The sequence below is a fragment of the Pseudomonas caspiana genome (assembly GCF_040224095.2).
GTDB classification, from domain to species: Bacteria; Pseudomonadota; Gammaproteobacteria; order Pseudomonadales; family Pseudomonadaceae; genus Aquipseudomonas; species Aquipseudomonas caspiana.
In genome coordinates this window covers 4,309,185-4,539,870 of record NZ_CP167995.1, presented here as the reverse complement: position 1 = coordinate 4,539,870, position 230,686 = coordinate 4,309,185, and the positions used below count along the sequence as shown (strand labels likewise).

Sequence of the window (230,686 nt, the reverse complement as noted above, 5' to 3'; positions counted from 1 at the left end):
GCTAGAGGCAGCGCCGATTCGCTTTGCTTCGTGGATGGGCGGGGACCGCGACGGCAACCCCAACGTAACCGCCGCGGTGACTCGTGAAGTTCTTTTGCTGGCGCGCTGGATGGCGGCGGATTTGTATGTGCGTGATGTTGATCAGTTGGCAGCCGAGCTGTCGATGCAACAAGCCAACGATGCATTACGTGCCCGCGCAGGCGATAGCGCCGAACCTTATCGTGCCGTTCTGAAGCAGTTGCGCGAGCGTCTGCGGGCGACCCGTAACTGGGCTCAGGCGTCTTTGGCCGTGACGCAACCGGCGCCGGATAACGTGCTGCACGACAACCGTGAACTGCTTGAGCCTCTGATGCTGTGCTTCCAGTCGCTGCACGACTGCGGCATGGGTGTCATCGCTGACGGGCCGCTGCTCGACTGTCTGCGTCGTGCAGTGACGTTCGGTCTGTTTTTGGTGCGTCTGGATGTACGTCAGGACTCTACCCGACATGAATCGGCGATGACCGAAATCACCGACTACCTCGGGCTTGGCCGTTACGAGGATTGGGACGAACAGGCGCGGGTTGATTTCCTGTTGCGGGAATTGAATAGCCGACGTCCGTTGCTGCCCGCGCATTTCAAACCTGCAGCGGATACCGCTGAAGTGCTGGCGACTTGCCGCGAGGTAGCTTCCGCGCCAGCCGCTTCACTGGGTTCCTATGTGATCTCAATGGCCGGTGCGGCTTCGGATGTACTGGCGGTGCAGCTGTTACTCAAAGAAGCCGGTCTGCAACGACCGATGCGCGTCGTGCCGCTGTTCGAAACCCTCGCGGATCTTGATAACGCGGGGCCTGCAATCGAGCAATTGTTGAGCCTGCCAGGCTATCGTTCGCGCCTGCACGGCCCGCAAGAGGTCATGATTGGCTATTCCGATTCCGCCAAGGATGCGGGCACCACCGCCTCGGCCTGGGCGCAGTATCGGGCGCAGGAAAAACTGGTGGATATTTGCCGCGCCCAGCAAGTTGAATTGCTACTGTTTCATGGTCGTGGCGGCACCGTTGGACGTGGCGGAGGCCCGGCTCACGCGGCGATTCTGTCGCAGCCGCCGGGTTCGGTCGCAGGCCGCTTCCGCACCACCGAGCAGGGCGAAATGATCCGCTTCAAATTCGGCCTGCCGGACATCGCCGAGCAGAACCTCAATCTATATCTGGCCGCTGTGCTGGAAGCCACCTTGCAACCGCCACCCCCGCCGCAACCCGCATGGCGAGAAATGATGGACAACCTCGCGGCAGACGGCGTCAGTGCCTACCGCGCGGTGGTGCGCGAGCATCCGGAGTTTGTCGAGTATTTCCGTCAGGCTACACCGGAGCAGGAGCTGGGTCGTTTGCCGTTAGGTAGTCGTCCGGCCAAACGCAGGGAAGGGGGCGTCGAAAGCTTGCGGGCCATCCCGTGGATTTTTGCCTGGACCCAGACGCGGCTGATGTTGCCCGCCTGGCTGGGTTGGGAAGCGGCGCTCAACAAGGCTCTGGAGCGCGGCGAAGGTGAACTGCTGGGGCAGATGCGTGAACAATGGCCGTTTTTCCGCACCCGGATCGACATGCTGGAAATGGTTCTGGCCAAGGCAGATCACGATATCGCCCAGTTATACGATCAACGTCTGGTGGAGCCACGACTGCAACATTTAGGTACGCATTTACGCGACCTATTGTCGCAGGCTTGTGCCGTAGTACTGGGGCTGACAGGGCAATCGCAACTGCTGGCTCACAGTCCTGCAACGCTTGAATTCATCAGCTTGCGCAATACCTATCTGGACCCGCTGCATCTGCTCCAGGCAGAGTTGCTTGCCCGTTCTCGCAACCGCGAGGCAAGTCTGGACAGTCCTCTGGAACAGGCGCTACTGGTGTCTGTAGCGGGTATTGCCGCCGGATTGCGCAACACCGGTTAATCGGCGCGTCCGCTAATGGCGCACTGCCAATTGCCAGTGCGCCATTAGCATCAATGACTTGCGTGCTTTTGACTGCCTCAAGCCCACTGAACCAATCTCGCACTCTGCTACCTCTGACCGGGTGGCGGATACTGCGACTTTTGGCGGCTTGTGCCACTTGTGTCGGCTGTGTATCTTGATCAGCCTTTGGCCATTCTTCGGCTTGAACCTTATTTGAGATTGGTTCTGTAAAGACCATGTGAAAACTACTACGCACCGGGCACCTTCGGTGTACGTGGGCGATACTGCGTTTCACATAGTCTGTGCGTGGCGAATCCGACGTTTACATATAAAAAATTTGAGGAGCACATCGATGCGCGTGATTCTGCTGGGAGCTCCCGGGGCCGGTAAAGGTACTCAGGCAAAATTCATCACCGAAAAATTCGGCATCCCGCAAATTTCCACAGGCGATATGCTGCGCGCTGCGGTCAAGGCTGGCACCGAGCTGGGCCTTAAAGCCAAGAGCGTCATGGACAGCGGCGGCCTGGTCTCCGATGACCTGATCATTGGCCTGATCAAAGATCGCTTGTCCGAGCCAGATTGCGCCAATGGCGTATTGTTCGACGGCTTCCCACGCACCATCCCGCAAGCTGAAGCGCTGCTGGCGGCTGGCCTGGAAATCGACAACGTGCTGGAAATCGCTGTGGACGACGAAGAAATCGTCAAGCGCATGTCCGGCCGCCGTGTGCACGAAGGCTCCGGCCGTATCTACCACACCATCTTCAATCCGCCTAAAGTTGAAGGCATTGACGATGTGACCGGTGAACCACTGTTGCAGCGCAAGGATGACGTCGAAGAAACCGTTCGCCATCGCCTGTCCGTGTATCACGCGCAGACCAAACCACTGGTTGAGTTCTACAGCAAACTTGAAGCGAAGAATGGCAAGCCTAAGTGCAGCCATATCGCAGGTGTCGGTTCTGTAGAAGAAATCACCAGGAAAGTGCTTGAAGCCCTGAGCTGATAACGCTGGCTTGAGTCAACAAACGGTCCGCTTGCGGGCCGTTTTGTCGTTTATAATGCGCCCCTTTTTTGCTCTTGATGGATAACCCTGATGACCACGTTGCTGGCCCTGGACACCGCCACTGAAGCCTGCTCGGTCGCTTTGCTGCACGACGGCAAGGTGCTGAGCCACTACGAGGTGATCCCGCGCCTGCACGCTCAGCGTCTGTTGCCGATGATCAAAGCGATCATGGCTGAAGCCGGTATCGGCCTGTCAGCGCTGGATGCGATCGCGTTCGGCCGGGGGCCGGGTGCATTTACCGGCGTGCGGATTGCTATCGGTGTCGTCCAGGGGCTGGCGTTCGGTCTGGAGCGTCCGGTATTGCCGGTCTCCAATCTTGCAGTTCTGGCTCAGCGGGCCTTGCGCGAACATGGCGCGCATCAGGTGGCTGCAGCGATTGATGCACGTATGGATGAGGTTTATTGGGGGTGTTATCGCGAGGTGGCGGGGGAGATGCGCTTGCTTGGCGCTGAAGCCGTACTTCCGCCAGAGCAAGTTGCGTTGCCCGCTGATGCCAGTGGTGAGTGGTTTGGGTCAGGCACGGGTTGGGACTATGCCGAGCGTCTGCCGGTCAGCGTCATAGGTCACGACGCGACTATGTTGCCCCACGCTCAGGATTTACTGACCCTGGCGACCTTCGCCTGGCAGCGCGGTGAGGCCATCGTCGCAGATGAAGCGCAGCCGGTTTATTTGCGGGATAAAGTGGCCACGCCTAAAGCCCGATAACAGAAAGCGCCGATCTCAATGCATTCCTTGTAGGAGCTGCCGAAGGCTGCGAAGGTGGTATATCCAAGAATCCATTCGCAGCCTTTGGCAGCTCCTACAGTGGATATCTTCACCGGTAAACCTACCTTTCATCGCCTAAAACCCATAACTTCCCGCCTATTGCGAAACTTTTTCAATTTGTGTGGTCTAGTTATCGTTCGGGTAATTGCAACAACTAACCCGTGACGTTAAATTGCCACTATAAGATGCAGAGTACGCACTAATGCGCATAGACGGCCCATCACAACGTTCATACCCCATCAAACGCAAGCCGCGTAATCAGCCTGCGATCGTTGATGGCACCTTCGAAGAAGTCGAAAACGACGCCGAAGTTGCTCAGCAGCCAGCGCAGAACGCTCGCTCGGGTGGTAATGCACAGGCCAGTTCTACCGCCAATGTTCCTGCACGCCCGCAAGACATTATCTTCCCGCGTTCCATGAGCACCCGCGTCGCCAATGCCCTGGCCAGTTACCTGACCACCGCCAGCTTCGTTGATTGGGATCTGGAAGTTTCAGGGCTTGATCTCCACGTTTGAATGATTCCTGCCTGCCGTACTTTCTAGGGTGTCCGTCATGGAGTGAAAACGCCTGGCGCCAATCACTCTATCCCGAAGATGCCCGTAGCAATGAATTTCTGGGCCTGTACTCACAGGTCTTCAACGCCGTCGAAGGCAATACCACTTTTTACGCCCGACCCGCGCCTTCCACCGTTCAGCGCTGGGCTGAAGTGCTGCCCGATGATTTTCGCTTTACTGCGAAGTTTCCCGGCGACATCAGCCATGGTGGTGATCTGCGCCTGCAATTGCAGGCGGCACAAACATTCATTCAGTTGATGGCGCCATTGGGGAAGCGAGTTGCTCCTTTCTGGCTTCAGTTGTCCGCCAGCTTCACACCGCAGCGTCTTGCTGAACTGATTACCTTCATTGATGAACTGCAGTGCCCGCTGGCCGTCGAGGTACGCAATAGGGCGTTCTTCGAAAAGGGCGATGAAGAGCGCATGCTTAATCGCCTGTTGCTGGAGCGTGGTGTTGAGCGCATCTGTCTGGATTCCCGCGCATTGTTCAGTTGCGTCTCCAGCGACCCCGCAGTGCTGCATGCGCAATCGAAGAAACCCAAGGTTCCGGCCAGACCGGCTGCGCTGACTCAGTTCCCGCAAGTGCGCTTCATCGGTCACCCCGTGCTAAAGGCCAACGACCCTTTCTTGGTCCAGTGGGTGGCAAAGGTCGCCAGTTGGATCGAAGAAGGGCGTACACCTTATGTGTTCCTGCACACTCCGGATAACCTTGAAGCGCCGCAACTGGCTCGGCTTTTTCATAGTCAATTGATGGCGCGCTTGCCAGGCTTGCCGTCGTTACCGGAATTGGACCGTACACCACCGGTGCAGCAACTGGGCTTGCTCTGAGGTCGATAACTGTGGCTTCAATAGCCGCATCAACGATCACAGGAGTCGGCAATGGATTCGCAACAGCTTCTTCGCGCACAAACTTTCAAGGCACTGCACGAGCGTGATCATGCTTTTGTGATTCCCAATCCGTGGGACGCAGGTTCGGCCAAACTGTTGGCCTCCATGGGCTTCCAGGCATTGGCCACGACCAGTGCGGGTTTGGCATTCGCTCTGGGCCGCGCAGATGCCGAAGGTGCGCTGAGCTTTGCCGAGTCGCTGGAAAATATCCGTACGATTGTTGCCGCAACCGACCTGCCTGTCGCTGCCGATCTCGAAAATTGTTTTGCTGACAGCCCGGAAGACTGTGCAACCAACTTGTTGGCTGCGGCGCAGACCGGCATCGTTGGCGGCTCTATCGAAGACGCCACTGGCAAGACCGACCAGCCAATTTACGATTTCGAGTTATCCGTGGCGCGGGTCCGGGCTGCGGTACTGGCTGCACGCAGCTTGCCGTTCCCGTTCATGCTGACCGCCCGTGCGGAGAACCTGCTCAACGACCGGATGGATTTTGCTGACACGTTGAACAGGCTCAAGGCCTACGCTGATGCCGGAGCTGACGTGCTGTACGCGCCCGGCCTGCGCACTCGCGAAGAGGTTATCGCGGTGGTCCGGGCTGTCGCGCCCAAGCCGGTCAATGTGTTGATGGGGCTGGGCGGAGTCACGCTTTCCGTCGCTGAGCTCAGTGAATGCGGGGTCAAACGCATCAGCGTGGGCTCATCTCTCGCGCGTGCGGCGTTGGGTGGCTTGTATCGCGCTGCAGAAGAAATTCGTCAGCACGGGACGTTTACCTACGCTGAGCAGGCGCTGCCGTTTGCTCAACTCAATGCGCTGTTCAAGGGCTGAAGGTGCGGGGCTCGACGCTGTTTCTGGTTTTCCTGCTGCTCTGTGCTGGCGCCGTCGCTGCGGTATGGCGAGGCTGGGTCGAGGTCCCTGCGCAATGGAATCCCTGGGCGCCATTGGACATTCAGGCTGAACCCAACTTTCTGACCTCTTGGAAGCTGTCGCGCGTCAAGAATGATCCGCAGCTGTGCGATCAGGTGCTGGGTTCATCAAATCTGCGCTTCAGCCGTCAAGCCGACAGTCCCGCTTCTGCCGATTGCCCGCTCAATGGTGTGCGGCGAGTACAGGGCGGTGAGGTGGCGCTAAGCAGCAGTTTCCTTGCCAGTTGTCCATTGGCGGTGGCATATGCGCTGTTTGAAGTGCATACGTTGCAGCCAACTGCTCAGGCGGTGTTTGGGCAGCGAGTGACGCGTATCGATCATTTGGGCAGTTTTGCCTGCCGCAACGTTTACGGCCGAAGCAGTGGGCGGCTGAGCCAGCATGCGAGTGCAAATGCCTTGGACATCGCTGGCTTCCGTCTGGCCGATGGGCAGCGGATCAACCTGTTGCGGGACTGGAAAAACGAAGGCGACAAGGGCCGGTTCTTGCGTGAGGTCCGCGATGGCGCCTGCAGGAATTTCAACACAGTATTAGGGCCGGATTACAACGCGGCCCATCAGAACCATTTTCATCTGGATATGGGCGCCTGGCGGGTTTGTCGCTGAAAGATATTTGAAGTGTAATCTCTGTGGGAGCTGGGCTTGCCCGCAATGAGGCTGGACCCTATCTAAAGTGAATCGCGTCTGGCCTCATCGCGGGCAAGCCCAGCTCCCACATATTGAACGCATTCCAGTCCGCATGTGGATCAAAATCAAGCCGCCATACGCAGGTTTTGCAGAATGATTGGACGGGCCCAGCCCATGTCGAAGTTCAGGGCACGTTGCTGGGCGACCATGGTGTCGTCATCCAGTGGCAGGGCAGGCTTGTCGGCCAGGTCCCATTCGAATTCGGCGATTGGCAAGTGCAGCGGACGAGGCTGAGGGCCCGGACCTGGAATCACGCTGTCATCGTAAGGATTGAGTACGTTTGGACGAACCCACTCGCTGTCGAATTCCAGATTGCGTTGCTGCGCGATCATCTCGGCAATGCTGAATGGTTCGTTCGGAGGAGGCAGCAGGTCGAGTTCGAATTCAGCGATCGGCAGAAAGAGCGGCTCGGCAGGAATGCGCGGCATGTCTTCAACCGGGCAGGCGCGCTGCTCGACGATCTTGCCCAGAGTGCGCGCACCGGCAACAGGCTCGCCAGTGGCAATATCAGTCGCGACGCTGGCTGGATCAACGGGTTCAGCCGTTGTATCGCGCAGTTGTTCAGCCATCACACGGGCAAACGCATCCGACCAGATCTGGGTAACACCGCCCAGAGCCCGGCTGTTACGCAGGGTAAAATCACCTGCGTGCGTTAGATAACCTATGGATGATTGCTGAATGTCTGACATATCGATCGTTACACGTCGTAGGTCTGGCAGAATGCCTGATACTTCTTTATCGGCAGATTTTGCCGATCATTAACACTTTTTGAGCGTGTGGACACAATGAGTGAGCAGCAAGCGGGCAGTCGCATCCGGGTCGAAGCCCTTGGTAGCCCCCCCGGTACCCAGAGTCAGGAGCAGGTCGTGCAATGGGCGCAGCGTCTGAATCTGCCATTGGAGGACGCCGATGCCGATTTCGCCTTGCAGGTGACGGATGACGGTCTGCAATTGCAGCAACTGAGTGATGACGCGCCAGGCCCGGTGCGGGTGGATTTCGTCGAGGGAGCGGTGGCCCATCGACGCTTGTTTGGTGGCGGCAGTGGGCAGATGATTGCTAAAGCGGTGGGCATCCAGCCCGGCGTGCGGCCGTCAGTGCTGGATGCGACGGCGGGGCTGGGCAAGGACGCGTTCGTGCTGGCCAGTCTTGGCTGCCAGATGAGCCTGATCGAGCGCCAGCCGATCATTGCTGCGCTGCTCGAGGATGGTCTGAACCGTGGTCGACAGGATCGAGAGGTGGGTTCGATCATCAGCCAGATGCGCTTGCTGACCGGCAACTCCATCGAGTTGATTCGAGGCTGGGAAGGCGAGCCGCCACAGGTGATCTATCTGGACCCGATGTTCCCGCATCGGGAAAAAACGGCATTGGTGAAGAAAGAAATGCGCCTGTTCCGGCCATTGGTCGGCGACGACATGGATGCGCCTGCGCTGCTGGAAGCGGCACTGGCATTGGCCACCCATCGCGTGGTGGTCAAACGCCCGCGCAAAGCGCCCTGTATCGAAGGCCCGAAGCCGAGTTACGCGCTGGATGGCAAATCCAGCCGGTATGACATCTATCCGAAGAAGGCGTTGAAGTCGGTGTGATTTCAGCTTTCCCGACGCGCTACCTATCTGCTGTTGCGCTGTTGCGCTGTTGCGGATTCGCGGATTCTTTGTGGGAGCAGAGCTTGCTCGCGATGAACGAATACGGGGTTTATCTGAGCCATTGCAACGCCTGCATCGCGAGCAAGCTCTGCTCCCACGGTTTAGCATCCGCCTCGGATTCACCTTGATCCAGAGAACCTGATCAAACCGAATGCGCCCGCATGAACAACCCCACCACGTCCTGCACATGCGCTTCGGCTGTGGCTTCATCCGGCCGTTCGCCGCAACCTACCAGCAGGCGGAAATTGCACACGCCTTTAATCAGGCTGAGAAAGTGCTCGGCAGCGGTTCTGGGGGATTCAAACTTCAGTTGCCCGCTCTGCTCCAGACGTTTCAGCAGACGCTCGGTCTCCTGAAGAATCCGCTGCGGCCCCGCCGCGAAAAATATCTGCGACAGCTTCGGATCCTGAGTGCCCAGCGTCACCATTAAACGATGCAGCTCAATGGATTCCGGGCTGTTGATCAACACATGAAACCCCCGCGCAACGCTCAACAACAAGGTCTTTGCCGGTAAGTCGCGGTTCAATTCAACGAACAATTCCGGCAACTGTTCTTCGCAACGCGCCACCACTGCCGCAGTGAACAGCGTCTCCTTGTCGTTGAAGTGGCTGTACACAGTGAGCTTCGAAACCCCGGCTTCCGCGGCGACGGCATCCATGCTGGTGCTGACGTAGCCATTGCGCACGAATAACTCTTTTGCGGCATCGAGAATGGCCTGGCGCTTGGCTTGATCTTTCGGTCGGCCGGGCCCGGGGTTGGTTTGAGAGCTGCTTTGAGAGCTGCTTTGAGAATCGTCAGGCATGTTCGTTTAATAATGTACTGGTGAGTTTGGTAATTTTTAATATACTCGCCAGTACAATTATTCCAAGCTTCTTTTGCGAAGGGCTTCACCATGTCGCGCAAACTTCTGTGCCTCGTCCTGCCTCTAGGGCTGATGTCGTTGCTGTCTGGCTGTGGTCAGGAGGCAACTGCACCGACCACGATTCGTCCCGCAATGGTGATTCAGCCATCGCCATCTGCGCAGTCCATGGACAGCTATCCCGGTGAAGTCCGCGCGCGTTTTGAGCCTGATCTGGCGTTCCGGATCGGCGGCAAGGTCAGCAAGCGTCTCGTGGAAGAGGGGCAACGGGTCAAGGCTAATCAGCCATTGGCCGAACTGGATGCCCAGGACGTGCGCCTGCAACTGGATGCCACACGCGCGCAAGTCGCCGCCGCTGAGGCCAATTTGCAGCTGGTGCGCTCCGAGCGTGACCGTTACAAGACGCTGATGGATCGGCAGATGGTCAGCCGTTCCCAATACGACAACGCCGAAAACCTCTATCGCTCCGGTGAAGCCCGCCTCAAACAGATCAAGGCCGAGCTGACCGTTGCCGACAATCAGACCAGCTACGCCGTGCTGCGCGCGCCTCAGGATGGCGTGGTGGCCAAGCGTCTTGTGGAAGTCGGTCAGGTCGTAGCTGCCGGGCAAACGGTCTTTACCCTCGCAGCTGATGGTGAGCGGGAAGTGCTGATCAGCCTGCCGGAACAGAACTTCGCCCGCTTCAAGACGGGTCAGCCCGTCACCGTCGAGTTATGGACCCAGCGCGAACAACGCTTCCCCGGTCGCATTCGAGAGCTGTCCCCTGCGGCTGACCCGCGCTCGCGTACCTTCGCCGCGCGTGTTGCGTTCGCCAGCGGCAAGGTGCCTGCCGAGTTGGGCCAGAGTGCGCGGGTGTTCATTGAGACTGAGCACGCCGTGCCACTGGCGGTGCCGCTCTCGGCGGTCACGTCGGAAAACGGCAGCCATTACGTCTGGCGAGTCGCGGCCGACAGCACCCTCAAGCGCGTCAACGTCAGGCTCGGACCTTATGGTCAGGAGTCGGTGCCGGTGCTTGAAGGGCTGGCCGCCAGTGACTGGATCGTTGCCGCGGGTGTGCATGTGTTGCATGAAGGTGAGCAGGTGCGCCCTGTAGATCGTGAAAACCGTGCGGTCAAACTGGCTGCGAAGGAGTAAGCACGGATGCGATTCAATCTCTCCGAATGGGCGCTGCGCAATCGGCAAATCGTCCTGTACCTGATGATCGTTCTGGCGGTTGTTGGCGCGTTGTCCTACACCAAGCTAGGCCAAAGCGAAGACCCGCCGTTCACCTTCAAAGCCATGGTGATCCGTACGCTGTGGCCCGGCGCCAGCGCAGAGGAAGTGGCGCGGCAAGTCACCGATCGCATCGAAAAGAAACTCATGGAAACCGGCGAGTACGACCGTATCGTGTCGTTCTCGCGGCCGGGCGAATCCCAGGTCACGTTCATCGCTCGTGACTCGATCTTTTCCTCGTATCTGCCGGAGCTGTTCTACCAGATCCGCAAAAAGGTCGGCGACATCCGTCAAAACCTGCCGCCGGGTGTGCAGGGGCCTTTTTTCAACGACGAGTTCGGCACCACGTTCGGCAATATCTACGCACTGTCCGGCAAGGGCTTTGATTATGCCGTGCTCAAGGATTACGCCGACCGCATCCAGCTTCAACTGCAACGCATCAACGACGTGGGCAAGGTCGAACTGATCGGCTTGCAGGACGAGAAGATCTGGATCGAGCTATCCAACGTCAAGCTCGCCACCCTGGGGCTGCCGTTACAAGCCGTGCAGCAGGCCCTTGAAGCGCAGAACGCAATCTCGGCCACCAGCTTCTTTGAAACCCCGAGCGAGCGTATTCAATTGCGCGTCAGCGGTCGTTTCCAGACGGTCGATGAGATCCGCGAATTCCCCATCCGCGTCGGTGATCGCACGCTGCGTATCCGCGATCTGGCTGAGGTGCATCGCGGCTTCAATGATCCGCCTGCGCCGCGCATGCGATTCATGGGTGAAGAAGCGATTGGACTCGCGGTAGCGATGAAACCGGGCGGCGATATCCTGGTGCTGGGCAAGGCGCTTGAGAGCGAGTTTGCCCGCCTGCAGAAAAACCTGCCGGCCGGAATGGAGCTGCGTAAAGTCTCCGATCAACCTGCTGCGGTGAAAACCGGGGTCGGTGAATTCGTCCAGGTATTGGCTGAAGCGCTGGCGATTGTGTTGCTGGTGAGCTTCTTCTCGCTGGGCATGCGCACCGGCATGGTGGTCGCATTAGCGATCCCTCTGGTACTGGCCATGACCTTTGCCTGCATGTACTACCTGGGCATTGGCCTGCACAAGATTTCCCTCGGCGCGTTGGTATTGGCGCTGGGCTTGCTGGTGGACGACGCGATCATCGCCGTGGAAATGATGGCGATCAAAATGGAGCAGGGCTACGACCGGCTGCGTGCCGCCAGCTTCGCCTGGACCAGCACCGCGTTCCCGATGCTCACCGGCACGCTGATCACCGCCGCAGGCTTTTTGCCGATTGCTACGGCGCAGTCGAGCACCGGTGAATACACTCGATCGATCTTTCAGGTGGTGACCATCGCGCTGCTGGCGTCATGGGTCGCTGCCGTGGTGTTCGTGCCGTATCTGGGCGAGCGGTTATTACCCGATCTGGCAAAGATTCACGCTAAAAAACACGGCTCAGGGCCTGATGCAGTTGATCCCCACGGTACGCCGTTCTACCAGCGGGTGAGGGCAATGGTGGGCTGGTGCGTGCGCTGGCGCAAAACAGTGATCTTCGCCACGGTGGCGCTGTTCGTGCTGTCGGTCGTGATGTTCAAGTTTGTCCCGCAGCAGTTCTTCCCGGCGTCTGGTCGGTTGGAACTGATGGTGGATCTGAAGCTGACTGAAGGCGCTTCCCTGAACAGCACGGCCGAGCAAGTCAAACGTCTGGAACAGATGCTCAAGGATCATCCGGGGATCGACAATTACGTGTCCTATGTCGGGACCGGTTCACCTCGTTTCTATCTGCCCCTTGATCAACAATTGCCCGCAACCAGCTTTGCCCAGTTTGTGGTGTTGGCGAAAAGTATCGAAGAGCGCGAAACCTTGCGGACCTGGCTGATCAGCAGCCTCAATGAACAATTCCCGACCTTGCGCTCACGGGTTACGCGGCTTGAAAACGGCCCACCCGTAGGTTATCCGGTGCAGTTCCGGGTCAGTGGCGAGCACATCGACGAGGTTCGTGCATTGGCTCGCAAGGTCGCGGCCAAGGTGCGGGAAAATCCTCACGTTGCCAACGTCCATCTGGACTGGGAAGAGCCGAGCAAAGTGGTGTTCCTCAATCTGGATCAGGACCGTGCTCGAGCCTTGGGCGTCACGACCGCTGAACTGTCGAGATTCCTCCAGCGTTCGCTGACCGGCTCCAGCGTCAGCCAATACCGCGAGGACGATGAACTGATCGAAATCCTCCTGCGTGGCACGCCTGATGAGCGTCAGCAGCTTGGGGCACTGGCCAGCCTGGCGGTACCGACTGAAAACGGTACCAGCGTGGCGCTGTCACAGGTGGCGACCCTTGAATACGGTTTCGAAGAGGGCGTGATCTGGCACCGTAATCGACTGCCCAACGTGACGATCCGTGCCGATATTTACGGCAAGGAACAGCCTGCGACGCTGGTTCAGCAAATCCTCCCGACACTGGCCGATGTGCGTAACGAGTTGCCAGACGGTTATCTGCTGGAAGTTGGTGGCACTGTGGAAGACGCCACTCGCGGGCAGAATTCGGTAAAGGCGGGCGTGCCGCTGTTCATCGTGGTGGTGCTGACCTTACTGATGCTGCAACTGCGCAGCTTCTCCCGGATGTTGATGGTGTTCCTGACCGCACCGTTGGGGTTGATCGGCGTGACCCTGTTTCTGCTGGTGTTCAATCAGCCATTCGGGTTCGTTGCCATGTTGGGCACGATTGCCTTGTCGGGGATGATCATGCGTAACTCGGTGATTCTGGTGGACCAGATTGAGCAGGATATTGCCGGAGGGCTTGATCAGTGGTCGGCGATTATCGAAGCGACCGTGCGCCGCTTCCGGCCTATCGTGTTAACCGCACTGGCGGCGGTGCTGGCGATGATTCCGCTGTCACGCAGCGTCTTCTTCGGCCCGATGGCGGTGGCGATAATGGGCGGGCTGATTGTGGCAACGGCGCTGACCCTGCTGTTCCTGCCAGCGCTGTATGCGGCGTGGTTCAGGGTGAAGAAGGTGGATTAAAGCTGATTGCATGCCATGCGCATACCTGTGGGAGCTGAGCTTGGTCTGGGCGGCATTCCGACGATAAACGATAACGCGGTATGACTTCCGGCTGCGTCTCATGTATCGTCGGAATGCCGCCCAGACCAAGCCCAGCTCCCACAAGGGATGGCATTTCAAATCAAGTATTTGTCTGGCTTCCTACAACGCCCCAAACACCTTCTTCGCCAGACTCGTCGCCGCCGCAGCCGGGTTGGCGCGGATGCTTTCTTCCTGTTTGGCGATCATCTCGAACAAACCATTCAACGCCTGTTCGGTCACGTAACTTTCGATGTTCGAGCTCTTGGCATCAAGCACACCCAACGTTGCCGCCTGACCGGCGAAGGCGTTGTACTTCTGTGCCAGGCCAACCTTGTCGGTGGCTTGTTTGACGATAGGCAGGAACTTGGCGCGAATCTGCTCGCGGCTGCTGCTGTTCAGGTATTGAGTCGCGGAATCCTTGCCGCCGCTGAGAATGCCCTTTGCGTCAGCCACGCTCATTTTCTTCACGGCATCCACCAGCAACGCCTGGGCTTGCGGAACGGCGGCTTCGGCGGCCTGGTTCATGCTGGTTTCCAGTTGATCAACCTGAGCGCCCATACCGAACTGCTTCATCTTTTTTGCGACTTTGCCGAGATTGCCTGGCAGCTCAATGCGCACTTCGTCGTTGTTGCTGAAACCACCAGGTTTACCCAACTGCTTGACGGCGATCTGCGCGCCTTGGGTCAGGGCGTCTTTCAGGCCGCCGGTGGCATCGGATTGCGAGAGATCACCCAACGAAAGGGCGAACACACTGCTCGACAGCATCAAGCCAGCGCACAGGCTGGCAAACGTAAAGGGGAGACGAAGCATGAGGGCATCCTTTTCTTTGACTTGATTCGGAGACCGCGCCGAGCTGAACCTCGACGCGGTATTGCACAGAGCCTATCAGGAAGTCAGTGTGGCTGACTGAGCTGAATTCACTAGGTTAGCGGCTTTCTTCAGCCGGCTCCGGGTCGCTGGTTTCTTCACTGCCATGCAAAGCCACCTGACGGATCGACAGGCGGATTTCGGCAGGCAGAACGCGCTTGGCGGCACCTTCCGCCAATTCGCCCAACAGCGGGTGATGGCTGAGCTTGCCGGTAGCGTCTTTGCGCAGTACGCCCAGGTCCAGCAGCGTCTGGATGAAGTGACGGAACAGGCTCTTGTCGAAAAACTCCGGCGCGTTCAGGCCGTGCAGAATCGATAGCCGCTGGGCCATCACCGTACACAGATCTTCCAGTTCTTCGGCACTGAGGGTCTTCTGCCCACTGTTGAGCAGCAAGGCGATGGCCATGTAGAAGCGCTGCAGGGTCTGAGCAATGGCCCGCGACAACAGAGTCAGCAGAACGAACTCACGAGAGCTTGGCGCCGGGCGCATGTACACATTGTTTTCAAAGCGCAGCAGGCCTTGTTCGACGAACGCTTGCAGCCATTGATCAACCACGTCGTCCAGCTCATTCACCGGCCAGCGTATGAACAACTCCGACTGCAGATACGGATACAGCGCACGGGTGTAGCGCAGGATCTGCTCGCGGCTCATGCGCGACGAACTCTGGAAGAAACTGGCCAGCAGCGAGGGCAGGGCAAAGATGTGCAGCACGTTGTTGCGGTAATAGGTCATCAATACCGCGTTCTGTTCGTCCAGGTACAGGATTTTGCCCAAGGCATCCTTCTGTTCCGACAGCAGGTTCATGTCTTTCACATGTTCAATCAATGCTCGGCCGTCGCCTTCCGGCAAGGTGGTGTGCGGCGAGTAAGGCACGCGGCGTAACAGGGTCAGGTACAGATCCAGCACCCGCTCCATGGCTTGATCGTCCAGCGCCAGTTTCTGTGTTGAGAGCAGGGCCAGCGCCACCAGATTCACCGGATTGATCGCAGCGGCTTCATTCAGGTGTTGAGCGACTCGCTCGCCCAGGCGATGGGTGGTTTCGTTCAGCCAGGCCGGTTTGAACTGCGGGCCCAGCTCTTGCTCACGCCAGTCCGGTTGTTCGTTGTCGAGGAATTCAGCCAGCTTTATCGGCTCGCCGAAGTTGACCGAGACCTGACCGAAGCGCTGCTTGAGCGCGCCGATGACCTTGAAGATATCGAAGATCGATTCTTTCTTTTTCGTCGCCCCGCGCAGCTCGCCCAGGTAAGTGCGACCTTCCAGTACACGCTCGTAACCGATGTACACCGGCACAAATACAATCGGCATTCGTGAATTACGCAGGAAGCTGCGCAGGGTAATCGCCAGCATGCCGGTTTTGGGTTGCAGCATGCGCCCGGTGCGTGAGCGTCCGCCTTCGACGAAATACTCCACCGGGAAACCCTTGGTAAACAGGGTGTGCAAATATTCGTTGAACACCGAGGTGTACAGCGGATTGCCCTTGAACGTGCGGCGCATGAAAAATGCCCCGCCACGACGCAATAGACCGCCAATCACCGGCATGTTCAGGTTGATGCCCGCCGCGATATGCGGCGGGGTCAGGCCGTTGCGGAACAGCAAATAGGACAGCAACAGATAATCAATGTGGCTGCGATGGCAGGGGACGTAAATGACCTCGTGACCCTGAGCAACGTCTTTCACACCTTCGATATGGCTGACTTTTATGCCGTCGTAAATCTTGTTCCAGAACCAGCTCAGAATCACTTCCAGGAAGCGGATTGCTGAATAGGTGTAGTCCGAAGCGATCTCATTGGCATAGCGCAGCGCCTGGTCCCGAGCTTTGGCTTCGGGGATTTTTTCCCTTTCAGCTTCCTCGAGAATGGCCTGTTTGACCAAGGGGTCGTCGAGCAGACCATTAACCAGATTGCGTCGGTGCGATACGTCGGGGCCGATGACGGCGGTCTTCAGGTTGCGGAAGTGCGTACGCAGCAGGCGCTGGGCCATACGCAGGGTCAGCTCATAGCCCTTGTTTTCATTGACCAGATCACGCATGTGGATCGGTGCAGAGAACTGTACCCGCGTCTTGCGGCCCAGAATCAGGATGCTGACGAAACGCCGCAGACGACCGGTGACGGCCCAGCTGTCAGCAAACAACAGCTTCCAGGCGCTGGACTCACGATCCGGTGACTGCCCCCAGAACACGCTGACCGGGATGATTTGCGCATCCTCTGTCGCGTTCTGACTGACTGCGCTGACCAGTCGCTCAAGCGTCGGCGGCGCGCCGCGTTTGTCCTGTCGGCCCAACCAGTCTGGCGAAGGCGTGAGGTAGAAGTAGGCAGCCGGTTCAACCAGCTCTCCCACGGATACCGGCAGGATAGGGCGCGGCAGTCCGGCCTTGCGGCATTCAGTGTCGATCACCGCCAGATCGCTCATGGACGGCGACTGCAACGCGTAAAACACCGGGCGGCTGCGATCCAGGTTGAGCGTGAACGACGACTGATTGATGGTCTCGGAACGAACCCAGAGATACAACAAACGGCGCAAGGTACCGAATACAAGGCGGCGGAACGGAGAACGGGTCATACGGCATCTGCGAAAAGGGGGCGGGGCCCGCGAGAAGGCTAGTGTGCCGTATCCGCGATGTATCGGCAAAAGAGCTATTGATCCCTGTGGGAGCCGGGCTTGCCCGCGATGGGGCTGGACGCAATGGGCCTGATAGTTGCAGTGGCCTTATCGCGGGCAAGCCTCGCTCCCACAGACTTTGCGCCACTCCAGATATTTGCGCGATGCCGCCCGTAAGCTTGCGGGCGAACATAGAATAGCCCACAGGAAAGAATGCTTTACGCCGTCTTCCAGGTAATCTCTTCTTCGCCATCAGCACTGATACGAATCCAGCGATCAGCCGTTTCGTCGCTTTCTTCTTCAACCCAGGTGCCGGGGGCGCAGCGGACTTCAACGTTAAGGGCAACGAATGCAGCGCGGGCGCAGGCGATGTCGTCTTCCCATGGCGTGCTGTCGCTGTCCAGATGCAGGCTGTTCCACTTGCCCACTGCTTTTGGCAGCCAAGTCACCGGTACGTTGCCCGCCTTACATTTCCAGGTCTGGCCCTTCTGAACCCAGTCGGTGCATGGGCCCAGTGCAACGTTGAGCCACTCGGCGATAGCCTTGTGATCAGCGTCGGTGTCTTTCAGGTAAATCTCGATATCGGGTTGGCGCATGGATGCCTCGTTATTAATTGAAAAAATCCATTCGCGGATTCAGTCGGATGCCCGCTAACAGGCATCTTCGTTGGTTGTTATTGCAATACGAAATAATCGTAGCGCATGGAAACGGTGACCTCGAAAGGTTCGGCCTGCTCAATGACATCGGCACGACGTTCTGCGCTGGCTCGCCAGCCGTGAGGCGTCATGGCCAGCAGGTTGGCGCGGGCCTGACCGTCAACGAGGCTCAGCTTGAAACGCAGGGTTTCACTGTGAGCCAGTGACATGCCTTCCGGCACCAGAGCCAGATGTTTGTCATCGGCATAGTCGCGTACTTCGTCATAGAGCCGCTCGCGCAGTTCCATCAAATGCTCGCTGGTCGGGCCGACCCGCATCAAACCGCCACCCGGCGTCAGCAGGCGCTTGGCCTCGTTCCAGTCCAGCGGGCTGAATACACTGGCCAGAAACTGGCAGCTGGCGTCCGGCAATGGCACGCGGGCCATGCTGGCGATCAACCAGGTCAGCTTCGGATTACGACGGCAGGCGCGTTTCACCGCTTCGCGGGAGATGTCCAGTGCATAGCCATCAGCATCCGGCAGGGCTTCGGCGATTTGCGCGGTGTAATAACCCTCGCCACAACCGATGTCCAGCCAGCGCGCCGGAGCACGCTCCGCGGCCAGCTCCGCCAGACGCTTGGCCACGGGGGCGTAGTGACCGGCGTTGAGGAAATCCCGGCGCGCCTCGACCATGGCCTGATTGTCACCAGGGTCGCGGCTGTTCTTGTGTTGTACCGGCAACAGGTTCAGATAACCCTGACGGGCGCGGTCGAAGCGGTGGTTGGCCGGGCAGGCCACGCCGTTGTCCACCGCAGTCAGCGGTGCAGAGCAGATAGGGCAAGTCAGCATCAGGCGAGCAACTTGACCAGAGTCTGGTAGTAAATCTCGGTCAGCACGTCGAGGTCGCTGGCCAGAATGCGCTCGTTGACCTGGTGAATCGTCGCGTTGACCGGACCCAGCTCTACAACCTGTGTACCCAAGGTGGCGATGAAACGCCCGTCAGAGGTGCCGCCGCTGGTGGAAGCTTTGGTCTCGCGGCCAGTGACGGCCTTGATGCTCGCCGAGACCGCATCGAGCAAATCGCCCGGCTCGGTGAGGAACGGCAGACCGGACAACGACCAGTCCACATGCCAGTCCAGGCCATGCTTGTCGAGGATGGTCGATACCCGCTGTTGCAAGCCCTCGACGGTGGACTCGGTAGAGAAGCGGAAGTTGAACACCGCCACCAGATCACCGGGGATCACATTGGTCGCGCCAGTCCCGGAGTTCAGGTTGGAAATCTGGAAGCTGGTCGGAGGGAAGAAATCATTGCCTTCGTCCCAATGCTCGGCGGCCAGTTCTGCCAGCGCCGGAGCGGCCAGATGAATCGGGTTGCGCGCCAGATGTGGATAGGCCACGTGACCCTGTTTGCCGCGTACCGTCAGCGTCGCGCCAAGGGAGCCGCGACGGCCATTCTTGACCACATCGCCCACCAGCGTGGTGCTCGAAGGCTCGCCAACGATGCACCAGTCCAGACGTTCGTTGCGCTCGCGCAAGCGCTCGACCACGGCTTTGGTGCCATGGTGTGCCGGACCTTCTTCGTCGCTGGTGATCAGGAAAGTGACTTTGCCTTTGTGATTCGGGTGATCGCCGACGAAACGCTCGGCAGCCACCAGCATCGCGGCCAGACTGCCTTTCATGTCGGCTGCGCCACGCCCGCACAGCATGCCGTTTGCATCGATCAGCGCATCGAACGGATCGTTTTGCCAGGCTTGCACCGGGCCGGTCGGCACCACATCGGTGTGACCGGCAAAGCACAGCACCGGACCTTCGTTGTTGCCATGGCTGGCCCAGAAATTATCCACGTCCTCGATACGCATCGGCTCCAGCTTGAAGCCAGCGTCGCCCAGGCGCTGCATCATCACAGCCTGACAATCGGCATCAATAGGCGTAACCGAGGGACGACGGATCAGGTCGCAGGCAAGTTGAAGCGTAGGCGAAAGGTCGGCTGGGGCCGTCATGTACAAAACTCCGGTTGAAAGCGCTGATATTGACAAGAGCTGCCGATGGCTGCGAATTGCGGTGTTTCAGGCTTATTGCCTTCGCAGCCTGCGGCAGCTCCTACAGATCGTTCAAGAGCGCGAAAAAGGCGCCTATCTTAAAGCAAAACGGACAGGGGGAGCCGCCGTTTGTGGATAAGGGCGCTTATTTCCTCCAGTGAAAAGGGGTGTAATCGGGCCGGCATCGTTATCGTCCCTCAAACCGCATCAGCCCCTTCAGTACACTTTCTGACCAATCACCCACCTTCAGGATGCCCTAACTCAGCCAAAGCCCTATAATGCGCGCCGGTTTTTGGGGTATTGGTCATGAGTTCAGAAGATCCGCGTTTTGCAGGTATCGCCCGTTTGTACGGCATCGAAGGTCTGGAGCGGCTGCGGGCTGCCCACGTTGCTGTGGTCGGTATCGGCGGTGTCGGTTCCTGGGCGGCTGAAGCCATGGTGCGTTCTGGGGTGGGCGAGATTTCCCTGTTCGATCTGGACGACGTCTGCGTCAGCAACAGCAACCGTCAGTTGCATGCGCTGGACAATACCGTTGGGCGCCCAAAAGTTGAGGTGATGGCTGAGCGTCTGCGGGCGATTAATCCTGATTGCGTTGTGCACGCCGTGGCTGATTTCGTGACCCGCGACACGATGGCCGAGTACATCACGCCGGATCTGGATTGCGTGCTGGATTGCATTGATGCCGTTAACGCCAAGGCTGCGCTGATTGCCTGGTGCAAGCGTCGCAAGATCCAGATCATCACCACTGGCGGTGCTGGCGGGCAGATTGATCCGACGTTGATTCAGGTCTGCGACTTGAACCGTACCTTCAACGATCCACTGGCTTCAAAAGTGCGCTCAACCCTGCGCCGCGATTACGGTTTTTCGCGCACCATGAACCGCCATTACAGCGTGCCGTGCGTGTTCTCTACAGAGCAACTGCGTTATCCGAAGCCGGACGGCAGCATCTGCCTGCAGAAGAGTTTTGTCGGAGATGGAGTCAAGCTGGACTGCGCCGGTGGTTTTGGCGCTGTAATGATGGTGACAGCGACCTTCGGTATGGTCGCGGCCACCAAAGCCGTGGACAAGATTGTTGCGGGTGTACGTCGCCCATCAGAGCGCGCCAAGCCGGTTTCGGTACCGCCGCTTCAGCCTGCTGCTTCCGTCAGCTGACGCATCCTTTGCAGCACGGCATTCAGGCCGTTGCTGCGTGAGGGGGATAGCTGACGGCTCAAGCCGAGCTGGTTGAACCAGTCGGTCAGGTCTACTTGCTGGAGTTCCTGCGCCGACAGGCCATTGACCCGAGCCAGCAACAGCGCCACCAGACCACGAATCATCCGTGCATCACTGGCAGCGCGAAATTGCCAGTGGCCATCTGTCATTTCACCCAGCAGCCAGACCTTGCTTTCACAGCCGTGAACGAGGTGCTCTTCGGACTTCTCTTCGTCAGCCAGAGCCGGTAACCGCTCGCCCCACTGCATGAGCAATCGCGCGCGCTGTTCCCAGCCTTGAGGTTGAGCGAAAGTGTCCAGTGCGGTTTGTGCGTCGACGGGCAAAGTCATTGCAATAATTCCAACGCTTGATCCAGTGCGTTGAAAAAGTGCTGCAAGTCACTGGAGTCGTTGTACAGCGCCAGGGACACCCGAATCGCACCCGACAGGCCAAGGCTTTTCAGCAACGGCATGGCGCAGTGATGACCTGCACGCACGGCGATGCCCTGTTCAGTGAGCAGATGCGCGAGGTCTGCGTTGTGTACGCCGTCCACGACAAAGCTGACCAGCGCCAGTTGCGGCTCGCCCAGTACCCGAACTCCGTCCCGCTGACGCAACCCCTCAAGCAGCATGGCGTGCAGACCTGCTTCATGCTCCAGCACTGCCCGGTGATCGAGGCTCTGCAAGTAATCCAGCGTCGCGCCAAGGCCGATCACACCGGCAATCGGTGGCGTCCCGGCCTCGAAGCCGAGCGGTGCCGGGCGGAATTTCGCATGGTCGTAATCAGTGGTCAGGACCATCTCGCCGCCGAACTGCCAGTGTTGCAGGCGCGGCAGCACGTCATTGCGGCCATACAGAATGCCGACGCCTTCGGGGCCGTACAGTTTGTGGCTGGAAAATACGTAGAAGTCGCAACCCAGTGCCTGCACGTCATGTCGACCGTGGACCACACCTTGAGCGCCATCGACAACCGTCAGTGCGCCTTGGGCCTTGGCCAGTGCGAGTAATTCCGGCAGGGGCTGCCAGGCACCCAGCACGTTCGACAATTGGCTGACGGCCAGCAGTCGGGTACGGTCGCTGATCAGTTGCGCAGCGGCGTTCAGGTCGATCAGCCCCTGTTCATTGAGCGGCAGAACGACCAGCTTGAGGTTGCGACGTTGAGCCAATTGCTGCCAGGGCAACAGGTTGGCGTGATGTTCCAGCGCGCTGATGGCGACTTCATCACCCGCCACGAACTCATGCTCAAGGCCATAGGCCAGCAGGTTCAAGGCAGAAGTGGCACCGTGGGTGAAAATGATCTGACCTGTCTCACTGGCATTGAGCCAATGAGCGACCTTGCTGCGGCTGTCCTCGAACGTCTGAGTCGCATGCGCACCCGGCAGATGCTGGGCACGATGCACATTCGCTGCGCCGTTGGCGTAGTAGTGGTTCAGGGCGTCGAGCAGGGCTTGAGGTTTCTGGGTGGTCGCGGCGTTGTCCAGATAAGTCTGGCCTTGCCGTTGCAGGGCGTCGATGGCTGGAAAGTCAGCGCGCCATTGAGAAGAAAGGGGCATGTACTTTGACTCGGTGAGTCAGGCCCGACGCGGAGGTCGGACCTGATGCAGCATCGATCAGTTGTGAGCGTGCAGCGCTTCGTTCAGCTCGATGGCCGACTTGTGGGTTTTGCATTCCACAGCGCCGGTTTCCGAGTTGCGACGGAACAGCAGGTCAGGCTGACCGGCCAGATCACGGGCTTTGACGATTTTGACCAGTTTGTTCTGGTCGTCGAGCAGCGCAACCTTGGTGCCAGCGGTCACGTACAGACCCGACTCCACGGTGTTGCGGTCGCCCAACGGGATGCCGATACCGGCGTTGGCACCGATCAGGCAGCCTTCGCCGACCTTGATGACGATGTTGCCGCCACCGGACAGGGTGCCCATGGTGGAGCAACCGCCGCCCAGATCAGAACCCTTGCCGACGAATACGCCTGCAGAAACACGACCTTCGATCATGCCCGGGCCTTCGGTGCCAGCGTTGAAGTTGACGAAACCTTCGTGCATGACGGTGGTGCCTTCGCCGATGTAAGCGCCCAGACGGATACGCGCGCTGTCAGCGATACGCACGCCGGTCGGTACGACGTAGTCGGTCATTTTCGGGAATTTGTCGACGGAGAATACTTCCAGCAGCTCACCTTTGAGGCGTGCTTCCAGTTGGCGCGGGGCCAATTCGGTCAGGTCAATGGCGCCCTGGCTGGTCCACGCGACGTTTGGCAGCAACGGGAAGATCCCGGCCAGGCTCAGGCCATGCGGCTTGACCAGACGGTGGGAGAGCAGATGCAGCTTGAGGTACGCCTCAGGGGTGGACGTCAGCGCAGCATCTTCGGCGAGCAGGGTCGCGACCAGAGGCTTGTGGCTTTCGGCCAGACGGGTCAGCAAGGCAGCCTGACCAGCGTCAACGGACTTGAGGGCTTCGGCCAGCTTCGACGCCTGATCGGTGTTGAAGGTAATGGCCTGGTTGCCACCGGTGTAACCCAGTACAGGCGCAACAGCCGCGATCAGTTCGGCGGACGGGTTGATCAGCGGCTGGGCGTAGAAAACTTCCAGCCATGCGCCTTGACGGTTTTGAGTGCCGACACCGAAGGCCAGGCTGAACAGGGAAGTGGACATGCAAATACCTCTTACTAATTTAAAGGGCTATCTCAGTCAGGCGATAGCCGCTGCATACAGGTCTGGTTTGAAGCCAATCAGGGTTCTGTCGCCAAGATCGAGCACCGGGCGCTTGATCATCGACGGTTGAGCGAGCATCAGTTCGATCGCTTTATCCTGATCGAGGTCGGCTTTCTGCGCCTCGTCCAGTTTGCGAAAGGTAGTGCCGGCACGATTCAGCACTGTTTGCCAGCCGTGCTCGTTGCACCACTGGGTCAGATGTTCGCGATCGATGCCTTGGGTTTTATAGTCGTGAAAGTCGTAGCTCACCGGCTTTTCATCGAGCCAGGTGCGAGCCTTTTTCATTGTGTCGCACGCTTTGATCCCATACAGGTGCAACTTGTTGATTTCATCAGCCACGAGCTTGCCCCCTTTGAGACGGTTGAAAAACGGTGACGGATTATGCCATGGACAGGCGGGCTGGGCGTGCACTGCTGACGTCTTTATATGTGTCAGCGCGATTTTTTGCCGTAGTCATACCCATGGGTGACGGCGGGTCCATAGCTTAAACCGCTAATATGGCACTTCGGTGTCGCGTAGCAAGCACTGAACCTGTGAGTGCTCATGCGCTCCTAAAAAGTCTCGTGAATACAGTTCGCCACGGTTTAAGGAAATCTTGCAATGCAAACCGCTTACACGGTGCTTATTCTGCTGACGCTGGTCGGCGTCTCGCGGTTATTGGCCCGTGTCATCCCGTTGCCGTTGCCTCTGGTTCAGATCGCTGCGGGAGCCTTGTTGGCGTGGCCGACGCTGGGGTTGCATGTGGCGCTGGACCCGGAATTGTTTCTCTTCCTGTTCCTGCCGCCGCTGCTGTTCTCCGACGGTTGGCGCATGCCCAAGCGCGACTTGTGGCGTTATCGCGGGCCAATCCTGACCCTGGCCGTGGGGCTGGTGGTATTCACTGTTGTCGGCGCGGGCTACTTCATCCATTGGCTGTTGCCCAGTATCCCGTTGCCAGTGGCCTTCGCTCTGGCCGCCGTGCTGTCGCCCACTGACGCCGTCGCCGTCTCGGCCATTGCCCAGGATCGTCTGCCGGCACCCATCATGCGGATGCTGCAAGGCGAGGCGCTGATGAACGATGCGTCCGGCCTGGTGACGTTCAAGTTTGCACTGGCGGCGGCGATCACCGGAGTGTTCTCGCTGGCTGATGCGAGCCTGACGTTTGTGCTGGTGGCCTGTGGCGGGCTCGCTGTTGGCGTTGCCTTGAGCTGGCTGGTCGGCCGTTTTCGTAGCTGGATGATCACGCGTGGCTGGGACGATCCTGCGACTCATGTGGTGTTCATGTTACTGCTGCCATTTGCGGCCTATGTGCTGGCTGAGCAATTGGGGGCTTCTGGCATTCTCTCGGCAGTGGCGGCAGGGATGATGCAAAGCTGGGTCGATTTGCTGCCACGCCAGACCAGTACCCGCTTGCTCAATCGCAGTGTCTGGACCTTACTGGAGTTCGCTTTCAACGGTCTGATCTTCCTGCTGTTGGGGCTGCAACTGCCGGATATTATCGGTGCCGTCACTCACGATGAAATCACCGTCTGGCCTGCCTTGCTGTATCGCTGTCTGGACGTGTTGGCGATCTTTCTGGTGTTGGTTGTGCTGCGCTATATCTGGGTGCAAAGCGTCTGGCGTTTGCTGATTCGGATTCGACGCTGGCGAGGGCGCAGCGAAGGCACGCTTGAGTTATCGACCCGCGCCTCGCTGCTTCTGACCGTAGGCGGCGTTCGCGGTGCGGTAACGCTTGCCGGTACCTTGTCGGTGCCGATGCTGATCAGTGCCGGTGTCGCCTTCCCTGAGCGTGATCTGCTGATTTTCATTGCTGCCGGAGTGATTTTGCTATCCCTGGTGGCAGCCTGTATCTGCTTGCCTCTGCTGTTGCGTGGCCTGGTCAGCGAGCCTGACCTGCGCATGAAACGTGAAGTGGGTGAGGCATGGAAACGCATTGCTCAGGCGGCAATTCACGCGCTTGAAAATGAAGAGGTCAGTAGTGGGGCCAGTGCTCAGGATGCGGCGCAGGCCGCGTTGGCGACTGAAGTGAAAGCGCGAGTCATGTCTGAGTATCGTCACCGTCTGGACGTCTTCAACGACACGTCCGAGGCTCAGGCCCTAGCGTTCCAGATGGACCTGATCGAGCGGCGCATGCGTGTCAGCGCCTTGCGTGCCCAGCGGCTGGAGCTGTATCGCCTGCACCGTCAACATCAGATCGGCGACGATGTGCTGCGCCAGATCCTTGCGCAGCTGGACTTGAACGAGGCAAATCTGGGTGTGGTGAAATAGACGAAAAGCAAATCTGGACGGCAGCAGGAAGTATTCTTCTTCGTTGATCAGCACCCCACGGCACATTGCATGCCGTGGGGTATACGCATTACTTTTTGATGAAGTCGCGAATCCGCTCTGCGGCTTCAATGCATTCAGCCAACGGCGCAACCAGTGCCAGGCGCACGCGTCCAGCACCCGGGTTAAAACCGTCCACTTCGCGGGATAGATAAGAGCCCGGCACCACGGTCACATGTTGATCAACGAACAGGTCTCGACAGAATTCTGCGTCGTCGCCGCCGACGCTTGGCCACAGGTAGAAGCCGCCATCGGGACGCTGTACGTCCATCACCGGCGCAAGAATCTCCAGAACTGCATCGAATTTCTCGCGGTAAAGGTCACGGTTGGCGCGCACGTGTTCTTCATCATTCCACGCAGCAATGCTGGCCAGTTGAGTTTGTACTGGCATTGCACAGCCGTGGTAGGTGCGATAAAGCAGGAAAGCTTTGAGGATATCTGCATCGCCCGCCACGAAGCCGGAGCGCAGCCCCGGCAGGTTCGAGCGCTTGGACAGGCTATGGAAGACCACACAACGTTTGAAATCCTGACGACCCAGTTCAACACAAGCGCTGAGCAGGCCGGCAGGTGGTGTTTGTTCGTCGAAGTACAGTTCGCTGTAGCACTCGTCAGCGGCGATCACGAAGTCGTGTTCGTCAGCCAGTGCAATCAGCTTTTTCAGGGTTTCGACCGGGATCAGTGCGCCGGTCGGGTTGCCCGGAGAGCACAGGAACAGAATCTGGCAGCGCTTCCAGATATCGGCAGACACCGCGTCAAAGTCCGGGTTGAAACCGTTTTCAGCCAGGCACGGCAAGTAGTGCGGTTTGGCACCGGCCAGAAACGCTGCGCCTTCATAGATTTGATAAAACGGATTCGGGCTGACCACAAGAGCGTCATCGCCACGGTTGACTACGGTCTGGGTGAAGGCGAACAACGCTTCGCGGGTGCCATTGACCGGTAGCACGTTACGCGCAGGGTCCAGCCAACCGGCCGGTACACCAAAACGACGCTCACACCAGCCGCTGATGGCTTCGCGCAGGGCCGGGATGCCCAGCGTCGTTGGATAGACGGCCATTTGGTCCAGGTTGTCAGTCATCGCTTTAGCGACGAAGTCCGGCGAGCGATGCTTGGGTTCGCCAATGGACAGCGCAACCGGGCGCTTGTCGGGATTCGGCGTCACGCTGCCGAGCAACGCACGAAGCTTCTCGAAAGGGTAGGGCTGAAGCAATTGCATCGCGTTATTCATGGGGCTGGCTTCCAGAAGCAGGGCGCTCGAGTCGGTGAGCGCCGTAAGTCGATTCAGTGAACAGCGTCGGGTTCGATCAGATGCTGATGCGCAATTCGCCGGGTTCGTGATTAACGTTCAGTTGCTCGACGATGGCGTCCTGCAACTGGCTGCACAGCTGCGGATCGGACAACGGCTGGTTGTTGGCGTCGGTGATGAAGAATACGTCTTCCACTCGCTCGCCCAGCGTGGCGATCTTGGCGTTTTGCAGTGACAGGTCGAACTCCAGAAAGATCTTGCCGATCCGTGCCAGCAGGCCTGGGCGATCCGGCGCTGACAGCTCCAGGATAGTCACCGGGCGCTGAGCGTCGTTGTGGATCGTGACCTGCGGCGGGAAGGCAAAATGCTTGAGTTGGCGCGGTACACGACGCTTGATGATTGTCGGGTAGTCGTCCGGATTTCTCAAAGCGTCGGTCAGACCGTCGCGAATTTCCTTGATGCGCACTGGATTATCGCCAATCGAGCCGCCATCGTTGTCGAGCACGATGTAGGTGTCGAGGGTGAACCTGCTGCTTGAGGTGATGACTCGCGCGTCATGAATGTTCAGGTTCAACTGGTCCATTGCCGCTACGGTTACGGCGAAGAAGTCATGTTGATCAGGGGCGTAGATAAATATCTGCGTGCCGCCTTCAAATTCACGCTGGGTGGTTTCCTTGATCAAAACCAGCGGGCCGCCATCAGTCGGTTGCTGCAGGATCGCATCGCTATGCCAGGCAACGTCCCCGGCGGTATGACGCAGGAAGTAGTCGTCGCCCAGTTGGGACCAGAGTTGTTCCACGTCGTCCGGGTCAGTGCCGTTGCGAACGAGTATGTCCAGCGCGGCAATTTGCGTACGTCGTATCTGTTCTTCACGGTCTACCGGGTTTTCCAGACCGCGCTTCAGGGCGCGCTTGGTTTCGGTATAAAGCTGACGCAACAGGCTGGCGCGCCACGAATTCCAGAGTGTCGGGTTCGTTGCGTTGATATCGGCCACTGTCAGCACGTAGAGGTAATCGAGGTGGACTTCGTCGCCGACGAACTGGGCAAAGTCGTGGATTACCTGCGGATCGGACAAGTCCTTGCGCTGAGCCGTCGTGGACATCACCAAGTGATGGCTGACCAGCCAGACGATCAGGCGCGTATCCCAGGCCGGCAATTGATGACGGATACCAAAGGCTTCGGCATCGACCGCGCCGAGCTCCGAGTGGTCGCCGCCACGGCCCTTGCCGATGTCGTGGTAAAGGCCCGCCAGATAAATCAGCTCTGGCTTTGGAAGTCTGCCCATGACCTTGCTGGCCAGCGGGAATTTCTCAGAAACCTGAGTGTACTGAAGCTTGCGCAGGTGCTTGATCAGATTCAGCGTATGCGCATCGACCGTATAGATGTGGAACAGGTCATGCTGCATCTGCCCGACAATATGGCCAAACTCCGGCAAATAGAGGCCGAGAATGCCGTAACGGTTCATGCGGCGCAGATTTCGATGAATGCCTAGCTCACACTTGAACAGCTCGATGAACAGGCTGGTGTTGCGAATGTCGTTACGGAAATCATCATTGATCAGATGCCGATGTTCGCGCAGCAGTCGAATGGTGTCGGCGCGCACGCCCTTGATTTCCGGGTGCTGCGCCATCAATACGAAAATCTCGATCATGGCGAACGGCGTGCGTTTGAAGACGTTGGCGTTGGTCGCCTCGATATAACCGTCATGCACCTGGAAGCGCGAATTCAGCGGCTGAGTGATTGCGCCTTCGTCGTCGGTCAGGATGACCTCCTCGAAATGCTGGATGATCAGGTCGCTGAGTTGGGCAATGCTCATGACTACACGGTAGTACTTCTGCATGAAGCGCTCGATGGCCAGCTTGGCGTCGCTGTCCTGATAGCCCAGCAGGTTGGCGATGCTGCTCTGGTGGTCGAACAGCAAGCGATCTTCAGAGCGGCCAGCCAGCATGTGCAAGGCGTAACGCACTTTCCAGAGAAAATCCTGGGAGGAGGCCAGCAGGTTGTTTTCGCTTTCCAGCAAAAAGCCTTCGCCCGCCAGCGCATGCAGATTCAGCGTGCCGTACTGGCGCCGGGCGACCCAGAGAATGGTCTGGATGTCGCGCAGGCCACCGGGTGAGCCTTTGACGTTAGGCTCAAGGTTGTATTCGGTGTCGTTGTATTTGTGGTGCCGGGTTTTCTGCTCAGCCCGCTTAGCCAGAAAAAACTCTTTGCTGGGCCACATCTGTTTCGGGCTGGTGACTTCCAGCATGCGCTGACGCAGGCGCTCAGGGCCTGCGATAGTTCGGCTTTCCATCAGGTTGGTAATCACGGTCAGGTCGGCGCGGCCTTCCTCGGCGCATTCATCAACTGAACGCACGCTTTGACCCACTTCCAGACCGATATCCCAGAGAAGGGTCAGAAAGCGTTCGATTGGCTCGCGGAAAACCTCGTGATCGGCACTGTCCAGCAGGATCAGCAGATCGATATCAGAATAAGGATGCAGTTCGCCACGGCCGTAGCCGCCGACGGCCAGCAGGGCGATGTCGGCGTCTTCGCTCCAGTCGAAATGGTCCCATGCCTGTTGCAGGATGTTGTCCACGAACCAGGCGCGGTCTTCAATCAGGCGACGAATATCGCGTCCTGACTTGAAGCGCGCATCAAGCACCTCCCGCGCGTTGCGGATGGCTTTCTTGAACGCGGCAATTGGACTCGCTTTCAATGCCAGTTCGGCCTGGAACTGACCACGGTCGAACAAATCGGGATCCACCTGCGGCATGGAACTGCTTTCCTTTTATCTAGATCGAGCGAGCGTTTTAATCAGGCTGACGTGCGAGCGATGGTGTCGTCGCTGCGCAGGGTGAAAATCTCATAACCGTCAGCAGTGACCAGAATGGTATGTTCCCACTGCGCAGACAACTTGCGGTCTTTGGTGATCGCAGTCCAGCCATCGCCCAGCAGGCGGGTTTCGGCGCGGCCCTGGTTGATCATCGGCTCGATGGTGAAGGTCATGCCTTCTACCAGTGCCATGCCTTCGCCGGCCTTACCGTAATGCACTACTTGCGGTTCCTCGTGGAACACCTTGCCGATGCCGTGTCCGCAATATTCACGAACCACCGAGAAGCCGTTCTTTTCTGCGTGTTTCTGAATCACTTCGCCAATATCACCCAGCGTTGCGCCGGGCCGGACAATTTCGATGCCTTTATATAGGCACTCCTGAGTGATTTTCGACAGACGCTCAGCCCACTCAGGCACTTTGCCCACGTGAAACATCTTGCTCGTGTCGCCGTGGTAGCCGTCCTTGATGACGGTGACGTCGATGTTCAGCACGTCGCCGTTCTTCAACGGCTTCTCATTAGGGATGCCATGGCATACAACGTGGTTGATCGAGGTGCAGATGGACTTTGGGAAGCCCTTGTAATTCAGCGGCGCCGGAATCGCTTTTTGCTCGTTGACGATGTAGTCGTGGCAGATGCGGTCCAGCTCTTCGGTGGTGACGCCAGGCTTGACGTAAGCACCGATCATTTCCAGGACATCGGCAGCCAGGCGACCGGCAATGCGCATTTTTTCGATGTCTTCAGGGGTTTTGATGGTGACTGTCATACGAACTCTCTCGGCGCACAGGGGGCGCGGCTAATACGGAAAACGGCGATTCTAGCAGACCGTTGCAGGTGGGTGATTGTCGCTTCCTTATATAGGGTGCTGGGGCTTTTAGTTTTGTGTGTATATCCGTTCTTGCGTCACGGCTGGTATTGGTTGCGCCCTTACGGCGCCTCTTTTTTGATAGATCCGGAAGCCGGCCCAGACAAAAGTAAGCAAAACGCTCTTGCCCCATCACTTGGCACCTCGCTGTCGCTCGGTGTACCCGCCCGCAGATCCTGAACCGTGGGCCGCCGCAATGGGCCATCCATGGCCCGGTGCGGCTAACCCGGCGTCCTGCCGGGTTGCCCACGGTTCAGAATCTGCGTTCGGCCGGCGTGATTTAACGGGGCGCCTCAGATCAAAATCAAAAGCGCGGCGGCCTGACAGCCGACCTGATTGTGCGGGTTTGCCGGGCATCTGTGGGAGCTGCCGAAGGCTGCGTGCGATGTGTTAGACAATGCCTGTTTTGACTGTGCCGACGTCTCGCGAACAGGTTCGCTCCTACCGGTCCGGGGTGAAACCGATGCTCTTGATCTGCTCTTGATCTGCTTTTGATTTTGATTTTGATTTTGATCTTAGGCGCCCCGTTAAACCACGCCGGCCGGAATTCGATATTGCTGTGTGGGGCAAACCGGCAGGGATGCCGGTTTAGCCGCCTCAGGCCATGGATGGCCGGTGGCGGCGGCCCCACGCAGCAATGTCGGATTACGGGTATGCCGAGCGACAGCGAGGCACCCAGTGGTGGGGCAAGAGCCTTTTGCTTACTTTTGGGCCCGAAAGTGAGGCGCCGTAAGGGCGCAACCAATATCAGCCGTTACCCCGGTAATGGATATGTACGCAAAAAATCGCCTCCGCATTATTCGTGCTTACACAGGGCTAATGAGTGGGGCAGTAAAGCATCGTGCAACCTGCACGTAATTGGGTTTCCGTTATCCGGACTTCTATGGTATAAAATGCGCCGCTTTCCGGGGTAAGCCCCGCAAGCACTAACCCACACACGTGTCGACACGATGACCTGGGTGCCTTCGGCTCGAAGCCGCTGGTTGGTCATTGGGATACGTGGAGGCCTAACCCGACTTATCAAGGAACTATCATGTCCCAAGTCAACATGCGCGATATGCTGAAGGCCGGTGTGCACTTCGGCCACCAGACCCGTTACTGGAACCCGAAAATGGGTAAATACATTTTCGGCGCGCGTAACAAGATTCACATTATCAACCTTGAAAAAACCCTGCCTATGTTCAACGAAGCTCTGACTTTCGTTGAAAAACTGGCTTCGGGCAAAAACAAGATTCTGTTCGTCGGCACCAAGCGTTCCGCTGGCAAGATCGTTGCTGAAGAAGCAGCACGTTGCGGTTCGCCGTACGTCGATCACCGCTGGTTGGGCGGCATGCTGACCAACTTCAAAACCATCCGTCAGTCCATCAAGCGTCTGCGTGAGCTTGAAGTACAGGCTGAAGACGGTACTTTCGCCAAGCTGACCAAGAAAGAGGCGCTGATGCGCACTCGCGATCTGGAAAAGCTGGATCGTAGCCTGGGTGGTATCAAGGACATGGGCGGTCTGCCAGACGCACTGTTCGTTATCGACGTTGATCACGAGCGCATCGCGATCACCGAAGCTAACAAGCTGGGTATCCCGGTTATCGGCGTAGTCGATACCAACAGCAGCCCGGAAGGCGTTGACTACATCATCCCAGGCAACGATGACGCAATCCGCGCTATCCAGCTGTACATGGGTTCGATGGCTGACGCTGTAATCCGTGGTCGCAACAATGTTGCTGGCGGCACCGACGTTTTCGTCGAAGAAGCTCCAGCAGCTGCAGTTGAAGGCTGAGTAGTTAACGCCTAGCGTTTACTCAGTACGCAAAAAGGGGGCTTGGCCCCCTTTTTGCCACCTCGAGAACCATGTGTTGGCGTTGTCATGACGTTGTTGTCATTTACGGCTGTCACCATGCGTTTTCAAGAATTCGAACGCCCGTTAATGCGGGTGGAATGGTTTAAGACCTATCCAAGAGGATTTTGAAATGGCAGAGATTACTGCAGCGTTGGTTAAAGAACTGCGCGAGCGTACCGGCGAAGGCATGATGGATTGCAAAAAGGCCTTGACCAAGGCTGGCGGCGACATCGAAAAAGCCATTGATGACATGCGTGCTTCGGGCGCCATCAAGGCTGCCAAGAAAGCAGGCAACGTGGCTGCTGAAGGCGCTATCGCTGTTAAAGTTGCTGAAGATGGCAAGCGCGCTACCATCATCGAAGTCAACTCTCAGACTGACTTCCTGGCCCTGCAAGACGATTTCAAGAACTTCGTCACCAGCAGCCTGGAAAAAGCATTCGCAGACAAACTGACCGACGCAGCTCCGCTGATCGAAGCTCAGGAAGTCGAGCGTACTGCTCTGGTTGCCAAAGTTGGCGAGAACGTGAACATCCGTCGTCTGGCGAGCATCGAAGGTGACGTGGTCAACGCTTACCTGCACGGCAACAAGATTGGTGTTGTCGTTGTCCTGAAAGGCGGCGACGCTGAGCTGGCCAAAGATATCGCTATGCACGTAGCTGCAAGCAACCCTGAATTCCTGCTGCCTTCGGAAGTCTCTGCCGAAGCGATCGAGCGTGAGAAGGGCGTCTTCCTGCAACTGAACGAAGACAAGATCAAGGGCAAGCCAGCCGAAATCGTTGAGAAAATGGTTGCCGGTCGTATCACCAAGTTCCTGGCTGAAGCCAGCCTTGTTGAGCAAGCTTTCGTCAAGAACCCGGAAATCAAGGTCGGCGAGCTGGCCAAGAAAGCCGGTGCTGAAATCGTTTCCTTCACCTACTTCAAAGTGGGCGAAGGCATCGATAAGCCAGTCGACAACTTCGCTGAAGAAGTCGCTGCGCAAGTAGCTGCAAGCAAGAAGTAAGACGGTTCACCGACTGTCGTACCCAAGAGGCTGCCCGCTTACGCGCGCAGCCTCTTTGTCAAAAAGGAAAAGCTAATTGTTTTCCTTGGAGAAGTGGCTTACAAGGCTGCATTCTTCTGACGCTGTCGCAGCGTCAAGCTAGAGTAAGCGCAGGCTTAAAGTGCCCGCACAGATTTTTTTTCAGAAAACGCCGCAGGAGAGATTCGCAATGGCTCAGCAGGGCAGTGGTTATCAGGCTCGCTATAAACGCATTCTACTCAAGCTTAGCGGCGAGGCCTTGATGGGCTCCGAAGAGTTCGGAATCGATCCAAAGGTGCTGGATCGCATGGCGCTGGAAGTCGGCCAACTGGTTGGCATAGGCGTCCAGGTCGGTTTGGTGATTGGTGGTGGCAACCTGTTCCGTGGCGCAGCATTGAGTGCTGCCGGTATGGATCGTGTCACGGGTGATCACATGGGCATGCTGGCCACTGTGATGAACGCCTTGGCAATGCGCGATGCTCTGGAGCGTGCCAACATCTCTGCCATCGTTATGTCTGCCATTTCCATGGTGGGTGTGACGGATCACTACGATCGCCGTAAAGCGATGCGTCACCTGAATTCCAAAGAAGTCGTGATTTTCGCGGCTGGTACTGGCAATCCATTCTTCACAACCGACTCGGCCGCTTGCTTGCGAGCAATCGAAATTGATGCCGATGTTGTCCTGAAGGCAACCAAGGTCGACGGTGTGTACACCGCAGACCCGTTCAAAGACCCGCATGCAGAGAAGTTCGATCATCTGACTTACGATGAAGTTCTGGATCGCAAGCTGGGCGTAATGGATCTGACGGCAATCTGTCTGTGCCGCGATCACAAGATGCCACTCCGTGTTTTTAATATGAACAAGCCCGGCGCCCTGCTGAATATCGTGCATGGCGGCGCTGAAGGAACCCTGATCGAGGAAGGCGCACAATGATCAACGAAATCAAAAAAGACGCTCAAGAGCGCATGCAGAAATCACTCGAATCCCTGAACCATGCATTTGGTCAGATTCGTACTGGCAAGGCTCACCCGAGCATTCTGGGCAGCGTAATGGTGCCTTACTACGGCGCTGATACGCCTTTGAGCGGTGTTGCCAACGTTACGGTAAAAGACTCGCGCACCCTGCAGGTCGTAGCTTTCGAGCGCAATATGCTGGCTGCTGTCGATAAGGCGATCCAGAGCGCTGGTCTGAACCTTAATCCGACCAACCTCGGTGAGCTGTTGCTGATCTCCATGCCAGCCTTGACCGAAGAAACCCGGAAGGGCTTCACCAAGCAGGCGCGCAGTGCCGCTGAAGATGCTCGTGTTGCTGTGCGCAACATTCGCCGCGATGCGTTGGGTGACTTGAAGAAACTGGTCAAGGACAAGGAAATCAGCGAAGACGAAGAGCGTCGTGCTGCTGCCGATATCCAGAAACTGACCGACAAGGCAGAGGCTGACATCGATTCGGCCACCAAGGCAAAAGAAGCAGACCTGATGGCCGTATAAGGTTCGGGGCGCTTTCATGGAAAAGACAAAATCGACCGCGCCGTCATCGGTGCCGCGTCATGTCGCGATCATCATGGATGGTAATAACCGCTGGGCGAAAAAGCGCCTGTTGCCTGGTGTCGCAGGGCATAAAGCGGGTGTCGATGCAGTTCGGGCGGTTATTGAAGTGTGCGCCGAGGCCAAGGTCGAGGTGCTCACGCTGTTCGCATTCTCCAGTGAAAACTGGCAGCGGCCAGCCGAGGAGGTTGGAGCGTTGATGGAGCTTTTTTTCACGGCGCTGCGGCGTGAAACCAAGCGCCTGAACGAGAACGAGATCAGTCTGCGCATTATCGGCGACCGATCTCGTTTCCATCCCGAGCTTCAGACAGCCATGCGAGAAGCTGAAAGCCGTACCGCTGGCAATGATCGCTTCGTCTTGCAGATTGCTGCCAACTACGGCGGTCAGTGGGACATCGCGCAGGCTGCCCAGCGACTCGCGCGTGAAGTTCAAGCCGGGCATTTGCGTCCGGACGACATTACGCCTGAGTTACTGCAGACCTGTCTGGCGACCGGCGACCTGCCGTTGCCGGATCTGTGCATTCGCACGGGTGGCGAGCACCGCATCAGTAACTTCCTGCTTTGGCAGCTGGCTTATGCCGAGCTGTACTTCTCCGACCTGTTCTGGCCGGACTTCAAACACGATGCCATGCGCGCTGCGCTGGCCGATTTCGCTTCGCGTCAGCGTCGCTTCGGTAAAACGAGTGAGCAGATCGAAGCTGGAGCCCGGGTTTAATGTTGAAACAACGGATCATCACGGCACTCATTCTGCTACCGATCGCACTTTGCGGTTTCTTTCTGCTGTCCGGGGCCAGCTTCGCTCTGTTCATCGGCGTAGTAGTCACCCTGGGAGCCTGGGAGTGGGCGCGTCTTGCCGGGTTCCCCGCTCAGTCGGCGCGTGTCGCTTATGCGGTGATGGTTGCCGCGCTGTTGTTCCTGTTGTACCTGATGCCGGGGCTTGCGCCGTGGATTCTGGTTGCGGCGGTTATCTGGTGGGCGGTAGCGACCTGGCTAGTGCTGACTTATCCAGAGTCCAGTCGACACTGGTCCAGCGCAATCTGCAAGCTGGCCATTGGTTTGTTGATTTTGCTCCCAGCCTGGCAAGGGCTGGTGCTGATCAAGCAGGCTCCGTTGGGTAACTGGTTGATTCTCTCGGTAATGGTTCTGGTCTGGGGCGCAGATATTGGTGCGTACTTCTCCGGTAAGGCTTTTGGCAAGCGCAAGCTGGCCCCTAAAGTCAGTCCCGGCAAAAGCTGGGAGGGTGTGTACGGTGGTTTGCTGGGCTGCCTTCTGATCACCGTCGTGGTCGGGATTGTTCGTGAGTGGTCCGCGTCACAATTCCTGTTCGGCTTGTTGGGCGCCGCAATTGTTGTGTTCATCTCCGTGATAGGGGATTTGACTGAAAGCATGTTCAAGCGCCAGTCCGGCATCAAGGACAGTAGTAATCTGTTGCCCGGTCATGGCGGTGTCCTTGATCGCATCGATAGTCTGACTGCCGCTATTCCGGTTTTTGCCGTTTTGCTTTGGGCTGCTGCTGATTGGGGCGTGCTGTGAGTCGTCCTCAACTGGTTACCGTTTTAGGCGCTACCGGCTCGGTTGGCCTGAGTACTCTTGACGTCATTGCTCGTCATCCTGATCTCTATCAGGTTTTTGCTCTGACTGGCTTTACTCGCCAGAGCGAGTTGTTGGCGTTGTGTATCAGGCACACCCCTCGCTTCGCTGTGCTGCCGACTCAGGAGTCTGCGCGCAAGTTGCAGGATGATCTGGCTGCCGCTGGTCTCGATACTCGAGTGCTGGTGGGGGAGGGCGGTCTTTGTGAAGTTGCCGCTCACCCTCAGGTCGATACCGTGCTGGCCGCGATTGTCGGTGCTGCCGGCCTGCGGCCTACGTTGGCGGCTGTCGAGGCAGGCAAGAAAATCTTGCTGGCGAACAAGGAAGCGCTGGTCATGTCCGGCGCCTTGTTCATGCAAGCCGTTCGTCAAAGTGGTTCTGCTCTTCTGCCTATTGATAGTGAGCACAATGCGATTTTCCAGTGCTTGCCGCTTGATTACGCCCGAGGCCTGGGGCCGGTTGGTGTACGGCGCATTTTGTTGACCGCGTCCGGTGGTCCGTTCCGCGAGACGCCGCTAAGCGAGTTGCACAATGTGTCCCCTGAACAAGCCTGTGCCCATCCCAATTGGTCGATGGGGCGCAAGATCTCGGTCGACTCAGCCAGCATGATGAACAAGGGGCTTGAGCTTATTGAGGCGTGTTGGCTCTTTGATGCCAGACCTGAACAGGTTGAAGTGGTTATTCATCCGCAGAGCGTTATTCACTCTATGGTCGACTACGTAGACGGGTCGGTACTCGCTCAGTTGGGCAACCCGGACATGCGTACGCCGATCGCTCATGCGCTGGCCTGGCCACAACGTATCGATTCGGGCGTTGCGCCGCTGGACCTGTTCAGTATCGCGCGTCTGGATTTCCAGGCCCCTGACGAGCAGCGCTTCCCGTGTCTGCGTCTGGCGCGGCAAGCTGCCGAGGCTGGCAACAGTGCGCCAGCCATGTTAAATGCGGCAAATGAAGTAGCTGTGGCTGCATTTCTTGATCGGCGCATCCGCTATCCGGAAATCGCGAGTATGATCGACGATGTTTTGAATCTTGAACCCGTTGTTCCGGTCGCTGATCTGGAAACTGTATTCGACGTGGATTCAAAAGCGCGCGTTCTGGCAGAGCAATGGCTCAGCCGCAACGGGCGATAATCGCAGACGCTAGAAGGTACTGGCGCAAGGCCTGGTCCAAGCCGGTACCTGGAGAAAGTTGATGAGCGCGCTCTATATGATTGTTGGCACCCTGGTAGCGCTGGGCGTGCTGGTTACCTTTCACGAATACGGCCACTTCTGGGTGGCGCGGCGTTGTGGCGTCAAGGTTTTACGTTTTTCGGTTGGCTTTGGTACGCCGCTTTTTCGCTGGCATGACCGCCAGGGTACCGAGTATGTGATTGCTGCCATCCCTCTGGGCGGCTACGTAAAAATGCTCGATGAGCGCGAGGGTAACGTCCCTCCCGAGCTGGCCGATCAGTCTTTCAATCGTAAGACTGTCTATCAGCGTATTGCCATTGTCAGCGCCGGTCCTATTGCGAACTTCCTGCTGGCGATCGTCTTCTTCTGGATCCTGGCCATGCTGGGTAGCCAGCAGGTGCGTCCGGTCATTGGCGCGGTTGAGCCCGGCAGTATTGCGCAAGTGGCCGGATTGAGTGCCGGGCAGGAAATTGTCTCCGTCGATGGCGAGGCAACATCGGGCTGGTCAGCGGTCAATCTGCAGTTGGTTCGTCGCCTGGGTGAAAGTGGCAACGTCGCACTGAAGGTCCGCGAGCCTGGCGCAACGGTTGATACTGCTCACAGTCTGGCGCTGGATAACTGGCTGAAGGGCGCTGAAGAACCAGATCCGATCAAGTCGTTTGGCATTCGTCCGTGGCGTCCGGCACTGCCGCCGGTGCTGGCCGAGCTGGACCCTAAAGGTCCGGCGCAGGCAGCAGGGTTGAAAACCGGCGACAAGCTGGTGGCTCTGGATGGGCGTCCTGTAGACGAATGGCAGCAAGTGGTTGACTGGGTGCGTGAGCGCCCCGATGCAAAAATTTCTCTCGGCGTAGAGCGTGACGGTGCACGACTTGATGTGCCGCTGACTCTCGCGGCGCGTGGCGAAGGCAAGGCTGCAAGTGGTTATCTGGGGGCCGGCGTCAAAGGTATCGACTGGCCTCCCGAGATGCTGCGCGAAGTCAGTTATGGTCCGTTGGCCGCTGTGGCCGAGGGCGCCAGCCGCGCATGGACCATGAGCGTACTGACCCTCGATTCGCTCAGGAAAATGTTGTTCGGTGAGCTCTCGGTAAAAAACTTGAGTGGACCGATAACCATTGCTAAAGTGGCGGGCGCTTCGGCCCAGTCGGGCATAGGTGATTTCCTGAATTTCCTCGCTTATCTGAGCATAAGCCTGGGAGTCCTGAATTTACTGCCTATTCCAGTGCTGGACGGGGGGCATTTGTTGTTCTATCTGATCGAGTGGGCACGTGGTCGCCCCCTTTCGGAAAGGGTTCAAGGTTGGGGGGTTCAGATTGGTATCAGTCTGGTGGTGGGCGTTATGTTGCTCGCGCTGGTCAACGATCTGGGTCGACTGTAAAGCTTAGCTTTGCTGAGTTGCGAATCTGCCGCATTTTGCGGCAGTTTGTTTATTGCCAGTTGGAATAAGAAAGGACTTCATGAAACGTCTGCTGCTAACTGCGGTTCTTGCCGTACTGATGATTGCCGAAGTTCACGCCGAGTCCTTCACTATCTCCGATATCCGTGTCAATGGCCTGCAGCGGGTATCCGCGGGCAGTGTATTTGGTGCGTTGCCGCTGAACGTGGGCGAGCAAGCGGATGATGGTCGTCTGGTGGATGCCACTCGCGCACTGTTTAAAACCGGATTCTTCCAGGATATCCAGTTGGGTCGTGACGGCAATGTGCTGGTCATCACCGTCGTCGAGCGTCCATCTGTCGCCAGTATCGAAATCGAAGGTAACAAGGCCATCTCCACTGAAGACCTGATGAAAGGTCTGAAACAGTCGGGTCTGGCTGAAGGCGAAATCTTCCAGCGGGCAACTCTTGAAGGTGTGCGTAACGAACTGCAGCGCCAGTATGTTGCTCAGGGTCGTTACTCGGCTGAAGTCGCGACGGAAGTCGTCGCCCAGCCACGCAACCGGGTTGGCCTGAAGATCAACATCAACGAAGGCACGGTCGCCTCTATCCAGCACATCAACGTGGTGGGTAACAGCGTTTTCCCTGATGAAGACCTGATCGACCTTTTCGAACTGAAGACCACCAACTGGCTTTCTTTCTTCAAGAACGACGACAAGTACGCCCGGGAAAAACTATCCGGCGACCTCGAACGTCTGCGTTCCTACTACCTTGATCGCGGCTATATCAATATGGATATCGCCTCGACTCAGGTATCGATCACGCCTGACAAGAAAAACGTCTACATCACGGTCAACGTCAATGAAGGCCAGAAGTACAGCGTCAAATCGGTCAAGTTGAGCGGCGACCTCAAGGTGCCGGAAGATCAGGTCAAGTCCCTGTTGCTGGTCAAGCCAGGTCAGGTGTTCTCGCGTAAAGTGATGACCACTACCTCCGAGCTGATCACCCGTCGTCTGGGTAACGAAGGCTATACCTTCGCCAACGTGAACGGCGTTCCGACTCCAAATGACGAAGATCACACTGTCGACATCACCTTCGTGGTTGATCCAGGCAAGCGTGCTTATGTGAACCGAATCAACTTCCGCGGCAACACCAAGTCTGCCGACGAAGTACTGCGCCGTGAAATGCGTCAAATGGAAGGCGGCTGGGCTTCGACCTATCTGATCGACCAGTCCAAGACTCGTCTGGATCGTCTGGGCTTCTTTAAGGAAGTGAACGTCGAGACACCGCCAGTACCGGGTACTGACGATCAGGTTGACGTTAACTATGCCGTAGAGGAGCAGGCATCCGGCTCGATTACCGCCAGCGTCGGTTTCGCCCAGAGCGCCGGTCTGATCCTTGGTGGTTCGATCAGCCAGAACAACTTCCTCGGTACGGGTAACAGGGTCAGCATCGGTTTGACTCGTAGCGAATACCAGAGCCGTTATAACTTCAGCTATGTCGATCCGTACTGGACTGCTGATGGCGTGAGCCTGGGCTACAATGCGTTCTATCGCACCACCGACTATGACGATCTCGACGTCGATGTTGCGAGCTACGCCGTAGACAGTCTCGGTGCTGGCATCAGCATGGGTTACCCGATCAACGAAACCTCGCGCCTGACTTACGGCCTGACCGTGCAGCAGGACGAAATCAAGACCGGTACCTATACCGTCGACGAAATCTTTGACTTCGTGGACAAGGAAGGCGACAAGTACCTGAACTTCAAGGGGTCGATCGGCTGGTCCGAGTCCACCCTGAACAAAGGTGTACTGGCGACTCGCGGTCACTCACAGAGCCTGACGCTGGAAACCACGCTGCCGGGTAGCGACCTGTCGTTCTACAAGCTCGACTACCGCGCCCAGTACTTTCACCCGATCACCGACAACTACACCCTGCGTCTGCACACAGAACTGGGTTATGGCGACGGCTACGGTTCGACCTCCGGTCTGCCGTTCTACGAGAACTACTACGCCGGTGGCTTCAACTCGGTACGTGGTTTCAAGGACAGCACCCTGGGGCCGCGCAGCACGCCTAGCAGTGGTACCAAGCCGGGGACTGCTGTAGATCCGGATCAGGACCCGCTTCCATTTGGTGGCAACGTTCTGGTTCAGGGTGGTGTAGAGGTCATGTTCCCTCTGCCATTCATCAAGGATCAACGTTCGTTGCGCACCTCTGTGTTCTGGGACGTGGGTAACGTGTTCGATACCAACTGCGATTCCAACCGGACGCGCAATGGCGAGAAAGTTGAATGTAACAACATTGATCTTTCCGGCATGGCCAGCTCCGTTGGTGTAGGTGTTACCTGGATTACCGCTCTCGGTCCTTTGAGCTTCGCCCTGGCGATGCCGATCAAGAAGCCGGATGACGATACTGAAACCCAGGTTTTCCAATTTTCCCTTGGTCAGACTTTCTAAACGTCTGACTTTGGATAACGACAGCGAATTTTGTAGGAGTGCATCGTGCGTAAGTTGACTCAATTGGTACTGCTGGCAAGCGTTCTCGCAGCAGGCCCGGCTTTTGCCGACATGAAAATTGCCGTTTTGAACTATCAAATGGCCTTGCTTGAATCTGATGCGGCCAAGAAATACGCCGTTGATGCCGAGAAGAAGTTCGGTCCACAACTGACCAAACTGAAAACTCTGGAAAGCAGCGCCAAAGGCATCCAGGATCGTCTGGTTAGCGGTGGCGACAAAATGGCCCAGCCTGAGCGCGAGCGTCTTGAGCTTGAGTTCAAGCAAAAGGCCCGTGACTTCCAGTTCCAGTCCAAGGAGCTGAACGAAGCCAAAGCTGTTGCTGACCGTGAAATGCTCAAGCAACTCAAGCCTAAGCTGGATCAGGCAGTGGAAGAAGTGATCAAGAAAGGTGCATTTGACCTGGTCTTCGAGCGCGGTGCAGTGATTGACGTCAAGCCACAGTATGACGTTACTCGCCAGGTCATCGAGCGCATGAACCAGCTGAAGTAATCTATGACCGCTACTATCAAGCTCGGTCAATTGGCCGAGTTCCTGGGCGCCACGCTACGTGGTGCCGAGGATAAAGAAATTACCGGGCTGGCCACTTTGCAAGAGGCCGGTCCAGGTCAGGTCAGCTTCCTGGCGAATCCGCAATACCGTAAATTCCTCGTTGATACCCAAGCCTCGGCTGTGCTTTTGAAGCCCGCTGATGCGGATTCGTATACTGGCGACGCGTTGCTGGTACCGGATCCCTATCTGGCCTACGCGCGCATTTCCCACCTGTTCGATCCCAAGCCCAAGGCCGTTGCCGGAATTCATCCGACAGCCGTCGTTGCTGACGACGCACAGATTGATCCTGCTGCCAGCATCGGTGCCTTTGCCGTTGTCGAGAGCGGGGCGAAAATCGCGGCGGGCGTTACCGTCGGTGCCCAGTGCTTCATCGGTGCCCGGTGCGAAATCGGCGAGGGTGGCTGGCTGGCTCCGCGGGTCACGCTCTATCACGATGTGCGCATCGGCAAGCGTGTGGTCATTCAGTCGGGTGCTGTTCTTGGTGGTGAGGGCTTCGGCTTTGCCAATGAGAAGGGTGTCTGGCAGAAAATCGCGCAGATAGGCGGCGTATTGATCGGTGATGACGTGGAAATTGGCGTAAACACGGCCATCGACCGCGGCGCATTGGCTGATACACGAATCGGTAACGGTGTGAAGCTGGATAACCAGATTCAGATCGCTCACAACGTACAGATTGGTGATCACACAGCTATGGCGGCATGTGTCGGCATTTCCGGAAGTACCAAAATCGGTAAGCATTGCATGCTGGCCGGTGGCGTAGGACTGGTTGGGCATATCGATATTTGTGACGGTGTGTTTATCACCGGCATGACGATGGTGACCCACTCCATCACTGAGCCAGGTTCCTATTCTTCAGGAACGGCAATGCAGCCAGCAGGCGAGTGGCGCAAAAGCGCGGCACGTATTCGCAAGCTCGACGAGATGGCACGTCGACTGCAAAAGCTGGAAAAGATTGTTGAGGGAGTGACCTCAGGCGTTAATGCTTCATCAGATGGCTGATACTTTTTTCATATCAAGCGTGCACTGCCGATAAATTGCTTCCTTGATTTGCAGAGGAGTGCAGCGCAACTGCCGCGCACTCCTAATCTTGACTACAGGCTTCCCCTCGAAATGATGGACATCAACGAAATTCGCGAATACCTGCCGCACCGCTACCCGTTTCTGCTGGTAGACCGCGTAGTGGAACTCGACGTCGAGAACAAAAGCATTCGCGCTTATAAAAACGTCAGCATCAATGAGCCGTTTTTCAACGGTCACTTTCCAGCGCATCCAATCATGCCGGGCGTGCTGATCATTGAAGCGATGGCTCAGGCTGCTGGTATTCTTGGTTTCAAGATGCTGGGCGCAAAGCCTGCTGATGGCACGCTGTATTATTTCGTAGGCTCGGACAAACTGCGTTTCCGTCAGCCAGTGCTGCCGGGCGACCAACTGATTCTTGAAGCGAAGTTCTTGAGCTGCAAGCGTCAGATCTGGAAGTTTGAGTGCAGCGCCTCTGTCGACGGCAAGCCGGTTTGCTCCGCAGAAATCATCTGTGCGGAACGTAAGCTATGAGTTTAATTGACCCTCGCGCAATCATCGATCCGACAGCCATCCTGGCTGACAATGTGGAGGTCGGCCCGTGGTCGATCATCGGAGCCGGTGTGGAAATTGGCGAGGGTACAGTGGTTGGTCCTCACGTGATTTTGCGTGGCCCGACCCGGATCGGTAAGCACAATCGTATCTACCAGTTTTCATCGGTGGGCGAGGACACGCCTGATCTCAAGTACAAAGGTGAAGCGACGCGTCTGGTCATTGGCGATCACAATGTGATTCGTGAAGGCGTGACGATACATCGCGGCACCATTCAGGACCGTGCCGAAACCACGATTGGTGATCACAACCTGATCATGGCCTATGCACACATCGGTCATGACAGCGTCATCGGCAATAACTGCATTCTGGTCAACAACACTGCGTTGGCGGGTCATGTGCACGTTGCGGATTGGGCGATCCTTTCCGGCTTCACTCTGGTGCATCAGTACTGCCACATCGGCGCTCATAGCTTTTCCGGCATGGGTACCGCGATTGGTAAGGATGTTCCTGCTTTTGTCACCGTGTTCGGCAACCCGGCCGAAGCCCGGAGCATGAACTTCGAGGGTATGCGCCGTCGTGGCTTCAGCGAAGAAGCCATTCACGCGTTGCGCCGTGCCTATAAAGTGGTTTATCGCCAAGGGCTGACGGTTGACCAGGCCATTGCCGAGTTGGCTGAGCCTGCTGCCCAGTTCCCGGAGGTCGCTGTGTTTCTTGAGTCCATCCAGACCTCGACCCGCGGCATCACCCGCTAGTCATGCCCAGCGTATTGCGTGTCGCTTTGGTCGCGGGCGAAGCGTCCGGGGATATTCTCGGATCCGGTCTTATGCGTGCCATCAAGGCGCGTCATCCTCAGGTTGAGTTCATCGGAGTCGGCGGTCCGCTGATGGAGGCCGAAGGTATGGCGTCCTTTTTCCCGATGGAGCGCCTTTCGGTCATGGGCCTGGTTGAGGTGTTGGGTCGTTTGCGTGAGTTGCTGGCCAAACGTAAAGCACTCATCCAGACCCTTATCGAGCAAAAGCCAGATGTCTTTATTGGCATTGATGCTCCTGATTTCACCCTCAACATCGAACTTCAATTGCGTCGTGCCGGTATCAAGACGGTGCATTACGTCAGCCCGTCGGTCTGGGCGTGGCGTCAGAAGCGCGTTCTGAAGATCCGTGAAGGCTGCGACCTGATGTTGACGTTGCTGCCCTTTGAAGCTCGTTTCTATGAAGAGAAGGGCGTGCCGGTCAGGTTTGTCGGGCATCCCTTGGCCGATACCATCCCGCTGCAGGCCGATCGTGCTGCTGCTCGTGCCGAACTAGGCATCGGTGAGGGGCCGGTCGTTGCGCTGATGCCGGGCAGTCGTGGTGGTGAAGTCGGGCGTCTGGGCAGCTTGTTCTTCGATGCTGCCGAGCGTTTGCAGGCTGTGCGTCCAGAGGTTAGATTCGTCTTGCCCTGTGCAAGCCCCCAGCGTCGTGCGCAGATCGAACAATTGTTGCAGGGGCGTGATCTGCAGGTGTTACTGCTCGACGGTCGCTCTCATGTAGCGCTTGCCGCTTGTGATGCGGTATTGATTGCATCAGGAACGGCGACTCTGGAAGCTTTGCTGTACAAACGCCCCATGGTGGTTGCCTATCGCATGGCACCGCTTACCTTTTGGATACTCAAGCGTCTGGTGAAAAGTCCTTACGTCTCGTTGCCTAATCTTCTGGCTCAGCGCCTGTTGGTGCCGGAGTTATTGCAGGATGACGCCACTGCTGATGCATTGGTGCAGCAATTGCTGCCGCTTCTGGATGACGGCCTGGTGCAGACTGAGGGTTTTGACGAAATACACCGGACCTTGCGTCGCGATGCCTCCAATCAGGCCGCCGAAGCGGTGTTAGACCTGATTGGCCGTTCGCCTTCATTGTGAGTTCACGTTCAATGCAAATGGGTCTGGATTTCAATCTGGTTGAAGAGCTGGTTGCCGGTGTTGACGAAGTGGGCCGTGGTCCGCTTTGTGGTGCTGTGGTGACTGCAGCGGTGATTCTCGATCCGCGCCGCCCGATTCTGGGCCTCAATGACTCGAAGAAGCTGACAGAAGCCAAGCGCGAACTGCTGTTCGATGAGATTTGCGAGAAAGCGCTGTCCTGGCATATTGCCCGGGCGGAAGTCGAAGAGATTGATGAGTTGAACATCCTGCATGCCACCATGCTTGCCATGAAACGTGCAGTGGAAGGCCTGATGATCACGCCGAAACTGGCCTTGATCGACGGCAATCGTTGCCCGCAATTGTCGGTCCCCAGCGCGCCGGTGGTCCAGGGCGATTCCAAGGTTCCGGCAATTGCCGCTGCTTCCATTCTGGCCAAGGTCAGTCGTGACCGTGAGATGGCCGCCATGGAACTCAAATATCCCGGCTACGGGATCGGCGGACACAAGGGCTATCCGACGCCGGTGCATCTCGAAGCCCTTGCGCGTCTTGGGCCTACGCCGATTCACAGGCGCTCATTCGGGCCGGTGCGTGCTGCCTATGCAGCGCGGGATGCAATGATCCAGTCGACGATGTCTTCGACGTCGATTTTCCCATTGAGCTGACAGTGGGCTGATGTTTTGCCAAAGGCCCGGTACAATCCGGGCCTTCGTTTTTGTTCTAGCGCTATAGGATCTCCATGCCGGCTTCTTTCGTTCATCTACGCCTGCACACCGAATATTCGCTGGTCGATGGTCTGGTTCGGGTCAAACCGCTGGTCAAAACCCTCGCGGCCATGAATATGCCTGCTGTGGCGGTGACAGATCAGAACAACCTGTGTTCGCTGGTCAAGTTCTACAAGGCGGCCATGGGCGCGGGGATCAAGCCTATCTGTGGCGCAGACCTGTGGCTATCGAACAAGGATGAAGATGCCGCGTTGAGTCGCATCAGCCTGTTGGTTATGAACGCCAAGGGCTATCGCAACCTGACCGAACTGATTTCCCGCGGCTTCATTGATGGCCAGCGTAATGGCCAGATCATCATTGAGCGAGAGTGGGTAGCAGAGGCCAACGAAGGCCTTATCGCATTGTCGGCGGCAAAAGAAGGTGAGATTGGTATGGCATTGCTGGGTAATAACCCGGCTGATGCTGACCAGTTGTTGAGCGAATGGATGGCGGTTTTTCCTGATCGTTTCTATGTCGAGGTGCAGCGCACCAACCGTCCCAATGACGAGGAACATCTGCACGCCGCAGTAGCCCTGGCCGAGCGCCACGGTGCGCCGCTGGTGGCGACCAACGATGTGCGCTTTATCAAGCAGGAAGATTTCGAAGCGCACGAAACCCGTGTTTGCATTGGTGAAGGGCGTGCGCTGGACGACCCGCGTCGCTCGCACAATTACAGCGATCAGCAGTACCTGAAAAGCGCCGAGGAAATGGCCGAGCTGTTCAGCGACCTGCCCGAAGCGCTGGAAAACTCGGTGGAGATCGCCAAGCGCTGCAACATCGATGTGAAGCTGGGTACTCACTTCCTGCCTGACTACCCGATTCCTGATGGCATGACCATCGACGAGTATTTCCGCAAGGTTTCGTTCGAAGGGCTTGAAGAGCGCCTCGCGGTACTTTGGCCTAAAGAGACAACGCCGGACTATGAAGCCAAGCGCCAGGTCTATGTCGACCGGTTGAATTTCGAGCTGGATATCATTATCCAGATGGGCTTCCCCGGCTACTTCCTGATCGTTATGGACTTTATCCAGTGGGCCAAGAACAACGGCGTTCCGGTAGGTCCGGGCCGGGGGTCGGGTGCCGGGTCGCTGGTGGCCTATGTACAGAAGATTACTGACCTTGATCCGCTCGAATACGATCTGCTGTTCGAACGGTTCCTGAACCCGGAACGGGTATCCATGCCCGACTTCGACGTCGACTTCTGCATGGATGGGCGGGACCGGGTGATCGATTATGTGGCCGAGAAATACGGCCGTAATGCGGTGAGCCAGATCATCACCTTCGGTTCCATGGCTGCCAAGGCGGTGGTGCGAGACGTGGCCCGGGTACAGGGCAAGTCTTACGGGCTGGCTGATCGTCTGTCGAAAATGATCCCGTTCGAAGTCGGCATGACCCTCGAGAAGGCCTACGAACAAGAGGAAATTCTGCGGGACTTCCTCAAGGTCGATGAAGAGGCTGCCGAAATCTGGGAAATGGCGCGCAAGCTCGAAGGCATTGTGCGTAACGTCGGCAAACACGCCGGTGGTGTGGTTATCGCACCGACCAAACTGACTGACTTCTCGGCAATTTATTGCGACGAAGAGGGCAGTGGTCTGGTGACCCAGTTCGACAAGGATGACGTCGAGGCGGCGGGTCTGGTGAAGTTCGACTTCCTTGGTCTGCGGACCCTGACCATCATCGACTGGGCGCTCAAAACGATTAACCGCGACCGCGCCAAGGTCAACGAAGAGCCGCTGGATATCGCTTTCATCCCGCTGGATGACGCACCGACTTATCAGTTGCTGCAAAAGGCTGAAACCACCGCGGTATTCCAGCTTGAATCGCGCGGCATGAAGGAGCTGATCAAAAAGCTCAAGCCTGACTGCCTGGAAGACTTGATCGCACTGGTGGCCTTGTTCCGTCCGGGCCCGCTGCAATCCGGCATGGTGGACGACTTCATCAACCGTAAGCACGGTCGCGCGGAGTTGTCCTACCCGCACGTCGATTACCAGTACGACGGACTCAAGCCGGTTCTGGCGCCGACCTACGGCATCATCCTGTATCAGGAACAGGTGATGCAGATTGCCCAGGTCATGGCCGGTTATACCCTCGGCGGGGCGGACATGCTGCGTCGCGCAATGGGTAAGAAAAAGCCCGAAGAAATGGCCAAGCAGCGTGGCGGCTTTATTGAAGGTTGCAAGACCAACAATATCGACCCGGACCTTGCCGGTAACATTTTTGACCTGGTAGAAAAGTTCGCCGGTTACGGCTTCAACAAATCCCACTCGGCTGCTTATGGCCTGGTGTCTTACCAGACTGCCTGGCTGAAAGCGCATTACCCGGCGCCGTTCATGGCTGCGGTACTTTCGGCGGATATGCACAACACCGACAAGGTCGTGACATTGATCGAAGAAGTGCGGATCATGAAGTTGCGCCTGGACGCGCCGGATGTGAACACGTCCGAGTACAAGTTCACGGTGAGCGAAGACGGACGTATCATTTATGGCCTTGGTGCGATCAAGGGTGTAGGTGAAGGGCCGGTTGAGGCGATTACCGAAGCTCGCGAGGCGGGTCCGTTCAAGGATCTGTTCGACTTCTGTGCGCGTGTAGACCTCAAACGAGTCAATAAGCGGACCCTCGATGGTCTGATTCGCAGCGGCGCGCTTGATCGTCTCGGGCCTTACTTCGAAGCAGAACCCAAAGCGTATCAAGCCAACATCGACCGCAACCGTGCTGTATTGCTGGCATCGCTAGTCGAAGCCATTCAGGCCGCCGAGCAAACAGCACGCAGTCATGACAGCGGACACTCCGACCTGTTTGGCGGATTGTTCGTCGAGGAAGACACCGACGTTTATGCCAACCACCGCAAGGCCAAGGAAGGTAGTCTCAAAGACCGTTTGCGTGGTGAAAAGGAAACCCTCGGGCTGTATCTGACCGGCCACCCGATTGACGAATATGAAGGCGAGATTCGCCGTTTTGCACGCCAACGAATTATCGATCTCAAGCCAGCGCGTGATACCCAGACCGTAGCCGGTCTTATTATCGCGTTGCGGGTCATGAAGAACAAAAAGGGCGACAAGATGGGGTTCATTACCCTTGATGACCGCTCTGGACGCATCGAAGCCTCGCTGTTTGCCGAAGCCTTCCATTCTGCGCAGGCCTTGCTGCAAACCGACGCGATGGTGGTGGTCGAAGGCGAGGTCAGCAACGACGATTTCTCTGGCGGTCTGCGCTTGCGTGCCAAACGGGTGATGAGCATCGAAGATGCGCGCACCAATCTGGCCGAAAGCTTGCGTCTGACTGTGCGTGCCGAAGCGCTCAAAGGTGATCGGCTACGCTGGCTGGGTGACTTGTGCAAGCGCCATCGTGGAGCTTGTCCGATTACCCTGGATTACACCGGGCTTGATGCCAAGGCATTGCTGCAGTTTGGCGAAGCGTGGCGAATTGATCCCGCAGACAGCTTGATTCAAGCTCTGCGTGACCAGTTCGGGCGTGAGAACGTCTTCCTGCAGTATCGCTGAAAGCATCAGCCCAGAATTTTTAAACTCGACCTGAATGCGCCTGTTCCCGTAAGGTAAGGCGCTAACGGATCAACCGGCCGGCCTCTTGGCCGTCGACCCAAGACGGATGCCTATGAACCCGAATTTTCTTGATTTCGAACAGCCGATCGCTGACCTGCAAGCCAAGATTGAAGAATTGCGCTTGGTGGGTAATGACAACTCGCTGAACATCGGCGACGAAATCTCGCGACTGCAAGACAAGAGCAACACGCTGACCGAAAGCATTTTCGGCAACCTGACGAGTTGGCAGATTGCACGCATGGCGCGTCACCCGCGTCGTCCGTATACCCTGGACTACATTCAGCACATCTTCACCGAGTTCGATGAGCTGCACGGCGACCGTCACTTCTCCGACGACGCTGCAATCGTCGGCGGTATTGCCCGTCTGGAAGGTCAGCCGGTTATGGTGATCGGTCATCAGAAAGGCCGTGAAGTGCGTGAGAAGGTTCGTCGTAACTTCGGCATGCCACGTCCCGAGGGTTATCGCAAAGCCTGTCGTCTGATGGAAATGGCCGAGCGTTTCAAAATGCCGATCCTGACCTTCATCGACACGCCGGGCGCATACCCAGGTATCGACGCTGAAGAGCGTAACCAGAGCGAAGCGATCGCCTGGAACCTGCGCGTCATGGCGCGCCTGAAAACGCCAATCATCGCCACTGTTATTGGTGAAGGCGGCTCTGGCGGCGCATTGGCTATCGGTGTCTGCGATCAGTTGAACATGCTGCAGTACTCCACCTACGCGGTGATCTCGCCGGAAGGCTGCGCATCGATTCTGTGGAAAACCGCGGAAAAAGCACCTGATGCTGCTGAAGCCATGGGCATCACGGCGGATCGTCTGAAAGGTCTGGGTATTGTTGATAAGGTCATCGCCGAGCCTCTGGGCGGCGCACATCGCGACCCGGCCGCCGCTGCGCTGGAAATCCGTCAGGAATTGAGCAGCCAGTTGGCGATGCTCAAGAAGTTCGACAACGATGCGCTGCTGGCTCGTCGTTATGAGCGCTTGATGAGCTACGGCCTCTGATTCAGAGCCTTTGATCTTGTAGGAGCTGCCGAAGGTTGCGAATTGCGCAGTCCCGGGCATGCCGCCATCGCAGCCTTTGGCAGCTCCTGCATCAATGCTCCGAGCGACAGAAATCTATGACCACACTTACATCCTCCGGTCATGATCTCCCCGCCAGACTCCTCAAGGTCTTGGCCCCTTGGCGTAACGCGCCAGCCTGGCACATCGGTTTCTCCGGTGGCCTTGATTCCACTGTGTTGTTGTACCTTCTGACCGAAATCGCAAAACGCGAAAATCTCCCGCCGTTAAACGCTATCCATGTTCACCACGGCCTGCAGGCTGTAGCTGACGCCTGGCCGCTGCATTGCCAGCAGGTTTGCAACGCGCTGAGCGTTCCTTTGCAAGTGATCAGTGTGCGGGTGGAGCCTGGCGCCAGTCTTGAGCAGGCAGCGCGTGATGCGCGTTATGCCGCGCTCAGTGATTGCCTTGCTGAAGATGAGGTGCTGCTGACCGGTCAGCATCAGGACGATCAGGCTGAAACCTTACTGTTCCGCTTGTTGCGAGGTGCCGGGGTGCGGGGGCTGGCGGGAATGCCGGCCAGCCGCAGCCTGGGGCAAGGGCATTTAGTCAGGCCTTTATTGAGTATTTCCCGGGAAGAGCTTGAGGCCTACACCCTCGAGCATCGCTTGCGCTGGGTGGAGGACCCTAGCAACCGGGACTCTCACTATTCGCGTAATTATTTGCGCAACAAGGCGCTGCCCGTATTGAAGTCTCGCTGGCCGCAGGCAACCGCGAGCATGGCACGCACCGCGGCTCATCTGAGTGAAGCGCAACAACTGCTGGAGGAATTGGCGCAGGCTGATCTGGCACCTGCCGAATCCTCAAATGTATTTGACTGGCTCAAGCTCCCCTCGCTGGCCTTGTCTCCACTGATGGATCTATCGCCCGCGCGGCAACGCAATGCGCTGCGCCACTGGCTGGCAGCACTGACTCGCCTGCCGGATAGCGATCATTGGGTTGGCTGGGAAACGCTGAGAGACGCAGGGCAGGGCGGGCGCCCTGTATGGCGCTTGGCTGATGGCGAGTTGCATCGTGATCAGGGGCGCATCTGGTGGCTTTCCGACAACTGGTTGCAGCCGCTGACGCAGCCTGCTCAGCCCTGGGTGGATGCGCGGCGAGTGCTGGAACTGCCCTGTAATGGTCAGCTTTTCATTGGAGGTGAAACTCCTTCTGGACTGCTGGAGGTGCGTTATCGCCAGGGAGGAGAAGTTCTCAGCCTGCCTGGACGCGGACATCGCGACCTCAAGCGTCTGCTCAATGAGAATGAAATACCGCTATTCGTCCGCGGCCGATTGCCGCTGCTGTACCGCAACGGTGAGTTTCTGGCGGTGGCTAACCTGCCCGCGCTCAATGTTTGCGGCCCCGAAAGCGGGTTGTTGCACTGGGTGCCGCCGACGAATGACCAAAGTTTGAGCTGAAAGCCCAATTCCGGTAGACTACGCTCCCTTCTTGATACAGCTTCTGTGGATCCTTTTGGATCGACATGAGTTGCCGGTTACCAACCAGTCTTTGCTGGATGATTCTTAACATGTGGCGCGCAATTGACAGGCTTCTTCAGTCAGTCCGTTTCAACGCAGCAGTTCGGGAGTTCACCGTGAATTTTGTCGGTAATCGGGGGCTTCGGCCTTCCTTCGCTTTCCCCGGCGGCTCTGACCGCTTTAACGCAGACTTCTAGGGTTTTTCATGACGCGCTACATCTTCGTCACGGGCGGTGTTGTTTCTTCATTGGGGAAAGGCATTGCCTCGGCTTCATTGGCGGCCATCCTGGAGGCGCGGGGACTTAAGGTCACCATGCTCAAGCTTGACCCCTATATCAACGTCGATCCGGGTACCATGAGCCCGTTCCAGCACGGTGAAGTGTTCGTCACCCATGACGGCGCCGAAACCGACCTGGACCTTGGCCACTACGAGCGGTTCATCCGCACGACCATGACCCAGAACAACAACTTCACCACTGGCCGTGTGTACGAACACGTCCTGCGCAAAGAGCGCCGTGGTGATTATCTGGGCGCGACCATTCAGGTCATTCCTCACATCACCGACGAAATCAAACGCCGGATCATCAAGGGCGCAGGCGATGCTGACGTCGCTCTGGTCGAGATTGGCGGGACTGTGGGTGACATCGAATCGCAACCGTTCCTGGAAGCGATCCGTCAGTTACGTTTCGAAGTGGGCGCCAAGCGCGCCATGCTGATGCACCTGACGCTGGTTCCTTACATCGCGACCGCTGGCGAAACCAAAACCAAGCCGACTCAGCATTCGGTGAAGGAGTTGCGTTCCATCGGTCTGCAGCCTGACGTTCTGGTATGCCGCTCAGATCACCCGATCGACATCTCCTCGCGTCGCAAGATCGCTCAGTTCACGAACGTGGAAGAGCGCGCCGTTATCGCGCTGGAAGACGCCGATACCATCTACAAGATTCCGGGCATCCTGCACTCTCAGGGGCTTGACGATTTCGTCGTCGAGCGCTTTGGCCTGCAATGCAACAGCGCAGACCTGTCCGAGTGGGACGCTGTGGTAGACGCCAAGCTCAACCCTGAGCATGAAGTCACCATCGCCATGGTCGGTAAATACATGGAGTTGCTGGACGCTTACAAGTCGCTGATCGAAGCGATGAGTCACGCTGGCATCACCAACCGTACCAAGGTCAACCTGCGCTACATCGACTCCGAAGACATCGAGAATCAAGGCACAGCGCTGCTGGAAGGCGTTGATGCGATCCTGGTCCCGGGTGGCTTCGGTCTACGCGGTGTTGAAGGCAAGATCACTGCTGTTCAGTTCGCTCGCGAGAACAAGGTTCCTTACCTGGGTATCTGCCTGGGCATGCAAGTGGCAGTCATCGAGTACGCTCGTAACGTGCTGGGCTGGAAAGACGCCAACTCCACCGAATTCGATCGCAACGGCGCACACGCTGTTGTTGGTCTGATCACCGAGTGGGCGGACGCTACCGGCGCTGTTGAAACCCGTACTGAAAGCTCGGATCTGGGCGGCACCATGCGTCTGGGTGCGCAAGAGTGCCAGCTTGAGCCTGGTTCGCTGGTACACGACTGCTACGCCAGCGACGTAATCGTCGAGCGTCATCGTCATCGCTACGAAGTAAACAACAACCTCCTGCCTCAGTTGCTCGAAGCAGGCCTGAAAGTATCGGGTCGCTCCGGTGACGGCGCGCTGGTTGAAGTGGTTGAAGCACCTGATCATCCATGGTTTGTGGCTTGCCAGTTCCACCCTGAGTTCACCTCGACACCTCGCGATGGCCATCCGCTGTTCAGTGGCTTCGTCAAGGCAGCACTGACTCAGCACAAGAAAAATTCTTGATTCGGGAAATCCAGAACATGGCTCAGAAAACTATCCGCGTCGGCTCGATCGAAATTGCCAATGACAAGCCAATGGTGCTTTTCGGTGGCATGAACGTACTCGAGTCCCGGGACATGGCCATGCAGATCTGCGAAGAGTACGTACGGGTTACCGAAAAGTTTGGTATCCCTTACGTATTCAAGGCCAGCTTCGATAAAGCCAACCGTTCTTCCATGCATTCTTACCGTGGTCCAGGCCTGGAAGAGGGCATGCGGATCTTTGAAGAAGTCAAAAAGACCTTCAATGTGCCGTTGATCACGGACGTGCATGAGCCAGAGCAGGCCAAAGTTGTCGCTGAAGTCTGCGATATCATCCAGCTGCCGGCTTTCCTGTCGCGTCAGACCGATCTTGTCGTTGCCATGGCCCGCACCGGTGCTGTGATCAACATCAAGAAAGCCCAGTTCCTCGCGCCTCAGGAAATGAAACACATCCTGAGCAAATGCGAAGAAGCGGGTAACGATCAGTTGATCCTCTGCGAGCGCGGCACCAGCTTTGGCTACAACAATCTGGTGGTGGACATGCTCGGCTTTGGCATCATGAAGCAGTTCAACTACCCGGTATTTTTCGATGTGACGCATGCCTTGCAAATGCCAGGTGGTCGTTCGGATTCTGCTGGTGGTCGTCGTGCGCAGGTATTGGAACTGGCGAAGGCCGGCATGAGTCAAAACCTCGCTGGATTGTTCCTTGAGGCTCATCCTGATCCTGACAATGCCAAATGCGACGGCCCTTGCGCCTTGCGTCTGGACAAGCTGGAGCCGTTCCTGGCTCAGCTCAAGGCTCTGGATGAGTTGGTCAAAAGCTTCCCGGCAGTAGAAACCGCTTAAAGCTGCTTCTCCGCAGGGTTGCCCTCCGGTAAAGTGCCGCACGTTTTCATCCCCCGACCTCAGGTCGGGGTTTGTCGCTCTAAGGTCTGCCCTGTATTGAGTCCTGGAGCGGCAAGCATTTCCCAGCTGCGTCGTTTTCGTCAATCTTGGAGTGTTTACAACAATGGCAAAAATCGTCGACATCAAAGGTCGTGAAGTTCTCGACTCCCGTGGCAATCCCACCGTGGAAGCAGATGTGCTCCTCGACAACGGCATCATCGGTAGCGCATGCGCACCGTCCGGTGCTTCAACCGGCTCGCGCGAGGCGCTGGAGCTGCGTGATGGCGACAAGAGCCGTTACCTGGGCAAGGGCGTTCTCAAGGCTGTAGCCAACATCAACGGTCCGATTCGTGACCTGTTGCTAGGCAAGGATCCTGTCGACCAGCAAGCGCTGGACCGCGCCATGATTGCTCTGGACGGGACTGAAAACAAAGCAAGCCTGGGTGCCAACGCGATCCTCGCCGTATCTCTGGCTGCAGCCAAGGCTGCTGCTCAGGATCAGGACCTGCCGTTGTATGCGCATATCGCCAACCTGAACGGTACGCCGGGTGTTTACTCGATGCCGGTTCCGATGATGAACATCATCAACGGTGGTGAGCATGCCGATAACAACATCGACATCCAGGAATTCATGATTCAGCCTGTCGGCGCGAAGACCTTCTCCGAAGGCCTGCGCTGGGGCACCGAGATTTTCCATCACCTCAAAGCTGTGCTGAAGGCTCGTGGCCTGAACACTGCTGTAGGTGACGAAGGTGGTTTCGCACCGGACCTCAACTCCAATGCCGATGCACTGGACGCCATCGCCGAAGCGGTTGCCAATGCAGGCTACAAGCTGGGTACCGATGTGACCCTGGCACTGGACTGTGCAGCGAGCGAGTTCTACAAGAACGGCAAGTATGTGTTGAGTGAAGAAGGCGAGTATGACTCCGCCGGTTTCGCTGACTACCTGGCTGATCTGGTCAGCAAGCACCCGATCATCTCCATCGAAGATGGTCTTGACGAGTCCGACTGGGATGGCTGGAAGATCCTCACCGACAAGATCGGTGACAAGGTGCAACTTGTCGGTGACGATCTGTTCGTGACCAACACCAAGATCCTCAAGGAAGGTATCGAGAAGAAAATCGGTAACTCGATTCTGATTAAGTTCAATCAGATCGGCACCCTGACCGAAACTCTGGAAGCCATCCAGATGGCCAAGGCCGCCGGTTACACTGCGGTTATCTCGCATCGCTCAGGCGAAACCGAGGATTCCACCATTGCCGATCTGGCAGTGGGTACTTCGGCGGGTCAGATCAAAACCGGTTCGTTGAGCCGTTCGGATCGTATCTCCAAGTACAACCAGCTGCTGCGTATCGAAGAGCAACTGGGTGCCAAGGCGGTATACCGTGGTCGCGGCGAGTTTCGCGGCTGACACCGAGATGGTAAAAAGACAGCCGGTGCTGTGACAATCGCCTGCTTTCCCGGATGATTGATCAGCATTGATGCGGCTTGCACCGCTATAGAGCCTGGCCCCGCCAGGCTCTATGCCCTCAGTCCCCTGTTGTATTGTTGGCTTCATGTTGTCGGCTCTGCTGTCTTTTTTACTGGGTACCTGATATTCAATGCGCAGTCCTAACTGGTTGTTTCTCGTCCTGATCCTGTTACTCGCGGGCCTGCAATATCGGCTGTGGGTTGGTAACGGGAGTCTGGCGCAAGTGGCGAGCCTTAATCAGCAGATCGCTGATCAGCATGCCGAGAACGAAGCGCTGCTTGAGCGTAATCGGGTCATGGATGCTGAAGTGCTTGAATTGAAAAAAGGTATGGAGACCGTAGAAGAGCGTGCCCGTCATGAACTGGGCATGGTCAAGGACGGCGAGACGCTCTATCAGTTGGCGCAATGAAACTGACCCTATGAACAAGAGCATCCTCCCAGCCTTCTGGGCAGTTATTCCTGCCGCGGGAGTTGGGTCCCGTATGGCCGCAGATCGTCCCAAGCAGTATCTGCAACTGGGCGGCCTGACAATTCTTGAACACAGCCTGCTTTGCTTTCTCGATCACCCCCGTCTAAAGGGACTGGTGATCAGTCTTGCTGTGGATGACCCTTACTGGCCGGCCCTGCCTTGTGCGCTGGATTCGCGCATCACGCGGGTTGCGGGTGGTAAGGAGCGTGCAGATTCGGTACTGAATGCGTTGCTGCATTTGCATGCGCAGGGTGCCGGTGATGAAGACTGGGTACTGGTCCACGACGCTGCGCGGCCTAATCTGGCGCGTTCGGACCTGGATAACCTGCTGAGTGAGCTGGCCGATGATCCGGTCGGCGGGCTCTTGGCGGTTCCCGCTCGCGATACGCTCAAGCGTGCAGGGGCTGATGGCCGGGTCACCGAAACGGTAGACCGCAGCCTGATTTGGCAAGCGTATACCCCGCAGATGTTCCGCTTGGGTGCGTTGCATCGAGCGCTGGCCGACGGCCTGGTTTCCGACGTTGCCATTACCGATGAAGCTTCTGCGATCGAATGGGCGGGGCAGTCGCCCAGATTGATCGAAGGGCGCTCAGACAATATCAAGGTCACTCGCCCTGAGGATCTTGAATGGTTGCGGCAGCGGCGTAGCGAGTTCAATCGCTGAGCTGACACCTTTGAAAAATCTGTAGGAACTCACAAGCACCGCGAGGCAGCGATAGCGGCATATCAGACACACCGCTATCGCTGCCTCGCGTTGCTCGTGAGCTACAGGGTTGGTATTAACTGTGCTACCTACCGATACTCATCCCGCATCGCCAACCCCTCCTTCAGATAATCCACCAGCTTGCGCACTTTTGGCGAAAGGTGTCGTTGTTGAGGGTATAGCGCCCAGACTGCTGTATTCGGCGGTTGATGAGCTTCCAGCAGGGAAACCAGCGCGCCACTGTTCAGATGGCTTAACACGTAATAATCCGGCAGCTGACATAGCCCCACGCCATGCAATGCAGCATCCAGCACCGCCTGCCCGCTGTTGCAACGCCAGTTACCCTGAACGCGCTGGGAAAACTCCCGTCCGTTTTGTTGAAGTAACCAGGTGTCACTGCTGCCGATCAGACAATTATGTCGGCTCAGCTCCGAGAGGCTGTGGGGACGGCCATATCGCTCCAGATAGGACGGCGATGCGCACAAGTACATCCGGCGCGGCGCGAGGCGGGTTGCGACCAGACGGGAATCCTGCAACCGGCCCAGCCTGATCGCCAGATCCAGCCCCTCATGCACCATGTCCAGCGTGTCATTGTTCAACTGGATCTCAACCCGGATCTGCGGATACAGATCCATGAAGCGTGTGACCAGAGGGGTGATGAACCGTTCGCCGTAAGCCACTGCACAGGTCATGCGTAACAGGCCTTTGGGCTCGCTGGTTAAATCGCCGACGGCACGCAGGGCTTCCTCGCGCCCATCCTGCAAACGCTGGCAATGGTGGAGAAACGTCTGACCCGCTTCTGTCAGGGCTACTCGCCGAGTGCTGCGATACAGCAGGCGTGTCTGCAAGCGTTCTTCGAGGCGAGCGATTTGTCGGCTGATGTGCGATGACGAAACGCCCATTCGTTCGGCTGCCGCTGTGAACTGGCCACACTCTGCCACCGCGACGAATTCATCTAGGCCTTCCCAGCGATTGGTGTACATTGATTATCCCTGCTCAGCAATAATGTTTTGCTTTTGACTGGATTATTAACCAATCGGCACTGCTTTACACTGCATCCATCGTTTTAACTTCGTTGGAGAAAGATTGATGATCAAGTCACGCGCTGCTGTTGCCTTTGCCCCCAACCAACCGCTGCAAATCCTTGAGGTCGACGTTGAAGCACCAAAAGCCGGTGAGGTATTGATCCGCACAGTCGCCTCCGGCGTTTGCCACACCGACGCCTACACCTTGTCCGGCGCCGACTCCGAAGGCGTTTTCCCATGCATTCTGGGTCACGAAGGTGGTGGTGTAGTTGAAGCCATTGGTGAAGGCGTTACGTCCTTGGCAGTGGGCGATCATGTGATCCCGCTGTACACCGCTGAATGCCGCGAGTGCAAGTTCTGCCTGTCGGGTAAAACCAACCTCTGTCAGAAAGTGCGTGCCACGCAGGGCAAGGGGTTGATGCCAGACGGCACCACCCGTTTCAGCTACAACGGCGAGCCGGTTTATCACTACATGGGCTGCTCGACGTTCTCCGAGTACACCGTGGTGCCGGAGATTTCCCTGGCAAAAATCCCTAAAGAAGCCCCGCTGGAAAAAGTCTGTCTGTTGGGCTGTGGCGTTACCACCGGCATCGGTGCTGTGCTTAATACCGCTAAAGTCGAGGAGGGTGCGACTGTCGCTATCTTCGGTCTGGGTGGTATCGGTCTGGCTGCAATCATTGGCGCAAAAATGGCCAAGGCCTCGCGCATCATTGCAATCGACATCAACCCTGCGAAGTTCGATGTGGCCCGTGAGCTAGGGGCGACTGACTTCATCAATCCCAAAGATCACGAAAAGCCGATTCAGGATGTAATCGTTGAATTGACTGACGGTGGTGTCGATTACAGCTTCGAATGTATCGGCAACGTCAACCTGATGCGTGCCGCGCTCGAGTGCTGCCACAAAGGTTGGGGCGAGTCGGTGATTATCGGTGTTGCCCCATCGGGTCAGGAAATCGCAACCCGTCCGTTTCAGTTGGTGACCGGTCGCGTCTGGCGCGGTTCGGCATTTGGCGGCGTTCGTGGTCGTACCGAGTTGCCAAGCTACGTCGAGAAGTCTCAGACCGGCGAAATCCCTCTGGATACCTTCATCACCCACACCATGGGTCTTGAAGACATCAACAAGGCGTTCGACCTGATGCACGAAGGCAAAAGCATCCGCACAGTCATTCATTTTTGAGAAGCAGCTTCAAGCTGCAAGCCATAAGCTGCAAGACGGCGTTCAGAGCCTTTCTTGTACCTTGTAACTTGTAGCTTGCTGCTGGGAGGCTACGACCCATGGCTCTTGAAAACATTTCCTGCCAGAAAAGCTTTGGCGGCTGGCACAAACGTTACAAGCATCATTCCGAAGTGCTTGGTTGCGACATGGTGTTTGCCGTTTACCTGCCGCCACAGGCAGAGCAGGGCGTTAAGTTACCAGTGCTGTACTGGCTCTCGGGCCTGACCTGCACTGATGAAAACTTCATGCAGAAGGCTGCGGCTCAACGTGTTGCGGCAGAGTTGGGTTTGATTATCGTTGCGCCCGACACAAGCCCGCGTGGCTCTGATGTCGCGGGCGATCCCGACGGTGCGTGGGATTTTGGCCTCGGTGCCGGATTCTATCTCAATGCGACCCAGGAGCCTTGGGCCAAGCATTACCGCATGCACGATTACGTGGTCAACGAGCTTCCTGCCTTGGTCGAAGAGCATTTCCCGGCTTCGCAGGCACGTGGCATCAGCGGGCACTCAATGGGCGGCCACGGCGCGCTGGTCTGCGCTTTGCGCAATCCGGGGCGCTACAAATCCGTTTCGGCTTTTTCGCCGATTACTAATCCCATGGATTGCCCTTGGGGTCAGAAAGCTTTTTCCCGTTATCTGGGGGAAGAGCGTTCACGCTGGCGGGAATGGGATGCCAGTGTGCTGATTGCCGATGCACGCGAGAAGTTGCCGATCCTGGTGGATCAGGGGGATCGTGATGATTTCCTCGCCAACCAGCTCAAGCCCGAGGCGCTGGTTCAGGCGGCGAAGGCGGCAGGCCATCCTCTGACACTGCGCATGCAGCCGGGTTACGACCACAGCTATTTCTTCATCGCCAGCTTCATAGAAGATCACCTTCGGCATCATGGCGACGCGTTGAACAGCTAAGCGTCGACAAAGTAGGTAGAATCACGCCCTGACTTTTTTCAGGGCGTTTTTTTATGCGTATTGGCCATGGCTACGATGTGCACCGTTTCGCTGAAGGCGATTTCATCACCTTGGGTGGCGTTCGCATTGCGCACCGGTTCGGCCTGCTCGCCCACTCCGATGGTGATGTGTTGCTGCACGCTTTGAGCGATGCACTGCTTGGCGCTGCTGCACTGGGTGATATCGGTAAACATTTTCCGGACACCGATCCGCAATTCAAAGGTGCTGACAGCCGCGCATTGCTGCGCCACGTCCTGACTCTGGTACAGAGCAAGGGCTGGAAAGTCGGCAATGTGGACGCAACCATTGTCGCTCAGGCACCGAAAATGGCCCCTCATATCGAATCCATGCGCGCATTGATTGCCGAGGATCTTCAAGTCGAGCTCGATCAAGTGAACGTCAAGGCAACCACCACTGAAAAGCTTGGTTTCACCGGCCGTGAAGAAGGCATCGCCGTTCACGCCGTTGCGCTGTTGCTGTCCGCATGACCGAATCAGAACTGCTGGGCCCGCAAGCTTATGGCCCGCCGCTGGGTAGCGCGGTGCTCAAGGCGACTGCCGAGGATTTTCAGGTCGACGAAGTGCTGGATATCCCGCTCTCCGGCGATGGCGAGCATTTATGGTTATGGGTCGAGAAACGCGGCCTCAACACCGAAGAAGCCGCCCGTCGTCTGGCGCGTGCCGCTGGTGTGCAGCTCAGGACTGTCAGCTACGCGGGCCTGAAGGATCGGCAGGCGCTGACTCGTCAGTGGTTTAGCATCCAGTTGCCGGGCAAGGCCGATCCTGATCTGAGTTCGGCTGAAAACGAAACCCTGAAAATCCTTCAAAGCTCTCGCCACAAGCGCAAGCTTCAGCGCGGCGCCCATGCTGCAAATGGTTTCACGTTGCGCCTGACCCAGTTGAGCGTCGACAAAGACGCGCTCAATGCGCGGCTTGAGGCAATTGCCAAGGCCGGTATTCCTAATTACTTCGGTGCCCAGCGCTTTGGCTACCAAGGCGGAAATCTGGGTGAGGCGCGTGATTACGCTGCTCGTCAGGCATTACCGGAGCAACGTGCAGTGCGTTCCCGGCTGTTATCGACGGCCCGTAGCTACCTCTTCAATCAGGTCCTGGCGGCGCGTGTTGCTGATGGTTCCTGGCAGGTGGCGCAGGTCGGTGACTTGCTGGCATTCACCGACAGCCGCAGTTTTTTTCCGGCGGGCGTCGATGAATGCAATGACCCTCGGCTGGCGATTCTCGATCTGCATCCGACCGGCCCGCAATGGGGAGAAGGCCTATCGCCAGCCTCCGGAGCCACGGCGACACTGGAAAACGACGTGGCCAATCGCGAGTCGGCATTGCGCGACTGGCTCACAAGAGCGGGAATGGAGCACGAACGACGCATCCTGCGACTGCCCATTGGCCGGTTGACGTGGCATTATCCCGAGCCTGACATTCTGCAACTGGAATTCGTCCTTCCGCCCGGATGCTTCGCCACTGTACTGGTGCGCGAACTTGTTGATCTGGCCCCGGTTGGGCAGACGGACAGCTCATGCGTATTCTGATTTCTAACGATGATGGGGTCGCCGCACCCGGTCTCGCTGCGTTGTATGCGGCGCTGGCCGATTACAGCGAATGCGTGGTGATCGCCCCCGACCAAGACAAAAGCGGCGCCAGCAGCTCGCTGACGCTCGACCGGCCTTTGCATCCCCATGCTCTGGCGAACGGTTTCATCAGCGTCAACGGTACGCCAACCGACTGTGTACATCTGGGCCTGAACGGGTTGCTGGAAGTGCAACCGGACATGGTCGTGTCGGGTATTAATCTGGGCGCTAACCTGGGGGACGATGTTCTGTATTCCGGGACTGTGGCTGCAGCCCTTGAGGGACGATTCCTGGAAAGGCCTTCATTTGCCTTCTCATTCCTGTCACGTCAGCCGGATAACCTGGCGACTGCTGCGCATTACGCGCGACTGTTGGTGGAAGCTCATGAGCAGCTTGATTTGCCGCCGCGCACCGTCTTGAACGTAAACATTCCCAATCTGCCCCTCGATCATATTCGGGGCATTCAATTGACCCGTCTTGGTCATAGGGCACGAGCTGCAGCGCCGATCAAAGTCGTCGACCCACGGGGTCGTGCCGGCTACTGGATTGCAGCTGCCGGTGACGCAGAGGACGGCGGTGCCGGCACGGATTTTCATGCAGTGATGCAGGGGTACGTTTCTGTAACCCCCTTGCAGCTTGATCGTACTTACCAGGACGGGTTCGCTAGCCTGAACAAATGGCTGGAGGGCCTTCTTTGATGTCGCGCGAGCAAGATGATCTGTTACGTCGTGGAATCGGGATGACTTCTCAGCGGACTCGCGAGCGTCTGATTCAACGTCTCTACGATGAAGGGCTGTCCAACGCCCAAGTGCTGGAAGTCATTCGCAAGACACCGCGGCATCTGTTTGTCGATGAGGCCCTGGCTCATCGAGCCTATGAAGATACCGCGCTGCCGATCGGTCATAACCAGACGATTTCCCAGCCCTACATGGTCGCGCGCATGAGCGAGCTGCTGCTGGCGGCAGGCCCGTTGGACAAGGTGTTGGAGATCGGTACCGGTTCCGGTTACCAGACCGCTGTACTGGCTCAACTGGTTGAGCGTGTTTTTTCGGTAGAGCGCATCAAGGTTCTGCAGGATCGCGCCAAGGAGCGTCTGGTCGAGCTGAACCTGCGCAACGTGGTATTTCGCTGGGGTGATGGTTGGGAAGGCTGGCCGGCACTTGCCCCCTATAACGGGATTATCGTGACCGCAGTGGCAACCGACGTGCCGCAGGCTTTGCTTGATCAGCTTGCACCTGGGGGGCGTTTAGTGATCCCGGTGGGTTCCGGCGAAGTGCAGCAGTTAATGCTGATCGTGCGCGAGGAAAACGGGTTCTCTCGTCATGTGCTGGGTGCTGTACGTTTTGTACCATTATTAAATGGTCCGCTGGCTTGAGAGAATAACCCACTGAATTCTGGTTGAAGCCATCTGTCTATCTCATGGCATCAAGAGCCAATAACGGGGAATGACCCTGTGAAGTGGCTAACCTGACCGCACAATTGGATTCAGCGCAGTTAAGCAGTAGCTGCCAGCCGTTATTACGGCACAATAGGCATCTTTAATTCAGTCACCAGTAAAGGGAGTGGCGGGTGAGTCGCACAGTCATTCGGCAGCGTAGTTTTTCAACAAGTTTTCAGCGGCTGGTGATTGGCATTGCGCTCAGTGTCCTCTTGGTCGGGTGCTCCAGCTCTCCCTCCGGTGGCGTGCGTGTCGTCGACCGTAACAATAATGCCGCGCCTCAACGCCCGACTGTGACCACCGGGCAATATGTCGTCCGTCGGGGCGATACGCTTTTTTCTATTGCCTTTCGTTACGGCTGGGATTACAAGGCGCTGGCGGCGCGTAATCAGATTCCTGAACCCTACACGATTCGTCCGGGTCAGACGATTCGCTTTGACGGGCGTTCAAATTCAACATCGTCAGCTGTTGCAACTGCACCTGGTGCGGTTCGCCCACCTGTGGCATCGACCACGACGTCGACGACAACCAGTCCTTCCGGCTCGGTCAAAACCACGGTCATTTCCAAGCCTGTCACGGCTGTTCCTCCTCCAGCGAGCGACTCGACGGGGCCTGCAGGGCCCTCTCCGAAGGGCTGGACATGGCCGTCTAATGGCGTTTTGATCGGGAAATTTTCTTCAAACGGTAGTTTGAATAAAGGCATTGATATCGCTGGGGATTTGGGACAGCCTGTTTTAGCTGCGTCTGATGGGTCAGTTGTCTACGCCGGGAGTGGGTTGCGGGGCTACGGCGAATTAGTCATCATCAAACACAGCGATACCTACGTCAGTGCTTACGGCCACAACCGTAGGCTGTTGGTACGGGAGGGGCAACAGGTCAAGGCAGGGCAGACGATTGCCGAGATGGGGTCAACGGGAACTGACCGGGTGAAGCTGCATTTTGAGATTCGCCGCCAAGGTAAACCTGTAGATCCACTGCAATTCCTGCCACGTCGTTGATTGTTGCCAGCCTGTTCCTAGCGTAGAGGGACAGGCTCAAGCGTTGCCATGGAATTGGCGTCGCTGGAGCTTGAGGTCGAACTCACCAAAGGACTATAACAATGGCTCTCAGTAAAGAAGCGCCGGAGTTTGACATCGACGATGAGGTTCTCCTTATGGAAGCCGGCATCGTTCTGGAATCGGAGCATGAAGCAGACGAGAAGCAGACCCTTGCTACTACTGCGCCCCGTTCCAGAGCAAAAAACTCCACAACGCTCAAGCAACACAAATATATCGACTACACCCGGGCGCTTGATGCGACCCAGTTGTACCTCAATGAAATCGGCTTTTCCCCGCTGCTTTCTCCGGAAGAAGAAGTCCATTTTGCGAGACTCTCGCAAAAAGGTGATCCGGCTGGGCGCAAGCGCATGATTGAAAGTAACTTGCGGCTGGTGGTGAAAATTGCCAGGCGCTATGTCAATCGTGGGTTGTCATTGCTGGACCTGATCGAAGAGGGCAACCTCGGGCTTATCAGAGCAGTCGAAAAATTCGATCCGGAACGGGGGTTCCGTTTCTCAACTTACGCGACATGGTGGATTCGTCAGACCATCGAGCGTGCGATCATGAATCAGACCCGTACCATTCGGTTGCCGATTCATGTCGTCAAAGAACTCAATGTCTATTTGCGGGCCGCCCGCGAACTGACACAAAAACTCGATCACGAGCCCTCTCCTGAAGAAATCGCCAACTTGCTTGAAAAGCCAGTGGGTGAGGTCAAGCGTATGCTGGGCCTGAATGAGCGGGTTTCCTCTGTCGATGTTTCGCTTGGTCCGGACTCTGACAAAACTCTGCTCGATACGCTGACTGATGACCGTCCAACGGATCCTTGCGAGTTGCTGCAGGACGATGATCTTTCCCAAAGCATCGACCAATGGCTCTCTGAGCTGACCGACAAGCAGAGAGAGGTCGTGATACGGCGTTTCGGCTTGCGCGGGCATGAGAGCAGCACGCTGGAGGACGTAGGGCTGGAAATTGGCCTTACCCGTGAGCGTGTCAGGCAGATTCAGGTCGAGGGTCTCAAGCGTCTGCGGGAAATCCTTGAGAAAAATGGCTTGTCTAGCGAGTCATTGTTTCAATGATGTGAATAGACATAAAGATAAACACTGAGTTTATCTTCGCTCATAAAAAACACTCCGCTCAGGGGTGTTTTTTATGGGTGAGGATAAATGGCGCGCGATTAAATTTTCATGGTATTTACGTGAGTTATTCGGATTCTTTCAACGTAAGTCATTACTTACGCTGTGTGTAAGATTTCGAGAAATACATTGCACAACATTGACCATAGTAGTTGTAGTAACGATCTAACTTTATGAATTTAAAGGATTTTATTATTTATTTTTTATGGTGTGGAAAATTTTGAAAGGTTTTGCCTACTTGCCCTTATCCGAGAACTCACTACTATCAGAACTGTGCCCACGGATGGGCACAGGCCGTCAAGGAAGACAGTCAAGGACATCGCAGGACGCGATTCATCAGGATGATGAAAGGGATTAAAAGGATTAGGGAAAAATGTGGGCGGGTCATACCGCCCCTTTTTTTCGTCTGAAGAAAAGTGCGGTCCACGCCAAACGCCGCGCACAAAAAAAGCCCCATGAAGGGGCCTTCTTCAACAGCCGGGAATTCTTAGCGTTCCAGGTCTGCGATCTTACCGGTTTTACCATCCCACTCGGCTGCGTCGGGCAGCGCGTCTTTTTTCTCGGTGATATTCGGCCAGACATCCGCGAGCTCGGCGTTGAGCTCGATGAAGTTTTCCATTCCGGCAGGAATCTCATCTTCCGAGAAAATGGCCTGGGCGGGGCACTCAGGCTCGCAAAGCGCACAGTCGATGCACTCATCCGGGTGAATCACCAGGAAGTTCGGGCCTTCGTAGAAGCAGTCCACCGGACAGACTTCTACACAGTCGGTGTATTTGCACTTGATGCAGTTGTCGGTGACGACGAAGGTCATTTCTAATTCTCTCCTCAGGCGGCGACAGCAGAGCCCTTCGGTTTAGGGTTGCCAGGTTCGGGATTCCCCCGCGCCGTGTGAAACACATGCATTAGGTAAACGGCGCTGAATGCAGATCGACTGCACGGCACGGCGTTCGACCCTGGGTTCGCTACGTCTCACGCGGCTCGGTTCAGCTGCTCAGCCAGGCTAAAAGCTGTCAGCGTCTCAAACCGCGCGGGATTCTAACAGCTTGTTACGGTTCTCGTTAGATGCGAGTTTGCAGTGCATATAACAACTCTAATGCCTGACGAGGCGTGACATCGTCGAGTTTTGCTCTGGAAAGCTCTTCAAGCACCGGATGCGGCAGGCTGGCGAACATGTCGCTTTGCATGGGCGCAGCCGGTTTACCTGCCTTGGGACGAGGCTGTTCGTGGGGCAGGCTGGTGGTCTCCAGCCGGTGTAGATGCTCTTTCGCCCGGGCTATGACGTTGGCTGGAACCCCCGCCAACTGGGCCACGGCCAGGCCATAGCTCTGACTGGCCGGGCCAGGCAGCACCCGATGCAGGAACACGATTCGCTCGTTGTGCTCCGTTGCATTGAGGTGCACGTTGGCGACCAGCGGTTCGCTTTCGGGCAGCACTGTCAGCTCGAAATAGTGCGTGGCGAACAGCGTATAGGCGCGCAGTTGGGCGAGACATTCTGCCGCAGCCCAGGCCAGTGACAGACCGTCAAAAGTGCTGGTGCCGCGTCCGACCTCATCCATCAACACCAGACTGCGATCGGTGGCGTTGTGCAGGATATTGGCTGTTTCGCTCATCTCCACCATAAAGGTCGAACGTCCCCCGGCCAGGTCATCGCTGGAACCGATACGGGTGAAAATCCGGTCAACCAGCGATAACTCACAACTTGCCGCCGGCACGAAACTGCCGATATGAGCCAGCAATACGATCAACGCGGTCTGGCGCATGTAGGTGGACTTACCGCCCATGTTCGGGCCGGTGATGACCAGCATGCGAGTCTTGTCATCCAGATCAAGATCGTTGGCCACGAAGGGCGAGGTCAGGACCTGTTCTACCACCGGGTGACGGCCTTGATCGATACGCATGCAAGGTTCATCGACGAACTTGGGGCAATTCAGATCAAGATTCAGGGCGCGTTCGGCCAGGTTGCTCAATACGTCTAGCTCGGCCAGTGCCGAAGCGGTGTCCTGCAAAGGTGCGAGATGACCAATCAGGTCTTCAAGCAATGCTTCGTACAACATTTTTTCCCGAGCCAGCGCACGGCTTTTCGCTGACAGCGCCTTGTCTTCGAATTCTTTCAGTTCGGGAGTGATAAAGCGCTCGGCGCCTTTCAGCGTCTGCCGACGGATGTAATCCGCAGGCGCCTGCTCGGCCTGCTTGCTTGGCAGCTCGATGAAATAACCGTGAATACGGTTGTAGCCGACTTTCAAATGCGCCAATCCGGTACGCGCTTTTTCGCGGGCCTCAAGATCAATCAGGAACTGCCCGGCGTTTTCACTCAGCGATTGCAGTTCGTCCAGCTCGGCGTCGTAACCGGTCTTCAAAACACCGCCATCGCGGATCACCGCTGGCGGGTTGTCAATAACGGCTCGTTGTAGCAGGTCGGCCAGTTCGGGATACACACCGGTGGTCTGCGCCAGCTGTTGCAGATGTGGCGTTTCAAGCTCGGTCATTGCCACTTGCAGTTCCGGCAAAGCGCTCAATGCGTCGCGCAAGCGGGCCAGATCCCGTGGTCGGGCGTTGCGCAGGCCGATGCGGGCAAGAATTCGTTCGATGTCGCCGATTTCTTTCAGTTGCGGTTGCAGATTCTCGAAGCGATAACGTTCCAGCAGGCACGTAATCGATGATTGGCGGGCCTTGAGAATCGACAGGTCGCGCAGGGGGCGATTCAGCCAGCGAGTCAGCAGGCGCGTGCCCATGGCGGTCTGGCAGCGGTCAACGACCGATTGCAGGGTGTTGTCGCGGCCACCGGCAAGATTGGTGTCCAGTTCAAGATTGCGTCGCGTCGCGCCATCGAGGATGACTGTGTCATCAAGACGTTCGTGTCGCAGGCTGCGCAGGTGCGGCAGGGCAGTGCGCTGGGTTTCCTTGGCGTAGCCCAGCAAACAGCCTGCCGCGCCAATGGCGAGGGTCAGGTTCTCGCAGCCAAAACCTTTCAGGTCTTGCGTGGAGAATTGCTGGCAAAGGCTTTTCAGGGCCGAGTCGCGCTCGAAATCCCATGGTGCACGACGGCGCGCGCCGCGGCGTTTCTCCGCAGGAAGGCCCTGTGGCCAGTCATCCGGGATTAGCAGCTCCACGGGATTGATCCGCTCAAGTTCGGCCAGCAGGTTTTCCCAGCCCTTGATTTCCAGCACGCTGAAATTACCACTGGTGATGTCCATCACCGCGAGGCCAAACAGGCGTTCGTCACCCAGAACGGCTGCGATCAGATTGTCGCGACGCTCGTCGAGCAAGGCTTCATCGCTGACGGTGCCGGGGGTGATGATGCGCACCACCTGGCGGTCTACCGGGCCTTTGCTGGTCGCCGGATCGCCGACCTGTTCGCAGATGACAACGGATTCACCGAGCTTCACCAGCTTGGCCAGATAGCCCTCAGCGGCGTGATACGGAATGCCGCACATGGGAATACTTTGACCGGCGGACTGGCCCCGAGCTGTCAGGGTGATGTCCAGCAATTTGGCGGCTTTCTTCGCGTCTTCGTAAAAGATTTCGTAGAAGTCGCCCATGCGATAGAACATCAACTGGTCAGGATGCTGATTCTTCAGCCGCCAGTACTGTTGCATCATCGGAGTATGTGAAGAGAGATCGGAAATTGCTTTATTCATCAGTTAGTTAGGCAAGTTCGTGAGAAAGATGGGGCAAATTCGGAGGCGTGCCTGCCACCCCCTTGGGGCTAACAGGTCGGTAAATCCGTACGTTTTGCGATGGGCACAAGATTAACACGCGAGGCTTCGTGACGCAGGTCCGCTGCGAGACGGCTTATTCGTCACGGCGCGTTTCCATGCGCCCACAGATTTGAAATCACTGTATAGACTTTGCTGCGTCGCCTCTCAATCCTGAGCAGGCATTTATAAAAAAGGAATTTTATATGGCTAACAAACGTGGAAGAGATTCGGAAACCGGGCGGTTCATTCCCATCGAAGAAGCTCGTCGTCGCCCCAGGGAGACGACCGTCGAAACCATCAAGAAACCGCACTGCCCGAAATCCACAGCCAAATGATTAATCAAAGGGGCGGCCGCAATCCGACCGCTCCTGCTTGCAGCATCAACGCGGTCGTGTACGGTGACGGTTTGTCTGGCTTCCTGTTACCTGCCTTTCTATAAGGAAAAGCATCTTGGATGAAATCACCCGGCTTGCCGCGACCCTTGGCAAGCAACTGCAATCAATCAACGCTCAGGTGACTACCGCCGAATCCTGTACAGGCGGCGGAATTGCCGAGGCGATTACCCGCATACCCGGTAGCTCTGCCTGGTTTGAGGCCGGCTATGTCACGTACTCCAATCACCAGAAAACCCTTCAGTTGCAAGTCCCGGCTGAGTTTTTTGCTCGTGTCGGGGCGGTCAGTGAAGAGGTGGTGCGCGCCATGGTGTCGGGTTCCCAGCGTCATAGCGGAGCACGGTTTGCCGTGGCGGTCAGTGGTGTCGCCGGGCCGGATGGCGGGTCGGTCGATAAACCGGTTGGCACTGTCTGGCTGTGTTGGGGGGTAGGTGAAAAGTTGATTTCCCGGCGCGAGCAGTTCGCCGGAGACCGTGACGAGGTGCGCCGACAAACGGTGAAAGCCGCGCTAGAGGGGCTCATCCTGCTTGCTGATGCAGAAATACCAACTCAGGGGTAGGCGCGCGCTCAACCCTGTGGAATAATACTGTCTACTTATACAGGTGTTGTGGCCGTCAGGCCCCTAATTGAATTTGATTACGTGAGGACTTCAATGGACGACAACAAGAAGAAAGCCTTGGCTGCGGCCTTGGGTCAGATCGAGCGTCAATTCGGTAAAGGTGCCGTAATGCGCATGGGTGACCATGACCGCCAGGCGATTCCTTCTATTTCCACCGGTTCGCTCGGCCTGGACATCGCGCTGGGTATTGGTGGTTTGCCGAAAGGCCGTATCGTAGAAATCTACGGTCCGGAATCCTCCGGTAAAACGACGCTGACGCTTTCGGTTATCGCCCAGGCCCAGAAAATGGGTGCAACTTGTGCGTTTGTCGATGCCGAGCACGCTCTCGATCCGGAATACGCAGGCAAGCTGGGCGTCAATGTTGATGACCTGCTGGTTTCGCAGCCGGACACCGGCGAGCAGGCACTGGAAATCACCGACATGCTGGTGCGCTCCAACGCCATCGACGTGATCGTCGTCGACTCCGTTGCCGCTCTGGTGCCAAAGGCCGAGATCGAAGGCGAAATGGGTGACATGCACGTGGGTCTGCAGGCTCGTCTGATGTCTCAGGCGCTGCGCAAGATCACCGGCAACATCAAGAACGCCAACTGCCTCGTTATCTTCATCAACCAGATCCGTATGAAGATCGGTGTGATGTTCGGTAGCCCGGAAACCACCACCGGTGGTAACGCACTGAAGTTCTACGCTTCGGTACGTCTGGATATTCGTCGTACGGGTGCAGTGAAAGAGGGCGACGAAGTCGTCGGTAGCGAAACCCGTGTCAAGGTCGTCAAGAACAAGGTGGCTCCGCCGTTCCGTCAGGCTGAGTTCCAGATTCTTTACGGTAAAGGTATCTACCTCAATGGCGAGATCATTGATCTGGCGGTGCTGCATGGTTTCGTAGAGAAATCCGGTGCCTGGTATAGCTATCAAGGCAGCAAGATCGGTCAGGGTAAAGCCAACTCGGCCAAGTTCCTGGCGGATAACCCGGAAGTCGGCGCCACGCTCGAGAAGATGATTCGCGAGAAGCTGCTGACCCCAGGTGTAGATACCAAGTCTGAAGCCTCTCGTGCACCAGCGCCAGCTGATGACATGGCCGAAGCTGACGTTGATATCTGATAGATCATGTCAGCGGTACTTGATACACCCGTCGCCGTAAGGCGCACCGCAATGGACCTGCTCGCACGACGCGAGCACGGTCGTGTCGAGCTGACGCGCAAGCTGCGTCAGCGCGGCGCAACTCCTGAACTCATCGAACCTGCCCTCGACCGTCTTGTGGAAGAAGGGCTGCTGTCCGAAGCTCGCTATCTCGAAAGTTTTGTCTCGTACCGTGCACGTTCGGGCTACGGCCCTGCGCGTATTCGTGAGGAGCTGAACCAGAGAGGGCTGCAACGGGCGGAAGTCGAGCAGGCGATTCGGGAGTGCGGCTTCAATTGGCAGGAAAAAATGCACGAAACCTGGCAGCGCAAGTTTGCCGGGCAGTTGCCAGTGGATGCGCGGGAGCGCGCCAAGCAAGGGCGGTTTCTGAGTTACCGAGGTTATCCAATGGATATGATCGGCCGCTTGTTAAGCGGCCGTGGTGAGGATGACTGATTCTCAGGTCTCTTTTGAAGACTCTGATTGCCGGGTCTTCAACTCTGCTGTTGGCTGAACCCAGTTTTCTTGCAGGTTTATATAATCTACCAATTCCCGTAAGCGCCCTTGGTTGCGTCCGCTGAAGGTAAACACCAGGCGCGTCAGATGGCTGAAATCCGCTTCGTGCTCTTCACCCTGATAGGCGTGTTGCTGGAAATCTTCAGCCAGACGCAGATCGGCGAAGGCTTCCTGCATATGTGCAATGGCCTGCTCGGTAAGCGGGTGATGCATGCGAATAATGAATTTATTCTTCAGCCAACGGCTTGAATGGAAATTGCTGTAAAACTGATGGATCTCCTCAACGGCGTCTTCCGCGCTGTAGACCAGACGCATTAGCTTCATGTCGTTGGGCAAGATGTAGCGATTGTCTTCCAACTGATTCTTGATGAAATCAAGTGCGCTCTGCCAAAAGCTCCCGCCCGGCACATCCAGTAGAACGATAGGCACCAGCGGACTTTTACCCGTCTGAATCAGCGTCAGCACTTCAAGCGCTTCATCAAGCGTGCCGAAACCACCTGGGCAAAGCACCAGTGCATCGGCTTCCTTGACGAAGAACAGCTTGCGGGTAAAGAAGAAGTGGAAGGGCAGTAAATTTCCGGTCCCTTCGACCGTGGCATTGGCGTGCTGCTCGAATGGCAGGGTGATATTGAAGCCCAGGCTGTGATCAAGCCCGGCGCCTTCGTGTGCCGCAGCCATAATGCCGCCACCGGCACCGGTAATGACCATCAGATCTGCTTTGGCCAGCAGTCCGCCAAGCTCTTTGGCCAGCGCATACAGTGGATGCTCAACCGGCGTGCGCGCCGAGCCAAATACCGTCACCTTGCGACGTCCGCGGAATTGCTCAAGCACTCGAAAGGCGTTGTCCAGTTCGCGCAAGGCTTGCAGAGTGATTTTTGCGTTCCAGCGATTGCGGTCATCCTGAGCCATGCGCAGCACGGTCAGTATCATGTCGCGATAGAGCGGAAGGTTCGGGCTGTTGGGGGCTACCAGATTGATCTGTTCCTCGATCTTGCTGGTGAGGTCATTGCCGTTTTTTTCAAAGTGGCTGCTTAACAGGTCATTGGGTACATAAGGCATTAAGGGCTTCTCCGTGCGCGAAATCATCGCTCCAGCCCGCACCGTAGTCTGAAGCGTGACGCTTATTCCAATTCGATAATGTGCCTAGCCTGCCTGGAACTGGCAACGTTTGTTTATGGCATCAAATTTCAGCTGGGCAAAATGAGGGACGTGGGCGGATGGAAGAGAGGGCACACAGAGGACTGGCGGGCAGTGACTAAAAATCTGTAGGAGCTGCCGAAGGCTGCGAATATCTGCGTGTAAGAAATAACACTTTCGCAGCCTGCGGCAGCGCCCACATGACAAATCTTGTTATGTCCTTACTTCTTGACCGAGCAGTCGCTGGCCTTGAAGACCTGGCTGGTCACCGGGCGGTTGGTCTTGTATTCAGTGAATTGATACTTCAGTACCGCACCTTTGGTCATCAACTGGCGATAGCCATTGTTGTGGCAAACACTGTTACCTAATTGATTGCGGACCGCATCGGGGTTGGCGCGCATTTGCTGGGCCTGGCCTTCACGAACACTCAAATGATTGATCAACTGGTTGCCTTCAACCGTATAGCCCTGATCAAGAATGTCCTCATTGATGGCCCGTGGCGTGCCGACGCTGCTTTCCTTCGCAACTTTTTCGAGCATTTTGCTCAGTTCGAAATCCTGCTTCGACGCCGCTTGGGCGAAGAATGGGGCGGCGAGCAGCAGCGTGAGGGTGGGGACGGTAAGGCGCAGCATTAATTTCTCCTGATTCAGTGACTGGCCCGTTGGACCGGTGACTTGGACGTATGTTCAGCAGGCAGCAGAGCTGGATGCGCGTGAATGGGGGAGAAGTATAAGGATGACGGGCAGTGAAAGCGATTCGTCCATCGACAGTGCGGGCGGGGAGGGGCGCAGCTCTGATAAACTGCGCGGACTTTTCAGCCCTCCGAGTTATCGCAGTGTTCACGCTCTCCTTTCATCGACGCATGCCTTCATGAGCCACGCTGTTTCTCGTCTGCGCGACCGCCGACTGGCGCAGAGTACCAAGCCGTTTATTGCCCGCGGGTCACGCGCCCCTCGTTGCAATCAGTGCCGGGTCATTCCCGATTACTGTCTGTGCGGGTGGAAGCCCAATGTGGCTGCAAACTCCGCCATGTGTCTGCTGATGTATGACACCGAGCCGCTGAAGCCAACGAATACCGGCTGGTTGATTGCGGATGTGATCGACGATACCCATGCCTTTGGCTGGTCACGTATAGACGTTGACGAACAATTGCTGGCGCTGCTGGATGATCCGCAATGGCAGCCTTACATTGTTTTTCCCGGCGAGTTTGTTGCTCCGGAACGGGTGGTCAATCGAGTCGTCCAGGAGGAAGGCAAGCGACCGCTGTTCATTTTGCTGGACGCAACCTGGACCGAAGCGCGAAAGATGTTTCGCAAGAGTCCTTACCTGGAACGTTTTCCGGTGCTCAGCCTTGAGCCGGAACAAATGTCTCGCTACCGCTTGCGGCGCTCCAAGCGTGACGATCATTTCTGTACGGCCGAAGTGGCTGCGCTGTGCCTCGAGCTGGCTGGAGATACGCAGGCCAGTGGTGTGCTGGATGCCTATCTGGATGTATTTACCGCCCACTATCTGGGGGCGAAGTATCAAAAAGCCATTGATTCGGACGATGTGTCGCACACTCATCTAAAGGCTTTTCTTTGAAGGGATAATCTTGCGCTGCGAGTTACCCGCAGATAAGCACACAATAACCGCTGTTTGCGGCCGGGTTAATGCTTGACCACCCCGGTTTCGCTGGGCATGCTGGCGCCGCATAAAGAGCCGGACACGTGTTTTTTGAAACGTCGGGTTCGCGCTGTGTGTTGTAGCAACAAGCGTTTGCTGGCATCTGCCAATGCCTTGCTGGGTGCTGAATGGATCGGCACTCACTTATGAGTACAGGAACACCCCATGACTTACGAAATCCTGATTGCCGATGACCATCCGCTGTTTCGCAGCGCGTTGCATCAGGCGTTGAGCCTTGGCCTTGGCCCGGATGTGAGGCTGGTGGAAGCCGATAGCATCGCTCAGCTGGAAACCCGGCTGGGTGAAAAAGCTGACTGGGATCTGGTGTTGCTGGATTTGAACATGCCGGGTGCCTATGGTTTTTCCGGTCTGGTGCTGTTGCGCGGGCAATATCCACAGATTCCGGTGGTGATGGTGTCGGCGCAGGAAGAAGCGGCGATTGTCGTCAAATCCCGGGAGTTTGGAGCCAGTGGTTTCATTCCCAAGTCCAGTCCGCTGGAGACTATTCAAAAGGCCGTGCGTACGGTTCTTGAGGGAGATGTCTGGTGGCCGCCGCAGGTCAACGAAATCGTCAGTGTTTCTGATGAAGCCAAGGCTGCTAGCGCTGGTCTGGCCAGTCTGACGCCTCAGCAGTTCCGCGTACTGACCATGGTCTGCGAAGGGTTGCTGAACAAACAGATTGCCTATGAGCTGACCGTTTCTGAAGCAACGATCAAGGCCCATGTCACGGCGATTTTCCGCAAGCTTGGAGTTCGCACACGGACCCAGGCCGCGTTGCTTTTACAACAGCTGGAATCCATTTCTCCGAACGGATAATCCAGGGCGCTGCAGGCGTTCACATTTTTTTGATCTGTCCTGAATTAGCTTCCATCATCTTTTTTGCACAGCAGCTTATCTATGTCTCCTTTCAAAGGCCAAACGGGCCTGAAACGTATCCTGAATGCCGCCGGTTATTCGTTCGATGGCCTGTCTGCGGCTTTCAAGGGTGAGGCCGCATTCAGGCAATTAGTGCTCCTCAACGTGATCCTCGTGCCGTTGGCTTTTATAGTCGACGTGAGCAAGGGCGAGCGGGCGCTGTTGATCGCTGTGTGCCTGCTGGCATTGATCGTTGAGTTGCTTAATTCAGCGGTGGAAGCGGCCATCGACCGCATCTCGCTGGATCTGCACCCTCTGTCGAAGAATGCCAAGGACATGGGCAGCGCGGCCCAGATGGTCTCGCTGACCATGATCGCTGCTGTCTGGTTATTGATTTTGTTTGGTTAAGTCACCGGGTACATGCTTGGCAGCACGATTTCGTCGCTGCGTTGCACACCTTCGGTCAAGGAGCGGCACAGGTCGAGAAACTCGCGCATGGCTGAGGTCTGGTACTTCTGCTTGTGCCAGATGAAGTAGAACTCTCGAGACAGGTCCAGCTCCGGCGTTTCCACTGCCACCAGGCTACCGCGTCGAATCGCATCCCTTAGGGCGAGCCGCGAAATACAGCCAATCCCCAGGCCCGACTCCACAGCACGCTTGATGGCTTCAGTGTGTTCCAGCTCCAGACGCACGTTTAGCGCATTGCGATGGTGACGCATCGCCTGATCGAAAGTCAGCCGGGTTCCTGAACCTTGTTCGCGCAGGATCCATGCTTCCTGCGTCAACTCTTCCAGGCTGGCATGCCCGCGCTTGGCCAGTGGATGCTGGGGCGAACAGAACACCACAAGCTCGTCCTCGACCCAGCGCTGCACCTCAATGTCGGGATGTGTGCAATCGCCCTCAATCAGACCCAGGTCAATTTCGTAATGGGCGACCTGCTGCACGATATGCGCGGTGTTCTGCACGTGCAGTTTGACCTGGCTTTCCGGGTGGCGCTGCATGAAGCTGCCGATCAGCAGGGTCGCCAGATAGTTGCCAATGGTCAGGGTCGCGCCTACCGCCAGCGAGCCGAAGCCGGACTTGCCATTAAGCAGGTCTTCGATCTCTTTGGCCTGGTCCAGCAGGGCGACCGCCTTGGGCAGCAACTGTCGCCCGGTGGCATTCAGGCTCAGGCGTTTACCCGCCCGGTCGAACAGTTGGCAGCTGGACTGGCGCTCCAGTTCAGTGATGGAGGTACTGGCCGCCGATTGCGATAGCGACAGGAGGATCGCAGCGCGGGAAACGCTTTCCTGCTGGGCGACGGCTACAAAAACCTGGAGTTGACGTAAAGTAAATCGCATATCTATATAACCGATTACCCATATCTTAATAATTCATTTAACAGATATTGTGCTTCCCACTAGAATACTGCGCAATAGCGTTCCTACCCGGCGCAAGCGAATCTCAGGAGTTTTCACGTAAATGAGCAACATGAACCACGAGCGTGTTCTAAGCGTCCATCACTGGAACGACACACTCTTCAGTTTCAAGTGCACCCGCGATCCAGGTCTGCGTTTCGAGAACGGTCAGTTCGTCATGATCGGTCTGCAGCAGCCAAACGGGCGCCCGCTCATGCGTGCCTATTCGATCGCCAGCCCGAACTGGGAAGAGCATCTCGAGTTTTTCAGCATTAAAGTGCCTGACGGTCCCCTGACTTCGCAGCTGCAACACTTGAAGGAAGGCGATGAGATCATCATCAGCAAAAAGCCTACGGGCACGCTGGTACTTGATGACCTCAAGCCGGGCAAGCATCTTTACCTGCTCAGCACAGGTACCGGTCTGGCGCCGTTCATGAGCGTCATTCAGGATCCTGAAACCTACGAGCGTTTCGAGAAAGTCATCCTGTGTCACGGCGTGCGTTACGTGAACGAAGTCGCCTATCGCGAATTCATCACCGAGCACCTGCCACAGAACGAATTCTTCGGCGAAGCGCTGCGCGACAAGCTGATTTACTACCCAACCGTTACTCGCGAGCCATTCGAGAACGAAGGTCGTCTGACTGACCTGATGCGTAGCGGCAAGTTGTTCAGCGACATCGGTCTGCCACCGATCAATCCTCAGGACGACCGCGCCATGTTGTGCGGTAGCCCGAGCATGCTCGACGAAACCAGCGAAGTGCTCAACAGCTTCGGTCTGACGGTTTCTCCGCGTATGCGTGAGCCAGGCGATTATCTGATCGAGCGTGCATTCGTCGAGAAGTAACCGCTGAAATTACGGAGTGGGGTGTGTTCGCACATTCCGCTGATGTGACAAACAAACCGCCTGGGGGTCACGGACCGGGCGGTTTTTTTGTGGGCGCAGATAAGTGGCCTGATCAGGCGTTCGCCAGCACGACTTCGAGTACCTTGATGACGCCGGGCTCCGGGTAGTGCCAGCGCACGTCCAGGTCCCAGAACTGCGCTCCATAGCGGCGTTCCGGGGGCGGTGTCTGATAGGCCGGGCGCGGGTCCTGTGCCAGGCATTGCTCGATCAACTCAATCAGCGGCTCATCCAGACGCAAGCCGTGTTGGTGCGCTTGCTTCAAGGCTGACTCATCCCAGTTCACCGGGATGAGCTCGGGTGCGGCGCTCGCAATAGCGTTGATGGCGCTCGGCACGCTGTCGGCATAAGGCACGTAAGGTTTGATGTCCAGCACTGGTGTGCCGTCCAGCAGGTCGATGCCAGACAAATACAGACGCCCGGCTTCGACCTTGTCCAGTCTGACCACAGATTGGCCAATGCCATTAGGACGGTGGGTGGCGCGGGTCGCGAATACGCCCATCGACTGGTTGCCGCCTAGTCGTGGTGGCCGCACTTTCAGGCGTGGCTTGTCTTCCAGAGCCAGATGAAAGAGGAACAGCAGCCAGACATGGCTGACCTGCTCCAGGCCCTGCACAGCGTCGCCCTGATCGAACGGCGCGACCAGTTCCAGCACGCCACGGGCTGCCGGGGCCAGTTGCGGCTGACGCGGGATCGCGAACTTCTCCTTGAAGCAGGAGCGGACGAAGCCGATGGGGGAGACGTTGTAGGAGTCAGTCATGGATTTGCGTAATCAGGCATCCGGTAGGAGCGAACTTGTTCGCGAGGCGCGGTATCGCGAAACACTGCCTCGCGAACAAGTTCGCTTCTACCGGGTGCGTATTGATTCAGAGTCACTGGGGTCAAGGACGAACCCGCAGGGTCAGGCCCTTGAGGAAGTTGCGCAGTAACTGGTCGCCACAGGTGCGGTAGTTGCTGTGGCCGAATTTGCGGAACAGTGCGCTCAATTCAGGCTTGGATACCGGGAATTCCACCGACTTCAGGATGGCATGCATGTCTTCTTCTTTAAGCTCGAAGGCAACGCGCAGCTTCTTCAATACGGTGTTGTTGGTGACGGGCAGCTCGACAGGTTGCGGCGGACGGCTGTCGTCCTTGCCGCGCTTGAAGATCACCAGACCATCCAGGAAGTGCGCCATGATTTCATCGCTGCAGTTCAGATAGCCTTCTTCATCTTCCTTCTTGGTGAAGGCAATGACCTCGGCCTTGGTAATCTCCAGTCCGCCGAGTTTTGTAATGTCGACAATTTTGCCGTCGCTGATATCAAGCATGTAGCGCACGCTGCGCAATACGTCGTTGTTCATCATGATGCGTAAATCCTGATAAGGCTGGGGTCACGCTGCATGATCGGGTCATGCAGCATTGAACTGAATTAGAACTTCTCTTTGGAAGTCATGTAGCGCCATTGGCCTTCTGGCAGCTTGCCCATGGATACGCCGCCGATGCGGATGCGGCGGACTGACACGATCTTCAGGCCCACGGCTTCACACATTTGGGCGATAACACCGGGCTGAGGGTTTTTCATCGCAAAACGCAGGCGGTTCTCGCTCTGCCAGCTGGCTTTGACCTTTGGCAGTTCGGTGCCTTTGTAGGTCATGCCGTGATTGAGACGGTTAAGGCCGTGGGCGACCATCTCGCCGGAGATTTCCACCACGTACTCTTGCTCGATCTTGCTGCGGTCATCGGTGAGCTTGCGCAGGATTTTCCAGTCCTGACTGAACACCATCAGGCCGCTGGCATTGGCCTGCAGTGTCGAGATGGGTTCAAGGCGCAGAAAATGACCCTTGAGTGGTCGTTTGCCAAAGCTGTGTTCTTCCGAGAGGGTCGCAGGCGTAATCAACGCGAGCGCATCGGCTTCGCTGAGAGCGGCTGGTTTGTGGAAGATGATGGTTACAGGCTCCGGCGCGTCGGCCTTGGCTTCGCGATCAAGGACGACGGTTTCGGCGTCGACCTTGTATTGCGGCTCATCAATGACTTTACCGTCCACGGTGACCCAGCCGCCTTCGATATACAGCTCAGCCTCCCGCCGGGAGCAGCCGGTCAGTTCGATCAGGCGTTTGGAGAGGCGGATGGGTTCTGACATGACAAAAAAGCCGTTACTTGAGAGAAAGGCCGACATTGTACCCGTGCGCGCCCGGTTAATCGCGGCAACATTGCAAATGGCTTGTAATCGGTCGTTGTGCTCGCGGCTAAAGCCGCCTCTATCAACCAAAATGCTGAATGCACTCTTGTAGGAGCTGCCGAAGGCTGCGATTGCATTCCGCCTGACACACCGCAATCGCCGCCTTCGGCAGCTCCTGCACGTTAGGGCGCAGTTATCAAAACCGCTGCTCCAGCCTCATCCGCAACATCGGATACGGCTGCCCAAGCCCGTCCACTTCCGAGCGGCTGATCACTTCAAAACCCTGCTTCAGGTAAAAACCCAGTGCTTGCGGGTTTTGTTCGTTGACGTCCAGTTCGCGAATCCCGAAGTGTTTGATGCTGTAAGCGAGTAGCTGTTTGCCCAGCCCTTGGCCGCGATGATCGGCATCAATGAAAAGCATCTCCAGCTTGCCGATGCTGACGCCAGCAAAGCCCGTGATGTTCAGGTGCGAATCCCGTGTGCAGAACAGTTTCACAGTATCCAGATAACGGGTCAGCAGCAGTTCTCTGAGCTGCACGATGTAAGCTTCTGGCAAAAAATCATGGCTCGCGCGGACAGCGCTCTCCCAGACCTGGATCAACTGCGGATAGTCATCTTTACCCGCGCTGGAAATCGCCGGATGCGGATGCTGCATGGTATTTGCTCCATTGAAGATCGTCTTGTGTTTCTGACACACCCTATCGCTCATCAGAAAATACAAGTATCTGATATGCAATGCTTTTCTGTAGGAGCTCACTCGCACCGCGAGGCAGCGATGGCGTCCTGTCTGATACACCGCTATCGCGGCCTCGCGGTGCTCGTGCGCTCCTACAGGTCAAATATTTGCCGCGAGACAGCGCGGTTTCAGGGGCGCGGGGCGCTCTTCTATAGAAAATGCATTTCACTTAACGGATTACATTCTGTTCGATAGAAGCAGTGCACACGGACTAGCTTAGCCCTTCGAAGCCAAAAAAAGCCCCGCCGTTTGAAGGGCAGGGCTTTTTTGTTACATCAGGCGATGGCGCGTCAGAGCGTCTCGGCCCACAGATCGTATTCATCTGCGTCGGTAACGCGGCACATTACCTTGTCGCCCGGCTTGAGGGTGCTGTTTTCATCCAGAGCGATGAACACGTTACCGTCGATTTCCGGCGCGTCGAAGAAGCAACGGCCTACAGCGCCTTGTTCGTCGACTTCATCAATCAGCACTTCGATTTCCCGGCCGATCTTCATCTGCAGGCGGGCGGCGCTGATGGCTTGCTGGTGAGCCATGAAGCGATCCCAACGGTCCTGTTTGACGTCGTCCGGCACAATGGCCGCGTCCAGCAGATTAGCGGGTGCACCCTCTACCGGTGAGTACTGGAAGCAACCGACGCGGTCGAGCTGCGCTTCGGTCAGCCAGTCCAGCAGGTACTGGAAGTCTTCTTCGGTTTCGCCAGGGAAGCCGACGATGAAAGTCGAGCGGATGATCAGGTCCGGACACTGTTCGCGCCAGTTCTTGATGCGTGCCAGGGTCTTGTCTTCGAATGCTGGACGCTTCATCAGCTTGAGAACTTTCGGGCTGGCGTGCTGGAACGGGATGTCCAGGTACGGCAGGATTTTCCCGGCAGCCATCAGTGGAATCAGCTCGTCAACGTGCGGATACGGATAGACGTAGTGCAAACGAACCCAGACGCCCATGGTGCTCAGGGCCTGGCAAAGTTCGGTCATGCGCGTCTTGACAGGAGCACCGTTCCAGAAGCCAGTGCGGTACTTGATGTCGACGCCGTAGGCGCTGGTGTCCTGAGAGATCACCAACAGCTCTTTTACGCCGGATTTGACCAAGCGCTGGGCCTCGTCGAGTACATCGCCTACCGGGCGGCTGACCAGCTTGCCGCGCATCGACGGGATGATGCAAAAGCTGCAGCTGTGGTTGCAGCCTTCGGAAATCTTCAGGTACGCGTAGTGGCGCGGTGTCAGCTTGACGCCTTGAGGCGGCACCAGGTCGATCAACGGGTTGTGATCGAGCTTCGGCGGCGCGGCGTCATGTACGGCGTTGACCACTTGCTCATATTGCTGTGGGCCGGTAACGGACAGCACGCTCGGGTGCACGTCACGGATCACGCTTTCATCAACGCCCATGCAGCCAGTGACGATGACTTTGCCGTTCTCTTTGATGGCGTCGCCAATCACTTCAAGCGATTCGGCCTTGGCAGCGTCAATGAAGCCGCAAGTGTTGACCACCACCACGTCGGCGTCCTGATAAGTCGGGACGACTTCGTAGCCTTCCATGCGCAGCTGGGTGAGGATGCGCTCGGAGTCAACCAAAGCTTTTGGGCAACCCAGACTTACAAACCCGACCTTGGGGGCGGATGGCGTGGTGACGGTGGACATTGACTAACCTCGGCGGAGATGTGGGCTTCGGCATGCAGCCGAGGCAACAGCTGGGCGCTGGTGCGCCTCTGATCAAAAAGTGCGCAATTCTAGCGATCAGCCCGGCGGTTGACCAGTGTTATGCAGAGAATTACGACGAGTGCTGCGCTATGCTTCGCGTCGTTACGAAATATGTCTGGTTTTTGCGTAGCCACCAGCACGCAATCTGTACGGGTGAGTCTGAGCACTGTCGTGTGTTTCTGCAGTTCAAACCCAGGTTTCAGGAGTGGTAGATGAGTCAAGCAAGCAGTCAGGCTGGGACCGGGCATCCAGTGTCAAAACCTTTCGCGCTATTGATAGCCGCAGTAGGTGTGGTTTACGGCGATATCGGCACCAGCCCGCTGTACACCCTGAAAGAGGTGTTTCAGGGTGGTTATGGCGTAGAGGTCACCCACGACGCAGTGCTCGGCATTCTGTCGCTGATCTTCTGGTCGTTGATCTGGGTCGTTTCGTTCAAGTACATGGCGTTCATCCTGCGTGCAGACAACCAGGGCGAGGGCGGCATCATGGCGCTTACCGCTTTGGCTCGCCGGGCGACGACCCGGTATCCGAAACTGCAAATGACCATGGTGGTTTTCGGCCTGTTCGGTGCCGCGCTGTTTTATGGCGACAGCATGATTACGCCCGCGATTTCGGTGCTGTCGGCCATGGAAGGGCTGGAGCTGGCCTTTGATGGCATCGACCACTGGGTGGTGCCGATGGCGCTGGTGGTGCTGGTTGCGCTGTTTCTTATTCAGCGTCACGGCACTGCGCGTATCGGGGTGTTGTTTGGGCCGGTCATGGTGACCTGGTTTGTGGTGCTCGGACTCTTGGGGATCAATGGCATCGTGCATCAGCCCGAAGTACTGCACGCCATGAACCCGCTGTGGGCCGTGCGTTTCTTTATTGTTCATCCGGGGATAGGCGTCGCAATCCTGGGCGCAGTGGTGTTGGCGCTGACCGGGGCAGAGGCGTTGTATGCCGACATGGGGCACTTTGGCCGCAAGCCGATTGCCCGTGCCTGGTTTGCTCTGGTGCTGCCCGCGTTGGTGCTCAATTACTTCGGTCAGGGCGCGTTGGTTCTTGAAGATCCAGAGGCAGCACGCAACCCGTTCTATCTGTTGGCACCCAGCTGGGCTTTGCTGCCGCTGATCGGCCTGTCGACGCTGGCGACAGTGATCGCCTCTCAGGCGGTGATTTCCGGCGCGTTCTCCATGACCTTGCAGGCTATTCAGCTCGGCTACATCCCGCGTATGCACATTCAGCACACGTCCAGTGACGCCCAGGGCCAGATCTACATCGGCGCGGTGAACTGGTCGTTGATGGTCGGTGTGATTCTGTTGGTGCTGGGGTTCGAGTCTTCGGGCGCTCTGGCTTCGGCCTATGGCGTTGCGGTGACCGGGACCATGTTCTGCACCACCATTCTGGTTTCGTCGGTGATGTTGCTGCTCTGGAAATGGCCTGCCGTTCTGGCCGTGCCGCTTTTACTGGCGCTGTTATTCGTGGACAGTCTGTTCTTCGCTGCCAACGTGCCGAAGGTGATTCAGGGTGGCGCGTTTCCCGTCATTGCCGGGGTGGTGCTGTTTATCCTTATGACCACCTGGAAGCGCGGTAAACAGCTATTGGTGGAGCGCATCGACGAAGGCGGGCTGCCGCTGCCGATTTTCATCAGCAGTATTCGTGTTCAGCCACCGCACAGGGTTCAGGGTACGGCGGTGTTTCTGACCGCGCGCAGTGATGCAGTTCCCCACGCGCTGTTGCACAACATGCTGCACAACCAGGTCTTGCACGAGCAGGTAGTGTTGCTGACGGTGGTGTATGAAGACACGCCTCGCGTGCCTGCGCAGCAGCGGTTTGAAGTCGAGGTCTATGGTGAAGGTTTCTATAGGGTGATCCTGCACTTCGGATTCATCGACGAACCGGACGTTCCTGCTGCCCTTGGCCTTTGTCATCTGGAAGAGCTGGATTTCAGCCCGATGCGAACTACGTACTTTCTCAGTCGTGAGACGGTGATTGCGTCGAAGATGGTCGGTATGGCTCGCTGGCGGGAAGGGTTATTCGCGTTCATGCTCAGGAATGCCAATGGTAATTTGCGGTTCTTCAAGCTGCCGTTTAATCGGGTGATTGAATTGGGGACGCAGGTGGAGATGTAGCCAGGCGGCACGCACCTACAGGTGTCCGCCTGTTGGAGCCAGGCTTGCCCGCGAGATTAAAGCGGTGGGTCTGATCCACCGAGTCCACGGGGTCGCAAGCAACCCTCGCTTCAACAGGGAACCGGATTTCCCCGGCCAAACTCCACAACAAAAAATCCCCGTAGCCTAAAAGCTGACGGGGATTTTTTTGGGCTGCCAAAAGCGTTTTACTGCGCTTGAGTCTTGCCCTGACGCTTATTGATGAAAGCAATCAAGCGCTTGGCAAGCGCCGGGTAGTTTTCGTCGAAGTGGTGACCGCCAGGCAGTTGCAGCTTCTCGCCGACAGCCGTGGTGTCCGTACAGCCACTTTCTTTTGTCTCTTCCACGCCATAGACGCAGAGCACTTTGTCGCCCGGCAATTTTGCCATTTCCGGACCTGTCTGCAGATCCTTGCCCGCTGCACCCAGCCAGCCGTCGACGCGAATCTCGAAACTGCCGGTGCGTGCAAAGGCCAGCAGGATCATGCCGTCGACGCGGTCTTGATCCTCTTGCGCCAAGCGGTTGTAAACGGCGGGCAGGACATCTGCACCAAATGAGTAACCCGCCAGAATGAAGCGCTTGGCGCCCCATTTTTGCCGGTAGTGTTGCATCAGTTCAGTCAGGTCAGTGGCGGTCTGCTCAGGGGATTTGTGTTCCCAGTAGTAGCGCAGCACGTCGATGCCAACGACTGGATAGCCCATCCCGGCCATATCCCCGGCAACAACTTTGTCCAGATCACGCCAGCCACCGTCACCGGACAGGAACAGCGTCACGGTGTCCGATGGTTGTGCGGCAGGCACTTCTACGACAGGAATACCCAGGCCGCCGCCTTTGTCGTCTTCGCCGACCAGCTTGCGACGCAGTTCGCTGTTGAGGACTTGCGGCAGCTTGATGTCGTAATCGCTGATGCTGGTATCGGCGTTAGCCTGATCGCGCACGAACGCGGCGGGTTCATCGTCCGGTGCATCGTTCCACGCCACCATCCAGTGACCGTGTGGAGCAGATTTGGGCAATGGCACGTCACAGATCACGGGGGGCGTTTCGTCTGGCTCGAGCGGCTTGACCGGTTGAGAAGGTTGTTCCAGATAAAAGCCTACCGAAATGGCTTCAGCCTTGTCGTTGTCCTGTCCCGCGAGCCAGCGCCACGCCAAAGTCGCGCCTGGACCAATGCCGGCAACAACCGTTGGCGCTTCATCGAGTTTGCCAAGGGCTTCATTGAAGGTCTTCTGCTGCAGGGTGCAGTCGTCCTTGGGCAGTACAACCTGAATGATCCGGGCAGAAGCGTCCTGGCTCAGGGCCTGCAATTGTTTGTCTGACAGTAGGTTGTCTGCGGTGACTGCCAATGCGACACGAACCTTGGTTCGGCTGCCGGGCGTGACATCAGTCAGCGCTGAGCCGTCGGTCAGTGCCGAGCGGTCCAGTGTTGCAGGTGGGGCAGGGCGGCTCCACAGCCAGACCCCAAGAACCAGAACCAAAACAATCAGCAGTGCTGCGAGCAAAATGCGCCGGTAGCGTTGAATCATCAGCGTTTCACCAATCCAGTCAGGCCGCCCGCAATCAGGGCGGCGGTGTCAGCCAGTGCCACCAGCGGATCGAGTCCGGCGGGCACGGCCATATAACGTGGTTCCCAGTCAGGCTGGAATTTGTCCTTGAAGCGACGCAAGCCCTGGAAGTTGTAGAGCTGTTCGCCACGACGGAACACCATGGACCCGAGACGCTGAGTCAGGGGCGCGCCACGGCGTGGTTGCAGACCCGACAGCGGCACCATGCCCAGGCTGAAACGTTCGTAGCCATGTTCTTTGTAATACAGAATCAGCCCGACCATCATGAACTCCATGGTCAGCTTCGGTGCGTCCGGGTGGGCGCGCATCAGGTCCAGACTGGCCAGGTCATGGCGCGAGGTCTCCAGCAGGTTGGCGAACGCTACCGGCTTGCCTTCGAAGTGGATGATCGCGATGCGGAAATGCTTGAGGTACTCAGGGCTGAAACGTCCTAGCGAGAAACCTTTTTCACGGACGTTCTTGCCGGTCAGCCAGGCATCGGAGATGACCTTCAGCTCATCCAGTGGCGCCTGGCCGGCTTCATAGATCTCCAACGACAAGCCATCACGCCCGCCACGATTCCAGGTATAGCGCAGGTCTTTCATCTCCTTGCCCTTGGCTTCGATGTCGAAGCTACGCAAGTTGACCCGCGCTTCTTCACCAAGCTTGATCGCGGTCAGACCGATGTCCATGTAGAACGGCAAGTTTTCCGCGCGGACCTGATAGAACACTGGTCGTGCGTGGTGAACGTCACACAGGTCACGGAATTGCCAGATCAGTTCGGCGCGTTGCTGTGTCGGACCAATCGGATCATATAGCGCAACCAGGCTGCGACCACGATGGGCATACATCAGAAATGCTTTGCCCTCCGGGTGCAGCAGCACGGCTTTATCGCCCGTCAGCACCAGCCCGCCATCGGGCTGTGAGGAGGCATTGACGATTTCGGCGGCCTTGGCGAGTTCGGAAGCGTCTGGCAGCTTGATAACCGGTCGTGCGGTGCGCAGCAGCCAGGTGAGCGAGACAATGATCAACAGCACCGCGCTGCCTAAGGCTGAGCGTAGGCCGCGAGGCGCGTCCGCATCCAGAGTGAACTGCCACCACAGTTGGTGGCTATACGGCACGTCCTGATATGCAAACAGCAGTAGCCAGAACGATGCGCCCAGTACGCAAAGGGTCGCTACCAGATACAGCGGGGAGAAGGGCAGTTCCAGCAGACGACTGGGTCGGTAGAACGAGCGGCGGAAAATTGCCAATAGCCCTGCGGTCAGAATCAGCAGCGTGGCTTCTTCATAGTCGAAACCTTTGAGCATCGACAGGGCCGCGCCTGCCAGTAGCAAAATGACAGTCAACATCCACGCAGCAGACAAGCGCCGGCGCAGTCCTTGAGCCAGGAGCAGGCACAGGACGCCAATCAGGCTGGCGCCAAAGTGCGAAAGGTTGATCAGGCGATGGGGGATGAGAAATCCCAGGTCTTCAAGGCGGGTATCGATTTCAGGAGTAGCGCCAGAAAAAAGCAGCACGACGCCAGAAAGGAACACCAGCAGCGCCAGAATTGGCGCTGCCAGACCCGAGGCGACGCGCATCGCCTGTTTGGTCGGCAGCAGGCGCTGACCTTCGGTGAACAACAGCACCAGGCAAGCCAGTAACAATGGCAGGACGACGTAAATCATCCGATACAGCAGCAACGCTGCAGCCAACGGCGCGGCACCCAGTTCATTGGCGAATGCCGCGAGCAGGATGGCTTCGAAAACCCCGACGCCACCCGGTACATGACTAAGTACGCCAGCGGCCAATGCCAGCAGGTAAACCAGCAGGAACGCGCCGAAGGGGGGCGATTGCGGCAATAGCAGATACAGGACCGTGGCAGCTGCAGCGACGTCCAGAGCGGTGATCACCAGTTGCATCAGCGTCAGGTTCACGCCAGGGAGTCGCAGTGTCCGGCGTCCGGCATGCACTAGCAGGGTGTGCGGGATCGTTTGTTCGGGCAGGCGGCGGCGGTAGACCGCAACGGCCAATACGCCTGTCAGTACCAGCACACCAATGGCGATGGCTGCCAGCAAGTCCACGGGGGTGTGCAGTGCCAGCGATGCACCGGACAGATTGCTCAGGGTTGCGATGGCTGCCAGTGGCGGCAGGGCGCAGCCCAAAGACAGGCTGGCGAACAGCGTCATGCGCGCTACTTCGACCGCGCCGATGCCTTTGCGCGAATACAGACGATAGCGTACCGAGCCGCCGGAAAGCATCGACAGGCCGACAGCATTGCCAATGGCGAACGCAGTAAAACCGCCCATGGCCAGTGTTTTGTTTGGCAGGTTAACGCCCGCGTAACGACTGGCGGACCATTCATAGCCCAAAAGAATGACGAAACCGGCGACTGTTGCTAACACCGCTCCCGCCAACGATGGAGCAGGCACGCTCAATAATGAGTCTTGCAGTGCATAGAGGTCGAGCTCGCTCAACATGTGTCGGCAAGCAATCAAGGCCACGGCGAATAGTAGAAGCGTAACGCCCAGCCCAATTGGCTGGCGATATTTACTCAGCAACTCGAGCCACTTGAGCCGGGCAGGCTGGATGGGTTGATTCGCCGTAACTGCTTCGTTCGGTTCTGACGGGTTGGCGCGCATCAATCACTCCTTGGATCGTGCGCGACAGAATGGAGGTATACAGCCAAGTTACCAATCCCTACGCAAAAAATATTTCGAGATGTTAGCGCGTCATCGTCTAACGAGCGAATGGAGCCTGTTCGTTCATGTAGCTGTTCAGCAACAGTTCAGCTATTAAACAGCTATCGGCAGAACGGTGTAAAACTGTCGCGTTTTGTAATATTACGTTACAAGGAGGGCGTGCGGGGGGGCGAGGGAGAGGGGGAATTTCGATCTATGCCAAAGACTTGCGCTATTTTGTGTCGCGCACAAAAAAGGCCACTCTTTCGAGTAGCCTTTTTTGATGTTTGGTTGCGGGAGCCGGATTTGAACCGACGACCTTCGGGTTATGAGCCCGACGAGCTACCAGACTGCTCCATCCCGCGTCTGTGTGGCGGCATTCTACAGCCGAACGACGAGGTGTCAACCTTTAATGAGAAAAGTCGGCGAATTAGTTTGGTTCGGAGGGTTGGAGATTTAAGTGCCGGACTCGTAAAGATTTTTGCTCGTCGCATTGCGGCGGGTTGGCAAGATCGAGAGGGCAGGTTAGGAGTTCGAGTGGCGATTACATCAACCCAAATGCTTGATCCAGTTTCTGGTCGCGTACCACTCTCAAATGACAGGCACAAAAAAGGCCACTCTTTCGAGTAGCCTTTTTTGATGTTTGGTTGCGGGAGCCGGATTTGAACCGACGACCTTCGGGTTATGAGCCCGACGAGCTACCAGACTGCTCCATCCCGCGTCTGTGTGGCGGCATTCTACAGAGGATCGCTAAGCTGTCAATTGTTAATTTTCTAAAATTGCTTTTCCTTCAATCGCTTAGCGCCGGTTTTTGACCGCTTGGACAGGCTGCAGGCCATGCTGAGTGGGCCTGTCAGGCAATATGTCTGGTACCGGTAGCGACGTGATCGCATCAATTTCTTTTAAGCGTGCACATCATGAGATGTCACATATCGACACGAGTGAGATACTGGTCGACCACGCCTATCGCAAAACGCCCACATGACGCAGCGAAAAATCATCCATGTCGACTGTGACTGCTTTTATGCAGCCATCGAAATGCGCGATGACCCTCGGTTGGCTAACAAACCTTTAGCCGTGGGCGGCTCTGCAGATCGGCGAGGCGTTATTGCGACCTGCAATTATGAGGCTAGGGCCTACGGCGTACGCTCGGCGATGTCTTCGCGTCACGCATTGAAGCTGTGCCCGGACCTCACCATCGTCAAGCCGAGAATGGATGCTTATAAAGAAGCGTCCAAAGAGATCCACGCCATCTTCCGTGACTACACCGACCTCATTGAACCGCTTTCGCTTGATGAGGCTTATCTCGACGTGTCCGATACCAGCCATTTTTCTGGCAGTGCGACAAGGATTGCCCAGGATATTCGGCGCAGGGTATCCAACCAATTGCACATCACTGTCTCGGCTGGCGTTGCGCCCAATAAATTTCTGGCCAAAATTGCCAGCGACTGGAAGAAGCCCAACGGGTTGTTCGTGATTACCCCCGATCAGGTCGAGGACTTCGTTGCGCAATTGCCGGTCAGCAAGCTGCACGGTGTCGGCAAAGTGACTGCTGATAAGTTGGGCAGGCTGGGGATTGTCAGTTGCAGCGATTTACGCGACTGGAAAAAGCTGGCACTGGTGCGAGAGTTTGGTTCGTTCGGCGAGCGTCTGTGGGGACTGGCGCGTGGCATTGATGAGCGGCCGGTTCAAAATGACAGCAGGCGGCAGTCTGTAAGCGTGGAAAATACCTACGACACCGATCTTCCTGATCTGGCCAGTTGCCTGAGAAAGCTTCCAGAGCTGCTGGAAACCTTAAACGGACGGGTAGAGCGGATGGAGGGGCAGTACCGGCCTGGCAAACCGTTCGTGAAAGTAAAGTTTCACGATTTCACCCAGACGACACTTGAGCAATCAGGGATAGGTCGGGATCTGGACAGCTTCGAGCATCTGCTCACTCAGGCATTTGCCCGGGGCGGCAAGCCAGTCCGTTTGCTGGGGATCGGTGTACGTTTGCATGATTTGCGAAAAGCGCACGAGCAGTTGGAGCTGTTTTCGCGCTGAGCGTTTTTGTCCGGTTGCCGCGCGATCGCGAAGCGAACTGGTGACTCGTAGGAACTGCCGAAGGCTGCGATGGCGGTGTCAGGATAAATGCCTCGCAGCCTTCGGTAACGCCTACAGAAAAGCAGAGCGCTTCAGGTTATTTTTCCGCGCCGGGATCCGCTACCAGTCGACCCGCATCCTTGGCCAGAGATTTCAAAAACTCCTGCTGCAATTGCGGATCGTCTCGCGTCATTTCTATCAGGCTCTGCTCGAGATCGCTGGCCTCTTCTTCCAGGCCCAGATCAGAAAGGCGCTTGACTCGGTAAACCCACTGACTGACCTCATCATCCTCCAGGTCGTCATAAATCAGTCCATGAGCCTCAATCAGTTTGCCACGCAGCGTGCGACTGACCACCAGGTCTGCATTGGAGTGGGTATTGTCCTGATCATCTTCGACACTTAGATACAGACGTGTGACATGACTCAGATCCTGCTCCGCAAACGGACTGTCCAGCAGGCTCAGGCGTAAAATGCCATTACGGTCTGTGGTCAGCTCGTGAGTCTGAGAGCCGGCCTTGACCGTCACAGGGCGTTCGCTCCACGGCAGCGTCGAGTTTTCGATTCTTTTGTCGCGCTGAACTTCGTTAATGCCGGCCAGGTTCTGTTGAGCACGGCCGTGGGAGGGCGCGTTCATGAATGGGTTGAGTCCGGCAACGCCGTAATTGATCCAGTCTTTGGTCACGCTGTCCGGCAGGCGGCCCAGCGCAAATACGTTAACCACGTTGGCGCCAACGCCGGCCACGACCGCCACCGCACCGAGCGGGATCTCGTAGATTTCCCGCCATGGCTGATACGGGGTGTATCGATCGTAAAGACGGGTTACTTCAAATTCGGTGACCTCAAAGGTCCTTTTTTCGTTAATGCGCACACGACGCTGCGGAAGCTCAAGGGTTTTGGGCTCGCCGAGGTCGATTTGTACACTGTGCGAGAGCAGTTTGCGCTCGATGCGTTCTTCGTGCTCGCTACGTTGCGACAGTTGGTTGGCGCAGCCGCTGACCAGGGTGGCGCAGACAATCACGCAGCCTAGGTTGAAGGGGGATCGCTTGAACATGAGATCTCTTGCGGATTAAGGCGCGTCATTACTGGAACAGGTAGCGCCCACCGAGCGATGGGCGCTAATCAGTTCTCAGCGGCGAACGCGACCCTGAATGAAGGACAGCACCTCGGCAACCGGCAGGGCCTGGGCCTCGGATTCGGTCCGGCTCTTGTATTCCAGATTACCTTCGGCCAGGCCACGATCACTGACTACGATGCGATGTGGAATGCCAATGAGCTCCATGTCGGCAAACTTGTTGCCCGGGCTGGTTTTCTTGTCGCGGTCATCGAGCAGCACTTCGAAGCCTGCGGCGGTCAGTTCGGCATACAACTTGTCGGTCGCCTCCCGTACTGCATCGGTTTCGTAGCGCAGCGGTACCAGCGCGATCTGGAAAGGCGCCAGTGTGTCATTCCAGATAATGCCGTTGTCATCGCTGTTCTGCTCGATGGCGGCAGCCACTACGCGGGACACGCCGATGCCGTAGCAACCCATGGACAGGTTGACCGGCTTGCCGTTCTCGCCCAGGACCTGGCACTTCATCGCTTCGCTGTACTTGGTGCCCAACTGGAAGATATGGCCGACCTCGATGCCGCGTTTGATTTCGAGTGTGCCTTTGCCATCCGGACTAGGATCGCCCGCCACTACGTTGCGCAGATCGGCAACGGTCGGCACAGGCAGATCGCGCTCCCAGTTCACGCCGAAGTAGTGCTTGTCATCAATGTTCGCACCAATGGCGAAGTCGCTCATCAGCTCAACCGAACGGTCAATGATGCAAGGCAGTGGCAGATTGAGTGGGCCCAGCGAGCCTGCACCGGCACCGATGGCAGCACGCAGTTCGGCTTCGGAAGCCATGACCAGCGGGCTGGCAACCTGCTCCAGTTTGGCAGCCTTGATTTCATTGAGCTCGTGGTCGCCACGAATGATCAGGGCGATCAGCTTGCCTTCTTCGGCTGCGTGAACCACCAAGGTCTTGATGGTCTTCTCGATCGGCAGATTGAAGCCTTCTACCACTTGCGCAATGGTCTTGGCGTCTGGAGTGTCGATCAGGCGCAACTCTTCAGTTGGCGCGCCGCGGCTGGTTTCGCGTGGAACGGCTTCGGCTTTTTCGATGTTGGCAGCGTAGTCGGAGCCATCGCTGAATACGATATCGTCTTCGCCTGATTCGGCCAGCACGTGAAACTCGTGTGAGCCTGCGCCACCGATCGAGCCGTTATCGGCTTCAACCGGGCGAAATTTCAGACCCAGGCGGGAAAACACATTGCAGTACGCCAGGTGCATGCGATCGTAGGTGACCTGCAGCGAAGCGTGATCAGCGTGGAACGAGTACGCGTCTTTCATGACGAACTCGCGGCCACGCATCAAGCCAAAGCGCGGGCGAATCTCGTCGCGGAATTTAGTCTGGATCTGGTACAGATTGATCGGCAGCTGTTTATAGCTATTAAGCTCATTGCGGGCCAGATCGGTGATGACTTCTTCGTGAGTCGGGCCCAGGCAGAAATCACGGTTGTGCCGATCGGTCAGGCGCATGAGCTCAGGGCCGTACTGTTCCCAGCGGCCGGATTCTTGCCACAACTCTGCGGGCTGGATACCCGGCATCAGTACTTCCAGCGCGCCCGCAGCGTCCATTTCTTCACGAACGATGGCTTCGACTTTGCGTAATACGCGCAAGCCCATGGGCAGCCAGGTGTACAGGCCGGAAGCAAGTTTGCGAATCATGCCTGCACGCAGCATTAGCTGGTGGCTGATCACGACCGCATCGGAAGGGGTTTCTTTCTGTGTGGCGAGCAAAAATTGACTGGTGCGCATGGTTGGCCGTTGTCGGTTGCTGTGACTGGAAATGACTGGGCATTGTACGGGCAGTGTCTAGTCCCGTACAGGCCGCAAGGCTCTCAGGATTGCAGCGAAATCTGTTTAACCCATGTATGAAAAAGCCCGGCCTAAGCCGGGCTTTTTCTTGAGCGACAGACTGAGTTGCGATTACAGGACCGAGATCGGGTAGTCGACAATCAGACGGAACTCGTTAACGTCGCCTTCACCCTGGTCATCATTAGCGCGGTGCCATGCTTGACGGATACGGAACGACAGGTCTTTGGCTGGACCAGCTTGAACCACGTATTTGGCTTCAAAGTTGGTTTCGTGGTGCTTACCGTCTGCGCCGTACAAGTTCGCATAGGCGCTGCCAGTCGGGGTGTTGGTGCCGTCAATGTCATAACCCTTGATGTAACGGGTCATGAAGCTCAGGCCCGGAACGCCGTATGGGGCCATGTTCAGATCGTAGCGTGCCTGCCAGGATTTCTCGCCAGGACCGTTAAAGTCAGAGTACTGGATCGAGTTGTTCAGGAAGATCGAGTCGCCACCGCGGTTATTGTCACCAATACCGATGTAGTCGAACGGGGTATCGCCGTTGATCTTCTGGAATGCAACAGTCACGGTATGAGCGGCTGCGAACGAGTAAGCAACCGAGCCAGAGAACGCGGTATTGCTGATATCGCCAGCTTTGGCGCTACCTTCGTCCTCGGTGCGATACAGGTTTGCATCAAATGCCAGAGACTGAGAATCAGTCAGCGGCAATGCATAGTTCACGTTGGCGTAGTACTGATCCCAGATGTCTTCCAGCTTGGCCGCGTAGAGTGCTACACCAAGGCTGTCGGTAATCGAGTACTTACCACCTACGAAGTCAGCCGACTTGGCCGACTGGCCTGCATAGGTTGCCCAAATGTTGCCGCTGTGGCTGGTGTCATCCTGACTGGTGCCGGAGTAGAAGTGACCACCTTCCAGATCCAGGCCAGCGATTTCACTGCTTTGCAAGCTGATACCGCTAGCGGTTTGTGGCAACAGGCGAGAACCGCCCACGGCGAATACAGGGCTGGTTGGCTGCATGTCGCCAATTTTCAGCTCGGTTTTCGAAACGCGGAATTTAACAGCGCCACCGGCTTTGCCGAAGCTGTCTTCGTTCTCGCCCTGGCTGTTTGTCACCAGGTTGCCCGAACCTGAATATTTGTCCTGACCGTCAAGTTTCAGACCGAAGTAACCGAAAGCCTCAACGCCAACACCGATGGTACCTTGGGTGTAGCCGGTGCTGAAGTTGCCCCAGAAGCCTTGGGTCCAGTCTTTGTCGTCGACGTTGGTGTCTTTCTTGTCACGATTGTAATAGTAGTTGCGAGCCTTCAGGTCCAGCGTGCTGCCTTCAATGAAACCCTTGGCATCAGCCTGATCGCTGACGAACGGTGCAGCCGTTGCCAATTGGGTGCTGGCAGCCGTAACGGCCAGTGCGATTGCGCTCCACTTCATCACTCTCATTGTGACTTGCTCCTTTGGTTTTTAAGAGAAGAGTACTGCCGTCCACCTGTTTTTTTATCTGGGCGGCTCTTTCTTTTTTGTGTCGGCGAAAGTTATATCGCGCTGACAATGGTGGCTATAGTTACAGACCTAACCTTGCAAAATCTTTACAGCCCTGTCGCAAATACTCACGATCCATGTCGCAAATACACAGCCTTCCAAGAATGCCGCATCTCGACCGATGGGATCATCGAGATACAAGGCCTGTGCACTGCTTCGCCTTCCTTCCGTGGATTATTTCTTCCACCTTTCGTGATTGCCCTTCTTCTGTTTTCCGCCAGAAGACTGATCAACCTTGTTCAGTAACTTAGCAACAACCGTGCACAAAGCTTAGCGGAATGAGAAAAAAATGTGAAAAAACTAGGAATTACCTTCGAATATTTTTATAAGTGATTGAAATTAAATGTAAAAAATCTAAAAAAATTTTCGAGTTTTGCTAGCTTTTCTTACAGAGATCCCGGATGTGGCGTTCTTTAGCGTTACCTCTGCACGCTTCCAGTGGGTAGAGCGTCAGTGAGTCATCCGACGGGGGAAGAAGGGTGGGTCGTTTTGGTGCGGGTGCTGTCTTCAATGCCTCAAAGTGGATCTCAGCTCTTGCCTCTGGATTGTGTTCCGCGCTGCATCGTCTCATTTACGTGACGTAAGACCTTTTTCTTGATTCGGGGTCGCTAGTTCGGGGCGCTTCATCTGTAGCGATATGTAACAGATGTCACAGTGATGGCTTGGGACGTTGTGTGCAGAAAAAGGGCGTTTGGCGAGCGTGGTGGCATTTGCTGGTGCGTGCTGTGCTGTGGTCTGCCAGGGGCCCGCGTTGCGCAGAGTGAGGCCACTGAAGGCTACCCGCTGATGGGGTAGGCGGTGAAGTTGCGGATTTTCCCGCGTATCCTGCCGGTACTGTGCGCTGGCATCTGAAATAAAGTCGGCGCACATCAACTCTAACCTGTAGATCAGGAGTTACATCGTGTTCGCTCTGGATTCACGCTTGCAAGAAGATACATTGCTGATCGGGGATTTCCCGTTATGCCGGCTGTTGCTGTCCAACGACTCGAATTACCCTTGGTTCATTCTAGTGCCTCGGCGTGCGGACATTACTGAGGTGTTCGAGCTTGATCCCAAGGATCAGCTGCAGTTGTGGCAGGAAACTACCGGTCTGTCGGAACAGTTGAAGGGAGTGTTCAATGCCGACAAACTCAATGTGGCAGCATTGGGTAACGTCGTCAGTCAATTGCATATGCATGTCATCGTGCGGCGTCGTAGCGATATCGCCTGGCCTGCACCTGTCTGGGGTAAGCATCCGGCCAAGCCTTATACGGAGCAGGAGTTTTCACAGATCAAGGATCAACTGCGAGCGGCCCTGCTCAAAGACTTTACGTTTGCGGAGCATTCAGTATGAGCCTTGAAGCGCGAGTGACAGAACTGGAGAGCCGACTGGCTTTTCAGGATGACACGATTCAGGCGTTGAACGACGTGCTGGTTGCTCAACAGCGATCTCTTGATCGTCTGCAGCAGCAGTTTGCGGCCATGCTCAAGCGTCAGGAAGAAATGGGCAGTCAATTCGAGGTTTTCGGTGAGGATACGCCCCCACCGCATTATTGAGTTTTCGTCGGTACAAAAAAAGGCCTTCTATATAGAAGGCCTTTTTTGTCTGGCAGCAGAATCAGCGGCGCGGCAATGCGGCAATCACATCCTCTGCCTGTAAGCCCTTGTCGCGATTCATGACGGAGAACTCAACACGCTGGCCTTCGACCAATACCCGGTGACCTTCGCCACGGATGGCCCGGAAATGCACGAAGATGTCGTCGCCGGAGTCACGGGAAATGAAGCCGAAACCCTTGGACGTGTTAAACCACTTCACGGTCCCGGTATCGCGGTTGGTCATGTCATGGCTTTGTGCAACAGGTGAAGGTGACGACCTGTAGAAACTAACGGCCAGATGCAGGGCTACTGCAATCAGGGCAGCAGTCAGTGCTGCGATGATAGCTGGCTGGCCTGCGATGGTTTCGAGGGGGACAAGCAGGGTCAGGATTTGAATCGCGACAGCAATAACGAGTAATGCGCTGACCAGGTTTTGCAGGTGATGACGTGGGCCTCTGTTCCAGTAGGGGATCACGGGTGCAAGTACAAGATTGAGCAGGCCGAAGAATGCCAGATAAAGCGCATCGGGTTGCAGTAGGGAAGACAATGCTTCACTACGCAGGCTGGGGATAAAGGAAAGCAGCAGGGCTGCGGCTCCCGTTAGCAGGTGGACTATTTTCAACATGTCGATGACTCACATTAAGATGGATCGCAAGGAAATAGCTGAAGGCACCCGGTACGCTTCTTGAAAAATGGAGGCGTGAGGCACAAGTGATCTTTCAGCCTATGCACGACGGCCTGATCAATCAGCCGCCGCGACACGCGGTGTATTTAACAGCAAAGCTCAGAGCTACTCAAATCAAGAGCTTGCGTTACATCGCAGAGTGACAGGCCGGAGTGGGACAAAGCGACGGGCGGTGTCGGATGAGCGCATTTCAATGCGTCAGTTTTTTCGGCGGGAGGGGGCAGCTATTTTTAAGGCAGGGCTGCGTCCCGGTCTGTGTCTTGGTACAGTATCCGCGTACCTGCTGGATTAAATCATCAATTGAAAGGGGAAATACATGGCAATCGATATCGGTATCAGCGAAGAGAATCGCAAGTCAATCGTCGATGGTCTTTCTCATTTGCTCGCAGATACTTACGTGCTCTATCTAAAAACGCATAACTTTCACTGGAACGTTAGCGGCCCGATGTTTCGTACACTGCATCTGATGTTCGAAGAGCAGTACAACGAACTGGCCCTGGCCGTTGATTCCATTGCCGAGCGTATTCGTGCATTGGGCTTCCCGGCTCCGGGCACCTACACAACGTATGCTCGTCTTTCTTCAATCAAGGAGGAGGAGGGTGTTCCGGCTGCTGAGGATATGATTAGAAGTCTGGTTCAGGGGCAAGAGGCTGTAGTGCGTACAGCGCGTAGTCTTTTTCCTCTTCTGGATAAAGTCAGTGACGAACCGACTGCTGATTTGCTGACACAAAGAATGCAGGTCCACGAAAAAACCGCGTGGATGCTTCGTTCGATGCTTGAGACCCAGTAATAAAACAGGCGGGTGGCGCATGGCGCTGCTCGCCTGTCTTTTTTTGCAGGCAGGCTCCCGGTCTGGCTGATCTTTGCCTGAGGTAAGGCGCTCGTTAAATTTTTCTGCTGCAAAAATCTATTTTCTTTAATTTGATATAACTATTCATTACCTGTTCTTGTGTCTAGTAATTGTACGCAAGTAACTGATCACTATTCCTTAGTGCTTTGTAGTGATGTCCTACACGCTTTGAGTCTCAATGCGGCTGGTTATCAAAACGTAATTCGGGCCTGATAGATGGGCATTTATTTATATTTAAATGTTTCTCATGGGACCCGAATTTATTGTTTAGAGGAAGCCGTTATGGTTCGAGAGGTCGAATGCGACATAAGAGATTCAAAGCGTCACGCGAAAATTTGCAATGATCCCTTTGTTGAAGATTTCAATATGGCGCTGGCTCAGCCCCACTCCAAATCCGTCCGCCTTAATGGGCTGGCAACCTGTTTGCGCCTGGAAAATGTGTACTGGAATATCCTTTCGATGATAGCCAGATCAAACGATTGTTCAGTGAACGCGGTGCTTTCCTATATAGACAGGGAAGTACACCTGCGCTACGGCGGCGTGAAGAACTTCAGCGGCCTTATCCGGGTCGTCTGTGTTACTCATCTGCTGAAAGGTGACAGCCCTGATATGACACAGGCCTGATATTGCTGCGTAACCTCCAGTTTCCGCGGGCTCGCTTTCTGGCGGGCCTGCTCTCGCTCCGGCCGCTGCGGTGGTCTGAGTAGCCGAAAGAGGCAAAGTTATCTTGATCTGTTCGGTTTGCGCGGCTGCACGGTCGTGATTAACGCTATATAATCCCCGGCCTTGCTAAGAACGGGCACGTCTGCGCCTGCAGTGCGCAGCGACGGGCCGATGGCTTGAACGCGTGCCTGGGCTCTTGCACTATTGAGCGCAAGCCAAGAGCGAAAGCTCCACCGAATTTCGAATTACGAGAAGTGAACAGACCATCATGATGCGCAGCCATTATTGCGGCCAATTGAACGAGAGCCTGGAAGGTCAGGAAATTACCCTTTGCGGATGGGTCCACCGCCGTCGCGACCACGGGGGTGTGATTTTTCTCGACATCCGCGATCGTGAAGGTATGGCTCAGGTGGTGTTCGATCCTGATCGTGCCGATACCTTTGCTGTTGCAGACCGCGTTCGTAGCGAATATGTCGTCAAGCTCACGGGTAAGGTGCGTGCTCGTCCGGCTGGCGCGGTCAACGCGAACATGGCGTCCGGCGCCATCGAAGTGCTTGGCTACGAGCTGGAAGTATTGAACGAGTCGGAGACCCCGCCGTTTCCGCTCAACGAATATTCCGATGTCGGTGAAGAAACCCGTCTGCGCTATCGTTTCATCGACCTGCGTCGTCCGGAAATGGCCGAGAAGCTGCGTCTGCGTTCGCGCATCACTACCAGTATTCGTCGCTACCTGGATGACAACGGCTTCCTTGATGTCGAGACGCCGATCCTGACTCGCGCGACTCCGGAAGGCGCTCGCGACTATCTCGTGCCTAGCCGCACACACCCAGGCAGCTTCTTTGCCCTGCCGCAATCCCCGCAGTTGTTCAAGCAACTGTTGATGGTTGCCGGTTTTGACCGCTACTACCAGATCGCCAAATGCTTCCGTGATGAAGACCTGCGTGCCGACCGCCAGCCGGAGTTCACCCAGATCGACATCGAGACCAGCTTCCTCAATGAAGAAGACATCATCGGCTTGACCGAGAAGATGATTCGTCAGCTGTTCAAGGAAGTACTGGACCTGGAGTTCGGTGATTTCCCGCACATGACATTCGCAGAAGCCATGCGCCGTTACGGTTCCGACAAACCAGACCTGCGTAACCCGCTGGAACTGGTTGACGTTGCCGATCAGCTCAAGGACGTCGAATTCAAAGTGTTCAGCGGCCCGGCCAACGATCCGAAATGCCGTATTGCGGCTTTGCGCGTTCCGGGCGGGGCGAGCATTCCGCGTAAGCAGATCGACGACTACACCAAGTTCGTCAGCATCTACGGTGCCAAGGGCCTGGCGTACATCAAGGTCAACGAGCGCGCTGCCGGTGTTGAAGGTCTGCAGTCGCCAATCGTCAAGAACATCCCGGAAGCCAACCTCAACGTGATCCTTGATCGTGTTGGCGCGGTAGATGGCGATATCGTGTTCTTCGGCGCGGACAAAGCCAAGATTGTCAGCGAAGCCCTTGGCGCGTTGCGTATCAAGGTGGGTAACGACTTCAAACTGCACACCTGCGAGTGGGCACCTATGTGGGTCGTTGACTTCCCGATGTTCGAAGAGAACGACGACGGCAGTTTCACTGCACTGCACCACCCGTTCACTGCGCCGAAGTGCACCCCGGAAGAACTGGAAGCCAATCCGGCAACCGCTCTGTCCCGTGCCTACGACATGGTGCTCAACGGCACCGAGCTGGGTGGCGGATCGATTCGTATCCACCGCAAGGAAATGCAACAGGCGGTTTTCCGCTTGCTGGGTATCGCCGAAGACGAGCAGCAGGAGAAGTTCGGCTTCCTGCTCGACGCCCTGAAGTACGGCGCGCCGCCGCACGGTGGTCTGGCGTTCGGTCTGGATCGTCTGGTGATGCTGATGACCGGCGCGCAGTCTATCCGTGAAGTGATCGCCTTCCCGAAAACCCAGAGTGCTGCGGACGTCATGACCCAGGCTCCTGGTGTCGTGGATGCCAAGGCGCTGCGTGAACTGCACATCCGTTTGCGTGAACAGCCGAAGGCTGAGTAACGCCCGCAAAGGCGCGTTCCGTCATTCGACGTGAACGCGCCTCGCTGGTTACACCCCCGATCAAGTAAACCCTTTTGCCTGTTTATAGTTGGGCGAAAGGTGAAGGTGTTTGAAAAAAGAATCTGGAGCGAGATATGGCAGGTCATTCTAAGTGGGCGAACATCAAGCACCGCAAAGAGCGTCAGGATGCCAAGAAAGGCAAGATTTTCACCAAGTGGATCCGTGAGCTGACCGTCGCTGCCCGTCAGGGTGGTGGTGATCCCGGCTCCAATCCTCGCCTGCGCCTGGCGCTGGACAAGGCGCTTGGTGCGAACATGACCCGTGACACCATTGATCGCGCAGTGGCACGCGGTACTGGTGCGGCAGACGGTGATGATGTCGAAGAGCTGGGTTACGAAGGCTACGGCCCGGGTGGCGTGGCTATCATGGTGGAAACCATGACTGACAATCGCAATCGTACTGCAGCAGCTGTGCGCCATGCGTTCACCAAGTGCGGCGGTAACCTGGGTACCGATGGCTCTGTTGCTTACCTGTTTGATCGCAAAGGTCAGGTATCTTTTGCTGCTGGTGTTGATGAAGACTCCTTGATCGAGGCCGCGATGGAGGCGGACGCCGATGATGTCGTCACCAATGAGGACGGCAGTATTGATGTTTTTACCTCGTTCGCTGGTTTCTACGCGGTGCGTAACGCGCTCGAAGCGGCTGGTTTCACTGCGACGGATGCCGAAATCGTCATGCTGCCAACGACCAGTGCGGTCCTTGATCTGGAAACAGCAGAGAAGGTGCTCAAACTGATCGACATGCTCGAAGACCTGGATGACGTACAGAACGTCTATTCCAATGCGGAAATCCCGGACGAGGTCATGGAGCAATTGGGCTGACAGGCAGCTGTTGGTCTTGAATGCGAAGCCGGAGGCCGATAACGATGTTACCAACATCGCTATCGGCCTCCGGCTTCTGCCTTTATGCTGCGACCTTTGCTGGGCAACACTTCTCAAGCTGCAGGCGTTATGACTCTTATTCTTGGTATTGACCCCGGTTCACGAATCACCGGTTACGGCGTGGTGCGAGATACCGGGCGTGGCTGTGTTTATGTGGCGTCGGGCTGTATTCGTACGGGCAGTGGCGAGCTGCATGAACGCTTGCAGATCGTGTTTCGTGGGGTGCGGGAAGTCATTCAAACCTACGGCCCTGTGACCATGGGCATTGAAAAGGTCTTTATGGCGCGCAATGCCGACTCGGCTCTCAAGTTGGGTCAGGCACGGGGTGCCGCGATTGTTGCGGGCGCAGAGGAGGGGCTGGAGATTTCTGAGTATTCGGCGACTCAGGTCAAGCAGGCGGTCGCAGGAACCGGGGGCGCGAATAAAGAGCAAGTGATGATGATGGTCATGCATTTGCTCAAATTGACCCAAAAACCACAGATAGACGCTTCCGACGCTTTGGCGATTGCCTTGTGCCATGCGCACACGCGTTCAAGCCTGATCCCTCATGGTCTGAACACTGCCCGCAGTCGCGGTGGTCGGCTTCGCCTCTAATGCTTGCGATAGAGATGCTGCGTCTCTGGTAGCATCATCTGCTTTAACAATTCTGCTTGCAGGCTGTGTCATGCCTGCAATGATTGCGGACATTATTTCGCGCCGGTACGTGGCCTGACCGGCAATACGAAAGGATTTGATACGTGATTGGACGCTTACGCGGCTTTTTGGCTGAGAAACAGCCGCCGCATCTGGTGCTTGATGTAAATGGCGTTGGCTATGAGATCGAGGTCCCGATGACCACGCTTTACCGCTTGCCGCATGTCGGCGAGCCGGTGACGCTGCATACGCATCTGGTCGTCCGTGAGGATGCGCACCTGTTGTACGGCTTTTATGAAAAGCGTGAGCGCGAGCTGTTTCGTGAGTTGATACGCCTCAATGGGGTCGGTCCAAAGCTGGCTCTGGCTTTGATGTCGGGTCTGGAGGTTGATGAACTGGTGCGGTGCGTTCAGGCTCAGGACACTTCGGCTTTGACGCGTATTCCGGGTGTCGGTAAAAAGACTGCGGAACGCTTGCTCGTCGAACTGAAGGATCGCTTCAAGGCTTGGGAAACCCTGCCGGGGACCTTCGCTCTGGTTTCCAATGGGCCAAATGCGCCGGAACCGGTGGCAACGGCCGAAAACGATGCGGTCAGCGCCCTTATCTCTCTGGGCTATAAGCCTCAGGAAGCGAGCAAGGCGGTTTCCGCCATCAAGGAAAAAGATTTGAGCAGTGCAGATTTGATTCGACGTGCCTTGAAGGGAATGGCTTAAGTGATTGATGCTGACCGCCTGATTACCGCCACCGGCGGCCGTGATCGTGATGAACAGATTGATCGCGCCATTCGCCCTCTGAGCCTTGCTGACTATATTGGTCAGCCGACTGTGCGCGAGCAGATGGAGTTGTTTATCCAGGCGGCTCGCGGTCGTAACGAAGCACTCGACCATACGCTGATCTTCGGTCCGCCCGGTCTGGGCAAGACCACGCTGGCCAATATTATCGCCCAGGAAATGTCGGTATCGATCAAGAGCACCTCCGGCCCGGTGCTGGAGCGCCCGGGCGACCTTGCCGCGATTCTGACCAACCTCGAACCCAACGATGTGTTGTTCATTGATGAGATACACCGGCTTTCGCCCATCGTGGAAGAAGTCCTTTACCCGGCGATGGAAGATTTTCAGCTCGATATCATGATCGGTGAGGGGCCGGCGGCGCGCTCGATCAAGCTCGATTTGCCGCCGTTCACGTTGGTAGGTGCGACGACTCGGGCGGGCATGCTGACCAACCCGTTGCGTGATCGTTTCGGGATCGTGCAGCGTCTGGAGTTCTACAGCACTGCCGATCTGGCAACTATCGTCTCGCGCTCGGCAGGTATTCTCGGTTTGCCGATCGAGCCGGAGGGCGCTTTTGAAATCGCTCGCCGTGCCCGCGGTACACCGCGTATTGCCAATCGCCTGCTGCGCCGGGTGCGGGATTTCGCCGAAGTACGTGGCAAGGGCGAGATCACCAAGGCTATCGCCGACCTTGCCCTCAACCTGCTGGATGTCGACGAGCGCGGTTTCGATCATCAGGATCGGCGTTTGCTGCTGACCATGATCGAGAAGTTCGATGGCGGTCCGGTGGGTGTCGACAGCCTCGCGGCGGCCATCAGCGAGGAGCGTCACACCATTGAAGATGTGCTGGAACCCTATTTGATCCAGCAAGGCTATATCATGCGCACACCACGGGGCCGGGTTGTAACGCGACACGCCTACCTGCACTTCGGTCTTAACATTCCTTCGCGAATGGGCGAGATGCCGGGCACCGAACAATTTGTTGCAGATGAAGACATTTAAAAAAGCGCAAAACACTGATTTATTCAGGGTTTGCGCGGTCAGACTGGCAGCTGAGTCAGGCCGACAGGAAATAACCGGTAAAACGTTGAAAAACAGTTGCCGTGGCGGATTGGCAACCTGAGGAGTAAGCACTAGAGTATGCGCGCGCAAAACGGGGTTCAGTCGTTCGCACATCGCTGTCGCGTTTATTACGAGGACACCGATGCAGGCGGCATCGTCTACTACGTCAATTATCTGAAATTCATGGAGCGGGCTCGTACCGAGCGGCTGCGAGAGTCGGGTTTTGCCCAATCCTCGATGGCGAAGGAAGGCCTGTTGTTCGTTGTACATTCCAGCGAGGCTCGTTATCACAAGCCGGCGCGACTGGACGACGAATTGCTGGTAAGCGCTGAAGTAATCGAATTGAACCGTGTCAGTCTGCGCTTCAAACAAGAAGTCAGACGGGCTGCGGATGCAACGCTGCTCTGTGAGGGGCAGTTTTTGGTGGCGTGTGTAAACGCCGATAGTTTGAAACCCCGGGCCATTCCCGAAGCTCTGCGTGCGGCCATTGCCGCCCAGGGCGGCGCGGGCACACATACAGAGCAGGAGAGCAAGCGTGGAAGCTAACGTCGTCGACCATTCCTCCATGTGGAGTTTGGTCAGTAATGCCAGCATTGTCGTTCAGTTGGTCATGCTGATCCTGGTGGCTGCTTCAGTCACTTCATGGATCATGATTTTTCAGCGCAGCAACATGCTGCGTGCTGGGCGCCGGGCATTGGACAGCTTCGAGGAGCGTTTCTGGTCCGGTATCGATCTGTCCAAACTGTACCGTCAGGCGGGCAGCAATCCAGACCCTGATTCGGGTGTGGAGCAGATCTTCCGCGCCGGCTTCAAAGAGTTCTCGCGTCTGCGTCAGCAGGCAGGTGTCGATCCAGAGGCCGTGATGGAAGGCGTGGCTCGTGCCATGCGTGTTGCCATCTCGCGTGAGGAAGAGAAACTCGAATCGGGTCTGCCTTATCTGGCCACCGTTGGCTCCGTCAGCCCGTACATCGGCTTGTTCGGTACCGTCTGGGGGATCATGAACTCCTTCCGCGGTCTGGCCACGGCGCAACAGGCGACACTCGCCACCGTTGCACCCGGCATTGCCGAAGCACTGATCGCAACAGCCATTGGCCTGTTCGCGGCGATCCCTGCAGTAATCGCCTACAACCGTTTTGCCGCTCGCAGCGAAACCTTGATTAGTCGTTACTACACCTTCGCCGAGGAATTCCAGGCCATCCTGCACCGTAAAGTGCACACCAGCGAAGAGTGAGCAGGTAATTCCCAATGGCTTTAATCGCTCGAGATCGCCGCAGAAAACGCAAGCCGGTCGCCGAAATGAACGTAGTGCCTTACATCGACGTGATGTTGGTGCTGCTGGTCATCTTCATGGTCACCGCTCCCATGATCAATCAGGGCGTGAAAGTCGACTTGCCCAAAGTCTCCAGTGAGGCTTTGCCGCAAGACAACAACAATCAGGTCCTGACCATTTCGATCAAGGCTGACAAGACCTACTACTGGAACCTTGGCAGCGAAGTCGACACCGACAAGCAGATGGACAAGGCTATGACCTTGCCACAACTGACCTCGGCCGTGACCAAAATCGTTGCCGCCGGGCGTGAAGCCGGCAAGCAGACGCAGGTTTTCATTCGTGGCGACAAAACCGTGGATTACGGTTCGGTCATGGGCACCATGGGTGGGCTGCAGAAGGCAGGGGTCGGGAATGTCGGCTTGATTACTGAGGCCCCCTGATGCAGCCAATTCGAGAGCCGTCCGCCTCGGAGAATTATTTCTGGCCTAGTGTCTGGGCCGTGGCGTTGCATGTCCTGATTTTTGGCTTGCTGTTCGTCAGCTTTGCCATGACTCCGGAGTTGCCGGAAGCCAAGCCTATCGTGCAGGCGACCCTGTACCAGCTCAAGTCCAAGAGTCAGGCGACGACCCAGACCAACCAGAAAATTGCCGGCGAGGCGAAAAAGACCGCTGCACGACAGACTGAAGTCGAGCAGCTGGAACAGAAGAAAGTCGAGCAGGAAAAGCAGGAAGCTGTAAAAGCTGCGGAACAAAAGAAAGAAGAGGCTGCTCAAAAAGCGGAAGAACAGAAGGCTGAAGAAGCAGCGCAGAAAGCGGCGGAAGCGAAAAAGGCCGACGAAGCGAAAAAAGCTGATGAAGCCAAGAAGGCTGACGCGAAAAAAGCTGAAGAAAAACAGTTGGCCGATATAGCTAAAAAGAAAGCTGAAGACGACGCCAAGAAAAAGGCCGAGGAAGACGCCAAGAAAGCTGCAGCCGAGGAAGCCAAGAAACAGGCCGCCGACGATGCGAAGAAAAAAGCGGCTGAGGATGCCAAGAAAAAGGCAGCCGAAGACGCGAAGAAGAAAGCGGCTGACGACGCGAAGAAAAAAGCCACTGCCGATGCGGCCAAGAAGGCGCAAGACGCAGCTCGTAAATCTGCTGAAGACAAAAAGGCTCAGGCCTTGGCTGACTTGCTGTCCGATAAACCGGAACGGCAGCAGGCGTTGGCGGATGAGCAGGGCGATGAAGTTGCGGGCAGTTTCGACGATCTGATTCGTGTTCGTGCCTCTGAAGGCTGGAGTCGACCACCATCAGCACGTAACAACATGTCCGTTACGCTGCAGATTGGTATGTTGCCGGATGGCACCATTGCCTCGGTATCGGTTGCCAAGTCCAGTGGAGACGGGCCGTTTGACAGTTCAGCAGTCGCAGCAGTCAAGAATATTGGCCGTTTGACAGAAATGCAGGGTATGAAGGCCGCGGACTTCGCTCCCTATCGTTCATTCAAGATGACATTTACACCTGGAGATCTAGCCTTGTGATCAAGCTTTTTCGAGGACTACTAGTAGTCGTTCTCTGCTGTGCCGCCGGTATGGTTGGCGCAGAAGAGAAGAATATTCTGGTCACCAGTGGCAGTGACCGTGCCACGCCCATCGCGGTAGTGCCTTTTGGATGGCAGGGTGGCAACGTACTGCCTGAGGACATGTCGGAAATCATCGGCAATGATCTGCGTAACTCCGGTTACTACGCGCCGATTGCCCGCCAGAACATGATCAGCCAGCCAAGCCAGGCCAGCGAAGTCATTTTCCGTGACTGGAAGGCGTTGGGTGCGCAGTACGTGATGGTCGGTAATATCGTTCCTGCCGGCGGTCGCCTGCAGGTGCAATATGCGCTGTTCAACGTAGCGACCGAGCAGCAGGTACTGACCGGTAATGTTTCCGGCACCACTGATCAACTGCGTGACATGTCGCACTACATTGCGGACCAGTCGTTCGAGAAACTGACCGGCATCAAGGGCGCATTTTCTACCCGCATGCTGTACGTGACGGCCGAGCGCTTCTCCGAGAACAACACCCGCTTCACGCTGCAGCGTTCGGATTACGACGGTGCCCGCGCAGTGACTCTGTTGCAATCTCGTGAGCCAATCCTGTCGCCGCGTTTTGCACCGGATGGCAAGCGTATTGCTTACGTATCGTTTGAGCAGAAGCGTCCGCGCATTTTCGTTCAGCACATCGATACCGGTCGCCGCGAGCAGATCACCAACTTCGAAGGCCTCAATGGCGCACCGGCATGGTCGCCTGATGGCACGAAGCTGGCGTTCGTGTTGTCGAAGGACGGTAACCCGGAAGTTTATGTGATGAATCTGGCTTCGCGTCAGTTGAGTCGCGTAACTAACGATTCGTCTATTGATACAGAACCGTTCTTCGGTAAAGATGGCTCGACGCTGTACTTCACGTCGGACCGTGGCGGCAAGCCGCAGATTTACAAGACAAATATTAATGGTGGTGGTGCTGAACGAGTAACTTTCGTCGGTAACTACAACGCCAACCCGAAATTGTCAGCTGATGAAAAGACGCTGGTAATGATTCACCGGCAGGACGGCTTCACTAATTTCAAGGTGGCAGTGCAGGATTTGGCTCGCGGAAGTGTAAAAATCCTCACAGACAGCAACCTTGATGAGTCGCCTACTGTTGCGCCCAACGGCACCATGGTAATCTACGCCACCCGCCAGCAGGGCCGGGGAGTCTTGATGCTCGTGTCCATTAATGGACGCGTAAGGCTCCCGCTTCCTACCGCTCAAGGCGAAGTCAGAGAACCTTCCTGGTCCCCTTACCTGAACTGACGCGGCGCTACACAAAAAGATTTGCTTAACACACTGGGGTTCATTAGGAGTTTCACGATGGAAATGCTGAAGTTTGGTAAATTTGCTGCGCTGGCTCTGGCCATGGCTGTAGCTGTAGGTTGCTCTTCCAAAGGCGGCGACAACGCTGGCGAAGGCGCTGTTGATCCTAACGCTGGTTACGGCGCAAACACTGGTGCCGTTGATGGCAGCCTGAGCGAAGAAGCTGCTCTGCGCGCAATCACCACCTTCTACTTCGAATACGACAGTTCGGACCTGAAACCAGAAGCCCTGCGCGCTCTGGACGTACACGCCAAGGACCTGAAAGCCAACGGCGCTCGCGTAGTTCTGGAAGGCAACACCGACGAACGTGGTACTCGTGAGTACAACATGGCTCTGGGCGAGCGTCGTGCGAAAGCCGTTCAACGCTACCTGGTTCTGCAAGGTGTTTCCCCAGCTCAGCTGGAACTGGTTTCCTACGGCGAAGAGCGTCCAGTTGCTACCGGCAACGACGAGCAGTCCTGGGCTCAAAACCGTCGCGTCGAACTGCGTAAGTAATTTGACATGCGAACGTGCCGACGTGCTCTAACCGTTTTGGCCCTCACCCTTCCACTTGCTGCGTGGGGTGCGGTTCCTGTGGTCGATAACAATTCTGGCTCTGGCAGCAGCAGTTATCCGCCAGCTGGTTATGGCACGTCTGGCGCCTATGCCGGGGGAGGGGTTACGGCCCAACCCTCGGCACAAGGTCAGCTGTTCATGCAGCTACAACAGATGCAAGACGAAATCGCGCGTTTGCGCGGTATGGTCGAGGTCCAGCAGAACGATATTCAGCGCATGAAGCAAGAAGCGCTCGAACGTTATCAGGATCTGGATTCACGCATAGGGGCAGGCGGCGCAGCCGCAGCGGCTTCCAATAATTCTCAACCTGCGGGCGGCGACATCAACGCCAGCGGGACACCTGCAGCACCGGCCGCGCAAGCGCCGTCGGCAGGGACTGAACCACCTGATCCAGCCAAGGAAAAGCTTTATTACGAAGCGGCCTTTGACCTGATCAAAGCCAAGGACTTCGATAAAGCCAGTCAGGCTTTCGGCGCATTCCTTCGCAAATACCCAAACAGCTCCTACGCGGGCAACGCTCAGTATTGGCTGGGTGAAGTGAATCTGGCGAAAGGTGATCTTCAAGGTGCCGGTCAGGCGTTTGCCAAGGTCAGCCAGCTTTACCCAAAGCACGCCAAGGTGCCTGATTCGCTGTATAAGCTCGCTGATGTCGAGCGCCGACTCGGTAATACCGACAAGGTCAAAGGCATTTTGCAGCAGGTTGTAGCCCAATATCCGGGGACATCTGCCGCTCAGTTGGCACAGCGGGACCTTCAGCGCCTTTGAGGTTCTGACCCGTTATTCAAGAAAGCCGCGCTTGTCGCGGCTTTTTTCGTTAGAATTCCGCACCCGATTTTTCGGTACTTTTAAATACGCTTCTCTGGATTCTGCGATTGCAAAGTGCTTTGAAGTGCCTGACGGAGGCGGACGGCCTGTTTAGCTGTTACGCCCGTGGCCCATATGCAAGAAACGTTACGTATCACCGAAGTCTTTTACTCCTTACAGGGTGAGACTCGCACAGCCGGCTTGCCCACTGTTTTTGTCCGTCTCACCGGCTGCCCGCTTCGTTGCCAGTATTGCGACAGCGCTTACGCGTTCAGTGGCGGCACTATTCAGACCCTGGATGACATCCTCGGCCAAGTGGCTGATTATCGTCCGCGCTATGTCTGTGTGACTGGCGGCGAACCGCTGGCTCAGCCCAATGCTATCCCGTTGCTCAAGCGCCTCTGTGACGCCGGTTACGAGGTCTCCCTGGAGACCAGCGGTGCGTTGGATATTTCTGCAGTTGATCCGCGCGTCAGCCGCGTCGTGGACCTGAAAACGCCAGGGTCCATGGAAGTCACTCGCAACCGCTACGAGAATATCGAGCTGTTGACGCCTAACGATCAGGTCAAGTTTGTGCTCTGCTCCCGCGAAGACTACGACTGGGCTGTCTCCAAGCTGATCCAGTACGGCCTTGAGCGTCGAGCGGGGGAGGTGTTGTTCTCGCCAAGCCATCACGAGCTGAATGCTCGGGACTTGGCTGACTGGATAGTCGCCGACAATCTGCCTGTACGCCTGCAAATGCAGCTGCATAAATTTCTCTGGAACGATGAGCCAGGGCGCTGAAATGAGTGAATCAACCATGACTGAAAAAAGAGCGGTAATCCTCCTGTCTGGCGGCCTCGACTCGGCCACAGTGGTCGCAATGGCCCGTGAACAGGGTTACACCTGCTACACCATGAGCTTCGATTACGGCCAGCGCCATCGTGCCGAACTGGACGCCGCCGTGCGCGTGGCTCGCGATCTGGGCGTTGTCGAGCACAAAGTCATTGGCCTGAATCTCAACGGCATTGGTGGCTCGGCGCTGACCGATGATTCCATCGCTGTTCCTGAAACTCCGGGCGAAGGCATTCCGGTGACATACGTACCGGCACGCAACACGGTGTTTCTGTCCCTGGCTTTGGGCTGGGCAGAAGTACTGGGCGCGCGTGACATCTTCATTGGCGTCAATGCAGTGGACTATTCGGGTTACCCGGATTGCAGGCCGGAATTCATCGAGTCGTTCGAGCGCATGGCCAACCTCGCCACCAAAGCCGGCGTAGAAGGGCAGGGCTTCACCATTCAAGCGCCGCTGCAGAATCTGAGCAAGGCCGATATCGTCAAGGCAGGCGTGCGTCTGGGTGTTGATTACGGTCTCACCGTTTCTTGCTATCAAGCCGATGATCAAGGCCGTGCATGCCGCAAATGCGACAGCTGTCGCCTGCGTGCAGAAGGCTTCGCAGCCGCTGGAATCAGTGACCCAACACGTTATTTTTAAAATAATTGAAATTAGGTGTTGAATTACTCATATAAATCAGTAATATACGCGCCACGCAACAGAGGGTCGTTAGCTCAGTTGGTAGAGCAGTTGGCTTTTAACCAATTGGTCGTAGGTTCGAATCCCACACGACCCACCATTTTTTGCAGTTTGAAAACCTGGAAGGCCCACGCAAGTGAGGATTTTCAGGTTTTTTTTTGCCTGGCAGATTGTGAAAGCCTGCTCAGGTCTGGCGAAACATCACGCCTTGTTTTTTTCCTGCTCTCCAGCAAGCGTACGGGCGCAGTTTTCTTCCGGGATGGCATTTCGGATGACTCGGGCGCTTGTGTATGCGGTATGCGCCTTCAACAATTCTCCCCTTGGCTGTTGCAAGGCAGCTTCTCCGAGGCTCGCCATTTCTTTATGAGCTGGCGGCGGCTGCCGGGGTAGCGTTCGGGCAGTTTCCGGGCGCTGGCAACGTCTCCCAGATCAATAACCCGGAATCTGCTGTCCATTTCGCACCAAGCGCTGATGAAGCGTTTTCCGTCGATGAACCCCAGCATGATTGGCCATACAACCTGATCTTTTGCGTGCAGGTGTTCGATTGCCAGACTGATGCCTAGCTTGCATTGATCACGCATGGCGCGGCGGATTTCACTCAGGTCGATCGGCGGGACGCTATCGGCAGGTCGAGCAATGTAGACGCTCTCGTCTTCGAGGCTCGGGCGCATATCCAGGGGGAGTACGGCATTGATCTTTGCCAGCGCGTTCTCTACTGCCAGAGCAAGTTTGTCGTCTGTCTGGCGGCTGACCCAAAGCGCGCCGATGGCCAGCGCCTGAATTTCTTCCTCGGTAAAAGATAATGGCGGCAAAAGAAAGCCAGGCTTGAGAACGTAGCCAAGGCCTGGCGCGGCATCAATGTCTGCACCCATGCTCTGCAGTGTTGCCACATCGCGCCGGATGGTGCGTAGTGAAACGCCCAACTCGCTAGCAAGCGTCTTGCCTGACACTGTCCTGCGATGTCTGCGAAGCACCTGCATGAGTTCGAAAAGCCGATGACTTCTGGCCATTACTGCTCCAAGGCTACGAGACCTTTTCCACCTGATTTATGGCCCTGCTCAAGGTCGGCGATAAGCTGGATTGCACCGCTCAGTTGAACGGTTCTACCCACTGGAATCCTGAGCTGCCCTGCACTGGCTGCATCCGCCAGCTTGTCCAGGATATCAACGCGCGGCGAACCTATAACGGGTTTGAGTCGACGATCATAGACAGCCCTCAAAAACTTCCCCAGCCCGGGATTCAAGTCCAGGAACACTCCCTTTGGGCGAAGCAATGCAATTCCTGCGTCTACTGAAAGGGTCGCGGCAGTGTCATAAACGATATCGAATTGGTGGTTGAGCGTTTGCAGCTCCATGTTGCGGTAATCGTAGGCGTCCTGCACGCCAAGCGTCCGTACTTGTTCGATATCCTGGGCGCTGCAACTACCCGATACAGTGGCCCCCAACAGTCTGGCGATTTGTACGGCTGCTCTGCCGACCGCGCCCGAGCAGCCATTGATGAAGACATGCTGGCCTGCACGGAGTTTGCCCTTGTCCACGAGCCCATTCCACGCAGTGACACCGGGTGTGCCCAGGCATGCAGCTTCCTCGAACGATACGTTGTCTGGCTTTCTGGCCACGAATGTTTCTTTCGTGACCAAAGCTTCAGCAAGGGCGCCGCTTTCTTTGAAGCGGGCAAGTCCGAATACGGCATCTCCTGGCTTGAGTCGTGTGACCTCAGGTCCAACAGATATAACCGTGCCCGAGAAATCCATGCCCATTGCGCGGGGGAAGTTCCGGCCGGTGACGAGTTTCATTTGTCCAGTGCGCAGTTTCCAGTCAATAGGGTTAATAGCCGCGAACTTCACGTGCACGGACACCTCGCCTTTGCTGGGTGCGGAGAGCTCGAAATCGCCGATCTGCATCACTTCCGGCCCTCCGTACTTGTGGTATTGAATGCGTTTCATAGTGCGCTCCCTGAGCGTTGCTGGCGATAGAGTTAACGTCGCAACAGTACCGAGGCAGGTGGACAGTTTTTGGCACCATTTGATAACGCCACCGATATAAATCGTATTGGCAATCCCCGCCGCTGGAGATAGGTCGAGCGCTGATAACTGTTATCTTTCGGGCTAATGAATGCCAGGCCATCTCGCACTGTACGATTGCGGCTCTTAAGTTCTGTGTGAGTAACGGTCAATGATGAAGGCGGTCCTGCGCGGTACAGTGGCTCTTTTTTCTCTAGCAACTGGATTGGCTTTTGCTGACGAGCCTGCAGAGAGGGTTGTACGGATTGCTCAACTGGTTATCGACCCGGCGCAGCTTGAGGCTTATCAGGCTGCTGTCAAAGAGGAAATGGCACAGTCTATTGAGCTGGAACCCGGTGTATTGGCGATTTATTCGGTAGCGGAAAAGAACCATCCCAACCGTATTCACTTCTTCGAGATATACGCCAACGCTGAAGCCTTTCGTAGTCATATAGCGTCCGCTCATTTTCAGAAGTATGTCACCACGACCAAGTCGATGATCTTGTCGAGAGAGCTCATAGAAACTCAGCCTGTGCAAATGAGTGCGAAGCCGGTTCGGTAAAATAATGAGTCAACGCTAAAAGCTCTCATGCATGTTCATCCCCCATCTTTTTGTGAGTGCCTACTGATGAAACACCTGAAAATCTTCGGACTCGTCCTGGCTGGCTTTACGCTTTTATTGGCGATTGTCCCTTCGCTATTTGCTGCACAGGCTGAAGCTGTTGCCTTGCCAGCCTATTACGTGGCGGAGTTCGAGATTACCGATCCGCAAGGCATGAAGCCCTACAGCGCAAACGTCGAGTCGACCTTCAAACCGTACGGTGGCCAATTTGTGGTTCGCGGGGGGCAAATAACTTCACTCGAAGGAGCCGCGCCTGAGCGGCGGCGTGTGGTCATAAAATTCCACACTCTGGAAAGAGCCCTGGCCTGGTACAACTCTCCTGAATACAACGAATTGCGCAAAATTCGCCAGCGCTCGGCCAAGACCGATGTGTACCTGATCGAAGGGGTTGCGGCGAAGTAGAGTCAGGAGCCGAGTATGCTGCGCGAAAATGCGAACGACCTTTTGGTTTTTATTGCTGTGGCCAGGGAGCGTAGCTTCACCAAAGCTGCTGCACAGCTTCGGGTTTCCCAATCGGCTATGAGCCACACCATCAAGGCTTTTGAAGCGAGGCTGGGGTTGCGCCTTGTGACCCGTACAACCCGCAAAGTGACGCTGACAGAGGCCGGGCAGGCGCTCTATGACAGTATGAATCCTCATTTTGAGGCGATGGAGGCCAACTTTCAGCAAATCCTTGGTCTTCGAGAAAAGCCTGCGGGCACTATCCGTATCACGGCCGCAGATTTCAGCTTTCATACCGTGTTATGGCCAGTGTTAGAGAAGTATCTGGCCCAATACCCGGACGTCAGTGTTGAGGTCAATTGCGACTACCGGCTGGTCGATATCGTTGCCGAGCGTTATGACGCCGGCGTCCGTTACGGCGAGTCAGTAGCAGAAGGGATGATCGCGACGCGGATTGCTCCTGATATGCGCATGGCAGTTGTGGCGACCCCGGCCTATTTCGAGAGGTGGGGACGCCCGCTGTTGCCTAATGAATTAATCGGGCACAACTGCATCAATTTCAGATTTCCGACTCATGGAGGGCTCTATACCTGGGAGTTTGAAAAGGCAGATAAAGTCCAGAATATTCAGGTTAGCGGGCAGCTAATCGTCAACAGTGTCTATCAATCGTTAGATGCCTGTCTGACCGGGGGAGCGTTAGGTTATCTCCCCGAGACGCTTGTTAAACATCACGTGTCCGACGGTCGACTGGTCCGGGTTCTGGAGGACTGGTGTCCTGCATTTCCAGGGTTTCACTTGTACTACCCGAGCCGTCTGCAGTCATCGCCCGCTTTCAGCTTATTGGTCGATGCCCTGCGTTACCCACCCAGGCCCTCGGGCGCGAGTCCGCCCTGAAAGTATCAGACTGGATACAAACTCGACACAGAGGTTAAAGGCCGGCGATCCCGTGTCGATACCCTTGAAGACATTCGCGCATCGAATACACTTTGGAGTTTCAATGAAAATAACCTCTCCTGACCTGACATTTGTAATGCCTGTTCAGGTTGCAAGCTCTTCATCTGCTTCGGCAATAGAAGCGCCATCCAGCTCGGATGTTGTGACCCGGACTATCAAGGTCGAAATTTCAAAGGAAGGTCAGGAAAAACTCAAAGCTGAAAAAGCCGAAGGCGAAAAGTACGCAGACATTGACCGGTCGCCGCTACCGGACGATGTTAAAGAGGTGTTGAAAAAAATCAGGGAGCTTCAAGAAAAAATCGCAGAGAAAAACGAGGAGTTGTCGGCACTATTAAGCGATAAAACGTTGTCTGAGGATGACCTCAAGAGAAAGCGGGATTCATTGCTGACCGAAATTCGTAGTATGCAATCAGCGATGGGCGACGCAACTAACGCCCTGAACAACGCAATGAGTTCGCACAACATGGATGCCAAAGGCCGGGACCTGGCCAAGGGATTAGTAGGCATGAAATAGGCCGTTCCTGCTACCACGAAACGGCGCTGCGATGGCTGTATGTCGATGCCTCAGTGAAAGCACTCACGCAGTGCACTGCGGTAGAAGTCGAAAGCGTCGATAGCGCCTTGAATGGCTTCGGCTTTTTGCGTCTCATCCAGCTTCAGCCCGTCAAGCAATGCCACGAACTGACGCCAGTGCAGCGCACGGCCGTCGGGGTGTGCGGCAAGGTGTCGGGCACCGTGTTCAGCGTTGAAACCCATCCGCTGGGTTTCCTTGAAAAGAAACGCTGCACCCAGATTCGAGCCTTCTGCGCAGTACAGCCAGCCGATTGCTGTCTGCAGGGAGCCGGGGTTTACCGTGGGTGGTATGGCCGGAACCGGCAGGCCCAAGTCCTTCATGTCTGCACATACCGCGTCAAAACGCGGCAGCTCGCTAAGGCCTGGAAGTAACTCGTTGAGTGCTGCATGGCTATACAGCGCGTGAATCGCACCGTGAAAGCGATGCTGAAGGCGCAGAAAGCAACCGTAGCGCTGACTGTCTTCGAACGGGCGTGATTGCATGACCAGCGTGTCGACGCTGTCATGCTCGCGGGTGCTTCCTGCTTTCAGGCGTTTGCTCAGGGGAAGTTCTGGTGTCTGTTGGGCGTTGGCGAGCATTGGCAAGGGTCCTGTGTGTGCCCCGACAAGTTACCAGATGAGCATTTACTTGTGTGCATGCCTGTAATTGCAAGTATCGCCGTCGCCTCAATGAATAATGAACTTGGTGAAATCACATGCCTTGCGCGTGATGCCCAGAATGTCAGCCATGAACCGATCATCCTCGGTGCTGCGATGCATCGCCTTATAGGAAATTTGCGGTAATGCAGGCGTGACATCCAGGCGCTGCAGCAACTTGCGATCCAGCACATGGCTCAGGCAGTGCAGTGGCAGGCAAGCGGTTGCCAGCCCTGACACCGCCAGGCCGATCTGCGCCAGCAGGTTGTTGCAGGTGATGGACTTGGCGATGTCGATGCCTTTCATCTTGAACCACTGCCCATACGCCATGCCCATGCCTGACAGCGCGCCCTGAATGATCAGCGTGCGTGACGCCAGTTCTTCCAGGGTCATGCGCGTCTGCTCACCTGCCAATGCCGGGGTACACATCCAGGCGTTTTCCACAGAATCGAGAATTTCGGCGGAGAAGCGATTGTCCTGAAAGATGTCCGGAACAATGATCAGGTCGATCGAATTGCTCGCCAAACGATCGTAAAGCACCGGGCTCAGGTCCACTTCCGGAATGATTTCCACCAGCGGATAAGCGCTGCGAATACCACTGACCAGATCGGGCAACCAGGTCAACGCAGTCAGCTCCGTAACCCCCAGACGCAGCTTGCGCTGCAGGTTCTCCGGGCTTTCCAGGCGCTGGAGCATCGCGTCCCGTTGATTCAACAGGCTTGAAGCCAGCGCCACCAATTCTTCACCCATTGGCGTGAGTTGCGCACTGCGCCGCGAACGGTCAAACAGCGGTTGTCCGTAGCGCGTTTCAAGGTCCTGAATACGCTTGGAGATTGCGGACTGCGTGGTGTTCAGGTGGTCGGCTGCGGAGTCGAAACTGCCCAGCCGAGCGACCCAGAAAATGGCCTCGATCTGCTTGATTGTAATCATTCCGAAATCCTCAGTCGTTGGCCAAAAGATGCCCTTAAGAGATGAATAAAGCCAACAAAAAATCGCTTTTTGTTCGTTTTGGCAGTCAGTAGTCTTCATGGCAACCGAGCCTAAACCCACAGGTCATTCGCAATGTCGTACCCGCTTTCGAACAAACTGAACCGTTTTGCATCGTCCGCCAGTGTTGCCGCTAAAGCGCGGGTCATGGAGCTGGAAGCTGCTGGCAAGAAGATTCTTGATTTCTGCGTCGGCGAGCCGGACTTCGTCACCCCGACGTCGATCATCGAGGCAGCACGCACTGCCGCTCTGGCAGGGCAGACTCGCTACACCGCGACCACTGGCACCAAACAGTTGAAGACGGCCGTGCAGCGCAAGTTCAAGCAGGACAACGGTCTGGATTACTCGCTGGCTGAAATCGTTGTAGGTTCGGGCGCCAAGCAGCTGATCTACACCGCATTCACTTGCACCGTGAATGACGGCGACGAAGTGATCATCCCTGCGCCTTACTGGGTCAGCTACCCGGACATCGTCAAGTTGAATGGCGGCGTGCCGGTGATCCTCGAATGCCCGGACTCGCAAGGTTTCAAGCTCAAGCCTGAGCAACTGGAAGCCGCGATCACGCCGAAAACCAAATGGCTGGTGCTCAATTCCCCGAACAATCCTAGCGGCGCGATTTACAGCGAAGCCGAAATGCAGGCGATCGTTGACGTGCTGGTGCGTCATCCGCACGTGTGGTTGATGACCGACGAGATTTACGAGTACTTCAATTACGCCGGTGCTGCATTGCCCGCACCGGCTGTGCAGGCACCTGAGCTCAAAGAGCGGACCCTGGTCATTAATGGCGTCTCCAAGGCTTACGCCATGACCGGCTGGCGCATTGGTTATGCTGGCGGTCCGCTGCCGCTGATCAAGGCCATGGACAAGTTGATGTCACAAAGCATCGGCGGCGCGTCGGCGGTGAGTCAGGCTGCCGCAGTGGCAGCGCTGGAAGAGAGTGGTAGTTTCGTGGAGGAGGCAGCGCGAGTGTTTGGCGAGCGGCGCAATCTGATCATCGGGCTATTGAACGATGTACCGGGTTTGAAGTGCCTCGCCATTGAAGGCGCGTTTTATGCGTACCCTAACTGCGGTGGCCTGATTGGCAAGCGCACCCCGGAAGGTGTGGTACTGCAATCGGATCTGGACGTACGCAACTATTTGCTCGAAAGCGCCAATGTCGCGGTTCTGGATGGCGCGGCTTATGGCCTTTCACCGTATCTGCGTCTGTCGTTCGCGACGTCCACCGAGATCATCACTGAAGGGTGCCGGCGAATGAAGGAGGCCTGTCAGGCATTGAGTTAAGCGCCGTTTTTAGCGGTGACTAAAAAAACTAGCGTCCCAATAAAAATACGATCTGCTTTTATTTCTGCCCTCATTCTTGAAGAGATACCGACAATGATGAAAAAGGTTTTGCTTACTTTGATGGGGTTGATGGCAGCGACCACGGTAATGGCTGACGGTTTGCAGGACGTCAAGGATCGCGGCACGCTGCGTTGCGCGACACTGACTGACAGCGTTCCCCTGGGCTACCAGGACCCGACCACCCGGGAAATCATCGGGCTGGACGTTGATCTGTGTAAATCTCTGGCCAAGCATCTGGGCGTCAAAGCCGAGCTGCAGGGCGTTGCCGTCAGTGCGCGGATTCCGACACTGATTTCCGGTCGCGCCGACGTAGTGGCAGCAGCACTGGGTTACACCAAGGAGCGTGCCGAGCAGATCGACTTCTCCTCGGCTTACTACCAGGTACCGATCAAGGTGCTGGTCAAAGGCGACAGCGGCATCAAGACCTTCGCGGACCTGGCCGACAAGCGTGTCAGCGCTATCAAGAGCTCCACTCCTGAACTGTACGCACGTCAGCAGATCACCGACGCCAAGGTCGTAGGTTTTGAAGATGCGCCGTCAGCGTTTCTTGCCCTGCAACAAGGCAAGGTGCAAGGCATGGCCATGACCGAGCCTGCGTCGATTCGCTTTCATACCCGCAGCCAGAACATGCGCTTTCTCGATCAGGCTCTGCACTTCGAGCCTAACTGCGTAGGTGTCAAAAAAGGCGAAACCGCACTGACCAACGCTATCAATCAGGCGCTGGTGGACATGGAAGCCAGCGGCGAGCTGCAAGCACTGTGGGATCACTGGTACGGCGACCAGACCGAATACAAGCTGGTTCGTGAGAAGAAACTCACCGCGCTATCTGATTTCCAGTGATTGAAAGCGGGCCGCTTCACGCGGCCCGATCGAGGTGCTTGTGTCAATTTTCAATGGCTTCGGTTCCCTGCTTCAGGGGGACTATCTGCACGCGTTCCTGGGCGGGGCAGGGGTAACACTGCAACTGTTCTTCATCTCGGCGGTGCTGGCATTTGTTCTGGCTTGCCTGTTGATGGGGATTCGGTTGATCCCCGGTCGGATCGGCGATTTCGTGGTGGCAGTCTTCGTTGAGTACCACCGCAATGTACCCAGCCTTGTGCAGTTGTTCGTGTGGTATTTCGGCATTCCACAACTGCTGCCGATGGCTGCTCAGGACTGGATCAACGGCCACGGCGGTGAAGTGATTTTCGCCATCATCGCCCTGACCCTGAACAGCGCTGCTTATGTGTCCGAAGACTTGCGCAGTGGCTTCCGTTCATTGCCCAACGGCCAGACCGAAGCCGCACGTGCACTGGGCATCAATTACGTACAGACCCTGCGCAAGATTCTGATTCCGCAGGCTATGCGCGCATCGGCTCCGTCGTTGGTCAATCAGGCGCTTTCGCTGTTCAAGACCACCGCACTGGCCATGGCCATCGGTACCGCTGAAATGATGTACATCACGCGGCAGATCGAGGGCGAAACCTACATGACCTTCCAGACCTTTGCCGTGGCGAGTCTGTTTTATCTGATCGGCTCGTGGTCGATCATGATTCTGGGTGCCGTCTGGCAGCGACGCATCGACCTGCGGATGGCGAGGTAACCATGCTCGAGATTCTTCACGATTACGGGATTCTGCTGCTCATCGGCCAGTATCCACAGGGGCCGCTGGGCGGTCTGGCGCTGACTGTCATCATCGCGTTGCTGGCGCTGATTATTTCTTTCCCGCTGGCCGTCATGATGGGCCTGGCGCGTACTTCATCGATTGCGCCGATTCGCAATGTAGCCATGGGTTACACCTATGTCGTACGGGCGATCCCTTTGTTGTTGCTGATCTTCTGGTGCTACTTCGCGGTGCCGCTGATTACCGGAATCAACATCTCCGGCTTCGTCACCATGTTGGTGGCACTGGTGGTGTACGAGGGGGCATATCTGGGGGAAGTGGTACGCGCCGGGATCAACGCGGTGCCCAAAGGTCAGGTTGAAGCGGCGCGGGCGATTGGCATGAGCTACGGCCAGTGCATGCGCAAGATTGTGCTGCCGCAGGCGTTGTTCAACATGCTGCCGAGCATCCTCAACCAATTCATCATGATCACCAAAAACACCTCGCTGGCTTACCTGATCGGTACGCAGGAAGTCACCTTCGCGGCCTACCAGATCAACAACCAGCTGTTGACCCAGCCGTTCGAGGTCTACGCGCTGCTGGCCGGTTTCTACTTTGTGTTGTGCTTCTCGCTGAGTCGTCTCGCCAAATGGCTGGAAGACACCATCAATCGCAAACGCCTGGGTTCCGCCCGCGCCACAGATGACAGCGTCGAAGAAAATCCAGTTCTGGTGGGGCAACCTAAATGATCGAATTCAAGAACGTTAACAAGTGGTATGGCGAATATCGCGCACTGAGCGATATCACCGAGCAAGTGTCCGCCGGTGAGGTGGTTGTGGTTTGCGGGCCTTCCGGCTCGGGTAAGTCCACATTGATTCGCACCGTGAACCGCCTGGAAGAAATCCAGGACGGCAGCATCCTGATTTCCGGCGAAGACGTTCATGCGTCGAAAAAGAACCTCAATGCCTTGCGCAGCCGGGTGGGCTTCGTCTTCCAGAACTTCAATCTGTTCCCGCACATGAGTGTGCTGGATAACGTGATGATCGGACCGATTACGGTGCTCAACCGTAACAAGACCGACGCCGCGAAAACCGCTCGTGACCTGCTGGCAAAGGTCGGCCTGGCGCACAAGGCCGATGCCATGCCGTTGCAATTGTCAGGTGGTCAGCAGCAGCGGGTGGCGATTGCCCGTGCTCTGGCCATGGAGCCGCCGGTGATGTTGTTCGATGAACCGACCAGTGCGCTGGACCCGGAAATGGTTGGCGAAGTACTACAGGTCATGAAGGACCTCGCCGCCGAAGGCATGACCATGATTTGCGTGACCCATGAAATGGGCTTTGCCCGGGAAGTGGCTGACCGCATCTGGTTCATGGATGCGGGGCAGGTGCTGGAACGTGCAGCGCCGGAAGACTTCTTTACCGCGCCGAAACATCCGCGTGCGGCCAAGTTTATCTCTGATATCCGGGCCCACTGATGAAACCCTCTGGATCGCCACACTTGCCTGTTCGCAAAGAGTGGCTGGCGCGGGTGGACGAAGCGGCAATAGACCCGCAGCTGGTGATTGTCGATGCTCATCACCACCTGTGGGATCGCCCGGAAAACCATTACCTGCTCGACGATTATCTGGATGACCTCGACAGCGGTCATCGAGTGCTGGCGTCGGTGTATGTGCAATGCCGCTCGATGTTCAACATGGATCGGCCTGAGTCATTCCAGAGTGTGGGCGAAGTGGAGTTCGCCAACGGCATCGCGGCGCTCAGTGCGAGTGGGCTTTACGGCCCGGCGCGGATTTGCAGCGCTATTGTGGCCGGTGCGGATTTGCGTCTTGGGCAGGCGGTAGTGCCGGTTCTTGAGGAGATGCTTGAAAGGGCCGGGCCGCGTTTGCAGGGGATTCGCAATGTCACGGCCTGGCATGTTGATCCACGAGTGGTCTCCAACCCCAGACCGCCGCCAGCTGGCGTCCTTGCCGATACGTACTTTCGCAAAGGGGTGAGTTACCTCCAGGACTACGCACTGGCGCTGGACGTCTGGGGTTATCACACCCAGCTTGAAGAGGTGCTGGATCTGGCCAGGTCCTTCCCCAATCAGGTGATCGTGCTGGATCACGTGGGCGGGCCTATTGGCGTGGGACCTTATGCCGGCCGTCGTGATGAAGTCTTCACTGACTGGTCGCGGCTGATCTGCCAATTGGCGAACTGTCCGAACGTATTGGTCAAGTTGGGCGGCCTGGGCATGAACGTTGGTGGGTTTGCTTTGCACACTCGTGAGTTGCCTCCTGATTCGGACACGTTAGCCGAGTTATGGCGCCCTTATATCCTGCACTGCATCGAAGCGTTTGGTGTGGAGCGTTGCATGTTTGAAAGTAACTTCCCGGTGGATAAGGGGATGTATTCCTATGGCGTGATGTGGAATGCCTTCAAGAAGATAACCGCCGACTTTACGGCAGGGGAGAAGCGCTTTCTGTTTAGTCAGACGGCTGCGCATACCTATAACTTGACTGGTTTTTATTAGTGCTTAAAACGAGCTGACAGCGAAGTCCGTTACTTAGAGCTTTATCAGGTTTATCGATTGTCCGGTTTTTCAGCGGCGTGGCTTCGTTCGCCCTGAATAAAGTGTCATGCAGATTTTTTGTTGTCTGGTTTTTGAATATTTTTATCTCACTCATGACGGAGCAGGGTCGTTGGTTTTGCTCGGTCAGTTATTGCGAGGCTGCATCATGTCCAGTGGATTCAGAGTATTAAAACGTACCCGTCAGGTCAGCGTTAAGCAGGTCGAAGGTTACCGTCAGGTACCCGTTGCTAACGTCAGCGATTCAATGAACCGCATGACCGCCGGTGGCGCGAGCTTGCGGCCCATGCACCGTTCAGGCGTTCTGGCCGGGCCGGCACTGACCGTTAAATGCCGTCCAGGCGACAACCTGATGGTGCATTACGCTTTGGACATCGCTCAGCCAGGTGACGTCATTGTGGTTGATGCCGGAGGTGATCTGACCAATGCAATCATTGGAGAGTTAATGGTTGCCTATGCCATCAAGAAGCGCTTGGGCGGTATTGTCATTAACGGTGCCATTCGTGATGCAGCAAGTATCGCTGCAGATGATTTTCCGGTGTTTGCGGCGGGTATTACTCATCGCGGTCCTTACAAAGATGGCCCCGGTGAAATCAATGTTCCGATTGCAATCAATGGCATGGTTATTGAGCCGGGCGACATGGTAATTGGCGACGATGACGGTTTGCTGAGCATTCCGTTTAATGAAGTGGACAGTGTTCTGGAAAAAGCCAGCGCCAAACATGCCGCTGAAACTCAGCAACTGCTGGATATCGCTGAAGGTAATAACGATCGCCGTTGGGTCATTAATAGCCTCATAAATAAAGGCTGTGAGTTGCCGGAGTAAAAAGCCGGCACGACCCTTTGTCCGGTTTACGGGAATAATCAGGTAATCGCGGGCCGCTGAAACAGATGGTAAATCTGCAGGGGGCTGGCTAAAATCCGCGCGCCTTCAGCGGCTTGAGCCGGTCGGACGTGACCGATTGGCCTCAGGACCGAACCACGACCCCAGGTCGACATACTTATAAAGCTGGAAGGCCCGTGAAAATCAGGATCTCCAGCTTTTTTTGTGTCTGCTTTTCGGGTGTAAACTCGCCTTGTGCGCTATCAGAGCGCTTGCAGGTCCAGCGAACATGACGCAAATATCTGAACGCCTGTTGGTTCAGGCCCATCTTGATGCCAAGCAGCCTAAAGAGCTGAGCATTGAAGAACAGGCCCATTACCGTGCTGCTATCGCGGCTGAGCTCAAAGCCCAGGACGCGGTGCTGGTGGCGCATTATTACTGCGACCCGGTGATTCAGGCCTTGGCGGAGGAAACCGGCGGCTGCGTATCTGACTCGCTGGAAATGGCTCGTTTCAGCAATAACCACTCGGCGAAGACTGTCCTTGTCGCTGGTGTGCGCTTCATGGGCGAAACCGCCAAGATCCTCAATCCTGAAAAACGCGTGCTCATGCCGACCCTTGAGGCGACCTGTTCGCTGGATCTGGGGTGCCCGGTGGATGAGTTCACGGCGTTCTGTGATCAGCACCCGGAGCGTACGGTGGTGGTTTACGCCAATACCTCGGCAGCGGTCAAAGCCCGTGCGGACTGGGTAGTGACTTCCGGGTGTGCGCTGGAAGTCGTTGAAAGCCTGATGGACAACGGCGAGAAAATCATCTGGGCACCGGACAAGCACCTGGGGCGTTACATCCAGCGCGAAACCGGTGCCGACATGCTGCTTTGGGACGGCGCGTGTATCGTCCACGAGGAGTTCAAGTCCAAGCAGCTGGAAGACATGAAGGCGTTGTATCCGGAGGCGGCGATTCTGGTTCACCCTGAGTCGCCCGAGTCAGTGATCGACCTGGCTGACGCGGTCGGTTCGACCAGCCAGATGATCAAGGCCGCGCAGACCTTGCCGAACAAGATGTTCATCGTGGCCACTGATCGCGGCATTTTCTACAAGATGCAGCAGCTGTGTCCGGACAAGATTTTTATCGAAGCACCCACTGCCGGTAACGGCGCGGCCTGCCGCAGTTGCGCGCATTGCCCGTGGATGGCGATGAACACCCTTGAACGTACCTTGCAGTGCTTGCGGGAAGGGACCAACGAGATATTTGTCGACCCAGCGGTGATCCCGCATGCGGTAAGGCCGCTGCAGCGGATGCTGGATTTTACCCAGGCCGCGCGGATGAAGCAGATGGGAAATGCCTGATAGGCGATAGCGCCGATATAGCGGTAGGAGCCAAGTTGTTGGCGAGGCATTGGGCCTGTTTAATCAGATATATCGCCTCGCCAACAAGTTGGCTCCTACAGGGGGCAGGTGTTACATCATGTCCTTGACCATTCGCTCCTGATCCGCCAATTCCTTCTGCCGCGCATCAATGCGTGATGCCAACTGGAAGTTGTTATTGGCGCGACGTTTGGCGAAGTCCAGTTGCTGGATGGCCTGTCTGAAATCACCCACCAGCGCGAAGTACTCGGCACGGGCCTGGTGCAGGCCGATGGTGTTGCCGTTCAAGCCACGGGTCTCGGCGACCAGATACCAGATGTCCGGATCATCAGGACGGCTTTTCAGCAGCCCGTTCAGGGACTTCTCGGCTTCAGCAGTGCGATTCTGTTTGAGCAGCACGTCGACCCGCACCTGATTCAACGGATAGTTGTCCGGGTACTGAGTCAGCATCCGGTCCACGCGCTGTTGTGCATCGTTGAGCCGGTTGTTGGTGATGTCCAGATCGATCTGCGTCAGGTTGTAGGTAACGTCGTTCGGCGACTTGTCGAGCAAAGGCTTGAGGGTTTCCCGGGCTTCATTGAGTTGCCCGCCTTTGATCTGTGCAATGGCCAAGCCGTAACGCGCAGGATCGGATTTAGGGTTTTCCGTCAGTTGGGCGCGGAAGCGTTTGGCGGCAATACCCGGCGTTTCTTCGTAAATCAATGCCACGCGAGCGCGCATCAGTTGATAGCGCACGCTGTCTTCCTTGCCGCCCGGTTTGGCTTGTTCGGCGCGGTTGCGGGTATCCGCGATACGCGATTCGGTAACCGGGTGAGTCAGCAGAAATTCAGGCGGCTTGGCGTCGAAGCGATACTGGCGCATCAAGCGTTCAAACATGGTCGGCATATTGCGCGGGTCGTAACCGGCTTTTTCCAGGTTGAGAATGCCGATCCGGTCAGCTTCCTGTTCATTCTGACGCGAGAATCGCCGCTGCTCCTGGATGGCCGCAGCCTGAGAGCCGGCGATCGCAGCAATACCTGCATCGCCCGCACCCGCAGCCGCCATGACGATACCGGCGAGCATCGCTGCCATCACCGGCACTTGCATGCGCTGCTGGGCTTCAACACCCCGTGCAAAGTGGCGCTGCGACAAGTGAGCCAGTTCGTGCGCCAGTACCGAGGCGTATTCGCCTTCAGTCTGGGCATTGAGGAACAACCCGCCATTGACGCCGATAATACCGCCGGGTGCGGCGAAGGCGTTGAGCTGCGGGCTGTTGATCAGAATGAACTCAAGGCGTCGGTCCTGCACCTGGCTGGTTTCCGCCAGGCTGTACACCGAGGTCTCGACGAAGTCCTTGAGTTGCGGGTCCGAAAGTTGCGCGACCTGGGCACGTAGCAGTCCAAGCCACGCACGGCCCAGTTGGTGTTCCTGCTCCGGCGAAACAATCGCGGAACTGGCATCGCCAAGGGACGGCAGGTCATCGGCATGCACAGGAACAGTCAACAGGCATGCGAGCGTCAGCAGGGTGGGGCGCAGAAAATTCATCCATGGAGCTCTGAGTTGGAGAACCCCTACTGTAGCCGTCTCGATGGCCTGATGACCAGAGTGCGGTATTCTTCCGGCTTTCAACATGTATCTGAAATAAACTTTTTGCCTTCGCATGGCAATTTGATGTGCCTGCCTGGAGATAAATGATGTCTGACGCTGTAACGCGCCCCGAAAGCTGTGACGCTGAAGTCGACGCGCAGGGCCTCAATTGCCCGCTGCCGTTGCTCAAGGCCAAGCTTGAGCTGAACCGCCTTTCCCGTGGTGCGGTGCTCAAGGTCATTGCCACCGACGCCGGCTCCCAGCGCGACTTCCGCTCCTTTGCCAGGCTTGCCGGTCATGAATTACTTCATGAGGAAGCCGAGGCGGGGGTCTACACCTACTGGCTGCGCAAGGCGTAAACCACCGGGGCCTATTCGCTTTCAAAAGGATTTTTGATGTTCAACGTGCTTCGCAACTGGGTACAACGCTACTTCTCCGATGAGGAAGCAGTCGTACTTGCGGTGTTGCTGTTTCTGGCTTTCACCATTGTTCTGACCCTGGGCGGCATGCTGGCGCCAGTGCTGGCGGGGATGGTGCTGGCGTTCCTCATGCAAGGACTGGTCAGTTTGCTAGAGCGGTTCCGTGTTCCTGAATCCGGTGCTGTTGGCCTGGTGTTCATGTTGTTCATGGGCGCTCTGCTGGTGTTTTTGCTGGTTCTGGTGCCGCTGCTCTGGCATCAGTTGATTACCTTGTTCAACGAACTGCCGGGCATGCTCGCCAAGTGGCAGTCGTTATTGCTGCTGTTGCCGGAGCGCTATCCGCATCTGGTTTCAGACGAGCAAGTGCTGCATGCCATCGAAGTGGCTCGTGGCGAGATTGGCAAATTCGGCCAATGGGCGCTGACGTTCTCGCTGTCGAGCCTGCCGTTGCTGGCCAATATCATGATCTATCTGGTGCTGGTGCCGATCTTGGTGTTCTTCTTCCTAAAGGATCGGCGTCTTATCGGCCGCTGGGTGGTCAGCTACTTGCCGAGGGAGCGCGCCTTGATGACGCGCGTGGCCGAGGAAATGAATCGGCAGATCGCCAACTACATTCGCGGCAAAGTCATCGAAATCTTCATCTGTGGTGGCGTGACCTACGTCGGCTTTGTTGCACTGGGCCTCAACTACGCGGCCTTGCTGGCAATGCTGGTGGGCATTTCCGTGGTGGTGCCTTACGTCGGCGCGGTAGTGGTGACGGTGCCGGTGGCATTGATCGCCTTGTTCCAGTGGGGCTGGAGCGACCAGTTCATCTACCTGATGGTGGTCTATGGCGTGATTCAGGCGCTGGATGGCAACGTATTGGTACCGCTGCTGTTCTCGGAAGCGGTCAACCTGCATCCGGTCGCGATCATCTGCGCGGTGCTGTTGTTTGGCGGGCTATGGGGGTTCTGGGGGATCTTTTTCGCGATTCCGCTGGCGACTCTGTTCAAGGCCGTGCTGGATGCCTGGCCCAGGCAGGAGCCCACTGTGGCGCCGTTGTTGTAGGCGCCCTGATTCTGTTGGAGTGAGGCTTGCCCGCAAAGGTGAGAAGCCGGTCCCACGACATCGCGTAGAACCTGTGGGAGCCGGGCTTGCTCGCGATAAGGCTGCACGCGACCTGTCTCTGGAAGCTGCGGCGTCATCATCGCGAGCAAGCTCGGCTCCCACAGGAGATCAGGCGTTATTCAACGCCTGAGCCTTCTCCAGCACCGCCTCAACATGCCCCGGCACTTTCACGCCGCGCCATTCGTGGCGCAGTACGCCATCTTTATCGATCAAAAAGGTGCTGCGATCCACGCCAAGGTATTCCTTGCCGTACAGCTTCTTGAGCTTGATCACATCAAACAGTTGGCAAAGGGCCTCGTCCTTGTCCGAAATCAGCTCGAACGGGAACGACTGCTTGGCCTTGAAGTTCTCGTGGGATTTCAGGCTGTCTCGGGATACGCCAAACACCAGCGTGTTGGCAGCCTGAAACTGTTCATGCATGTCGCGAAAGTTCTGACCCTGAGTGGTGCAGCCCGGCGTGCTGTCCTTCGGGTAGAAATAAATCACGACCTGCTTGCCCTTGAGTTCGGACAGGCTCACGGCCTGTCCGCTGGTGGCTTGCACCTGAAAATCGCTAACCGGTTGATCTACTGCTACGGGCATGGGACTTCCTTACATAGGCGCTTGCGGACGCCACGGTTCAATCAACGCATCGAGGTTCAGCGCGTCGGCGAAATCCAGGAACTGATCGCGCAGCCAACTGATCTGGATGCCCGCAGGCAAGGTCACGGTGAAGGTTGCATTGAGCATGGTGCCACCGGTCTGCGGAGCCAGATAGGTATCGCAGATCAGGTTTTCCAGTTCCACGTTGTGGTCCGTGAAGAACTGGCACAGCTCATTGATGATGTCCGGGCGATACGCCGAGCTGACGTAAGCCACGTAAGGCAGCGCCTCTGGACGGCTTTCCAGCGTGGCACTGCGTACCACGCTGGTAGTGAAATCGTGTTTCTTGGACAGGCCGGGCAGGCCGGTTTCCAGGCGGGCGAGGGCATCCCAGCTACCGGAGACTTGCAGAATCAACGCACTGTATTCGCCGTGACGGGTCAGGCGCGAGCTGACCACAGAGCAACGGCTTTCGTGACTGGCACGGCACAGGACGTTGGTCAGCTCCATTGGGTTTGCGCCAAGGGCACTGATGACAAGGAATTGTTCGCGAACTGTGGGGGTGGACGACATGCAGCATTCCTAGATGATGAGCGGTCGGTACATTTATTGGCTTGCAGGACCGAATCGACGATCGACAGCATCAGACGACAACCGCAGCTTCTGGCAAGTTGCGTCTGCCTGATTGACCAAAGGCAGGCTGCAACAGCGCTGGAGCAGGGGTTCTGACGTTAAAATCGACCGATTGAAGGAGGCGCGCAGATGACCAGTACCGATCAAAGAACGAAGGGTAGCGAAAACCATCGCTCAGGGGAATGCTCACAGCGTGGTACTTCGCTTGTACAAGGCTGATAGCGCCAGTACCATTACGGCTCTCTTTTTCCGGCAGGAGCGGTTGCATGATTGCGGGCAGTATGGTGGCACTGGTCACACCCATGGATGCACAGGGACGTCTGGACTGGGACAGCCTGAGCAAACTGGTGGACTTCCACCTGCAAGAGGGCACCAACGCCATTGTTGCCGTTGGCACCACAGGTGAGTCGGCCACGCTCGATGTGAACGAACACATCGAAGTGATCCGCCGTGTGGTCGATCAGGTTGCAGGGCGTATTCCTGTTATCGCAGGTACGGGCGCAAACTCCACGCGTGAAGCGATCGAGCTGACCAACAACGCCAAGCGCGCTGGCGCCGACGCGTGCCTTCTGGTCACGCCGTATTACAACAAGCCGACTCAGGAAGGCTTGTATCAGCACTTCAAGGCTATCGCCGAAGCGGTAGACATCCCGCAGATCCTCTACAACGTGCCGGGCCGTACAGCCTGCGACATGCTGCCAGAGACTGTCGTGCGTCTGTCCACCGTGCCGAACATCATCGGCATCAAGGAAGCCACTGGCGACCTGCAACGCGCCAAGGACATTCTGGCCGGTGTCAGCAGCGACTTTCTGGTGTATTCCGGTGACGACGCAACGGCGGTCGAACTGATTCTGCTGGGCGGCAAGGGCAATATCTCCGTGACCGCCAACGTTGCACCGCGCGCCATGAGCGAGCTGTGTGCCGCGGCCATGCGCGGTGATGCCGAGACTGCGCGGGCGATCAATGAAAAACTCATGCCGCTCAACAAAACCCTGTTTATCGAATCCAACCCTATCCCCGTGAAATGGGCCCTGAATGAAATGGGTTTGATGCCGGACGGTATCCGTCTGCCGCTCACCTGGCTCAGCCAGGCCTGTCACGAACCGCTGCGTCAGGCCCTGCGCCAGTCCGGCGTTCTGGTTTAATTGAGGAAACAACACGCAATGAAGCGATTGGCCGGACTTTCCGCACTTGCCTTGATTATCTCCAGCACCAGCGGTTGCGGTTGGCTCTGGGGTGAAGATGGTTACTTCCGTGACCGTGGCAGCGATTACCTCGAAGCACAGCAAACTGCACCGATGCAAATCCCGCCGGGTGTCTCGGAAACCAAGCGTCTTGACCCACTGCTGCCGATCCCGCGCAACGTGGCGGACGACACCGTTAAAGGCGAATTCGTAGTACCTCGCCCGCAACCACTGTCGACCACCGCAGATGCCAGCGATTTCAGCCTGCAGAAGAGCGGCAATAACAGCTGGGTGCTTGCCCAGCGTGCGCCTGCCGAAGTCTGGCCTTTGGCGCATCAGTATTTCGAAGATAACGGTTTCCGTATTGCCGAAGATCGTCCGCAAACCGGTGAGTTCAGCACCACATGGCAGCGTCTGGATGAGCTCTCCGCTGCGGTCGCCAAGCGCCTGAGTGCCGGCGGCGCAGCCTCCGATGCAGAAACCCGCGTGCGGGTGCGTATCGAACCGGGCGTGCAGCGCAACACCAGTGAAGTCTACGTCGTCAGCGCTGAGCGCCCGGCAGGCAGCACTGCTGACGTGCCGTTCACCGATCGCGCCACTAACGTCGCACTCGATGCCGCATTGACCGATGACATGTTGGCCAGCCTGAGTCGCAGCTCTGCACAGGGCGGCTCCGTGTCGTTGCTGGCAGCGCGTGACTACGACACCCCAAGCCGTGTTGCCTTGAGCGAAGACGGCAGCGGTAACCCGGTTCTGAACGTCGGTTCGGATCTGGATCGCGCATGGTCAAGCGTCGGTCGTGCCCTGAATCAGGGTGAATGGCGCGTAGAAGACATCAACCGCAGTCTGGGTCTGTACTACATCAACCTGGCAGAGCGGGCTGATACGCCTGAGAACAAACCTGGCTTCTTCGGCCGCCTGTTCGGCAGCAAAGAAACCAAGGAAGAGATCGATGCCCGTGCCGAACGTTATCAAGTGCGTTTGAGCAAAGTGGGTGACAACGTTCAGGTTACCGTCGAGAAGAACATCAACACCGTCGCACCGGCAGACATTGCCCGTCGCGTACTGGGTGTCATTCAAGACAACCTGGGTTAAGTGCGTTTCGCAGTATTAGGCAGCGGCAGCCAAGGGAATGGCACGCTGGTAGCCAGTGGCAACACGCATGTGCTGGTAGATTGCGGTTTCTCCCTGCGGGAAACCGAACGACGATTGGCGCGGCTAGGACTTAGCGCGCATCAGTTGAGCGCGATTCTAGTGACCCACGAACATGCCGATCACGTGCATGGCGTGGGTTTGCTGTCTCGGCGCTACAATCTTCCGGTATACATGAGCAGTGGCACGGCGAGGGGGTTACGCAAGCCTGTTGAAGTCGCCGGTTATCTGGTGGGCGGACAGGATTTGCAATTGGGGGCGTTGAACATCCATGTGGTGTCCGTCGCTCACGATGCCCTTGAGCCGACGCAGTTTGTCTTCACCGACGGCACGCGTCGCTTTGGTCTGCTGACGGATCTGGGGTCGTACTGCCCGACGGTGCTGCAAAGCTACCACGGCCTGGACGCGCTGATGATCGAGTCCAACCACTGCCGTGACATGCTTGCCCGCGGTCATTACCCGTACTTCCTGAAGCAGCGGGTGGGTGGCAGCGAAGGACATTTGAACAACCACCAGGCCGCAAGCCTGGTGAACGAGTTGGGCTGGCAGGACCTGCAACATCTGGTACTGGCCCACCTCAGCAGCAAAAACAACCTGCCGCATCTGGCCCGGCAATGTTTCGTCGACACCCTCGGGTGCGATCCGGACTGGTTACAATTGGCCGATCAAGATTCAGGGCTCGACTGGCGACATATCGCCTAGCCCAACTACTTAGCAAGCGGAGCCCATCATGGAAAAACGTGAAGAACTCTACCGCGGCAAAGCCAAATCGGTTTACAAGACCGACGACGCTGACCGCTTGATCCTGCTGTTCCGTAACGACACTTCGGCGTTCGACGGCAAGCGTATCGAACAGCTGGACCGCAAAGGCATGGTGAACAACAAGTTCAACGCCTTCATCATGCAGAAGCTCGAAGCTGCGGGCATTCCGACCCAGTTCGACAAACTGCTGGCCGACAATGAAGTCCTGGTCAAAAAGCTCGACATGATCCCGGTCGAATGCGTCGTGCGTAACTACGCCGCCGGTAGTCTGGTCAAGCGCCTGGGCGTCGAAGAAGGCCTCAAGCTCAACCCATACACCTTCGAGCTGTTCCTGAAGGACGACGCCAAGGGCGACCCGTTCATCAACGAATCCCACGTGGTCGCATTCGGTTGGGGCACCGCCGAGCAACTGGCGCGCATGAAAGAACTGTCGCTCAAGGTCAACGACGTTCTGAGCAAACTGTTCGATGACGCCGGTCTGCTGCTGGTCGACTTCAAACTCGAATTCGGCGTGTTCAGCGACGGCTCTATCGTCCTGGGTGACGAATTCAGCCCGGACGGCTGCCGCCTGTGGGACAAGGACACCAAGAAGAAAATGGACAAGGACCGCTTCCGTCAGGGCCTCGGTGACGTCATCGAAGCCTACGAAGAAGTCGCCAACCGCCTGGGCGTACCGCTCTAAGACGGAAAAGTAACGCAAGCGCTTGATAGCACGAAAAAAAATCAGCAAAAGGTATCGCCTTCTGCGATTGAACTGTTATGATGCGCGCCGTTGGAGAGATGCCGGAGTGGCCGAACGGGACGGATTCGAAATCCGTTGTACTGGCGACAGTACCTAGGGTTCAAATCCCTATCTCTCCGCCATTACAAAAAAGCCTTTAAAATCAACATGTTATAGGCTTTGAGAAACCTCTTTTTGTAGCAGTCTTTTGTAGCAAAACTTCTAAAAGAATTTTTGCGAGACGGCTCAAAAAGGGGTTTTTTTTCGTCTGTCTTTTTTCTGCAGTGTTCCATTCTGTCTAGTCCCATTAACCGCCACCTCTGCGACGGCCTATGATGCGGAGCAGGGGGCTTACCCTTGTTGCTCATAGGAAGGGGCGAATGTGCGTTAAAAGCTGTAAGATCGCCTTATGGGTCGTTTAGTGAATCCGCTGTAAGTTGACTGCACCTTTCGATTGTCGCAGTGTCATGTCCTATTGCCATCCGATTGGCTTTAGGGCATAAAGGGTGTAGGCACCCCCTCCAAGCTTTAACTATGCAGTGCTACCTACTGCAATGATCGTTAATGTAAGGACATATGCTACTGTGAGTTACGCTGAGACTGACGATTCGTAATGTTATGGGTCTCGCGGGCATAAGGTAAATAGCGGGGGGTGCCGCTTCTTACTCAGGTAGCGTACAGGCCGGAGTCTGCTTTTGAAGCTACTGAATCCCCCAAATCGCTCAATCCATAAGCTTGATTCTCTCGATGTCCTTTGCAACCTTCTAGATGTGAAAAAAGGACAACTTCTGTTTATCTGCTACAAACGAGCAGATGAACGAAAATATAAATCCTTTGAGATTCCAAAGAAACGGGGTGGCCTCCGCAAGATTGACTCCCCTCAAAAAGGATTGAGGGTGATTCAGCATAAGCTTGCAGAGCTATTGACTGACAATATTGAGTTCAAGCCTTGTGTCCAAGGATTTATCAAAGAAAGAGGCATTCTTCAAAATGCCCTCCTTCACAAAAAATCGAATTGGGTCTTAAACGTAGATATTAAAGATTTCTTTGGTTCAATTAATTTCGGCCGCGTACGGGCGGTGTTCATTGCTAAACCTTTTGAAATTCACCCAGATGTTGCGACGGTAATAGCTCAAATTTGCTGCTTCAACAACTACCTGCCTCAAGGTGCGGCCACTTCTCCCGTTGTATCGAATATCGTAGCAAGCATTTTAGATAATCGAATCATCAAACATGTCCGTAGTCATCGTCTTATTTATTCAAGATATGCGGACGATATTACGCTTTCAGCAAAAAGAGTGTTTCCTCGAGGGATAGCTCATGTTAGCGACGGCCGAACTATAATTGGAGAAGATTTAGCTAGTATATTTTCGAGGGCCAGCTTTGAAATTAATGAAAAGAAAAATAGGCTTCAATCAAAGTATGACAGGCAAGAAGTTACTGGGTTGATTATAAACAAGAAGGTTAATATATCTGCTGAGTATAAGCATAAAGTTCGTACAGCTATTCACCACTGGATTCATGATCCGAAGGAAGCTGAGCGGAAATTTTACGTAGATATTCTCGGGATGAAACCTGAGGAAGTTGAACTTACTGATGATGGAAGAAAACTAAAACACAACATATATGGACGGTTGTCCTTTATTGCCATGGTAAAAGGACGTGACGACCCAACGTATGTAAAGCTAATTTTAAAAATGGCTGAGCATGACACATCCCCACCTAAGTTCTTAAAAGCTATAAAGGAAGAATACAAAATGTATGATGTTTTTCTCTGCCATGCGTCTGAAGATAAAAAGACAATCGTAGAGCCCCTATATGAGGCCTTAGAGAAAATAGGAGTCCATGCTTTTTATGATACGAAAGAAATTGGGTGGGGGGACTCACTTATTGAAACTATCAACAAAGCTCTAATCAAGTCTAAATATGTAATCGCGGTGATGACAGATAACTCTGTCGTAAAGGCGTGGCCGCAAAAAGAGATCAATGCTGTTCTAAATGGTGATATTTCAGGCGGAACAAAACGTTTACTTCCGCTGATTCATGGTGATAAGGATAAGATTTTGAATGATAACTTTTTGATGAGTGATAAATTGTATGTTACATGGGAAGATAATCCGGACGAAATTGCACAAAAGATTAAAGGAATGCTGTCTTCATAAAGGCATGCGTCTGCATGCAGGCGTATTATAAAATATCAGCGGTGCTTTTTATATGTGTATCATGTTGACTATTATTTAGTGAATGTGAGGGCTGAAAACTAGAAAAATGCTATTTCGGGTTGGCCTAAGAAATAAGATTTTCTAAGGATATCTATTGCTACAGAAAATGTAGTGCGTCACCATCGATTCTCAACCTTTTCCAAGGACCAGGATCAATGCGTTTACTCCCTACCTTCCTGGCTGCTTGCCTCTCTCTATCATTCGCTACGTGCAGCTACGTTGCTGATGATCAGCTTTTAAAACTAGATCCTAAAAGAGATAGTACCCACTACAAAGCTCAAATACTTGGTTTGATCAAGAAGTGCGTTCTTTAAAATTGAGGTTCCGCCTCTGAACGCGAAATGGGTGCTGGGTATAGCGGTTGTTTGATTTTTACTTATCAGTAGTTATTTCTCGAAATGTGGGGTCTTATTTGCTTAAGAGTTTCCATAAGGCTATTGCCTTCACTCTCCGCCAAGCAACTTAAAAAGTTTATGGAGGGGATGGTAGATGGACTCGGATGATTGGGGCCGGAGTGGGGAAACATTTTTTAAGTGAAAAAGTTTACTAAAATCGATTGGTTTAGCTCTCTCCACGTCAACACTTAAGCCAAGGGTATTTAACTTTCCCACGGGCTGAGCTGGCACAAGGCAAGCGAGCCAGTCAGATTCAAAGGCAGTTTAGCATGTCGTAGAGCTGGCTTGGCTTGCGCCCTGCCTTTGCCATGGGAATCGCTCAGGCGAATTTCAAGATTGTTTAAACCTATCTTCAAGCTGTCGGGTGGTCTGCCTCATAATGTTCTCGTCAGAGTTACGCAAAATTTTATAGAAAAAATCGGGTATCAACCAGTCGCTTTTCCGCTTGACATAGAGCTGGTCTTGAATCGCTTCTAGGGATTTGTAAGTTTCTGTATCGCTTTTATTCACTGTAGCATCATCGAGAGACTGCTCAAGGCATTCAAGCAATCGTTCCGAATTAGCGATTGACGCGTTATTTTCTTTTAGGGTGTTGTAGCCGTAGTCTAGGAGTGGTCCAAGAAGCGCAGTCAAATTTGTTACTATGGCTGAAGTGGAAAGATCGAACGCTAAGCATAATATTAGAGCGGTTGCAAAAATGATTACTCCAACAATCATGACGACATAGTTTATTTTCTGGCGAAGGCTCGCGTCCCAATACAGGGATGAGTTTTGGCAAATCAGGATCTGAAATTTATGCGGAACCAAATCGCTTTCAACGGCGTACCAATCTCGCAATTTAGCATCGGTGTGCTTGTTTAGATACCATTCCCCATGTTTAATTATGTCTTCGGTTCTTGGCTGCGTGCCAGCTAACGCGCTGTTCCATCCAAGGTTAAATATTCCTCTGTCGAATTTCTCTTGAATCTTTGCCGCCGTTTCTCTTGTGGAATCTATTTTTTCGCCAATAATAAGCTTGTCGATGGTCAAAACGATAATGGATGCTACTGCTAACCAGTTCGAGTAGTCACGCTGCTGAAAGCCAAAGTATTTCGAAAGTTCTTCTGAGTTCAGTCCTATGGATAGGAATGTTAAAGCTGTCATCATCACTATGTTGAGCATGACATAGCAATTGTTGTATTTTTTCGCAATAGAATACAATCTTCTAAAAGCAGCAATTTTCTGAATGTTTGGATGAGTATTCTGTTTTGCCTTGATGCCCATATCGTTACCCGTAGGTGGGGAATTCATTGCCGAAAATTTCACGCCATTTATTGATGGACCCTTTTAGGTCCTTTTCAGTCTCTAAGCGTCTTGCTTCCGTAGCTCTCTGATAGTCAAGTTTAGCCCGAGCGCTGATGCTCATTTTCTGTTCGAAGCTAAGCGTATTTAGATCGCCCTGAAAACCTTTCGGATCAGCTACAGTTTGATATACAGCCGTTGAAATGTGATTGAATATGCCCGGTAGTGACATGTCCACAAATTCTGTGCAGTCTGTGCGGTATTGGTAGAAATTTAAGATAATATTTTCTAATAGGTATGAACCCATCGTGTGCATCGTCGCACGGCTATTCCAATATTTTACCGTTCGAATTACGTTAAGGAGGTATCCTTTGTTCTGTTGGTTTATCGAAGCTGTTCGAGTTTTGTCGATGCGTGGATCGGCTTTTTTCCAATCACCATTACCATTTGGGATGATGTAAAAGTTTTTTCCGAACTGCTCGACGGTAATGAAGCATGGAACAATGTCGAATGACCAATCCTTGTTAACCAAATTTAGCAACACCACTTCCTGGCGCCTATTGATTTCAGCGCTGCGGTAATGATAAATATTTGCCAAGCTTGATTTGAATTTGTTTAGGGTTTTTATTGAGCTTATCGTTCGATTGTCGTCCTTTGTATACTGGTAGAGCCTGCTCGACGTGTCGGTGAGGGTAAGTGTGATGTTGTTTGGGTCGTAGTCGTTATACGTTGCCCCTTGCGCCATTAGGCAGAAAAACATATCTACGTCGTCAAGCGGTCTTTTCTTAGTTCGGCGTGAAAATGACCCATAATTAATGTCAGCGTCAGTATAAAGGTAAGGAAAATAATCGACCGTGGTTTGTAGACCTTGGATTCGGGTTCGTAGATTATCTCTGTCCAGTCGAGCAGCTTTCGTATCTTCGGGATCTAAGTTAACGGAATTTTGCAGAAATTCGTTAAAAGCAGTGATTACAGTGGTAGCCATGTAGCGTCCTTTTTGCAGAGTCCTTTGCCCCGATTGGATCACAAAACTCAGTCAGTAGCCATTAAAGCGCCATCTGCTGGTATGCGGGCTAGAGTGCCCTCCCTAAAGGGGCTGTCCCGCTGGCGGTGACCGCTAGAGGCAACTGAGCTTCACCAGTGTTCTGCTTCGTTCCGATTGGCGGGAAGCAGGCACGCGGGCTAGACCCTTCCTGACTGAAAACCGTTGTTTGCAAGAGGCAGTGGCGATGGCTAGCCGACCTCCAAAGCGGGTAGAGTAGGGGATTGATTTGGCCGTCCTTGGAACCCTTCTGAAAGCCCCTACTGTCTTGGGGCAACCGTGATGCTGACCTGACGCGGGCAGCCCTTGCGCCTTACCGTCTGTTTGAGCCGGTTGCAGGTCGGCATTTTCTCTGATCGTGCGCAGTAGCTTGATCAGGACCTGATGTTCTCGTCGATAGATTGCTTTTGTCATGGTGTTTATAAGGGCCGTGTTCTTAAGGCAGTAGCTTTTTGATTCATGATCATCCGCCATTAACCCACAGGCATATTCTCTAGCCGAGCCAGCAGCACATGCGGATCCGCATCTAGCCCCCGACACAAATCCATAAACTCAATCACATCCAGTCTTCGCTCCGCATTTTCGGTTTTTGATACGAAGGACTGTGGTCGCCCCAATTTCGTGGCTAGCTGTTTTTGGGTCAGGCCTGCTTCTACTCGCGCGTCCAGGAGAAGGGTCAGGAGGGATTGGTAGCGGGTGTTGTGGATGGTTTTCACTCAGATGTGCCGTTTGATGATCCGGCTACCTAATTAAACCTGAATTGGGATTATCCCAAAATGGGTTTTTGATTTATCATGCATGCAGTCATGGAAGCATTCACCTGAGCAAGAAGGAGTCATGCATGAGAAATAGATATTCACCTCGTGTGCAGCAAAAAAAGGGAAGTCTGGTTAGCACGCGAAAATCTTGTGGGTGTCGACAGCAGCGGAAAAACTATCGAGACATACCTACCCGGCTGCAAGTCGTCAGCTCCATGTACGCCTACCTCATGACCAGTTGGGATGAGCTACCCGACGAGAACAAACGTGCATTGGGGCTTCGACTTCGTTGTGGGCAGTGAAGGCGAGGAGGTAGCGCTTAATCATCTAGCGCGGCTTTTTATGGATTACGCAGATTTGTTATTTCGGCGGGCGCTGGTGGCTCGGCGTAGACGGTTGGGTGTTGATGAGTGAGTTGAGGTGATTGGCTGGGCGGGTGGAGGATGCTGTGGGTGTTCGGGTGGTTTCCGGTGTGGCTGATTCACTGCGTCGGCTTAATCGCGGGCAAGCCTCGCTCCCACAGGTTCTACGCCATCCCGAGGGAGTGTAGGAATCGTCCGATTTTCCCCTGATTGATAGTCGAAAGCGGGAAGATATGAATAACTGCCGCAGTCGCCAAATTGAATTGGCTGAAGATGAACCTGAATCCACCCGGGATAACGAGGGAAATCAGTTTCAGGGGCGCAGGCTTATATAGGCGCTCATTTCAGAGGAAACCATGCGGGAACGTGTCATGACTGAAACCGAGCTCGAAAAAACCAAAGCCGAGATCAACAGAATGTTAACCGAAGCACACAAGCTGGTTTTCGAGGCTGACAAGCTTGGCGCTGAAAAAACCAGGCTTAATGCTGAAGCTCGCAAAATGACTCGCGAAATCTTCTGGTATCCCGTCGCAATTGCCATCGGCATGATTGGCGCAGTGTCCACGGTAACGCTGTTGCTGGCCAGGCGCTTCAGCTAATCGCTTTTTGCTTGCATGCCCCGTCTGTTGGTCAGTACCGAATAGTTTCAACCCCTCAGCATCGCCCACCACCCTAACGCCTTCATAACTCGCCAGCGTCCCGTGCTGCGTCTCTATCTCATGTTGCGTCAGACGCCATGACGTTCTGCTCAGTGAGTCCATGTCCGCTCGGCAGCAATGATGGATCGATAGCGTGCCATCCATGCCGAACAGGAATGCCGAGTGCGTCGGTTGTTGAGTATGGTTACCTCGGGTTGGGATGCTGGTCTGGTTAAGAACGGTGGGTGACCAGCTTGATTCCGAGTGCATTTAATACTTTCAGCACTGTGTCAAAGCGCGGCTTTGCACCTGGAGCCAAAGCTTTGTACAGACTGGCTCTGCCAAGCCCTGAATCCTTGGCTATCTGAGCCATGCCACGTGCTTTTGCTACATGGCCCACGGCACGAATCAGTTCGTCAGTATCGCCATCAGCAAGAACCTGGGAGAGGTATTCGTTGATCGCCTCGTCGCTGTCAAGGATTGCTGCCATATCAAACGGCACTAGGGTAGTGGCCATTTATCAAACCTCCTTCGCCATTATTTTTGCCTGCCTTATATCACTCGGCTGAGTTGATTTATCGCCGCCGACCAGGAGCACGATGATCGTACGGTCCCGGGTAGTGAAATAGATTCTGTATCCTGCGCCGACATCTACGCGCATCTCGGACACTCCTTCGCCGACGGCTTTCACGTCTCCCAGATTACCTGCCGATACGCGCTCAATACGTCGCGCTATAGCGATCCTGGCCCGTATGTCGCGCAAGCCTGCGTGCCAATGGGTGAAGATTTGTGTCTGCTGTATTGTGTACGTCACTGCCAAGTGTATCCGACTGGAGACAAGGTTTCGTCTTTTTTTAAGTTGGCGATATTCGCGCAGGCGAGTTCATTCGAGCTCGGATTCGGCTATTTATCGAGGAGGATGGCTGGACGAAATATCACAACGGGTCAGAGAGCTTAGGCTTGCAACCTGTATCGCGTGCGGTAGATACCTACCGCGCTTGGTCTCATGGAGTCGATGCTGGAGAGGTTGCTGATGAGTTTTTCTGGTATTCCATGGCAGCCGCCGCTGGAATTTTTTACACGATCGCGACGATTACTATCTTGGTAGTCAGGCTGTTGAGCGCGGGCTGTCTTCCTGCTTTAAACCCGCATCAATCCCAATCCCTCAGCATCAACCACCACCGTCACCCCTTCATAACTCTCCAGCATCCCATGCTGCGTCTCCATCTCATGCTCATGCGTCGCGGTTATCACCACCACACTCGCACCCGCTGCTTCAGCCGCCGCAATGCCTGCAGGCGCATCTTCGAATACCAGACAGTCTTTCGGATCAACACCCAGTCGTTTAGCCGCAAGCAGGAAGCAGTCCGGGGCGGGTTTACCTTGGCTGACGTCTTCGGCGGTAACAATGTTGATCGGTAATTTCAGGCCGGCAGCTTTCAGGCGGGCTTCAGCCAAAGCGCGTGGGGCGGAGGTGACGATAGCCCAGCGTTCGGGTGGAAGCGAGGCAAGGAGGCGGGCGGCGTCGGCGACTTCTATGACGCCTTCTACATCGTCTATTTCTGCTTGTGAAATGACTTCGGCTTCCAGCTCCGGGTTAACGCCGGGCAGGTTGAGGTTGCGGATGGTATCGATGCAGCGCACGCCGTGGATGGTAGGCAGGAAGGTTTTTACGTCCAGGCCGTGGCGCTCGGCCCAGTGAGTCCAGACCCGCTCGGCAGCGACAATGGAGTTGAGCAGCGTGCCGTCCATGTCGAACAGGAATGCCGAGAAGCGTCGGTTGTTGAGCATGGGTTACCTCTTTGAAGTGGGGAAGATACGCGCGATTTTGTAGGAGCTGCCGAAGGCTGCGAAATACGGTGTGTCAGGAAAAACGCCTTCGCAGCCTTCGGCAGCTCCTACAGTGGTCAACATATTCCGTGACAATTCCGAGTCTGCCCAGCAGTAGCAGGGGATACGAACCTGATTTTTTGCCATCCTTTCGCCATGTAGTAGCGGCAAATTGTCGCAACACGATTTTGCGCGAGTAAGATACGCACCTTGATTTCACAACCCCGATTTTTCGGGGCTGGCCCTGATGCGCTCTTTTGAGATTCCGGGTTGCCAGCCTCGGTTGTACGGATTGAATACGAGTAGACAAGAAAAGGCGATCACTGAAAATGACCAAGACTTCGCGACCTTTATATATTTCCTATGCCGGCCCTTCGCTGCTGGAAATGCCCCTGCTGAACAAAGGCAGTGCTTTTACCCCGCAAGAGCGGGTCGAATTCAATCTGATCGGGCTGCTGCCGCAAAACGTAGAGACGATCGAAGAGCAAGTCACGCGGGTTTACAGCCAGTACCAGCAATGTGCGAGCGATCTGGACAAGCATATTTATCTGCGTTCGATCCAAGACAACAACGAAACGTTGTTCTTCCGCCTGCTTGATTCCCATCTCGATGAAATGCTGCCGATCATCTACACGCCGACGGTGGGGCAGGCCTGTCAGGAGTTTTCCAAGATCTACCGCACCCACCGTGGTCTGTTCATTTCCTATCCGGATCGCGACCGTATCGACGACATTCTGCGTAGCGCCACCAAGGATCGGATCAAGATCATCGTGGTGACTGACAGCGAGCGAATTCTTGGTCTGGGTGACCAGGGCATTGGTGGTATGGGCATTCCAATTGGCAAACTGTCGCTGTACACCGCGTGCGGCGGGGTCAGCCCGGCTTACACGTTGCCGATCGTGCTGGACGTTGGCACCAACAATCAGGAGTTGCTCGACGACCCAATGTACATGGGCTGGCGCAACAAGCGGGTGACCGGTAAGGAGTACGAAGACTTCATTGCGCTGTTCATCGAAGCCGTTCAACGTCGCTGGCCGGACGTGTTGCTGCAGTTCGAAGACTTCGCTCAGACCAACGCCATGCCGTTGCTGGACAAGTATCGCGACAAACTGTGCTGCTTCAACGACGACATTCAGGGCACCGCATCGGTAGCGGTGGGGACTTTGCTCGCGGCCTGTAAAGCCAAGAACGAAACCCTCGGTCAGCAGCGCGTGGTGTTCCTCGGCGCAGGTTCGGCGGGTTGCGGGATTGCCGAGCACATCATCGCCGCGATGGTGATTGAAGGCCTGACGGAAGCAGAAGCACGCAAGCGAGTGATGATGGTTGATCGCTTCGGCCTGCTGACCGACAGCATGGACAACCTGCTGGACTTCCAGAAGAACCTGGCACAGAAGGCTGGCGACGTGGCGGGCTGGTCGAGCGGTTCGGGCTACCCTGAGCTGCTGGACGTGGTGACTAACGGCAAGCCGACGGTGTTGATCGGCGTGTCCGGTCAGCGTGGTCTGTTCACCGAGCAGATCATTCGCGAGATGCACAAACACTGCGCCAAGCCGCTGGTTATGCCGCTGTCCAACCCGACGTCGAAAGTGGAAGTCACGCCGCAGGAAGTTCTGACCTGGACCAACGGTGATGCGCTGGTGGCCACCGGTAGTCCATTTGCGCCAGTGACTGTGGGTGATCGCACGTTCCATATCGCGCAGTGCAATAACTCCTACATCTTCCCGGGCATTGGTCTGGGTGTGATCGCGGCAAAAGCCACGCGGATTTCCGACAAGATGCTGATGGCCGCTTCCAATGCGTTGGCCGAGTGCTCGCCGATGGTGACGGGTAAGGGCGACGCGGTGTTGCCGCCGCTGAAGGAGATCCAGGAAGTCAGTAAGAAGATTGCCTTGGCTGTCGCGAAGCAGGCTCAGGCTGATGGTGTGGCGCTGGAAACTACTGAAGAGTTTCTGGTTGAGGCAATCCAGCGCAACTTCTGGCAGCCGAAATACCGGGCATACCGTCGCAGCGCGGTTTGATTGCGCACTGACAAGCTGAGCGAAAGCCGCGACAGGCAAACCTGTCGCGGCTTTTTTATGGGTTTAGACTTGGCTCATGTGGCGCTTTTATGCACGATCTTTTTTGCGTCACGCGTGACCTGTAGGAGCTGCCGAAGGCTGCGAAGGCGTTCTATCTGATAGATCGCTTTCGCAGCCTTCGGCAGCTCCTACAGGTCGGGCGTTTTTTCACTCATAACCGGCATAGCACAGGAGAGATGTGTTGGAAGGATTCAACGAAACAAGCGCCGAACAGATCAGCGCCTTCAACGCCGCCCTGAAAAACCTGTTGCAGACCAAACCTGCGAAACCCTCCACCGGCGAGCCGTTGTATTTCAAAATCTTGCCAACACCTCTGGGCGCCATGCTTGCCATGGCGGAAAAACGCGGGCTGGTAATGCTCGAATTCCTCGATCGGCCGATCCTGATGCGCGAAGTCGAAGAGCTGCGCAGTCGTTTCGGCTATCTGATCGGTGCGGGCGATACGCCGCATCTGCTACAGATTGAAGACGAGTTGAAACGCTACTTCGACGGCACGTTGACCCGCTTTGAAGTCCCGCTGCATACGCCGGGTAGTATTTTTCAGAATCAAGTGTGGGAAGCGTTACGTCAGGTGCCTTACGGCACCACCTGCACCTACGGCGAAATCGCGCTGTTGCTGGGTAAGCCGGGAGGCAGTCGTGCGGTTGGCCTTGCCAATGGCAGCAATCGCATGTCCATCGTTTTGCCGTGTCACCGAGTCATCGGTGCGGATGGCTCGCTCACCGGTTATGGCGGTGGCAAGCATCGCAAGGAATTCCTGTTGCGGCTGGAGCGCGTAAAACTGCAAATCGACGAGCAGGGCCAGTTAGGATTCTGAAGGTCGAAGCGCTGGCCCGATGAACGGTCGTTTTTTACCCACAATAGCCGTCAATCCAAGATGAAGATGTTCAACACTTGTAGGACAGATGCGCGGTAATTGCCGACGGCGATATATACTGCGCGCCATTCTTCAAGGGAGAGCCGTGTGGCCATCGATATTCACTGGATTCGCGACGACGACAGCCTCGCCCTGCATTGCGCACAATGGCAGTCACTACCCTTTGTTGCCCTCGATACCGAATTTATGCGGGTCGACACTTTTTACCCTATCGCGGCCCTGCTGCAGATCGGTGACGGCACCAGCGCGTGGTTGATTGACCCGCTGCTGATCAATGACTGGCGGCCGTTGTCGGCGCTGCTGGAGAACCCTGACGTCATCAAAGTGGTTCATGCGTGCAGCGAAGACCTGGAAGTATTGCTGCGCCTGACGGGCAGCCTGCCTGCGCCGCTGTTCGACACTCAACTGGCGGCCGCTTACCTGAATCTGGGTTTCTCCATGGGCTACTCACGCCTGGTTCAGGATGTCCTGAATATCGACCTGCCGAAGGGCGAGACCCGTTCGGACTGGCTGCAGCGTCCGCTGTCCGAGACACAGATCAGCTATGCCGCCGAAGACGCGGTGCATCTGGCCGAGCTTTACGGCATTTTGCGTCCGCGCCTGTCTGACGAAAAATACACGTGGTTACTGGAAGATGGCGCCGAGCTGGTCGCCAATCTGCGTCGTGATGTAGACCCGTACGAGGTTTACCGCGAGGCCAAACTGGCCTGGAAGCTTTCCCGTGCTCAGTTGGCAGTTCTGCGTGAACTGTGTGCCTGGCGTGAGCGTGAGGCGCGTGCCCGTAATGTGCCGCGCAACCGTATCGTGCGCGAGCATTCGCTGTGGCCGCTGGCCAGGACTCAGCCGGACAGTCTGGCTGCGCTGGCAAAGATTGATGATATGCACCCCAAGACCGTGCGTCAGGATGGCGAGTATCTGCTCAACCTGATCAAGACAGCCAGCAGCCTGCCGCCCGATCAATGGCCGCCAGCATTGCCTGAGCCTTTGCCGATCGAGGCCGCGGCCGTGATCAAGACGCTCCGTGCAGTGGGCCAGCGTTATGCCGAACAGCTGGACATGGCGCCAGAGCTGATGTTGCGCAAAAAGACCCTGGAAGCCCTGCTCAAAAGCGGTTTTCCGAACGGTCCCTATCAATTACCCGATTCACTGCGTGGCTGGCGCCGTGAATTGATGGGCCAGGCGCTGCTCGACAGCCTGGCCAATGCAGGAGAACAGCAGTGAAGCGCATTTGCTCGATTTATCGCAGCACCAAAAGAAATGAAATGTACCTGTACGTGCTCAAGAGCGATGAGCTCAAGCGCGTTCCGCCTGAGTTGATGGTTGCATTCGGCAAACCGTTTCATGCGTTCGACCTGGTATTGAGTCCGGAGCGCACGCTGTCTCGCGAAGACATCAATCAGGTGTTGGAGAACCTCGACACCCAGGGCTATCACCTGCAGATGCCGCCGGCAGAAGACGAGTACATCGAGCACCTGCCCGAAGAGTTGCTGCGTCGTAACGACCCGATGTGAACCGTTACTGCTACCCGTGAGCCGAAGTTATAAAGATCGGTACCGGTCAGTGCGCCGCTAATTGATGCGGGCACGGCCGGTCATCGGTCGCATGTCTAGTTTTTAAGGTTTTGAAACCATGCGCGTTCTGATCGCTGAACACGATTACCCTGTCTATACCCAACTGCTGCGCAAGGCTGCGCCGGAACTGGAAATCCTCAGCACGGGCGACTCCGCCGAGCTGTCCAGGTTTGCCACTGACTGCCCGGTATGGCTTGGCCAGCCGGACCTGTTGGCTAACCTGCTGCGTCAGGGACACAAACCCGCATGGATGCAATCGACCTGGGCGGGCATTACGCCGCTGCTGGTCGAAGGCCTTACCCGAGATTACCGTTTGACCCGTGCCGTGGGCATCTTTGGCCAGGTGATGGCCGAGTTTGTCCTGACGTACATGCTGGGGCACGAGCGCGAAGTGCTGGCGCGTCTGGTCAGCCAGGTCGAGCGTAAATGGGACAACCGCACTGGCCACAGCCTCGCAGGTCGCAAGGCACTGATCGTTGGCGCAGGTGATATCGGTCTGAGCGTAGCGCAGTTTCTGGTGCCGTTTGGTGTGCAGGTTTATGGCATCGCATCGAGCGCCCGTACTCAGGCGCCGTTCGTTGAAGTCGGTGCCATGGAAGATCTGGATCGGCTGGTGGGGGAGGTGGATTACGTCATCAACCTGCTGCCGAATACGCCGCAAACTCACGATCTGTTCAATGCGAAGCTATTCGCCAAATTCAAGCCTACGGGTTTGTTCATGAACGTCGGGCGTGGTGTGGCGGTAGTCGATGCCGATCTGGTGGAAGCGCTCAAGGAAGGGCATCTGGCGGGCGCGGTCATCGATGTTTGCCGACAGGAGCCATTGCCGCAGCGCCATCCGTTCTGGACCGCCTGGGGCCTGTTGCTGACAGGGCATAGCTCGGCGCCAACCTCGCCAGTGGCGATGGTCGGGCTGTTTCTTGAGAATCTCAAGGCCTACGAGGCAGGTGAGCAACTGCGCGGGGAAGTGGATTTCTCGCGGGGTTATTGAAACGGTCGCTTGCCAATAGACCTGTAGGAGCTGCCGAAGGCTGCGATCACGTTATGTCTGGATGAACGCTTCGCAGCCTTCGGCAGCTCCTACAGAAAATACATTTCAATTCACTGGTTTTGCGTGTTGTTCGATAAGAGCCAAAAAGTTGGCTCTTATCGGGCATTCGCCCGCGGTTACAGGCTGAAATCACCCTCAGCCGCCAACTGCGCCACGGTCTGACGCGGGCTTGGCACTTCGCGGCCTTGCAAGTATTCAGGCAAGGTCGACTTGTCGCCCAGTTTGCCGATCGCGACCGCTGCGTGCAGCGCGTAACCTTCCGGAATATTCAACTCTTTGCGGGTCAGCTCCTGATCGAAACCGGCCATGCCGTGAGTGTGCCAGCCGCTCAGGCTTGCTTGCAGGGCCAGGTAGCCCCAGGCGGAACCGGTGTCGAAGGTGTGCCACAGCGCCGGGCTTTCTTCGGTGGCGCCGGGAGCGGTGAAGGTGGTCTTGGAGATCACGATCACGAGCGCCGAGGCGTGCTGTGCCCAGTTGCGGTTGAACTCGTTCAGCAGGCCCAGATAGCGCTCCCAGTTTGGGGTATCGCGACGCGCATACAGAAAACGCCAAGGCTGCGAGTTATAAGCCGAAGGCGCCCAGCGAGCGGCTTCGAAGAAGCTCAGCAGGGTTTCTTCAGGGATGCTCTCGCCGCTAAAAGCGCGTGGCGACCAGCGTTCGGTGAATTGTGGATCGATAGGGTGATCGGCGATGCGAGGGTTTGTGCTCATGAGAATCCTGAAAGGCAAGGATGGAAGAACGCTCAAGCGGTGGGCCGTTGACGGCAAGCATCGCGGATGTCTTACAGCGGATGTTGGTAAATCAGCGGACTAAAGCTACTGCGCCGTCCGTCCGATGACAAGTATTGCGTACCGACAGTCGACCACACTTGGCCCACAGGGCTTGTCGCACTAGACTGGCCGCCTTTTTCCTACCTGATGCTGATAGCCCGAACCCATGGCCGCTAAAGTCGAACCTTTCTGGATCCGCAAGACCCTCGCCCAACTGGACAATGCTGAGTGGGAGTCGCTGTGTGATGGCTGTGGCCTGTGCTGCCTGCAAAAGCTTGAGGACGAGGACGACAACAGCGTCTATTACACGCGCATCGCCTGCAAACTATTGGATCTGAAAACCTGTCAGTGCACCGATTATCCGAATCGCCGTGCCTCGGTACCGGACTGCATCCAGCTCACGCCGGGTCAGGCTGACGAATTCAAATGGCTGCCACCGACTTGTGGTTATCGTCTGGTCAGCGAAGGCAAAGACTTGCCGCTTTGGCATCATCTGGTGTGCGGTGATCGGGAGGCGGTACATAAAGAACGCATTTCCCAGTCTGGCCGTATGGTCAGCGAGAACAGCGTGCCTGAGGATGATTGGGAGGATTACCTGATTTTTCGGGCGGGGTGAATTATTGCGCGCATCGGTAGAAGGCAACTTGTTGGCGAGGCGGTGTATCAGTCACTGCTTCTCGCGAACAAGTTCGCTCCTACCGGTGCAATGTGTTCTTACAGCCCGTTTTTAGGCTTGGTCAGCGCTTCCAGACCTTCGGTCAGCGCATCTTCAGTAGCGACTTCAGCCTTGGTCTTCAGCAGGCTCAGCTCATCACCGGCACGTTTGATGCGCGATTTGGCGATGTCCAGATCGCTGCGGCTTTTCTCGACCAGGCTTTTCGCCGAGCAGTGGCCTGTGATGCCGCGCGCCAGAACTGCGCCGCCAATGGCCAGTTGAATCAGGCCGAAGAAACCGCCTCGACGCAGGCCCTTGCCCATCATCAATACGCCGCCTGCCAGCGAGCCAACACGCTCCCAGCCTTGAACGTTCTGCTGTGGTCTGCCTTCGATGGCGTCGTCAATGCGTTCTACGATCGGGGTATCGCTCATGATCTTGCTCCATGATGGGATGATTTCGGTTCAGTAAGAACTGACTGTTGCCTTCCGAAACTGTTCAATCCATTTCACCCAGCTGTTACGAATCAGCCTGTTCCCGACCGAATTGCGGACCCGAGCGGGTGTTCACGCCCTTCGCCATACGATCGTAGAGCACGACGTTGACGGTCGCGGCCAGGTTCATGCAGCCCTGCGTCGGGATGTAGACGACGTCTTCACACCAGTCGCGAATCTCTTTGTCCAGTGACCCGTCTTCGGGGCCGAAGATGTACAGCGCACGATCCGGGTGAGTGTATTCGGGCAGGGCGCGGGCACCGTCTACCAGTTCGACCGCAACCGGAATGCAGCCTAGTGGCAAGATACTTTTCAGGTCTTCGATGCCAATCAGCGGGATGTCCTGATGGATCTTCTTGGTGTCGGTGACGAAGTCCCGGGCGCGCTCATAGCGTTTACCGGTGTAGAACACCGAAGCCACCCCGTAACAACCCGCCGCACGCATCACGGAACCGACGTTTTCCGGAGACTTGGGATTGAACAGGCCGATGCAGGCATAGCGTTTGTTTGCCACGGAGAGGTGCTCGCTGGGAAAAGCGGGCGAGTATACGGGCTTTAGGCGTTTCTTGTGGCGCGGCCTTCTGACGCTGAGATCTGAATTTGAAACGCGATCCTGTGGGAGCGGTGCTTGCCCGCGATGCATGTGTCGCAGTTCGCAGGCCGACCGCATTATCGTTTATCGTCGGAATGCCGCCCAGACCAAGCACCGCTCCCACAGGTTTTTGTATTTGCAGCAGGACCGCGCGCGGTCACTCGTCTTTCTTCATCAACCCTGCCAACGCCGCGAACGGGTTGTGCGTCGCCTTGGCAGCTTTCGGGCTGCTGGTGGAGCTTTCGGAGAAGTATTGCTGGTCGGTATAGCGCGAGTGTTCGTTGTCGTGGCAGTACAGGCAGAGCAATTCCCAGTTGGAGCCGTCCTGAGGATTGTTGTCGTGGTTGTGGTCGCGGTGGTGCACGGTCAGTTCGCTCAGGCGCTTGCCGGCGAATTCACGGGCGCAGCGACCGCAAACGTGCGGGTACATGCGCAGCGCCTTGTCGCGATAACCCATCTCGCGGTCGCGCTGGGCGTCGGCCAGGATGCGATCCAGCTTGGCGGTGTGGGAGGGTGGGTTGGCCGTGCTCATGGGATCACCTGTATCGGATTCGGTCGGTGGAACAATAGTGAATGCGCCAAGTCTAGCGCGTCGCGACGGGTTCAGCCTTTGAGTTTTTCGGCGATCCAGATGGTGTGCCGCGTGCCTTTGTTGCCGTGGGCGAAGACTTGCACTTCTTCAGCCTTGAAACCGGCCTTGCGCAGCTTGTCGGAAAACTTCTGATCAGCACTGGCTGACCACACCGCCAGAATGCCTTTGGGGCGCAGGGCTTGCGCACAGGCTGCCAGTCCACCGGAAGAATACAACCAGCTGTTGGATTTCTGAGTCAGGCCTTCGGGGCCGTTGTCCACGTCGAGCATGATCGCATCGAAGCCATGAGGCTCGCTTTTCAGAACTTGAGCGACGTCTTGCACGATCACGCTGGCGCGTGGGTCCAGCAGCGGATTACCAGACTTCTCGCCCAGTGGGCCGCGATTCCACTCGACCACACCGGGTACCAGTTCAGCGACAACCACTTCGCCATTTTTGCCCAGATGCTTGAGCGCCGAGGCCAGGGTGAAGCCCATGCCAAGGCCGCCGATCAAAACCCGAGGTTGCGCCCGGGAGGCGACTTTCTTGCAAGGGATCTCCGCCAAGGCGTCTTCAGAGCCGTGCATGCGGGTGTTCATCAACTGGCCGCCATCGCCGCCCTGAATCTTGATCACGAAGTCTTCGCCGTATTCGAACAGGCACAAAGCCCCGCCGTTGTCGGGAATGGCGGTGGTGTCGAGTAGCACGAAACGTTTCATTGAGGACTCATTCAGAGAGAGATTTTTGACCATATGTTGTCGTCCAGGAGTAGGCTGAACGCACAACAATTGTTTGGCACCGGAGGCCATTGATGAAGCGCGCTATTCTACCGGCGATTTTCCTGTCTGCGCTCTGGGTAAATGTCGGGCAGGCAGATAATCAGTCAGCAGCATCGATCCCTGCATCGGGTTCGCCGGGCACCGCTACACCGACGCCGTATCCCCAAGTGGTTCCACCGGGGCCAGCGCTCATAAACGGTACACAGGGTAATGGGCCATTGCTGCCCAAAGTTGAATTGCCACAACCACCCAAGGGACAACCGGTGCCAGGGCAGGACCAGAATGCCCCGACGCCGATGCCGCCTCGACCTAAATAAACCCCGCGGGTACCGTGCTGATGAAGGACCTGTTGGAGCGAGGCTTGCCCGCGAACCAGGCGACGCGGTGGGTCAGAACACCGCGTTATCGTTCTTCGCGGGCAAGGCTTGCTCCAACAGAGTGCTCTGGGACCGTTAAATCCAGACATTGCGGTCTTTTCAATAAAAGCCGCTAAACCTGCTGCGCAAGCAACTGGCCATCAACCATACGCAAGCGTTTGGATAGAGATGTGGCCAGCGCACGGATTATCTTCGCTGCAACCCTCGGCGCTTCGTCGAGCATTTTCTCCAGCGCGTCCCGGCCCAGATTCAGCAACTGGCAATCAGTTGCTGCAATACAACTGGCCGAGCGGCGTTCGCCATCCAGTACCGCCATTTCGCCAAATGCCCGGCCACGACGTAAAACGGCGATTTCCACCGTCTGGCCTTCCGGGTTCAGCTTCTGTACCGAAACGGTGCCCAAATGGATGATGCTCATGAATGAGCCTGGATCGCCTTCGCTGAAAATCGCTTCGCCTTTGCCAATCGAGGCCATGTTGAAGTAGCCCGCAGCGGTCTGGAAATCAGCAGGCAGCAGTGGGTCGAACAGCCCACAGTCCATCAGCATGTCGCGAATTTCGTTATTCAGGTGTGATGGTTGTTCTGCCATGGTTGAGTCTTGTTTTTGGCCAATCGACGGTATTGACGGTTTTTGAGAAAGGGCCGGACGCTACCACATCCGACCCCGCAGCTACTAAGACATGGATTTCAAAGCGAGTTCATTGGTTGAGCTGCAATACCTTGAAGATAAAGCCGTATTCGAGCGCTACGTCACGCAATCCTTGATAGCGACCGCTCATGCCGCCGTGGCCCGCGCCCAGTTCGGTCTTGAGCAGCAGCAGGTGATCGTCAGTCTTGTGCGCCCGCAGTTTGGCCACCCACTTGGCCGCTTCCCAATACTGCACCCGGCTGTCGTTGTAGCCCGCGATCACCAGCATGGCCGGGTAATGCTGGGCGCTGACGTTTTCATACGGCGCATAGGCTTTGATTCGCTCATAGACCTCCGGCTCCTGCGGGTTGCCCCACTCGTCGTACTCGGTGACGGTCAGCGGCAGGTCGGGATCGAGCATGGTGTTGAGCACGTCGACGAAGGGCACTTCGGCAATCGCGGCCTTGAACAGCTCGGGACGCTTGTTGACGACTGCGCCAATCAGCAGGCCACCAGCGCTGCCGCCACTGATCACCAGTTGTTCGGCGCTGGTGCGCTTCTCCGCGATCAAATGCTCAGCACAACTGATGAAGTCGTCAAAGGTGTTTTGCTTGTGTTCCTGCTTGCCGTTGCGATACCAGGCTTCACCCAGCTCGCCGCCGCCGCGTACGTGGGCGATGGCAAACGCCACGCCTCGATCCAGCAAGCTAAGTCGGGCATGGGAAAACCATGGGTCGAGGCTTTCGCCGTAAGCACCATAGCCATACAGGTAAAGCGGTGTTGGCTGATCGGCCAGTTCGCGTTTGACCACCAGGCTGATCGGCACTTGCGTACCGTCCTTGGCGGTGGCCCACAAACGCTGGCTGACGTAGGCGTCGGCATCGAACGTGCCGAGCACGGGGGTTTCCTTGAGGACTGATTGCTCGCCGCTGGCCAGCGTCAGTTGCCGCACCTGGGCCGGGCGATTCAATGATTGATAGCGCAGGCGGATTTTATCGCTGTTGAATTCCAGCGTGTCCTGCACGTACAGGCTGTACGCGGCGTCCGGCAATTGCACACGATAGGCCGGCAGGCCTTGCGGGCGCACTTCGATGATCGGCAAGCCTCCTTCGCGCAAGCTGAGGGTCAGGCCCTTGGCGTTGAGGCTCAGGCCTTCAAGCATCACCGTGTCGCTGTGCGGGACCAGCACCTGCCAGTCATTGCGGGTCGGCACGCCAGTGGCTTTTTGCTGAGCCTGATACAGCGCAAAGTTGATGCCGTCCTGATTGCTGCGAATCAGCCAGCTCCACACGCCGTCCACCTGACCGTGGTCGATGGAGTACTCATGGCCTTCAACCCGTGGTGCCATGCACACGAATGCGTGTTGGGGCTGATCGGCATCCAGCACCCAGGCTTCGCTGGTGGTTTTGCTGTCGAGCCCGAGAATCAGCTGTTTTTCCGAACTGCTGCGATAGCAATGCAGGAAAAAACGCCCGTCAGGCTCACTGAATACCAGATCGGCTGTGTCATCACCCAGGCGATGACGATACAGTTTGTGCGGCCGATGGGTGTCGTCCAGCTCGCCGAAAAACAGCGTCTGACTGTCGTTGGCCCACGTCATGCTGCCGTCGCAGTCTTCAAACGGCAGGCTGCTGACCTGACCGCTGCTCAGTTCTTTGACGTAAAGCTGGTAGACCTCTTCGCCGGTGGTGTCCAGGCTGTAGGCCAGACGCTGGTGGTCCGGGCTGATGCTGAACGCACCAAGGGAAAAGAAGCCGCCCCCCGCCAGTACATTGGGGTCGAGCAAGACTTCTTCCTGGCTTTCGTCGATGCTCAACGAGTCGTCCGCCGGACGCGGGCAACGATAATGCCGTGCGTACTCGTCGCCCTCGGTGGTGCGGGTGTAGTACAGATACGGCCCCCAAGGCGAGGGCAGCGACAGGTCGGTTTCCAGAATGCGGCCTTTGATTTCCTGAAACAGCGTCTCGCGCAGTTCTTCCTGATCCGCCAGCTGGGTCTGTTGCCAGGCGTTTTCCGCCTTGAGGTAGTCGAGCACTTCCTCAGTGTCGCGGTTTTGCAGCCAGGCGTAGGGATCTGCACCCTCGGCTTTACGGGCGACGGGTGCGTTTGCTGCTGAATTCGATAAGGTCATGCAGGGCTCTCTCGTGGAGGCGCCTGGCGCAAGCGGCTGAAATCAAAACCGCTGCGCCGGACTAATACTCAACCCGGACAAGCCGGGTTGGTGAAAAGCCGTTATCATAAGCGCCTCTTTACCTGCCTTACCACGGATGTCATGACCGAGAACGACTATACGATCGCCTGGGGGCTCTACGCATTTGCCGCGTTGGGCTGTCTGCTGGTTTGGTTTCTGGCGACCCGCTGGATGTGGCGTTACCTGCGCGAGCCGCTGGTGGTCATCGTTGCGGTGCTGCTGTTTACGCCGACCATGATCGACGCCACCAAAGAAATTTATGCGCCTGCCGTCGCCATTACCGCTCTGGACCTGTTGTTCAAGGTGGGCAGTAACGTCTGGAACGCGCTGTCAGATCTGGCCATGTACGGCATGATCGCCCTGGTGGTTTATGTGCTGTTCGCGCTGATTCGCTGGCCGCTGGAAAAAAGCTGGAAAGCCCGCCATCCGGAAAAACCGGTCCAGCCTGAAACCGCGACTGACGCCGAAGACGAAGATGAGCCGTTCTCCGGCACTGATCGCTATGCGCGCAAACCAGCGGCCCCCACGGTCAATACCAGCAGCCGTTCGCGGGTTGAACCTCGCCTTTAATGCTTCCCTTGGCGCTTGTGTCGCCATGCTGCTGAACGTTTGCAATCGAGAACCCGAGCATGTGTGAACTACTGGGCATGAGCGCCAATGTCCCGACTGACATCGTTTTCAGTTTCACCGGCCTGATACAGCGGGGCGGGCGCACCGGCCCGCATCGTGACGGCTGGGGTATCGGCTTTTACGAAGGACGTGGCTTGCGTCTGTTTCAGGACCCCGCCGCCAGCAGCGAGTCGGAAATCGCCCAGCTGGTGCAACGCTATCCCATCAAGAGTGAAGTGGTGATCGGCCATATCCGTCAGGCCAATGTCGGTCGCGTGTGTCTGTCCAATACCCATCCGTTTGTGCGAGAACTCTGGGGTCGTAACTGGTGTTTTGCCCATAACGGTCAATTGGCGGATTTCGATCCCTTGGCGACGTTCTATCGCCCGGTGGGTGACACCGACAGCGAAGCGGCATTCTGCGATTTGCTGAACCGCGTGCGCGAAGCGTTCCCTGAGCCGGTAGAAGTCGAAGAACTGCTGCCGTCATTGGTCGAGGCGTGCAGCCACTATCGCAGCAAGGGTGTATTCAACTGCCTGCTCAGTGATGGCGACTGGCTGTTTTGCTTTTGCAGTACCAAACTGGCACATATCACCCGTCGCGCTCCCTTTGGCCCGGCACGCTTGAAAGATGTCGACGTCATCGTCGACTTTCAGGCCGAAACCACACCCAATGATGTTGTGACGGTGATTGCTACCGAGCCGTTGACCGAGAACGAAAACTGGAACCGCTACGAGCCTGGTCAGTGGGCGTTGTGGCGGCGCGGGGAGTGTGTGGCAAGCGGTAATACCTGATTTTTGGGGACTCTGTTTTGTGTGGGAGCTGGTTTGGTCTGGGCCGCATCCGGACGATAAGGTCACTGCGATCTAAATAAATCGTATCCAGCCTCATCGCGGGCAAGTCCGGCTCCCACAAAGGGCGATGCATTCCAAATCCGATAGATGTGCCTGATTTGAGAGGGATCTAAATGCTGCGAAGTTATCTGCGATTAGTCTTGTTCACGGCGGGCTTGCTGTTCGGGGTTCAGATACCGGGTTTCATCAGCGACTATGGAAAACGGGTCGAAGCGCATCTGCTTGAGGCGCAGCAGAGCGTTCGAGGCTATAACGCGACCGCGCAGCAGTTCTTCAAAGGTGATGTGCAGGCACTGATTCAGCACTATCGCAACAGCGAAGACCCGGTCTTTCGGGCTGACGCCGACACCATCAACACCTTGTTGACCCGTACTCAGGTCCTGCAGCGTGAATGGCTGGCGATGCAAGGCCCTTGGTATTCCCGAGCGATCCATGTCGCCGTGGCCGCTGATGCCGATATCCGCAGCGAAACCTGGAACGGCTACACCTGGCAGGTGCTGCTGGCGCCCGATGTCATTGCCTGGGGCATCATCAGCGCATTGTTGCTGGCGTTTTTGATCGAGAGCTTCTTCCTGATGATCAACTGGGTCGTCAACGGCGGTCGTCGCAAGCCGCGGCTGGAGCGGGACTGGCGCTGATAGCGACATGTCTCATGCTCCGGGAACGGCACAATCACCAGCGGGAGCGAATACGGTGGTTCAGGCGCAGAAGATGTATTGAATGTACATGCCTCTTCGCGAGTGAATTCGCTCCTACTGATGCAAGTTCAATGCTGGGTCCGATGCTCAATCAGTTTTTCTTATCCATCTCCCGCGCTTTTATTAGTTGGACGCCACGTCCGGCCTGATCCAAGAATAAGCCATGCCTGACAGGCCAGTCGCAACGCTGCCATCGCTGTTAGCTGGCGCGCTAGACTGAGCCTGTTGTCCAAAAACGATAAAGCACAGGAGATACCCTCATGGGCCGCCTGCTACTCAATTGCGACATCGGCGAAAGCTTCGGTGCCTGGACCATGGGCCTTGATGCCCAGGTCATGCCGTTCATTGATTGTGCCAACGTCGCCTGTGGCTTCCACGCCGGTGATCCCAGTGTGATGCGCAAGACGGTTAGCCTGGCGCTGGCCAATGAGGTGATGATCGGCGCACATCCGGCCTATCCGGACCTTGTAGGCTTTGGCCGCCGCTCCATGGCGTGCAGCCCTGAAGAAATTCAGGACCTCCTGCATTACCAGATCGGTGCGCTGGATGGCGTGTGTCGTGCTCAAGGCGGCCGCGTGCGCTACGTCAAACCCCATGGCGCGATGTACAACGACATGATGGCCAATCCCGCCCAACTGCGTGCTGTCATCGAGGGCATTGCTCGCTATGACGCGCAGTTACCCTTGATGCTGCTGGCCATGCGAGACAACAGTCGTGCCCAGGCGCTGGCCGACGAGTTCGGTGTCGAGTTGTGGTTCGAAGCTTTTGCTGACCGCGGTTACGAGCCTGACGGCAGCCTGATGTCCCGTAGGCTACCCAACGCCGTGCACCATGATGCTGAAGTCATTGTGGCCCAGGCCATGACCTTTGCACGTGGCGAGGCTTTGATTGCCAGTGATGGCAGCGAGCTTCCTCTCAAGCCCAATACCTTGTGCGTACACGGCGACAACGCCAGTTCGGTTGCCGCAGTGCAGCGTATTCGTCAGTCTCTGGACGAGCTGCCAGGCGTATGAAGTTGCGTATTGAAGTGGTCGCAATCGACTGTCTGATGGTGCGTCTTTTCGATGCTATCGACGAAGCCAACATGCCATGGATGCTGGCTGCTACCGCGCGGTTGCGTGAGCAGTTTGCCGGGCATCTGGTAGAGCTGGTGCCTTCATACACGACTTTGATGGTGCAGTACGATTTGTCGGGCCTTAATCCGTCCCAGGCTCGTGAGTTGATCCATCTTGCGCTACACGACCTGGCACCGGACTCGTCGGTGACCGGTCAGCACCATGTATTGCCCGTCTGGTATGACCTGAGTGTCGGTCCTGAACTGAGCTTGTTGTCCAGACGCAGCGGCCTTGAAATCAGCGAGGTCATCCGTCGTCACAGCGAACGCCAGTATCAGGTGTTTGCGCTCGGGTTCGCGCCGGGTTTTGCGTTCATGGGGCTGGTCGAGGAAGTCCTTGCTGCGCCTCGTTTGAACACACCGCGCAAGCGCGTTGCTGCGGGCAGTGTCGGGATCGCCGAGCGGCAGACTGCCGCCTACCCGGTGGTGTCCCCCGGTGGCTGGAACCTGATCGGCCGCACGTGCAGCAAATTGTTTGATCGTCAGCGAGACGGCTACAGCCTGATGCAACCCGGTGACACGGTCAGCTTTTCAGCCATTGATCGCGCCGAATTCGTACGCCTGGGTGGCGATGACACGCCGCTGGAGGTACAGCCATGAGCGCGCTATTGGTCGAAAGCAGTACCCCGTTGTGTCTGTTGCAGGATGCTGGCCGCTTTGGCGTTCGTCACCTGGGCGTCACTCAGGGCGGGGCGCTGGATTGGGTGTCGATGTCCTGGGCCAATCGGTTGCTGGACAACCCTCTGGATGCAGCCGTTATCGAAGTGACCCTGGGTGGCCTGACTGTGTTGGCCGAAGAGGATTGCTGTCTGGCGCTGGCCGGTGCCGATCTGGGTGCCATGCTCGATGATCGCCCCGTTTCGCCATGGCGCAGTTTCTTCATGAGCAAAGGCCAGCGTCTACGGTTTACCCAGCCGCACCTGGGGGCGCGTGCTTATCTGGCGGCACCGGGCGGGTTTGATGCACCCAAGGTGCTGGGTAGTTGCTCCAGCGTTGGTCGTGAGGAGCTGGGCGGGCTGGATGGTCTGGGTAAAGCGCTGGAGAAGGGCGATCGGCTGAGTTACTCGGGTACCGCGTTTTTACTGGGTGCACTGACACCACAGCAAATCCCTGACTTCAACGACAATGCGCCGCTGGAAATCGTGCTCGGTGCGCAAGCCAGCGAGTTCAGCGGTCAAAGCCTGTTTGACGTGTTCAACAGCGACTGGACGCTGGACAGTCGCGCAGACCGCATGGGTATCCGCTTGCTTGGCACGCCGCTGGTGTATCAAGGCGCTCCGATGATTTCTGAAGGCATTCCGCTGGGTGCGGTGCAAGTACCACCGGATGGTCAGCCCATCGTGTTGCTTAACGATCGGCAAACCATCGGCGGCTACCCACGGCTCGGTGCCCTGACACCGCTGTCGCTGGCGCGCCTGGCGCAACGGTTGCCCGGCAGCGCCGTAAGGCTCAAACCGATTGTGCAGACCACCGCGCATGAGCAGCATGTGGCGTATTTGCGCAAATTTGGGTAGGTCCTTTGTCTGGATTGAACCCAATCCTGTAGGAGCTCACCGAGGTTACGAGGCCAGCGATAGCGGTTTGCCTGACACACCGCCATCGCTGGCCTCGTAACCTCGGCGAGCTACTACAGGGTCGATATTTGCTTCGCGGGCCGCAAGGTGATTTTGACGTGGGACCGGCGTCAACACGCTACTTCGCCAGATACCGCATCCCTTCTTCCAGCCCGCGCAGTGTCAGCGGGTACATCTGATCCTCGATCAAATCCCGCACGATGTTGGTTGACGTTGTATAAGCCCAGGCGTCTTTGGGGTAGGGGTTTATCCAGATGAGTTTCTTGAACTTGGCGGTAAAACGCTGCATCCACAAATAGCCAGGCTCTTCATTCCAGTGTTCAACGCTGCCGCCTGCCTGGGTGATTTCATAGGGCGCCATAGAGGCATCACCGATGAAGATCACTTTGTAGTCCGCGCCGTATTTATGCAGCAAGTCCTGTGTCGAGAAACGTTCCGAGCCGCGGCGCATATTGTTCTTCCAAACAGACTCATAGATGAAGTTGTGGAAGTAGAAGTACTCCAGATGCTTGAACTCGGTTTTGCAGGCCGAGAACAGTTCCTCGCAGACTTTGACGTGGGCGTCCATCGAGCCGCCGATGTCGAACAGCAGCAACAGCTTGATGGTGTTGCGCCGTTCCGGGCGCATCTGGATATTCAGCAGGCCAGCATCGCGAGCGGTGTGGTCGATGGTGCCGTCGATGTCCAGTTCTTCCGCCGCACCCTGACGGGCGAATTTGCGCAGGCGACGCAGGGCGACCTTGATATTGCGTGTGCCGAGTTCCACTTGATCATCCAGGTTCTTGTATTCCCGCTGATCCCAGACCTTGACCGCTTTGCCTTTACGCTCGCCAGCGTCGCCGACCCGAATGCCTTCCGGGTTATAGCCGCCTGAGCCAAACGGACTGGTGCCACCGGTGCCGATCCATTTGTTGCCACCGGCATGGCGTTCCTTTTGCTCTTCCAGGCGTTTCTTGAATTCTTCGATCAGCTTGTCGAGTCCGCCCAGTGACTGGATTTGCGCGCGTTCTTCATCCGTCAGTGAGCGCTCGAACTCCTTGCGCAGCCAGTCTTCGGGGATCAGCGCCTTGAGATGATCGTCGAGTTTCTCCAGACCATTGAAATAGGCGCTGAACGCTCGGTCAAACTTGTCGAAATGCCGCTCGTCCTTGACCAGAATCGTCCTGGCAAGGAAATAGAACTCGTCCATGTCGGCGAAAGTGACCCGCTGTTTCAGCGCGTTGATCAGGTCCAGCAGTTCGCGTACCGAGACCGGGACCTTGGCGGCGCGCATTTCATTGAACAGATTAAGGAGCATGGTCTCTCCGGAATCAGCGGTTGCCGCGACGGCTCATGAACGCCAGACGCTCAAGCAGTTGTACGTCCTGTTCATTTTTGACCAGTGCCCCGGCCAGCGGCGGTATGGCCTTGGTCGGATCACGCTCGCGCAGCACAGCCTCACCGATGTTGTCGGCCATCAGCAGCTTCAGCCAGTCCACCAGTTCCGACGTAGAGGGCTTTTTCTTCAGGCCTGGCACTTTGCGCACGTCGAAGAACACGTCCAGCGCTTCGCTGACCAAGTCCTTCTTTATATCCGGGTAATGCACGTCGACAATCTGCTGCAGTGTCGCGCGATCCGGGAAGGCGATGTAGTGGAAGAAGCAGCGGCGCAGGAAGGCGTCCGGCAGCTCTTTTTCATTGTTGGAGGTAATGATGATGATCGGTCGGACCTTGGCCTTGATGGTCTCGTCGATCTCGTAAACGTAGAACTCCATCTTGTCGAGTTCTTGCAGCAGGTCGTTGGGGAATTCGATGTCGGCCTTGTCGATTTCATCGATCAGCAGAATGACTCGCTCCTCGGCCTCGAAAGCTTCCCAAAGCTTGCCTTTCTTCAGGTAGTTACGCACGTCGTGGACTTTGTCCACGCCCAGTTGCGAATCCCGCAGGCGGCTGACCGCATCGTATTCGTAGAGGCCTTGATGGGCCTTGGTCGTGGACTTGATGTGCCAGGTGATCAATTTGGCGCTGAAGGATTCTGCCAGCTGTTCGGCGAGCATGGTCTTACCGGTACCGGGTTCGCCCTTGACCAGCAATGGGCGCTCCAGGGTAATGGCCGCGTTGACCGCCAGCTTGAGATCGTCGGTGGCGACATAAGCGCGGGTGCCTTCAAACTTCATCGGTAAATCCTCGGTAAACAATGCGCGGACTATAGCGCGAGGCCTTGGCGACTGTGAATGTGGACCAGATATTCATTGATTGAATGGCGGGGTCGGTGCGCGTCCCCAAGGACCGGCTCAAGCCGGTCCTGCGGGCGTCATCCCTTGCTGTTGTCATACCGCGCGTTGAACGCCTGCACAAAGGCATTCCTCAGGATCTGCAAAAACGCCTGAAACGCGCTGACATTCTGTTTGTGTACGCTTCCGCTCAGCTCAACCCGAGTAGCAAACTGGTTTTCGCTCTGGTTCTTGAGCACGGTTTCACCGCCGCCGACGACAGCCTCCCAGATAGAGCGGAAAAAGCCTTTATTCTGGTTTTCGACATCCTGCTTCCAGTTGAAAACTTCAACATCGCGCAGCAGCGGTTTGATGTAACCACTCAGCTGGCCTTTATTCGCCTGAGCCTCAATCACAAGATCACCTTGCCCGGCATTGAAGTCGAAGTTGCCATAGGCGGATGCAAAGTCGTTCAGGCGCTTGAGCTGGATGCCGGTGGCACGCAGGCGTAAGTCAAAATCCTCGAAGTTGGTGAACGGATCGAAGGTCGCGGACGCTTCCATTTTGGCGTGACCTTCGAGCAGCGCCTTGCCTTCGAAGCGGGCATCCCGATTGCCCTTCACGTCCTCGACATTCGTCAGGTTGTAGAGACTGGCGTTGAGCGCGTCGGCCTCGATCTTCACTTTCGGCGTCGTGCTGAAATTGTTGAAGGTGATCTTGCCATCATTGATCCGGACTTCGTTAAGCGTAATCGGCAGCAGCTTGTTGATTTGTTCTTGCCAATCGGTGCCCTGACCTGTCTGTGACGCCTGCTTGTTGTTGCCGCCGTCGACAAAGTTGATCTCCGGCTGAGCGAATATCATCTCGGCGACCACCGCATGGTCGTACCAGAGATGTTTCCAGCTCACGGCCAGATCGATGACCGGGACTTTGACGAAGGGTACAGGCACCTTGCCGTCCACCTTGACGATGTTCAGCCCGTTGATTCTGTAAGCGCCGCGCCACAATGCCAGATCGACATCCATGACCTGACCGCGGTAATCGCCCATGTCGGCGAGCTTGTCATTGAGGTAGTTGCGGACCATGTAGGGCAGGGCGATATGCACTGCAATCAACAGCACGACTATCCCGGCCAGGGTCCAGAGTGGCCAGCTATAACGACGTTTCATGGCGTGGGTCTCAGGTTGCGATGAGTTGTTGACTCTCTGCGCTGTCATCCGTTCGCTGTGACTGGACGCATGCAGGTCATGAGGCATAGGCTTTGATTTTTCCGACCACTGCTGAACGTGCACAAGGACACCACCATGAGCCGTATCTACGCTGACAACGCCCACTCCATCGGTAACACTCCACTGGTGCAAATCAACCGCATCGCACCCCGTGGGGTCACGATTCTGGCCAAGATCGAGGGCCGTAATCCGGGCTACTCGGTGAAATGCCGGATCGGCGCCAATATGATCTGGGACGCTGAAAGCAAGGGCAAACTCAAGCCCGGCATGACCATTGTCGAGCCAACCTCCGGCAACACCGGTATCGGCCTCGCATTTGTCGCTGCAGCCCGGGGCTACAAGCTAATGCTGACCATGCCGGCATCCATGAGCATCGAGCGTCGTAAAGTCCTCAAGGCATTGGGTGCCGAACTGGTCCTGACCGAGCCAGCCAAAGGCATGAAAGGCGCTATCGAGAAAGCCGAAGAGCTGCTGGCCAGCGATCCTGAAAAATTCTTCATGCCAGCCCAGTTCGAGAACCCGGCGAACCCGGCGATTCATGAAAAAACCACTGGCCCGGAAATCTGGAACGACACCGACGGCGCTGTTGATGTGCTGGTCGCGGGTGTTGGCACCGGCGGCACAATCACCGGGGTTTCCCGCTACATCAAAAACACCGCAGGTAAACCGATTCTGTCTGTTGCCGTGGAGCCTCTGGTTTCGCCGATCATTACTCAGGCATTGGCGGGGGAAGAGATCAAGCCAAGCCCGCACAAGATTCAGGGCATCGGCGCTGGCTTCATTCCGAAGAACCTTGACCTGTCGCTTGTCGACCGGGTGGAACTGGTCAGTGACGATGAAGCCAAAGCCATGGCTCTGCGCCTGATGCAGGAAGAGGGCATCCTGTGCGGTATCTCGTGTGGTGCCGCCATGGCGGCCGCGGTACGCATGGCCGAAACCCCGGAAATGCAGGGCAAGACCATCGTCGTGATTCTGCCGGATTCGGGTGAGCGCTACCTGTCGAGCATGCTCTTCAGTGACCTGTTTACCGACCAGGAGCTGCAGCAGTAAGGTCTGGTTTGCGCTCCGCTGCTTCTTGTCAGGTCGGCGAGGGTTTATGATGCGCGGCTGGCGAACCATCCAGATGATGGTTCGCCTTCACGCACAATCACCACGACAAGATGTACAGCGGTAAGCAAGGAGAGTTAGATGACGTTTTCATTGGCCGCCAAGGTGTCGATTCTGATGCTCTTCGTGTGCAGCACGCTGTATGTGCATTTGCGTGGCAAGGCGCGGTTGCCGCTGTTGCGTCAGTTCGTCAATCATTCGGCGTTGTTCGCTCCTTATAACGCCCTGATGTACCTGTTTTCCCGCGTACCGTCCAAGCCGTATCTGGACCGCAGTGCGTTCCCCGAGCTGGATGTGCTCAAGAATAACTGGCAGACCATTCGCGAAGAAGCCATGCATCTTTTCGATGAAGGCTACATTCGCGCTGCCGAGAAAAATAACGATGCCGGCTTCGGCTCGTTCTTCAAGAAAGGCTGGAAGCGTTTTTACCTGAAGTGGTACGACAAAGCTCTGCCATCCGCAGAAGCGCTGTGCCCAAAGACCGTGGCGCTGGTCAACTCGATTCCCAATGTCAAAGGCGCAATGTTCGCCCTGTTGCCGGGGGACAGCCACCTCAACCCGCATCGCGACCCGTTTGCCGGTTCACTTCGCTATCACCTGGGGCTGTCGACGCCCAACTCTGACGATTGCCGGATCTACGTCGATGGTCAGGTATATGCCTGGCGCGATGGTGAAGACGTCATGTTCGACGAAACCTATGTGCATTGGGTCAAGAACGAGACTGACGTCACTCGCGTGATTCTGTTCTGTGACATTGAGCGGCCGTTGCGAACTCGCGTCATGACCCGCATCAACCGTTGGGTCAGCGCGTTCCTGGGCCGTGCCACTGCGCCTCAGAACACTGACGACGAACGCGTGGGCGGGATCAACCAGGCCTATGCCTGGAGCAAGCGTTTCAGCGATACCTTCAGCGGCAAGGTCAAGCAATTCAAACGCAGCAACCCCAAGGCCTATCGAGTGCTGCGCCCGGTGCTGGCGGTGGTGGTTCTGGCGCTGTTGGGATATTGGTTGTTTGGGTGAGTGTGACAAAGGATTGCTAGCGACATAAATCCCTGTGGGAGCGGTGCTTGCCCGCGAAAAGGCTGGACGCGGTTCACTTCAGATCGCGTCCAGCCTTATCGCGGGCAAGCACCGCTCCCACAGGGGAATTGCAATCTCCTACGAGATAAGTGTCAGCTTCTCTCTTTCACCACAGCGGCAGGCCGCAGTACCAGCCACAGCGACGCTGCAATCAGCAAGCCACCATAGATGTGCGCCATCGACAGCGGCTCATCCAGAAGTAACGCTCCCCATAACACGCCAAACGGCGGGATCATGAAGGTCACCGTCATGGAGCTGAGCGGCCCGATGCTGGTCATCAGGCGGAAATACAGAATGTAGGCGAACGCCGTGCACACAAGGCCCAGTCCCAGTAACGATACCCAGACACTGACCCCGCCCCAGCTGGCAGGCGGGTCGGTCAGGACTCGATAGCCGAAAAACGGCAACAGCAACAAGGTTGCGCCGAGCATGCTGCCCAGCGCTGAAAGGCGACTGTCCAGGCCGCCCTGCTGGTCCAGCCAGCGACGAGTCAGAAACCCGGCAAATGCATAGCAAGTCGTTGCCAGCAAGCAGGCGAGGGCACCCATCAGCAGTTCCAGATTGAATTCCACAGGGCCTGCGCGAGTCAGAATGCCGACCCCGACCAGTCCCAGAAACACGCCGATGATCTTCACGGCCGAGAGTTTCTCGCTGAAGAACAGGCCGCCCACCAGCACGCCCATCAGTGGTGTCGTTGCATTGAATATTGATGAGTAACCGGCAGGCAGCGTTTGCGCGGCGATCGAGTAAAGCGTTGCCGGCAGCCCCGAGTTGATCACCCCCAGTAACATGCAGGTCTTGAGCTTGCCGCGAAAATCCAGGCGCACGCGCATCAGCAGGAAAATGACCAGCAGGCCAGCGGCGGCAATGGATACGCGGAAGAATGCCGTCGGCACGCTGCCGAGCACCGGCGCAATGATGCGCATAAACAGAAAGCTTGCACCCCAGATGGCGGCGAGCACCAACAGGTTGACGATATCGGCAGGTTTCATGAAAGGTCCTTCTTGGCAGAAGGGCGGCAGTTTTACCGGGAGATGCAATATCTTGCAATGATTTGTGAGGGTGTTGTTTCGTATGCGGACTACGCGACGACTTTTTATTCAAACGTCTTTATCAGCTCATCGTACGACTGTTGATATCTCAGCAGCAGTTCGGGTTTTCTTGTTTACGCATGACGTTCGTCGTTTACATTCAGTGCAACAGTGAATTATCCCTGTTTGATATTTAACTTTTTTTAAAGCCTGCCGAAACAGCGGCTATAGACAGTCCATCAGCTAATACCGCTGTCTAGTGACTTTGTTTTAACGCCAATCTATTGGCTGTTGCTTCTCGATGCCCCGTGGTTCAAGGGCTTCAGCGCGTATGGGGCGATATGAAACAACACGCAACGCTGCTGCATATCGAATGGAGCCCTATCAGTCGTAACCCATTCGTCATGAAAAGAGAGTGACAGTTATCTGTTTTTGGATCCGATTCTGTTGCTGGATTTTATTAAAAACTATCGCACCCCAAAAGACCGGTCTGTGATTGAGAGGAAGTGTCGTAATGACTTTGAAGTTTCGTCATAAAATTCTGCTGGCGGCCTCGATCATCGTGGTATTGGCGTTTGCCCTGTTCACTTTGTATAACGATTATCTGCAGCGCAATACCATCACCAAAAACCTTGAAAACTCAGTGACCCAGGCCGGTGAGCTGACAGCGACCGGCATTCAGAGCTGGTTGAGCGGACGCATTCTGGTTCTGGAAAACCTCGGGCAGAACGTCGCGCGGCAGGGCACTAAAAGTGATCTGGGTGGCCTTGTCGGCCAACCGTCGCTGACGTCGACGTTTCAGTTCACCTACATCGGTGATGCTGATGGCGTTTTCACGCAACGGCCTGACGCTGAAATGCCGGCTGGTTACGACCCGCGTAAACGCCCTTGGTACACCTCCACGGTGACGGCCGACAAAACCATCATCAGCGCACCTTATCTGGCCTCGGTGGGTGGGTTGGTGGTGACTGTTGCCAGTCCGATCAAAATTGACGGCAAGGTAGCGGGCGTGGCGGGCGGCGATTTGAGCCTGGAAACCCTGGTCAAAATCGTTAACTCGGTAGAGTTCGGTGGCCTTGGGCATGCCTTTCTGGTCAGCGGTGACGGTCAGGTCATCGTTAGCCCGGACAAAGACCAGGTGATGAAAAACCTCAAGGACATCTATCCAGGCCAAACCCTGACGCTCGACAAGAAATTGCGTGAGGTCACCCTCAATGGCCAGCAACGCTTGCTGTCGTTCACACCGATCAGTGGCCTGCCGGGTGCCGATTGGTACATCGGTCTGTCAATTGACCGGGATAAAGCCTATGCACCATTGAGCGAATTCCGTACTTCGGCGCTCATCGCCATGGTTGTCGCGGTGCTGGTGATTGCGTTGTTGCTGAGTCTGCTGATCAGCGCGCTGATGCGTCCATTGACTGCGATGGGCCGCGCCATGCAGGACATTGCCCGGGGCGAGGGCGACTTGACCCGCCGCTTGAGCATTCAGGGCAAGGATGAGTTTGCCGAGCTGGGTGGTTCTTTCAACCAGTTCGTCGAGCGCGTGCATGCGTCCATCATCGAGGTCTCCTCGGCGACACTGCTGGTTCATGACCTGTCGCAACGCGTGGAACAATCGTCCAACTCCTCGATTCTGGGTTTTGACGAGCAAAGCGCACGTACCAACAGCGTGGCCGCCGCGATCAACGAGCTGGGCGCTGCCACACAGGAGATCGCCCGCAACGCGTCGGACGCTTCCACTCAGGCCAGTCAGGCTCGCGAGCAGGCGGAAGACAGTCGCGCAGTGGTAGAAAAAACCATCCAGGCCATGACCAGTCTATCCTCCAAGATCAGTGATTCCTGCACGCAGATTGAAACCCTGAACACCAGCACTGAAAACATCGGGCAGATTCTCGACGTCATCAAAGGCATTTCTCAGCAGACCAACCTGTTGGCGCTCAACGCCGCAATTGAAGCTGCGCGCGCGGGTGAAGCCGGTCGTGGTTTTGCGGTAGTCGCTGATGAAGTGCGTAATCTGGCGCACCGGACTCAAGAGTCTGCCGATCAGGTGCACAAGATGATCGGCGAGTTGCAGCAGGGTTCTCATGATGCGGTCGAGAACATGAACCAGAGTCAGGCCAGCAGCCGCGACAGTGTTGACGTCGCCAACCAGGCGGGCACCCGACTGACCAGCGTCACCCAGCGCATCAGTGAGATCGATGGCATGAACCAGTCAGTGGCGGCTGCCACCGAAGAGCAGACCGCCGTGGTGGAAACACTCAACGTCGACATCAGCCAGATCAACATGCTCAACCAGCAGGGCGTCGCCAACCTTAACGAAACCCTGTCCGACTGCGCCGCGCTGTCGCAGCAGGCAGGGCGTTTGAAGCAACTGGTGGCAAGCTTCAAGATCTGACCGGTCTATCGGTGATATCAGCGAAGGCCAGCGAGCATTGCAGCTCCTGGCCTTTTTTTACCGCAATTGAAAGCACGATTCATGTCAGTGAGCGCTCGACGTACTGCGTGTTCTGTCAACCGCTCAGTTTGACTCGTAATCCGGAAGCTCCACCTTCTGCGAATCACGAAGGAATAGATTGGCGAAGGTTTTTCGTATCATCGGCCTGGCTGCAGTGCGCATTGCGCCCCTGAGTAACCTCAGCCCTGCACGGGTGTGAGGCCAGAGCATACGTGGAACAATCTTCGGAACGCCTTGGCCTTCTTTCACGAATGGCCGCATGACCCGCTCGTACGCCGCCATAGCGGATGGAAGATCCTCTGTTCTCGACAACTCGCCTGCCAGTACGTATCCCCCGACAATCGCGAGTGTAGTGCCGATCCCGGACAAAGGAGTCGCGCACCAGGCAGCATCGCCAGTAAGGACAATGCGACCCTCAGACCATCGGTCCATCCTGACCTGTCGAAGCACATCAAAATAGAAATCATCTGTCTTGAACATACCGTCGAGAATGCGCGGGAAGTGCCATCCTGCATTCGCGAATCTTTCCTGCAGGAACTGCTTCTGGCGCTCGGCGCCCCATTGGTTTTCACCTTCGGGCTTCTTCTGCATCCCCATGTAGACATGGACAGTGTTTTCCCGGCCGGGCTTTAGCGTTGCACCAATGCCGCCAACCGTATTGTATTGACGGGCAAACACTCCATCCTCGGACGTCTTCGGGATTGCGAAGTAGGCGATTGTTATATCCATCCACTTCGGCTTGTTCTCACCCGGGAAAATCATTTCGCGGGTGGGTGACCCGACCCCTTCTGCAACGATTACGAGATCGTAGCGATCGCTTGGGCCGTTCTGGAAGTGAACGGTGACACCTGATGCATCCTGTTCCAGCGCCTTGATGGTCTCGTTGAAGCGATAAGTTGCCCGCTGACTCGCTGGTTCGTAAATCATCCTGGCGATGTCGCCGCGCATTATTTCCAGCTCGGCTGTCGGCCCGTCACCCATGTCCTCGACTGCAAACCGCGCGATGGTGTTGTCATGCTGGTCTACCCAGTCTGTGCCTGCCTCGCCGGTGGTCAGGTCGAGAGCTGCTTGCTCCAGCCCCATCTTTTGCAAGACCTGACGACCAGCGCCACGCACGTCGACGTTCTGGCCGCCATCACGAAACAGAGAAGCTTTTTCAATGACGGTCACATCAAAACCATGGCGGGAAAGCCACCAGGCTGTGGTGTTGCCTGCAACACTTGCCCCACTGATGAGGATTCTTCTGGACATGCGGATTCTCCTGTAATCCGCACTTTATATCACGCGTGATATAAATAAACATCATGCGTGATATTAAACGCTACTCCTCCAGATTGCCGATGAAGCGTTGGAGCAGCGCCACGAAAACCGTAGCCTCTTCTGAACTGAAGCCTTCCAGCCCACGTGCATTGGTGTCGAGCAAAACCTGTTTTCCCAATGCTGCTACTTCCTGACCTTGCGCTGTGATGCTCACATTTGCAGCACGCTTGTTTGTGGCAACAACGGAACGCTGGATGAGGCCTGCAGCTTCGAGCTTGTCCAGAGTCGCAACCATTGCGGGCTGTTTGACGGCAGACGCTTTCACAAGGTCGCGCTGAAGCATGGGACCGCGCCAGGCAAGCCACAATAAAGGGCCGAGTAGAGTCAACGAGATACCGTGTTGCCGCAAGGCGGCGTCAGTCGCGCGGTTGAACACGCGTTCCGCGTGATTGGCGAGATAGCCCGGAGCGACGGCGGCTTCCGGGTGGATGTCTTTATCATTCTTCATCGGAACATTTTGTCGGATTTTGAAAGGTTCCACTACCTGTCGCTGGGGATTCGCATCAACGGCGTCGCCCGGTCAGCCTGATCCACGCCTGATCAGGCTCTCCTCGTCCGACAAACCTTTGATTTTCTGGCGTAATCCCGGACAATCGCGCCCCTCTTTTCTGAGGGGACGCGAAACTGCCCAGTTTTTCTGACGCGTCCCTGCCATGTTGTATTAACCGGCACGGAGATTCGACCGGATGAATGATCAGGCCAATAGCGTCGAACAGCGTTTCGATGCAGCCGCTACACCGATTGCGGCGTGGAGTCGTCATGACACCACCTGGATGCTCGGGTTGTTCGGCACCGCCATCGGCGCAGGTACGTTGTTCTTGCCCATCAACGCAGGTATTGGCGGCTTCTGGCCGTTGCTGGCCCTGGCGTTGCTGGCGTTTCCGATGACCTACTATGCGCACCGCGGTCTGACCCGCTTCGTGCTCTCCGGTCGTGACGGTGCGGACATTACGGAAGTCGTTGAGGAGCATTTCGGCAAAAGCGCCGGCACGCTGATCACCGCGCTGTACTTCTTTGCAATCTTCCCGATTCTGCTGATTTACAGCGTGGCGCTGACCAACACCGTCGGCAGCTTCCTTGAGCACCAACTGCACATTCAACCGCCGCCACGTGCCTTGCTGGCATTTGTGCTGATTCTTGGCTTGCTGGCAGTGGTGCGCTGTGGCGAACGGTTCATCGTCAAGGCCATGAGCCTGATGGTCTACCCGTTCATCGTGGCCTTGCTGTTCCTGGCGGTGTTCCTGATTCCGCACTGGAATGGCGGCATTCTCAGCACAGCCACCACGCTGCCGGAGCCTTCGGCATTCCTGCATACCTTCTGGCTGGCGATTCCGGTGATGGTGTTTTCCTTCAACCATTCGCCGATCATTTCTGCGTTTGCTGTTGATCAGAAGCGCATGTATGGCGCTCAGGCTGAAGGTCGCAGTTCGCAGATCCTTGCGCGTGCTCACGGCTTGATGGTGATCATGGTGATGTTCTTCGTATTCAGTTGCGTGCTGACCCTGTCACCGGCACAGCTGGCTGAAGCCAAGACCCAGAACATCTCGATCCTGTCGTACCTGGCTAACCACTTCAGCAACCCGACCATCGCGTTTGTCGCGCCGCTGATTGCCTTCGTGGCGATTGCCAAATCGTTCCTGGGTCACTACATCGGTGCCAGTGAAGGTTTGAAAGGTATTGTGGTGAGGACCGGTCTGCGTCCAGCACCCAAAGCCCTCGACCGTCTGACTGCCGCCCTGATGTTGGTGGTGTGCTGGGCCGTTGCCACGCTTAACCCGAGCATCCTTGGCATGATCGAAACCCTGGGCGGGCCGATCATTACCGCGTTGCTGTTCCTGATGCCGATGTACGCCATCCACAAAGTCCCGGCCATGCGTCAGTACGCAGGCAAGGCATCCAACGTGTTTGTGGTGATTGTAGGTGTGGTGTCGATGCTGGCGCTGGTTTATTCATTGATGCAGTGATCTTTGACCAGGTAATACACAGTCTCAAATTGAAACGCGATCCCCTGTGGGAGCTGAGCTTGCTCGCGATAAGGCTGGACGCGATCTAAAGTGAACCGCGTCCAGCCTTATCGCGAGCAAGCTCAGCTCCCACAGGATGTCTGTTTGCCTCAATGCAGTGTCAGTCAGGGGACTAGTCACTGCGCCGGGTAGTCCGCCACTACCTGCTCTTCACCCGAAGCGGTCAGGCCAATGATCTGGTGAGCGCTTCTGCGATTCCCCGACTCCATACCTGGCGAGCCCATCGGCATGCCGGGTGCGGCGACGCCGATCAGGTCTTTCCGGGCCATGAGCTCACGAATCTCTGAAACCGGCACATGACCTTCGACGAACTTGCCGTTGATCACGCCGGTGTGACATGAGCCCAGTTTCTCGGGCACGCCGAGTTTTTCCTTCACGGCACTCATGTTGTCTTCGGGATGATCATTCACGGTAAAACCGTTTTCCTTGAGGTACGCCATCCACTTGGTGCAGCAACCGCAATTCGGATCGCGGTGCACGTCAATGGTTTGTGGCGCGGCGTGCAGCAGAGTGCTGAAGCCGAGGAGGGCGACCAGGCTGGCCTGTTTGATCTTCGAAAGCGTCATGAGAGATGTGCTCAAGGATGTTCAAAGGGCAAAGGCTACACGGGTTGTCAGGGCCAGAAAACCTTGGCCCTAAATGATGTACGCGGTTCCTTGTGGGAGCAGGGCTTGCCCGCGATGCAGGCGCTGCGGTATTTCGGGCAGACCGCGTCATCGTTTATCGCGGGCAAGCACCGCTCCCACATTTAACCGCGCTTGGTCAGTCAGTAAGCCGCCACCAACCCATCTTTCCGCGGATCAGTCCCGCCCACATACCCATGGGCCGTGCGCTGGATGATCTGTGCGCCACCAAAAGCAAACACGCCACTAGGTTCTTCGACATCGATGTCATGCCCTTTGGCGCGCAGTGCCTTGACCACCTCTGGATCAAACGCACGCTCCACGGCAACCTTCAGACCCGACTCGATCCTCCAGCGTGGTGCGTCGGCGGCGGCTTGCGGGTTCTGTTTGTAGCGCAGGATGCGCATCATCATCTGCAAGTGACCCTGCGCCTGCATCGGGCCGCCCATCAAGCCGAAGGACATCAACGGCGTGCCGTCGGCATTCATCACGAAACCGGGGATGATGGTGTGGAACGGACGCTTGCGCGGTGCCACGTGGTTCACGTGAGTTGGGTCCAGCGAGAAGCCCGCGCCGCGATTCTGCATGCTGATGCCGGTGCCTGGCACCACGACGCCGGAGCCGAAACCCATGTAATTGGACTGGATGAACGAGATCATCATGCCGCTTTCATCGGCTGCTGACAGGTACACAGTGCCGCCCGGTTTCGGCGAGCCGTGCCCCGGATTGGCGGCCTGATCACTGACCAGTCCGGCGCGCTCCATCAGGTAGGCCTTGCCCAGCAAATCCTCGGAAGGCACACGCATGTGATCGCTGTCGGCGACGTGTTCGTCGAGGTCAGCCAAAGCCAGTTTCATGGCTTCCAAGACCGGGTGAACGGTTTCAAGGCTGTCCACCGGATGCTCGCCCACGCCCAGCGCTTCGAGCATGGTCAGGCCAGCCAGTGTGGCGATGCCCTGGCCATTCGGTGGCAATTCGTGAACGACGGCACCGGCATAAGGCACTGACAGCGTGTCGATCCAGTCCACGGTGTGCGTCGCCAGATCATCGAGGCTCATGACGCTGCCATTGGCGTTGGCATGGGCGATGATGGTTTCAGCCAGTTCGCCACGGTAGAAAGCTTCGCCTTTGGTTTGTGCAATCAGTTCCAGGGTGCGGGCGTGATCCTTGAGCTGGATCTTTTCGCCAGCCAGCGGCGCCTTGCCATCCGGCATGAAGCACTCGGCGAAACCCGGCTGATCCTTGAGCAGTTGCGAGCCGCGTTTCCAAAGCTCGGCGATGATCGGCGTGACCTGATAGCCGTCACGGGCATAGCCAATTGCCGGTTCAGCCAGGGTCGCGAAGGGCAGCTTGCCGTAACGCTCGGACAACTCGACCCAGGCGGATACCGCACCCGGCACGCTGACCGCAGGCCAGCCACGTTGTGGCATCTGCTTTTGCCCAGCGAAGTACTCGGGCGTCCAGGCTTGCGGCGCACGACCGGAAGCGTTCAAACCTTGCAGCTTGCTGCCGTCCCAGACGATGGCAAAGGCATCGCTGCCGATCCCGCAGCCGGTGGGTTCAACCACGGTCAGCACCATGGCCGCAGCGATGGCGGCGTCGACCGCATTGCCGCCCTTGCGCAGCATGTCCAGCCCGGCCTGAGCGGCCAGTGGCTGGGAGCAGGCGACCATGTTGTTGCCCATCACTGGCGAACGTGCGGAAGCGTAAGGTTGGCTGTAATCCAGATCATCGAACATAAGCGTTTCTCTTTGGCAGAAAACGAAAGGTTTAGCCTTTGGGGTCCAGCGCATCGCGCAGGCCATCACCCAGCAGGTTGAAACACAGGACCGTGATGTAGATCGCCACGCCGGGCGCAATCGACATCCACGGAGCCTGCTCCATGAAATTCTTTGCAGTATTGAGCATCGAGCCCCAGGACGGCGAGGGCGGTTGCTGGCCCAGACCGAGGAAGGACAAGCTGGCTTCAGCAAGAATCGCCGAAGCGATGGTCAGCGTCGCTTGCACCACCAGCGGCGACATCACGTTGGGCAGCACGTAACGCAGGATGATCCAGCGATCCGGCAGACCGATCGCACGAGCACCTTCCAGATAATCCTCGTGCTTGATCGACAGCACCTGGCCGCGAGTCAACCGGGCGAAAATCGGCATGGCAGACAGACCGATGGCGATCATCGCGTTGGTCAGGCTTGGGCCGAGAAAGGCGCCCAGCGCGATGGCCAACACCAGAAACGGACAGGACAGCAGCGCTTCCATGACCTGCGAAATGATCATGTCCAGTTTGCCGCCAAAATACCCGGCCAGCAGGCCCAGCGGCACGCCGATACACATGGCGATGGCAACCGAAACACCACCGGCCAGCAGCGAACTGCGGGCTCCATGCAGCAAGCGTGAAAACAGATCACGGCCCAGTTCGTCGGTGCCTAGCCAGTAGATCAGCGAGGGCGCTTTACGCACGGCGAGGAAGTTGGCTTTGAGCGGGTCGTGAGGCGCAATCCAGGGCGCCAAAAGGGCCGCCAAAATAAACAGTAGCAACACCGCTGCGCCAATTACCGCGCCTTTGTTGGCGAGGAATTTCTTCAGGAACGGCGAGCGACTGCGGGGCAGGATCGCGCTGTGCGGGAGGCTGGCAATAGCGGTCATCAGGCAGTCCTCAGACGCGGGTTGATCAAGCGGTAAAGCACGTCGGCCAGCAGGTTCAGCATCAGAAAGCCAATCGCGACACACAGCACCACGCCTTGCACCACGGCGTAATCACGGTTGAACACCGCATCGACGATCATCTTGCCGAAGCCCGGAATACTGAACACCTGCTCGGTCAGCACTGCGCCACCCAGCAGTTCACCGAACAGCAAGGTCGTGAGCGTGACGATGGGCATCAACGCGTTGCGCAACGCATGCTTGAGAATCACTGTGCGCGGGAACAACCCTTTGGCCCGTGCAGTACGCACGTAATCGGTACGCAACACTTCGAGCATGGCGCTGCGGGTGTGGCGCATGAGAATCCCAGACAACCCGGCACCCAACACGAACGCAGGCAGGATCAAGGTCTTCAGGTTTTGCCCGAAATCCTCGCCCATGGGCACGAAACCGGAGGCGGGCAACCATTGCAGTTTCACCGCGAAAATCATGATCAGCAGAATGCCCAGCCAGAAGTGCGGAATGGAAATCCCTGACAGCGCCACGACGTTGGCTCCGTAATCCACGGCGGTGCCCTTGCGCACCGCCGAGATGATCCCGGTGGGAATGCCGATCAGCAGCGCGATCAGCAAGGCCAGTACCGCCAGTTCGATGGTCACCGGCAACTTGGACGCCAACAGCGTGGTCACCGGTTGCTCGGTGCGCAGCGATGTGCCGAAGTCGCCGGTCAGCACGTTGCCGACCCAGTTCAGGTATTGCATCGGGATCGGGTCATCGAGCCGGTACTTGTCGCGCAGGTATTCCATGACCGCCGGATCGCGTTCTTCCCCGGCCATGGCCAGCACCGGGTCACCCGGCAGCAGCTTCTGCAGGGTGAAAACGAACAGCGAAACCAGAATCAGCGTCGGGATCGAGCTGAGCAGGCGTCGCAGGATGAACATCAGCATGCCGGAACCTCGCAGGTGCGTCCGTCAATCATGGCTTTAGCGCGACGTTGGCCAGACGAATCAGACCGTCCGGGTTTGGCACGAAGCCGGTCACGTTGTTACGCATGGCAATGATTCGTGGGTCGAAATACAGGTAAGCGGTCGGTACTTCGTCAGCCAACAAACGCAATGCTTCGTTGTACAGCGCCTGACGTTGTGGAACATCGTTGACGGTGCGCGCCTTGTTCAGCAGCTCGTCGAGCTTGGCGTTGCAGTATTTACCGTCGTTCTGGCCGCCTTTGCAGGTCACGAACTGGTGGATATCGCCATCCGGATCTGGACGGCCCGACCAGGCGCTCATGCCAATCTGGAAGTTGCCGCTCTGCTGTTCGCTGAGCATCGTCGCGTATTCGGTGGCGATCAGATTGACCTTGAAGCCGGCTTCTTCAGCCATGGCCTGAATGATCTGCCCGACCTGTTGCGCGATCGGGTTGTTGGCCACTTTCAGATCTACTGCCAACGGCAGCTTCACACCGGCCTCAGCCAGCAGTGCTTTACTCTTCTCGACATCACGAGCCGGGATCGGCAGCGCCTGATCGTAGTACGGGCTGTTTTTCGGGAATGGCTGAGCGCTTGGGGCGTACAGGCCTTCGAATACCACCTGGTTGATTGCATCGCGGTCGATGGACAGCTCGAATGCCTTGCGCACGCGCTTGTCTTTGCCGATCGGCGAGTTAGCCTTTTCACCATTGCCGATGTTGAACATCAGCTGCATGTAGCCCAGGCCCGGCGTGTTGTAGATCGCCAGCTTGCTGTCGCCCTTGACGGTTTTCACGTCGGTTGGCGCAACGCGCTCGATGATGTCCAGATCGCCGGAACGCAGGTTAGCCAAACGTACCGAGGTGTCCGGAATCGGCAGGAACACGACTTTGTCGAAGTGATACGCCTGCTTGTTCCAGTAGTTGTCGAAACGCTCCAGCACGATGCGATCCTGCTGCACGCGCTGGACGAATTTGTAAGGGCCGGAGCAGACCGGTTTCGAACCAAACTCGCCCTGAGCGGCTTTCGGCGCGAGCATCATCCCGGCACGGTCCGAGAGTTGCGAAACCAGCGTGGCATCGGCTTGCTTGAGTTTGATGGCCACGGTTTTTGCGTCGATCACTTCCACGCTGTCCACCGAGGCCAGCTCGCTTTTACGCAGAGAGTCGGGCAGGGTGCGGGCGCGGTCCAGGTTGAACTTCACCGAGGCGGCATCGAACGGTTCGCCGTCGTGGTAGGTCACGCCGTCGCGCAAGGTCATGGTCAGGGTCTTGCCGTCTTCGCTCCAGTTCCAGGCAGTGGCCAGTTGTGGCGCGTAGGTCAGGTCCGGATTGACGTCCACCAGCTTGTCGCACAGCGCGGTGTACACCAAGCGGCCGGAATAGGTGCGCGAACGATGCGGATCAAGCACATCGGGATCGTCCTGAATGCCGATGCGCAACGTCGATTCGGCAAAGGCGGCGTTGGCGGCCAGCAATAACAAGGTTCCTGTCATGACGCGTGCGATTTTCATGGCTGGCTCTCCACTGCAAGGGATTGATGGTTCTTGAACAGATTCAGGCGTTGCGTATAAGCAGCGCTGGGTGTTGGAAGGATCAGGGTGCCGCTGCCCGCGTTGGCGATTTCACGCCAGAAGTGGCACGCCACCTGGCGTTCGGCCTCAACGGTTTCCATGACCGGCACAGCTTCTTTGCACAGCGCACGGGCGTGGGGGCAGCGGGTATGAAAACGGCAACCCGAAGGCGGGCGGCTCGGGCTGGGCATGTCGCCGCCCAGTAATGGCCGTGGCTGGCGCAAATCCGGATGGCTGACGGGTACAGCGGCCATCAGCGCCTGGGTATAAGGATGCAAAGGGTTTTCGAACAGCGCGTTGACCGGCGCCAGTTCGACGATTTCGCCCAGGTACATCACCGCCACGCGGTCGCTCATGTGGCGGATCACGGCCAGCCCGTGGGCGACAATCACCAGGGTCAGGCCGAATTGATGCTTGAGGTCTTCGAGCAGGTTGACCACTTGCGCCTGCACCGAAACGTCCAGAGCCGACACCGGTTCATCGCCGAGAATCAACCGTGGCTCGGAGGCCAAAGCACGAGCGATACCGATGCGCTGGCGCTGACCGCCGGAGAATTCGTGGGGATGGCGACCACCGTGTTCCGGGGCCAGGCCGACCGTGCGCAGCAGTTCGGCAACCTTGGCCTGGCGGTCACTGCGGCTGGCTTCGCTGTGCAGCCAGATCGGTTCGCCAACGATGGATTCCACGGTCATGCGCGGGTTCAGCGAGGCGAACGGGTCTTGAAAGATGATCTGCAAGTCGCGACGTACCTGACGCAGCTTTTCCGGCGGCAGGTTAGCCAGGTTGCGACCTTCGTAAATCACGTCGCCCGCAGTCGGTTGCAGCAGGTTGAGCAGCAGGCGACCGAGGGTTGATTTACCCGAGCCGGACTCGCCCACCAACGCCAGCGTCTCGCCTTTGCGAACCGACAGGTTGACCTGATTGACCGCCTGCACAGGTGGTTTCTTCGGCTGGAACAGGCCGCTTTCCACCGCAAAGTGCTTGCTCAGGCCAATGCCTTCCAGAATGGGTTTCTGCGTGCTGCTTGCCGGGCTGACGGGCTCGGCGATGTTTCGTTCGGAAAGGCTCACGCACTGACTCCCACATGCTGTTCCAAAGGCGCGCGGATGCACGCGGCGAAGTGTCCGGGGGACAACTCGAGCAGCGGCGGACGCTCCTCCCGACATTGCTGGATGACAAACGGGCAGCGCCCGGCGAAACGGCAACCGCTGGGCATTTCTGCTGGGGTCGGCACTCGACCATTAATCGTTGCCAGACGACCTTCACGGGGGCCAATCGACGGCATCGAACCCATCAGGCCGATGGTGTACGGGTGCTGCGGATCGTCGAACAGAGTCTTCACCGGACCGCTTTCCACCACGCGTCCGGCGTACATCACCATCACGTCGTCGGCAACTTCTGCGACCACGCCCAAATCGTGGGTGATCAGAATCATCGCGGTGCCGGTCTCGGTTTGCAGGTTGGCGATCAATGAGAGGATCTGCGCCTGAATAGTTACGTCCAGTGCGGTGGTCGGTTCGTCGGCAATGATCAGCGCCGGATCGTTGGCCAGCGCCATCGCGATCATCGCCCGCTGACGCATGCCGCCGGAGAGTTCATGAGGGTAGGCGTCCAGTCGCTGGCGGGCGTCAGGGACGCGGACTTTTTCGAGCATTTCCAGCGCCCGTTGTCGGGCGTCCTTGTCCGAGAGGCCTTGATGACGGATCACGCTTTCGGCGATCTGCTCGCCGATGGTGAAGACCGGGTTCAGCGAGGTCATCGGTTCCTGGAAGATCATCGCCATGCGGTTGCCGCGCACGTCCAGCAGGCGCTCTTCGGACATGCCCAGCAAAGCTTCGTCGATCAGTAGCGAGTCGCTGGCGCCAACTTGGGCCGTCGCAGGTAACAGGCCCATAAGGCCCATCGACGTTACGCTCTTGCCACAGCCGGACTCGCCGACAATGGCCAGGGTTTTGCCGCGCTTGACGGAGAACGACACACCATCGACAACATTCGCCGGTGCTCCGGCAAAGCGCACGGTAAGGTCGTTGACGCTGAGTATTGTGTTATCGGTGATCGAGGTGGTGGCGCTCATAAGCTGGCCTCCAGGTCTTGATTGATGACGTTATCCAGCGCCTGTTGCAGCGCCCGTAGATGGCCGCGCATGGCCGTGGCGGCCTTGACCGGGTCGCGCGTTTCGATGGCGCTGACAATGTCGTCGTGGTCATGGCTATAGGTATCGAGGCGGTCGGCGTTACGTGCCCGGTGGCGCAAGTCGCGCCAGGCCGGGTCGAGACGGATCGCATCGAGCATTTCGAAGATGTCCAGCATCAGGCGGTTGCCCGCTGCTTCAGCAATGGCGCGGTGCAAGGCGCTGTCCCACAGCTCAATGCCCTCGGCGTCGGTTTGCTCGGCGACCTGCTGGCGAGTGGTGCGCTCGGTAAGTCGGCGCAGGATCGCCATCTGCTCACCGTTGGCCCGCACGGCTGCCAGTGAGGCCAGGGCTGGTTCCAGATGCAGACGGGCTTCCATGACCTCACTGAAATTGGTCCGGCCGGAAAGCCGCGCGAAGCTCATTGCAGCGCTGGGCGGAGTAGGGCCGACAAAGGTCCCTTTGCCTTGCCGCCGCCAGATCTGGCCTTCGGCTTCCAGAACCGCCAGCGCCCGGCGAATCGCCCTTCGACTGACCCCGAAATCGGCAGCCAGCTCGCGCTCGGTGGGCAACGCCCGCTGGGGAAAGGCCGCATGCTGGGCAACGATCTGCCGCAAGGCATCGAGCGCCAGTTTCGAAGAGTTGTCGATGGGAGTGTCAGGGTCGAACCTTTGCATCGTGGTACTCGCGCCAGACCAGAAAAAGATGCCATGAGCTGCCTACAGGCAGTGATTCGAGGCAATAGGGCTGGTGCAAGAGCGATGCCAATGGAAATTGGTTCGCCCAGGATTCGAGGCTCGACTGCCCGATACAGCGGACGAGCGCTGCCTGTCGGGCCAATGTGCAAAGGTTCGCTGGGTTGGTTCGGAGGATGAAAGGCGATTGGTTCGCGGGTCAGCGAACCAATTTCAGAGGAGGTTCAGGTTTTTGTGCATTAATGCGGGCGTGGTGCGCCGGGGTGGTGCCTGATGACCCTGTGGGAGCCGGGCTTGCCCGCGATAAACAATACGCGGTATGTCTTCAAGTCGCGTCTCATGCATCGCGGGCAAGCCCAGCTCCCACAGGGGTTACATTTCAATCCGCAGGGATGTGAATTGGCCTAATCAATCAATCGCAGCCGACCCAGTCTTCACCGGCTCATCTTCATCCTTCATCTTGCGGAAGTACGTCGACAACAGAGCCCCGGAGATGTTGTGCCACACGCTGAACAGCGCGCTGGGCACGGCTGCCAGTGGCGAGAAGTGGGCGCTGGCCAGGGCGGCGCCGAGGCCGGAGTTCTGCATGCCGACTTCCAGTGCCAGTGATTTACGCTGAGGCAGCGGCAGTTTGAACACCTTGCCGGTGAAGTAACCCAGCAGGAAGCCGAAGGTGTTGTGCAGGATCACTACTGCCATGATCAGCAGGCCTGATTCAGCGATCTTCGCCTGACTGGCGGCAACGACGGCGCAGACGATCATCACGATGCTCACCACCGAAATCAGCGGAAGCACGTCGATCGCGTAAGTGACCCGGGCACCCAGCAGACGTTGAGCCAAAACGCCAAGCACGATGGGCAGCATGACCAGTTGCAGGATCGACCAGAACATATCCATGAAGGACACCGGCAACCAGGCCGACGCCAGGAACCAGATCAGGGTTGGCGTCAGCAACGGAGCGAGCAGGGTGGTGACCGCTGCAATGGCAACGGCCAGCGCCAGATCGCCCTTGGCCAGCCAGGCCATAACGTTGGACGAAGTGCCGCTCGGGCAGCAACCAACCAGAATCACGCCGACCGCGATTTCCGGCGGCAAGCTAAAAACCTGGCATAACAACCACGCCACGCCGGGCATGATCACGAAGTGCGCCACCACGCCCAGGGCAACGCGCCATGGATTGCGGGCCACTTCGGAAAAGTCTTCAAGTTTCAGGGTCAAGCCCATGCCGAACATCACCAGACCCAACAACGGCACGATGAGGGGCTTGAGCCCGATGAATGCTTGCGGGAACACGAACGCCAGAATGGCGAACAGAAGCACCCAGTACGCAAAGGTATTACCGACAAAACGACTCAAGGCTGCCAATGCACGCATGGCGGGTTCCTTTCTTATTAGGTTGGGAGGGCGGAGTACGGATCCTATGTGGGAGCTGGGCTTGCCCGCGATAAGGCTGGATACGATTCACTTTAGATCGCGTGCAGCCTTATCGCGGGCAAGCCCAGCTCCCACAGGTTCATATCCAGCAAAGTTGTCAGATCCCCTGCGGAATCTCTTCACCGCCCAGCGCTTCGAACAGCTCTGGCAGGAATTCACCGAAGGTCAGCATCATCAGGGTGAAGCTGGCGTCCAGTTGGCCCAGGGCTTCGTCGCCGCCGTCCTGTTCTGCTTGATCCTGCAGCAGGTCTTCGAACTTCAGACGCTTGACCGTCATCTTGTCGTCGAGCACGAAGGACAGTTTGTCCTGCCATGCCAGGGACAGCTGGGTCACAACCTTCCCGGTGCTCAGGTGCAGCTGGATTTCATCGCTGGTCAGGTCCTGACGTTTGCAACGCACGATCCCGCCATCTTCATGGGTGTCGCGCAGTTCGCATTCATCCAGCACGAAGAAGTTGTCGGCAGCCTTTTGCGTAGTGACCCAGTCGGTCATCACAGCGGTAGGGGCAGTCTTCACTGTCAGCGGACGTACCGGCAGGGTGCCGATGACTTCACGCAGCGTCGACAACAAGTCTTCGGCGCGCTTCGGGCTGGCCGAGTTGACCAGAATCAGGCCCTGTTTCGGCGCGATGGCAGCGAAGGTCGAGGAGCGACGAATAAAGGCACGCGGCAGGAACGCCTGGATGATTTCATCCTTGAGCTGCTCGCGTTCCTTCTTATAGACCTTGCGCATTTGCTCGGCTTCGATCTCGTCGACCTTTTCCTTCAAGGCGTCACGCACAACACTGCCCGGCAGGATGCGTTCTTCTTTACGGGCCGAGATCAGCAGGAAGTCGCCGCTGACGTGCACCAGGGGTGCGTCTTCGCCTTTGCCGAAAGGGGCGACGAAACCGTAAGTGGTCAACTCCTGGCTGGCACAGGCACGGGCCGGTTTGGTGGCCAAAGCGGTTTCCAGTGCTTCGGCGTCAAAAGGCAGATCCTGGGTCAGGCGGTAGACAAGCAGGTTTTTGAACCACATGAGGTGAATCTCTCCTTCTATACAAAGGGGGGCATTATTCGCTGCTATTACCCTGCGGCCAACCCTGTGCTAAGCCTTTGGAAGGATTATAAAAATTATTTAAAAAAGTGCTTGCCAGAGGTTAGGTCGCTCCGTAGAATGCGCGCCACACCGAGAGTGAAGGGTGATTAGCTCAGCTGGGAGAGCAGCTGCCTTACAAGCAGCGGGTCGGCGGTTCGATCCCGTCATCACCCACCAACTCGCTCTAAGTGTTACGCGCAGCGGTAGTTCAGTCGGTTAGAATACCGGCCTGTCACGCCGGGGGTCGCGGGTTCGAGTCCCGTCCGCTGCGCCATATTCCGCTTCAAGGCCCTTGAACTCCTTGAAGCAACAGAAAGCCCGCCTAGTGCGGGATTTTTGTTGTCTGGGTTTTTTGTATTGAAAGTAGGCATATAAAAGAAGGGCATCCAGTGATGCCTTTTTTGCGTTTGGCATAGCGTTACCGCGTAGCCAGTACCGACCTGTAGGAGCGCACGGAGGTAACGACGGGCGCGATGCGGTGTGTCAGACGAATCGCTATCGCGGCCTCGCGGTGCTCGTGCGCTCCTACAAGGGGGGATGATTGAATCAGTCTTCCTACCAACCCCGTCCCGAATTGACCCAGAAGTTGACCGACAGCGAGGTCGACACCGACTCCACTTGGTGAAACCAGCCCTCCGGAAGAAACAGCAGATCCCCAGCCTCCAGGGTTATCCGCAGGAACGTGACCGTCTGTGCTGTGGGAAAGCGCTGATAGTCAGGCGCATCCGGGTTGAAGTCGCAGCCATCCAGTCCCCCTTTAGGCGCAGTCGACCAGGTGCCCAACGCCGGGCGGTGGTGGGGCGCCGCAAGAATAAAAGACTTCTGACCCCAGACCTGCGCGAACAGGTTATCGGTATCGTCCCGATGCAGCGGAGTCAGTGTGCCTTTGGGGCCAATCCAGATTCTGGGGGGTATATAGAGCTGGCGTTCAAAATACTGCGGATACTCAATCAGCTTCATCAATTGTGTGGGCATGATGTTGTTGCCCATGTAGGCGGGCGGTGAGCCGTCAGCGCTCTTGGTCGCCGGTTTTTCCAGAGAGGCGATGAAGTCGGCCATCGACGTCGAGCGAAAGTCGCGATCGGTCGAGAAAGTCTTTTTCACGTAGTCGCCATGTCGGGTGATGCCTTGCAGCTCCGCGAAATGACGCAAGGATTCTTCGCGGCCCATGGTGAATAGCGGCCAGTCCTGCAAGGCGTTGCTGATGATCAGCGGAATGCCTTCAGGCAAATAACGGCTTTTGAACTCGCTGACCGACACTTCGGCATACGGCCTACGCTCCACGGTGCGCTGTATCGGCAGGCTGGCTGAAACCCGCTCGCTGACCCGCGCTGGTGTCGGGTAGCGCTGGTTCATGTCAACCTTTTGCGCCTGGGCCGCACCGCGCCGCGCGTTATTGATGATCTGTGGCAGCAGCGTGGCCAGGCCCATGTTGCCGTTGATCTTCAATCGACCGCTGGCGAACAGCTCTTCGACATTGGCCATGCCGCCCATGATGCCGAGAAAGTCCTTTTCCGCGACTTCAATGGTCACATCGGGCGCACTGTGCCGCCCGGCCTCGGTCCGGCTCTGCGCCCTGACCTCCGACCAGAACGCCAGGTGCGGACCGAACACGAACTGAAAAACGCCTTCGATACCGACTGAGCCGGCATTGACGAACAGCTTTGACAGGACGCTCTGCAAATCCATGGCGGTCGCTCTTGTAGGTGTGGTGAAGAGGGAACGAGTGGATGGGTGGGAAATTTACGATGTGCTGGAAGGCTATCAGTTATTCTCCTGATTTCCAGAGGACGCTACACGGCGGTATAGATCATTGCGCAGGTGTAGCGCGCAAGCTAGGGAAACAACGCTGATGCTTGTGATCAAGATCAGTATCGTTTTTAGAGTGAAGTCGTATCTGCTAAAGAGGCAGTATGATGCAATCACTGTTGCTGTGACAGTAGTGGTTATCCATTCAGAAATTGCATCTTGTATTTCTTTTTTACCTAACGCGCTGGATGTGTTCGGTTTTTTTCTTCTTAGCGCGCCTATTACTATAGCGCCTGCTGCAAGGCAGATGTGTATTGCGTAAAAGATCAGCGTTTCCTGGCCCTCTATTGAACTTTGCGCACCATACGATGCAAGGAAGCCTAACCCCAGTGCAAGAGTAAGCATGGTCGTCAAATACTTTATGTTTACTGAAAACATTAGCTGTCCTGATTTTGTCCATAGTTAGCTGCTCGCGACGCTGCGCGAGCAGTCCCGTAGTTTTAGGCTGCGCGGTTACCTCCGCCCCCACCTCCGCCTCGACCCGTGTATTGTTCTCCTAAGCCTATCCCCAAGCCGATCATTGCGCCGAAGCCTGCTCCATAAAGGCCACCTCTTAATGCGCCTTGGGCACCGCCTCTCAGGGTGGAGCCAATAATTGCCCCGAGGGCGCCCCCCGTCTGTGCCCCGTTGGCGGATGTGGCTAGCGTGCTTGATACTTGATTGCCATTGGCGCCATTTATAAATATGAGTTCTTCTTCTGTTAGTTTTCTCATTAGTGTTTTCCTTTTTTAGGTAAGAGCTATGACATAAGAATGTTGAGGAATTAGACATTGTTTTTCTAGCGTTTAAAGGGTGTTGGTTTTGTAAGGTTTTTCTCGCTATTATGTGAGTGCGATCCTACATTTGCATTAATAAAATTAGGCTCGGGAAGTTCGTTTAGAGGGGTTTTTGTGTTTTTGGCGAGTGGCATGCCGAACTTAAAAGAGCTATGTCAGGTGGGCGTGTTTCAAATCCTTCTAGGTTGCATCAAGCAAAAAAGGCCGGTCGTCGTTTGGTTGATGCGTATTGGTGGGATTCCGGCTTGCCCGCGAACCAGTCTTTGAGATAGGTCAGGTACACCACGTATCGTTCTTCGTGGCGCCGTCCGCTCGCTCCGACAGTTGCCAACTGCCGTGATACATGCCCCGCAAAACCTATTTAAAGCGCAAAACCCACACCCGCCCTTAATTTCAAAGTGTTTCATCCGTTTTCAGAGGACTGGTCGAGCTGCACAGCTCCCACCCTCACAACGGATGACCTGCGATGAATGCACAAGACGCCTTGAAACTCGCCCGCCGCTTTATCGAGCTGCCGCTGCAAAAACGGCGGTTGTTCCTTGAGGGATTGCAGCGTGAAGGTGTCGATTTTTCGCTGTTTCCTATTCCTCAGGGTGTAAACCCTGAGCAAGACCGAGTCCTGTCTTTTGCCCAGCAGCGGATGTGGTTTCTCTGGCAGCTGGACCCCCAAAGCAGCGGCTACAACCTGCCCAGCGCTGTACGTCTGAACGGCTCGCTGAACAGATCAGCGTTGGAGCAGGCGTTCGCCAGCCTTATAGAGCGTCATGAAACCTTGCGGACCGCTTTCGCCGAAAAGGACGATGGCGTGCAGCTGATTTCTGCAACCACGCCATTTCAGGTCATCCACAAGGATTGGCGTGACCTGAAGTCTCAAGAGCAGGAATCCCGAGTCGCGGAAGAGGCCGAGCGGCAGTCTCGCGCACCGTTCGATCTGGCCAACGGGCCGCTGTTGCGCGTTACGCTGATCCAGCTTGAAGAACAGCACCACGTGCTGTTGCTGACCCTGCACCACATCGTTTCCGACGGCTGGTCGATGAATGTACTGATCGATGAGTTCGTGCGTTTTTACGAAGCCCACAACACAGGTCAGATCGCACAGTTTGAACCGCTGCCGATCCAGTACAGCGATTACGCCCTGTGGCAACAGCGCTGGCTGGAAGCGGGGGAGCAGGATCGCCAGCTGGGTTACTGGCTCAAGCAGTTAGGCGATGAGCATCCGCCGCTGGAACTGGCCACTGATCACCCGCGTCCAGCGCGGCCGGATCATCGCGGCTTGCGGCATGACTTTGCCATAGATGAAACGCTGGCAGGCGAACTGCGCGAGCTGGCCCGGCAGCAGAACGTCACGTTGTTCATGTTGCTACTGGGTGCGTTCAACGTGCTGTTGCACCGTTACAGCGGGCAGACCGATCTGCGCGTCGGCGTGCCCGTCGCCAATCGCAATCGCAGCGACATCGAAGGGCTGATCGGCTTTTTCGTCAACACTCAGGTGCTGCGCACGCAACTGGACAGCCAGACCCGCGTCGACCAGTTGCTAGCCTCCGTGAAGGAAGCCGCGCTTGGCGCGCAATCCCATCAGGACTTGCCGTTCGAGCGCTTGGTGGATGCGCTCAAGCTTGAGCGCAGCCTCAGCCATAACCCGCTGTTTCAGGTGATGTACAACCACCTGCCGAACGTCGCGGATATCGAAGTGCTGAAAGTCGGCGATGGCCTGGAGCTGAGCCCGCTGGAGTGGCAAGGACGGACCACGCCATTCGACTTGACTCTCACCACTCACGAGCGCGGCGGCAAGCTGTTTGCCTCTTTGACCTATGCCAGCGAATTGTTCGACGCGCAGACCGTAGAGCGCATGGCTCGTCACTGGCTGAACCTGCTGCGAGCGATGGTCCGCGACCCGCAGGCGCTGCTCGGCGATCTGCCATTACTCGACAACGCTGAGCGCACGCTGCAATGCGCTGACTGGAACCAAACGGCACAGGATTTTCCGGTCAGCGACAGCGTGCTCTCGCTGATCAACGCCCACACTCTGAATACGCCGGATGCGACAGCGCTGGTTTTTGCAGGGCAGCAACTGAGCTACAAACAACTGGAGCGTCGCGCCAATCACCTTGCGCAAAGGCTGATCGCCGAGGGCGTTGGCATTGAGAGCCGGGTAGGCCTGGTGGCCGAGCGTTCGCTGGATACCTTGGTCGCGTTGCTCGCCATCTGGAAAGCGGGTGCGGCGTATGTGCCGTTTGACCCGGAGCTGCCGCCGCTCCGCCTGACTGACATGATTGCGGACAGTGGCGTGACGCTGTTGCTCAGCCCGGAGCAGACCTCGCTGCCGGTGAGCGAGAACGTAAACATACTGGCGCTTGAGCGCGTGGCGCGAGGCGAGAGCGATCAAGCGCCACAGGTGACCCTCGATCCGCAGCAACTGGCCTACGTGATTTACACCTCCGGCTCGACCGGCAAATCCAAAGGCGTCGCCGTCAGCCACGGCGCGTTGCTCAACTATGTGCAGGGCATCATGCAAACGCTGCCAATCGAGCAGGCCCGCAGCATGGCCATCGTTTCCACGCTGGCCGCAGACCTCGGCCATACGGTGCTGTTCGCGGCGCTGTGTTCGGGACGTGAATTGCATGTGATCGAAGCTGACGTGGCCCTCGATCCCCAGCGTTTCGGTGCTTACCTGAGCCAGCACGCCATCGATGTATTGAAGATCGTACCGTCTCATCTCGAAGCACTGCTCAGCGGTGATTCGCCAGAAAATGTGTTGCCGCAGACCTGTCTGGTTTTGGGCGGCGAAGCCAGTTCGCCAGCGCTGATCGATAAGGTAAAAGCGCTGGGCACATGCCGAATCGTCAACCACTACGGCCCGACCGAAACCACCGTCGGCGTGCTCACTCAGGCTGTTGAAGGCCCGCGCTCGATTGCTCTGGGCCGCCCGCTGCCCAACGTTCAGGCGTACGTGCTGGACAGCGCCTTGCAACTGAAACCGCTGGGCAGCGACGGCGAGTTGTACATCGGCGGCGCTCAGTTGGCGCGTGGCTATCTCAGGCAGGCAGCCATGACCGCTGAGCGTTTTGTGCCGGATCCCTTCGGTGCGCCGGGTGCTCGTCTGTATCGCACCGGTGACCGGGTACGCCAGCAGGTCGACGGCAGTCTGGTGTTTATCGGACGGGTCGATCATCAGGTGAAGATTCGCGGTTTCCGCATTGATCTGGGCGATGTGCTCGCCGCGTTGCGCAGCCATCCATTGATCAAGGATGCGGCCGTGCAAGTGGTAGGCGAGCAGGGCAGCCGTCGCATTGTGGCCTGGCTGGTCTGGTCGGTACCGGGTTCGCTGGAAGCGGTACAGGCATATCTGGCCGAACGCCTTCCGGATTACATGTTGCCCGCGCAATTCATGACTCTGGAACGACTGCCACTCACGGCTAATGGCAAGCTGGACAGCCGCGCCTTGCCGCTGCCTGAGCGCGCCAGCGAGACGCAGGTTCATGTCGCGCCGCAGACCGACAGCCAGATTCGCCTTGCCGCGATCTGGGCCGAGGTGCTGAAGGTCGAGCGAGTCGGTTTGCAGGACAACTTCTTCACTCTTGGCGGCCATTCTTTGCTGGCCGTGCAGATCGTCTCCCGAGTCCGTCGCCAGTTCGGCGTTGACCTGCAACTGCGGGCGCTGTTCGACACGGAAAACCTTGAGCAACTGGCCGCCGTGGTCGATCAACTGGTGCCGCAGACGCAAACCCTGGCATTGCTCCCGGCCGATCGCTCCCAGCCGTTGCGGGCGTCGTTTGCCCAGCAGCGTCAATGGCTGTTCTGGACCATGCAGCCTACAAGTACGGCGTATCACACGCCGCTGGTGGTGAAGCTGAGCGGCGATTTGCACCTTCAAGCGTTGCAGCGCAGTTTCGACGCGTTGCTCGTTCGTCATGAATCTCTGCGCACCACCTTTATCGAACAGGACGGCGTGCTGTATCAGCAGGTTCAGCCAGCTACCGCCGTGCAGTTTGAGCGGCAAACCCTCTTGGGCGCAGATGACGCTGCCATTGAGCAAGCCATCCACGAAGAAACCCAGCGCCTGTTCGACTTGGCTAACGGCCCGCTGTTGCGAGTCAAACTGCTCGCCACTGCCGAGCAGCAATCGGTATTGGTGATGACCCTGCACCACATCACCTCGGACGGTTGGTCCATGGGCCTGCTGGTGCACGAATTTGTCGAGTTCTACCGGGCGTTTGCCGAGCAGCGCGAGCCTGCGCTGACCGCATTGCCGGTGCAATACGCCGACTACGCGCGCTGGCAGCATGACTGGCTGGAGCAGGGCGAACTGCAACGCCAACTGGATTACTGGACGACGCGTTTGGGCCACGAACATGAATTGTTGGCGCTGCCGCTGGATCACCCGCGTCCTGCCACCCGCAGTTATCGCGGTGGCCGGGTGGCGTTGCGCTTGCCGAGCCTGTTGGAAAGTGGCGTACGGGCGTTGGCTCAACGCAACGGCGTGACCTTGTTCCAGCTGTTCCTCGGTGCTTTTGCGCTGGTCTTGCAGCGTTACTCCGGCCAGTCGGACCTACGCATCGGCGTGCCGGTGAACAACCGCAATGCCGAAGAGCTTGAGGCGGTGGTTGGCTTCTTCGTCAACACTCTGGTGATTCGTTTGCAGCCGGATGTGCGGGTTTCTGTGCAGCAATGGCTGGACCAGGTCAAGGACAGCACGCTCTCGGCTCAGGCCCATCAGGACTTGCCGTTCGAAAAGCTGGTAGAAGCGCTCAACCCGGATCGGGCACTCAACTACAACCCGCTGTTCCAGGTGATGTACAACCACTTGAGCACGCTGGGCGGCACCGCAACCGGCGCAAGTCTGCCCGGCCTGCGCGCCGAGGAAATGCCGCTGTCGGGTGCGGCCGCTCAGTTCGATCTGGCCCTGGAAACCCTGGAAACAGCGCAAGGCATCGACGTCGCGCTGGTGTTCGCTGCCGAGTTGTTCGAGACCGCCACCGTTGAAGGGCTGGCCGCTCACTGGCAGCGTTTGCTGCAAGCCATGATCGACAACGATCAGCGCGCGCTGGGTGATCTGCCGATGCTGTCCAGCCACGATGTCGAGCGTGCCGAGCGCTGGAATGCCACCGATGTCCGCTACGCCGATGAGGTCTGCGTGCAACGCCTGATCGAAGCGCAGGTCGAGCGTACGCCTGACGCGGTGGCGCTGGTGTTTGGCGCTGAGTCGCTGACCTATCGCCAGCTCAATCGCACGGCCAACCGTCTTGCTCGACAGCTGATTGAACTGGGGGTCGGGCCGGACGTGCTGGTCGGTGTTGCGGCCTTGCGTTCGGTAGAAATGGTTGTTGCGTTGCTGGCGGTGCTCAAGGCCGGTGGCGCTTATGTGCCGATTGATCCGGAGTACCCGCAAGAGCGGCAGACTTACATGATCGAGGACAGCGGCATCGAACTGCTGCTGGTCCAGGCTGAGTTCGAAGGCCAGTTGCCTAAGTCCGTTAAAACGCTTGTTTTACAGACACCCTTGAACGACGGCGAGGCTGGCGATGATCGCAATCCGCAGATTGATCTGGATGGCGAGAATCTGGCCTATGTCATCTACACCTCGGGTTCTACCGGCAAGCCCAAAGGTGCGGGCAATCGACACAGCGCGCTGACCAATCGCTTGCAGTGGATGCAGCAGGCGTATGGCCTGTCCGCGCGTGACACGGTGCTGCAAAAAACGCCGTTCAGTTTCGACGTGTCGGTGTGGGAATTCTTCTGGCCATTGATGACCGGCGCGCAACTGGTCGTGGCCCAACCCGGTGATCATCGCGATCCGGCGAAACTGGTGCACCTGATCGAAGAACATGGCGTCACCACCCTGCATTTCGTGCCTTCCATGCTGCAGGTTTTCCTCCAGTCGCTGCCGCATCAACGCTGCACCAGCCTGCGAAGGATCATTTGCAGCGGTGAAGCGCTGCCGGTCGATGCGCAGAATCAAGTCTTTGCCCTACTGCCTCAGGCCGGGCTCTACAACCTGTATGGCCCGACCGAAGCGGCCATCGACGTGACCCACTGGACCTGCCGCGATGAAGGGCTGGACAGCGTGCCGATTGGCGAACCCATCGCCAATCTGCAGGCCTGGATTCTTGATCAGGCGCTGCAACCGGTATTGCCGGGCGTTGCCGGTGAGTTGTATCTGGGCGGAGCAGGGCTTGCCCGAGGCTATCACCGCCGCCCGGCGCTGACTGCCGAGCGTTTTGTGGTCAGCCTGTTTGGCGATGGCGAGCGCCTTTATCGCACCGGCGATCTGGCGCGTTATCGCGCTGACGGCGTTATCGAATACCTGGGTCGCCTCGACCATCAGGTGAAGATTCGCGGACAGCGCATCGAACTGGGTGAAATCGAAGCGCGACTGTTGGAGCAGGCTTCAGTCCGGGACGCTGCGGTGGTTGTGCACAGCAATGATCAGGGCCAGCAGCTGGTGGCTTATCTGGTGCTGGAGGCGGGCGGGTCTGACACAACGCTGATCAAGGATGAGCTCAAGCAAGCACTGCCGGGCTACATGGTGCCTAACCAGTTTGTGTTGCTGGATCACATGCCCCTCAGCCCCAACGGCAAGCTCGACCGCAAGGCGTTGCCTGCGCCAGCGGTATCCAGTGATCAGGATTGGCAGGCACCAGAAACCGATTTGCAACGTCAGGTCGCGGACATCTGGAGCGAAGTCCTGCGTCTGGAGCAAGTGGGCCTCAACGACCACTTTTTCGAACTCGGTGGTCACTCGTTGCTGGCGACCCAGCTGGTCGCTCGCACCGCCGAGGCGCTTAGTCTTGAAGTGCCGCTGGATATCCTCTTCGAGCACAGCACACTGGGCGGTTTCACTCAGGCACTGAGCGAGCTGAATGTGCGCCGTGTGCCTGCATTGCAGCCGTTCGCCCGTGGTGATTTAGCACCGCTTTCGTTTGCTCAGGAACGTTTGTGGTTCCTCTGGCAACTGGAGCCGACCAGCGCTGCGTATCACATTCCCATGTCCCTGCGCTTGCGAGGACCACTGGACCTGGCGGCACTGGAAAGCAGCCTGAACGCAGTGATTGCCCGCCATGAAAGCCTGCGCACCCGCTTTGTTCAGGGACTTGTTCAAGAGAGTGGCGAGCCGCGTCAGCAGATACTCGCTGAGTTGAAGCTGTCCATCGCCGTGCAGAATGCCAGCGCTGATACCGATGTTCGGGCGTTCATTGCCGAGCAGACCCGTCAGCCGTTCAATCTTGAACGCGATCCGTTACTGCGTCTGGCGCTGCTGCGCCTGGCCGACGACGACCACGTGTTGACGCTGGTGCAGCACCACATCGTTTCCGATGCCTGGTCGCTGACGTTACTGATTGAAGAATGGTTGCGGGGCTACGGCGCGCTGATCGCCGGCCAGCAGTTGGCGTTGCCAGCGTTGCCGGTGCAATACGCCGACTATGCCCTGTGGCAGCGTCAGTGGTTCGCGGAAGGCGAGCGCGAGCGCCAACTCGCTTACTGGCAGGAGCAATTGAGTGGCGGGGATTCGGTACTGGAGTTGCCGCTTGATCGGCCGCGCCCGGCGATTCAGAGTTTCCGTGGCGGCCGGGTCGAAATGCGTCTGCCGGTCGAGCTGAGTGAAGCCCTGCAGGTGTTGGCCGGGCAGCAGAACGTCACGTTGTTCATGTTGCTGCTGGCGTCGTTCCAGGTCCTGCTGCAACGTTACAGCGGCCAGCGAGATATTCGCGTCGGAGTGCCAGTCGCTAACCGTCACCGGGTCGAAACCGAAGAACTGATCGGCTTCTTCGTCAACACTCAGGTGCTGCGCGCTGAGGTGGACGGTCAGCAGGGCTTCGATACGTTGCTGCAACAGGTACGCCGTACCTCACTGGACGCCCAGGCGTATCAGGACCTGCCGTTCGAGCAACTGGTCGAGGCTTTGCAACCGGAACGCAGCCTCAGCCAGAACCCGTTATTCCAGGTCATGTTCAATCACCAGAACCGGGTTGACGACAGCGTACTGCGCAATCTGGATCTGCCCGGTCTGAGCATTGAGAACCTGGGTGTCGAGAACGAAAGTGCGCAGTTCGACCTGTCGCTCGCCACCTTTGAAACCGAAGCCGGCCTCAAGGCCACCCTGACTTACGCGTCCGACTTGTTTGACGCGCAGACCGTGCAGCGTCTTGGCGATTACTGGCAGAACCTGCTGGCCGCCATCGTTGCCGAGCCCGGCCAACGCATCGGCGAACTGTCGATGATCGGTGCGGCCGAGCAGCAGCAAGTGGTGCGCGACTGGAACCTCGTTGAAGACTGCCCGATAGATTTTGCCTGCGTGCATCAAGCGTTCGAGCATCAGGTCAGCCTGACGCCAGACGCTGTTGCGCTGGTCCACGATGATCGTCAACTGAGTTACAGCCAGCTCAACGCCAGGGCCAATCAAATGGCCCATGCTCTGCGGGAGTCGGGTGTCGGTCCGGAAAGTCTGGTAGGGATCGCCACCGAACGTGGCATGGACATGGTCATCGCCGTGTTTGCCGTGCTCAAGGCCGGTGGCGCTTACGTACCACTGGACCCGCAATACCCGCAGGAAAGGCTGTACCAGATGATGCAGGACAGCGGTCTGCGGTTGTTGCTTACCCAGACGTCATTGCTCGACAGCCTGTTGATCCCTGAAGGCATTGCCTGCCTGTGCCTGGATAACGCCGAGCAATGGAACGGACATCCGACGGCCAATCTGCCGAACAGGCTGCACGGTCACAATCTGGCGTATGTGATGTTCACCTCCGGCTCTACCGGTCGTCCCAAAGGTGTGGGTATCGATCAGTCGGCGCTGAGCGGGCATACACGGGTTTCCCTGGGGTTCTACAACCTGACTGCTGCCGACCGGATCCTGCAGTTCTCGACGTTCAACTTCGACACCTTCGTCGAGCAGCTTTTCCCCGCGTTGACCTGCGGTGCAGCCGTAGTGCTGCGCGGCCCGGACTTGTGGGACAGCGAAACTTTCCATCGTCATCTGCTTGATCAGCGGATCAGCGTGGTGGGGCTGACAACCTCCTACTGGCATCTGCTGATCCGTGATTTTGCTGCCAAGGGCATCAAGGATTACGGCGCATTGCGGCAGATGCATACCGGTGGCGAGGCGATGCCGCCGGAAGGTATTCAGGCCTGGCGCGACGCCGGTCTGGAGCACGTGACACTGCTCAACACCTATGGTCCGACCGAGGCAACCGTGACCGCCACCACCGTTGACTGCGAGGCCTACATCAGTGGCAAGCAAGCGCTGCCGCTGATGATGCCGATTGGCAAGCCACTGTCAGGGCGAAGTATCTATCTGCTCGACGAAAACGCTCAACCGGTCCCGATCGGGTCGGTGGGTGAGTTGTTCATTGGTGGCAGCCTGCTTGCTCGCGGCTATTTCAATCGCCCTGATCTGACCGCTGAGCGCTTCATCCCCGATCCGTTCGACGGGCAGGGTGGTCGGCTGTATCGCACTGGAGACCTGGCCCGCTATCGCGTCGACGGAGTCATCGAGTATGTCGGGCGTGTTGATCATCAGGTGAAGATCCGTGGCTTCCGTATCGAACTGGGCGAGATCGAAGCTCGTTTGCTGGAGCAGGATGAGGTCCGCGAAGCGCTGGTGCTGGCGGTCGATGGCGTGGGCGGTCAGCAACTGGTGGCTTACGTCGTGCCGGAAGGCGAATACGAAGCCCAGGCATTGCGCGACCGGCTCAAGGCGCAGCTCAAGCGCAGCCTGCCTGATTACATGATCCCGGCGCACCTGATGCTGCTGGAGCGTTTGCCGCTGAGCCCCAGTGGCAAGCTGGACCGCAAAGCGCTGCCCGCCGCTGATTTCAGCCAATTGCAAAACACCTGGACCGCACCGCGTACCGAGCTGGAGCAGCGCATCGCCGCGCTCTGGCAAGACGTGCTCAAGCTGGAGAGGATCGGTCGTACCGATAACTTCTTCGAGCTGGGCGGCCACTCCTTACTGGTCGTGAGCACGGTCTCACGCATTCAACTCGAGCTTGGTATGAAAGCGACTGTGCAACTGATGTTCCAATTCCCTGTTCTGGGTGATTTCGCCACACAGCTGGAAGCCCTTGGTGGCGCAGTGGAGGCCTCGACCCTCGACGGTCTTGAAGCCTTGCTCGACGAAATGGAGGAGGCATGATGGATCAGGCCGCAGCTGCACGTATCGCCCGTCGTTTCATCCTGCTGCCACTGGATAAGCGCCAAGCCTATCTGGAAAAAATGCTCGAACAGCGAGTGTCGCCCGCCAACTTGCCGATCCCCGAAGTTCGTTCAGAGCTGGATGTGCTGCCCTTGTCCTACGCGCAGGAGCGTCAGTGGTTCCTCTGGCAACTGGAGCCGGACAGCAGCGCGTACCACATGCCGACGGCGTTGCGTTTGCAGGGCGAGCTGGACATCGACGCGCTTGAGCAGGCCTTCAACGCGCTGGTTGCACGCCACGACACCTTGCGCACGACCTTTGCCCTCGATGGCGAACGGCCGCATCAGGTCATCCACGCCCAAGGTCGGCTAACGCTGGCACGGGAAACGTTGCCAGGCCATGTCGCGCACGAGCGTGACGCGCTGATCCAGGCATTCGTTGAAGCACAAACACGGCTGACCTTTGATCTGGCCGAGGGGCCTTTGCTGCGCGTCACGCTGTTGCAATTGGCTGCCGATGACCATGTGCTGGTGATGGTCCAGCATCACATCGTCTCCGATGGTTGGTCCATGCAGGTCATGGTCGATGAGCTGGTGCAACTTTACGTGGGTTTCAGCCAGCAGCAACCGGTTGAACTGCCCGCGCTGCCGATTCAGTACGCCGACTATGCGATCTGGCAGCGGCACTGGATGGAGGCGGGCGGCAAGGCTCAGCAACTGGCGTACTGGACCGGGCAACTGGGTAACGATCAACCGGTGCTGGAACTGCCCACTGATCGTCCGCGTCCGGCGGTGCAAAGTCATCGTGGCGCGCGACTGGACCTGCCGCTGGACGCTGAACTGAGTCGTCAGCTCAAGGCCCTTGCCCACGCGCAAGGCGTCACGCCTTTCATGCTGTTGCTGGCCTCGTTTCAGGTCCTGCTGCATCGCCACAGCGGGCAGCGTGACATCCGCGTCGGTGTGCCTACCGCTAACCGTAACCGGGTTGAAACCAACGGCTTGATCGGCTTCTTCGTCAACACTCAGGTGCTGCGTGCGGAACTCGATGCTACCCAGCGTTTCAGCGAACTGCTGCAACAGGTCAAACAGACTGCATTGGGCGCGCAGGCGCATCAGGATTTGCCTTTCGAACAATTGGTCGAAGCACTGCATCCAGAACGCAGCCTTAGCCACAGCCCGCTGTTTCAGGTGATGTACAACCACCAGAGCGATGACCAGCATGGCCGCGGTCAGCGTGCGACGCGATTGCCCGGCCTGAGCATCGAAGGTCTGGTGTGGGACAGCCACAACGCTTCGTTCGACCTGACACTGGACACGGTGGAAAGCGCCGAGGGCCTATGGGCCTCGCTGACTTACGCCACCGACCTGTTCGACGCCACGACCGTGCAGCGCATGAGTGAGCATTGGCTGAACCTGCTGCACGGCATCGTCGCCGATCCGCAGCAGCACATTGGCGCGCTGCCGATGCTCGGCCAGCGTGAACTGGATCATCTGCTGCTGGAGCGCAACGGCCTCAACGACAAGCATGTCGCCGGGCTGCTGGTGCATCAGCGCATCGAGCAGTTGGCTCAGCAAACGCCGGACGCCACCGCGCTGATTTTCGGCAAGCAGACGTTGAGCTTTGCCGAACTCAACCAACAGGCCAATCGCCTCGCGCATCGACTGATCGCGGACGGTGTCGGCCCTGACGTGATCGTCGGTATTGCGCTGGAGCGCGGTCTGGAGATTGTCGTGGCGCTGTTGGCTGTGCTCAAGGCCGGTGGCGCTTATGCCCCGCTGGACCCTGAATACCCGCAGGAACGTCTGGCGTATCTGATGCGCGACAGCCGCATGGCGTTGCTGTTGAGTGATTCGGTGTTGCGTCAGCGTTTGCCGATTCCTGATGATCTGCCGGTGCTGGAAGTCAATCAACTAGACGCCCGTGCGCAGCCCTATACCGATCCGTCTGTGGCGCTGCTGCCCGATCATCTGGCTTACGTGATTTACACCTCCGGCTCGACCGGCCAGCCCAAAGGTGTTGCAGTTGCTCACGGTCCGATGGCGATGCATTGCCGGGCCATCGGCGAGCGTTACGAGATGACGCCTGACGATTGCGAACTGCATTTCATGTCGTTTGCCTTCGACGGTGCCCACGAGCGCTGGCTGACTGCGTTGACCCATGGCGGTCGTCTGTTGATCCGTGATGCAGAGCTGTGGACGCCGGAGCAAACGTATCAGGCCATGCATGAGCATGGCGTGACCGTGGTGGCGTTCCCGCCGGTGTACCTGCAACAACTGGCTGAACATGCCGAGCGACACGGCAACCCGCCGCCGGTGCGGATTTATTGCTTTGGTGGCGATGCAGTGCCGCAGGCCAGTTTCGAGCTGGCCAAGCGCGCGCTCAAGCCGCAGTACATCATCAACGGTTATGGCCCGACTGAAACCGTGGTCACGCCGCTGATCTGGAAGGCGGGTGCGGACGATCATTGCGGTGCTGCTTATGCCCCGATTGGCAGCCGCATCGGCGAGCGCAGCGCTTATGTGCTGGACGCTGATTTGAACCTGTTGCCGCTGGGTGTCGCTGGTGAGTTGTACCTGGGCGGGTTGGGTCTGGCTCGCGGTTACCTGAACCGTCCGGGCATGACCGCCGAGCGTTTTGTCGCGGATCCGTTCAGCGCCAAAGGCGGGCGCCTGTACCGCACCGGCGATTTGGTCAGCCAGCGTGCTGACGGCACGTTCGATTACCTGGGTCGCCTTGACCGTCAGGTAAAGATTCGTGGTTTCCGTATCGAGCTGGGCGAAGTCGAAGCCCGTCTGCTGGCGCTGGATGGCGTCCGCGATGCGGTGGCTGTCGCGCAGCAAGGGCTGAGCGGGCAGCAACTGGTCGGCTACATCGTGCCTGATGCGCTGGATGTTCTGAGCGATCCTCAAGTGCAGCTCGATCTGCGTGAAAGTCTCAAAGCGCAACTCAAGGCCGAGCTGCCTGACTACATGGTGCCCGCGCATGTGTTGTTCCTTGAGCGCATGCCCCTGACACCCAATGGCAAGCTGGATCGCAAGGCCTTGCCTCTGCCGGACACCAGCCTCTTGCAGCAGCATTACGTCGCCCCGCGCAACACGCTGGAAAGTGATATCGCGGCGATCTGGCAAGACGTACTCAAGCTTGAACAAGTCGGTGTCACCGATAACTTCTTCGAGTTGGGCGGCGACTCGATCATCTCGATTCAAGTGGTCAGCCGTGCGCGCCTGGCCGATATCGCTTTTACCCCGAAAGACTTGTTTCTGCACCAGACCGTTCAGGCGCTGGCCACTGTGGCCCGGCGTGGTGCGCCGACGCAGCAGATTGATCAAGGTCCTGTGATCGGCGAAACGCCGTTGCTGCCAATTCAGCAATGGTTCTTTACTCAACCGATCCCCGAGCGTCAGCACTGGAACCAGTCGGTGGTACTGGAGCCACGTCAGCCCTTGAATGCGCGGGTGTTGCGTGCCGCGTTACTGGCAATGGTCAATCATCACGACGCGCTGCGTCTGGTATTCCCGGAGGCCGGGCAAGGCCGGGCGGTATTTGCCGAACCGTTGACTGGCGATGCTGATGCCGCGTTGAGTCTGCTGTGGCAGGTCACTCTGAACGGTGCCTTCGAACTTGAACCGTTGTTCGAAGAAGCCCAGCGCAGCCTCAATCTGCAAAACGGTCCGTTGTTGAGGGCAGTGCTGGCGGACCTGCCGGATGGCAGCCAGCGTCTATTACTGGTGGTCCATCACCTGGTGGTGGACGGCGTGTCGTGGCGGATTCTGTTCGACGATCTGCAACGGGCTTATCAACTATTGCTGGCCGAAAAGCCATTGGATTTGCCTGCGAAAACCTCGTCGTGCAAGGCGTGGGGCGAGCAGTTGCAGCGCTGGACCCAAGGCGATGAGCTGGCTGCAGAACTGGCAGGCTGGCAACAACGGCTGTCCGGCATCAACGGCGACATTCCTTGCGAACGCCCCAACGGCGCCTTGCATAACCGCCTGGCGCAGACCGTTCATACACGGCTGGATGCCAACGCTACGCGACAGTTGTTGCAACAGGCGCCAACGGCGTATCGCACTCAGGTCAACGACTTGCTGTTGACCGCCCTGGCCCGTGTGATTGCACGCTGGAGTGGCCGCGACGATGTACTGGTGCAACTGGAAGGCCACGGTCGCGAAGAGCTGTTTGAACATATCGATCTGACCCGCACCGTGGGCTGGTTTACCAGCCTTTATTCGGTCAGCCTCAAGGCTCATGGCGCAACCGGCGCAGCCATCAAACACATCAAGGAGCAGTTGCGATCAATCCCCAACAAAGGTCTGGGCTTCGGCGCGCTGCGTTATCTGGGCGACGGCGCGACCCAGGCCGCCATGGCTGCATTGCCGACGCCGCGGATCACCTTCAACTACCTTGGTCAGTTCGACGCCAGTTTCGACGATGAGCAGGCATTGCTGGTCCCGGCCAAGGAAACTGCTGGTGCCGAGCAAAGCGCGGATGCGCCGCTGGGTAACTGGCTGAGCATCAATGGCCAGGTATTCTGCGGCGAACTGAAACTGGGCTGGACCTTCAGTCGGGAAATGTTCGATGAAGCCACCGTGCAGCACCTGGCTGACCAATTGGGCGATGAACTGCAGGCGTTGATCGCTCATTGCCTGGACGCCCAGGCCGGTGGCTTCACACCGTCTGACTTCCCGCTGGCCACTATCAATCAGGCACAACTGGACGCCTTGCCGCTGCTGGCCGCTGACGTTCAGGACCTGTATCCACTGGCACCGATGCAGCAAGGCATGCTGTTTCACAGCCTTTACGAGCAAACGCAGCGGGGCGCGTACGTCAACCAGATGTGTGTGGACGTCGAGAACCTTGATCCCGAGCGCTTCCGTAAAGCGTGGCAAACCGTCGTTGAACGGCATGACATTCTGCGCAGCGCGTTCCTGTGGCAAGGCACGCTGGAGCAGCCGCTACAGGTCGTATTCAAACGCGTCGAGTTGCCGTTTCAGGTCCTCGACTGGCGTGAGCGCGTCGCGCCGGAGCAGGCATTGCTGGCGCTGGCCGAGAGTGATCGCATGGCCGGGTTTGATCTGGGCAAGGCACCGTTGCTGCGCCTGACGCTCGTGCGCACTGCCGAGCAGCGTCATCACCTGATCTACACCAGCCACCACATCCTGATGGATGGCTGGAGCAGTTCGCAGTTGATCGGTGAAGTTTTACAGCAGTACGCCGGTCAGCCAGCACCAGCACACACCGGTCGTTATCGTGATTACATCGGCTGGTTGCAACGTCAGGATGTGGCGGCGGATCAGGCGTTCTGGGCGGCACAAACCGCCGATCTCGCGGCGCCGACTCTGTTGGCCGAGGCGCTGCAATCGGCCGTGACAAGCAGCGGCTTCGCCGACTACTACCTGCGTCTCGACGCTGCGCAAACCCGTGCACTGGGCGATGCTGCGCGGCAGAGCAAAGTCACCCTGAACACGCTGGTGCAAGCCGCGTGGTTGCTGACGCTTCAACGCTTTACCGGGCAACGCACCCTGGCGTTCGGTGCCACGGTGGCGGGGCGTCCGGCAGAGATTGCCGGCATCGAACAGCAGATCGGTCTGTTCATCAACACGCTGCCGGTGATTGTTTCGGCTACACCGGAACAGGCGTTGGGCGCCTGGCTGGTCGACCTGCAATCGCGCAATCTCGCATTGCGAGAGCACGAACATACGCCGCTGGCGGACATTCAACGCTGGGCAGGACAGGGCGGTGAAGCGCTGTTCGATAACTTGCTGGTGTTTGAAAACTACCCGGTGTCCGAAGCGCTGCAACAGGGCGCGCCCCAAGGGCTGCGCTTCGGTGAAGTGCGCAGCCGCGAGCAGGGTAACTATCCTCTGACCCTGGCGGTCAGCCTGGGGGAATCGCTGTCGGTGCATTTCCATTATCAGCGCGAGCATCTGGACGCTGAGGCCATCGAGCAGGTCAGCGCGCATTTCGCTCGCGTGTTGCAGCAGTTGTCGGTGGCGGTTGGCGAAACGCTATTGGGTAGCCTGCAAGGTGGCAGCCCATTAGAGCAGCAACAGGCCGTACAGGCCTGGAACCCGCAGCCGCAGAGTTTTGCTGTCGAGCATCCTCTGCACAAGCTGATCGAAGCCCAGGTCCAGCGCGCACCCGATGCCGTGGCATTGAGTTTTGGCAATGAGCACGTCAGCTACGGCGAGCTCAATCAGCGCGCCAACCGGCTGGCGCATCGTTTGATCGAGCAAGGCGTTGGCCCCGATGTGCTGGTGGGGCTGGCGGCTGAGCGGTCCGTGGAAATGCTGGTCGGGCTGTTGGCGATTCTCAAGGCGGGCGGTGCTTATGTTCCGCTCGACCCGGTTTATCCGCAGGATCGTCTGGCGTACATGATTCAGGACAGCGGCCTGCGTTTGCTACTGGCTCAGCCACATGTGGTCGATCAGTTGCCGGACCTCAACGAGGTCGAAACCCTGCTGCTGGGCGCGAATCTCAGCAGCTTCAGCGCGGATAACCCGGTAACCAGCGTCGGGCCGGATAACCTCGCCTACGTGATCTACACCTCCGGTTCCACAGGCCAGCCCAAGGGCGCATTGTTGCCGCACAGCAACGTGGTGCGCTTGTTCAGCGCCACTCAGCAGTGGTTCGATTTCGATGAGCGCGATGTGTGGAGCCTGTTCCACTCCTACGCGTTCGACTTTTCGGTGTGGGAGATTTTCGGTGCGCTGCTACATGGCGGCCGCCTGCTGATCGTGCCCCATGAAACCAGCCGCTCGCCGGAAGATTTCCACACCTTGCTGTGCCGCGAAGGCGTGACGGTGTTGAACCAGACGCCATCGGCTTTCAAGCAACTGATGCAAGTGGCTGTCGAGTCTGACGCGACACCTTCGCTGCGTTATGTGGTGTTCGGTGGCGAAGCGCTGGATGTCAGTAGCCTGCGCCCATGGTTCGAGCGTTTCGGTGATCAGGCCCCGCAACTGATCAACATGTACGGCATCACTGAAACCACCGTGCACGTGACCTGGCGTCCGGTCAGTCTGGCGGACCTGCAAGCCGGCGCGGCCAGCCCGATTGGCGCCCCTATCCCTGACTTGTCCTGGTACTTGCTGGACGCTGATCTGAACCCGGTGCCGCGTGGTTGCGTCGGTGAGTTGTATGTCGGTCAGGCGGGCCTGGCCCGGGGTTATCTGAACCGCGCTGGCCTGACCGCGACGCGCTTTGTGCCGAGCCCGTTCGACGAGCAGGGCGGGCGTTTGTATCGCACCGGCGACCTGGCGCGCTACTGCGTCGATGGCTCCATCGAGTACATCGGGCGTATCGACCATCAAGTGAAGATTCGCGGCTTCCGCATCGAGTTGGGCGAGATTGATGCGCGCCTCAATGAGCTGGAAGTGGTTCGCGAAGGTCTGGTGCGGGTTCACGAAGCGGCCAGCGGTGCGCAACTGGTGGCCTACGTGGTGCCGCAGCAGTACAGCGCTGATGCGCTGACACAGGCTGGCCTGCGCGACGTCATCAAGACGCTGTTGCGTGACAATTTGCCGGATTACATGGTGCCGGTGCAGTTCCTGTTCCTTGAACGCATGCCGCTGACTGCCAACGGCAAGCTGGACCACAAAGCACTGCCTGCGCCGGATACCGGTCTGGCGCAACTCGACTACGTGGCGCCGCAAAGCAGCCTTGAACAGCAGATCGCTGCGGTCTGGCAGGACGTGCTCAAGCTGGATCAGGTGGGTGTCACCGACAACTTCTTCGAACTGGGCGGCGATTCGATCATCTCGATTCAGGTGGTCAGCCGTGCGCGTCTGGCAGGTATTCGCTTTACGCCTAAAGACCTGTTTGAGCGCCAGACGGTGCGCGCGTTGGCTCAAGTGGCGCAACTGGGCGATGGTGCGCTAACCATCGATCAAGGCCCGGTGAGCGGTGAAATGCCGTTGTTGCCGATCCAGCAATGGTTCTTCGAGCAGGACATTCCCGAGCGGCATCACTGGAACCAGTCGGTGCTGCTGGCCCCGCGTCAGCGCATGGACGCTCAAGTGTTGAGCGTGGCCGTGCAAGCGTTGATCAATCATCACGATGCCTTGCGTCTGACCTTTGCCCAGCCCTTCAATCTGGGCCGCTTCGATGCAGCCCCGGCGCAGTCGCCGCTGTGGTGTGAAACTGTCAGTGATGCCACACAACTCGAGTCGCTGCTGAACAAGGCGCAACGCAGTCTGGATCTGCAGAACGGTCCATTGCTGCGGGTGCTGCTGGCTGAGTTGCCCGACGGCGAACAGCGTCTGTTGCTGGCCATCCATCACCTGGTAGTGGACGGCGTTTCATGGCGGATTTTGTTCGAGGACCTGCAAAGCGCTTACCGGCAGATCGAGTCGGGCAAGACTGTGCAATTGCCGAGCAAAACCACCGCCTTCAAACACTGGGCGCAAGGTTTGCAAACCCTGGCTCGCGACGGCGGTTTGTCGTCGCAACTGGCGTTCTGGCAAACGTTGCTGTCGGGAGCATCGACGGATCTGCCGTGCCTGAACAGTGCTGCCAGCCCGCGCGCCAGCGACAGCAAAACGGTCGGCGCCAAGCTGTCCGCCGACCTGACCCGGCAATTGCTGCAACAGGCTCCAGCGGCCTATCGCACCCAGGTCAACGATCTTCTGCTGACCGCGCTGGCCCGCGTACTCGCGAACTGGACCGGACGCGATGACGTGCTGGTGCAACTGGAAGGTCACGGTCGCGAGGCGGTGCTGGAAGACGCTGACCTGAGTCGCACGCTGGGCTGGTTCACCAGCCTGTTCCCTGTGCGTCTGACGGCTCAGGCCGAGCTGGAGCCGTCGATCAAACACATCAAGGAGCAACTGCGGGCCATCCCGGACAAGGGCATTGGCTTTGGCGTGTTGCGCTATCTGGGCGATGAGCCGACCCGCAACAAATTGAGTGAGCTGCCGACACCTCGCATCACCTTCAACTACCTTGGCCAGTTCGACGGCAGCTTCGATGATGCTGACGCGCTGTTCGTCCCGGCCAAAGAAAGCAGTGGGGTCGAGCAGAGCGCGGACGCACCGTTGAATAACTGGCTGAGCATTAACAGTCAGGTATTTGCTGGCGAGTTGAGCCTCGCCTGGACCTTCAGTGCCGAAATGTTCGCCGAGCACACCCTGCAGGCGTTGGCGAATGAGTACATCGCCGAGTTGACCCGCGTCATCGAGCATTGCAGCGATCCGCAGCACAGCGGGCTGACTCCGTCTGACTTCCCGCTGGCCCGTATCAGCCAGAAACAACTGGATGCGCTGCCCCTCGAAGTGGCTCAAGTAGAAGATGTCTATCCGCTGGCGCCTATGCAGCAAGGCATGCTCTTCCACACCCTGTATGAAGAGCAGATGGGGGGCGATTACACCAACCAGATGCGTCTGGACGTAGAGGGCCTTGATCCGGAGCGCTTCCGGCAGGCCTGGCAAGCGGCCGTGAATCAGCATGGGATCCTGCGCAGCGGGTTCTTCTGGCAGGGCGGTCTGGAGCGGCCGTTGCAAGTGGTGTTCAAGGATGTGGTGCTGCCGTTTACGGTCGTTGACCTGCGCCACACAACCGACCTTGCCCACGAACTGGAAAAACTGGCTGACGCCGAACTCAGCCGTGGTTTTGATTTGAGCAGCGCGCCGTTGCTGCGTCTGGTGGCGGTGCGCGTCGACGAACAGCGTTATCACCTGATCTACACCAACCATCACATCCTGATGGATGGCTGGAGCAACTCGCAGTTGCTCGGTGAGGTGCTGCAACGTTATGCCGGTGAATATCAAGCGCAACACATGGGCGGCTATCGCGATTACATCGCCTGGTTGCAGGCGCAGGATGCCGCGCTGAGCGAAGCGTTCTGGCTGGATCGACTCAGTGTGCTGGACGAACCGACCTGGCTGACCCGTGCTCTGGACTTGCCTGCGCAAGCGGGTATTGAAGCGCATGGTGATCACTTCGAAGTGTTCAGTGCCGAACAAACCAGACTGTTGGGCGATTTTGCCCGTCAGCAAAAAGTGACGCTCAACACCGTAGTGCAATCAGCGTGGCTGCTGCTGTTGCAGCGCTACACCGGGCAGCCAGCCGTGGCGTTTGGCGCGACGGTTTCCGGACGTCCGGCCGGGCTTAAAGGTGTCGAGCAGCAGATCGGTCTGTTCATCAACACCTTGCCAGTCATTGCCACGCCGCAGCCGGAACAGGCGTTGAGCGACTGGCTGCAAACGGTTCAGGCCGACAACCTGGCATTGCGTGAGCATGAGCACACGCCGCTGGCCGATATTCAGCGCTGGTCGGGGCAGGGCAGCGATGCCTTGTTCGACAGCATTCTGGTGTTCGAAAACTACCCGGTGTCGGAAGCCTTGCAGCAGGAAGCACCGCAGGAACTCACCTTCGGCAAGGTCGACAATCACGAGCAGACCCACTATCCACTGACATTGATCGTCGGTCTGGGCGAAGCCTTGTCGCTGCACTTCAACTACCGGCAGGCGAACTTCCCGGCGCACACAGTGCAGCAGATTGCTGGTCAGCTTCAGCACTTGTTGATGCAAATGGCCGGCAGTCACGCGGGTCAGCGCTTGAGCGATCTGGCGTTGCAAGACGACGCTCAGATCGAAGCGCACCTTGCCCAGTGGAACCCGGCAACTCAGGCGTTCCCGGTCGAGCAGTGCCTGCATCAATTGATTGCTGCGCAAGCAGCGCGTACGCCTCAGGCAGTGGCCGTGTCATTCGAGGATCAGAATCTCAGTTATCAAGCGCTGGACAGCCAGGCCAACCGTCTCGCTCACGCGCTGATCGCAGCGGGCGTCGGCCCGGACGTTCGCGTCGGCATTGCCGTGCAGCGTGGGCTGGAGATGATTGTCGGCTTGCTGGCGATCCTCAAGGCAGGCGGTGCTTACGTGCCGCTGGACCCGGATTATCCGCAGGACCGTCTGACCTACATGATCGAAGACAGCGGCCTGTCGCTGTTGTTGACTCATAGCAATCTGCGTGACCGGTTGCCGATTCCGACAGCGGTAAGAACCTTGCTGCTGGACGCGGACCTGTCTGCACAACCGAGCCATGACCCGCGTGTGTCGGTGAGTCCTGAAAACCTCGCTTACGTGATCTACACCTCGGGTTCAACAGGGCAGCCGAAAGGCGCGCTGTTGCCGCACAGCAATGTCGTGCGGTTGTTCAGCGCGACTGAGCAGTGGTTTGGTTTCGATGAAAACGATGTGTGGAGCCTGTTTCATTCCTACGCGTTCGACTTCTCGGTCTGGGAGATTTTTGGTGCGTTGCTGCATGGCGGCCGCCTGCTGATCGTGCCCCATGAAACCAGCCGCTCGCCGGAGGATTTCCACGCGCTGCTGTGCCGCGAAGGCGTGACGGTGTTGAACCAGACGCCATCGGCGTTCAAGCAATTGATGCAGGTCGCCGTGGCGTCTGATGCCAACACGGCGCTGCGTTATGTGGTGTTCGGCGGCGAAGCGCTGGATGTCGGCAGCCTGCGTCCATGGTTCGAGCGTTTCGGCGATCAGGCTCCGCAACTGATCAACATGTACGGCATTACCGAAACTACGGTTCATGTGACTTATCGTCCGGTCGGTCTGGCGGACCTGCAAGCCGAAGCGGCCAGCCCGATTGGCGCGCCGATTCCAGACTTGTCCTGGTACTTGCTGGACGCTGATCTCAAACCGGTGCCGCGAGGTTGTGTGGGCGAGCTGTATGTCGGGCAGGCGGGTCTGGCCCGTGGTTACCTGAACCGTGCGGGCTTGACCGCGACACGCTTTGTGCCGAACCCGTTCGATGAGCAGGGCGGGCGTCTGTATCGCACCGGCGATCTTGCGCGTTACTGCGTCGATGGCTCCATCGAGTACATCGGGCGGATCGACCATCAAGTGAAGATTCGCGGCTTCCGTATCGAGCTGGGTGAAATCGAAGCGCGGTTGCGTGATTGCGCAGCGGTTCGCGAAGCGGTGGTGCTGGCCATCGACGGCTTGAGCGGTCAGCAACTGGTGGCGTGGATCGTGCCGCAGGCATTTGATGCTGCCGGGCAGGCCGCGCTGAGAGAGCGGATCAAGGAGGAGCTCAAGGAAACGCTGCCGGATTACATGGTGCCCGCGCACTTGCTGTTCATGGAACGCATGCCGCTGACCGTCAATGGCAAGCTGGATCGCAAGGCCCTGCCGGCACCTGACGCCAGTCTTGCTCAGCAAAATTATGTCGCGCCGCGTACCGAGCTGGAACAGCGTCTGGTGACGATCTGGCAAGACGTGTTGCGTCTGGAGCGTGTAGGGCTGACCGACAATTTCTTCGAGCTGGGCGGCGATTCGATTGTCTCGATTCAGTTGGTGAGCCGGGCGCGGCAGGAGGGTATTCGTTTTACGCCCAAAGACCTGTTCGAATGTCAGACCGTCCAGGCTCTGGCTCAAACGGCCCGGCTGGGTGATGACACGCTGACCATCGATCAGGGCCCGGCAGCGGGTGACATGCCGTTGGTGCCGATCCAGCAATGGTTCTTCGAGCAGGATATCCCGGCCAGTCAGCACTGGAACCAGTCCGTGCTGCTGGCGCCGCGTCTGGCGCTGGATGCCGATCTACTGGCGACGGCTCTGGTCGCGTTGGTCAACCATCACGACGCTTTACGCCTGGTGTTTGCGCCGTCCACTGGAACTGTCACGGGCACCTTTGGCGCCGTGCTTGAAGGCCCGTCCACTGAGATGTTGTGGACAGCGCAGGTGAGTGATCCTGCGCAGTTGCAGCCCCTCTTCGAAAAAGCCCAACGCAGCCTTGATTTGCAAAACGGCCCGCTGTTGCGTGCGGTACTGGCTGATCTGCCGGGAGGAGAACAGCGCTTGCTGCTGGTGATTCATCACCTGGTAGTAGATGGCGTGTCCTGGCGGATTCTATTTGAAGACCTGCAACGACTTTACAACGTCGCTCGCGAGAACGCGCCGGTGCAATTGTCGACGCGTACCAGCAGCCTCAAACGCTGGGCCGAGCGCCTGCAGGAACATGCGTTGACGGACGCGATGCAGCAACAGGTCAGCTATTGGCAAACGCAGTTGCAGGGTGTTCCGGCTGATCTCCCGGATGTGCGGCGTGAAGACGCGCAGCAGGTTCGTCATGCTGCCACCGTGCATTGCCGTCTCGATCAAGTGACGACCCGCCATCTTTTGCAGCAGGCTCCGGCCGCCTATCGGACTCAGGTCAATGATCTGCTGCTGACGGCGCTGGCTCGGGTGATAGCGCGTTGGACCGGACGTGCAGATGTGTTGATCCAGCTGGAAGGGCATGGCCGTGAGGACCTGTTTGAGGACATCGACCTGACCCGCACCGTGGGCTGGTTCACCAGTCTGTTTGCCGTAAAGCTGACTGCGCATGCGGAGCTGCCGGCGTCCATCAAGGGCATCAAGGAACAGCTGCGCGCGGTGCCTCAGCGCGGGCTTGGGCTGGGCGTGTTGCGTTACTTGGGTGATCAGCAGACCCGCAAGGCGTTGCAAGGCCTGGCGACGCCCCGGATCACCTTCAACTACCTCGGTCAGTTCGATGGCAGCTTTGACGAGAGTGACAGCCTGTTCAGGCCAGTCTCGGAAAACAAAGGGATTGAGCGCGATGAATCGGCACCGCTGGATAACTGGCTGACTATCAACGGGCAGGTTTACAACGACACCCTTGAACTGGGCTGGACCTTCAGCGAGCAGATGTTCGACACCGGGTTGATTCAGCGCCTGGCTGACGAGTTCTGCGTGGAGCTGCGCGAGGTGGTCGAGCACTGTGTCGAACGTCCGCTTCAGGCATTTACGCCAAGCGATTTCCCGCTGACACGCCTGACCCAGACTCAGCTTGATTCGTTGCCAGTCCCGCTGGCGGCAGTCGAGGATATCTACCCACTGTCGCCGATGCAGAGCGGGATGTTGTTCCACACCCTAGAAATGCCGGGTGAAGCGTTCTACATCAGCCAGGTCAATGTGGCCGTTGATGGTCTCGACGCGCAGCGCTTTATTGCCGCTTGGAACACTGTCATCGAGCGACATGAAATCCTGCGCACGGGGTTCTGGGCTGCAAGCAATCTGGCAGAGCCGGTACAACTGGTGTACCGCAGCGCACAGTTGCACGTACGGCAACTGGACTGGCGCGAACACAATCACCTTGAGTCGGATCTCCAGGCACTGGCCGCCGACGACTGTGACCAGGGCTTTGATCTGCTCGCTGCGCCGTTGATACGGCTGACACTGGTTCATCTGGCCGGGCAGCGTCACCAGTTGATCTGGACCAGCCACCATATCCTGATGGATGGCTGGTCCAGCTCGCGTCTGCTGGGTGAGGTTTTCCAGTGTTATGCCGGGCATGAATCAGGTCCGCGTATCGGCCGCTATCGCGATTACATCGCGTGGCTGCAGGCTCAACCTGAACAGTTGCTGGAAACGTTCTGGAAGGCTCATGTTCAGGCGCTGGAAGGGCCGACGCAACTGGCGACTTCGGTCTATCCGCGGCCTGACGCCTCACTCAGTGGTCATGCTGCGCACTATCTGCGTTGGGACAAAGCGGCGACTGATCAGCTGCGCGAGCGGGCCCAGGCCCTGCGCGTGACACCCAATACGCTGGTTCAGGGCGCCTGGCTGTTGCTGTTGCAGCGCTTTACCGGCCAGGCATCGGTGTGTTTTGGCGCGACGGTTGCCGGACGTCCGGCGGCGGTGAGCGGTTGCAATGAAATGCTCGGGTTGTTCATCAACACCTTGCCTATCGTTCAGGCGCCTGAGCCAGAGCAGCGTGTGGACCAATGGCTGGCGCAACTTCAAGCATTCAACCTCGAAGTGCGTGACCACGAGCATGCATCGCTGGCGGATGTGCAGCGCTGGTCGGGCCATGGCGGTCGACCGTTGTTCGACAGCATTGTCGTGTTCGAGAACTTCCCGGTGGATGAGCGGCTGCGCGACACCGACAGCCATCAACTGAAGTTTGGCGAGTTGAGCACCCGCGATGTGACCAACTACGCCATGGACCTGGCGGTAGAGCTGGCGCAGACCCTGCAAATCGAGTTCCTGTACTTGCGTAACAGCTTCACCGATGAAGGCGCGGCTCAGGTCATGGCCTGTTTCGAGACCCTGTTGAATGCCTTGCTGGACCAACCGCAAGCGACCCTCGGCAGTCTGTGCATGGTTGACGCTGAAGACGGCTTGATCAGTCAGCAGGGTGTCGGTTCGAAACAGACAGACAGCGATTCGCTGCCTGCATTGATTGCCAATCTTGCGCAGATTGACCCGCAAGCGGTGGCCGTTGTCTGCGGTGATGAAGCACTGACGCGTGGGCAGTTGGAGCTGCGTGTCAACCAGCTCGCTCACGCCTTGACGGCGTCAGGTGTGGGGCCACAGTCGGTGATCGGAGTCGGTCTGGAGCGTTCTGTGCAGACCATCATTGCGCTGTATGCAGCCCTTAAAGTCGGCGCTGCTTACGTGCCGATGGACATCGACTACCCGCGAGATCGTCTGGAATGGATCATCGAAGATTCAGGTATGCAGGTCTTGCTGACCCACAGTGCATTGAGCAACCGTTTACCGTGTCCGCCAACTGTCACGCGGATGAACCTGGACGAGCTGGACAGCCTCAGTTTACCGGTTGATTACCCGGTGACTGCCGTCAGCGAGCAGGAACTGGCGTACTTGATTTATACCTCTGGCTCAACCGGCAAACCCAAGGGTGTTGCCGTGGCGCGTGGCCCATTGCGTGTGCATTGTCAGGCGATTGCCGAACGCTATGAAATGGATGCCGATACCCGCGAGTTGCTGTTCATGTCCTTCGCGTTTGACGGTGCTCAGGAACGCTGGTTGTCGACGTTGATCAGCGGAGGTCGTCTGGTGGTCCGGGACAACACGCTGTGGACGCCTGAGCAGACGTATGACGCCTTGCACAGCCATGCGATCACCATTGCCTGTTTCCCGCCGGCCTATCTGCAGCAACTGGCCGAACATGCTCAGGCACACGGCAATCCACCTCCGGTCAGTATCTATTGCTTCGGGGGGGATGCGGTGGCGGATGCCAGTTTTGAGCTGGTCAAGTCTGCGCTCAAACCACGCTACATCACCAACGGTTACGGCCCCACTGAAACCGTGGTCACGCCGCTGCTCTGGAAGGCTGGCGTCGATGCTCGCTGCGAGGCGGCTTACGCGCCGATCGGCACAGCTGTCGGGCCTCGTTCGTTGTACGTGCTGGATGCGCAACTCAATCGTGTTCCTGCGGGGGTGGCTGGCGAGTTGTACATTGGGGGCGATGAGCTTGCTCGTGGTTACTACCGTCGTCCTGGATTGACCGCCGAGCGCTTTGTGGCGGACCCGTTCAGCCATACAGGAGGCCGCTTGTACCGCACCGGTGATCGGGTGCGGCAGCGAGCTGACGGCGTGTTTGATTATCTTGGGCGCCTGGACAATCAGGTGAAGATCCGTGGCTTCAGGATCGAACTCGGTGAAGTCGAAGCTTGTCTGCGTGAGGCGCCGTCAGTACGCGACGCAGTGGTCATCGCCCGTGACATTGCAGGTGGCAAGCAATTGGTCGGTTATGTAGTTGCACCGTCGCAAGCCGGGCTGGCCGAACAACTACGCGCCCGCTTGCAAGAGCGTCTGCCGGACTACATGGTGCCCGCTCACCTGATGTTGCTGGATCGTCTGCCCCTGAACCCTAACGGCAAGGTGGATCGTCTCTCGCTCCCCGAGCCTGAGTTACAGGGCAGCCAATACGTGGCGCCGCGTAATGCACTGGAAAAACATCTGGCCGAGGTCTGGCAGCAAGTACTTGAAGTGCCTCAGGTCGGTGTGACTGACAACTTCTTCGAACTGGGGGGCGACTCCCTGCGCACGCTCAAAGTGTTAAGCAAAGTCAGGGCATTGCAGTTGCCGGATTTCGAGCTGAAATTGCGTGACATGATGAGCAGGCCGACCATTGCCGAATTGTCCGGGTATCAGGCTCAAACCGAGCTGGACCCCGTCCTGCTATTGAATGCTGCATCGGCAAGTGTTCCCGCGTTGTTCTGTATTCATGCGGGTTACGGCACGGTGTTCGACTATGACGCATTGGCCCGGCGTCTTGATGGCAAGTGTCGAGTGTATGGCGTGCAGTGCCGCATGCTGCTCGACCGCGACTGGCAGGACACTTCGCTGCAGTCCATGGCCATCGATTACGCCCAGTACATTCGCCAGAAACAGGCGCACGGTCCTTACAAACTGGTCGGCTGGTCATTGGGCGGGGCGTTGGCAGTGCTTGTGGCTCAGGAGCTTGAAAGTCAAGGGCAAGCGGTACACTTTGTGGGCTTGATCGACAGCTTCATCCCGAGTGCTGAACGCGAGCCTTTGATTGACTCGCAGCACGAGTGGTCGGGCTTCCTGACGTCCGTACTGGGTCAGGCACCTGCGCAAGTCTTGCCGTTACCGACCGATCTGCACCGGGAGCAGTTGGCAGCGATCATTCAGCAAGCTCGTGGCGATTGTGCCAGCCGCGACACGGCCAGCGCTTATGCGGCGTTCGATGCAGATGATTTGGCGCAAACCTTCCTGGTTGGCATGCACCTGGCTGAGCTGTCGGGGCAGGCAGAAGCTCTGCCGCCAGTGAGTGCCACCGTTCACTGCTGGTGGGCGCAGGGAACTGACATGCAAATGCGCGATGCTTTCGAGCAGACATTGATCGACAAGGGGCATAGCACGTCAGTCGCTGCTGACCATAACGGGATCGTGAGCCATGGGGATTTTCTCCAGACCTTTCTGACGACCTTGGAATCGGTGCCACAGATGGAGATTTAACACGCTCGCACCGGCTTTATTCCATTTCGGTGGGACCGGCTTTAGCCGGGAAGAGGGCGGTACAGTCACTGAAGACCAGTCGTCAGTGACAAAGTCTTCCCGGCTAAAGCCGGTCCCACTGGAAAGCCCCGCCAGCAGGGCTTTGTCGAGACTTCATTTTTATTCAAAGGATTTTTCATGCCAGTACATCCTGATCTAGCAGCCTTTCTGGAAATGGCGGAGTTTGGTCGCTTGAGTGGCAGCAGCAAGCCGCTGCATGAGCTGACGCCGGTTGAGGCACGCGAGACGTTTGAACTCACCTCTGAGTTGTTCCAGACGTCCTTGCCTGAAGGTGTTCAGGCGCAGGCGCTTCAATTGCCCGCACGCCAGGGCAGTACCCTGTCTGCCCGGCTTTACCGCAAGCCCTGCAATGAACCTGACGGTCAACCGGTTTTGCTGTTCTTTCACGGCGGGGGCTATGTGGTGGGCAGCTTGCAAACCCATGATTCAGTCTGTGCACAACTGGCCGCCGCATCCGGTTGGGCTGTGCTTGCGGCTGATTATCGACTGGCGCCGGAGCATATTTTTCCCGCAGCCTTCGAAGACGCTGAAGATGCCGTGAATGCGATTCCGGCGCTGGCCAGGGACTTCGCTCTGAATGCCGCTCGCGTCGTGTTTGCGGGCGACAGTGTAGGCGCCAGTCTTGCTGCCTCGCTAGCGATTCAGGCGGTACGTCAAGACAGCCCGTTGACGGTTAAGCCTGTCGCACAGCTGCTGTTTTATCCGGTGGCTGACATGAGTCGCGAGCAGCAATCGCATCGCACGTATGCCGAAGGGTATTTGCTGGAAAGCCTGACTTTGCAGTGGTTCTATCGTCAGTACTGCCCCGACCCGGCGAGCCGTCTGGATTGGCGTGCTTCTCCCTTGTTGGCGCGGGACATTGCAGGCGTCGCCCCGGCGTATGTAAGCCTGGCAGAGTTCGATCCGCTTTATGACGAAGGTGTGTTGTTTGCCGAGCATCTCAAGGAACACGGCGTACCGGTGCATCTGGAGACAGAGCCTGGACTGACCCATGACTTCTTGCGCATGACGGAGATGGTCGCGACGGTGCCGCAGATTTATCACAGAGTGGGGCAGTGGTTGCAGCGGCGCTGATTACCTCCCGGCATAGGCAGGCAACAAAAGTCGAAGTCATAAAAAACCTGGCGCGGTTACCCGGCCAGGTTTTTTATCGCCTGTCAGCTCTGTTTAAAAGCTGTACTTGGTCGTCACCATCACGTTGCGTGGGTCGCCGTAGTAGCCGCCCCTGAAGGTTTCATCCAGAGCGCTCAGGTACTTCTTGTCGAACAGGTTGTTGACGTTGACCAACGTGGAGAGGTTGTCGGTGAACTCATAACGCGCCATCAGGCTGAAAACTGCAAAGTCATCCTGCTTGGCTTTGTACGTCCTGTTCATCTCCCATGAGGGTGACACGTAATCGAAGTGCATACCGCTCTGCCAATTGACGCCGCCGCCGACGGTCAAGTGATCCAGTTCGCCAGGCATCCGGTAGGTGGTCCAGAATTTCGCCAGATTTGCAGGGGCGACAGTGTTCAACCGATTGCCGTCCGCATCCTTGGTGATGGCGTGGGTATAGCTGGCGGCAACTTTCCAGCCTGGCAATACTTCACCGTTGATCTCTGCGTCGAAACCGCGTGTCTTGGCGCCATTGACAGCTTCGTAAATACCCTCGGTTTGCCCCGCTCCGACGCTGACCGTCCGGCCGGTCGCTTCTGCCAGATTGTCCTGCAGGGTTACGAATACGTCGACGCTGGTGTTGATCTTCCCATCCAGAAACTCACTCTTGAGTCCGATCTCATAAGCATCACCGGTACGTGGCTCCAGCGACTGAAGGTTCGCATCGCGACGTTGCTGGGGCATGAAGATGCTGGTGTAACTTGCGTATACCGAGTGTTGATCGTTCAGGTCGTAGATGATACCTGCATAGGGAGTGACCTCACCGTGCTCCTGATACTTGGTCTCCCTGTCACGAGTCAGCGGATTTCGATAATCGTAGTACATGTCGTACTTGTAATTACTGGCCCGCCCTCCAAGGATGACTGAGAGATCGTCTGTGGGCTTGAGCCTTACGGCCGCGTAAGTGCCCAGTTGGCGGATGGTAGTGTCGTTGTCGAACAGGATCTGACCGTTGCCTTGCGGCTCCGCAGTGTCGTTACCCCAATCGTAGTAATTGACGTTGCGGCCTTCGACTGTTTCGCCAGCGTTAGGATCGTTGTGGTCTTCAAATTTGGTATAGGTCATGCCGACCACCAGCTCATGCTCGCGCCCGAACAGCTGGAACGGACCTTTGGCGTTGACGTCGACCCCCGTTTGTTTTTGCCAGCCGGTGGAGCTGCCTCCGTACAAACGCATGCCATCGCCTGTGTCCTCATTGAGGAAGCCCCAGCTTGCGGATGCCAGTTTGGCTTCGCGCTTGCTGTACATCTGGTTGACCGAAGCTTTCAGCGACCAGTCGTTGGCCAGTTGCTGTTCCAACGAGTAGAAGACATTAAGCGTGTCCTGCTGACGGGTGCTCCATTTTGCTGCCGGGTTGGTCGAGCGAGAAAGATCGGTCTGGCCGCCGGTGGTGTTGAACAGCGGGAAGCTGGCAAAGGACACTCCCTTCGGGTCCTGCTTCTGATAATCGTAACCGGCAGTCAACAACAGGCTGTCGTTGAGGTCTGCTTCGATGATGCCGTAATAGACCTGTTTTTCGGTCTTGTAGTAATCGATGAAGCTGTTGCCCTGCTGGTAGGCGTTGACCATGCGTCCGCGAATATTGCCGGTAGGTGTCAGCGGTCCGGAGACGTCCATCTCGGTGCGGTATTGATCCCATGAACCCAGGCCCGCACTGACATAACCCTGGAGTTTATCGGTAGGCCGCTTGCGCACCAGGTTGATCGTACCCGACGGATCACCGGCACCGGTCAAGAGACCCGTCGCGCCACGCAGCACTTCAATCCGGTCATAGATCGCCATGTCCGACAGGCTTTGCGGCGTGGCACTAGTGGAGACCACCAGCGTGGTAGGGACACCGTCGTATTGGTAGCTGTCGACGCTGTAGCCGCGGGAAAAGATATTTACCCGCTCGGAGTCCAGCGGTTGCAGTGCAATCCCCGGCGTCTGCTCCAGCACTTTCGCGAGGCTCGTCAGGTTCTGGTCATCCAGTCGCTGACGAGTGATGACGCTGACGGTCTGCGGCGTTTCGCGCAATGATAGATTCAGACGTGTTGCTGTGTTGGTTGCACCTGTGGTGTACGACCCGGTCCCCTCGGTAGTCGCTCCCAGCCCCTTGCCGTCGATGTTGGTTGCCCCCAACTCCACCGACCCTGCACTGCCACGACCGGATACGGTCAGGGTATCGCCCTGCAGGCTGTACGCCAGGCCTGTGCCTTTAAGCAGAACGCCGATGGCCTCCCTGGGCTCATAGCGACCGCGCAGTGCTGTGCTGTTCAGGCTTTGCGTGTCGTCCGGGCTATAGAGCAGTTGCACGTTGGCTTGTTGACCAAAGGTCTGCAATGCGGAAGCCAGTGGCTGCGCAGGAATGTTGAAATCGATTTCCTGGGCACTGACCTGAGCCGACAGCGGAGCGATCATGGCCACGCCCATTGCCGCGCCCAACACGCGAGGCTGGAACAGGCGGCGCAGAGTGATGGCCCGGGTGAGGGGCGAGAGGCTGTGTAGTGCTGGCATCGTGGGCTCTTGCTCTTGAAGTTGTGTTGTAAACGGGAATTATTTGTATTGGCGACTATGAGACGTTGTACCCGAAAAAAACCGGAAAAGATTTTCCGGTTTTTTTTGCGCGATCAGTAAAAGCTCATGCCACCACTGATTCTGTCTCTGTGACCACGCTGCCTGCGCGCATGCGTACGATCTGGTCGGCGACATTGAAATACCGGTCGTCGTGGGAGATGACGATGATGGTTTTGCCCAGACGTTTGAGGTCCGGCAGCAGTTCGGTATAGAAAATGCGCCGGAACGTCGGGTCCTGATCAGCGGCCCACTCGTCGAACACTAGCACCGGGCGCTCTTCCAGCCATGCGCTGACCAGTGCCAGACGTTTGCGCTGGCCGGTGGACAGGTCGGTGGTGGTGAACGCGCCATCGCGCACGCTGACTTTATGATCGATCTCAAGGCGTTTGAGGTAGCGGGTCGCATCTTCGGGAATCTGCGTGTCACCCTGAATCACGTCATCAAACAGGTAATAGTCGGCAAAAATAGTGGTGAACAGTTGTCGGTAGTCGTCGCGGGTCTGTGCGTTCACTGCTTGCCCGTTGAGGGATATTTCCCCGGTCTGCGGTGCATACAGGCCCAGCAACAGCTTGATCAGTGTGGTCTTGCCGCAACCGTTTTCGCCGACAATAAAAGTGATATCGCCTTCTTTGATGCGCAGATTGACCGGGCCGAGCTGGAAAGGCTGGTTGCCTTCCACTGGAGGGAAACTGTAGCTGACGTTGTTGAGTTCCAGGCTGTGCACCGCAGTGGTGGTGCTGCCTTGATCGCTGAGCAGCAGGTGCGGCTCGGGTGAAGAAAACTGTCGGGACAGTTCAGCGATGCGGCGAAACGCAATTTGTGCGCGGCTGATGATCGGCAGGGTGCCGATCAGGTGTTCCAGCGGGCCTTTCATGTACAGCAGCACCAGCACAAAACCGCTCATGACCGCTTTGTCGCCGCTTGGCCAGACCGATTGCAGGGCCAGTGCCAGACCGATCACCACGAAGAACAGCATCGAGCCGAAGGACTTGGCAATGACGAAGGTGTTGATCGAGCGAATTTGCGTGTCGCGGATGTTCCCGGCCGTTTCCTGTATGCCATGGGTGAACATGCGATGGCGGCGCGGGCGATGGATGCGTAACTCCTTGGCACCTTCGGCAATTGCGTTGTAGTGCCGTTGCAGTTCATCTTCGCCGGCACGTGCCGTTTCAAAACCGGCAATGCCTTTGCCCCGTGCGATGAATTGCACCACGGTGCCGATCACAATCGCCACCAGCATGATCAGGAACATCGGCCAGGACAGCATCGCCAGATAACCCAGGCAACCGAGGGTTACCGAGAACGAAATAGCCAGTGGCGCAAAGGCGAAGGCGAAATCGCTGATGGTGTCGACGTCATGGGTCAATACCGGGATCAGGCGATGGCTACGATAGCGCTCGATCTGGTCGATGGGCGCCGAGAGCACTTTCTCGCCCAGTTCTTTACGCAGCGTGGCGATGATGTGTTGCCCGACATAGTTGGTGCCCATGTCGGAGCAAATCGAGCTGAACAAAGCCAGCAAGCAAAGCCCGGCAAAGCCCAGCACCACGCCTTGAGTCAAACCGGCATCGGAATGCAGGGCGTTGTTGATGGTCGCCAGCAAGGCCGTCACCGACAGGCCGCCGACAATACCCAGTGCGGTGGAGAGCGTTACCAGTGGCCAGAAGGGTTTGAGCAGGCCGAGCAATTCGCGCAAGGCGCTGCGAGGTTGGCTGGACATTGAAGTCTCCGCATCGAATGGGTAAAGGAGGGGGCGACAAGCGTTCGCGGCTTGTCGCCAACTACCCATAGAACGAGCAGATGGCCCGGCAATTTAGCGGGAACTGTTGGTGGGTTGGAGATGCTGTCGCAAAGGGCTTCTATCAAACAAAATGCAATTTTCCAAGTTGACCCCAATCCTGTAGGAGCTCACCGAGGTTACGAGGCCAGCGATAGAGGTTTATCTGACACACCGCTATCGCTGGCCTCGTAACCTCGGTGAGCTCCTACAGTCCTATGGTTGCCTCGCGACAGCGCGGTTCTCAGAACTCCTCGACAACATGAAACCCGAGGAAATCACCCCTCACATCCGGATGCCGGTCGTTGCGATTGCCGGAGCGGGAAAAGATCGGTGCTTCGCCCCAATCATTACCGCGCATTTGTCGGGTGATGCAGCCGGGTTCGTCCCACACACTGCCGTCGGTCGGTGCGCCGTTGTAGTCGCCGTGCCAACAGTCTGCGGTCCATTCGTAGACGTTGCCGTGCATGTCGTATACCCCGAAAGCATTCGGCGGATAACTGCCTACCGGCGCGGTGTAGGTATAGCCGTCCTTGGGGCCGTAAGTGTTGGCGTTGCGACTGATCTGATAGTCGCCGCCCGGGTCCATCTCGAACGGGAAAGGCCCGGTACTGCCTGCGCGTGCGGCGTACTCGCGTTCGGCTTCGGAAATCATGCGGTAATGCTTGCCGGTTTTTTTCGATAACCAGGCGGCATAGTCCTGCACATCGAACCAGCTGACGCACACCGCTGGCTGCCGAGGCCCCTGTTTGTACCGGGGTTTGCTGGCCACGCATTCACGGCCCGGTCGAGTATCTCCGTCGGCAATTTTCACCCCGGTTTCACGAACGTAGGCATCGAGTTCGCCCGCCGTGATGTGAAAGCGGCTGATGGCGAAAGGCTTGGCGAAGGTCACCGTGTGCTGCGGGCCTTCGTCACCCTGACGGCCGACTTCATCCTCCGGTGTGCCCATGACGAAACTGCCTGCAGGCAGCACGACCATTTCCGGGCAGACCTTTTCACAGCCTCGGTAGACGGTGCCCGGAGCCGGGATTGTCGGCGCGGCAGGGGCAGCCTGGATGGCTGTGGCCAGTCCGCACAGCAGCAGCGTGACGGGCAAATGACGAAGAGTGGTTCGAAGCATGTGAGGTTCTCGCTTGTGTGCAGAGGGCGGTGTCATAGCTGTCTGGCCAGTACGTTCATGGCCCGGTCGACTTCCTGTTCGGTGTTGAGCAAACCGGGTGCCATGCGCACCACCGGGCCGACGTCACGATTCACGGCGTCGACGATGATGCGATTGGCGGTCAGCGCGGCAGCGACCTTGTCGACGTCCTGACCCTTGACCCTGAAGAAGGTGAAACCGGCCGAATAGTCAGGGCTCAATGGCGTCACCAGTTCGATTGCGCGGTGTTCCGTCAGCCGTTGCTTGAGGTAGCTGTTGAGTTCATGAATACGCGACTGCACCGCCGCTTTGCCCAGTTGCAGATGCAGTTCGAACGCCTTGCCCAGCGCCCAGCGATGCTCGAAGGCGTGGTAGCCACCGGGGGTCATGATGGTGGCGAAGTCCTGCTCTTCAGAGAATGTGGCGATGGTCGGGATCAGGTTGTCCATGCTCGTTGACGCGGCGCAGATGATCCCGGTACCGCGTGGACCGAACATCCATTTATGAGTGCCCGCGATGAAGTAGTCGCAGGCCAGGTCGCTGAATTGGATGTCTTCAACGCCAAAACCATGCACGCCGTCGACCACATAAATGATTTTGTCTGGCTCGTCACGCTGGCTGTTGATTTCCTGCACCAGCTTGCCGATTTCGCCAACGGGCAGTTTCACGCCGCTGCCGGACTGCACCCAGGTCATGCCCAGCACGCGGGTTTTCGGCAGAATGCTTTTCGACAAGACACCCAAAACCTCATCGGTGGAAACCGTGTGCGGGTCCTTGAACAGGCGCACCGTGCGCACCTGAGTGCCTTCGCGTTCGCTGCGAAAACGCAGGCTGCGCCGGGTGGAGTAATGTTCGTGCTCGCTGACCAGAATCTCCTTGTCAGCGGCCACCCGCAGCCCGCCGTAGATCATGCCCAGCCCTTCGGTGGTGCTGCCGGTCAGGGCGATTTGTCGCGGTTGGACCTGAAGATAACGAGCTGCCCATTCGCGCACTTCAGCTTCGCGCTTCCATTCGATCTGACTCTCCCAATCGACCCACTTGGCCGGGTTGCGATTGATCTCGGCGCGGTAGTAATCAATCGCTTCCTGAACCGGCTTGGGGTGTGAAGTCACCAGGAAGTTGGAGAAGTGCGCGTAGTCCGGATCCAGGTTGAACAGTTGGCGAAAGCTGCCCCATTTATCGGAAGCAGCGGCTGGATCGGCTTTGGGTACGGCGGCATCAGCCGCCGCTACCAGCGATCCCGCCAGCGGCAGACTGGCAGCCAGCACACCGGCGTGTTTCAGGAAGGTACGGCGATCAGACATGACAGCACTCAATGCGAATTCGACGGGGAGGTGGCGGCCACCGGGCGCGCAGCATCCTGAGTCTGTTGCCAGACGCGCAGGAAATTGCCGCCCCACAGCTTGGCGATGTCGGCCTCCGAATAACCGCGTTGCAGCAGTTCTGCGGTGACATTGCGAATTTCGCTGACGTCCTTCCAGCCCTTCACACCACCGCCGTCATTGAAGTCCGAACTGATGCCGACGTGATCGACACCGATCTTGCGCACGGTGTAATCGATGGCATCCGCGAATTCCTTGAGGCCCGCTTTCGGCTCTTCTTCGAGGATGGCGTACAGCGCGCTGGCGTACTCACCGAAACGCTGTTCTGGCCAGGCGGCGATGATCGGATCGCCCGGCATCAGCGCCACATTCAGGTTGGGCAGCGGCGGCAGGTCGAAACGGGCGCGCAGGGTGTTGAGTTTGTCCTGAGTCGGCTGGCTGAGCGGACGCAGGTAGGCCGGGAAAGCGACAATTTGCACCACACCGCCACTTTTCTTGATCAATTGCAGTTCGTGGTCGCTGAGGTTCCGGGTGATGTCGACCATGGCTCTGGGGGCCGAATGCGAGGCCACCATGGGCGTACGACTGAGTTGCGCGACTTGCTCAAGGGCTTTGGTGGACATCTGTGATACGTCGATGATCACGCCCAGCTCATTCAGGCGCTTGACCGCCTGACGTCCTAGCTCCGAAAGCCCTCCAAGGGCGTCGGGTGAGTCATTGAAAAATGGCAGCGGCCTGGATGAATCCGCCCAGTCATTGTTGCCGACGTAGCTGAAGCCGAACATGCGCATGCCGCGTGCTGTCCACAGGTCCAGTTGATTCAGATCGTGGCCCAGCGGGTACGCGTTGAGCATGCTGATGAAGATCGCAAACTTGCCTTCGCCGTGCAGGCGCCGGAAATCATCGGGGGTGTAGGCGATGGCGACCTGATTGGGGAAGTCCCGGACGATACCGGTAATGATCTTGTAGCGGATTTCCTGCTGCTTGCGCGCCTCGTCGACAAAGCCTGGAGTAGGGTGGTGCGGCGCGTTGGGGCCGTTCCACATTTCCGGCCAGCCAAACACCGTTAGCGCCGCGCCAGACAATCGGCCACGTGCAGCCTTGGCCAGGTCGAATTGTCGCCTGCCGTCTTTGTCTGCTTCATTGCCTTGCGTGCCGAAGTCCATCGGCACGGTGATGTGACTGTCGAAAGACAGAATACGGTCTTGCAGTTCAGTGGCCTGTTTCATGATCGCCCGCGGATAGTGAACACCGTCGTCGATGAAATACTTCCAGCCTGCGAACCCAGCGCCAGCAAGCACCGCCAGGCTCAAGGGCAGGGCGATGAACCAGGTCTTCTTCGAGCGTTTGATCGTCATTGCCGTCCCAGCATGGTTGGAGATTGGCTATTTGCTGTTCGGATAACGAGTCGGTTATCTCTAAATTTAGGTGCGGGTTTTATGCAATGGCTTGGAATGCTATGCCTGTGGGAGCCGGGCTTGCCCGCGATAAGAACGACGCGATCCAAGATGAGCGCGTCCAGCCTTATCGCGAGCAAGCTCAGCTCCCACAGGGAATGCGATCTCCCGCTTAAATTTCCCGCGTGACACCTCGTTACTAGCTGGACAAGCCCGCTTCAGGGCTGGCACAGGTAGGGCGATGACGATTTCTCGGCGCGGTTTCATGGCGGGGCTGGCATTGACCGGGGCAGCGGTCCCGGCGGTTTATTACGCTCATCGAGAGTGGAAGAAACCGGAGTTCCCCGTGACCCCCGGCGAGGCGACGGTGGACCTGCCGGAGACGGCCGGGCGGCAACTGGCGGACAAGCTGCGGGGTGTCTGGCAGATTCGATTCGTGGAGGGTGACAGCGCAATCGACGGCTTGCCTCGCGAGGGGCTGGAGCTGTTTCTTGATGTCGCCCAACGCGGTCGCGGTCTGCGCGGTTATCTGGACACCGCGCAAAACCTGCGCAATAACAGCATCGAGCCACGCTATCAGGTGATCGGCGAACTGGTGCAAGCCGACGGCGGAAAACTCAGCTGGCGGATGACACGTTCGGACTCCGTTTCGGGCGATCCCGAATATGAGTGTCTGGTGGTGCTGGATGAAGTCTGGGCCGGGTTCGGCAATGCAGGCCGGGGGACGCTCAACGTAAAATTGCTGCGCCTGGATCAACCGCTGGCGCTGCCTGCGACGAACAAAGGTTTTGTCGCCCTCAAGCAACTGTTTCCCGAGGCCCGCGAGCGCATTGCGCTGCATCCAGACCTTTTGGCCAGCATGGTCAGTGCGGAGCACCGTCTGTTCCACCAGTTGTGGCACGCCTCGCGAGACAAGTGGCACAAGCTGTCCGAAGACAAACGTAATGCGTTACGCGGCCTCGGCTGGCAACCCGGCCCGCGTGAACAGGAGCGTGACGCCCGTGGCGAGAAAAAAGATCGCAACGGTTCTGGCATCGATTTTTTCTTCATGCACCGGCACATGCTGGGTGAGGCGCGCAAATTTCAGGACCTGCCGTCGTGGCGGCGCTTTCCTCTGACTCAGCCGGATGTTGAGCGTGACCGAGCCGGGTTCGCCGCATATTTCGATAATCATGACGGCTCGTCCGTCCCGCCGACCTGGCTGGCGGGCGATGATGCTGAATACACCCAGTGGGTCAGCGATATCAAGAATGCCGAGGCTTATCACAGCAACTTCGAGGTATGGGAATCCCGCTACCGTGATCCTCGTTATTTGTCGCAACTGACCCTCGGGCAGTTTGGTTCCGAGATGGAGTTGGGGCTGCATGACTGGTTACACATGCGTTGGGCGACGGTGCCGCGCGATCCATCGAATGGCGGGCCAGTGCCAATGGGCAGGAATCAGGCGGATTTTGCGTCGCGCTGGTTCGAGCCGGAAAATGACTTTCTGGGCGATCCATTTTCTTCTCATGTCAATCCGGTGTTCTGGCGTTTCCATGGCTGGATCGATGACCGCATCGAAGACTGGTTCCGGGCACACGAGCGCTTTCATCCGGGGGTAGTGCAGCGGATGCAGGTCAAAGGCGTGCATTGGTTCGCGCCGGGTCGCTACGTTGAAGTGGCTGATCCATGGCTGGGCCCAAGCACCCATGGCTGCAGCACCACGCCGGGTCTGATACCGGGCAAAACCGTGGAAATGGACCCGGAAGTGATGAAGCTCGCTTTGCGCATCACCTTTGGTGAAGACAAGTCCATCAGCGATCTGCTGCGCCGAGTGCCGCAACGGCCTTGGTATGCGCGGCATCTGAAGTTGGGAGGAGGTTAACTGCGACGGTTCCTGGCACCGGTGTTTTGCGTAGGACTGGCTTTAGCCGGAAGGGCAGTATCTCTGGCGATGTAAAGCCAGTTACGGGGTCTATGTGGGAGCTGGGCTTGCCCGCGATAGGGCTAGACGCGATCTAAAGTGAACCGCGTCCAGTCCTATCGCGAGCAAGCTCAGCTCCCACATGCATTCCAATTCAGAGTCGGCAGTGTATCTATTGCAACGCGTCCGTTTTCCACCCACCCCCCAAGGCTTTATAGAGCGCCACACTCGCTTGCAGGCGCGACAAGCGTAACTGGACGTTGAGGTTCTGCGCTTCATAAAGCGTGCGTTGGGTTTGCAGCACGGTGAGCAGGTCTTCCGCGCCTGCTCGATAGCGGGTTTCGGCGATGTCAAAAGCGCGCTGGGCCTGATGAAGTTCTTCGTGCTGCCAGCGGTGCTGCTGGTCGAGGCCGTCGATGCTGTTCAGGGCTTTTTCTACGTCAGCGAAAGCGTTGATGATCGCGCCGCGGTAATTCTCCAGTAACTCCTGCTGTTTGGCGACGCTCTTGTCGCGCTCGGCCCTTAGCCTCCCGTTGTTGAAGATCGGTGCCACGAGTCCGCTGGTGAGGTTGTAAAACGGATTCTGCAGCATGTCATGGGCCTTGTCGGCACCCGAGCCGAGTGTCGCGGTCAGGGTGACTTTGGGCAGCATCGCTGCCCGAGCCACCTGAACATCCGCTTGCGCCGCCGACAATCGCGCTTCAGCTGCAGCGATGTCGGGCCGTCTGCCGAGCAGTTCACTCGGCACGCCAGCACCAATGTCCGGACTGGTCAAACGTTCGAATTCGGCGTCCAGTGCGCGCAGGTTCTGGACCGGTTGCCCGAGCAGAGTCGCCAGACTGATCAGTGCTTCCTGAGCCTGTTGTTTGAGCAAGGGCAGTTGGCGTTGTTGAGTCGCCACCAGGCTTTTCTGCTGGGCGAGCTCAAGAGCCGTAGCCGATCCCGATTGGTAGCGCGTCTGCACCAGTTGCATAACCCGCTCGGCATTGGCCAGATTAAGTTCGGCGATGCTCGCTTGAGCGCGCAAGGCCAGCGCTTGCAGATAAGTGTTGGCGACACCGCTGAGCAACGTCAGCTCCACGGTCGAGCGGTCGAATTCACTGGCCCGCAAGCTGTTCTCGGCACTGTTCACGGCAGCCTGCTTGCCGCCCCAGAAGTCCACCTCGTAACTGGCGACCAGTGTGGTGTCGAAGTACTCCGCATTGCGGTCGTATTTATCCACATCCAGTTGCCGGTAGCCCTCACCGCTGATCAGGCTTTGCCGGTTATTGGTGAGGTTGCCGTTGAGCTCCGGCAACAGTGGCGCTCCGGCGATGACTGCTGAGGCCTGAGCCTGACGCACTCTGGCCATGGCGGCAGCCAGGTCGTAGCTGCCTGCGCGTGCCTGAGTGATCAGCGTGTCCAGTTCCGGGCTGCTGAAGTGCTGCCACCAGAGTCGGTTGTCTGCCTGATCCGCGATATGCGCGGCTTGCTGCCAGGCAGCAGGAGCTGCAATACCGCTGTCTGGAGGTGTCGGGTTTTGGCTGCATGCCGCCAGGGCAAGGCACATGGTCAGCAGACTCAGGACGGGTTTCATTGATCGCTCATTCACTGGTAAGGGCCGTCACCGGGTCGAGACGCGCAGCCTTGCGCGCAGGCATGAAGCCGAACAGCACTCCGGTCACCAGGGCGCAGCCGAAAGCGCCGATCACGGCCGATACAGAAAACGCCACCGCGACCTTGCTCAGCAGCAATGCGCCACCGAGCAGCAGGGCCAGGGCAATACCGGTCAGCCCGCCCACCACTGAAAGCATCACGGCTTCAGTGAGGAACTGACGCAATATGTCCCGCTGACGAGCACCGGTGGCCATGCGGATGCCAATTTCCCGGGTGCGTTCGCGAACGGTCATGAGCATGATGTTCATCACGCCGATACCGCCCACCAGCAGCGAGATGGCTGCAATCGAGCCCAGCATCAGCGACAACGTGTTCTGGGTCCGGGCCTCTGCCTGGATCATCGCGGCGTTGTTAGTCAGTTCGTAATCGCGGGTGCCGTTGTGCAGCTTGAGCATCAGTTCATCGATCGCCTGCTCGGTTTCCTTGACCTTGCGGGCGTCCGCCGCAGCGATCACGACATATTCCGGATCGCGATTGCCAAACAGCCGGACGCTGGCAGAGGAGTAGGGGATCATGACCCGCATGTCGCTGTCCTGCTCGCCAGAACTGGCACCTTTGGCGGCGAGCACCCCGATCACCTGAAAAGGCACGTTTTCGATCAGGATGAAGCGGCCCAGTGGGTCGACCTCGCCAAAGAATTTCTCACGGACCTTTTCGCCAATCACAGCGACAGGGGCGGCACTCGTTTCATCGGCGTCGGTGAAGTAACTGCCCTGAACCACCGGCCAATTGAAAATGCCCGAAAACGAAGTATTACTGCCGCCGACGTATACCCGCTGGTTGACACTGCCAAAGCGTACGCTTGCCTTGCCGCCGTTGACCGGCATGACCCGTGTTACCTGAGGCAGGGTAGCAAGTGCGGCAACGTCAGCGAGGCTAATAATGCCAGGGGCTGCGCGGGGTGTGGCGGCTGTACCGTTGAGATAAATGATGTTCGAGCCAAACGCGCCCATTTGCGCCATGACCTGTCGCTTGCTGCCTTCACCCACCGCGAGCATAACCACCACCGATGCAACGCCGATAATGATGCCCAGCAGGGTCAGGGCCGTACGGAAACGGTTGATCCACATGACTCGCCATGCGGCCTGAATCGAGTCGATCAACTCACCTTTCCAGGCATCACTCGGGCTACTTCCGTCGCTCAGCCGTTGACGCAGATCAATCGCCTGCAAAGCGCCATTGACCGGGCCTTGCTGAGCGGGTTCGGCGTTAGCGGTGTCGCTGATGATCAGGCCGTCGCGAATCTCGATCACGCGCTTTGCGCGGTCCGCCACTTCCCGGTCATGGGTGATCAATATGACCACATGACCCTGCTGCGCCAGTTCGTCCAGCAGCAGCATGACCTCTGCACCACTGTGGCTGTCGAGGGCGCCAGTCGGTTCGTCGGCGAGAATAATATGACCGCCATTCATCAAAGCGCGGGCGATAGACACCCGTTGCTGTTGACCGCCGGATAACTGATGAGGGCGGTTGCCGGTGCGACTGGCAAGGCCCAGACGCTCGAGCAGTGCGGCAGCACGGATGTGGCGTTCGGCAGCAGGAAGCCCGGCATAAATAGCCGGCATCTCGACGTTCTCCTGGGCGGAACTGGACGGAATCAGGTGATAACCCTGAAACACAAAGCCAAACGCTTCGCGCCTTAGCCACGCCAACTCGTCGCTGCTCAGCGATGCCACAGCCTGACCGGCGAATAGATAATTGCCTGACGTCGGACGATCAAGGCAGCCCAGAATATTCATCAGCGTCGACTTGCCTGAGCCGGAAGTGCCGACAATGGCAACAAACTCGCCAGGATGAATCGACAGGTTGATGCCGCGCAGTACATCCACTGTTGGCGTGTCCCCGCCGCCATAGGTTTTGCAGATATCTTGCAGGTCAATCAGCGGCGTTTGCATTCAGCCTCCCGTCCCTGCAGCGGGGCCGATCAGCAACCGATCACCTTCAGAGAGCCCGTCCAGTACCTGTACTCGCAGCCGGTCACTGAGGCCGGTGCGTATCTCGCGACGCTGGATGTCGCCGTTGCGGGCGACAACCTGAACGGTCGGGCGTTGCTGGTTATCACGGTGCAGTGCCGCCACGGGAACAGTCAGGACATTTTCTGCACGCCCTGCGACGAAGAATACCTGCGTGGTCATTTCCGCCATGAGTGCATGGTCAGGGTTCTCGACGTCGAGCAGTACGGTGTAGAGCACCACCCGGCCGCCACCAGGATTGGCGCTCGCCGGGCTGCCGCCGCCCTGACTGATCTGATCGAGAGGCTTGGGCGGAATCGGCAAAACCTGCCTCACCGTACTGTTCCAGCGTCGGGTGCCGCCGCTGAGGGTAGTGAACCATGCAGTCATGCCCGGTTCGACGTGGCCAATATCCGCTTCGGACACCTCGGCCCATACGGTCATCGGCGACAGCTTGGCAATGCGCAGGATCAGTGGCGTCTGCTGCTGGGCATTGAGGGTCTGGCCGACTCTCGCGTCAAGCGCTACCACCGTGCCGGACATCGGCGCATAAATCCGGGTGTAACCCAGCTCGGCTTCGTCGCTGCGTAAACTTGCCTGAGCCTGGGCGATCTGTGCCCTGAACATATCGATGCGCGCTTGAGTGGCGTGCAATTCGGCCTGGGCGGTTTGTACATCCTCCTCACGGGTCGCGCCGCCAGCGGCCAGGCTTTGCTGGCGATGGAATTTCTGCCGCGCCAACTCATGTTGCGCACGCTGCTCTTGTAATTGAGCTTTGAGGTTGTCGATGGAGTAGCGCGCCGCGTCGAGTCTGGCCGTTTGGGTGGACGGGTCTATCTCCACCAGCAATTGGCCTTTCTGAACCTCGTCGCCGATTTCGACATGGATCGTACGAATTTGCCCGGAGGCCTGAGCGCCCACATCGACATAGCGCCTGGGTTGTAACGTGCCCAAGGCCGTAACGCTGCTTTCGATATCGCCACGGGTCACTTGAACGGTGGCCAGTTTATCCTGACCGTCGGGCAGTACTTGCCAGGCAGCCAGAGCAACCATGGGGATCAGACACAGCGCTATCAACACAGCGCGTCGGGTGCTTCGCAGACGTTTCATGCAGGGTTCCGGCCAATGGGATCGGCCCGTCGTTCCACACTGTGTTCAAAGTGGATGCTGCCGTAATAAGCGGCAGAAACGGGGAACTGCCCAATAGACGAGAAAACCGCTCAGGAAATTAAGCAGCACGGA

189 protein-coding genes, 6 tRNA genes and 1 pseudogene (1 of these 196 running past the window's edge) are annotated in these 230,686 nt (G+C 57.2%); 117 read left to right on the top strand and 79 right to left on the bottom strand.

Annotation, left to right across the window (positions count from 1 at the left end):
* From ppc to ABRP31_RS20510, 7 genes are all read left to right on the top strand, one after another.
* On the top strand, nucleotides 1-1,921 hold the 3' portion of the coding sequence (gene ppc / locus ABRP31_RS20540) for a phosphoenolpyruvate carboxylase (protein WP_349970337.1). Its footprint begins 716 nt before the window's first position; only the last 1,921 of its 2,637 coding nucleotides appear in the window; the start codon falls outside the window, past its left edge; its stop codon occupies nucleotides 1,919-1,921.
* Nucleotides 1,922-2,273: 352 nt separating this feature from the next.
* Nucleotides 2,274-2,921, top strand: a complete 648-nt coding sequence (gene adk, locus ABRP31_RS20535; RefSeq protein WP_349970335.1) for an adenylate kinase — start codon at nucleotides 2,274-2,276, stop codon at nucleotides 2,919-2,921.
* Nucleotides 2,922-3,011: 90 nt separating this feature from the next.
* On the top strand, nucleotides 3,012-3,686 hold the full coding sequence (gene tsaB, locus ABRP31_RS20530) for a tRNA (adenosine(37)-N6)-threonylcarbamoyltransferase complex dimerization subunit type 1 TsaB (protein WP_349970333.1): 675 nt from the start codon (nucleotides 3,012-3,014) through the stop codon (nucleotides 3,684-3,686).
* Between the two features lie 262 nt (nucleotides 3,687-3,948).
* A complete protein-coding gene (locus tag ABRP31_RS20525) occupies nucleotides 3,949-4,260 on the top strand; it encodes a hypothetical protein (protein WP_349970331.1) in 312 nt (103 codons plus the stop codon).
* Nucleotides 4,257-5,126, top strand: coding sequence for a DUF72 domain-containing protein (locus tag ABRP31_RS20520; protein WP_349970330.1), 870 nt, complete (start codon nucleotides 4,257-4,259; stop codon nucleotides 5,124-5,126). Before ABRP31_RS20525 ends, ABRP31_RS20520 begins: the two co-directional genes overlap by 4 nt.
* 51 nt (nucleotides 5,127-5,177) lie before the next feature.
* Complete coding sequence (locus tag ABRP31_RS20515; protein WP_349970329.1) at nucleotides 5,178-6,011, top strand: isocitrate lyase/phosphoenolpyruvate mutase family protein; 834 nt, start codon at nucleotides 5,178-5,180, stop codon at nucleotides 6,009-6,011.
* 2 nt (nucleotides 6,012-6,013) lie between these two features.
* Nucleotides 6,014-6,712: an extensin family protein gene (locus tag ABRP31_RS20510; RefSeq protein WP_349970328.1), complete on the top strand. Its 699-nt coding sequence runs from the start codon at nucleotides 6,014-6,016 to the stop codon at nucleotides 6,710-6,712.
* A 146-nt stretch (nucleotides 6,713-6,858) separates the two neighbouring features.
* Here the strand turns inward: ABRP31_RS20510 and ABRP31_RS20505 are convergent, their stop codons facing one another.
* Nucleotides 6,859-7,482 (bottom strand): energy transducer TonB, encoded by a 624-nt coding sequence (locus ABRP31_RS20505; protein ID WP_349970327.1) that lies wholly within the window; start codon nucleotides 7,480-7,482, stop codon nucleotides 6,859-6,861.
* A gap of 96 nt (nucleotides 7,483-7,578) precedes the next feature.
* On the opposite strand from ABRP31_RS20505, the gene ABRP31_RS20500 reads away from it, so the two are divergent.
* On the top strand, nucleotides 7,579-8,376 hold the full coding sequence (locus ABRP31_RS20500) for a class I SAM-dependent methyltransferase (RefSeq protein WP_349970325.1): 798 nt from the start codon (nucleotides 7,579-7,581) through the stop codon (nucleotides 8,374-8,376).
* 202 nt (nucleotides 8,377-8,578) lie between these two features.
* On the opposite strand, the gene ABRP31_RS20495 is transcribed toward ABRP31_RS20500, so the two are convergent.
* On the bottom strand, nucleotides 8,579-9,238 hold the full coding sequence (locus ABRP31_RS20495; RefSeq protein WP_349970324.1) for a TetR/AcrR family transcriptional regulator: 660 nt from the start codon (nucleotides 9,236-9,238) through the stop codon (nucleotides 8,579-8,581).
* 90 nt (nucleotides 9,239-9,328) lie between these two features.
* On the opposite strand from ABRP31_RS20495, the gene ABRP31_RS20490 reads away from it, so the two are divergent.
* Nucleotides 9,329-10,429, top strand: a complete 1,101-nt coding sequence (locus ABRP31_RS20490; protein ID WP_349970322.1) for an efflux RND transporter periplasmic adaptor subunit — start codon at nucleotides 9,329-9,331, stop codon at nucleotides 10,427-10,429.
* A gap of 6 nt (nucleotides 10,430-10,435) precedes the next feature.
* Nucleotides 10,436-13,504, top strand: a complete 3,069-nt coding sequence (locus ABRP31_RS20485) for an efflux RND transporter permease subunit (protein WP_349970320.1) — start codon at nucleotides 10,436-10,438, stop codon at nucleotides 13,502-13,504.
* Nucleotides 13,505-13,684: 180 nt separating this feature from the next.
* Here the strand turns inward: ABRP31_RS20485 and ABRP31_RS20480 are convergent, their stop codons facing one another.
* From ABRP31_RS20480 to dapE, 5 genes are all read right to left on the bottom strand, one after another.
* Nucleotides 13,685-14,374: a DUF4197 domain-containing protein gene (locus ABRP31_RS20480; RefSeq protein WP_349970319.1), complete on the bottom strand. Its 690-nt coding sequence runs from the start codon at nucleotides 14,372-14,374 to the stop codon at nucleotides 13,685-13,687.
* Nucleotides 14,375-14,489: 115 nt separating this feature from the next.
* On the bottom strand, nucleotides 14,490-16,991 hold the full coding sequence (gene plsB / locus ABRP31_RS20475) for a glycerol-3-phosphate 1-O-acyltransferase PlsB (RefSeq protein WP_349970318.1): 2,502 nt from the start codon (nucleotides 16,989-16,991) through the stop codon (nucleotides 14,490-14,492).
* Nucleotides 16,992-17,248: 257 nt separating this feature from the next.
* Nucleotides 17,249-17,626 (bottom strand): hypothetical protein, encoded by a 378-nt coding sequence (locus ABRP31_RS20470; RefSeq protein WP_349970316.1) that lies wholly within the window; start codon nucleotides 17,624-17,626, stop codon nucleotides 17,249-17,251.
* A gap of 77 nt (nucleotides 17,627-17,703) precedes the next feature.
* Nucleotides 17,704-18,513, bottom strand: a complete 810-nt coding sequence (locus ABRP31_RS20465; RefSeq protein ID WP_349970314.1) for a putative RNA methyltransferase — start codon at nucleotides 18,511-18,513, stop codon at nucleotides 17,704-17,706.
* Nucleotides 18,513-19,664, bottom strand: a complete 1,152-nt coding sequence (gene dapE, locus ABRP31_RS20460; RefSeq protein WP_349970313.1) for a succinyl-diaminopimelate desuccinylase — start codon at nucleotides 19,662-19,664, stop codon at nucleotides 18,513-18,515. The genes ABRP31_RS20465 and dapE overlap by 1 nt, the downstream gene beginning before the upstream one ends.
* A gap of 345 nt (nucleotides 19,665-20,009) precedes the next feature.
* Between dapE and tcdA the strand changes: the two genes are divergently transcribed.
* Nucleotides 20,010-20,855 carry a tRNA cyclic N6-threonylcarbamoyladenosine(37) synthase TcdA gene (gene tcdA / locus ABRP31_RS20455; RefSeq protein ID WP_349970312.1) on the top strand — a complete coding sequence of 282 codons (846 nt, stop codon included), beginning with the start codon at nucleotides 20,010-20,012 and terminating at the stop codon, nucleotides 20,853-20,855.
* Here the strand turns inward: tcdA and ABRP31_RS20450 are convergent.
* From ABRP31_RS20450 to ABRP31_RS20435, 4 genes are read right to left on the bottom strand one after another with little or no spacing between them, the layout of a single operon-like run.
* Nucleotides 20,831-21,244: a SufE family protein gene (locus ABRP31_RS20450; protein WP_349970311.1), complete on the bottom strand. Its 414-nt coding sequence runs from the start codon at nucleotides 21,242-21,244 to the stop codon at nucleotides 20,831-20,833. The two genes, tcdA and ABRP31_RS20450, sit on opposite strands and share 25 nt — an antisense overlap.
* Nucleotides 21,241-22,446, bottom strand: coding sequence for a cysteine desulfurase (locus ABRP31_RS20445; protein WP_349970309.1), 1,206 nt, complete (start codon nucleotides 22,444-22,446; stop codon nucleotides 21,241-21,243). The genes ABRP31_RS20450 and ABRP31_RS20445 overlap by 4 nt, the downstream gene beginning before the upstream one ends.
* A gap of 57 nt (nucleotides 22,447-22,503) precedes the next feature.
* Entirely contained in the window at nucleotides 22,504-23,538 is a 1,035-nt protein-coding gene (gene dapD / locus ABRP31_RS20440; RefSeq protein WP_087274050.1) for a 2,3,4,5-tetrahydropyridine-2,6-dicarboxylate N-succinyltransferase, read from the bottom strand.
* 36 nt (nucleotides 23,539-23,574) lie between these two features.
* The gene (locus tag ABRP31_RS20435) at nucleotides 23,575-23,916 is read right to left on the bottom strand and encodes an ArsC family reductase (protein WP_087274114.1); all 342 of its coding nucleotides are present in this window, start codon (nucleotides 23,914-23,916) and stop codon (nucleotides 23,575-23,577) included.
* A gap of 282 nt (nucleotides 23,917-24,198) precedes the next feature.
* On the opposite strand from ABRP31_RS20435, the gene ABRP31_RS20430 reads away from it, so the two are divergent.
* A complete protein-coding gene (locus tag ABRP31_RS20430) occupies nucleotides 24,199-25,845 on the top strand; it encodes a Na+/H+ antiporter (RefSeq protein ID WP_349970308.1) in 1,647 nt (548 codons plus the stop codon).
* An 88-nt stretch (nucleotides 25,846-25,933) separates the two neighbouring features.
* Here ABRP31_RS20430 and dapC read toward each other — a convergent pair whose 3' ends face one another.
* The 3 genes from dapC to map all read right to left on the bottom strand — a co-directional run bounded on the left by dapC (nucleotide 25,934) and on the right by map (nucleotide 30,724).
* The gene (gene dapC / locus ABRP31_RS20425; RefSeq protein ID WP_349970307.1) at nucleotides 25,934-27,127 is read right to left on the bottom strand and encodes a succinyldiaminopimelate transaminase; all 1,194 of its coding nucleotides are present in this window, start codon (nucleotides 27,125-27,127) and stop codon (nucleotides 25,934-25,936) included.
* Between the two features lie 76 nt (nucleotides 27,128-27,203).
* Entirely contained in the window at nucleotides 27,204-29,900 is a 2,697-nt protein-coding gene (locus tag ABRP31_RS20420) for a [protein-PII] uridylyltransferase (protein ID WP_349970306.1), read from the bottom strand.
* Between the two features lie 41 nt (nucleotides 29,901-29,941).
* The gene (map, locus tag ABRP31_RS20415) at nucleotides 29,942-30,724 is read right to left on the bottom strand and encodes a type I methionyl aminopeptidase (RefSeq protein WP_087274044.1); all 783 of its coding nucleotides are present in this window, start codon (nucleotides 30,722-30,724) and stop codon (nucleotides 29,942-29,944) included.
* A 1,132-nt stretch (nucleotides 30,725-31,856) separates the two neighbouring features.
* Between map and rpsB the strand changes: the two genes are divergently transcribed.
* From rpsB to ispD, 23 genes are all read left to right on the top strand, one after another.
* Entirely contained in the window at nucleotides 31,857-32,597 is a 741-nt protein-coding gene (rpsB, locus tag ABRP31_RS20410) for a 30S ribosomal protein S2 (RefSeq protein WP_087273903.1), read from the top strand.
* Nucleotides 32,598-32,787: 190 nt separating this feature from the next.
* A complete protein-coding gene (gene tsf, locus ABRP31_RS20405) occupies nucleotides 32,788-33,657 on the top strand; it encodes a translation elongation factor Ts (protein ID WP_087273904.1) in 870 nt (289 codons plus the stop codon).
* A gap of 208 nt (nucleotides 33,658-33,865) precedes the next feature.
* Nucleotides 33,866-34,609, top strand: coding sequence for a UMP kinase (gene pyrH / locus ABRP31_RS20400; protein ID WP_032630773.1), 744 nt, complete (start codon nucleotides 33,866-33,868; stop codon nucleotides 34,607-34,609).
* On the top strand, nucleotides 34,606-35,163 hold the full coding sequence (gene frr / locus ABRP31_RS20395; RefSeq protein ID WP_087273906.1) for a ribosome recycling factor: 558 nt from the start codon (nucleotides 34,606-34,608) through the stop codon (nucleotides 35,161-35,163). The genes pyrH and frr overlap by 4 nt, the downstream gene beginning before the upstream one ends.
* Before the next feature lie 16 nt (nucleotides 35,164-35,179).
* Complete coding sequence (gene uppS / locus ABRP31_RS20390; protein WP_349970305.1) at nucleotides 35,180-35,935, top strand: polyprenyl diphosphate synthase; 756 nt, start codon at nucleotides 35,180-35,182, stop codon at nucleotides 35,933-35,935.
* Nucleotides 35,935-36,753 carry a phosphatidate cytidylyltransferase gene (locus ABRP31_RS20385; RefSeq protein ID WP_349970304.1) on the top strand — a complete coding sequence of 273 codons (819 nt, stop codon included), beginning with the start codon at nucleotides 35,935-35,937 and terminating at the stop codon, nucleotides 36,751-36,753. Before uppS ends, ABRP31_RS20385 begins: the two co-directional genes overlap by 1 nt.
* Nucleotides 36,750-37,940, top strand: a complete 1,191-nt coding sequence (gene ispC, locus ABRP31_RS20380) for a 1-deoxy-D-xylulose-5-phosphate reductoisomerase (RefSeq protein ID WP_349970303.1) — start codon at nucleotides 36,750-36,752, stop codon at nucleotides 37,938-37,940. The genes ABRP31_RS20385 and ispC overlap by 4 nt, the downstream gene beginning before the upstream one ends.
* 61 nt (nucleotides 37,941-38,001) lie before the next feature.
* Nucleotides 38,002-39,354 (top strand): sigma E protease regulator RseP, encoded by a 1,353-nt coding sequence (rseP, locus tag ABRP31_RS20375; RefSeq protein WP_349970301.1) that lies wholly within the window; start codon nucleotides 38,002-38,004, stop codon nucleotides 39,352-39,354.
* A gap of 79 nt (nucleotides 39,355-39,433) precedes the next feature.
* Nucleotides 39,434-41,806 carry an outer membrane protein assembly factor BamA gene (gene bamA / locus ABRP31_RS20370; protein ID WP_349970300.1) on the top strand — a complete coding sequence of 791 codons (2,373 nt, stop codon included), beginning with the start codon at nucleotides 39,434-39,436 and terminating at the stop codon, nucleotides 41,804-41,806.
* Between the two features lie 45 nt (nucleotides 41,807-41,851).
* On the top strand, nucleotides 41,852-42,355 hold the full coding sequence (locus ABRP31_RS20365; protein WP_349970299.1) for an OmpH family outer membrane protein: 504 nt from the start codon (nucleotides 41,852-41,854) through the stop codon (nucleotides 42,353-42,355).
* A 3-nt stretch (nucleotides 42,356-42,358) separates the two neighbouring features.
* Nucleotides 42,359-43,414 (top strand): UDP-3-O-(3-hydroxymyristoyl)glucosamine N-acyltransferase, encoded by a 1,056-nt coding sequence (gene lpxD, locus ABRP31_RS20360; protein WP_349970297.1) that lies wholly within the window; start codon nucleotides 42,359-42,361, stop codon nucleotides 43,412-43,414.
* 111 nt (nucleotides 43,415-43,525) lie between these two features.
* Nucleotides 43,526-43,966, top strand: a complete 441-nt coding sequence (fabZ, locus tag ABRP31_RS20355; RefSeq protein ID WP_087273918.1) for a 3-hydroxyacyl-ACP dehydratase FabZ — start codon at nucleotides 43,526-43,528, stop codon at nucleotides 43,964-43,966.
* The gene (lpxA, locus tag ABRP31_RS20350) at nucleotides 43,963-44,739 is read left to right on the top strand and encodes an acyl-ACP--UDP-N-acetylglucosamine O-acyltransferase (RefSeq protein WP_349970294.1); all 777 of its coding nucleotides are present in this window, start codon (nucleotides 43,963-43,965) and stop codon (nucleotides 44,737-44,739) included. The genes fabZ and lpxA overlap by 4 nt, the downstream gene beginning before the upstream one ends.
* A 2-nt stretch (nucleotides 44,740-44,741) precedes the next feature.
* Nucleotides 44,742-45,881 (top strand): lipid-A-disaccharide synthase, encoded by a 1,140-nt coding sequence (gene lpxB / locus ABRP31_RS20345; protein WP_349970291.1) that lies wholly within the window; start codon nucleotides 44,742-44,744, stop codon nucleotides 45,879-45,881.
* Nucleotides 45,882-45,892: 11 nt separating this feature from the next.
* The gene (gene rnhB / locus ABRP31_RS20340) at nucleotides 45,893-46,543 is read left to right on the top strand and encodes a ribonuclease HII (protein ID WP_349970289.1); all 651 of its coding nucleotides are present in this window, start codon (nucleotides 45,893-45,895) and stop codon (nucleotides 46,541-46,543) included.
* A 74-nt stretch (nucleotides 46,544-46,617) separates the two neighbouring features.
* Nucleotides 46,618-50,139 (top strand): DNA polymerase III subunit alpha, encoded by a 3,522-nt coding sequence (gene dnaE, locus ABRP31_RS20335; RefSeq protein WP_087273925.1) that lies wholly within the window; start codon nucleotides 46,618-46,620, stop codon nucleotides 50,137-50,139.
* Nucleotides 50,140-50,251: 112 nt separating this feature from the next.
* Nucleotides 50,252-51,199, top strand: coding sequence for an acetyl-CoA carboxylase carboxyltransferase subunit alpha (locus tag ABRP31_RS20330; protein ID WP_087273926.1), 948 nt, complete (start codon nucleotides 50,252-50,254; stop codon nucleotides 51,197-51,199).
* A gap of 116 nt (nucleotides 51,200-51,315) precedes the next feature.
* Complete coding sequence (tilS, locus tag ABRP31_RS20325; protein WP_349970286.1) at nucleotides 51,316-52,656, top strand: tRNA lysidine(34) synthetase TilS; 1,341 nt, start codon at nucleotides 51,316-51,318, stop codon at nucleotides 52,654-52,656.
* 265 nt (nucleotides 52,657-52,921) lie between these two features.
* Nucleotides 52,922-54,553 carry a CTP synthase gene (locus tag ABRP31_RS20320; protein WP_095093583.1) on the top strand — a complete coding sequence of 544 codons (1,632 nt, stop codon included), beginning with the start codon at nucleotides 52,922-52,924 and terminating at the stop codon, nucleotides 54,551-54,553.
* Nucleotides 54,554-54,570: 17 nt separating this feature from the next.
* Nucleotides 54,571-55,416, top strand: coding sequence for a 3-deoxy-8-phosphooctulonate synthase (gene kdsA / locus ABRP31_RS20315; protein ID WP_349970284.1), 846 nt, complete (start codon nucleotides 54,571-54,573; stop codon nucleotides 55,414-55,416).
* 163 nt (nucleotides 55,417-55,579) lie between these two features.
* Complete coding sequence (gene eno / locus ABRP31_RS20310; RefSeq protein ID WP_087273932.1) at nucleotides 55,580-56,866, top strand: phosphopyruvate hydratase; 1,287 nt, start codon at nucleotides 55,580-55,582, stop codon at nucleotides 56,864-56,866.
* Nucleotides 56,867-57,056: 190 nt separating this feature from the next.
* The gene (ftsB, locus tag ABRP31_RS20305; RefSeq protein ID WP_087273934.1) at nucleotides 57,057-57,335 is read left to right on the top strand and encodes a cell division protein FtsB; all 279 of its coding nucleotides are present in this window, start codon (nucleotides 57,057-57,059) and stop codon (nucleotides 57,333-57,335) included.
* A gap of 10 nt (nucleotides 57,336-57,345) precedes the next feature.
* Nucleotides 57,346-58,059, top strand: coding sequence for a 2-C-methyl-D-erythritol 4-phosphate cytidylyltransferase (gene ispD / locus ABRP31_RS20300; protein WP_349970281.1), 714 nt, complete (start codon nucleotides 57,346-57,348; stop codon nucleotides 58,057-58,059).
* A 128-nt stretch (nucleotides 58,060-58,187) separates the two neighbouring features.
* On the opposite strand, the gene ABRP31_RS20295 is transcribed toward ispD, so the two are convergent.
* Nucleotides 58,188-59,081 carry a LysR substrate-binding domain-containing protein gene (locus ABRP31_RS20295; protein WP_349970280.1) on the bottom strand — a complete coding sequence of 298 codons (894 nt, stop codon included), beginning with the start codon at nucleotides 59,079-59,081 and terminating at the stop codon, nucleotides 58,188-58,190.
* 106 nt (nucleotides 59,082-59,187) lie between these two features.
* On the opposite strand from ABRP31_RS20295, the gene ABRP31_RS20290 reads away from it, so the two are divergent.
* From ABRP31_RS20290 to rpoS, 8 genes are all read left to right on the top strand, one after another.
* Complete coding sequence (locus tag ABRP31_RS20290; RefSeq protein ID WP_349970278.1) at nucleotides 59,188-60,300, top strand: S-(hydroxymethyl)glutathione dehydrogenase/class III alcohol dehydrogenase; 1,113 nt, start codon at nucleotides 59,188-59,190, stop codon at nucleotides 60,298-60,300.
* Between the two features lie 98 nt (nucleotides 60,301-60,398).
* The gene (fghA, locus tag ABRP31_RS20285) at nucleotides 60,399-61,244 is read left to right on the top strand and encodes an S-formylglutathione hydrolase (RefSeq protein ID WP_349970276.1); all 846 of its coding nucleotides are present in this window, start codon (nucleotides 60,399-60,401) and stop codon (nucleotides 61,242-61,244) included.
* A gap of 53 nt (nucleotides 61,245-61,297) precedes the next feature.
* Entirely contained in the window at nucleotides 61,298-61,771 is a 474-nt protein-coding gene (gene ispF, locus ABRP31_RS20280; RefSeq protein WP_087273945.1) for a 2-C-methyl-D-erythritol 2,4-cyclodiphosphate synthase, read from the top strand.
* Complete coding sequence (gene truD, locus ABRP31_RS20275) at nucleotides 61,768-62,826, top strand: tRNA pseudouridine(13) synthase TruD (RefSeq protein WP_087273947.1); 1,059 nt, start codon at nucleotides 61,768-61,770, stop codon at nucleotides 62,824-62,826. The genes ispF and truD overlap by 4 nt, the downstream gene beginning before the upstream one ends.
* Nucleotides 62,814-63,563 carry a 5'/3'-nucleotidase SurE gene (gene surE / locus ABRP31_RS20270; RefSeq protein WP_087273948.1) on the top strand — a complete coding sequence of 250 codons (750 nt, stop codon included), beginning with the start codon at nucleotides 62,814-62,816 and terminating at the stop codon, nucleotides 63,561-63,563. Before truD ends, surE begins: the two co-directional genes overlap by 13 nt.
* A 41-nt stretch (nucleotides 63,564-63,604) precedes the next feature.
* Nucleotides 63,605-64,240: a protein-L-isoaspartate(D-aspartate) O-methyltransferase gene (locus ABRP31_RS20265; protein ID WP_176469811.1), complete on the top strand. Its 636-nt coding sequence runs from the start codon at nucleotides 63,605-63,607 to the stop codon at nucleotides 64,238-64,240.
* Between the two features lie 194 nt (nucleotides 64,241-64,434).
* Entirely contained in the window at nucleotides 64,435-65,301 is an 867-nt protein-coding gene (locus tag ABRP31_RS20260) for a peptidoglycan DD-metalloendopeptidase family protein (RefSeq protein WP_349970274.1), read from the top strand.
* Between the two features lie 101 nt (nucleotides 65,302-65,402).
* Nucleotides 65,403-66,419, top strand: a complete 1,017-nt coding sequence (gene rpoS / locus ABRP31_RS20255) for an RNA polymerase sigma factor RpoS (protein WP_087273954.1) — start codon at nucleotides 65,403-65,405, stop codon at nucleotides 66,417-66,419.
* 544 nt (nucleotides 66,420-66,963) lie between these two features.
* Here the strand turns inward: rpoS and fdxA are convergent.
* Nucleotides 66,964-67,287 (bottom strand): ferredoxin FdxA, encoded by a 324-nt coding sequence (gene fdxA, locus ABRP31_RS20250; protein ID WP_087273956.1) that lies wholly within the window; start codon nucleotides 67,285-67,287, stop codon nucleotides 66,964-66,966.
* 247 nt (nucleotides 67,288-67,534) lie between these two features.
* Nucleotides 67,535-70,102 (bottom strand): DNA mismatch repair protein MutS, encoded by a 2,568-nt coding sequence (gene mutS, locus ABRP31_RS20245; protein WP_167384397.1) that lies wholly within the window; start codon nucleotides 70,100-70,102, stop codon nucleotides 67,535-67,537.
* 275 nt (nucleotides 70,103-70,377) lie between these two features.
* Between mutS and ABRP31_RS20240 the strand changes: the two genes are divergently transcribed.
* The 4 genes from ABRP31_RS20240 to recX all read left to right on the top strand — a co-directional run bounded on the left by ABRP31_RS20240 (nucleotide 70,378) and on the right by recX (nucleotide 72,757).
* A complete protein-coding gene (locus ABRP31_RS20240) occupies nucleotides 70,378-70,509 on the top strand; it encodes a hypothetical protein (RefSeq protein ID WP_349970271.1) in 132 nt (43 codons plus the stop codon).
* 115 nt (nucleotides 70,510-70,624) lie between these two features.
* Nucleotides 70,625-71,125, top strand: a complete 501-nt coding sequence (locus ABRP31_RS20235; protein ID WP_349970269.1) for a CinA family protein — start codon at nucleotides 70,625-70,627, stop codon at nucleotides 71,123-71,125.
* A 93-nt stretch (nucleotides 71,126-71,218) separates the two neighbouring features.
* Complete coding sequence (gene recA, locus ABRP31_RS20230; RefSeq protein ID WP_027901813.1) at nucleotides 71,219-72,283, top strand: recombinase RecA; 1,065 nt, start codon at nucleotides 71,219-71,221, stop codon at nucleotides 72,281-72,283.
* Between the two features lie 6 nt (nucleotides 72,284-72,289).
* Nucleotides 72,290-72,757: a recombination regulator RecX gene (gene recX / locus ABRP31_RS20225; RefSeq protein WP_087273962.1), complete on the top strand. Its 468-nt coding sequence runs from the start codon at nucleotides 72,290-72,292 to the stop codon at nucleotides 72,755-72,757.
* 3 nt (nucleotides 72,758-72,760) lie between these two features.
* Here recX and ABRP31_RS20220 read toward each other — a convergent pair whose 3' ends face one another.
* Together ABRP31_RS20220 and ABRP31_RS20215 are read right to left on the bottom strand one after the other, a co-directional pair.
* Nucleotides 72,761-73,876, bottom strand: a complete 1,116-nt coding sequence (locus ABRP31_RS20220) for a TIGR00730 family Rossman fold protein (RefSeq protein WP_349970267.1) — start codon at nucleotides 73,874-73,876, stop codon at nucleotides 72,761-72,763.
* A 299-nt stretch (nucleotides 73,877-74,175) separates the two neighbouring features.
* Nucleotides 74,176-74,586, bottom strand: coding sequence for a quorum-sensing-regulated virulence factor family protein (locus tag ABRP31_RS20215; RefSeq protein ID WP_087273967.1), 411 nt, complete (start codon nucleotides 74,584-74,586; stop codon nucleotides 74,176-74,178).
* A 238-nt stretch (nucleotides 74,587-74,824) separates the two neighbouring features.
* Between ABRP31_RS20215 and ABRP31_RS20210 the strand changes: the two genes are divergently transcribed.
* The 3 genes from ABRP31_RS20210 to ABRP31_RS20200 all read left to right on the top strand — a co-directional run bounded on the left by ABRP31_RS20210 (nucleotide 74,825) and on the right by ABRP31_RS20200 (nucleotide 76,879).
* A complete protein-coding gene (locus ABRP31_RS20210) occupies nucleotides 74,825-75,535 on the top strand; it encodes a tRNA-uridine aminocarboxypropyltransferase (RefSeq protein ID WP_349970265.1) in 711 nt (236 codons plus the stop codon).
* Between the two features lie 246 nt (nucleotides 75,536-75,781).
* Nucleotides 75,782-76,432, top strand: coding sequence for a response regulator transcription factor ErdR (gene erdR / locus ABRP31_RS20205; protein ID WP_087273969.1), 651 nt, complete (start codon nucleotides 75,782-75,784; stop codon nucleotides 76,430-76,432).
* An 81-nt stretch (nucleotides 76,433-76,513) separates the two neighbouring features.
* Nucleotides 76,514-76,879, top strand: coding sequence for a diacylglycerol kinase (locus ABRP31_RS20200; protein ID WP_087273971.1), 366 nt, complete (start codon nucleotides 76,514-76,516; stop codon nucleotides 76,877-76,879).
* Here the strand turns inward: ABRP31_RS20200 and ABRP31_RS20195 are convergent.
* Nucleotides 76,876-77,811, bottom strand: coding sequence for a LysR family transcriptional regulator (locus ABRP31_RS20195; protein ID WP_087273973.1), 936 nt, complete (start codon nucleotides 77,809-77,811; stop codon nucleotides 76,876-76,878). The genes ABRP31_RS20200 and ABRP31_RS20195 overlap by 4 nt on opposite strands.
* A 121-nt stretch (nucleotides 77,812-77,932) precedes the next feature.
* Between ABRP31_RS20195 and fpr the strand changes: the two genes are divergently transcribed.
* Nucleotides 77,933-78,712 carry a ferredoxin-NADP reductase gene (gene fpr, locus ABRP31_RS20190; RefSeq protein WP_002554680.1) on the top strand — a complete coding sequence of 260 codons (780 nt, stop codon included), beginning with the start codon at nucleotides 77,933-77,935 and terminating at the stop codon, nucleotides 78,710-78,712.
* A 112-nt stretch (nucleotides 78,713-78,824) separates the two neighbouring features.
* Here fpr and tsaA read toward each other — a convergent pair whose 3' ends face one another.
* From tsaA to rimO, 5 genes are all read right to left on the bottom strand, one after another.
* A complete protein-coding gene (gene tsaA, locus ABRP31_RS20185) occupies nucleotides 78,825-79,529 on the bottom strand; it encodes a tRNA (N6-threonylcarbamoyladenosine(37)-N6)-methyltransferase TrmO (RefSeq protein ID WP_349970261.1) in 705 nt (234 codons plus the stop codon).
* 121 nt (nucleotides 79,530-79,650) lie between these two features.
* Entirely contained in the window at nucleotides 79,651-80,112 is a 462-nt protein-coding gene (locus tag ABRP31_RS20180) for a DUF1456 family protein (protein WP_349970260.1), read from the bottom strand.
* 65 nt (nucleotides 80,113-80,177) lie between these two features.
* Entirely contained in the window at nucleotides 80,178-80,888 is a 711-nt protein-coding gene (locus tag ABRP31_RS20175; RefSeq protein ID WP_087273978.1) for an rRNA pseudouridine synthase, read from the bottom strand.
* Nucleotides 80,889-81,123: 235 nt separating this feature from the next.
* A complete protein-coding gene (locus ABRP31_RS20170; protein ID WP_349970258.1) occupies nucleotides 81,124-81,582 on the bottom strand; it encodes a GNAT family N-acetyltransferase in 459 nt (152 codons plus the stop codon).
* A 371-nt stretch (nucleotides 81,583-81,953) separates the two neighbouring features.
* Complete coding sequence (gene rimO / locus ABRP31_RS20165) at nucleotides 81,954-83,297, bottom strand: 30S ribosomal protein S12 methylthiotransferase RimO (protein ID WP_099269061.1); 1,344 nt, start codon at nucleotides 83,295-83,297, stop codon at nucleotides 81,954-81,956.
* Between the two features lie 272 nt (nucleotides 83,298-83,569).
* Here rimO and ABRP31_RS20160 point away from each other — a divergent pair, with 272 nt between their 5' ends.
* On the top strand, nucleotides 83,570-85,468 hold the full coding sequence (locus ABRP31_RS20160) for a potassium transporter Kup (RefSeq protein WP_349970257.1): 1,899 nt from the start codon (nucleotides 83,570-83,572) through the stop codon (nucleotides 85,466-85,468).
* Between the two features lie 206 nt (nucleotides 85,469-85,674).
* On the opposite strand, the gene ABRP31_RS20155 is transcribed toward ABRP31_RS20160, so the two are convergent.
* From ABRP31_RS20155 to ABRP31_RS20140, 4 genes are all read right to left on the bottom strand, one after another.
* On the bottom strand, nucleotides 85,675-87,009 hold the full coding sequence (locus ABRP31_RS20155; protein WP_349970256.1) for an AcvB/VirJ family lysyl-phosphatidylglycerol hydrolase: 1,335 nt from the start codon (nucleotides 87,007-87,009) through the stop codon (nucleotides 85,675-85,677).
* Nucleotides 87,009-89,651: a bifunctional lysylphosphatidylglycerol flippase/synthetase MprF gene (gene mprF, locus ABRP31_RS20150; protein WP_087274378.1), complete on the bottom strand. Its 2,643-nt coding sequence runs from the start codon at nucleotides 89,649-89,651 to the stop codon at nucleotides 87,009-87,011. Before mprF ends, ABRP31_RS20155 begins: the two co-directional genes overlap by 1 nt.
* Before the next feature lie 327 nt (nucleotides 89,652-89,978).
* A tRNA-Met gene (locus tag ABRP31_RS20145) sits at nucleotides 89,979-90,055 on the bottom strand.
* A 279-nt stretch (nucleotides 90,056-90,334) separates the two neighbouring features.
* Nucleotides 90,335-90,411 (bottom strand) — tRNA-Met (locus ABRP31_RS20140).
* A gap of 260 nt (nucleotides 90,412-90,671) precedes the next feature.
* Here ABRP31_RS20140 and dinB point away from each other — a divergent pair.
* Nucleotides 90,672-91,733 carry a DNA polymerase IV gene (gene dinB / locus ABRP31_RS20135; protein WP_349970254.1) on the top strand — a complete coding sequence of 354 codons (1,062 nt, stop codon included), beginning with the start codon at nucleotides 90,672-90,674 and terminating at the stop codon, nucleotides 91,731-91,733.
* A 136-nt stretch (nucleotides 91,734-91,869) separates the two neighbouring features.
* On the opposite strand, the gene ABRP31_RS20130 is transcribed toward dinB, so the two are convergent.
* The 3 genes from ABRP31_RS20130 to ABRP31_RS20120 form a co-directional block, all read right to left on the bottom strand.
* Nucleotides 91,870-92,823, bottom strand: coding sequence for a hypothetical protein (locus tag ABRP31_RS20130; RefSeq protein WP_349970252.1), 954 nt, complete (start codon nucleotides 92,821-92,823; stop codon nucleotides 91,870-91,872).
* A gap of 75 nt (nucleotides 92,824-92,898) precedes the next feature.
* On the bottom strand, nucleotides 92,899-94,614 hold the full coding sequence (locus ABRP31_RS20125; protein ID WP_349970251.1) for a proline--tRNA ligase: 1,716 nt from the start codon (nucleotides 94,612-94,614) through the stop codon (nucleotides 92,899-92,901).
* A gap of 171 nt (nucleotides 94,615-94,785) precedes the next feature.
* Entirely contained in the window at nucleotides 94,786-96,108 is a 1,323-nt protein-coding gene (locus ABRP31_RS20120) for an OprD family porin (RefSeq protein ID WP_349970249.1), read from the bottom strand.
* A gap of 1,000 nt (nucleotides 96,109-97,108) precedes the next feature.
* On the opposite strand from ABRP31_RS20120, the gene ABRP31_RS20115 reads away from it, so the two are divergent.
* Together ABRP31_RS20115 and ABRP31_RS20110 are read left to right on the top strand one after the other, a co-directional pair.
* Entirely contained in the window at nucleotides 97,109-97,540 is a 432-nt protein-coding gene (locus tag ABRP31_RS20115) for an HIT domain-containing protein (RefSeq protein WP_087274368.1), read from the top strand.
* Nucleotides 97,537-97,743 (top strand): SlyX family protein, encoded by a 207-nt coding sequence (locus ABRP31_RS20110; RefSeq protein ID WP_349970248.1) that lies wholly within the window; start codon nucleotides 97,537-97,539, stop codon nucleotides 97,741-97,743. Before ABRP31_RS20115 ends, ABRP31_RS20110 begins: the two co-directional genes overlap by 4 nt.
* A 61-nt stretch (nucleotides 97,744-97,804) precedes the next feature.
* Here the strand turns inward: ABRP31_RS20110 and ABRP31_RS20105 are convergent, their stop codons facing one another.
* On the bottom strand, nucleotides 97,805-98,407 hold the full coding sequence (locus ABRP31_RS20105) for a cold-shock protein (protein ID WP_158099161.1): 603 nt from the start codon (nucleotides 98,405-98,407) through the stop codon (nucleotides 97,805-97,807).
* 376 nt (nucleotides 98,408-98,783) lie between these two features.
* Here ABRP31_RS20105 and ABRP31_RS20100 point away from each other — a divergent pair, with 376 nt between their 5' ends.
* The 17 genes from ABRP31_RS20100 to ABRP31_RS20020 all read left to right on the top strand — a co-directional run bounded on the left by ABRP31_RS20100 (nucleotide 98,784) and on the right by ABRP31_RS20020 (nucleotide 112,552).
* Nucleotides 98,784-99,257: a Dps family protein gene (locus ABRP31_RS20100; protein ID WP_087274364.1), complete on the top strand. Its 474-nt coding sequence runs from the start codon at nucleotides 98,784-98,786 to the stop codon at nucleotides 99,255-99,257.
* Nucleotides 99,258-99,599: 342 nt separating this feature from the next.
* The gene (locus tag ABRP31_RS20095; RefSeq protein ID WP_167384403.1) at nucleotides 99,600-99,941 is read left to right on the top strand and encodes a ribbon-helix-helix domain-containing protein; all 342 of its coding nucleotides are present in this window, start codon (nucleotides 99,600-99,602) and stop codon (nucleotides 99,939-99,941) included.
* A gap of 307 nt (nucleotides 99,942-100,248) precedes the next feature.
* Entirely contained in the window at nucleotides 100,249-102,024 is a 1,776-nt protein-coding gene (gene aspS / locus ABRP31_RS20090) for an aspartate--tRNA ligase (protein WP_349970247.1), read from the top strand.
* 134 nt (nucleotides 102,025-102,158) lie between these two features.
* Complete coding sequence (locus ABRP31_RS20085; RefSeq protein WP_349970245.1) at nucleotides 102,159-102,905, top strand: YebC/PmpR family DNA-binding transcriptional regulator; 747 nt, start codon at nucleotides 102,159-102,161, stop codon at nucleotides 102,903-102,905.
* Nucleotides 102,906-103,034: 129 nt separating this feature from the next.
* Nucleotides 103,035-103,559, top strand: coding sequence for a crossover junction endodeoxyribonuclease RuvC (gene ruvC, locus ABRP31_RS20080; protein ID WP_349970243.1), 525 nt, complete (start codon nucleotides 103,035-103,037; stop codon nucleotides 103,557-103,559).
* A 143-nt stretch (nucleotides 103,560-103,702) separates the two neighbouring features.
* Complete coding sequence (gene ruvA / locus ABRP31_RS20075) at nucleotides 103,703-104,311, top strand: Holliday junction branch migration protein RuvA (protein ID WP_087274359.1); 609 nt, start codon at nucleotides 103,703-103,705, stop codon at nucleotides 104,309-104,311.
* Entirely contained in the window at nucleotides 104,312-105,370 is a 1,059-nt protein-coding gene (gene ruvB / locus ABRP31_RS20070; protein ID WP_087274357.1) for a Holliday junction branch migration DNA helicase RuvB, read from the top strand.
* A gap of 138 nt (nucleotides 105,371-105,508) precedes the next feature.
* Complete coding sequence (gene ybgC, locus ABRP31_RS20065) at nucleotides 105,509-105,976, top strand: tol-pal system-associated acyl-CoA thioesterase (RefSeq protein WP_349970241.1); 468 nt, start codon at nucleotides 105,509-105,511, stop codon at nucleotides 105,974-105,976.
* Nucleotides 105,966-106,661, top strand: coding sequence for a protein TolQ (tolQ, locus tag ABRP31_RS20060; protein ID WP_087274354.1), 696 nt, complete (start codon nucleotides 105,966-105,968; stop codon nucleotides 106,659-106,661). Before ybgC ends, tolQ begins: the two co-directional genes overlap by 11 nt.
* A 14-nt stretch (nucleotides 106,662-106,675) precedes the next feature.
* The gene (gene tolR, locus ABRP31_RS20055; protein ID WP_032630699.1) at nucleotides 106,676-107,140 is read left to right on the top strand and encodes a protein TolR; all 465 of its coding nucleotides are present in this window, start codon (nucleotides 106,676-106,678) and stop codon (nucleotides 107,138-107,140) included.
* The gene (gene tolA / locus ABRP31_RS20050) at nucleotides 107,140-108,219 is read left to right on the top strand and encodes a cell envelope integrity protein TolA (RefSeq protein WP_349970240.1); all 1,080 of its coding nucleotides are present in this window, start codon (nucleotides 107,140-107,142) and stop codon (nucleotides 108,217-108,219) included. Before tolR ends, tolA begins: the two co-directional genes overlap by 1 nt.
* A 50-nt stretch (nucleotides 108,220-108,269) precedes the next feature.
* Nucleotides 108,270-109,520, top strand: coding sequence for a Tol-Pal system beta propeller repeat protein TolB (gene tolB / locus ABRP31_RS20045; protein ID WP_238599649.1), 1,251 nt, complete (start codon nucleotides 108,270-108,272; stop codon nucleotides 109,518-109,520).
* Between the two features lie 57 nt (nucleotides 109,521-109,577).
* Complete coding sequence (gene pal / locus ABRP31_RS20040; RefSeq protein WP_087274349.1) at nucleotides 109,578-110,075, top strand: peptidoglycan-associated lipoprotein Pal; 498 nt, start codon at nucleotides 109,578-109,580, stop codon at nucleotides 110,073-110,075.
* A 6-nt stretch (nucleotides 110,076-110,081) separates the two neighbouring features.
* Complete coding sequence (gene ybgF / locus ABRP31_RS20035) at nucleotides 110,082-110,900, top strand: tol-pal system protein YbgF (RefSeq protein ID WP_087274347.1); 819 nt, start codon at nucleotides 110,082-110,084, stop codon at nucleotides 110,898-110,900.
* Nucleotides 110,901-111,074: 174 nt separating this feature from the next.
* Nucleotides 111,075-111,722, top strand: a complete 648-nt coding sequence (gene queE, locus ABRP31_RS20030; protein WP_349970238.1) for a 7-carboxy-7-deazaguanine synthase QueE — start codon at nucleotides 111,075-111,077, stop codon at nucleotides 111,720-111,722.
* Nucleotides 111,723-111,738: 16 nt separating this feature from the next.
* Nucleotides 111,739-112,413 carry a 7-cyano-7-deazaguanine synthase QueC gene (gene queC, locus ABRP31_RS20025; protein ID WP_167384402.1) on the top strand — a complete coding sequence of 225 codons (675 nt, stop codon included), beginning with the start codon at nucleotides 111,739-111,741 and terminating at the stop codon, nucleotides 112,411-112,413.
* Nucleotides 112,414-112,476: 63 nt separating this feature from the next.
* Nucleotides 112,477-112,552 (top strand) — tRNA-Lys (locus ABRP31_RS20020).
* A gap of 205 nt (nucleotides 112,553-112,757) precedes the next feature.
* On the opposite strand, the gene ABRP31_RS20015 is transcribed toward ABRP31_RS20020, so the two are convergent.
* Together ABRP31_RS20015 and ABRP31_RS20010 are read right to left on the bottom strand one after the other, a co-directional pair.
* Nucleotides 112,758-113,462: a YafY family protein gene (locus ABRP31_RS20015; protein WP_349970236.1), complete on the bottom strand. Its 705-nt coding sequence runs from the start codon at nucleotides 113,460-113,462 to the stop codon at nucleotides 112,758-112,760.
* Nucleotides 113,462-114,397 carry an NAD(P)-dependent alcohol dehydrogenase gene (locus tag ABRP31_RS20010; protein WP_349970234.1) on the bottom strand — a complete coding sequence of 312 codons (936 nt, stop codon included), beginning with the start codon at nucleotides 114,395-114,397 and terminating at the stop codon, nucleotides 113,462-113,464. The genes ABRP31_RS20015 and ABRP31_RS20010 overlap by 1 nt, the downstream gene beginning before the upstream one ends.
* Before the next feature lie 229 nt (nucleotides 114,398-114,626).
* Here ABRP31_RS20010 and ABRP31_RS20005 point away from each other — a divergent pair, with 229 nt between their 5' ends.
* The 4 genes from ABRP31_RS20005 to ABRP31_RS19990 all read left to right on the top strand — a co-directional run bounded on the left by ABRP31_RS20005 (nucleotide 114,627) and on the right by ABRP31_RS19990 (nucleotide 116,985).
* On the top strand, nucleotides 114,627-115,016 hold the full coding sequence (locus ABRP31_RS20005; RefSeq protein ID WP_349970233.1) for an antibiotic biosynthesis monooxygenase: 390 nt from the start codon (nucleotides 114,627-114,629) through the stop codon (nucleotides 115,014-115,016).
* Between the two features lie 66 nt (nucleotides 115,017-115,082).
* Nucleotides 115,083-115,478, top strand: a complete 396-nt coding sequence (locus tag ABRP31_RS20000; protein ID WP_349970231.1) for a DUF1330 domain-containing protein — start codon at nucleotides 115,083-115,085, stop codon at nucleotides 115,476-115,478.
* Nucleotides 115,479-115,493: 15 nt separating this feature from the next.
* Nucleotides 115,494-116,411, top strand: a complete 918-nt coding sequence (locus tag ABRP31_RS19995; RefSeq protein WP_349970230.1) for a LysR family transcriptional regulator — start codon at nucleotides 115,494-115,496, stop codon at nucleotides 116,409-116,411.
* A gap of 103 nt (nucleotides 116,412-116,514) precedes the next feature.
* Complete coding sequence (locus tag ABRP31_RS19990) at nucleotides 116,515-116,985, top strand: hypothetical protein (protein WP_349970229.1); 471 nt, start codon at nucleotides 116,515-116,517, stop codon at nucleotides 116,983-116,985.
* 50 nt (nucleotides 116,986-117,035) lie between these two features.
* Here the strand turns inward: ABRP31_RS19990 and ABRP31_RS19985 are convergent, their stop codons facing one another.
* Together ABRP31_RS19985 and ABRP31_RS19980 are read right to left on the bottom strand one after the other, a co-directional pair.
* Nucleotides 117,036-117,623, bottom strand: coding sequence for a biliverdin-producing heme oxygenase (locus ABRP31_RS19985; protein WP_349970228.1), 588 nt, complete (start codon nucleotides 117,621-117,623; stop codon nucleotides 117,036-117,038).
* Nucleotides 117,624-117,710: 87 nt separating this feature from the next.
* Nucleotides 117,711-118,610, bottom strand: a complete 900-nt coding sequence (locus ABRP31_RS19980) for a LysR family transcriptional regulator (RefSeq protein WP_087274341.1) — start codon at nucleotides 118,608-118,610, stop codon at nucleotides 117,711-117,713.
* A gap of 132 nt (nucleotides 118,611-118,742) precedes the next feature.
* On the opposite strand from ABRP31_RS19980, the gene ABRP31_RS19975 reads away from it, so the two are divergent.
* From ABRP31_RS19975 to nadA, 8 genes are all read left to right on the top strand, one after another.
* Entirely contained in the window at nucleotides 118,743-119,948 is a 1,206-nt protein-coding gene (locus ABRP31_RS19975) for an aminotransferase class I/II-fold pyridoxal phosphate-dependent enzyme (protein WP_349970226.1), read from the top strand.
* A 93-nt stretch (nucleotides 119,949-120,041) separates the two neighbouring features.
* Nucleotides 120,042-120,848 (top strand): ABC transporter substrate-binding protein, encoded by an 807-nt coding sequence (locus ABRP31_RS19970; protein WP_349970225.1) that lies wholly within the window; start codon nucleotides 120,042-120,044, stop codon nucleotides 120,846-120,848.
* Between the two features lie 40 nt (nucleotides 120,849-120,888).
* A complete protein-coding gene (locus ABRP31_RS19965) occupies nucleotides 120,889-121,590 on the top strand; it encodes an amino acid ABC transporter permease (protein WP_202973085.1) in 702 nt (233 codons plus the stop codon).
* A gap of 2 nt (nucleotides 121,591-121,592) precedes the next feature.
* Nucleotides 121,593-122,339, top strand: a complete 747-nt coding sequence (locus ABRP31_RS19960) for an amino acid ABC transporter permease (RefSeq protein WP_349970224.1) — start codon at nucleotides 121,593-121,595, stop codon at nucleotides 122,337-122,339.
* Entirely contained in the window at nucleotides 122,336-123,064 is a 729-nt protein-coding gene (locus ABRP31_RS19955; protein ID WP_243247889.1) for an amino acid ABC transporter ATP-binding protein, read from the top strand. The genes ABRP31_RS19960 and ABRP31_RS19955 overlap by 4 nt, the downstream gene beginning before the upstream one ends.
* 23 nt (nucleotides 123,065-123,087) lie before the next feature.
* Nucleotides 123,088-124,101 carry an amidohydrolase family protein gene (locus tag ABRP31_RS19950; protein WP_349970223.1) on the top strand — a complete coding sequence of 338 codons (1,014 nt, stop codon included), beginning with the start codon at nucleotides 123,088-123,090 and terminating at the stop codon, nucleotides 124,099-124,101.
* 205 nt (nucleotides 124,102-124,306) lie between these two features.
* A complete protein-coding gene (locus tag ABRP31_RS19945; protein WP_349970222.1) occupies nucleotides 124,307-124,984 on the top strand; it encodes an RraA family protein in 678 nt (225 codons plus the stop codon).
* A 286-nt stretch (nucleotides 124,985-125,270) separates the two neighbouring features.
* Nucleotides 125,271-126,329: a quinolinate synthase NadA gene (gene nadA, locus ABRP31_RS19940; RefSeq protein ID WP_087274332.1), complete on the top strand. Its 1,059-nt coding sequence runs from the start codon at nucleotides 125,271-125,273 to the stop codon at nucleotides 126,327-126,329.
* A 111-nt stretch (nucleotides 126,330-126,440) separates the two neighbouring features.
* On the opposite strand, the gene ABRP31_RS19935 is transcribed toward nadA, so the two are convergent.
* Nucleotides 126,441-127,871, bottom strand: a complete 1,431-nt coding sequence (locus ABRP31_RS19935; RefSeq protein WP_087265298.1) for a M48 family metalloprotease — start codon at nucleotides 127,869-127,871, stop codon at nucleotides 126,441-126,443.
* 149 nt (nucleotides 127,872-128,020) lie between these two features.
* Here ABRP31_RS19935 and ABRP31_RS19930 point away from each other — a divergent pair, with 149 nt between their 5' ends.
* Together ABRP31_RS19930 and ABRP31_RS19925 are read left to right on the top strand one after the other, a co-directional pair.
* Nucleotides 128,021-128,272 (top strand): sulfurtransferase TusA family protein, encoded by a 252-nt coding sequence (locus ABRP31_RS19930; RefSeq protein WP_349970220.1) that lies wholly within the window; start codon nucleotides 128,021-128,023, stop codon nucleotides 128,270-128,272.
* A 36-nt stretch (nucleotides 128,273-128,308) separates the two neighbouring features.
* Nucleotides 128,309-129,379, top strand: a complete 1,071-nt coding sequence (locus ABRP31_RS19925; protein ID WP_087265300.1) for an AI-2E family transporter — start codon at nucleotides 128,309-128,311, stop codon at nucleotides 129,377-129,379.
* Nucleotides 129,380-129,547: 168 nt separating this feature from the next.
* Here ABRP31_RS19925 and ABRP31_RS19920 read toward each other — a convergent pair whose 3' ends face one another.
* Nucleotides 129,548-130,021: a peroxiredoxin gene (locus tag ABRP31_RS19920; RefSeq protein ID WP_349970218.1), complete on the bottom strand. Its 474-nt coding sequence runs from the start codon at nucleotides 130,019-130,021 to the stop codon at nucleotides 129,548-129,550.
* A gap of 9 nt (nucleotides 130,022-130,030) precedes the next feature.
* Complete coding sequence (locus tag ABRP31_RS19915; protein WP_231665665.1) at nucleotides 130,031-130,594, bottom strand: glycine cleavage system protein R; 564 nt, start codon at nucleotides 130,592-130,594, stop codon at nucleotides 130,031-130,033.
* Between the two features lie 326 nt (nucleotides 130,595-130,920).
* On the opposite strand from ABRP31_RS19915, the gene dapA reads away from it, so the two are divergent.
* The 6 genes from dapA to ABRP31_RS19885 all read left to right on the top strand — a co-directional run bounded on the left by dapA (nucleotide 130,921) and on the right by ABRP31_RS19885 (nucleotide 136,635).
* The gene (gene dapA, locus ABRP31_RS19910; RefSeq protein ID WP_087265303.1) at nucleotides 130,921-131,799 is read left to right on the top strand and encodes a 4-hydroxy-tetrahydrodipicolinate synthase; all 879 of its coding nucleotides are present in this window, start codon (nucleotides 130,921-130,923) and stop codon (nucleotides 131,797-131,799) included.
* An 18-nt stretch (nucleotides 131,800-131,817) separates the two neighbouring features.
* Complete coding sequence (gene bamC, locus ABRP31_RS19905; RefSeq protein WP_349970215.1) at nucleotides 131,818-132,933, top strand: outer membrane protein assembly factor BamC; 1,116 nt, start codon at nucleotides 131,818-131,820, stop codon at nucleotides 132,931-132,933.
* On the top strand, nucleotides 132,934-133,692 hold the full coding sequence (locus ABRP31_RS19900; RefSeq protein WP_349970214.1) for an MBL fold metallo-hydrolase: 759 nt from the start codon (nucleotides 132,934-132,936) through the stop codon (nucleotides 133,690-133,692).
* A 28-nt stretch (nucleotides 133,693-133,720) separates the two neighbouring features.
* Complete coding sequence (gene purC / locus ABRP31_RS19895) at nucleotides 133,721-134,434, top strand: phosphoribosylaminoimidazolesuccinocarboxamide synthase (RefSeq protein WP_087265306.1); 714 nt, start codon at nucleotides 133,721-133,723, stop codon at nucleotides 134,432-134,434.
* A 92-nt stretch (nucleotides 134,435-134,526) separates the two neighbouring features.
* Nucleotides 134,527-134,616: transfer RNA gene (locus ABRP31_RS19890), tRNA-Ser, on the top strand.
* A 552-nt stretch (nucleotides 134,617-135,168) separates the two neighbouring features.
* Complete coding sequence (locus ABRP31_RS19885) at nucleotides 135,169-136,635, top strand: TIR domain-containing anti-phage reverse transcriptase (RefSeq protein ID WP_349970212.1); 1,467 nt, start codon at nucleotides 135,169-135,171, stop codon at nucleotides 136,633-136,635.
* Between the two features lie 785 nt (nucleotides 136,636-137,420).
* On the opposite strand, the gene ABRP31_RS19880 is transcribed toward ABRP31_RS19885, so the two are convergent.
* The 3 genes from ABRP31_RS19880 to ABRP31_RS19870 form a co-directional block, all read right to left on the bottom strand.
* Complete coding sequence (locus ABRP31_RS19880) at nucleotides 137,421-138,353, bottom strand: S-4TM family putative pore-forming effector (protein WP_349970210.1); 933 nt, start codon at nucleotides 138,351-138,353, stop codon at nucleotides 137,421-137,423.
* Between the two features lie 4 nt (nucleotides 138,354-138,357).
* The gene (locus tag ABRP31_RS19875; RefSeq protein ID WP_349970208.1) at nucleotides 138,358-139,356 is read right to left on the bottom strand and encodes a hypothetical protein; all 999 of its coding nucleotides are present in this window, start codon (nucleotides 139,354-139,356) and stop codon (nucleotides 138,358-138,360) included.
* A 530-nt stretch (nucleotides 139,357-139,886) separates the two neighbouring features.
* A complete protein-coding gene (locus tag ABRP31_RS19870) occupies nucleotides 139,887-140,129 on the bottom strand; it encodes a helix-turn-helix transcriptional regulator (RefSeq protein ID WP_349970206.1) in 243 nt (80 codons plus the stop codon).
* A gap of 820 nt (nucleotides 140,130-140,949) precedes the next feature.
* Between ABRP31_RS19870 and ABRP31_RS19865 the strand changes: the two genes are divergently transcribed.
* On the top strand, nucleotides 140,950-141,132 hold the full coding sequence (locus tag ABRP31_RS19865) for a hypothetical protein (protein ID WP_349970483.1): 183 nt from the start codon (nucleotides 140,950-140,952) through the stop codon (nucleotides 141,130-141,132).
* 271 nt (nucleotides 141,133-141,403) lie between these two features.
* Here the strand turns inward: ABRP31_RS19865 and ABRP31_RS19860 are convergent, their stop codons facing one another.
* The 3 genes from ABRP31_RS19860 to ABRP31_RS19850 all read right to left on the bottom strand — a co-directional run bounded on the left by ABRP31_RS19860 (nucleotide 141,404) and on the right by ABRP31_RS19850 (nucleotide 142,962).
* On the bottom strand, nucleotides 141,404-141,688 hold the full coding sequence (locus ABRP31_RS19860; RefSeq protein ID WP_349970204.1) for an addiction module antidote protein: 285 nt from the start codon (nucleotides 141,686-141,688) through the stop codon (nucleotides 141,404-141,406).
* Nucleotides 141,689-141,691: 3 nt separating this feature from the next.
* Nucleotides 141,692-141,985, bottom strand: coding sequence for a type II toxin-antitoxin system RelE/ParE family toxin (locus ABRP31_RS19855; protein ID WP_349970482.1), 294 nt, complete (start codon nucleotides 141,983-141,985; stop codon nucleotides 141,692-141,694).
* Between the two features lie 326 nt (nucleotides 141,986-142,311).
* Entirely contained in the window at nucleotides 142,312-142,962 is a 651-nt protein-coding gene (locus tag ABRP31_RS19850; RefSeq protein ID WP_349970203.1) for an HAD-IA family hydrolase, read from the bottom strand.
* A gap of 368 nt (nucleotides 142,963-143,330) precedes the next feature.
* Here ABRP31_RS19850 and ABRP31_RS19845 point away from each other — a divergent pair, with 368 nt between their 5' ends.
* The 5 genes from ABRP31_RS19845 to ABRP31_RS19825 all read left to right on the top strand — a co-directional run bounded on the left by ABRP31_RS19845 (nucleotide 143,331) and on the right by ABRP31_RS19825 (nucleotide 148,518).
* A complete protein-coding gene (locus ABRP31_RS19845; RefSeq protein WP_349970202.1) occupies nucleotides 143,331-145,019 on the top strand; it encodes an NAD-dependent malic enzyme in 1,689 nt (562 codons plus the stop codon).
* A 241-nt stretch (nucleotides 145,020-145,260) separates the two neighbouring features.
* Nucleotides 145,261-145,896 carry a methylated-DNA--[protein]-cysteine S-methyltransferase gene (locus ABRP31_RS19840; protein ID WP_372488932.1) on the top strand — a complete coding sequence of 212 codons (636 nt, stop codon included), beginning with the start codon at nucleotides 145,261-145,263 and terminating at the stop codon, nucleotides 145,894-145,896.
* Between the two features lie 147 nt (nucleotides 145,897-146,043).
* Nucleotides 146,044-147,177: a ribonuclease D gene (gene rnd, locus ABRP31_RS19835; RefSeq protein ID WP_087265369.1), complete on the top strand. Its 1,134-nt coding sequence runs from the start codon at nucleotides 146,044-146,046 to the stop codon at nucleotides 147,175-147,177.
* Entirely contained in the window at nucleotides 147,174-147,467 is a 294-nt protein-coding gene (locus ABRP31_RS19830) for a YcgL domain-containing protein (RefSeq protein WP_349970201.1), read from the top strand. Before rnd ends, ABRP31_RS19830 begins: the two co-directional genes overlap by 4 nt.
* Nucleotides 147,468-147,585: 118 nt before the next feature.
* A complete protein-coding gene (locus tag ABRP31_RS19825) occupies nucleotides 147,586-148,518 on the top strand; it encodes a D-2-hydroxyacid dehydrogenase (RefSeq protein ID WP_087265371.1) in 933 nt (310 codons plus the stop codon).
* Nucleotides 148,519-148,694: 176 nt separating this feature from the next.
* On the opposite strand, the gene ABRP31_RS19820 is transcribed toward ABRP31_RS19825, so the two are convergent.
* Nucleotides 148,695-149,288: a nitroreductase family protein gene (locus tag ABRP31_RS19820; protein WP_087265372.1), complete on the bottom strand. Its 594-nt coding sequence runs from the start codon at nucleotides 149,286-149,288 to the stop codon at nucleotides 148,695-148,697.
* A 226-nt stretch (nucleotides 149,289-149,514) separates the two neighbouring features.
* Between ABRP31_RS19820 and ABRP31_RS19815 the strand changes: the two genes are divergently transcribed.
* A complete protein-coding gene (locus ABRP31_RS19815) occupies nucleotides 149,515-149,964 on the top strand; it encodes a YcgN family cysteine cluster protein (RefSeq protein ID WP_087265373.1) in 450 nt (149 codons plus the stop codon).
* A gap of 98 nt (nucleotides 149,965-150,062) precedes the next feature.
* Here the strand turns inward: ABRP31_RS19815 and ABRP31_RS19810 are convergent, their stop codons facing one another.
* The 4 genes from ABRP31_RS19810 to ABRP31_RS19795 form a co-directional block, all read right to left on the bottom strand.
* Nucleotides 150,063-150,437, bottom strand: a complete 375-nt coding sequence (locus ABRP31_RS19810; RefSeq protein ID WP_087265374.1) for a DUF2892 domain-containing protein — start codon at nucleotides 150,435-150,437, stop codon at nucleotides 150,063-150,065.
* A gap of 85 nt (nucleotides 150,438-150,522) precedes the next feature.
* Complete coding sequence (locus tag ABRP31_RS19805) at nucleotides 150,523-151,011, bottom strand: RNA methyltransferase (RefSeq protein ID WP_087265375.1); 489 nt, start codon at nucleotides 151,009-151,011, stop codon at nucleotides 150,523-150,525.
* A 235-nt stretch (nucleotides 151,012-151,246) separates the two neighbouring features.
* A complete protein-coding gene (locus ABRP31_RS19800) occupies nucleotides 151,247-151,621 on the bottom strand; it encodes a YajD family HNH nuclease (RefSeq protein WP_087265376.1) in 375 nt (124 codons plus the stop codon).
* A 71-nt stretch (nucleotides 151,622-151,692) separates the two neighbouring features.
* Nucleotides 151,693-152,379, bottom strand: a complete 687-nt coding sequence (locus tag ABRP31_RS19795; protein WP_087265377.1) for a spermidine synthase — start codon at nucleotides 152,377-152,379, stop codon at nucleotides 151,693-151,695.
* 92 nt (nucleotides 152,380-152,471) lie between these two features.
* Between ABRP31_RS19795 and ABRP31_RS19790 the strand changes: the two genes are divergently transcribed.
* Complete coding sequence (locus ABRP31_RS19790) at nucleotides 152,472-152,756, top strand: hypothetical protein (protein WP_349970199.1); 285 nt, start codon at nucleotides 152,472-152,474, stop codon at nucleotides 152,754-152,756.
* 172 nt (nucleotides 152,757-152,928) lie between these two features.
* Here ABRP31_RS19790 and ABRP31_RS19785 read toward each other — a convergent pair whose 3' ends face one another.
* Nucleotides 152,929-153,405, bottom strand: coding sequence for a cyclic nucleotide-binding domain-containing protein (locus tag ABRP31_RS19785; protein ID WP_087265379.1), 477 nt, complete (start codon nucleotides 153,403-153,405; stop codon nucleotides 152,929-152,931).
* Between the two features lie 109 nt (nucleotides 153,406-153,514).
* Entirely contained in the window at nucleotides 153,515-155,575 is a 2,061-nt protein-coding gene (locus ABRP31_RS19780) for a S9 family peptidase (RefSeq protein WP_349970197.1), read from the bottom strand.
* Between the two features lie 141 nt (nucleotides 155,576-155,716).
* Between ABRP31_RS19780 and ABRP31_RS19775 the strand changes: the two genes are divergently transcribed.
* From ABRP31_RS19775 to ABRP31_RS19750, 6 genes are all read left to right on the top strand, one after another.
* Nucleotides 155,717-156,205, top strand: a complete 489-nt coding sequence (locus ABRP31_RS19775) for an MFS transporter (RefSeq protein WP_087265381.1) — start codon at nucleotides 155,717-155,719, stop codon at nucleotides 156,203-156,205.
* Between the two features lie 59 nt (nucleotides 156,206-156,264).
* Complete coding sequence (locus ABRP31_RS19770; protein WP_349970194.1) at nucleotides 156,265-157,038, top strand: class II glutamine amidotransferase; 774 nt, start codon at nucleotides 156,265-156,267, stop codon at nucleotides 157,036-157,038.
* A gap of 173 nt (nucleotides 157,039-157,211) precedes the next feature.
* Nucleotides 157,212-157,736 carry a DUF2937 family protein gene (locus tag ABRP31_RS19765; protein ID WP_087265383.1) on the top strand — a complete coding sequence of 175 codons (525 nt, stop codon included), beginning with the start codon at nucleotides 157,212-157,214 and terminating at the stop codon, nucleotides 157,734-157,736.
* 320 nt (nucleotides 157,737-158,056) lie between these two features.
* Complete coding sequence (locus tag ABRP31_RS19760) at nucleotides 158,057-158,809, top strand: 5-oxoprolinase subunit PxpA (RefSeq protein ID WP_349970192.1); 753 nt, start codon at nucleotides 158,057-158,059, stop codon at nucleotides 158,807-158,809.
* Nucleotides 158,806-159,510: an allophanate hydrolase subunit 1 gene (locus ABRP31_RS19755; protein ID WP_087265385.1), complete on the top strand. Its 705-nt coding sequence runs from the start codon at nucleotides 158,806-158,808 to the stop codon at nucleotides 159,508-159,510. The genes ABRP31_RS19760 and ABRP31_RS19755 overlap by 4 nt, the downstream gene beginning before the upstream one ends.
* Nucleotides 159,507-160,424, top strand: a complete 918-nt coding sequence (locus ABRP31_RS19750; RefSeq protein ID WP_349970191.1) for a biotin-dependent carboxyltransferase family protein — start codon at nucleotides 159,507-159,509, stop codon at nucleotides 160,422-160,424. Before ABRP31_RS19755 ends, ABRP31_RS19750 begins: the two co-directional genes overlap by 4 nt.
* 178 nt (nucleotides 160,425-160,602) lie before the next feature.
* Here the strand turns inward: ABRP31_RS19750 and ABRP31_RS19745 are convergent, their stop codons facing one another.
* From ABRP31_RS19745 to ABRP31_RS19735, 3 genes are all read right to left on the bottom strand, one after another.
* Entirely contained in the window at nucleotides 160,603-161,781 is a 1,179-nt protein-coding gene (locus ABRP31_RS19745; protein WP_087265387.1) for a VWA domain-containing protein, read from the bottom strand.
* Between the two features lie 13 nt (nucleotides 161,782-161,794).
* Entirely contained in the window at nucleotides 161,795-162,640 is an 846-nt protein-coding gene (locus tag ABRP31_RS19740) for a MoxR family ATPase (RefSeq protein WP_349970190.1), read from the bottom strand.
* A 137-nt stretch (nucleotides 162,641-162,777) separates the two neighbouring features.
* A complete protein-coding gene (locus tag ABRP31_RS19735) occupies nucleotides 162,778-163,845 on the bottom strand; it encodes a DUF748 domain-containing protein (RefSeq protein ID WP_349970189.1) in 1,068 nt (355 codons plus the stop codon).
* A gap of 135 nt (nucleotides 163,846-163,980) precedes the next feature.
* Here ABRP31_RS19735 and cysK point away from each other — a divergent pair, with 135 nt between their 5' ends.
* The gene (gene cysK, locus ABRP31_RS19730; RefSeq protein ID WP_087265390.1) at nucleotides 163,981-164,955 is read left to right on the top strand and encodes a cysteine synthase A; all 975 of its coding nucleotides are present in this window, start codon (nucleotides 163,981-163,983) and stop codon (nucleotides 164,953-164,955) included.
* 138 nt (nucleotides 164,956-165,093) lie between these two features.
* Nucleotides 165,094-166,032, top strand: a complete 939-nt coding sequence (locus tag ABRP31_RS19725; protein ID WP_087265391.1) for an aspartyl/asparaginyl beta-hydroxylase domain-containing protein — start codon at nucleotides 165,094-165,096, stop codon at nucleotides 166,030-166,032.
* Between the two features lie 152 nt (nucleotides 166,033-166,184).
* Here ABRP31_RS19725 and ABRP31_RS19720 read toward each other — a convergent pair whose 3' ends face one another.
* Complete coding sequence (locus ABRP31_RS19720; RefSeq protein WP_349970187.1) at nucleotides 166,185-167,084, bottom strand: DMT family transporter; 900 nt, start codon at nucleotides 167,082-167,084, stop codon at nucleotides 166,185-166,187.
* A gap of 553 nt (nucleotides 167,085-167,637) precedes the next feature.
* Here ABRP31_RS19720 and ABRP31_RS19715 point away from each other — a divergent pair.
* Both ABRP31_RS19715 and ABRP31_RS19710 read left to right on the top strand, forming a co-directional pair.
* A pseudogene (locus ABRP31_RS19715) lies at nucleotides 167,638-168,612 on the top strand (cache domain-containing protein); the annotation flags it as partial.
* A gap of 54 nt (nucleotides 168,613-168,666) precedes the next feature.
* A complete protein-coding gene (locus ABRP31_RS19710; protein ID WP_372489457.1) occupies nucleotides 168,667-169,518 on the top strand; it encodes a methyl-accepting chemotaxis protein in 852 nt (283 codons plus the stop codon).
* Between the two features lie 123 nt (nucleotides 169,519-169,641).
* Here the strand turns inward: ABRP31_RS19710 and ABRP31_RS19705 are convergent, their stop codons facing one another.
* A complete protein-coding gene (locus ABRP31_RS19705) occupies nucleotides 169,642-170,829 on the bottom strand; it encodes an FAD-dependent monooxygenase (RefSeq protein WP_349970185.1) in 1,188 nt (395 codons plus the stop codon).
* Between the two features lie 70 nt (nucleotides 170,830-170,899).
* On the bottom strand, nucleotides 170,900-171,379 hold the full coding sequence (locus ABRP31_RS19700; protein WP_349970184.1) for a MarR family winged helix-turn-helix transcriptional regulator: 480 nt from the start codon (nucleotides 171,377-171,379) through the stop codon (nucleotides 170,900-170,902).
* A 205-nt stretch (nucleotides 171,380-171,584) separates the two neighbouring features.
* Here ABRP31_RS19700 and ABRP31_RS19695 point away from each other — a divergent pair, with 205 nt between their 5' ends.
* Nucleotides 171,585-172,862: an aromatic amino acid transport family protein gene (locus ABRP31_RS19695; protein WP_349970183.1), complete on the top strand. Its 1,278-nt coding sequence runs from the start codon at nucleotides 171,585-171,587 to the stop codon at nucleotides 172,860-172,862.
* 176 nt (nucleotides 172,863-173,038) lie between these two features.
* Here ABRP31_RS19695 and ABRP31_RS19690 read toward each other — a convergent pair whose 3' ends face one another.
* From ABRP31_RS19690 to rdgC, 10 genes are all read right to left on the bottom strand, one after another.
* Nucleotides 173,039-173,488, bottom strand: a complete 450-nt coding sequence (locus ABRP31_RS19690) for a DUF411 domain-containing protein (RefSeq protein WP_349972041.1) — start codon at nucleotides 173,486-173,488, stop codon at nucleotides 173,039-173,041.
* Nucleotides 173,489-173,688: 200 nt separating this feature from the next.
* A complete protein-coding gene (locus ABRP31_RS19685) occupies nucleotides 173,689-175,284 on the bottom strand; it encodes a gamma-glutamyltransferase family protein (protein ID WP_349972042.1) in 1,596 nt (531 codons plus the stop codon).
* Nucleotides 175,285-175,315: 31 nt separating this feature from the next.
* On the bottom strand, nucleotides 175,316-176,188 hold the full coding sequence (locus tag ABRP31_RS19680) for an ABC transporter permease (RefSeq protein ID WP_087265399.1): 873 nt from the start codon (nucleotides 176,186-176,188) through the stop codon (nucleotides 175,316-175,318).
* A complete protein-coding gene (locus ABRP31_RS19675; RefSeq protein WP_087265400.1) occupies nucleotides 176,188-177,132 on the bottom strand; it encodes an ABC transporter permease in 945 nt (314 codons plus the stop codon). The genes ABRP31_RS19680 and ABRP31_RS19675 overlap by 1 nt, the downstream gene beginning before the upstream one ends.
* A gap of 28 nt (nucleotides 177,133-177,160) precedes the next feature.
* On the bottom strand, nucleotides 177,161-178,663 hold the full coding sequence (locus ABRP31_RS19670; RefSeq protein WP_349972043.1) for an ABC transporter substrate-binding protein: 1,503 nt from the start codon (nucleotides 178,661-178,663) through the stop codon (nucleotides 177,161-177,163).
* A complete protein-coding gene (locus ABRP31_RS19665; RefSeq protein WP_087265402.1) occupies nucleotides 178,660-179,793 on the bottom strand; it encodes an ABC transporter ATP-binding protein in 1,134 nt (377 codons plus the stop codon). Before ABRP31_RS19665 ends, ABRP31_RS19670 begins: the two co-directional genes overlap by 4 nt.
* Nucleotides 179,790-180,797, bottom strand: coding sequence for an ABC transporter ATP-binding protein (locus ABRP31_RS19660; RefSeq protein ID WP_087265403.1), 1,008 nt, complete (start codon nucleotides 180,795-180,797; stop codon nucleotides 179,790-179,792). Before ABRP31_RS19660 ends, ABRP31_RS19665 begins: the two co-directional genes overlap by 4 nt.
* The gene (locus ABRP31_RS19655; RefSeq protein ID WP_087265404.1) at nucleotides 180,794-181,531 is read right to left on the bottom strand and encodes a FadR/GntR family transcriptional regulator; all 738 of its coding nucleotides are present in this window, start codon (nucleotides 181,529-181,531) and stop codon (nucleotides 180,794-180,796) included. Before ABRP31_RS19655 ends, ABRP31_RS19660 begins: the two co-directional genes overlap by 4 nt.
* A 426-nt stretch (nucleotides 181,532-181,957) precedes the next feature.
* Nucleotides 181,958-182,923 carry a bile acid:sodium symporter family protein gene (locus ABRP31_RS19650; RefSeq protein ID WP_349972044.1) on the bottom strand — a complete coding sequence of 322 codons (966 nt, stop codon included), beginning with the start codon at nucleotides 182,921-182,923 and terminating at the stop codon, nucleotides 181,958-181,960.
* Nucleotides 182,924-183,080: 157 nt separating this feature from the next.
* Entirely contained in the window at nucleotides 183,081-184,001 is a 921-nt protein-coding gene (gene rdgC / locus ABRP31_RS19645) for a recombination-associated protein RdgC (protein ID WP_087265406.1), read from the bottom strand.
* Nucleotides 184,002-184,162: 161 nt separating this feature from the next.
* On the opposite strand from rdgC, the gene ABRP31_RS19640 reads away from it, so the two are divergent.
* Both ABRP31_RS19640 and ABRP31_RS19635 read left to right on the top strand, forming a co-directional pair.
* Nucleotides 184,163-184,238: transfer RNA gene (locus ABRP31_RS19640), tRNA-Val, on the top strand.
* A 20-nt stretch (nucleotides 184,239-184,258) separates the two neighbouring features.
* A tRNA-Asp gene (locus tag ABRP31_RS19635) sits at nucleotides 184,259-184,335 on the top strand.
* Between the two features lie 281 nt (nucleotides 184,336-184,616).
* Here ABRP31_RS19635 and ABRP31_RS19630 read toward each other — a convergent pair.
* A complete protein-coding gene (locus ABRP31_RS19630) occupies nucleotides 184,617-185,750 on the bottom strand; it encodes a cupin-like domain-containing protein (RefSeq protein ID WP_349972045.1) in 1,134 nt (377 codons plus the stop codon).
* Nucleotides 185,751-185,825: 75 nt separating this feature from the next.
* Complete coding sequence (locus ABRP31_RS19625) at nucleotides 185,826-186,248, bottom strand: hypothetical protein (protein ID WP_349972047.1); 423 nt, start codon at nucleotides 186,246-186,248, stop codon at nucleotides 185,826-185,828.
* 864 nt (nucleotides 186,249-187,112) lie between these two features.
* Here ABRP31_RS19625 and ABRP31_RS19620 point away from each other — a divergent pair.
* From ABRP31_RS19620 to ABRP31_RS19610, 3 genes are all read left to right on the top strand, one after another.
* The gene (locus ABRP31_RS19620) at nucleotides 187,113-196,778 is read left to right on the top strand and encodes an amino acid adenylation domain-containing protein (protein WP_349972048.1); all 9,666 of its coding nucleotides are present in this window, start codon (nucleotides 187,113-187,115) and stop codon (nucleotides 196,776-196,778) included.
* A complete protein-coding gene (locus ABRP31_RS19615) occupies nucleotides 196,778-214,525 on the top strand; it encodes a non-ribosomal peptide synthase/polyketide synthase (protein ID WP_372489456.1) in 17,748 nt (5,915 codons plus the stop codon). The genes ABRP31_RS19620 and ABRP31_RS19615 overlap by 1 nt, the downstream gene beginning before the upstream one ends.
* 177 nt (nucleotides 214,526-214,702) lie before the next feature.
* On the top strand, nucleotides 214,703-215,659 hold the full coding sequence (locus ABRP31_RS19610) for an alpha/beta hydrolase (protein ID WP_349972050.1): 957 nt from the start codon (nucleotides 214,703-214,705) through the stop codon (nucleotides 215,657-215,659).
* A gap of 93 nt (nucleotides 215,660-215,752) precedes the next feature.
* Here the strand turns inward: ABRP31_RS19610 and ABRP31_RS19605 are convergent, their stop codons facing one another.
* From ABRP31_RS19605 to pvdM, 5 genes are all read right to left on the bottom strand, one after another.
* Complete coding sequence (locus ABRP31_RS19605; protein WP_349972051.1) at nucleotides 215,753-218,236, bottom strand: TonB-dependent siderophore receptor; 2,484 nt, start codon at nucleotides 218,234-218,236, stop codon at nucleotides 215,753-215,755.
* Between the two features lie 124 nt (nucleotides 218,237-218,360).
* Nucleotides 218,361-220,016, bottom strand: coding sequence for a cyclic peptide export ABC transporter (locus ABRP31_RS19600; protein WP_349972052.1), 1,656 nt, complete (start codon nucleotides 220,014-220,016; stop codon nucleotides 218,361-218,363).
* A 301-nt stretch (nucleotides 220,017-220,317) separates the two neighbouring features.
* The gene (locus ABRP31_RS19595; protein ID WP_349972053.1) at nucleotides 220,318-221,196 is read right to left on the bottom strand and encodes a formylglycine-generating enzyme family protein; all 879 of its coding nucleotides are present in this window, start codon (nucleotides 221,194-221,196) and stop codon (nucleotides 220,318-220,320) included.
* A 32-nt stretch (nucleotides 221,197-221,228) separates the two neighbouring features.
* On the bottom strand, nucleotides 221,229-222,518 hold the full coding sequence (locus ABRP31_RS19590) for an aminotransferase class V-fold PLP-dependent enzyme (RefSeq protein WP_349972054.1): 1,290 nt from the start codon (nucleotides 222,516-222,518) through the stop codon (nucleotides 221,229-221,231).
* Nucleotides 222,519-222,526: 8 nt separating this feature from the next.
* Nucleotides 222,527-223,894, bottom strand: coding sequence for a pyoverdine-tailoring dipeptidase-like protein PvdM (pvdM, locus tag ABRP31_RS19585; RefSeq protein ID WP_349972055.1), 1,368 nt, complete (start codon nucleotides 223,892-223,894; stop codon nucleotides 222,527-222,529).
* 280 nt (nucleotides 223,895-224,174) lie between these two features.
* Here pvdM and ABRP31_RS19580 point away from each other — a divergent pair, with 280 nt between their 5' ends.
* Nucleotides 224,175-225,797 (top strand): PvdJ/PvdD/PvdP-like protein, encoded by a 1,623-nt coding sequence (locus ABRP31_RS19580; RefSeq protein ID WP_349972056.1) that lies wholly within the window; start codon nucleotides 224,175-224,177, stop codon nucleotides 225,795-225,797.
* A gap of 211 nt (nucleotides 225,798-226,008) precedes the next feature.
* Here the strand turns inward: ABRP31_RS19580 and ABRP31_RS19575 are convergent, their stop codons facing one another.
* From ABRP31_RS19575 to ABRP31_RS19565, 3 genes are read right to left on the bottom strand one after another with little or no spacing between them, the layout of a single operon-like run.
* A complete protein-coding gene (locus tag ABRP31_RS19575; protein ID WP_349972057.1) occupies nucleotides 226,009-227,412 on the bottom strand; it encodes an efflux transporter outer membrane subunit in 1,404 nt (467 codons plus the stop codon).
* Between the two features lie 7 nt (nucleotides 227,413-227,419).
* Nucleotides 227,420-229,387: a MacB family efflux pump subunit gene (locus ABRP31_RS19570; protein ID WP_349972058.1), complete on the bottom strand. Its 1,968-nt coding sequence runs from the start codon at nucleotides 229,385-229,387 to the stop codon at nucleotides 227,420-227,422.
* Nucleotides 229,388-230,554 (bottom strand): efflux RND transporter periplasmic adaptor subunit, encoded by a 1,167-nt coding sequence (locus ABRP31_RS19565; protein ID WP_349972059.1) that lies wholly within the window; start codon nucleotides 230,552-230,554, stop codon nucleotides 229,388-229,390. It abuts the gene before it with no gap.
* Nucleotides 230,555-230,686: the final 132 nt, after the last annotated feature.

Excerpts from the sequence above, each read along its gene's own strand:
- adk (WP_349970335.1), top strand. The coding sequence starts at position 2,274 with ATGCGCGTGATTCTGCTGGGAGCTCCCGGGGCCGGTAAAGGTACTCAG.
- tsaB (WP_349970333.1), top strand. The coding sequence starts at position 3,012 with ATGACCACGTTGCTGGCCCTGGACACCGCCACTGAAGCCTGCTCGGTC.
- ABRP31_RS20525 (WP_349970331.1), top strand. The coding sequence starts at position 3,949 with ATGCGCATAGACGGCCCATCACAACGTTCATACCCCATCAAACGCAAG.
- ABRP31_RS20515 (WP_349970329.1), top strand. The coding sequence starts at position 5,178 with ATGGATTCGCAACAGCTTCTTCGCGCACAAACTTTCAAGGCACTGCAC.
- ABRP31_RS20505 (WP_349970327.1), bottom strand. The coding sequence starts at position 7,482 with ATGTCAGACATTCAGCAATCATCCATAGGTTATCTAACGCACGCAGGT.
- ABRP31_RS20500 (WP_349970325.1), top strand. The coding sequence starts at position 7,579 with ATGAGTGAGCAGCAAGCGGGCAGTCGCATCCGGGTCGAAGCCCTTGGT.
- ABRP31_RS20495 (WP_349970324.1), bottom strand. The coding sequence starts at position 9,238 with ATGCCTGACGATTCTCAAAGCAGCTCTCAAAGCAGCTCTCAAACCAAC.
- ABRP31_RS20490 (WP_349970322.1), top strand. The coding sequence starts at position 9,329 with ATGTCGCGCAAACTTCTGTGCCTCGTCCTGCCTCTAGGGCTGATGTCG.
- ABRP31_RS20485 (WP_349970320.1), top strand. The coding sequence starts at position 10,436 with ATGCGATTCAATCTCTCCGAATGGGCGCTGCGCAATCGGCAAATCGTC.
- ABRP31_RS20480 (WP_349970319.1), bottom strand. The coding sequence starts at position 14,374 with ATGCTTCGTCTCCCCTTTACGTTTGCCAGCCTGTGCGCTGGCTTGATG.
- plsB (WP_349970318.1), bottom strand. The coding sequence starts at position 16,991 with ATGACCCGTTCTCCGTTCCGCCGCCTTGTATTCGGTACCTTGCGCCGT.
- ABRP31_RS20470 (WP_349970316.1), bottom strand. The coding sequence starts at position 17,626 with ATGCGCCAACCCGATATCGAGATTTACCTGAAAGACACCGACGCTGAT.
- ABRP31_RS20465 (WP_349970314.1), bottom strand. The coding sequence starts at position 18,513 with ATGCTGACTTGCCCTATCTGCTCTGCACCGCTGACTGCGGTGGACAAC.
- dapE (WP_349970313.1), bottom strand. The coding sequence starts at position 19,664 with ATGACGGCCCCAGCCGACCTTTCGCCTACGCTTCAACTTGCCTGCGAC.
- tcdA (WP_349970312.1), top strand. The coding sequence starts at position 20,010 with ATGAGTTCAGAAGATCCGCGTTTTGCAGGTATCGCCCGTTTGTACGGC.
- ABRP31_RS20450 (WP_349970311.1), bottom strand. The coding sequence starts at position 21,244 with ATGACTTTGCCCGTCGACGCACAAACCGCACTGGACACTTTCGCTCAA.
- ABRP31_RS20445 (WP_349970309.1), bottom strand. The coding sequence starts at position 22,446 with ATGCCCCTTTCTTCTCAATGGCGCGCTGACTTTCCAGCCATCGACGCC.
- dapD (WP_087274050.1), bottom strand. The coding sequence starts at position 23,538 with ATGTCCACTTCCCTGTTCAGCCTGGCCTTCGGTGTCGGCACTCAAAAC.
- ABRP31_RS20430 (WP_349970308.1), top strand. The coding sequence starts at position 24,199 with ATGCAAACCGCTTACACGGTGCTTATTCTGCTGACGCTGGTCGGCGTC.
- dapC (WP_349970307.1), bottom strand. The coding sequence starts at position 27,127 with ATGAATAACGCGATGCAATTGCTTCAGCCCTACCCTTTCGAGAAGCTT.
- ABRP31_RS20420 (WP_349970306.1), bottom strand. The coding sequence starts at position 29,900 with ATGCCGCAGGTGGATCCCGATTTGTTCGACCGTGGTCAGTTCCAGGCC.
- map (WP_087274044.1), bottom strand. The coding sequence starts at position 30,724 with ATGACAGTCACCATCAAAACCCCTGAAGACATCGAAAAAATGCGCATT.
- rpsB (WP_087273903.1), top strand. The coding sequence starts at position 31,857 with ATGTCCCAAGTCAACATGCGCGATATGCTGAAGGCCGGTGTGCACTTC.
- tsf (WP_087273904.1), top strand. The coding sequence starts at position 32,788 with ATGGCAGAGATTACTGCAGCGTTGGTTAAAGAACTGCGCGAGCGTACC.
- pyrH (WP_032630773.1), top strand. The coding sequence starts at position 33,866 with ATGGCTCAGCAGGGCAGTGGTTATCAGGCTCGCTATAAACGCATTCTA.
- frr (WP_087273906.1), top strand. The coding sequence starts at position 34,606 with ATGATCAACGAAATCAAAAAAGACGCTCAAGAGCGCATGCAGAAATCA.
- uppS (WP_349970305.1), top strand. The coding sequence starts at position 35,180 with ATGGAAAAGACAAAATCGACCGCGCCGTCATCGGTGCCGCGTCATGTC.
- ABRP31_RS20385 (WP_349970304.1), top strand. The coding sequence starts at position 35,935 with ATGTTGAAACAACGGATCATCACGGCACTCATTCTGCTACCGATCGCA.
- rseP (WP_349970301.1), top strand. The coding sequence starts at position 38,002 with ATGAGCGCGCTCTATATGATTGTTGGCACCCTGGTAGCGCTGGGCGTG.
- bamA (WP_349970300.1), top strand. The coding sequence starts at position 39,434 with ATGAAACGTCTGCTGCTAACTGCGGTTCTTGCCGTACTGATGATTGCC.
- lpxD (WP_349970297.1), top strand. The coding sequence starts at position 42,359 with ATGACCGCTACTATCAAGCTCGGTCAATTGGCCGAGTTCCTGGGCGCC.
- fabZ (WP_087273918.1), top strand. The coding sequence starts at position 43,526 with ATGATGGACATCAACGAAATTCGCGAATACCTGCCGCACCGCTACCCG.
- lpxA (WP_349970294.1), top strand. The coding sequence starts at position 43,963 with ATGAGTTTAATTGACCCTCGCGCAATCATCGATCCGACAGCCATCCTG.
- lpxB (WP_349970291.1), top strand. The coding sequence starts at position 44,742 with ATGCCCAGCGTATTGCGTGTCGCTTTGGTCGCGGGCGAAGCGTCCGGG.
- rnhB (WP_349970289.1), top strand. The coding sequence starts at position 45,893 with ATGCAAATGGGTCTGGATTTCAATCTGGTTGAAGAGCTGGTTGCCGGT.
- dnaE (WP_087273925.1), top strand. The coding sequence starts at position 46,618 with ATGCCGGCTTCTTTCGTTCATCTACGCCTGCACACCGAATATTCGCTG.
- ABRP31_RS20330 (WP_087273926.1), top strand. The coding sequence starts at position 50,252 with ATGAACCCGAATTTTCTTGATTTCGAACAGCCGATCGCTGACCTGCAA.
- tilS (WP_349970286.1), top strand. The coding sequence starts at position 51,316 with ATGACCACACTTACATCCTCCGGTCATGATCTCCCCGCCAGACTCCTC.
- ABRP31_RS20320 (WP_095093583.1), top strand. The coding sequence starts at position 52,922 with ATGACGCGCTACATCTTCGTCACGGGCGGTGTTGTTTCTTCATTGGGG.
- kdsA (WP_349970284.1), top strand. The coding sequence starts at position 54,571 with ATGGCTCAGAAAACTATCCGCGTCGGCTCGATCGAAATTGCCAATGAC.
- eno (WP_087273932.1), top strand. The coding sequence starts at position 55,580 with ATGGCAAAAATCGTCGACATCAAAGGTCGTGAAGTTCTCGACTCCCGT.
- ftsB (WP_087273934.1), top strand. The coding sequence starts at position 57,057 with ATGCGCAGTCCTAACTGGTTGTTTCTCGTCCTGATCCTGTTACTCGCG.
- ispD (WP_349970281.1), top strand. The coding sequence starts at position 57,346 with ATGAACAAGAGCATCCTCCCAGCCTTCTGGGCAGTTATTCCTGCCGCG.
- ABRP31_RS20295 (WP_349970280.1), bottom strand. The coding sequence starts at position 59,081 with ATGTACACCAATCGCTGGGAAGGCCTAGATGAATTCGTCGCGGTGGCA.
- ABRP31_RS20290 (WP_349970278.1), top strand. The coding sequence starts at position 59,188 with ATGATCAAGTCACGCGCTGCTGTTGCCTTTGCCCCCAACCAACCGCTG.
- fghA (WP_349970276.1), top strand. The coding sequence starts at position 60,399 with ATGGCTCTTGAAAACATTTCCTGCCAGAAAAGCTTTGGCGGCTGGCAC.
- ispF (WP_087273945.1), top strand. The coding sequence starts at position 61,298 with ATGCGTATTGGCCATGGCTACGATGTGCACCGTTTCGCTGAAGGCGAT.
- truD (WP_087273947.1), top strand. The coding sequence starts at position 61,768 with ATGACCGAATCAGAACTGCTGGGCCCGCAAGCTTATGGCCCGCCGCTG.
- surE (WP_087273948.1), top strand. The coding sequence starts at position 62,814 with ATGCGTATTCTGATTTCTAACGATGATGGGGTCGCCGCACCCGGTCTC.
- ABRP31_RS20265 (WP_176469811.1), top strand. The coding sequence starts at position 63,605 with ATGACTTCTCAGCGGACTCGCGAGCGTCTGATTCAACGTCTCTACGAT.
- rpoS (WP_087273954.1), top strand. The coding sequence starts at position 65,403 with ATGGCTCTCAGTAAAGAAGCGCCGGAGTTTGACATCGACGATGAGGTT.
- fdxA (WP_087273956.1), bottom strand. The coding sequence starts at position 67,287 with ATGACCTTCGTCGTCACCGACAACTGCATCAAGTGCAAATACACCGAC.
- ABRP31_RS20240 (WP_349970271.1), top strand. The coding sequence starts at position 70,378 with ATGGCTAACAAACGTGGAAGAGATTCGGAAACCGGGCGGTTCATTCCC.
- recA (WP_027901813.1), top strand. The coding sequence starts at position 71,219 with ATGGACGACAACAAGAAGAAAGCCTTGGCTGCGGCCTTGGGTCAGATC.
- recX (WP_087273962.1), top strand. The coding sequence starts at position 72,290 with ATGTCAGCGGTACTTGATACACCCGTCGCCGTAAGGCGCACCGCAATG.
- ABRP31_RS20220 (WP_349970267.1), bottom strand. The coding sequence starts at position 73,876 with ATGCCTTATGTACCCAATGACCTGTTAAGCAGCCACTTTGAAAAAAAC.
- ABRP31_RS20215 (WP_087273967.1), bottom strand. The coding sequence starts at position 74,586 with ATGCTGCGCCTTACCGTCCCCACCCTCACGCTGCTGCTCGCCGCCCCA.
- ABRP31_RS20210 (WP_349970265.1), top strand. The coding sequence starts at position 74,825 with ATGAGCCACGCTGTTTCTCGTCTGCGCGACCGCCGACTGGCGCAGAGT.
- erdR (WP_087273969.1), top strand. The coding sequence starts at position 75,782 with ATGACTTACGAAATCCTGATTGCCGATGACCATCCGCTGTTTCGCAGC.
- ABRP31_RS20200 (WP_087273971.1), top strand. The coding sequence starts at position 76,514 with ATGTCTCCTTTCAAAGGCCAAACGGGCCTGAAACGTATCCTGAATGCC.
- ABRP31_RS20195 (WP_087273973.1), bottom strand. The coding sequence starts at position 77,811 with ATGCGATTTACTTTACGTCAACTCCAGGTTTTTGTAGCCGTCGCCCAG.
- fpr (WP_002554680.1), top strand. The coding sequence starts at position 77,933 with ATGAGCAACATGAACCACGAGCGTGTTCTAAGCGTCCATCACTGGAAC.
- tsaA (WP_349970261.1), bottom strand. The coding sequence starts at position 79,529 with ATGACTGACTCCTACAACGTCTCCCCCATCGGCTTCGTCCGCTCCTGC.
- ABRP31_RS20180 (WP_349970260.1), bottom strand. The coding sequence starts at position 80,112 with ATGATGAACAACGACGTATTGCGCAGCGTGCGCTACATGCTTGATATC.
- ABRP31_RS20175 (WP_087273978.1), bottom strand. The coding sequence starts at position 80,888 with ATGTCAGAACCCATCCGCCTCTCCAAACGCCTGATCGAACTGACCGGC.
- ABRP31_RS20170 (WP_349970258.1), bottom strand. The coding sequence starts at position 81,582 with ATGCAGCATCCGCATCCGGCGATTTCCAGCGCGGGTAAAGATGACTAT.
- rimO (WP_099269061.1), bottom strand. The coding sequence starts at position 83,297 with ATGTCCACCGTCACCACGCCATCCGCCCCCAAGGTCGGGTTTGTAAGT.
- ABRP31_RS20160 (WP_349970257.1), top strand. The coding sequence starts at position 83,570 with ATGAGTCAAGCAAGCAGTCAGGCTGGGACCGGGCATCCAGTGTCAAAA.
- ABRP31_RS20155 (WP_349970256.1), bottom strand. The coding sequence starts at position 87,009 with ATGATTCAACGCTACCGGCGCATTTTGCTCGCAGCACTGCTGATTGTT.
- mprF (WP_087274378.1), bottom strand. The coding sequence starts at position 89,651 with ATGCGCGCCAACCCGTCAGAACCGAACGAAGCAGTTACGGCGAATCAA.
- dinB (WP_349970254.1), top strand. The coding sequence starts at position 90,672 with ATGACGCAGCGAAAAATCATCCATGTCGACTGTGACTGCTTTTATGCA.
- ABRP31_RS20130 (WP_349970252.1), bottom strand. The coding sequence starts at position 92,823 with ATGTTCAAGCGATCCCCCTTCAACCTAGGCTGCGTGATTGTCTGCGCC.
- ABRP31_RS20125 (WP_349970251.1), bottom strand. The coding sequence starts at position 94,614 with ATGCGCACCAGTCAATTTTTGCTCGCCACACAGAAAGAAACCCCTTCC.
- ABRP31_RS20120 (WP_349970249.1), bottom strand. The coding sequence starts at position 96,108 with ATGAGAGTGATGAAGTGGAGCGCAATCGCACTGGCCGTTACGGCTGCC.
- ABRP31_RS20110 (WP_349970248.1), top strand. The coding sequence starts at position 97,537 with ATGAGCCTTGAAGCGCGAGTGACAGAACTGGAGAGCCGACTGGCTTTT.
- ABRP31_RS20105 (WP_158099161.1), bottom strand. The coding sequence starts at position 98,407 with ATGTTGAAAATAGTCCACCTGCTAACGGGAGCCGCAGCCCTGCTGCTT.
- ABRP31_RS20100 (WP_087274364.1), top strand. The coding sequence starts at position 98,784 with ATGGCAATCGATATCGGTATCAGCGAAGAGAATCGCAAGTCAATCGTC.
- ABRP31_RS20095 (WP_167384403.1), top strand. The coding sequence starts at position 99,600 with ATGGTTCGAGAGGTCGAATGCGACATAAGAGATTCAAAGCGTCACGCG.
- aspS (WP_349970247.1), top strand. The coding sequence starts at position 100,249 with ATGATGCGCAGCCATTATTGCGGCCAATTGAACGAGAGCCTGGAAGGT.
- ABRP31_RS20085 (WP_349970245.1), top strand. The coding sequence starts at position 102,159 with ATGGCAGGTCATTCTAAGTGGGCGAACATCAAGCACCGCAAAGAGCGT.
- ruvC (WP_349970243.1), top strand. The coding sequence starts at position 103,035 with ATGACTCTTATTCTTGGTATTGACCCCGGTTCACGAATCACCGGTTAC.
- ybgC (WP_349970241.1), top strand. The coding sequence starts at position 105,509 with ATGCGCGCGCAAAACGGGGTTCAGTCGTTCGCACATCGCTGTCGCGTT.
- tolR (WP_032630699.1), top strand. The coding sequence starts at position 106,676 with ATGGCTTTAATCGCTCGAGATCGCCGCAGAAAACGCAAGCCGGTCGCC.
- tolA (WP_349970240.1), top strand. The coding sequence starts at position 107,140 with ATGCAGCCAATTCGAGAGCCGTCCGCCTCGGAGAATTATTTCTGGCCT.
- tolB (WP_238599649.1), top strand. The coding sequence starts at position 108,270 with ATGGTTGGCGCAGAAGAGAAGAATATTCTGGTCACCAGTGGCAGTGAC.
- pal (WP_087274349.1), top strand. The coding sequence starts at position 109,578 with ATGGAAATGCTGAAGTTTGGTAAATTTGCTGCGCTGGCTCTGGCCATG.
- ybgF (WP_087274347.1), top strand. The coding sequence starts at position 110,082 with ATGCGAACGTGCCGACGTGCTCTAACCGTTTTGGCCCTCACCCTTCCA.
- queE (WP_349970238.1), top strand. The coding sequence starts at position 111,075 with ATGCAAGAAACGTTACGTATCACCGAAGTCTTTTACTCCTTACAGGGT.
- queC (WP_167384402.1), top strand. The coding sequence starts at position 111,739 with ATGACTGAAAAAAGAGCGGTAATCCTCCTGTCTGGCGGCCTCGACTCG.
- ABRP31_RS20015 (WP_349970236.1), bottom strand. The coding sequence starts at position 113,462 with ATGGCCAGAAGTCATCGGCTTTTCGAACTCATGCAGGTGCTTCGCAGA.
- ABRP31_RS20010 (WP_349970234.1), bottom strand. The coding sequence starts at position 114,397 with ATGAAACGCATTCAATACCACAAGTACGGAGGGCCGGAAGTGATGCAG.
- ABRP31_RS20005 (WP_349970233.1), top strand. The coding sequence starts at position 114,627 with ATGATGAAGGCGGTCCTGCGCGGTACAGTGGCTCTTTTTTCTCTAGCA.
- ABRP31_RS20000 (WP_349970231.1), top strand. The coding sequence starts at position 115,083 with ATGAAACACCTGAAAATCTTCGGACTCGTCCTGGCTGGCTTTACGCTT.
- ABRP31_RS19995 (WP_349970230.1), top strand. The coding sequence starts at position 115,494 with ATGCTGCGCGAAAATGCGAACGACCTTTTGGTTTTTATTGCTGTGGCC.
- ABRP31_RS19990 (WP_349970229.1), top strand. The coding sequence starts at position 116,515 with ATGAAAATAACCTCTCCTGACCTGACATTTGTAATGCCTGTTCAGGTT.
- ABRP31_RS19985 (WP_349970228.1), bottom strand. The coding sequence starts at position 117,623 with ATGCTCGCCAACGCCCAACAGACACCAGAACTTCCCCTGAGCAAACGC.
- ABRP31_RS19980 (WP_087274341.1), bottom strand. The coding sequence starts at position 118,610 with ATGATTACAATCAAGCAGATCGAGGCCATTTTCTGGGTCGCTCGGCTG.
- ABRP31_RS19975 (WP_349970226.1), top strand. The coding sequence starts at position 118,743 with ATGTCGTACCCGCTTTCGAACAAACTGAACCGTTTTGCATCGTCCGCC.
- ABRP31_RS19970 (WP_349970225.1), top strand. The coding sequence starts at position 120,042 with ATGATGAAAAAGGTTTTGCTTACTTTGATGGGGTTGATGGCAGCGACC.
- ABRP31_RS19960 (WP_349970224.1), top strand. The coding sequence starts at position 121,593 with ATGCTCGAGATTCTTCACGATTACGGGATTCTGCTGCTCATCGGCCAG.
- ABRP31_RS19955 (WP_243247889.1), top strand. The coding sequence starts at position 122,336 with ATGATCGAATTCAAGAACGTTAACAAGTGGTATGGCGAATATCGCGCA.
- ABRP31_RS19945 (WP_349970222.1), top strand. The coding sequence starts at position 124,307 with ATGTCCAGTGGATTCAGAGTATTAAAACGTACCCGTCAGGTCAGCGTT.
- nadA (WP_087274332.1), top strand. The coding sequence starts at position 125,271 with ATGACGCAAATATCTGAACGCCTGTTGGTTCAGGCCCATCTTGATGCC.
- ABRP31_RS19935 (WP_087265298.1), bottom strand. The coding sequence starts at position 127,871 with ATGAATTTTCTGCGCCCCACCCTGCTGACGCTCGCATGCCTGTTGACT.
- ABRP31_RS19930 (WP_349970220.1), top strand. The coding sequence starts at position 128,021 with ATGTCTGACGCTGTAACGCGCCCCGAAAGCTGTGACGCTGAAGTCGAC.
- ABRP31_RS19925 (WP_087265300.1), top strand. The coding sequence starts at position 128,309 with ATGTTCAACGTGCTTCGCAACTGGGTACAACGCTACTTCTCCGATGAG.
- ABRP31_RS19920 (WP_349970218.1), bottom strand. The coding sequence starts at position 130,021 with ATGCCCGTAGCAGTAGATCAACCGGTTAGCGATTTTCAGGTGCAAGCC.
- ABRP31_RS19915 (WP_231665665.1), bottom strand. The coding sequence starts at position 130,594 with ATGTCGTCCACCCCCACAGTTCGCGAACAATTCCTTGTCATCAGTGCC.
- dapA (WP_087265303.1), top strand. The coding sequence starts at position 130,921 with ATGATTGCGGGCAGTATGGTGGCACTGGTCACACCCATGGATGCACAG.
- bamC (WP_349970215.1), top strand. The coding sequence starts at position 131,818 with ATGAAGCGATTGGCCGGACTTTCCGCACTTGCCTTGATTATCTCCAGC.
- purC (WP_087265306.1), top strand. The coding sequence starts at position 133,721 with ATGGAAAAACGTGAAGAACTCTACCGCGGCAAAGCCAAATCGGTTTAC.
- ABRP31_RS19880 (WP_349970210.1), bottom strand. The coding sequence starts at position 138,353 with ATGGGCATCAAGGCAAAACAGAATACTCATCCAAACATTCAGAAAATT.
- ABRP31_RS19875 (WP_349970208.1), bottom strand. The coding sequence starts at position 139,356 with ATGGCTACCACTGTAATCACTGCTTTTAACGAATTTCTGCAAAATTCC.
- ABRP31_RS19865 (WP_349970483.1), top strand. The coding sequence starts at position 140,950 with ATGTTAACCGAAGCACACAAGCTGGTTTTCGAGGCTGACAAGCTTGGC.
- ABRP31_RS19860 (WP_349970204.1), bottom strand. The coding sequence starts at position 141,688 with ATGGCCACTACCCTAGTGCCGTTTGATATGGCAGCAATCCTTGACAGC.
- ABRP31_RS19850 (WP_349970203.1), bottom strand. The coding sequence starts at position 142,962 with ATGCTCAACAACCGACGCTTCTCGGCATTCCTGTTCGACATGGACGGC.
- ABRP31_RS19845 (WP_349970202.1), top strand. The coding sequence starts at position 143,331 with ATGACCAAGACTTCGCGACCTTTATATATTTCCTATGCCGGCCCTTCG.
- ABRP31_RS19825 (WP_087265371.1), top strand. The coding sequence starts at position 147,586 with ATGCGCGTTCTGATCGCTGAACACGATTACCCTGTCTATACCCAACTG.
- ABRP31_RS19820 (WP_087265372.1), bottom strand. The coding sequence starts at position 149,288 with ATGAGCACAAACCCTCGCATCGCCGATCACCCTATCGATCCACAATTC.
- ABRP31_RS19815 (WP_087265373.1), top strand. The coding sequence starts at position 149,515 with ATGGCCGCTAAAGTCGAACCTTTCTGGATCCGCAAGACCCTCGCCCAA.
- ABRP31_RS19810 (WP_087265374.1), bottom strand. The coding sequence starts at position 150,437 with ATGAGCGATACCCCGATCGTAGAACGCATTGACGACGCCATCGAAGGC.
- ABRP31_RS19800 (WP_087265376.1), bottom strand. The coding sequence starts at position 151,621 with ATGAGCACGGCCAACCCACCCTCCCACACCGCCAAGCTGGATCGCATC.
- ABRP31_RS19795 (WP_087265377.1), bottom strand. The coding sequence starts at position 152,379 with ATGAAACGTTTCGTGCTACTCGACACCACCGCCATTCCCGACAACGGC.
- ABRP31_RS19790 (WP_349970199.1), top strand. The coding sequence starts at position 152,472 with ATGAAGCGCGCTATTCTACCGGCGATTTTCCTGTCTGCGCTCTGGGTA.
- ABRP31_RS19785 (WP_087265379.1), bottom strand. The coding sequence starts at position 153,405 with ATGGCAGAACAACCATCACACCTGAATAACGAAATTCGCGACATGCTG.
- ABRP31_RS19780 (WP_349970197.1), bottom strand. The coding sequence starts at position 155,575 with ATGACCTTATCGAATTCAGCAGCAAACGCACCCGTCGCCCGTAAAGCC.
- ABRP31_RS19775 (WP_087265381.1), top strand. The coding sequence starts at position 155,717 with ATGACCGAGAACGACTATACGATCGCCTGGGGGCTCTACGCATTTGCC.
- ABRP31_RS19770 (WP_349970194.1), top strand. The coding sequence starts at position 156,265 with ATGTGTGAACTACTGGGCATGAGCGCCAATGTCCCGACTGACATCGTT.
- ABRP31_RS19765 (WP_087265383.1), top strand. The coding sequence starts at position 157,212 with ATGCTGCGAAGTTATCTGCGATTAGTCTTGTTCACGGCGGGCTTGCTG.
- ABRP31_RS19760 (WP_349970192.1), top strand. The coding sequence starts at position 158,057 with ATGGGCCGCCTGCTACTCAATTGCGACATCGGCGAAAGCTTCGGTGCC.
- ABRP31_RS19755 (WP_087265385.1), top strand. The coding sequence starts at position 158,806 with ATGAAGTTGCGTATTGAAGTGGTCGCAATCGACTGTCTGATGGTGCGT.
- ABRP31_RS19750 (WP_349970191.1), top strand. The coding sequence starts at position 159,507 with ATGAGCGCGCTATTGGTCGAAAGCAGTACCCCGTTGTGTCTGTTGCAG.
- ABRP31_RS19745 (WP_087265387.1), bottom strand. The coding sequence starts at position 161,781 with ATGCTCCTTAATCTGTTCAATGAAATGCGCGCCGCCAAGGTCCCGGTC.
- ABRP31_RS19740 (WP_349970190.1), bottom strand. The coding sequence starts at position 162,640 with ATGAAGTTTGAAGGCACCCGCGCTTATGTCGCCACCGACGATCTCAAG.
- ABRP31_RS19735 (WP_349970189.1), bottom strand. The coding sequence starts at position 163,845 with ATGAAACGTCGTTATAGCTGGCCACTCTGGACCCTGGCCGGGATAGTC.
- cysK (WP_087265390.1), top strand. The coding sequence starts at position 163,981 with ATGAGCCGTATCTACGCTGACAACGCCCACTCCATCGGTAACACTCCA.
- ABRP31_RS19725 (WP_087265391.1), top strand. The coding sequence starts at position 165,094 with ATGACGTTTTCATTGGCCGCCAAGGTGTCGATTCTGATGCTCTTCGTG.
- ABRP31_RS19720 (WP_349970187.1), bottom strand. The coding sequence starts at position 167,084 with ATGAAACCTGCCGATATCGTCAACCTGTTGGTGCTCGCCGCCATCTGG.
- ABRP31_RS19705 (WP_349970185.1), bottom strand. The coding sequence starts at position 170,829 with ATGTCCAGAAGAATCCTCATCAGTGGGGCAAGTGTTGCAGGCAACACC.
- ABRP31_RS19695 (WP_349970183.1), top strand. The coding sequence starts at position 171,585 with ATGAATGATCAGGCCAATAGCGTCGAACAGCGTTTCGATGCAGCCGCT.
- ABRP31_RS19690 (WP_349972041.1), bottom strand. The coding sequence starts at position 173,488 with ATGACGCTTTCGAAGATCAAACAGGCCAGCCTGGTCGCCCTCCTCGGC.
- ABRP31_RS19685 (WP_349972042.1), bottom strand. The coding sequence starts at position 175,284 with ATGTTCGATGATCTGGATTACAGCCAACCTTACGCTTCCGCACGTTCG.
- ABRP31_RS19680 (WP_087265399.1), bottom strand. The coding sequence starts at position 176,188 with ATGACCGCTATTGCCAGCCTCCCGCACAGCGCGATCCTGCCCCGCAGT.
- ABRP31_RS19675 (WP_087265400.1), bottom strand. The coding sequence starts at position 177,132 with ATGCTGATGTTCATCCTGCGACGCCTGCTCAGCTCGATCCCGACGCTG.
- ABRP31_RS19670 (WP_349972043.1), bottom strand. The coding sequence starts at position 178,663 with ATGAAAATCGCACGCGTCATGACAGGAACCTTGTTATTGCTGGCCGCC.
- ABRP31_RS19660 (WP_087265403.1), bottom strand. The coding sequence starts at position 180,797 with ATGAGCGCCACCACCTCGATCACCGATAACACAATACTCAGCGTCAAC.
- ABRP31_RS19655 (WP_087265404.1), bottom strand. The coding sequence starts at position 181,531 with ATGCAAAGGTTCGACCCTGACACTCCCATCGACAACTCTTCGAAACTG.
- ABRP31_RS19650 (WP_349972044.1), bottom strand. The coding sequence starts at position 182,923 with ATGCGTGCATTGGCAGCCTTGAGTCGTTTTGTCGGTAATACCTTTGCG.
- rdgC (WP_087265406.1), bottom strand. The coding sequence starts at position 184,001 with ATGTGGTTCAAAAACCTGCTTGTCTACCGCCTGACCCAGGATCTGCCT.
- ABRP31_RS19630 (WP_349972045.1), bottom strand. The coding sequence starts at position 185,750 with ATGGATTTGCAGAGCGTCCTGTCAAAGCTGTTCGTCAATGCCGGCTCA.
- ABRP31_RS19625 (WP_349972047.1), bottom strand. The coding sequence starts at position 186,248 with ATGTTTTCAGTAAACATAAAGTATTTGACGACCATGCTTACTCTTGCA.
- ABRP31_RS19620 (WP_349972048.1), top strand. The coding sequence starts at position 187,113 with ATGAATGCACAAGACGCCTTGAAACTCGCCCGCCGCTTTATCGAGCTG.
- ABRP31_RS19615 (WP_372489456.1), top strand. The coding sequence starts at position 196,778 with ATGGATCAGGCCGCAGCTGCACGTATCGCCCGTCGTTTCATCCTGCTG.
- ABRP31_RS19610 (WP_349972050.1), top strand. The coding sequence starts at position 214,703 with ATGCCAGTACATCCTGATCTAGCAGCCTTTCTGGAAATGGCGGAGTTT.
- ABRP31_RS19605 (WP_349972051.1), bottom strand. The coding sequence starts at position 218,236 with ATGCCAGCACTACACAGCCTCTCGCCCCTCACCCGGGCCATCACTCTG.
- ABRP31_RS19600 (WP_349972052.1), bottom strand. The coding sequence starts at position 220,016 with ATGTCCAGCCAACCTCGCAGCGCCTTGCGCGAATTGCTCGGCCTGCTC.
- ABRP31_RS19595 (WP_349972053.1), bottom strand. The coding sequence starts at position 221,196 with ATGCTTCGAACCACTCTTCGTCATTTGCCCGTCACGCTGCTGCTGTGC.
- ABRP31_RS19590 (WP_349972054.1), bottom strand. The coding sequence starts at position 222,518 with ATGTCTGATCGCCGTACCTTCCTGAAACACGCCGGTGTGCTGGCTGCC.
- pvdM (WP_349972055.1), bottom strand. The coding sequence starts at position 223,894 with ATGACGATCAAACGCTCGAAGAAGACCTGGTTCATCGCCCTGCCCTTG.
- ABRP31_RS19580 (WP_349972056.1), top strand. The coding sequence starts at position 224,175 with ATGACGATTTCTCGGCGCGGTTTCATGGCGGGGCTGGCATTGACCGGG.
- ABRP31_RS19575 (WP_349972057.1), bottom strand. The coding sequence starts at position 227,412 with ATGAAACCCGTCCTGAGTCTGCTGACCATGTGCCTTGCCCTGGCGGCA.
- ABRP31_RS19570 (WP_349972058.1), bottom strand. The coding sequence starts at position 229,387 with ATGCAAACGCCGCTGATTGACCTGCAAGATATCTGCAAAACCTATGGC.
- ABRP31_RS19565 (WP_349972059.1), bottom strand. The coding sequence starts at position 230,554 with ATGAAACGTCTGCGAAGCACCCGACGCGCTGTGTTGATAGCGCTGTGT.